This is a genomic window from Veillonellales bacterium, from assembly GCA_039680175.1.
In the GTDB taxonomy this organism is placed as follows: domain Bacteria; phylum Bacillota; class Negativicutes; order JAAYSF01; family JAAYSF01; genus JBDKTO01.
In genome coordinates, this window is sequence record JBDKTO010000074.1 from 115,343 (window position 1) to 306,621 (window position 191,279).

Consider the following 191,279-nt stretch of genomic DNA (forward strand, 5'->3'; position numbering starts at 1 on the left):
TGGGAATTTATGGAGTAAACACTACAAATTCAGATTATCCTTCGGCGAGTCCTTACGACAGCGTGTACCTTATGAATGCCAAGCAGGCCACGCCGGGGCAGACTGACACCGTTCATATCCAGCTGGGCTGGGTGCCGGGAATCGGCCAGAGCTTATACGGCGCGGTGGCTTTCGCCAGCCCTTATACCACAACGTATACCAATTCCGGGGTCTGGCAAATGACGAATCCGAAACTTCTGGGAATTTATCAAGGCAGTGGCAATTTCACTGTCGTGGCCGACACCTCTTATGCCGACGGCATCGACAATATTTATCAAATTACGCCGGATATCGGGAGAATCGATAATTATTTTGCGACAAAAGACAGTCAGCGCCTTTTTCTGCAGAATATCAATAACGCCTATATCGCCCAGCCGGATAAACAGATAGCCAAATATACGGTTGTTACCGCCATGCCGGACGGAACGCCGCTGCCTACCGATCAAGGCCAGCTGACGGAGGCGCAGAAACTGTACCTGATCAAATCAGGCGTCTTATACGGCGAGTGGCTGGGAAACACAGGATCGGTTTGGTATCTGAAAGGCTATACCTATGTCAATACAGGCGAGATCGGGGAATCGGGAAAAGAGGCGGTCGATCAGGCGACGGCGATGCAGAATCTTTGGCGGGAACAGTATACCAATATGTTCCGGCGCACAGAAGATCTTCACGCCCGGTACAGGCAGTCGGCAGACCGGACAACCCCGGCGCCGGCGGCGGAGATGGATGGCCGGGAAAATGTATGGGCTTCCGCCTGGCACGGGCGGTTTGAAAGTTCTTCGGATTACGGCCGATCGGTAAGCCAGAGCTATAATGGACTGCAGGTAGGATATGATAAGCTGCTGAACAAGGAAATGTATGGCGGTAAGGTTTATACAGGATTATACGTCGCCAAGCTGGATTCGTCCGCCAGCACCGAGCACGGCAAAGGAGACCCGGAAGGAACTGCATTGGGAATATACGGCTCATGGGTAGGCGACAGCGGACGCTATTTTGATATGGGAATCACCGCGGCCCGGCTTGAGGATAAATACCATTTCACAGGACCACTGCAGAGTGGAACACTCGGAACCGTTAGCGGCGACTATAGTACCTGGGCCTACGGACTGGGTATGAAGTACGGCAAAAGAAATGAGAAGGATGCGGCCTGGACGGATCCGCATGTGTCTATGTTTATCGGACATATGGACGACGCAGCTTACAAATTAGACAACGGACTTAAGATTGGCTCTCAAGGCTGGGATTCGGCTACAGGCAGCGCCGGTATCACGGTCGGGAAAAAACTGAATAGCAAAGGCCAGGTTTGGGCCGGCGCCGCCGTAAATCATGAATTTGCCGGCGGACAGAAAATACAGCAGAGCTTTGATAATACCGCAGGCTGGTCGAAAGATCTTCGCAATCCGGAGTACCGCTACACCGCTGAATGGTCTCAGCTGGCAGGCAGGACAGGAGGCGGCGACACCTGGTATGAACTTAGCGCGGGCGGCGATATACAACTGACGCATGACAGCCGCTTTCATGCTGAGTACGCCCGCGATATCGGGAAGCGCGAGGGCAATAGCTGGAATCTTTCCGGCCGCTTGGATGTTGCCTGGGCAGGGTTCGGCAGCGGCAACGATCAGAAAAAAGATCAGACCCGGAGCGTCATTGCACCGGCAAGATCAGAAAAAAATAAAACAACTTCTTTATCTGCGGTGAACAAGGCTAGCGCATCTGCGGCGGGAAAAAATACTGCGCCGATAAAAAATATTCAACTGCCCAGACTGGCGCCGGCGCCGCAAGAGCAAGCGGCACAACAGGCCGACACCGGTACTAGAGCGATAGGCAGTGACAGCGAAGCAGAACAGGCAGTAAGCGGCAATAAAAGTACGGCGATAACAGGGAGTCAAAGCGATTTACCGGCTTCGGCGGAAAGTGGACAGACGCAGCAAAGCGCACCGGCAGATGTATCCTCCTCTGAAAACGATGCTGTTTCTTTTTCGCTGCCCGAAACGATAGTGGAGGCCCGGCGACTGGGCTGGGAACAGACTCTTTCTCCCGGTCAGGTTTCCGTTATCTACCCGAAGCAGTTTGAAGGGGAGCAAAAAGAGCTGCCGGAATTGCTGGATCGGATTCCGGGACTTTTTATTGATCGGCAGAACGGCCAGGGCCATTATACTACGGCCCGGATCAGAGGGTCCCAGTCCACTCAGGTCGATGTTTACGTAGACGGCGTGAAGATGAACCTTAACGGGGACGCAGCGGTCAACCTCTCGGCCATTCCGGCGGATAACATTGAGCGGATTGAAGTGTACCGCGGCTATGTGCCGGCGCGGTTTGCGGGAGCGCCGATCGGCGGTGTCATCAACATTGTCACCAAGAAACCGAACAGCGGACATGGCAATGTATTGATCGGAACAAGGTCTTTCGGCGGCTGGAACAATCAATATGAATACAGCATGCCTCTGGGGAACGGAAGCCTGCTGGCGACATTTTCCCGGGAAGTTTGGGATGGAGATTATCCGGTGAAAGCCCCTGATCCGGAGACGTGGAAAATCCATAAACAGCCGGTTTCCTACGAGCGAACGAGCAATGATCTTAACAACAGCAACGGCATGATCAAATGGCAGGATGACCATTGGATGCTGAAAACGGCCTGGAAAAATCTTCATGAGGGGCTGGCCACAAGTTTATCCACCGGAATCAACAGCACCTATAATTGGGACGGGTTCAAGCTGGGCTTTACCGATGCCTATCAGAACCTGAACTATCATGAATTCTATGTCGGCCGGCATGACGATTTCAACAAATTGATGGTGGACTGGCATATTGCCTATATGGACAGCAATAAGCATTATCGCAATACCGGCGCAATGAAAATGATCAATTGGCCGGTGTGGCCGCCCAACGACTGGGGAAACTGGGGTCATTATCAACCGACGGAAGGAAGTTACATGCCCGGCCAGCTGTGGGGCGATTACCACTCGAAAAAGTGGAATGCCAATTTTACTTTTTCTTACAATTTGTGGGATACGCATTTGCTGGAGCTAAATACCGATATGAGTTGGGACGATATGAATGTCAATGCCAGCGGCCAGGACGCCTCCCAGGAAAGGCTGGATTACAACTCCAGTACCGGCGGAACGCCGTGGCGTCAGCTCCTGCGGAATTATCACAATCGGGATTATCATGTGATCCTTCAGGATACAATGAAGCTGGATAATGCCGGCAGTTTGAAACTGACATCGATCGGACGGGCCGATAAAGTGATCATGCAGGGGCTGGGTCCGGTCGGCGGTAACGATGACCGCTGGATGTATTCCAGCGGCACGGCGCTGCAGAAAAAGTTCAACGATAACTGGGATATAAAGACTTCCTGGGGAACATATCAGCGGCATCCGAATTTCTATGAACTGTTTGGCGACGGGGCGTCTATTTTCCAAAGCGGCTTTGTCGCCTATGAAGACGCCCAGGGATATAAGAACGGGACCTGGGAAACAGGAACGCAGTTTGATTTCGGCGTGGAACATTTAGGCAAGATGGGCAGCGCCGATACCCAGACGATTCTTACCTGGTTCCAGCGAAAAGCGAATAACCAGCTTGTTTTGTGGGGCTGCCGGAGACCGGATGCCAACTGGATGCTCTATATTCCCACCGGTCTGGTCGAGACCCACGGCATCGAACTGACCCATAACATGAAATGGAAGCGGGTAGGACTGTCGCTGGCCGGAACCTGGGAAACGGCACGCGGCGGCGGCGGAAAATTCGGCGACGGAAATAATTTCTATGTCAGTGCCGGTTCCAAGTCTTTTGTGCCGGAATGGGTCTGGAGCGCACGGCTTGATTATACTTTCCCGGGAGACCGCCTGAGCATTTTCAGCGAATATCACTACCGCGGTTCGGAAATTGTGGCCGGGGAAGGTTCGGCCGACATGAAGCAGAGTTATGCCATCGCCAAAGATTCTTACGCTACCGTGGATTTGGGAATGAAATACAGGTTTAAACCGGGAATCATGCTGACGGCGGGAGTTAACGACATTGCCAACAGGGGCTATAATGTGTGGGCCCACTATGTGAATTATTCGCAGACAGCTGCCTTGGATTATCCGCTGATGGGCCGCAATTATTATGTCACGATGCAATATAGCTTCTGATGGCCTCTCTGACATTTTTGACAGCAGAGCTATATCAATCGGTTATTAATATTATATCAAGCAATTATTTATATAATATTAAATCGATTTTTATATAAGGGAAATAATTGGGAATTTTTTTAATGGGGAGGAAGCAAAGTGAGTTACGAGAAAAGGTTTAAGAAGCGCTGGAGAAAAAAGCTGTCCGCCGCAATCGCGGTGAGCCTGCTGTGCGGAGGCTTGTCAGCGGCGCCTGCGCTGGCCGCCGATTATACTGCCACGCTTACGGGCGATGCAGGCAAGGACACCCAGTACACGCTTGTACGACAGGCGGACGGCAATTATACGTTTACCGATGACAGTACCATCTACGCCAATCAGGATACGGTAAGCAATCTGATTAATAACAGTCTCGGCACCGTCGGCGCGGGAATTTACGCCGGCAGCAGCTATAATGTCGACGCCGGCAGCCATGTGCTGAATATCACCGCTGATTTTGATAAGACTAAAACCACCGGTGTAAATAATATGCACTCCGATGCGATTTACATTGCGGATAATCAAAAGCTTACCCTGTCGGCGAAAGAAATCAATCTCCTTGCCAAAGTGACCAATAACGGCAGCATCCTGTGGAACGGCGACGAAGCCACGGGAATTCGGGCCGGGACAGGCAGTACGACGGTGATTAACGGGGATGTTTCCATCCAGACGGCATCCAATGCCGGCAACGGGGCCTTTGGCATTTACGCCAATAAAAACGCCTCCGTTACGGTGAACGGAAATTATACCGCCAAAGCCGCCGACGGGAGTGTCGGCATCGCTTCAGTGAAGAAAAAGGGATCGCCGATTTATGCCGCTGCCGGATCTTCCGTCACGATCAACGGCGGCGTGGATTTTGTTTCGGAACCTAAATACGGTTACAATTATATGTATGTTGATGCCGATGATGGCGGCAAGGTGACAATTGATCACGGTAAAATGGTGTATCAGGTGGATCCCGCTGTTTCCTACACGCCCAATGCGGTGTGTTTGGGAAACGGCGCCGTCTTTTCCCTGGGCATGGACAGCAGCCTGCAGAATGCCAACGGACGGGATGTGGTCCTCAACGGCGATATTGTAAGCTATAATTTCGGAACCGGGAAAAGCACCGTGAATCTGGGGCTGGGCAGCAGCAATTCCGTATTTACCGGGTTATTTCAGATGGCGTCTACCGATACGACCAATCTGTTCCTTTCCGATGGGGGAACCTGGATCAGAAAAGCCTTTGGCACCGAAAAATCCACGGGGACTCTGACCAGGCTGGCCGGCGGCAGCGACGCATCCCATGCCGGCATCGTCGATCAGAATAACGAAGATCTGACGATTAATCAATACAGCGGCGATACCGTTTTTGTCTATAACCATACCAAGGACGGGACCGGATCGGCCACCATCGACGGCGGCCGGGTGTTCATCGAATCGGCGGCGGCGGGCTCCCACGTGACCATGTACACCGACCGCACCGGTATCAATACCGATAGCTACGATGTCTATAAAAATGTGCTGGAAGGGCTGGCCAACAAGCTGTTTTACGACGGCTTCTGGCAGGGCGAAAACAATCTGAGCGGGACGGTAACCATTGCCGACGGATTGACGGCACCCAGTATTACCCGTACGGGAACTATCCACTTTGACCCCAATGACGGGCAGGGCAGTTTTCTGATTACCGATTTCGGGGCAAGCTCGCAGACGAAAAGCGCCTTTACCACGACCATGACCGGTTTAAAGAATCAGGACAGCGAATATGTGGACAGCGGCGTTAGGAAACGAAGCGAGTACCGGTTTACCGAAGACACTTCCATTACCGTGGACGACGGCGATGCGGCTGTTCTTTCCACAACGGTTAATCCGGAACTGAGCGGCAAGAGCGTGGTGGCGGGGATCCGCAATACGGCCACGGACGACGATCATCTGACAGTCACGCTGCCAAAAACAAAAAACCTGACGATTAACGCCACAGCCACCGGCACGGATGGAATTGCGATTGGCCTGTATAACGGGCCGCTGCAGACAACCACTATTACCGCCGGCAAAATTACTATTAACAGTACTGCTCAGAATGGAACCGCTTACGGACTCTATTATGATGATACAGTTTATAGAAATAATACGGCGATCAGTGCGGATATGGTGATCAATGTGCAGGGAGGCGGCAAAGATTCTGCCGGGATTAAAATGGTAGGGCAGCAGCTTACTATCAACGGAACGGTTGATATCAAAGTCAAAGACGCGGTAGCAATCCGGGCGGGTTCTCCCGATGGGGCAAGAAGTACGGTATCGTTGTCAGGCGGTAATATTATTGCGGAAAATTCCTCCGATGGGACCATGGGAGTTGCCGTTGATGTTGGTTCCAACAATGCCCAGGTAGTCATAGGAAATCGTGACACACCGCAAAAAGTCAATTTACAAGGAGCGGTCAGCGCAGCTCAAGGTCAAACTTTTTGTTTATGGCTGGGTACACAGGACTCCGTTTTTCATGGCAAGGTTTACGGAGATGGAAGTAAAAACATTACTCTTACGAACGGTGCCACCTGGATTAACGAGGCCTATGCGCCGACGCCGACAGGTTACACGGATACCGGCGTAACCAAGCTCAGCACGCTGTATGGTAGCTCGACTTCCGATACGCGCGGCTACCTGTATCAGAAGGACAGCGATCCCATTAATGTTACTGGCTGGTTTGGCAACGTTAAAGGGGATTTGTCAGATGGGTATCTGACCGTTATTTATGATCATGATAAAACCGATCCGACAAAAATCAGCGGCGGCGGCCTCTCCCTGGCGAAAGGGAGCCATAGAGGAAAAAGCATTTGGTGGAGTAGTGGAGAACTTACAATGCGCACGGACAGCGACGGCATTGATGTCACCAATAAGACCGTGACCGACGCGGTGATGGACGCTTTGGCGCAGAAGCTGACGTATTTGGATTATACTGATGGGTATAGGGAAGTAAAAGGCTACGCGGAAATCGGCGAAGGACTGACCACCGCCGCCGTCACCGGACGGATCAAATTCGACCCGACGACAGGGCAGGGTTATTATTATGCCCGGCCGGTAGCACCGTCCGATCAGCAGACGACTTTATTTGATACGACCATTTACGGCACCGATCAGATCGACACGCAATATGTCGAGGAAGGAGTGCTGAAGGCCTCGGGCCAGTATGTCTTTACCAAAGACAGCAGTTATATTACGGTAAAGGATGACGATGCCGTAGCCGGGGACGCCAGCAAGGTCGGCGGCAAGACGCCGGTAGCGGCCATTTTCGCCCACGATAATACCGTCGGGATCGATGCGACCTACCGGAACTTAGCCTTGAGTGCGACCAGCACCGGCACCGATAAGACTTCCGTCGGCGTCTATGCCGGCGGCAGTGCATCCGCTACCCAGTTTGCCACTGTTCAGGCCGATCGGCTTACGATTAATGCCGCAGCGGATGGGAGTGCCGCCGGGATTTACGCGGAAAACGGCGGGAATGTCGCCGTGACAGGCAATACCGATATTTTTGCGCAGTCGTCCGGCAATGATTACGGCATTTATGCGGGCGGCAATACCTCTACGGACAACAAAAACAGCAGCTCTGTCAGCATAACCGGCGATGTAACCATCCGTACAGGCGATAATTCCACAGGAACGCTGACCGGGATCTCGGCCCAGAGCGGCACGAAGGTCAGCCTGACCGGCAACACGACGGTTACCGTGAAAAACGGTACGGCGATGGAAAATAACGGTGGTACGGTTACGCTGACCGCCGGTACGCTGCAAGCCGTGAAAGCCGATAGCTCCTTCGGCACGGCTGTGTCCGCCAAAGCGGGAAATACGTATCTGGGCATGAACAGCACCAATAACGGCGCCGGTACCGGGAAACTCGCAATCAGCGGGATGATTGACGCCTCAGCCACCGGCAACGTCTATCTGGGGCTGGGGACGAGCGATTCCGTCTTTACGGGGATTGTCAACACGACCGCCAATTCCAGCCGGGTCAGGATGTATTTGAACGGTGGCACCTGGGATAACGAGGTTTCGTCCGGGACAACCATGCCGAGCGGATATGCGGGAGCAACCGTGTATCAGCTCTACGGAGGGGCGGATGCGGCCCATGCCGGGGTTATTATTCAGAAAGACACCAATCCTTTGACAATTCGGAATTATAAAGGCGGCTACACCACTGTTCTCTATGCCCATGAAGCAACGACACCGACCACGATTCTCGGCGGCGCGGTCAAAATCAACAATGCTCTTGACGGATCCTACATTACATTGCGTACCGATAATCAAGGCATTACTGCCGGGAATTCCGACACGATCAATGCGGTGCTGAACGCGCTGGCGGGCAAGCTCTACTGCAATACCAATTATGTCGGCAATCTCACCGGCACGGTGCAGATCGCCGAAGGTTTGACCGCAGCCAGCGCTTCCAAATATACGGGGAATATCTCCTTTGATAACAACGGCTGGGGCTATTACCAATATACATCCGGGGGCGGGACGACGACCCAGCAAAAAGATTATTTCACCGCCGCGATCACCGGTGATCCGGCAACAGATACCGCGTATACGGCCGACCATGTACTGAACAGCGGGACGTACGGCTTTACGTTGAATAGAACGAGCGTGGCTGTAACGGGCGGCGCGGCGGTCAATGCGGCGCAGCATGATGTTACGGTCGACGCGACCGGCAAGGCTCTGAGCCTGAAGGGCGATATGGGAGGAATATCGGCGGCAGCGGGCAAAACCGTCGCCGTGACGGCCGGAACTCTTGCTGTTGACGGCGGCACGGGAGCCGGCATCGCCGGCGCCGGGACAGTCACGCTCAGCAGCGATAATGACATCGCCGTCGCCGGCAGCACCGGTATCGATACCAGCGGCACGGTTACGATTAACGGCAGCGCCGCTGTCACCGGCAGCGCCGGAACCGGCATCAGCACCAGCGGCACGGGCAGCGTGACCGTGGGCGGCGGCACCGTTACCGGGAAAGTAGCGGCCAACGGCGGCAGTATCCGGATCGGCGACGCTGCCGGCAGCTATACGGCGGCGATTACCGGCGATATCAGCGCGGCGGACGGGGCGGCGGTGACCGCCTACCTCTGGGGCAGTGACTCCGGGGTGACGGGCAATGTAAGCGGCGCCGGGGCGGTGGATCTGGAACTGAAGAACGGCGCAGTCTGGACCGGTCAGAGCAGCAGCAGTAACCTGCAGCTGGGGTTGAGCAACAACGGCACCTGGAAGAATACGGGTGTTAGTACTGTGAAAACGCTGACAGGCGACAAAGGCATCATCGACATGACAGGTAAAGACGCCGGGAACGTAACGATTGGCAGCTACAGCGGCACGGAGACGGCGTGGTATAACCATGATCAGACAACGCCGACGACCATTCTCGGGGGCAATCTCACCATCGGCAGCGCGGCTGCTTCAGCGGCGATTACGCTAAGAACGGATGCTACGGGGCTCAATGTCAGTTCGACGGCTGTGGCGGATAAGAAGCTGGTGAACGATACCTTAAACGCCATGGCAGGCAAACTTTACTACACCGCATCTACAAGCGGCGAACAAAATCTTTCCGGCACGGTGGAAATTGCCGAAGCCTTGACATCACAGTCAGCCAGCAAGAGCGGCGCAATTGATTTCACGGCGAACGGACAGGGCGAATACACTCCGGGCGGCAAGGAAGAACAATCCCAGGACAGCTTTGCGACGGCGATTACCGGTGACGGAACAACCGATACGGAATATGTCAACGCCCATGTATGGAAAGAATTGTCCTATAAGTTCACGAAAAGCGCGACAACCGTTGCGGTAACCGGCAAGTCGGCGGTGAATGCGGCATCACAAGATGTATTGATCGACGCCGGCAGCAACGCGCTGAGCCTGAAGAGCGATACGGCCGGTATTTCGGCCGGGCAGGACAAGACGGTAACCGTAACGGCGGGTACTCTTGCCATTGATGCCGGCGGCGGCACCGGCATCGCCGCTTTGGGGAACGTCACGGTCAACGGTACCGCGAATATAACGGCGGGAACGAACGGGACGGCAATCCGGACAGTTGGTCTGGGCAGCGTGGCCCTGAGCGACGGGACGATCAGCGGGAAGCTGGACGCCGCCGGCGGCACGATCAGCCTCAATGCGGGCAACAGCAGCAAAGCAGTGGTGATGAACGGCGACGTGGGTACGACTGCCGGCGCCACGGTCACCGCAAACCTGAACGGGAGCAGTTCCGCTCTGACCGGCAGCGTGAGCGGCACCGGCAGCACGAACCTGAACCTGAGCAACGGCGCAGCCTGGACCGGCAATGCCAGCGGCACCGGCGCTGTGGACGCGGAATTGAGCAGCAACTCGGTCTGGAGCGGTCAGAGCACCGGAGGCAATCTGACATTAGGACTGAACGCCAGTACCTGGAACAATACGGGCGCCAGCAGCGTGAACAGCCTGAAAGGGACTGCGGCTGTCGTGGACATGACGAACAGCGCAGCCGGGGCAGTGAATATCGGCAGCTACAGCGGCGATACAACCTTCATCTATAAGCATGCCGCCGGAGCGAATTACCAGACGACGGTATCCGGCGGCGACGTGACCATCGGCAGTGCCGCGGCGGGCAGCAAGGTAACAATGCAGACTGACAGCGACGGCGTGCTGATGAATGACGAAGACAGCATCAATTCGGTACTGAACGCCCTTGCCGGCAAGCTGTATTACACAGCGTATACGACAGGTGAAAAGAATCTGTCGGGGTATGTAAAGATTGCCGAGGGACTGACGGCAAGCTCCGCTGTAAAACAGACCGGCAGCATCGCCTTCAGCGATACTACCGGCCAGGGAAGCCTGCAAAACGGGAGCGTGACCCCGGGACCGCAATATCCGGCAGGGCAGACCACGGATACCTTCACACAGGCCATGACCGGCGATGCCCATGCCGACAAAATCTATCTGCAGGCGGGAGTATTGAAAGACGGCACCTATACCCTGACGAAGAACCCGACAAGCATCACGGTCAGCGGCGCCAATGCGACGATTGACGGGCAGTCGGCTTCGGCGGCGATTGCCGCGGCAGCTAATGACGTAACAGTCAACGCGGCGGGAATGACACTGAATCTGGCGGGGACATCCGACGCGAGCACGGAAGGAGCCGGAATCTACGCGGCGAACGGTAAGACGGTGAGCGTGACGGCAGATACCGTGACACTGAATCCGGCCGGCACAGGCACGACGACGGGTATCGTGGCAGACGGCAATGTAACCATTGCCGGCAATGCGAATATAACGGCGGGAACCGGGATTGAAGCCGGACAGAACGGCAAGGTAACCATTAACGGCACTGCCAATATTACCGCGGCCGGGACAGCGGTATCCGCCGCCTCCGGGGCGACTGTGGCCCTGAGCGACGGTACCATTAAAGGGAATCTGGCAGCCGGCGGCGGCACGATTACCGTTAATGCGGCAAATACCAATAAAGCGGTCGCCATCACGGGCAATCTCGTGGCGAGCGGCGGCGGCAAGATCACCGTTACATTAAACGGCAATGGCTCTTCCCTGACGGGACAGGTAAAACACGACAGCGGCGATGTAACGCTGAATCTGTCGAACGGCGCGCTGTGGACAGTCCCCGGCGACAAGCTAATGCAGAGCAGACTGCTGGCCGCCGCCGCAACGGGGGGCACTTTAACCCTGAACGGCGGGACTAGCCAAGGCAGCGCCGGTTATGTGATGAATAATAGCAGTGCAGACCTGAAGATAGATAATTTCAGCGGACATATGGTTGTTATGTACGAACACAGCAATGACGGCAGCAGCGCTTCGGATTATACGGCAGGAAATACGGTGATTCAGCAGGCGGCTGCCGGATCAGGGATTACGCTTTCGACCGAGAGCGAAGGACTCGATATGTCCAGCAATGACACCATCTCCAAGACACTGGGTCTATTGACAAGCAAGCTGTATTACGCAAATGCAGCAAGCGACAAGAACCTGACCGGCAATGTACAGATTGCCGAGGGCTTGACAGTGTCCTCCGCAGCCAAACAAGTGGGTACCGTAAACTTTGAAAACACAACAGGACAGGGCAGTTACGCAAGCGGCAGCATAACCCCGGGAGTAGGTGCCGACATCGTCTATGGGCCGAAAGAAACGGCGATGATGCGAGGTGCCAAGAGTGCAATGACGACGTCGATGCTGACCTGGAGGGCAAACACATCAGATATGACGGAACGTCTTGGCGATCTGCGCTACGGTGCGGAAGAAGGTATTTGGGCACGTACTTTTGGCGGAAAAGTTAAGTACGATGCGAAGAATACCTACTTCAAAAATAGTTTCTGGGGAGTACAGATAGGTGCCGATCATAAGTTGAACTCCGGCTGGTATGTCGGCGGAGGAGTTGATTATATAGACGGCAACTCCAGCTATGAAATGGGCGGCAGCGGCGATCCTAAACTATATACAGCGAGTGTTTACGGAACGAAGCTAAATGCGGACGGACAGTATGTCGATATTGTTTTGAAAACGGGTCAGGTCAAGAATGATTATACGGTTTATAATGACATGGGCCATAAGCTGAAAGGAAATTATAACAGCTGGGGTACCGGATTGTCAGCTGAGTACGGAAAACGCTTTACCAAAGCCAACAGCTATATTGAACCGCAAATACAGATGACAGTCAGTCGTCTGAACGGAGCCGATTATAATGCCACCAGTGATTTCAGCGGCGGCAAGCAGATGCATGTATCCCAGGACGGCATGACAAGTTTGATCGGCCGACTTGGAATAACCGCCGGTAAGACTACGCAGCGGAGTAGTATGTATGCGAAATTAGGTTTGCTGCATGAATTTTCCGGTAATACCAAGAGTACCTTCAGCGCAGCAAACGAACCGACCAGTTCGATCGGCCAGAATTTTAAGGATACCTGGGCAGAACTGGCACTGGGAGGTACTTACCGTTTGAGCTCAGCCAGCATGATGTATGGAGATCTTGTGAAGAGCTTCGGCGGAGATTATAACTTGCAGTACAAGGTGAATGCCGGTATTCGCTTCACCTTCTGACAGTGATTGAAAATTAATATGGTTGCTGTGGATTTGCTGCATGTTTCATGCGGCAAATCCACAACATTAAATTTGAAATGGGGGTTAGCGTGGAAAACAATAAAACAGGTAGTAACAATAAAAATTGATCTGAAATTTATAGCAACAGCGGTAGCAACGAAGACAAAATGGAGGGTAAGAGATGAATATGAAAATAGGAAAAAGGATAAGAGTGCTGTTTCTCGCAGTCGCTGTTACGATGCTGGGAACAGTTAGTGAAGTCAGTGCTGCAGGTCAAGGGTATGTAAACATGAATGCGGTTATTACGGCTTCCCCTGATTTTCAGCAAGTAGGGAAAAGTATATTGGAGGAACAGGCACGGCTGCAGCAAGAGTTCAATGAAAAATCGAAAGAAATGACTGATCAGGAGAAAATGGAACTGAAAAAAACATTAAGTCAACAATTGGCCGAAACACAGCAGAAGCTGCTTCAGCCCGTTCAGGAAAAACTAAAACAAGCCATTAAAAACGCAGCAAAAGCAAAGGATATAGATTTTGTGGTGCCGTCGGAATCCGTATTGTATGGCGGAGTTGATTTGACAGCAGATGTACAGGCAAACATGAAAAAATAATGAAATCTTGCGTATGCGTGTCATTGCTATTTGTATGAAAAGAATATGACAGGGAAATATTTTTGAATTTTACAGGAGGATTTTTGCAATGAGTGAAAAAGAACAAGAAAATTCTGTGGCCGAAGAAAAAGTTCAGGCATTCCAAAAACATCTGACAGAAAATGAAATTAGTGGCTTTGATTTTAGGGATTTAGACAATGACATGCATGCCTATGTATTTCGCAGCAATCTTCCCATTCAGGGACAGAATCTTCCTTTTATGGTTCTTTTGGATGACAGCGTGTATACAATCATTCAGGTGCAGACAGCATCGAACATTGTGACAGCTGAGAAAAAACAGGAAATATGCTGTTATCTCAATGATTTGAATGAACGGTATCGTATGTTGAAATACCATGTGGATTCGACCGGCAGTCTTTTTCTTACCTGCTGCATTCCCGCCGGAACGCCTGACTTTGAACCAGCCTTAATCATTGCGATCTTAAATCAGATTCAAGGTCATTTGAATGATGTGTATCCGGAAATCATGGGGAAAATATGGAATAGAGGATAATTCTAAGCCCCCGGCTACGCAGCAGGAGACATACACCGGCGAGAGTTGCAGAAAAAATGGGTAAAGACGCAGGCTAAAGCAAGAATGTCGCCTGTGCGAGCCATAAAAACGGCTGATTGTTCTTATGCAATCAGCCGTTTTTATGGAATCGGGCTATAGCTTGTTTTAGCAGGCAGTTTAATTCCTTATATTGGGCGTTATGGTGAATAGAGAGTCTGCCCCAGGGCGGGATATGTTTGCCTGGAATAGAGGCGTTCTCATTGATACTCTGTGCAAATTTTTCAATCGATCAAGAAAAGCCGGTGCGAGATTGCTTCGTCGTACCTCCTCGCAACGACAAATCACCCGTTTTGTCATCGCGAGGAGCGACAGCGACGCGGCGATCTGTGGCTCCATATGGAGGTGCTATTGTTCAATTTGCGTCATAAAAATGCTGCAAATGGCAAGAAAGGAAATATTTCACAACATCCCTCATGTGAGGGATGTACAAAATAACTTTATTGGAATATTATTATAAGTAAAGCTATTTTTGTTAATTTTTCTACAAAAAGGTCGATAAAAAGTGAAAAATTTCATATAGTGATGCAGGTGCCCTTTGGGGCTTAATAGGGAAGCCGGTTGAAGACCGGCGCGGTCCCGCCACTGTAATGACGAGCGATCCTCAGAATGATGCCACTGGAACGAAAGTTTTGGGAAGGCCGGGGAAAGCGATGAATCAAAGCCAGGAGAACTGCCTGCAGGACAATCGCCGCTTGACCTACGAACGATGGGGAGGAGATTACGAAACTGCAAATAGGATTATTCCTTATAGGCAGATTGAGTATGCGCTCCCGGACCACCGGGAGCGTTTTGTCTTTCCCGGCGGGATTTCCCTATGACCCCATCGTGACAGACAGCCGGAGGAGTTGAAGCCTTTTTTCCCGGCAATATGCGGGTTTATACCGGCAGCTTAAAAAAATCTGCCAGAAGGCCGGTGAACAATTTTAGAAAACGGAGGAGCGGTCGGTAATGAGGCTAATGATAAATAAAAAAACAAAGCTTGGTTTCGTGGTTCTTGGCATGATTATTTGTTTAGCGGCTGCGGTTAGCGGCAGTCATTACAGCAGCCGGCCCGGCAAAGCGTTTACTTCCGAAAAAAGCGCTCTGATTTACCTGCAGTCTCAATGGGAAGCTTTAATCAAATCAACCGAGACAGCCTGGGATACGAGCTGGAATGCCTCTATCCGATCTAAGCCTTCCAATAAAGTAGTACGGCAGAAGCTGCAGCTGAGTTTGTCCGATTTGCGAAAAGCAGAAAAAGAATTGCGGCTCCTTTTTGAAAATCATTATTCCGAATTTTCTCCGGCTAAGCAAGCAGTATTAAAGCAGATTCTTGCCAATTCTTTAGCTGCCGTGCAGAAGAGAGAAGCGGCAATAGAAACAGTCCTAACGATTCAGGATGACAGCCGCTATCTTTTTGACATTATGAAGAATATGCCGGATATCAGTTTGCAAGCCGATAATTATCTTAAAGCTGCGTCAGAACAATGGGAGCTGCTGGAAAACTGAAGACAATGAGATGTGAAGCATGATTTGCGTCCCCTTGCTTTTAGAAGAAAATAGATAAAAGTGTCGAAAAAAGCAGAAGGAAAATGGTCGACATTATTAACCAATTATGCTAAAATTAACTAAACAAAGGAAATAAATGAAAAATAAATAGAATTTTGGTACAGGTGCCCGCAAGGGCCTAACAGAGAAGCCGGTGTAATTCCGGCACGGTCCCGCCACTGTAAGGGGGAGCAAAGCCATGATATGCCACTGGGAGCAAAGATTCCCGGGAAGGTTTGGCAAGAGCGATGATCCGGAGCCAGGAGAACTGCCTGTATGACAATCACCGTTGACCTGCGAGCGATAGGGAGGGGGATTTCGATGCAGTTATTGCATTTTATCCGGCGGATTTACCGGATTACAAGAAGCCTCTCTGGATTATCATCACAGGGAGGTTTCTTTTGTTTTATCCGCCAGGAAGCTGTCAGGCGGCCTAAGCCCGTGTAAGCTTGATGGCGGGCAGCTTCCTGATTGAAATAGCTGATTTTACAAAATTTCATACGAAATCAGGTATCCGGCATCAGGCCGGATTTAAAAGGGAAGTCCGGTGTGATTCCGGCGCTGTCTCGCAACTGTGAAGGAGAGCCATGTTTCTGCCAGCCTCTTACCAAGGAGAAATGCGGCGATGCTCCCAAGTCAGGGTACTGCCTGGTTTCCAGTGTTTCATCCGGCGATACGCCATATTTCCGCCGGATGAGACACTCACATCCGTACAGCCTGCGATGGACAGGTCTGGGACTAAGAACACTTGCAGGCAGAGGATAGCTTTGTGTTATAACATGGCTGCAGGTTTGTTAGGTGAAAAAATTCACCTAACAGCCAGAGTGGTTCTTGACCCGGCATTGGCAGCAGGCGGCTTTAGCAAAAAGGTAAAGCGTCGATTGTTCCGCCAGGACGGAATAGTCGGCGTTTTTTTTACTCGCGATTAACTGCATAGCGTTGGGATAGGTGCCCGAAAGGGCTTAATAGGGAAGCCGGTTGAAGGCCGGCGCGGTCCCGCCACTGTAACGGGGAGCGAATCCGCAAGGATGTGTCACTGAAGCGTACGCTTTGGGAAGGCGCGGGAGAGCGAAGAACCGGAGCCAGGAGAACTGCCTGTCTGACAATCACCGTTTGACCTGCGAGGTATGGGGAGGAGATTACGCGAAAATCAAGGACGGTTTCCGTCCGGACAGCGTAAGCACTCCCAACAAGGGAGCTTTTTTAATATATCAGAAAGTAATAAGGATCTTTTCACCAAGTGCTATGAGCCATGAGCCGAAAAGACCGTGCTAGCAGTTTTTCTTATTCACTCGTTTTATTCCCGGTTTAGCGGCGTACAAGCCGTACTTGTCCATAAGAACGCAAATCAATAACTATGCTGAGAAAGAGGAAATGGAATGAAAAAAATAACAGGAAGCTTTTCAGTACTGATCGCCGTATTTTTCCTATGGGGTATTCTGACCCCTGCGACGGCCCTGGCCGCCGCTGTCGGCTGTGTCGACCGGCAGCAGGTCTTCAGCAGCTACCCCGGCATCCAGGCTCTCATGCAGCAGATTCAGAGCCTGCGGGAAGCGGCGCAAAAGGACTACGACGACCGGGGCAAGGATCTGCCGGAGGCGGAGCGCAAAGCCCTGAACGACACCATCGCCCGGGAGGAAGCCCAGAAGGAAGACGAGCTGATGAACCCGGTGGGTGACAAAATCGAAGCGTCCATCAAGGCTGTGGCCGGGGAAAAGGGCTTGACCGTAATCATCGACGCAGGAATTGTGGTCTATGGCGGAGCCGGTATCACCGCCGATGTGATCGCTAAAGTAAAGCAATAAGCGGCGGCGACAGTATAACCTTAGCCTGTTCGTCCTGCCCGGACGCGGTAACGGCGCCCGGACAGGCTGCGATAGGAATTCTTCCAAGGAGGTGAGTTTTTTTCCCATGGACAGTAAGGAAGAGACCTCAGCAGCCGCCAGGCTGTTGATGGTCGCAAGGTAGGAAAAACAAAAATTAGGGAGAGGTGTTTAGAATGGCAAGCTCAACAGTAATCGCGACTTTTTACAATTTCGGAGAGACTTCTTTGGACAAAGGGCGGATACGCTTACTTACTTCTGATAGTACTAGCAGCCCGGCATATACTCCGGCACCTGGCAGCGGTACGAGTATTGACAATACGGATCTTATTGCTTTTTATTTCAACGGTGGAAATAACTCAGGCTTACGAGTTCTGGTAGTGGAAAGAGAGTATGACAGCAGTTATAATCAGTTGCCTTGCTACATTTCCGTATACAATCCAAGCTCTTGGACTGCTACAGTAGCAAGAGATAACAACTATACTTATAGTGGTACCAGCCAAAAAATACTGAATGTGTATGGTATCCTGTCGCCGAGTGGCGGTACTTTTTACGGCACAGACTATTCTACCGGCCGAGTTTTCAAGATGACGCACAGCATCAGCGGTTCTACCGAATCGTTGTCTCTTGCCAGCGATTACTATCCATTTGCGGCGACGGAAGCAGGCGCATCGGTTTATAGTGTAGCTCTCGCGCTGATTGACAGTTATCTTTATGCCATAGCCCAACAGTATACCAAGTCTGGCTCAGGGACTTCGCCGAGCGATTACACTTATTATGGCAGCATCATTGCCAAACTCAATCCAGCCAGCTTGGGTACGGCGGTTGCCACTACCGATGATGCGGCTCCGAACGCCTTTGATATTCAGGTATATGACGGCAATCTTTATGTAACGGCACTGGGCGGTCCGCAGTGGTATGGCGATCCCGATGATCCGTCAACAATCAAATGGAATTACGAATCGCGTATTCAAAAGGTCACGACAAGCCTTGTTGTTACCAATCTTGTCCGTCCGGCGGATGACACGGAAACCGGAAAAACCGATGATAAATTCGACATCCGCTCCCTGGCGATTCTTTCCGACGGAACGGCCTATATTTTGACCGGCTCCTATGACCAAAATTATTCGATGAACGGCCGTTTCTGGAAAACCACGATGGCAAAAATTAACGGGTTGAGCGATGGTTTGATAACAGATATTACAATTCCGGTTCCTAGACAAGTTGTACCGCCGATATCTTCGGCGTCTGGCTATTTGTGGGTAGCCTTGCCGGCGGATGATCTCAGCCGGGCTTGGGGGATGCTGGGTGATAATCTCGGGGTTTACGCAACGTCTCTTTCCGGCAGCACAATTGGTGCTGCTGCGGCCTCAGGTGGCGGATGGACCGCTGGTACTCCTTCCTTTAACGCTATTTCTCTGGCCGAGCCGGCTACAACATTTGCCAAAGAACTCACTGTGCGCACCTTGCGCGGCTACGTGCATCCGGTTATGGCCTCCGGCGAGGGTATTCCGACAGAAGAAAGAAAGAAATTTATTCAAGCTCATTTTGAAAAGAAATAATTGACAGAACTTAGAAGAAGGGGCGGTAACTTCGCCCCTTCTTCTAAAGTATGCATCTGGGAGGGTGCCTTTTTGCAAAGAAAAAAACAGCGTAAAAAACCTATAGCGTGGAGCCTTAGAGCCTGTTCACTGGCGCTTTTGCTTACTACTTCGTATACATTGCCGCTGTATGCGTCTCAAACAGTTAATAATGAAAATGTTGATAGGACCATGGTCGGGAAAGCGGGGGATACCCACACCATATCCGGTACTGTGACAACCTATGCCACAGACACTCAGGATGGTGATTTAGATGCTGTGAATATGTATGCGGGCGAATATCAATCTGCCATAACCTTGCTCACCGGCAGTGTCTGGCGTCCGCTTGACGCGGCAGATTCAGCGGTTGTGAATGTTTATTCCTCCTTTCGAATGGAGTCGGGTTCCATGGTTGATCTGGCCTATAAATACAGCGCGGACAATGGCTATGTCGACAATATAGCGGCAGGATATACAACATGGCCAGTAGGGAGTACTGTGGGATCTGAGAAGGCTCCTTACCGTCAAATGAATATCACAAACGGCAAGTTTGGCGATGATCTTACCTTCCGCATCAATCTGGGCACACACCTTTCCACGCTTAACCCAGCAGGGACAAAATATGTTTACCGGGGTGGCTGTAGCGATTCCGTTACCCTGAAGAATCCAAGCCATATTGACGGTGTAACAACTTCGAATATTAAACTGGAATATGTACTGAATAAAAATTTTGCGGCAGGCTACAATTCAAATTTCTCCTGGTCAACTGTCGCCGATACAACGCTTAAAGGCGAAGTTGCCAATGTTTTTGGTATTACGAATGCTACCAAGAATCAAAGCCTAATGGACTCATTCCAAGTTACCGGGGAGGCAACCAATCAAGTTGACGGCGCTCTCAATAAGTATGATATTTCTACGGAACTGGTACAAACAACCAGTACTGCTAAAAGTAAATATTACAGTGTTACTTGGACAGCGCAAAAATCAAACTCTCTTTCCCAGGGAGCTTACTCTACCGCCAATGCAGCCCTTGCGACCCGCAATTTATGGCGGATTGAGGACGGCCTGTTCTGGAAGCGCGGCGACGACCGGCGGTTTGCCAACCGCGGCATTGCCAAGGACGATTTCAGTGACCGGGAAGGCGTGTGGACCAATACCTGGCGGGGAAAATACACTTATGACGGCGTGCAGAACTCCAGCTTTGGCCAGATGTACAGCGGCATCCAGGTCGGCTATGACAAGCTGCGGGACCGGGAACTGCTGGGCGGCAAGGTCTATACCGGACTGTTTTTCAGCAAAATGACCGCCGATGCTGATTTCAACGCCCAGAATACCGGCGGCGCTGCCTACAACAGCGGCAAAGGCGATCTGGACAGCACCGGCCTCGGCGCTTATATGCTCTGGGAAGGCAAAAAAGGACACTATCTGGATGCCATGGTGCGCTGGAGCAAAATCGACAATGGCTATACGTATACCGATTCCTTCGGCGACAGCTACCGGAAGGATTTTGACGCCAAAACCTACGGCATCGGCGCCCGTTACGGTTTGCGCATTGATAAAGGCAACGGCTGGTTTATGGAACCGCAGGTCGGCCTTTCCTACGGCATAATGCGCTCCTTTAATTTCCGTATGGACAACAGTTTAAAGTATTCCCAGGACCAGATGGACATGCTGATCGGCCGCGCCGGACTGTCCGTCGGCAAGAGCTACGGGCAGGGCGATCACACTGGCGAAGCGTATCTCAAGCTGACCGCCAATCATGACTTCATGGACGGCGGCAACGCCATGATGTACGCCATGCAGAACAGTACAAATCCAAGCCTGAATGACGTCGTTCTGGCCTCGCAAAAGGTGGACACCCTGGCCGGCAAGGACACCTGGTATGACGTGACGCTGGGCAGCAATTTCAAGCTGGGCGACAGCCGGGACGGCTGGCTGGAAGCCAATAAATCTTTCAGCGGCAAGGTCAACACCGACTGGCAGATTAACGGCGGTGTCGCCTGGCATTGGGGCGGTCCATCCAAAGTCAAAAAGGCGGCAGCGGTGAATACGGCTGTGCAGAGTCCGCTTGCGGACACCGCGAAGGAAGGCGCTGCCGTTGACAAAGGTGCAACCCCCAATTTGCCTGAGGGCAATGGTTCAGCGCCGCAGACGAATGCAGCCAACGGTGATAATGGCAATATGAACATTGCCGGCGCGGCTGAACCCATATCGCCCGGCGGCACCAATGCCACCGGGACAGCCGGTACGCTGCCGCCGGGCAGTACGGGTGAGTTTACGTTCGCTCCGGTAGTGGTCGAAGCCGCCCGGCCGGACTGGGAGAAAAAACTCTCGCCGGGAACGGTCTCCGTCATTGAGGTGCCGAAATACGCCGGCGAGCATAAGACATTGGCCGATCTGCTGCAAACGGTGCCCGGCGTTTATATCGACCGGATCTCCGGCGGCGGCACCGGCCATTATTCGACGGTGCGGGTGCGCGGCTCCTCGGCCAGCGAGGTCAATATCTACATGGACGGCGTTTTAGTGAATACCGGCAGCGAGCAGGCGGTCAACCTGGAAAACCTCAATATCGACAATGTGGAGCGCATCGAAGTCTATCGCGGCTATATCCCGGCCCGGTTTGCCGGGGCGGCCATGGGCGGTGCGATCAACATCGTGACGAAAAAACCGGATAAAACCGGCGGCAAGGTCAGCTGCGGCCTGCGGTCCTTCGGCGGCCAGAAATACAATTTGGAGACGACCGCTCCGGCCGGCGACGGCAGCCTGCTGCTGGCGGTTAACCGTGACCAGGCCAAAGGAGATTTTAAATATAATAAAATTGTGGATACGTATGATGTCATAAAATGGGGAATTGTAAATGGAAAGCAAGTTCCAGTAGAAACCTATCCGCTGACACGCTGGCGCCAGAACAACGGCTATGAGGATAACAACATCCTGGCCAAATGGCAGGATAAAAACTGGTTTGTGAAGCTGAACTATATCAATAATAAGACCCATACGCCGGGCAGCGTGAACGGCTACCTGATCGATGTGCCGGACAGTATGCTGCCGCCAGAGATCACAACTGCTAGTAAAGCGTTGCGTGCCGGCACGATTGATACGGAGAAAACCGAGCTGTCCTTCGGCCGCCGCCAGCAAAGCGGCAATGTGGAATGGGGTTGGAAGCTGGATGCCATTCACCAGAATAAAGACGCGTTATATTTGCGGTACGATAACGGCAACAGGGACATTGCCTTTGGAACCAATACCTTCCGCAACAATACCTATAACGCATCCGTTGACGGCACCTGGAAGATGGGGGAAAGCCACCTGCTGGAATTCCTGGCCACCGCCAGCAAGGAAACCATGAAGGTGCGCTTTACCGCCGACGATGCCTGGAGCACGAACTGGGGCAAGAAATTTGAGCAGTATTTCCTGCCGAAATACAATATGAGCAATTACTACCTCCAGCTCCAGGATACGATGAAACTGGACGATGCCGGCAGTCTGACCTTTACGCCCCTGGTGCGGGCCCAAAAATCCGATATCGGCATTGACGTGAAAGAAGGCGAAGGCTGGCTGTACAGCTATAACCTGGGCCTGAAGAAAAAGTGGAATGATCAATGGACCACCTGGGCCACCTATGGTACTTATAACAAACTGCCGAGTTGGTATGAACTGTTTGGCGATGGTGTCAATCTTGTGTCAAAATGGCATGAATATAACAGCATCGCTGAATGGAGTCCGGAAACGTCTGCGGAGCATGGGAAAAATTGGGATGTATCCGTTAACCGGACCGGAAAGATGTTCGGATCGGACAGCGATACCACCCTGACGTATTTCCACCGCAACTCGGAAAATCTGATGACGACTATGTTTAACCCCCTATACGGGGCAACCTGGTATGCGAATTACGGTGCCGGAAAGATTCAGGGGGTCGAGCTTAGCAGCAAAATGCATTGGGAAAAATTTGACTTTACGCTAAGCACGACATGGCAGGATTCTCTTACTACGAAAGGATATACCGCTTATGCGAATATGAGCATGACCAGCTGGCAGGGGCAGCCCTTCCCCTGGACGCCGGAGTGGACGGTCAACGCTCGTCTGGATTACCGTTTCCCCGGCAATAAGTTCAGCGTCTTCGGTGAATACAACTGGACGGATGAGCTAAGCTGGTACAATGGTTCGGGTTCAAGGTACTACTATGAAGCCATGGGGCTCTTCAATATCGGTATGAAGTATTCATTCAATAAGCAGTATAAACTGATTGCCGGTGTGAATGACATCGCCAACAAGGGGCCGAAACAATGTGTTGTTTACAGTGACAGCAATAGAAAAAATGTTGCCTATCCGCAGCAGGGCCGTACCTATTATATGACGGTGGAATATACATTCTGATGATGGCGCCGGGCGGCTGTTGTGTATCCGCCGCCCGGCCCAGAATCACTAAGGAGCGACTAAGGATGGATGGGAAACGTAAGTTGTTGATTCTTAAACTGGACCTTATCGACAGTATGCGGGAAATCGATGCGATCCGGCAAGCAGTTGCGCAGAAAGCCGCTGGTTTGGTAGAAGTGCGTGCTGTCGGCTGCGAAAAACCCGAGGACATCATAACTGCCGTTGCCGATGACCAGCCGGACTGGGTCCATATCGTCGGCCGCAGCAATGACGAAGCACTGATTTTTTCCGGCGGCAAAAGCGGGGAAAGTCAGTTTGACCGCATTCGTTTGCTGAAACATTTGCGCCGGGCGGTGCCGGGTCTTGCCTTGCTTACGCTGAACAGCAAGCTGGACAACCGGGATTTGGGCAATATGGGGCAGCTCCGGACCGTGATCGGCATGCAAGACGGCTACAATCCTTTAGCTTCCCGCCAGTTCATGCCCCGCTTTTACGCCAATATCTGTCTGGGAATGCCGCTGGCACCGGCCGCAAAAACCGCTATTGAAGGGATGCAGCCGGAAGTGGTTCAGCATGGCGGCATGCCGTCCATGTGCTTCAGCCGCAGCATTGACCCGGAAACCTTTCTATTTTTGCCAAGAGAAACGGCAGTGAATTAGCAGCGGGCTTGCCGCCTGGCGGCAGGCCATGGGATGACAGGCCCGGCAACCACCGGGCCTGTCATATATTTCTGCCTGCCCGGCAGAGTGATTTACGGTCTAAGCAATATTTTTAACAGAAGAGGAGCAATGACCCGATGGAAAATGGCAATATAAAAGCAAACAAGTTTCAGGAATTTTTAACAGCCGGTCGGCTTACCTGCTTTGGCGTACAGGAAATGAACGACGCGGTGCATACCGTACTCTTTCGCACCAATCTGGAGGTCGGCGGCCAGCAGCTGCCGGTCTTGTTCGTTACCGACGACAGCCTGTATGCGACGATCCAGGTGCGGGTCGTGCCGGCGGCCGTCCGGGACGGGAACAGCCACAGCGTCCTCACCTTTGTCAATGAACGGAACCGGACCTATAAGAACTTCAAGTATTTTATCGGCGAGGATAATTCCCTGATTTTGGATGTCTGTCTGACGGCTGAGCCGGAACAATTCGAACCGCAGCTTGTCAGTCTGACGCTTGACATCATCCTGCGGCACCTGACGGACGAATACCCGGTGATCATGCGTACAATCTGGGCCGGGGAAATCCCGCAGAGCTGAAAAAATGGAGGTATTGCGATGAAGCAGCATGTCATTCTTTCCGACAACAGAAAGGTAGGGACCGGCTGGCGGCCGCCCCTGCCGGATTTGCGCGACTATAACGAGTGTCATCCCAAGCTGCAGGAAGCCATAAAGAAGCTGGGGATCGATCCGGATGCCCCTTTGCCGGCCAAGACCGACCTGCGCCAGTGGTGCTCCCCCGTTCAGGACTAGGGGCAGCTGGGCGCCTGTACCGCCCACGCGGCGGCGGGCATTGTCGAATATTTCGAGAATCGCTCCTTTTCCCGGACTGTGACCGCCTCGCGGCTGTTCATCTACAAGAATGCCCGCAGCCTGGAGGGCGCGGCCGGCGACAGCGGCACGTACATCCGGGATACCATGGGGGCGCTGGCCCTCTGCGGCGTGCCGCCGGAAAAATACTGGCCCTATACCGACAAAGACCCGGATTTTGATAAGGAACCGACCGCCTTCGTCTATGCCATCGCCGACAATTATGAGGCGCTGCAGTATTTCCGCCATGACGCCGCCAGCGTCAATCCAACGCCGGCCGATGTGCTGGCGAGCGTGAAAAAGTATCTGGCTGCCGGTGTGCCGTCCATGTTCGGCTTTTACGGCTTCAACTCCATGGACGCATCCGATGTTCCCGGCGGCATTCCCGCCCCCGGCCCGGACGAGCAAGCCAGCTGGGGCCACGCCGTGGCCGCTTTCGGCTATGACGACGCACTCAAGATCAAAAATACCCAGTATAACCGGGAAACCACCGGCGCCCTCCTTATCCGCAACTCCTGGGGCAGCGATTGGGGCGACCATGGGTACGGCTGGCTGCCCTATGAATACGTTCTGAACAAGCTGGCCACGGATTTCTGGTCGCTTTTAAACATGGACTGGGTCGCCGCCGACCAGTTCGGCGTGTAGAGAACCGAGGAGGGATAAGCATGAGTTTGATCGACTGGTTTACCAATTTGTTTGTGAAGGAATCGAAGCACTATGTCTTTGCGCCGGCTGCATCCGACGTGGAAAAGATTGAGTTTCAGGAAGGGCAGCACTACTTCCGCCTGCGGCTGGCGGAAATGTTCTTAAAAGACGATCGTAAATTATTCCGCAGCTATGTTCCCGTTGTTTCTTCGGTCGCAGCGCTGCAATTCGGCTCTAATGATGCCCAGCAATTGCCCGGCTTGGCCGGTCCGCTGGCGCTGAATTTGAATGAAAGCTCCCTGGGACATGGCGTGGAGCTGAATTACGCCCTGACCAATCTGGTGCCCTATCGCGGCGGCAATGTGTCCATCAGCGCCGCCTTACTGGCCTATGTCAATAAAGACTATTTGCAGTCATTCCTAAGTCTCGCCAGCAGCATTTCCAGCCTGCTGACCATCGGCCAGCTGTCAACCACCCTTAAGGTGGTTGACAGCACGGTAAACGGCATTCAGGACCTGCTGGACGGCGGGGACAAAGACATCCGCCTGGTGTTTCACAATGAATATTCCGGTACGGACAGCCTGGGCGGCGTGTCCCTCACAAGCGGCTATTTTGCCGTCGTTGGCGCTGATGCCGGCAAATTTCAGCCGGAAAAACTGTTCGTCAAAAACTCGCAGCTTTGTTTCGGCGACGAGCAGTCATCGGCCAAGCCGCTCACCGGCTACGACTATATGCTGTTCAGCGTGGAAGCGGCGCTGTACCGGGACGACTTCCGCTATTTCACCGAATACAACAGTTTGCTTTATACCGCCATTGAAAAGGGCATGACGAATAAAAGCGAAGGCGACGCCGTTATCCAGGCGGCTATGCTGGCCGTATTCAAATCGGCTGATCTGACCTATGTCGATAAAACCCGGGTAGCGGCCGCGCTGAAACAAGAGTATGAAGAACGGCTCGCCGTCCTGCAGGACAAGGGGATCAAAGCCGCGGCCGGCATGACAAGCGAGTGGCTGAACGACCGGGCGCTGGCGATTGATCCGGAAGGGGTATGGCGGCAGATTTCGCCGCTTTTGGCTGAAAACGAGCCGGATGACGCGGCCATCGCCGGCAGGATTCTCGGCATGATCGGGAATGGTGAAATAGTCTGATTCATGCACCGGCTATGCGACGGAGTCTGATGATGCTTCGCCAGAAGAGCAGTGAAAATGAAATGCGAAGCATTATTTGCGTCCCCTTGCTCCTGCGTCCCCTTGCTCCTACAAAATAGAAAACGACAGAGGGGTAGAGAAGTATCGCATAGGATGAGAAAGTGACGACAAATGCATAAAGAGGTACAAGGATTATATAAAAAATTATTAAAGGGGCTTAGGATGAATAAAAAACGGTATTTAGAGAAGAAAATAGCTATTGCGCTGCTTTTGGGGCTAACCTGCGTAGGCTCAAATGCCTATGCGGAAGAAGACGGCACTCAGAATACGGCTGAACCAAAATATACACTGGAAGCAATAACGGTCGAGGCGAAACGGCCGGACTGGGAGAGCAAGCTGTCGCCCGGTACGGTGACGATTATCAGGCCTGACGATTATCAAGGCGAACAGAAAACATTGCCGGAACTCCTAAAGCAGGTACCGGGCGTGCACGTGCGCGAGCTTAACGGCAAAGGCCAGTATACCACCGTCAGCGTGCGCGGTTCCACGGCAGCGCAGGTAGGCGTATTTGTAGACGGAGTGCTGTTCAACCTTGGCGGGGATGCTGCGGCGGATATTTCCACGATTCCGGTCCAGAATGTCGAGCGCATCGAAGTGTACCGCGGTTATATTCCGGCGCGGTTCGGCGGTACCTTCATGGGCGGCGTGATTAATATCGTGACGAAGAGGCCGACGAAAGAGAATGTGCAGGCCAGCATCGGCCAAAGTTCCTTCGGCGGTTATAAGGGAAGTCTGCAGGTGGATGCTCCCTTGGGAAAAGGCAGCCTGATGGTGGGCGTCAATCACGAACAAAGTGACGGAGATTTCAAATACAAGAACTTTTCATATGATATTGATAAAAACTATCAACAATACATGATGACAGCTGCAAGCTATCAACAAAACACGATAAGTGAATACAATTCCGCTATGAAAAAGCTGGGTATTTATGATGAAAATGGTAATGTGCAAAAGTTGAAGCCAATTATATCTTCAGGAACAACAGCGGCAGATTATAAAAAGAACTATGAAGACAATTTTACGCTCCTGAAGACGGCTTGGGATAAGTATGATTCAAAAATAGAAGCTATATTGGCAGACAATGATGCTTTATTGTTAAAAGGCATCCAAAATAATAAATATTTTACAAATTATGATAATATAAATGCTCTTTATGATACTTCAGCAGTGAATCAGGCAAAGATGTATCAAAGTCTTGTTTCAGGGAATAAATTTAGAGTTAGTCTGTATACACTTAATCAGGCTGGCTACACGGTAACCGATTATAGCAGCTACATCAATGCCTATAACAGCTACAAGCAGACCAATTTTACCAGTATACAGGATATACTTGGCAATGATTGGAAAGACGGTACGCATGGAGCTGCTTTTAAGGATTTTCTGGAACGCTGGAAAGGCGACTCAGGGTTACGGCAAATAGAACAGCTTAAGGAAACCTATGAATTTGCCAAAAAATATTACGGTATGGCCGGCGAGGCATCAACGTCTGAACGTTGGCGTAAAGCGAATGACTATAAGAATACGGATGCCATTATCAAATGGCAGGATGACCATTGGCTGGCCAAGGCTACCTGGAAACAAATAGAGAGGCATCTGCCATATCCTTACAACAACAATTATGGTGATTTGCCTAGTGTAGATACGAACGCTGAATTTAATGATATTTTAGATATTTATTATCACCGCAATCAAAAACTGACAGCCAAAGAAGCGTTGCTGGGAAGGCGCGATACGGCAGGCAACCTGGAATGGGGCTGGAGCGTAAACTATCTGGACCAGAATAAAGACTATTATGTAGACAACTGGCAGTGGATAGACCAGAATGCAGGTGCTGTTCTCAATACCTACGCAGCCAACAGTCTGTGGAGCAAATTCGACAGCCGCCGTTTAGGCGTCAAGTTCGACGGCAGCTATAAGGCCGGCGACAAACATTTAATAGAGTTCTTACTAGACGGGTCCAAAGAAAAAATGGATATCGACGGCTGGCGCATGTTTGACTATAAAAATTCCAGCCAAGATACCAGAAAAAGATGGCGCAACTACTATGAACAAAAAATTTTTAATGCCCAAGTGCAGGATACCATCACTCTGAATGAAAAGAAAGACTTTTGGCTGACGCCGAGCGTCCGCTACAACAGGTCAACTATCTTGGGGCGCAGCGACAGGTATGATGCGGCAAACGATCCCCAGAAGGTAAAATGGTTCCATAAAGAAGACGTGCAAACAAATGATAAAGCGACATGGCAAATGGCTTTGAAAAAGAAGGTGAGTGACAACCTGACTATCAGGGCAACGGGCGGCACCTATTACAGACTGCTGAACATGTACGAAATCGCCGGTGACGGCGCGGGCATCTGGCCGATGCCGAATGTTGGCGGTACGGACAGCGTATTTCCATTGCCGGAAGAAGGGAGCCAGTGGGATTTGAGCGCCATTTGGGATGGCAAGGCTTTGGGGGCTGACAGCGCAAAATTCCAGCTGACCTATTTCGGACGGGATTCCGACCATCTGCTGCAATTGATGAGCCGGCATTTCTTCTTCTTCTACACGAATGCGGCCAAGGCAAAAGTCAACGGCCTAGAAATGCAGGCGGATATGTCCTGGCAGAAATGGGACCTTAACCTGCAGGCAACCTATACGAAGCCCAGTCATGTAAGCTACGACATGACTTGTCTGCCAGGTTATGACAAAAATACGACTTCCGGTTATCTGACGTATATACCGGAGTGGGAAGGCACAGTGCGCGTAACTTACCGTCCGAATACAAGCTGGAGCCTATTTACGCAGCTGCGTTATGTAGCCGATATGTACACTGACCCGATACCGCTTACTACAGGAGCAACTGAAAACCAGTCTTCCTTAACGGTTTGGGATCTGGGGGTCAAACACAAAATAGATAAATCATTCCAATTGTCAATGGGCGTCAACGATATATTTAACAAAGCAATTGACATGTATAAGAAAACTTATGAAGGCGAAGCGGTCAATATCCAGTACCCGATCCAAGGCCGTACTTACTATGCTACTTTGCAGTATAAATTCTGATTTGAATGCGGTTTGATAAAAGCTATGGCGAGCTGAGTTTGAGAAGCTTATTGTTGCAGCTGCCAGAGAATCGTTTGTTAAGGAGCGGAAAATGAAAAAAATAATAATCGTATTCTTAATGCTGTTGTGCATAGTTCCATCTTTTTCGGTCCAAGCAGCCGAAAATGCGGGAGAGCCTGGAACTAAAATTTGGGAGATGGAAGTTTCCCGGGAGAAAAAACTGACTCCGGCGGAGGAGGAGAGGGCGCGCTGGGCAGCAGTGTTTGCTAATGACATTGGTATCTATATGTTTGATTGCAAATCCCTAGTAATGGTTGAAAATAAGGGAAATGCTGTCAATGTTCTTGCGAGAACAATATTTAACAATCCCGAGGTCGTAAGTCGGTTGAATGAACAGTACAAAGCAAAACTTAAGGCCGATGATAAGGTTGGTTTCAGTGACATGGAGATGACATTTAATGTTGACAAAAGGCAGTATGCTGTGACAGAAACTAAACTCTACAGTGCTCAAGGAGTTTTGCTGGAAGATATAAAGACAAAAAAAATAGTATTCAAAGAGGTACCGGTTAAGACTTTTGCTGACTCTTTGTACGAAGTGACGAAAAGTTTTGCACGCAATCAGTAATAAACGAGTTTTGTTTGTAGCGGCTGCCTGATTGATTAATAATACGAGAAATACTTTTGACATATCATTGCCTCCCCGCTTTGGCAATGATAAAATGAAATCAGGGGAAACAGGAGGTGCAGCATGAACAGCGAAGACTTCCAAAAGCTTGTGCTTGAACAGCTTACCGGCTTGACAAACGGCCAAACGCAATTAAAAGCAGAGGTTTCCGGCCTGAAGGAAGCAGTCACCGGTATTAAGGGAGAGGTTTCCAGCCTCAAAGAAGAGGTTGCCGGTATCAAAGGAGAGGTTTCCGGCCTCAAGGAAGAGGTCGCCGGTATCAAGGGAGAGGTTTCCGACCTCAAGGAAGAGGTCGCCGGTATCCGCAGTCGGCAGGATGAAAGCAGCGCTTTCATTAAAGCACTGCTGCATAATACAGAGGTGGCCAACGCGAAGATCGACCACCTTGCCGCCGATACATTGAGCAAGGATGCGGTTGCCAATTTAGCTGGCAAAGAGGATATTGCTCAGCTTGCCACTAAACAGGATATTGTCGAATTGAATGCCAAAATTGATCTTTTGAATAACCGCCTGTTAAATCAGGAAAAGGATATTTACCTGCTGAAGAAAGCGTAATCGCGATATATACGCCGTACTTCCTTATTGTCGATGGAGACGGAAAAATCCGCTTTTGCGGTGTAAGGGAGATGGTGTGATTTGTAACGCTTTATGCTATAATATGCATACAAAGCAGTATGGGAGTGATGACGATGCTGGCGGTGAAAAGAAAGCTCATAAACATTATCCGGTATATGCCTGAGGAAAAACTCAACCGGCTAGTAAAAATTGCCGACGAAATGGATGATGAACTGACACCGGAAGAAATCGCCGCGATCAAAGAAGGAGAAGCGCAAATCGCCCGCGGGGAGACTATTTCTTTGAGCGAACTGCGTAAACGATATGATGTATGATGTGGAGTTGTCGCGGAATGCAGAACATTGTATGGACCGCCTTGACCAGGTAACGCCCAAAAGAATGATTCTCGCCTTAGACCGGTTGGTTAAGGATCCGTTCATGGCCCCTAACGTAAAGCCCCTGAAAGGTCAGGCAGACCACTACCGGCTGCGGGTAGGTGATTGGCGCATCATCTACCGTATCCAGGAAGAGCGCCTGCTGATTTCTGTTATCTCGATTATTGGTTCCCGCGGGGACGTATATAAAAAATAGCCTGATGCCCGGCACCGGAGCCGTCAAGCCGGGGATTCCGGGTAAATATTTAATCCCCTTCTCAGCCATAATAAATAGCTGGGGAGGGGATCGCTTGTTTGACTGGATTATTGACTTTTTAAGCAGTCTGGGATTGCCGGGGGTGTTTGCCGGAGTTTTTTTAGAAGCAATAGGACTTCCTTTTCCCGGCAGTGTGCTGGTGGCTTTTGCCGGCTTTTTATCCAGGCAGGGGGAGTTTAGTATTATTGCCGCCTGGCTGGTTTCTCTGCTTGGCTATCTGCTGGGCTCCCTTTCTGCCTTTCTGCTGGGGCGCCGTATGGGAGAACCTTTTATAAAGCGATGGGGGAGATATATTAGATTAAACCCGGAACGCATCGGCAAGGCACAGAAACTTTTGCAGAAATCGGCGCCGCTGTATGTGATCGGCGGTCGCTTTCTGCCAACGATCGGCAATGTGACTCCCTATATAGCCGGCATCAGCGGTATTTCTATTGTCAATTTTCTTATCTACGACATGATACATGCAATTCTTTGGCTGACTGTATTTTTAAGTGCCGGAGCCGTGATGGGCAGCAACTGGCAAATAATCACAGCTAACCCATGGCTTAAGTGGGCTGCCCTCGGCGGCGGTTTATTGATATTGGTTTATGTGGTTAGGGATTTATTTTCTGCGGGCAGTAAAAATAAGGAATGAATTTGACAAAAATTAGTATAAAATTAGGTTTTTCTTGACAAAGAAGATTTTTTCTTTTAGGATTATATGTAAAAGTGAAAAATTTCATATATTGGTACAGGTGCCCAATAGGGCTTAATAGGGAAGTCCGGTGCGAAGCCGGCGCGGTCCCGCCACTGTAATGGAGAGCAATCCCCGGGATATACCACTGGAACGAAAGTTTTGGGAAGGTAGGGGAAAAGCGATGATCCGGAGCCAGGAGAACTGCCTGTATGTCGATCACCGTTATGACCTGCGATGGATGGGGAGGGGATTTGCACAGCAGTTTAGCCTTTTTTAGTTGTGCTCATTTCGTCCCGGCGTTTTTAACGCCGGGATTTTTACTAAAGTTTTGTTACAAAACCGTCCTTCGTTTGAATAGAAGGGAGGTTTATTTTTTTCGCTTTATTGAAATTTATTTCGTACAGGGAGGTACTCTATGATGCTTAAACAGAAAATGAAGTCAAAACCGCAAACACGGCTTGCGGCCCTGCTTATGGCCGCGCTTATGGTTTCCGGTACGGCTTATGCCGAAACAGCCAATACGAATGAATCCCGGGAGTTTTCATTCGATCAAATGGTTATTACCGCCCAGCGGTATGAAAAGCGGGATTTGGACACACCGGCCATGGTGAAGGTGTATACGGAGGAACAGCTGAAAAATACAGGCGCCAATACAGTGATTGAGGCCTTAAAATTCAGCGAGGGACTTATTTATAATTCCCAGGGACCCAATGGACAATCCATATCGACAATGACCAGCAAGGTCGTTATCCGGGGACAGGAAAAAGGAACATTGATTCTGATTGACGGTGTGCCGATGAATCTTAGAGGCTTATACAGTTTGGAAGATATGCCTGTTGACGATGTGGAAAAGATTGAGGTCATGAAAGGCGGCGGAGCTGTTCTTTATGGCAGCGATGCCACCGGCGGGGTCATCAATATTATTACCAAGAAGAAACGCACCGATTCTGTTAAGTTTTCCGGCGGCAGTGATGATAAGCAAAAACACAGTCTCAGTTTGCAGGCCGGTAAATTAGGCTTTGGCTATAACTATGACAAACTGGGGAAAGTGGATAGGTACGGCGAAGGCTTCGATAAAAAGACAGGTGCTCTTACTTCCTATTCCGACTTAAAAAAAAGTGAAAAAAATATGACCAGCTGGAACTACCAGTTTGATAAAAACTGGTCGGTTTCCCAGCTTTACAGTACGGACAGATATGGCTACCAGACGACCAGCTGTAAAACCGGAAAACTGACTACCGACAATGATTATGATACAACGCAGGACCGGCTGTTTTTGCGCTATGATTCTCCGGCTGTAAAAGGGACGATTTACAATAATTATCGTACGATCCGAAGCAGCAAGCTGGGGTCTGCCAGCTGGGCGCAAAGCGAGGATAAAACTCAGGGACTTGATTTGCAAAAAGAATTTTCTTTTGGCACCGACAAACTGATTTTTGGCGGCAGTGCCCAGAAAGAATTTTACAATAGCGGGACAGCCGGGACAAAAGAATATGACCGGATGGTCTATTCGGTATTTACCAACTGGAATCATCCTTTAAGTGATATGACCAATATTACCCTGTCGGCCAGAGAAACATGGACCGGCAGCGAGGAAAACGACCATAATTACAGTAAGTTTACGCCGCAGGTTCAGTTATTGCGTAAGCTTGACAAGGAAACAAGCGCCTATGCCAGTGTGGGACAATCTTTTATTATGCCGACATTTGCCCAATTGTACGGACAGACAACCCAAGTAAAAGGAGATCCCAATATTAAGCCGCAAACCGGAACGCATTATGAGATCGGCCTTAAAAAAATTAACGAAAGCCATGCCTGGCGGCTAGCTGCTTTTCATTATAAAATCGATGATTTTATCAGCACCAACACAAGCGATCCGAACCAGTGGTATACGGAAAATGAAAATCAAAAAGATACTGGCGTGGAATTGTCCTGCGACATCAACGGGACAAACGGCTGGAGCTTCAACTGGGGAGTTACCTGGCAGAACCTGCAGGTACAATCATCCAGTGTTAAGCAAAATACTCCCTGGGTCAATAAATACGGCAAATGGCTGGTGAACGGCGGTGTCAACTATAGCAAGGATAAATGGACGGCCAGCTTGATGGGCAATTATCTGGCGGACAGAACCCTGGAAAACAATTATAATCCGAAAGGCGTGAAGCCTATGTTTCTGACCTCTATGCGATTGGCCTATAAACCGGTAAAAGAGCAGGAAGTCTATCTGACTATCGATAATTTGCTGGACCGCAGGGATGTTACCACTCACTCTTCAGCCACTTCCGCCTATTACACGCCGGAACGCTCGTTTGAACTGGGGTATCGTTTCATTTTTTAATGAACCAGGCGCCGGAACCGTCAAGCTGCAGGTTCAGAGTATGAAAGGGCTGCAGCGTTTCCCTATGGCCTACACTGACGAGTGTTAATGCAGGCATAAATTTTTCTAGCAGCAGGTACTCAGTTTTTGCGGGGCGGTAAGACTGCCGGAAGTTATTCGTGAAACTGGAGGGGAGAATATGGCCCGTGTCGTTTTTTTGACCAATATGGAGCGTCAATTTACGATGATGGAGCAGGCACGGAAACAGTTGGAAGCAGAAAGAAAGCTGCAAACCGGCAGCCAGGTTGTTTTCTTGAATGGAAATAGTATCTGGGAACCGGAGCATGCGGCTGTCTTAGAAAATAGCGACATCGTTTTATTTTCATGGATGGGTGTCAGCTATGATATTCGGTTTTTAAAGCAGACAATGAAATTTTTGCGAAAAAAAGGAATTAGGCATGTTATGCTGGCTGCCGCTGCCAATCCGGAAGATTCGCTGCAGGGAGTTTCTTTGGAAGAACAGGTGATGATGCGCACTTATTTATTGTACAGCGGCAGGGAGAATTACCGGAATTTCTGGCTGTGGCTGGCGGCGGAATTTTGCGGCGAAGACTGTGAATATCAGCCGCCGCAGCAATTATTATGGAATGGCATTTTTCATCCCCGGGCCGGCGAACCGATTGTTAATATTGCACAATATCAGGAACAGTTTATCAAACCGGACCGTCCGACAATCGGTATTTTGTTTTCCCGGGACGAATGGGTCTGGGGCGATTTGGCATATCAGACAGCATTGGCGGAGGAAATCGAACGTCAGGGCATGAATGTGATCGCAGCGTTCAGCCATTGGGCGCGCAATGCCGAACAGAAAATTTCCGGTGTGGATGATACGGTGAAAGCGTATTTTTATCAGGATGGAATGCAGCTCATTGATGTGCTGATCAATACGTTTAAATTTTCCCTTACCGTCGGCAGGCCGGTGGATCAAAAATTTTTGCGTCAGCTGGACGTGCCGATTTTGCAGGCTTATGGCTTGCTGCGTCCTTGTGCGGAATGGGAAAACAGCAGCGAAGGCATGACGCCGACGGAAATTTCTCATACGATTTCCATGCCTGAATTTGACGGTGTTATTCATGCGGTACCGGTTGCCAGCAAAGAGAATTTCCCCGATGGGACGAAAAGATACATGCCTATTAGGGAGCGGCTGGGGCTGGTAGTACGTAAAGCCGGCAAGTGGGCCCGATTGCGCTGCAAAGCCAACAGCGAGAAAAAAATCGCCATTATTTTTCATAATTATCCGGCGACAAATTCCAATATCGGCAGTGCCCAGGGCATGGATTCACCGGCAAGCATTCGCCTGCTGCTGGAGCGTATGGCCGGGCGGGGATATAAAGTGGATCATATCCCGGCCGACAGCCAGGCTTTCATGAATGATTTGCTGGCGGCAGCCACGAACGACCGGCGTTATTTAACCGAACAGCAAATCGAACAGGCTGCCGGCAAAGTAAGCGATGCCCAATACCGTGAATGGGTTGACAACATTGCACCGGAAAACCGGGAGCAGTTGACCAGGGATTGGGGCGAGCCGCCCGGCGATGTGTTTCATTACGACGGGCAGCTATTAGTCCCCGGCAGGCTGAACGGCAATATTTTCATCACGGTGCAGCCGCCCCGGGGATTCGGCGAGGATCCCGGGAAAATACTGCATTCGCCGGATTGCGCTCCCACCCATCATTATCTGGCTTATTATCATTGGATCCGGGATGTCTGGCAGGCGGACGCCGTGGTTCATGTGGGAACCCACGGGTCATTGGAATGGCTTCCCGGCAAGGGAGCGGGTCTGTCCTGCCGCTGCTACCCTGATTTGTCCATTGGCGATCTTCCTAATGTGTATCCCTATCTGATTACGATTGTCGGCGAGGGACTGCAGGCCAAGCGGCGGGGAGCCGCCTGCCTTATTGGCCATTTGCCGCCGCCGATGAGTCACGCCGACACGTATGAAGAGATGGCGGAGCTGGAAAAGCTGCTGGACGAATATGTTCATTTTAAGGTGAATCAACCGGGTAATCTGGACGTGGTGATGGAGCAAATCCGCGGCAAGGCCGCGGCGCTGAATCTGACGGAGGATATTCCGGAACAGGCGGATCAGTCTTTTGACGACTATGTACAGCGATTGCATGTTTATATTACGGATATTAAAAATATGACAATCCGGGTTGGTCTGCATGTGCTGGGCTGTCCGCCGGAAGGAGAAGTGTTGGAAGAATATTTGCTGGCGCTTACCCGCATGGACAACGGGGATGTTCCCTCCATGCCGAAAGCACTTGCCGCCGCTTACGGCTGCGACTATTATCAACTGCTGGAGCAAAGCGGCACCCTGCTGCCGGACGGCAGCAAGACCGGCGGAGCATTGCTGGACGAAATCAGGGGGCAGTGCCGTGAAATTATCGGGCTGCTGGCTGAGAACAATTTTGCCGTGGAACAGGCGGGGCGTATTTTGGATTTGCCCTGGATAAAACAGTTTACGCCGCAGATTGCAGAGCAATTGCTGCAGACAGGACGTTATATTTGCCAGACGGTGGTGCCGAATCTGCAAAAGACCGAGCAGGAGATTACCAATCTGCTGGCAGCCCTGGGAAGCCGCTATGTTGAACCGAGCCCGGCTGGAGCGATTACCGGCGGGATGGCCGATATTCTGCCGACAGGCCGCAATTTTTACGGCATTGATCCCCGGACGCTGCCTTCGCCGTCGGCCTGGGAAATCGGCAAGACGCTGGGCGACAATGTGATTGGACGGTATATTGAAGAGGAAGGCGGTTATCCGGAAAACATCGGCATGGTAGTATGGTGCGGTGCCAATATGCGCAGTCACGGTCAATGCATTGCCGAATTTTTGTATTTGCTGGGGATCCGACCGGTATGGCAGCGAGGCAGTCTGCGGGTCGTGAATTTGGAGGTTATTCCCCTTGCCGAACTGAAACGGCCGCGAATTGATGTGACGGCCCGCATCAGCGGTCTGGTGAGGGACGCCCTGCCGACAGCCGTGGAGTGGATGGACAAAGCGGCTATCATGGCTGCGGAACTGGAGGAAAGCTCGGACAGCAACTATGTGCGCAAGCATGCGCTGGAAGACGCCGGCGAATTGGAAAAACAAGGGGCAGATAAATCTCAGGCATGGGAGCAGGCCTGCTACCGGGTGTTCGGCTGCCCGCCGGGAACCTACGGCGCCGGCGTGGGGCATATGCTGGAGGCCAAAAATTGGGAAACAGTGGATGATCTGGCCCAGGTTTATGTGCGCTGGGGGGCCCATGCCTATGGCAGCAAGGTCAGCGGGAGTTTTGTACCGGCCTTGTTTACCCGACGTTTGAGCAGCCTGGATGTTACGATTAAAAATGAGGATAACCGGGAAGTGCATATGCTGAATTCCGATGATTTTAACGCCTATCACGGCGGCATGATCGCCGCGGTGCGCAGTTTTAGAGGGAAGGCGCCCCGTTCTTATTGCGGCGACAGTTCCGATCGGCAGCATGTGGAGCTCAGAAGTCTGGAAGAAGAATTCAAGCGCATATTCCGCGGCGAGGTGATGAATCCGAAATACATCGAAGGCATGAAGCAGCACGGTTATAAAGGAGCGGCGGATTTGGCCGGTACGGTGGCCCATTGCTATGACTGGGACGCGACCAGCGAAGTGATGGAAAACTGGATGTATGACGGATTGGCAAAAAAATATGCTCTTGATGAAAAGATGCGGGAATGGCTGCAGGAAGTCAATCCCTGGGCACTGCAGCGAATTGTGGAAAAACTGCTGGAAGCCTCCCAGCGGAATATGTGGCAGGCTGACGAGCAGACACTGCAGGAACTGCAGCAGCTTTATCTTTCAATTGAAGGCGAGCTGGAGGAACGGGGCGACGGAAAATAAAACGATAAGGAAATAGTGCCTTGGAGTATGAATTGTCAGATTTTATTTGCTGCCTTGACAATAGTGACGGTATCAGGTACTATGATGCCATAAAGTGAAAAGTTTCATAAGTTGGTACAGGTGCCTAATAGGGCTTAATAGGGAAGTCCGGTAAGAGTCCGGTGCGGTCCCGCCACTGTAATGGAGAGCAATCCTGTAAAGTATGCCACTGAAACGGAAGTTTTGGGAAGGCTGAGGAAAGCGATGATCCAAAGCCAGGAGAACTGCCTGTACAGCAATCACCGTTATTACCTGCGAGGTATGGGGAGGGGATTTGCATAGCAATATATATTTTGCGATTGTGCTGATTTCGTCCCGGTGTATTTGTATACGCCGGGATTTTTAGCAGAGATGTTTATATGTTGCAGTGCTTATTTTTTCTCCTGCCGTACGGCAGGAGCTTATTTTTTGTCTGTATAAGAAGTATGGTTGAGAGGTAAAAAGGATAAGCGGTATTTTATGCCGGTTATCCGCAATATAAGGAGGAAAAATAGAAATGAACTATATTACAGACCCGGGAATGATTGAAACGAAAAGCATGAAGATTATTTCAACTTATTTGGAAGGGTTAAGTCTGCCGCCGGATAAAACAAAAGTTTTTTCCCGCATCATCCACGCCGCCGGTGATCCGGATTATGCCAATCATATCAGGATTCACCCCGATGCCATCCAGGATGGCTGTGCGGCTTTGGCGGGAGGCAGCGATATTTACTGTGACGTTGAAATGGTGCGAACCGGTATCAATAAGCGGGAATTGGGACGGTACGGCGGAAATATCCATTGCCTGATTGCCGATGATGCCATTGCCCGGATAGCAAAGGACGCGGGTATTACCCGATCCATGGCTGCGATGAGACAATTCGGCGATCACATGGATGGCGCGGTTGTTGCCATCGGCAATGCGCCTACGGCGCTATTTGAACTTTTGAAAATAATGGCGGAGACCAGTATCCGGCCGGCGCTGATTGTCGGCATTCCCGTAGGATTTGTCGGTGCCGCCGAATCGAAGTCCCTGTTGGAAACAACGTCAAAAGTTCCTTATATTACGGTACAGGGCAGCAAGGGCGGCAGCCCTATTGCGGCAGCCGTTATCAATGCGCTGCTGTATATGATGAGATAAAGGAAACGAAAGGATAAATTTATGGCAGTTAAGAGACATAATAGAGCAGTTTTTCTCCTACTGGGACTGCTGCTGCTGGCTGTGACTATTTTATCTTTGGCCTGCGGACAGGTGTATGTTCCGGCCCAGGCAATACTGGGTGTGCTGGGACAGCAGCTGCATATTTCTCCTGCGGCGGGAAGCGCTTTGACGCCGGAGCAGACGGCTGTTATCTGGCACATCCGGCTGCCCCGCACTCTGGTGGGATTGATGGTAGGCGCGGCTCTGGCCGTATCAGGGGCGGTTCTGCAGGGAGTATTCGGTAATCCCCTGGCGGATCCGGGGGTCATCGGCGTATCCAGCGGCGCGGCATTGGGAGCAGTGATTGCTATTGCCCTGGGATTTACGGCAAACGGTATTTTTTATATGCCCTTGTTTGCTTTTACCGGCGCGCTGCTGGCAGTGGCGATGACGGTTTTGCTGTCAATGAAAAACGGCAAGATACCGGTTATGGTATTGCTGCTGTCAGGTATTGCCGTCAGCATGCTGCTGAGTGCTTTGACTTCCGGTGTGCTGACATTTATGAATGAAAACCGGCTGCGGGAGTATTTGTTCTGGATGGTAGGCGGTCTGGATTACCGCCGCTGGGAACATGTCTATCTGGCGATTGGTCCGGTTGCTGCCGGGATATCGGTTTGCTGTCTGCTGGCCAGGCACCTGAATATTTTAGTGCTGGGGGATCAGGAAGCCCGGTCGGTGGGAATGCCGGTAGCCGCTTTGCGGCTGATCTTGCTGTTGGTTACGGCGGTGACTACGGCTACGGCTGTCTGCGTAAGCGGAACTATTGGGTTCGTTGGTTTGATTGTGCCGCATATTATGCGCCTTTTAATCGGTCCGGAGCACCGGACGTTAATACCGGCCTGCGCACTGGCAGGAGGGCTGTTTTTAGTCGGCTGCGATACGCTGGGGCGGCTTTTGATTCCCCCGGCGGAAGTCCGGGTCGGCATCATGACGGCACTGACCGGTGCGCCTTACTTTTTGTATTTGCTGCACCGGGTGCAGAAGAAGGGCGGTTTCTGATGAGCGGGATACAGCAGGAATCATTGGCGGTAGAACATGTGACGATCGCTATCGGAGAGAAAACAATCCTGGAAGATGTTTCTTTTTTTGCCGGAGCAGGAGAATTTATTGGCATTATCGGCCCTAACGGAGCGGGGAAAAGTACACTGCTGCGGGGATTGCGCGGCATGCAGCCTGTTACGGCCGGCGATATCAGAGTTTTTCAGCAGCCGGTCGGTGCTTTTGGGGATAAGCAAATGGCTCGTATGATTGCCTATATGCAGCAGGAAGTCAATGTGGGATTCGGCTTTACTGCTATGGAAGTGGTGCTGGCGGGACGCTATCCCTATTTAAAATGGTGGCAGAACGAAAGCAAGGAAGATTACCGGATTGCTCAGAGATATATGACCTTTACCGGTGTGGAAAAACTGGCGGATCAGCCGGTGCAGCAGGTTTCCGGCGGGGAGCGGCAGCGGATTCTGCTGGCTAAGGTGCTGGCCCAGGAAACGCCGCTGATCTTTCTGGATGAGCCAACCGCCAGCCTGGATTTGGTGTACCAGGAAGAAATATTCCGTTATTGTCAGACAATGTGTGAACAGGGGAAGACCATTCTGATTATTGCTCATGATCTTAAATTAGCGGCGAAATTCTGTTCTCGGCTGATTTTGCTGGCAAAAGGAACGGTGGTTGCCGACGGAGTGCCGCCGGAAGTGATTACGGTGGAAAATCTGGAACGGGCTTACGGTTTGCATGCGGCCGTATTTATGAATAAGATAACGGGTAACTTGGATATTCACACCTATGCGGCAGCTGGGGTGTCGACGCTGCAGAAAAAAGTACATATCATTGGCGGCGGCGGCGCTTCAGGCGATATTATCCGGGTGCTGCACGAGCGAGGATATCAGCTGAGCGGCGGGGTTTTTCAGCAGGGGGATACGGATGCCGATGTGGCGGACGCGTTTGAGCTGGATAGTCTGACGGGACCGCCATTCTGCGGAATTGATGCTGCTCTGGCCAAAGCGAACCGGGAGAAGATAATAGCCGCTGACTGGACGGTACTCGGCAGCCTTTGCTTTGGCGAGCAGAATCTGGATAACCTGGCGGCGGCTTTTTCCGCTGCCAAATTGATTGTGATTGAGGATTTACCGGTGGAAGAACGGGATTTTACCGGCGGCAAAGCAGCGCAATTGTATCGCGATCTGGTTTGTCAGCCGCAGGTAACGGTTATGACTACGGAAGAATTTCTGAACAAATTGGCCGACGGTTGATCAGAAAACCGGGAGGGGGAAAAGCTATGGGTCAGCTGGAGGCTGCGGTGGGCGGCTGCGCTAAAGGTTTAAAAATGCTGGTGCTCAGTCTGACGGGACAGTGCAATTTTGCCTGCCGGTATTGTTATGCCCATCGACATCCCCGGGAGGTTATGAGTCTGGATACGGCTGTCCGGGCAGTTGACCTTGCCGCTGCCGGAGGCTTGCCTTTTGTTTTGCAGTTCAGCGGCGGCGAGCCGATGCTGGCCTTTGAAGTGCTGCGGGGTACGGCCGAATATGTGCGGGAGCAGCGTATACCGGCCATCATGCAGGTGCAGACGAATGCTTCCCTGCTGAGCCCGGATAAGGCTGCTTATTTGCAGGAGGCCCGGGTGGGAATCGGCATTAGTCTGGACGGCAGACCTGATGTGAATGACGGACTGCGGCGTTTTCCCTCCGGGGAAGGAACCTGCCGCAGAATATTGCAGGGCGCTTCCCAGCTGGCGGCACAAGGTGTGGAGATCGGCATCACCTGCGTGGTGACGGATGATAATGCACAACAATTGGCCGGAGCCGTGGAAATGGCATATTATCTGGGGAATGTCCGCCGCCTTGGCTTTGATTTGCTGCGGGCTCAGGGCCGGGGCTGCGGCTTAAAAGCGCCCGGGAGGGAGCAGTTGGCGCAGGGACTGCTGGCTGCTCTCCGGACCGCCGAACGGCTGCAGCGATGTACGGGAAAAAAGTTGCTGTTTTCTCAGCTGGAACGGGTGGAAATATTGGACAAGGGCAAACTGGAAGGCTTTGGCCATTGTCATGCGATGAACGGGGAAGCGGCGTTTGTTGATGCCAGGGGAAACTTATACGCTTGCTCTTCCCTGGTGGGAGATGAGACGTTCCGGCTGGGGGACGTGAAGACCGGCATTGATCCGGGACGGCAGAAAGCAGTGATTGCTTTGATTCAGGGCAGTATGGATTTTTGCCGCCAATGCAGCTGCTTTTCTCTCTGCGGCGGGGGCTGCTTTTCCCGCTGGTACGGTTCCGGCTGCCAAGGAAAAGCTTATGACGTGGAATGCGCACTGAAGCAGGTGTTTATTCAGTGGTACCGGGAACATCAAAATATTAAATAAAGCAATTTGCCGATAAGAAATGGAGCGAAGAAAATGAAACGTACAGCTGTCTATCCTTTTACCGCCATCGTTGGTCAGGAAGATATGAAACTGGCGCTGATATTAAATGTAATCAACCCTTCTTTAGGCGGAGTCTTAATAAAGGGCGAAAAAGGAACGGCTAAATCCACGGCCGTCCGGGCTTTGGCCGATCTGCTGCCGGCTATGGAAGCAGTGAAAGACTGTCCCTTTCACTGCGATCCCCAGGATACCAACCGCATGTGTGAAAAATGCCTGTCGAAAGAATCCCAGTCTTTGGCGACTCAGTCGATTAAAATGCGGGTGGTTGAATTGCCGGTCAGCGCCACAGAGGATCGGGTGGTCGGCACTCTGGATATTGAACATGCCATTCAATATGGTGAGAAAAAGTTTGAACCGGGACTGCTAGCGGAAGCCAACCGTAATATTCTTTATGTGGACGAAATTAATCTGCTGGACGACCATGTGGTGGATGTTCTGCTGGATGCGGCCGCCATGGGAGTGAATACGGTGGAGCGGGAAGGCGTGTCCTATTCCCATCCGGCACGGTTTGTGCTGGTGGGAACAATGAATCCGGAAGAAGGGGATATCCGGCCCCAGTTGCTGGACCGTTTTGGCTTGTCCGTTACGGTGGCCGGCGAAAATGAGACGGAAAAACGGGTTGAGGTCGTAAAACGGCGGTTAGCCTATGAACAGGATGATGACAGCTTTTTGGCTCAATATCAAGCGGAACAGACAGAACTGGCCCAAAAAATTATGCAGGCCAGCCGGCTGGTGCCGCAAGTCACCATTGACGACGATTTGCTGGTGCGGGTGGCCCAGATGGCGATTGCCCTGGATGTGGACGGCCACCGGGCCGATATTACGGTAATCAAAACGGCGCTGACCCTGGCAGCCTTTGACGGACGGGATCAAGCCGGCCTGGAGGATGTAAAACAGGCGGCCTGGCTGGCGCTGCCGCACCGTATGCGGCGCCGTCCCTTTGAAGAGGGAGCCCTTGACCGGGCCAAAATAGAAGAACTGCTTAACGAAAAATAAATTGTTGGGGGAAAATAAAACATGGCACACCGGATGTTGTTTCCGTTTACGGCAATTGTCGGCCAGGAACAGGTGAAGCGGGCGTTATGTATTGCGCTGGTGAACCGGAAGGCGGGAGGCGTGCTGATTGCCGGGGAAAAAGGAACGGCCAAGTCGACTTTGGTACGGGGACTGGCCGAGTCCGTTCCGGATACGGATTTGGTGGAAGTGCCGCTGAATGCGACCGAGGATATGCTGTTTGGCAGTCTGGATCTGCAATATGCCGTTATGAATGGACAGCGGCGTTTTTCACCCGGGCTTTTAGCCAGGGCTGACGGCAATCTGCTATACATTGATGAAATTAATCTGCTGCGCCGGGATTTGCTTACAGCCATTCTGGATACGGCCGCATCAGGGGTAAATGTGGTAGAGCGGGAGGGAATTTCTTATCACCATGCCACCTGCTATACTGTGATTGGAACGATGAATCCGGAAGAAGGAATTTTGCCGCCGCAGATTCTGGATCGCTTTGGCTTGTATGCATCAGTCGGCAAAGAAAATAAAATCGCGGATAGGGTTGCCGTTATGCGGCACATCCTGGAATATGAGCGACAGCCGGATTTATTTTGCAATCAGTACCGGGAGGAAAGCAACAGCCTGTCCCGGCAAATTATGCAAGCCAGAACCCTTCTGGGAAAAGTCGAAGTATCGGATGCCATGATTCAGCTGGCGGCTTCCCTGTGTTCACAAGCCCATTGCGCCGGACACCGGGCGGAGCTGTTTATGCTGGAAGCGGCCAAGGCGATTGCCGCCTTGGCGGAGAGAGACTATTTGCTGCCGACGGACATTGAAGAGGCGGCTTTATATATCCTGCCTCACCGTATGCGTCAGGAACAGCAGACGCCGCCGCCGCCGCCGGAACCGCCGCAGGATGATCAACAAGAGTCGCCGCCGCCGGACGAGGATGATCAGGAAAATCCGGAACCGCCGCCGCCGGAACAGCAGGAGGGTGAAAGCCGGCAGGAGCCGCCTTCCCAGGAACAGCAGGAAGATCAGCAGCCGCCTGATCCCTCAAGCCGGCCGGACAGCCCGGCGGAGGAGAAAACCGCTGATATCGACAGAAATTTTCCGCTTATGCATATGCAGTTGTCTCTGCCTCAGGACCGGCAGGTGCGCCGCGGCAGCGGCAAGCGCAGTCTTACCCGCACCGATATCCGTCAGGGACGGTATGTGCGCGCCGGTTTTCCTCACGGCCCGGCGACGGATATTGCCTTTGACGCGACGCTCCGGGCCGCTGCTCCTTATCAACGGTCCAGAAAAGGGGGAAAGTGCCGGATTACGGTTTTACCGGAAGATTTTCGGCAGAAAGTCCGGGAAAAGCGCATCGGCAATACTTTTCTGTTTGTTGTGGATGCCAGCGGCTCCATGGGAGCGAGGGAGCGGATGCGGGCGGTAAAAGGCGCTGTTTTTTCCCTGCTGCAGGATGCTTATCAGAAAAGGGATCAGGTGGGCATGATCGCCTTCCGGCGCAGTACGGCGGAAGTGCTGCTGCCCATTACCCGCAGCGTGGATTTGGCGGAAAAATGTTTGCAGCAGCTGCCCACCGGCGGCAAAACACCGCTGGCGGAAGGATTGTCGACAGCCCTCGCCGTGCTGACGACGATGCGCCGCAAAGAAAAAGAGATGCAGCCGGTTTTGATTCTTGTGACCGACGGCCGGGCCAACAGCGGCAAAAATGGGGATGCTGTTGCCGATGCTTTGCAGGAGGCGGTCAAAATCCGTCGGACCGGGGTTCAAAGTGTTGTGATTGATACGGAAACGGATTTTATTAAATTGGGAGTGGCCAGATCCGTTGCCAGGGAAATGGCAGCCACTTACTTTTCGCTGCAGGAATTATCCGGTACACGGATTCTCAATATTGTTAAAAATAGTTTATAATATCATTATAGTGAATAAGGCTTGGGAGAAGATAGAGCAATGATTCATATCGACGGGTTGGTAAAAAAGTTTGACGCCCATGTGGCAGTAGATCATCTGACACTGGATATCAGGGAAGGCGAAATTTTCGGGTTGCTGGGACCGAACGGGGCGGGGAAAACAACGACGATCCGGATGCTGACCATGCTGACCCGGCCTACGGCGGGAACCCTGGTGCTCAACGGCTGGCAGCCGGCACAAGACGAACAGAAAATCAAGGGGATTTTGGGAATTGTACCCCAGCATTTTAATCTGGATATCGATCTGACTGTATGGGAAAATCTGGAGTTGCACGGCCGGCTGCGGCATATCCCGCTGGCGGAACGGCGCCGGCGGACTGACGAATTGCTGGAATATGTGGAGCTGGATGACCGGCGGGATGATAAGGTGCAGAATTTATCCGGGGGAATGAAGCGGCGGCTGATGATTGCCCGGGCACTGCTCCACCGGCCGAAGATTTTGTTTCTTGACGAACCGACGGTGGGACTGGATCCGCAGGTGCGGCGCCGGCTGTGGGATTTGATCCGCCGGATGCATACGGAAAATTATACGGTTCTGCTGACAACTCATTATATTGAAGAAGCCGAAAGTTTATGTAACCGGGTCGCCATTATGGATAAAGGGAAATTGATTGCCCTGGACAGCCCCGAGGCCCTTTGCCGCCGGGTCGGTGAGTATGTTGTGGAATGGACGGCTGATGCTGCCGGTGCTACCCGCTTTTTTCATAGCCGACAGGACGGGGCGAATTTTGCCGGAACATTACACACTACCGCCACGATTCGAAAATCAAACCTGGAAGACATTTTTGTTGAGCTGACAGGACGAAAAGTAAACGGGTAAGGGGCAGATTCAGGCATGTATGCGGCTGCTGCTGCCGGTAGTGGCTTATTATTTTGTAAAATAAGTAAGGGGTAGGGGATAAAAATGGATTTTATGATACAGTCTTTTCATGTTTTTCAAAAAGGCGGACCGGTAATGTACTTGCTGCTGCTCGGTTCGCTGTTTGTAGTAGCGATTGCGGTGGAGCGCTTCTTTTATTATAAAAAGGCCAATACCGACATGCAGCAGCTGTTGCCGGAATTAACGCCGCTATTAGAGCGGGGCAGCTGGGACAACGCCATGGAAGTATGCCGCCGGACAGGCGGCGTTGTATCCATGGTGGCAGGCAAGGGGATCCAATGTTATCAGCAGGGAAATGATGATTGTGTGGAAACCGTGCTGGAGGGAGAGGCTTCGCTGACGGCGTCCCGCCTGCGTGAGAATCTCAATTATTTGGATACCATTGTTACTATGGCGCCTCTGGTCGGTTTGTTGGGCACCGTCATCGGCATGATCAATTCTTTCAGTGTGATGAATGTAAAAAGCGGCCAGCCCATGGCGATTACCGGCGGCGTCGGAGAAGCCTTGGTAGCTACTGCATCCGGCCTTGTTGTGGCTATCCTGGCCATGGCGGCTTATAGTTATTTTACCCATCGGCTGGATCAGATCATTACCGACATTGAGCAGATTTGCACGATGCTGGTCGTACCGGTGAAACGGGGGAAGAAATATGAAACTGCGTAGTTTGCGCCTGGAACGTCAGCCAAAGCTGATGATTATTCCGATGATTGATATTATCTTTTTCTTGTTGGTTTTTTTTATGATGAGCACTCTCTATATGGTGGAGCAGAAAACCATTCCGGTGAATTTGCCTCAGGTTTCTTCCGCCCGCAATGATACGCCCCGCAGCGTTTCCGTTACCGTGACCCAGGACGGCCAGATTTTGTTCGAACAGGAAAAAGTTCCCATGGAACTGCTGCGCAAGCGGGTTCAGATTGAGATGGCGAAGCAAAGTGATTTGGTTTTTGTCCTGCGTTCCGACAAAGAGGCCGCCTATGGCAAGGTGGTGGCAGTTTTGGATGAACTGAAGCTGGCGGGCGTTCAGCATGTTTCAATTGCAACAGAAAGGAAGGCGCAGTAAGGACGATGACGTTTCCAAAGCGTTGGCGCAAGGCAATAACGATTTCTTTGCTGCTCCATGGCATCTTTTTAATCAGCCTTGGCTGGGTAGCGGCAAAAGTATTTCAGGAGAAAGAGCTGCCGGAGCAGTATATAGAACTGGATCTGGCAGATACGCCTGCACTCCCGGGAGATGCCGCGGGTACGCCGCCAGCCGGCAGTCCCGCACAGGCAGCCAGCATGACGGGAGCGAGTGCTCCGGCATCATCGGCGGCTGTTCAGCACCATGTTCCGGTTGTTACGGCTTCAGCCGCCAGTATGTCGGTGCTGGCAGTTGAACCCGGCAGCGGTTCCTCCTCCGGCGGCAGCGAAGCTTCTGCCGGAGGCAATGGCAATGGCAGTGCGGCTTCGACAGGCGGCAGTGGCGGCACCGCCGGCAGCGGCAACGGTGGCGGGGGAACCGGCGGAAGAAGCGGGGGAGGCGGCGTTATTGCTCCCGGCATTTTATCCAGGACGCAGCCGGCTTATCCGGAACGGGCCAGACAAGCCGGCTGGGAAGGAACGGTTGTTCTTAAAATTCAGATTCTGGAAAATGGCACTCCGGGATCTGTCAGTGTGTACCGCTCAAGCGGTTATGATGCCCTTGATGATGCGGCGGTGGCTGCGGTGCAGCATTGGCAATTTGTCCCGGCCCGGGAAAGAGATTCCGGTCAGGCTATTGTTTGTTATACGACAATGCCGGTACGTTTCCGGCTGGATTCCTGATTGTCTGCACGCAGACGATAGCAGGAACGAAGGGAAAGAAGAGGGATTCGGCAGATGCTTTACGATATTTGGACTGTATTCTGGCGGGACTGGATTGTACTAAGCCGCAGAATGAAAACTTTTATTTTTTCCCGGATGGTGGCGCCGGTGATGTATCTGGTTGCTTTTGGCTGGGGCGTGGGACGGAATATCCCGGTAAATCAGGGGAATTATCTGGATTTTATTGTTCCGGGGATCATTGCCCTTAATTCGATGACTATCAGTTTCAATGCCGTGGGAACTCCGCTGAATATGAGCCGGCTCTATCATAAAACGTTGGAAGAATATTTGGTGGCGCCGATTCGCTCCGTCTCCTTTGTCATCGGTAAAATTTTAGCCGGTGCCGTGAGAGGGTTGATTTCTTCAGCTGTTATTATCCTGCTGGCTTATTTGTTTGGTGCCAGTTTTCACATGAGCATGACCTTTTTACTGGTGATTACATTGAATTGCATTGTATTTGCCGCTTTGGGATTTGTAGCTGCCATGCTGGTGAATTCCCATGAGGAAATGGGAAATTTCAGTACCTATGTGCTGCTCCCCATGTCTTTTTTATGCGCGACCTTTTTTAGTACCGACAGACTGCCGGTGCTGGTCCGCTGGCTATTGGAACTGCTGCCGCTGACACATGCCAGCTATGCGCTGCGGGCTTTAGCTACCGGTCTGGAAGTGCCGGGAATCTCCTGGCTGGTTTTATTGGTTTATGCGGCTGTCTTATCGGCCGCCAGCGTCTGGACAATGGAAAAAGTGCGGGAATAACCATTGGAGAATGCAAGATAACAGAGATGAAGGAGAAGGATAATATGGCGGAAAGACAAGGATTGATTATTGTTCACACCGGCAGCGGGAAAGGCAAGACGACGGCGGCTCTGGGCATGGGACTGCGGGCCTGGGGGCAGGGGTTCAAAGTGCTGGTACTGCAATTTATTAAAGGCAACTGGAAATATGGTGAACTGATGGCAGCGGAAAAGCTGGGGCCGAATTTTGTAATCCGGCAAATGGGAGAAGGCTTTGTCAAGCACTCCCGAAATGATGCTGCCATGGACGATCATCAAAGCGCAGCCGGCGATGCCCTGCAGGCGGCGCGGCAGGAGATCCTGTCGGGAAAGTGGGACATGATTATCCTGGATGAAATCAATTATGCCGTTAAATTCGGCTTGGTTTCTTTGGAGAATGTGCTTGCATTACTGCAAGCCAAGCCACCTTTTTTGCATTTGGTACTCACCGGACGGGATGCCGCTCCGGCAATTATTGACCGGGCGGATTTGGTAACGGAAATGAAAGAGATCAAGCATCCGTATAAAAAAGGGATTAAGGCGCAGCAGGGTGTTGAATTTTAAAAAAAAACAAATAGTATCTGTTCATTAGCGAATTGTTTTGTTTCTTTTTCATTACAGGACGAATGATACGTGTTCAGTAGATAAATTCGAAGCTGTATTTGTGATTTAGCTGATAAGGGTTGACGGTTACATAAAAATTGTGGGATAATATCTTTATAATATATTGCAAGAATGCAATAGCTTCACAGATTTATCCCGATGATTTGTTGCAACTTTTAAAAATAGCATACCGTACAATAGAGCCATGAAGGTTTAGCTCACCTAGAAAGGTGGGTTATTTCTTTATGGCTTTTTTTAATAAAAGGCCTTATTGGCGATTGCCACCCTGAGCGGAGGAGGCGGAGCAGGTACTTCAGCCGATCTGCAGGGGATATTTACTAAGAATAACTGGTTACGGTTGAGAAAGTGAGCAGATATGAAAAAATTTAAATTTATTTTAAAACGATTATTACAAATAATCCCCATGCTGATCATAGTTACTATTTTAGCCTTTGCCTTAAGTAATATATCATCTGGTGATGTGGCGGAGATAACGCTACGCAGCCAAGGATTGGAAGTTACTGATAAAAGCATTGCAGCAGTACGGGAAGAGCTGGGGTTGAATGCGCCGCTTCCAGTTCAGTATGGTAACTGGCTGAAGAAAGCAGTTTCACTTGATTTTGGGATGTCTTTCCAAACTAAAAAGCCCGTTGCCGATGAAATACTCTCAAGATTCCCCGCGACTCTTAAGCTGGCGATAGCGGCAATGTCTATTTCCGTTCTGCTGGCTGTACCGATAGCGCTTATTTCAGCTCGCTACAAAGATTCGTTTCTTGACCACTTTTTCAGAATTGTGACTACTGCCGGCGTGACAATGCCGGATTTTTGGCTAGGTTTAATACTTCTATATATTTTTGCAGTTCAGTTGAAACTGGTTCCGGTTATTTCCGGCAGCAAACTTCAGAACATATTGCTGCCGGCATTTACACTTAGCGTTCAACACGCCGCCATATACATAAGAATTTTAAGAAATAATCTCATTGAAATTAGTCATTACGATTATGTGCTGGCGGCAAGAGCAAGAGGGCTTAGCAAAAATGCAGCATTGCTGAAACATGGATTGAAAAATGCGGTACTTCCCTGTATAACATTGATTGGAGTAGACTTTGGCAAATTATTAGCAGGACAGTTTGCCTGTGAAACCATTTTTTCCTGGAACGGGATAGGGAAATTTGCGGTTGACAGTATTAGACTTAAAGATTTACCGGTTATTCAAGGCTATATAGTGATTGTTGCGATAACTTATATTACCATCAATCTTTTGCTGGATATTCTATATCTTTATCTTGATCCTAAAATACAAATTGAATAATCGTTTTGTTTGAGAGGAAGGGTCATAGTTTGAGAGACAGCATATTTTCTAAATTAAAGAAACAAAAACTGGCGCTACTGGGCTTAAGCATCATAGGTGTTTTTATATTTGCGGGTATTTTTGCATCGACCGTGTCTCCTCACGATCCCTATGCGGTTGATCTCACCAAAAAATTACTTAACCCTTGTGCTGAATTCCCGCTGGGAACAGATCAACTTGGCCGCTGTATCTTGTCACGATTGATCTATGGAATCAGAACAAGTCTTTCCACCGCAATTTTTGCCACGGTCATGATGCTGGTAATCGGCGTGCCTCTCGGCATTATTGCGGGTTATGTGGGCGGATGGCTTGATAATGTCATCATGCGTTTGGCTGATATCGCGTCAACCTTTCCGTCAGGTCTATTGGCCTTAGCTATTGTGGGCGTGCTGGGACCCAGTATCGTTAATATTATGATTGTTTTCATTTTAATTTGGTGGGCCCCTTTTGCCCGAATCGTACGCAGCATGGTTATTAAACTTAAAGAAAAGGACTTTGTAATGGCAGCCATTGCTGCCGGCAGCAGTCATACATCCATTATTTTAAAGCATATTACCTTGAATGCGATTTCTCCGATCATAGTATTGTCCACTCTTAGAATTGCTGCCGTTATTATGCATGTTGCCGGCTTTTCGTTTATTGGGCTTGGTTCACAACCGCCCATTGCCGATTGGGGCGTTATGTTGAGCGACAGCAGGCAGTACTTGACCTCTCATCCACTAATGCTGCTTTGGCCTGGGATGACCATCATGTTGGTCGTGTTTGCCTTTAATGTGCTAGGGGAGGGATTGAACGATGCACTTATCCCGTCTTCGGCCAATATGGCGGCAGTAAAGGAGGGTGACGGCCAACATGGCTGAGCAGCCGATTCTATCCATAAAAAATCTAAAGACCTATTTTTATTTAGCAGAGCGAACGGTAAAAGCTGTAGACGGGGTTAACCTTGATGTATATAAAGGCAGAGTAACCGCAATCGTCGGCGGATCGGGCAGTGGAAAGTCGGTTATGTCTTTGTCGATCCTTAATCTGATCGATCCACCGGGAAAAATTGTTGACGGGGAAATATGGTTTAACGGGGTTAACCTTAGAATTTTACGGGAACAACAGCTTTTGACAATAAGAGGAAAAGAAATATCTATGATTTTTCAAGACCCGATCAGTGCGATGAACCCTGTTCTTAAGATAAAAAGCCATCTGTTCGAGGTGATCCACAGCCATAGTAGAGCGATAAGCAATAAAGAGGCTTTATGTATGTCTAGGGATGTGCTAGCCCGTGTCGGTTTAAAAAGTGTCGATAAAATTCTGGAAAGGTATCCTTTTGAATTAAGCGGTGGTATGTGCCAGCGGGTTATGGTAGCGATGGGGGTGCTTGCTCATTCCCAGGTTTTGATTGCCGACGAGCCGACTTCATCGCTGGATTTGACAACACAAGTTGCAATACTGGAGGAATTGCTGCGATTAAGGAATGAAGGCATGGCTGTTATTTTAATAACTCATGATTTAGGAGTGGTTGCTCAAATGGCAGATGACGTATATGTGTTAAAGGATGGAAAGATAGTAGACAGCGGCACCGTCTATGACGTGTTCGAATCGCCCAAGCATGAGTATACAAAATCGCTGCTTGCGTCAATTTTTTAACCGGGGAAATGGGTGAAAACGTGAATTTATTTGAAATAAAAGGCCTTTGTAAATGTTATAACAATAAAGCTACGCCGAAGGTATATGCCGTAAATAATATAAATTTAACCATCAAAAAGGGCGAAATTTTGGGACTTGTCGGCGAATCGGGTTGCGGTAAAAGCACTTTGGGAAAAATGTTGTTAAAGCTGGAGCAGCCGAGCAAGGGAAGAATCATTTTTAATCAGCAGGATATAACAGAGTATTCCTTTAATCAAATGCGAAAAATCAGAAACAAGATGCAGATGATCTTCCAAGGGAATGCCAATGCCTTTAATCCATATTTTACGGTAGAGCAAATTATTAGTGAACCCCTTAATAATTACAACTGGGAAACGAAAGCGAAAAAGCGGGAAAGAATCATTGCCATGCTGGAAAAAGTAGGGCTCAACCAAACCTATCTGACCCGATACTGTCATGAAATGTCCGGCGGACAAAGGCAAAGAGTAGGTATTGCCAGGGCTTTGATTCTGAATCCGGAATTTGTTGTATGCGACGAAGCCGTTTCCAGCATTGATTATGCCATGAAAAGTCAGATATTAACGCTGCTAACCGACTTAAAGCGACAGTTTGGTCTTACATATTTGTTTATTTCTCATGATATCGCTACCGTCAATAAGTTATGTGACAGGGTTGTTGTCATGTATCTTGGCAATATTGTGGAAATGATTCCCAGCGTCAATAACAAAGTACAGCACCCCTATACAAAAGCGCTGCTGGCTGCAACTCTTATTCCCAATCCGAGGCAAAGAGTGAAAAAGAGGGTGCTGTTTAAAGATACTGAAGAATTGAAAATACCGGAGAAAGGATGTGCTTTTCAAAATCGCTGCCTCTATGCCCAGGCAGTTTGCAAAGTTGAACAGCCGCTCTTAGTGCCGAAGAATAACGAGCATTATATTGCCTGCCATTTATGTCATAATAATTAAATATTTGCGAGGAGAGAAGAAAATGAAAAGAAACTTTATTACAACTACTATTGTATTGCTGCTTTGCACATGTTTATTTCTTACCGGCTGCAGTAAAAGTAATTCAACAGCAAGTAATTCGAATGAGCAAAAAGGTAAGGAAATTGTTGTGGCGATCTACCGCGATGGCGCTATTGATAAATTGGACGCCGCAAGTTATAATGGTCCGCATTTTTTATATAAGATGCTTTACGAAGGATTGGTGGAAGATGGCGGTGGCGGGAAGATACTGCCGCAGCTTGCCACCAGCTGGGATATTTCGTCGGATGGAAGAACCTATACTTTTAAGCTCCGCCAAGGAGTAAAATTTTCTGATGGTACCGATTTCAATGCGACAGCGGTTATTTTCAATTTAAAGAGATGGGTCAACAATGATAAAAATTCCATTTTGTCAGCGAATAACGTCGAGAGTATGGAAGCAGTCGATGACTATACCGTCAAAATTGTGTTTAAAGATGGTGCTTATCCCATTTTGTCGGAGCTGACATATCCGCGGCCTGTACGCTTTTTGAGTCCCGCTTCTATTGCCAAAACGGCAGAAAATGATAACAGCAAATTTACAAAACCCGTCGGCACAGGCCCGTGGATGGTGGCGTCCTATATAAAAGATCAGGAATTTACACTTGTACCCAATCCCTACTACTGGGGTGAAAAGCCTAAAGTGAGTAAAATCACCTTTAAGGTAATAACAGACGCTCAGGCAAGAGCTTTAGCCCTGGAAAGCGGCGAAGTTGATATTATCGGCGGGGATCTTATCGGCAAGATCCCGATGGAGAATCTGACAGAGCTGAAAGACGCGGGTAAATTCGGCATATATACCAAAGGAACAATGTGTTCTTACTTTATTGCTTTCAACCAGAATGTAGAAGCTTTTCAAGATAAAAACGTGCGTTTGGCCATGAACTATGCCATTAACAAACCAAGTATTGTCACAAACCTGTTTGATAATATCGGTTCTTGCGCGAACGGTTTGTATCAGCCAGGAGTTCCTTATACTAGCAATGAGAACAATTACGGTTTTTCTAATGATAAGGAAAAAGCAAAGCAATTATTGGATGCTGCCGGCTATACAGATACAGACGGTGACGGCATTCGCGAAAAGGACGGAAAGAAGCTGGAGTTTAACTTTTTATTAACAACAGGGGAATTCCCTGAATGGAAGCAGCTGGCAGAATTTATTCAGTCTGAGTTTGAAAGTATTGGCATAAAAGTAAATCTTAACATTCTGGATAAAAATGGCTACGAAGAGGCAACAATGAATACAAAGGCCTTCGATATAGCCTTGATGCGAACATCTTCCGATTCATGGGTGCCTCACGGCTCATTGCTTGAAATGTTTTCCATCCAATCTAACAGCAAAGCAAAGGTCTGGTATGATAAAAGGCTTTACAGCAACATTATAAAAACATTACATACTTTTGACGCAACAGAAAGGCAAATGAGTTACGATACGGTATTCGATTTTATTAGTGAAGAAGCGCTCACAATTCCTATTTACTATCCAATTACCGCTTTTGCCGTTAATACCGATAAAATAAAAGGATTTGAAATTGGTGTTAATAACTATGCACCCATTGAATGGCAAAAGCTTGATGTAAAATAACGGCTCAGTAACGCTGCCATTTGCGTGAAAATCAGCAGAATTGGGAAAGCAGAGGTGGATATAAATGAATTGCGAGCAACAACTTGTAACAAATTGGACGGACGGCTCCTGCAACTATAGCAATATAATCAAGAAAGAATTAAACAGCTTTAAAAAGCAGGCATGGACTGATATTATTCTTAAAAATGCTGGAAAAACCAAAAGAATGGATATTCTTGACGTGGGTACCGGACCGGGGTTTTTCGCAATACTCATGTCACAGGCGGGTCATAATGTGACGGCTATTGATTATACCGAGTCAATGATCAATGAAGCAAGAGCAAATGCAAAAAATGCAGGCATAATTGCCGATTTCAGAGTGGCTGATGGACAGAATCTGGAATTCGGCAACGACAGCTTTGATCTTATTATTAGCAGGAACGTTACCTGGACTCTACTTGATACCCGCAAAGCATATGATGAATGGAAAAGAGTGCTGCGACCTGACGGTAAAATTATCGTATTTGATTCTAATTGGAATATAAGGTTATTCAATGAAGAATACATGAAAAAATATCGGGAGGATGAACATGAGTACAAAGACTTATTTGGCGAAGAACCCCCTCAATATACTGAGAAAATGATAAGCTTTAGGAAAAATATGCCTATGTGCCAAAGGCTCAGACCGCAATGGGATTTAAGTACACTTATAGAACTTGGCTATAAAAAAATCTATTGTGAAATGGATATAGGAGATAGGGTCTACGACGAAAAAGAAAAGATCATAAATCGTTCTACGCCTATGTTTATGTTGGTTATCGAAAAGTAACTGTTGTGGATGAAATCAATAAAACCTTTTCATTGTATATCAGCTCAATCCGTCTGTTGTGATTTAGCTGATAAGGGTTGACGGTTACATAAAAATTGTGGGATAATATTTTTATAATTATTGCAAGAATGCAATAGCTTCGCAGATTTATCCCGATGTTTCGTTGCAACCTTTAAAAATAGCATACTGTACAAATAGAGCCATGAAGGTTTAGCTCACCTAGAAAGGTGGGTTATTTCTTTATGGCTTTTTTGATAAATGGTTTTATTGTGGTACCAAAGGAGATGTTTGCCGTCATAGATTTATTAAAGTTGAAGTTACTGAGAAGCAGCTTGGTGCTCCTTTTATTGGTGATTGCCACTTTAAGCGGAGGATGCGGAGCAGATGCATCAGCCGATATGCAGGGGATATTTACTAAGAATGGCATTATGCTCATGAATGCCGTCAAACCGGGTGACATTCCGCAAGAGATAGTTGTGCGGGTCAATGGCGAGAGTAAAGAAATTCAGTGGCAGATCATGGGTGGGAAAAATTTGATTCTGGCGGAATTTTGGGAGCCATGGCAAAATTATGAAATTGAGATAAATGGCCGGAAGTGGAACGGCACGGCTCCCCTTACTCCTACAGCGGCGGTACTGGCTACTGGAGAGCTGGGGAAATTGGACGAAACGCCTTCCTTAAAAGAGTGGTCGCCGGTGGTTTATGAAGATGTGGCGGTTTCTCCTGATGGCCGATTTATCGGGATCGCGTCCTTTGATCATAAGATATACCTATATGATAATACCGGGAAAAAATTGTGGGATTACGGGATACCGGATGGAGTAGGGGTAGCCATTGCTTTTGCCCGCGACGGGTTGTCACTGTTTGTGGGAGAATCCAGTCCGGAAGCCAATTGTTATGCCTTTGATACCTTATCTGGGGAAAAACTGTGGCAGTATAGTTTTTCCGGGGACATCGGCAGTGACAGTACGCCGAAATGGAACAACCGGCCTAAAATTACCAGTATCGCTGTTATGGGGAATCAGGTTGTTGCTAGTGCGGAATATACGCAGCGGGTGACAGAACGTTTAGCTGGAAAGGCAGTTGTAAAATATGTGACCAATTGTCTGATCCGGGCATTTGACAGCAGGACGGGAAGCAGTAATTGGCGTTATCCTCAGGCGGAAACGATGGATACAGGAGTATCCCGGCTGACTTTTTCCGCCGATGGCAGCAAGCTGGCGTTTGCCAATCACTCCTGGAGTAAAGGCCAGCGTTATTTGGATGGCAGTATCCGGATTTTGGACGGAGCTACTGGTGGTGTATTAGGTATTCACCAGTTAGAAGAACCAAAAGATGGTCAATGCAATTATATCGGCATCTTTGATGGGATTCATATCTCGCCTAATGGCCGTTACCTGGCCGTTGTGACTGCGGATAATCGGGGAATGCTGTTTGATATCAGTCATATTACCATTGAAAACTCCGAGCAAGGTGCCAGCACCGAATTTCCTTTGTTATGGCTTCGGCAGATTAGTAATGTCCAGCGCATCGGCGGTGTGCCTGTCTATGCTTACGGGAATACGGCTCACACGACAGATGACGGACAGGTTCTCTTTATGACCGGTGCTACTTTTTTGGCCGACAAAACGGCTACCTCCGGAGCACCGCCCTTTGTACATCCCGATTCAACGACTTTGTTTTTTTATCGCAGCAATGGTGAATTAATCTGGAAATGGCAGTCTGACGGGGGTATCGGCAAGCTGAGATTTTCCGGAGATGGCCGTTATTTGGTCTTACCGATTTACCATAACTATATTACCCGGAAAAAAGATAAAGCCGGTCTATATTGTTTCGATTTAACAGCGGCACAGGGGAAAAATCTGCTATGGTTTTATCCTTTGGAAGGGATAGCGGTAACAACGGGAATTGCCGAAAACGGAACAACGGTTGCCGGAGTGGAAGTGCCGGTCCGGCAGTCCGATGATACACTGCTGGGAACACACCGGCTTCATATTTTACAGTAAGGCTTGATTGGAGAAGCAGGGCATGAATAGATTCCGTTGGTGCCTACTGATACTGCTGGTGATTTTAGCGGTAAGTGGCTTTATTTATGAAAATAATCGACTGCGTGTAACGGGACATGTTGAATTCGGCAACCAGGGAATGGAAATTATACTGGACCGGAAACAAGAAGTCAAAACCGTCATAGTAAAAAATGAGCTTGACCAGCCGTTGACAATTGTCTCCCTGGGGGTGGGAAGCTGGAGCAAGCTACCGGTATTTATCTCGTGGGAGCCGGATAAAAGATACATAGTTGAATTGTTGCTGGCTGATGGCCGACGTGAAATGATTGCGGCTGACAGTCCGGAAGTTTCACCGGAAAAGGTGTTTTTTTCCCTGCAGGCACCCTATGGCTTGAACCAGGAAAATAGCAGCGGTATGGTACCGGCCGATACTGTATTCACCGCCAATCTTCTTTTAACCATGAATGATGATTTACCGGTCAACGCAGTGCTGGATGTGGTACTACCGACTGAATTGCAAATTACAGAAATACCGGATGGCATGAGATTGGAGCTGCAAAAAGGTGAACAGCACTTAGTCGGGCAGCGGCGACTGTCGGCGAAGCATGAGCACTGGAGCGTGCAACTGCAAGTAAGGAGCGGACAGCCGGGCGGCAGACCGGTAATTCAGGCTTTTGTTCACTTGGATAATGGCCGCGAGAAGTGGAATGTGGCCAAGCAAAGCACCTTGCAGGTTGCTTCCATAGAGGCTATCGGCAGTAAGATTAAAATTTTGTCGGTGAAACTGCCGGTCAATTCCAGCGGCGTTGTTGATCCCAAATATCGTACCGGCAATCTGGTCTATGTTCCGCCGGGGAAATTGGCTTTGCTTACCGGGCCGCAGTCCGGCGTTCGTCTTGATGATGATCCTTTCAGTTATACGAACATTCAGATCGGCAACGACGGGGACGAGCAGATATTGGTGATGGTTACGGGAAAAATGCTTGATGCGTCAACCGGCGCCTTGGCACCGACTTTTTTATCGCCGCCGCACAAAAATGCCGGTTTGGGATACAGCTATGGGCTTGCTGCGATTCCGCCCCATAGCAGCAGCAATATTGTTTTACCGCTTTATTTAAACGAAAATAACGTGCTGCCGGGGAACTATATTTTACAAACGGAGGCTTCCCTGTTTGGAATAGAACGGAACATCACGGCTGAAAGAACGACAGTCAATCTGATTACCCGCAATGATCGTCCGCTTCTGGTTACCTGTATCATGGCGCTGACGGCACTGACTGGCATCGGCTGGCTGCTGTGGCGCCGGGAAAAAGTTTTGGCCGCTTATTCCACCAAGGAACTGGTATTGATTTCATTATTTGGAACTGTCACCTTTGTTGTGGTCAATTTGCCGCAAACATTGCTGTGGGATATCGCTCATGTAGTCTTTGGACCGTTTAGTTTTTTATTTACCGGCTTTTTCAGCCAGACAGTTTTTTACGCGCTGGTAGTTGCTTTGGCAGTTGTGCTGCCCCGCACCGGTGTGGTCACCTTGATGCTGCTTGTTCGTTTCATTTTAAACGGATTCATTTTTGGACATTTTACCCCGGTGCTGCTTTTGTCTTACACAATGCTGGCAATTTGTCTTGAAGGAGCCTTATATGCTGCCGGAGTTACCCGCAAGGCTGTTGTTAACGGCAAGGGCCGGATAGCGCTGGTTGCCTGCGCCTGCGGCGGAGTGGATGTTGTTACTGCGTATATGAATTTCATGGCGTATCTGACACTGTATCGGCTGTATTATGCGGAATGGTATATTTACGCCGTTATGTTCGCCGGTTTTGTTTATACTGTCGCAGGTGCCTTTGCCGGGTGCCGGCTGGGCAATACATTAAAAAGCACGGCAATGGATTGAAGGAGTAAGTATGATTGCCTTTACTAACTTTAGTTTTTGGTATCCTGGCAGAGCGAATGCGACTTTGCGTCAAATTGATTTTGCAGTGGGGCCGGGTGAGTTTGTACTGTTGACCGGACCAACCGGCTGCGGGAAAAGTACACTGCTGAAATGCTTGAACGGTGTTATCCCCCATTTATCCGGCGGAAAATGTGAGGGCGAAATCTTCATCCATGGGCAGGACACACGGACGTTCACTATGGGCGAATTGTCGGCAGAGGTCGGCTTGGTGCAGCAAAGCCCCGATGATCAGATTTTTGCTACCTGCATACAGGATGAAGTTGCATTTGGTCCGGAAAACCTTTGTCTGGACCGGGATAAAATTGAGGAACAGGTAACGTGGGCCTTAAAGGCAGTGGAATTGGACGGCTACCGGCAAAGAAGCACGAATGCTCTATCCGGCGGACAAAAACAACGCTTGGCGCTTGCTGCTATGCTATCATTGAATCCCCGGATTCTTGCCTTGGATGAACCGGTCAGCCAGCTTGACCCGCAGGGCGCTGACGAAGTTATGGCAGTCATTCGCAATTTAAATAAAAAATACGGTGTCACGGTGGTAATGGTTGAACACCGGATTCATGAGGTAGCCCAATTTGTCGACCGAATGGTGGTCATGGAAAACGGACGAATTGCTTACGATGCTCCGGTACGGGAAGCCATGCTGCATGCCGATGAATTTGTTGCGATGGGACTGCGGCTGCCGGAGACAGTGGAAATCAGCCGGCGGTTTCATAAGCACTGCGCCGCTTTGACCGTGCAGGAGACGGTTGATTTGCTGAAATCGGGCTGCCCGAGACAGCGGGGCCTGCCGGCAGAGTGTTCCGAAGACGCAAAGGGGGAACCGGCTGTTGTTGCAATCGAAGATTTATTTTACCGTTACGGAAAACAGGACCAGCCGGCCTTATGCGGGGTCAACCTAAAGGTTCGGCAGGGAGAGAAAGTAGCTGTTATGGGCCGTAACGGTTCCGGCAAGTCGACCTTGCTGGCGCATATGGCCGGTATGATCGTACCGCAGCAGGGAGTGGTAACGATAGCCGGACAGCTGATTCGGCGCAGGCTTTCCTTACCGTTAGGTACGGTTGGCTTGGTGATGCAAAATCCGGATTTAATGCTGTTTCACCGGAGTGTCCGTCAGGAAGTAATTTTTGGTCTGGAAAATCTAAAACTGGAAGAAAAGATACGGACAGAGCGATACAGTAAAGCAATGGAAGGATTCGCCTTGACCGCGCTGCAAGCCGACCCCCCGCTGTCCCTTAGCCGGGGACAGCGTCTGCGGACGGCCACTGCGGCTGTTGCGGCGATGAACCCCAGCGTTATCTTTTTGGATGAACCGACCACCGGGCAGGATCAGGATCATATCGACAGTATGATGACGTCACTGCTGGAGCAGGCGGAAACTGTGGTGTTTTGTACCCATGATGTTGAGACTGTCATTCGCTATGCAAGCCGCGTCGTTGTAATGGAACAGGGACGGATCGTCGCCGATGAGATTCCGCGCAAGATTTTTGCCGATGAACCGTTTTTGCTCCGCTATGGTCTACGACCGACTCAGTCCTGGCTGGTAGGCAGAACTCTGGGGTTGGAAGATGTATTCACGCCGGGGGAACTGGAAAGAAGGTGGTCTTGCTGAAGTGGCAGGATGTTACTTATAGTGAAGCCGATCAAACAATTCTTCACCGGCTGGATCCCAGAGTAAAGATTATCGTATTATTGGCAACCGGCTTTTTTATTGTATTGCTGGACAATCCCAAGATATTGGGAAGCTTGTTGACTTTCGGCATAGCGGGAATGATTGTTTCCCGGTTGTCGCCGCTTAAATTGAAGATTGCCGTCGTTATGATTGCCTTAGGCCTTTGGGGCTCCGTGTTTAGTCAGGCTTTATTTTATGAGCAGGTACCGCGAACAGCCGTGCTGACAGTCATTTCACCCCAGATGCCGGTGTTAGGGCCATTGACGAAGGGGTTGTATATCTATCAGGAAGGGGTCATTCATGGACTGAAACAGGGACTCCGGCTGACAACCATGACAACGTTAGGCCTTTTGGTCTGCTGGACGACAGATACCAGGCTGCTGCTGCTGGGAATGGTAAAAATGCGGCTGCCTTATAGCTTGTCCTTCATGGCGGTTACGGCTGTAAAGTTTATCCCTGCGCTTCTGCAGGAATCCATGCAGGTGATGACTGCCTCTCGAATGCGCGGCGGCAAACGATTCGGCATTTCCTTGCTGATCCCCATTTTGGCCAATTGTATCCGGCGCTCGGGGACGCTGGCGGTGGCGGTGGAAAGCAGGGCGTTTCGCTGCTATAATCAGCGTACCTATTTAGAAGAGCTGAGTTTTTCCCGCGGGGAAAAATGGTTGCTTGTCGGCTATATGCTGCTGACAGTTCTTATTACTTTCAGTAAAGTAAGCTATTGGCTCTATCAATATGGAATTTATTATCACCCCGGGCTGCGAACAGTTTATGAATTTACCAGAGTTTGTCTGTAAATAAATTTCGCTGCTTTCAGTGAATTTATAGGAGGAAAAGGATGAAAATCGGTTCAATTATGTGGGCGAGTTATATGCCGACTCTAACCGAGGCCGTGGATGCTGTCGAAGAAATAGAACTTAACATGTGCAGCACCCATGATTTGGCGGACCCCGATTACCGGGAAAAATTCTTAGACTATTTAAGAAATCAAGCGGATGTGCTGCTGCTGTTTCCGACTGCCGGGAGTACCTGGGATTCTATAGCGGAGTCGGTTGCAGCGATAGCCGGGCAAAAACCTTCCATTGCTTTCGGGTTTGTGCCGGGATTGATTGCCTGCAATACGGTAAAAGCGGAGATCGCTTTAACGGTACAGCAATATTTGACGTTAGGCGGGAAAAGTAACGGTGAAAATGCTTTGTTATATATTTTGCGAGAACTGGCAGGCCGGGATGTGATGGTTCAGCCACCGGAAGAAGTAGCTTGGCAGGGCATCAGTTATCCGGGCGTTGAGCAATTATACAGCAGCGCAGCCGACTATAGGGAACATTGTCCGGCTTATCGGCCGGGTCGGCCGACGGTAGGCGTGCTGTATTATCGCAACTTGTGGCTGAATCATAATACGGAGGTCGTTGACGCGATTGTCAGCCGGTTCGAACAGGACGGATATAATGTGCTGCCCGCCTTCAGCACCGGCAGGAAGAATGTTGAAACCGGTGCGCAAGACAATGCTTATGCGGCAGAAAACTATTTTATGGTGGACGGTAAGCCGGTTATTGATGCCTTGATTTATCTGCAATCCTATTTTTTTGTGACGCAGGATGGAGGCGGGGATAAGACGGCCGCCGCCATCGGTGATACCCTTTTGCGGCAGTTGGATGTGCCGGTTCTGAAAGCCATGCTGACTTACAATAAGACGGAAGAGGAATGGCGTGCCGATCCTTATGGCATACCGGGGTCAACTATGGTTATGTCGGTGGGGATGCCGGAGTGCAGCGGTATAATTGAACCCATAGTGATCGGATCGGTCAATCGGGTGCAAAAGCAAGCGGACAGTGGAACTTTGGAGTATTATCGGCCGATTCCTCAGCGAATCCGTTATTTATGCCGTCGGACGGAAAAATGGATTGCTCTCAGACATAAAAAACCGGCAGAACGGAAGGTGGCATTCATTTTGCATAATAGCCCCTGCCATGGGGTGGAATTAGGGGTAGGCGGAGCGGCTAATTTGGACTCACTGGAAAGTGTATCTCGTATTCTGTCTGCTATGAAGCAGGCAGGATATTGTATTGATAATCTGCCGACTTCCGGCCAGGAACTGATTAATCGAATTATGGAAACCAAGGCTATTTCCGACTTTCGCTGGACGCCGGTGGAAGAAATCGCTGCCAAAGGCGGGGTTCTGAAATATTTAAGTACAGAGGATTACCGGCAGTGGTTTGATCAATTTCCGGCCAAGGTACAGACTGCCATGATTGAAACTTGGGGAAACCCGCCGGGGGAGGAAAAAGACGGCGTTCCCGCCGCAATGGTCTATAATGGCAAAATTTTAATTACCGGTGTGGAATATGGCAATGCGGTAGTTTGCTGTCAGCCGAAAAGAGGCTGTGCCGGGGCTCGGTGCGACGGGCAGGTCTGTAAAATTCTCCATGATCCGGAATGTCCGCCTACCCATCAATATGTAGCTACCTATCGTTATTTGGAAGACATCTGGGGAGCGGATATTCTGGTACACGTAGGAACTCACGGCAATTTAGAGTTTTTACCGGGAAAATCCGTAGGTTTGTCGGAGTCCTGCTACCCGGAACTGACCCTTGGTACAATTCCCCATCTTTATATCTACAACACGGATAATCCGCCGGAAGGAACGATTGCCAAACGACGAAGTTACGCTGCCCTTGTAGGACATATGCAGACGGTTATGGTGGAAGCGGAGACGTATGGACAACTGGCGGAAATCGAAAATATGCTGGCCGAATATGGTAAAACAAAGCAGACGGATCCGGCTCGCAGTCATGAATTGGAACACCTGCTGAGAGAAAAAGCCCAGGAAGCTAAACTGTTGGACGCTGGAGAAAAGTGTGAGACAGATGTATTCGTGGAGAAACTGCATGGTTTGATTACGCAAATCAAAAGCAGGATGCATCAGGATGGTATGCACATTTTTGATGATATTCCCCAAGGTGAGCGACGGGTGAATTTCATCCGGGCCGTACTGAAACATGACACCGGCGAGCAAGGAAATCTAAGCAGAGCGGTTGCTCGCCTAATGGGGCTGGATTACGATCAGATGCTGGATACGCCTCAGGTATGGAAGGTTGCGTATGGCAAAACGTACGGGGAACTGCTCAATACTGTGAGTCAATATGAGAAAGAGTTGATTCGGGAATTTATGACCATAAAAATAACAGGAAAATCGGCGGTAAACGATGGTTCGGACATTGACCTGCCGGCAGCAGTACGCAGGATTATGGGGGATCATTTTGTACAACCGGTGAATTCGGAGCAATTGCAATACTGGCTGGATAAAGTTAAAAAAATTGATGCCGGGTTTACGGCATCCAGGGAAATGGACAGTTTGCTGCAGGGCTTTGCCGGCAGCTATTTACCGGCCGGGCCTTCCGGCCTGATTACCAGAGGCCGGGCCGATATTCTGCCGACGGGCCGGAACTTTTACAGCGCCGACCCGGAAAAAATCCCGACGCAGGCAGCCTGGAAGATCGGTCAAAAGCTGGCAGACGGGCTTCTGGCCAAACATGAAGCCGATACCGGCCGGCTGCCGGAGAATTGCGGCATGGTGCTGTTTGCTACGGATTGCATGTGGACAGACGGCGAGCAGGTTGCGCAGATATTGGCATTGCTGGGAGTAGAGCCGCACTGGGCCGACGGGGGACGGGTCAAAGGATTCCGCATCCTATCCCTGCAAGAATTGGGACGACCGCGGGTTGATGTTACGCTGCGGATCGGGGGTGTGACCCGGGACTGCTTCCCGGGTATTGTAGATTATTTGGATGAAGCGATACAAGCGGTAGCGGCGCTGGATGAGCCGGTTGAGCAGAACTATGTTCGCAAGCATACGCTGGAGCACTTGGAAAATGACTCGAAGGAATCCTGGGAACAAGCGACGGCCCGCATTTTCGGCAGCCGTCCCAATACCTACGGCGCCGGTGTCAATTTAGCGGTACATGCTTCCGCCTGGAAGACGGAACAAGATCTGTCGGATATTTTTATTGCCTGGAGCGGTTATGCTTACGGCAAAAAAAGAGGGGGACAGGCGGCAGTCGGTCAGTTTAAGCACCAGCTTTCTACTGTTGACCTTACGTATAATAAAGCGGCGACCGATGAGTACGACATTTTTGGCTGCTGTTGTCAGTTTTCTTATTATGGCGGGTTTACGGCAGCAGCCCGCACGCTCAATAGCCATGAGGTGCAAACCTATTTCGGCGATACCCGTGATCCGGAACGGCCGGCGGTGACTACGCTGTCGGATGAAATCACAAATATTGTCAGAGTAAAAATTTTAAATCCGGCCTGGATGGAAAGCATGAAGCGCCATGGCTACAAAGGCGCGGGCGATATGGCAAAAAGGATCGCCCACATTTATGGCTGGGAAGCAACAACCGGTGCAGTGGATGATTGGATTTTTGACGATGTGGCCAAAACCTATGTGCTGGATGATGACATGCGGCAATGGTTTGGGGAGAATAACCCTTGGGCTATGGAGGAAATCAACCGGCGCCTGCTGGAAGCGGCGGAGCGCGGTTTATGGCAGGCCGATCCGGCAGTGCTGCAAGAATTGCAGGAAACCTATATGGAAGCAGAAGGCTGGCTGGAGGAGCGTATGGGGGAGGTGACAGGTGAATTCCAAGGAGGATCGGTGGATGTGATAACTGCCGATGATGTGCCTGCCTGGAAAGCCAAGCTGGGAAAATAACAGCAGGATAAATTGAGGAGGTTACAGCGATGAAAACCAAAAGAAAACGAAAAAATCTGCAAGCAGCAATTATTTTATCTTTGATCTTAAGTTCAAGTACAGTTTTTACAGTGGCATATGCCGAAGAAGCACCTGCTTATGATTTGGATACGGTAGTAGTCACCGCTACAAAAATTGCTCAACCGGTCAAAGATGTACCGGCCAGTGTGACGGTAATTACGGCGGAAGAACTTAAAAAGATGAATGTAACTACGGTGGATCAGGCTTTAGTCCGGGCGGCGGGAGTATATGATTACCGGCCGAAAGGACTGTCATCCGGGGTAACGTCCAATAATATTTCTCTGCGTGGATTTAATGGAGCTGGTTCCACTTTGGTATTATTGGATGGACAACCGTTGAATCAGGCATATAATGGACTGGTAAGCTGGTCGGCTATTCCGGTTGAAAGTGTTGAACGCATCGAAGTGGTGAAAGGTTCGGCCTCGGCTTTATATGGCAGCAATGCTATGGGCGGCGTTATCAATATCATTACTAAGAGTCCGCAAAAGAGCCAGGCTCAGGTATCGGCCCGGTATGAGTCCGATAATACCTGGGTTCGGCGTGTGGGTGTCAGTGATAAATTAAGTGAAAAGTGGAGTTACCGCTTTGACTATGAAAAAAAGACAACCGACGGATATCCTACTTCTTTAATAACAAATACGGCTCCGCCCGGTACGCCTTCAACGGATAAGAATGGTAAAAAAGTTTACATTATTGGCGATACGGGCGACAATAATTGGACTCAGGACAACTGGAACGGTAAGCTGGCCTATGATATTTCCGATAAACGCAAGCTGATATTTGATGTGATGCATAACAAATATGATTATGGATATGAGGCGTATCACTATTATTTGTCAGGAAAAGCAACTAACAAAAGCCTGCTGGGTTTACCGGGCGGTGAAGAAAGCAATGTATATGCTTTAGGCTACAGGGATCAAGGTTCGGGATTGACGATGAATATCGGAGTGAATGATGTATTGCATGAATGGTATATCGGCTCGGCTCAATCGATAAACGGTGGAACCGGCCATATTTCCGATGCTCCCAGCCGCCGCTGGAATGTGGATGTGCAGCAGGAATTGCAGCCTACAGCAAAAGACAGGAGCGTTATCGGCATCAATTACCGGAATGACTGGATTCACAACCAGGAAAGCTATCTTAGCAATTTGTTTAATCATAGCAGCATAACCGGCACTTATCCTTATTCCCAGGCAGAGGGTCGTTCCCGGACGCTCGGAATTTTTGGACAGAATGAGCATAAAATGAATGACAAGCTAAGCTTAACCCTGGGGGCCCGGTATGATTCCTGGAAAAGTTATGACGGTATGAATCAGGACAACCGCAACGGCGTGAAATCTCCTACATATTATTCCGATCGCAGTGATTCGGCATTCAGTCCGAAAATTGCTTTGCAGTACACAATGGCGGACAAGTCTAATCTGCACTTATCATGGGGGAAATCCTTCCAGGCACCCGATCTTTACACCATGTACCGGTCATATGATTCGATTTCCGGCGGGGTGACTACACATTATGAGGGTAATCCGGATTTAAAACCACAGAAGGTTACCAGCATTGAACTGGGCTGGAATAAAAAAATCAATGAAAAAACAAATATCAGTGCGGCCTATTTCCATAATGATATTACCAACATTATCTATCAGCAGACATTAAGTCCTACTCTAAAGAAACAACAAAATGCCGGTGAAGGTTCTACCAACGGAGTAGAGTTGGAAATCAGCCGTCAGTTTACTGCCAATTGGTCCGGCTTCTTCAATTATACATACCAACGGGCTACGATCAGCAGCAATCCGGCTGTTCCGGCATCGGAAGGCAAACTGGTACAGAACGCACCGGAACAGATGCTGAATTTTGGCGTTGATTATCAGAAAAATAAATGGCGGGCCAATCTGTCAGGCAGCTATGTCAGCAAGCGTTATACAACGGATGGAAATACCGATATAGTGAACAATGTATATGGCTCCCGCGATCCCTATTTTATTGCCAATACCAGCGTGGCATATCAGTGGGACAGCAGGAACACAGTTACTTTTGGTGTGAATAACCTGTTTAATCGTCAATATTATAATACCTATGTGGCGCCGGATCGTTCTTACAGCTTGCAGCTTACCCACAAATTCTAAATAGCGGAATGCAGGCCGGTATGGCGGAGACGGTTTGCCGGAATTGAGGCGATATCTTGAACCCAATAAATAAACAGCAGCGAATGATATATCCTTTTTCCGCCTTAATCGGCCAGGAAACCTTGCAGCTGGGGTTGCTGCTTCATGCAGTGAATCCCCGGCTGGGCGGTCTATTGATACGCGGTGAAAAGGGAACGGCAAAATCAACGGCAGTTCGTGCTTTGGTTCAGCTTTTGCCGGATATAACGGTTGTCAGTGATTGCCCCTACCACTGTGATCCGTTGAATTTCGATAAAGCCTGCAAGCAGTGCCGGAGCCGGAAACAGCAGCTATCTATTGCAACGATGCCTGTTCCGCTTGTTGACCTTCCGGTATCGGCTACGGAAGACCGGGTGGTAGGCAGCATCGATTTTGAGCAGGCCATCAAGGGGGGGCATATGGCCTTTTCTCCCGGACTGTTAGGGGAAGCGAACCGGGGAATTATCTATATCGATGAAGTCAATCTTTTGGATGATCATATTGTAGATGTTCTATTGTCAACGGCAGGCTGCGGAATCAATGCGGTCGAGCGGGAAGGAATCAGTTTTTCCCACCCCGCCGAATTTATTTTGGTGGGAACAATGAATCCGGAAGAAGGCGATCTGCGGCCACAATTACTGGATCGGTTTGCTTTGTGTGTGGATGTGCAGGGAATTGTCGACAGACAGGCCCGGGTTGCGATTATGAAGCGACGGGAAGAATTCGAATTAGATCCTGCGGGCTTTTGCGCCCGATTCGCTGTCGAACAGAAATTACTAAGGGCGCGTATAAAACAAGCGCAGCAAATATTGCCCCAAGTCCATCTTCCTCAGGCTTTATACCGGTATATTGGTCAGCTTTGTTCTGAGGCCTTTGCGGCAGGACTGCGTGGCGATATTGTGCTGTCGAAGGCCGCAAAAACTCTCGCGGCCTGGCGGGACCACCTTGAGGTTACCCGGAAGGATATCGACGATATGGCGCCCTTGGTATTGGCCCATCGTCTTCGGCAGCCGCCGGAAGAAAATCAAACTCCTCAGACTGAGCAGCAGCCGGAAAAACAGCAAGAGCAAGGCGAGCCGGAAAAACAAAACCGGAAACCGCCCAGTGATCCGCAGGAAAACAGCAAATCTTCCGACCAGCGGGAAACCAGCCGCCAGGAAGGAGAAAACTCCGGCAGCGGTGCAAAGCCTTCGACCGAAGTTGTATTTGCCGTAGGAAAACCTTTTGCGGTAACAAGGATTACTTACAAACAGGATCGCAAGGCGCGGCGGGGATCAGGCCGCCGGTCCCGCACCCAGACTGATTCCAGTATGGGCCGCTATGTAAAAAGCACCGGCCGCAGGGAGCGAAATGATTTTGCGATTGACGCGACCATCCGGGCAGCGGCGCCGTTTCAAATCAGCCGTTCCTCTCCTGGTGTGGCGATTGCGATAGAAACTGCCGATATCCGTGAAAAAATCCGGGAAAAGCGAATCGGCAACTTTATCTTATTTGTTGTTGATGCCAGCGGCTCCATGGGAGCCAGGCAGCGGATGATTGAAACAAAAGGAGCGATTCTGTCCCTGCTGCTTGATGCCTATCAAAAGCGGGACAGGGTAGGGATGATTGCCTTTAAGGAAGACCATGCGGAAGTGATATTACCGCCGACCAATAGTGTTGAACTAGCACAGAAGCGGTTGGCTGAATTGCCGATAGGTGGAAAAACTCCTTTGACTGCAGGAATTGGTAAAGCTTATGAAGTAGTCATGCAGCACCAAAAGCGAAGTCCCCATATGCGGCCGATTGTTGTACTTTTATCCGACGGTAGGGCGAATGTGGCCTTGAACGGCGGGAAACCGCTGGCCGAAGCGTATCAAACGGCAGAAATGCTGCGGGATGAACTGGAAGCAAAGTGTCTGGTGGTTGATACGGAAAAAAAAGGACTGCTTTCTTTTGGATTGGCCCAGGAACTTGCCCGTCATCTGGGAGGAGAATGTTATACCATCGATCAGTTAAGAGCGGACAATCTGGCAGGTTTAGTAAGAGGAGCTTTATTAAGTTAAGAGATTTATGGTGGAGGAAAATAGTATGCATAATCATAAACCGGCAGTATATCCCTTTGCTGCCATTGTTGGTCAGGAACAAATGAAACAGGGATTGCTATTGAATGTAATTAATCCGCGTCTTTCCGGTATTTTGATTCGAGGCGAAAAAGGAACGGCCAAATCAACGGCAGTACGTGCCTTGGCAGAATTGCTGCCGGAAATCGAGGTGGTCGCTGATTGTCCTTTTAGTTGTAATCCCGATCAGCCCCAGATGCTTTGTCCGCAATGCCACCAACGCTATGAAGCAGGGAAAACGCTGCCAAGAGCGAAACGGCCAATGCGGGTAGTCAATTTGCCGGTCTCGGCAACGGAAGATCGGGTGGTAGGTACTCTGGATATTGAATATGCCATTAAACACGGTGAGAAAAAATTTGAGCCGGGTGTGCTGGCGGAAGCGAACCGGGGAATTCTTTATGTCGATGAAGTAAATTTACTGGATGACCATATTGTCGACGTATTGCTTGACGCCGCGGCAATGGGGGTAAATACGGTAGAACGGGAAGGCGTATCTTTTTCCCATCCGGCTCAGTTTATTCTTGTCGGCACGATGAATCCGGAAGAAGGAGAATTACGGCCTCAGCTTTTGGATCGATTTGGACTGTGTGTTACGATCGGCGGTATTGGCGACATCGACCAGCGGGTAGAGGTTGTCAAGCGCCGGACCGCCTTTGAGGAAGATGCGAAAATTTTTGCCCAATTATGGGATAAGGAGCAAAATGATCTGAGAGCGAACATACTGGCCGCTCAGCAATTATTGCCCCATGTGGAAGTGACTGACGATATTTTATACCATATTGCCGACATTGCCATTCATATGGAAGTTGACGGCCACCGGGCCGATTTAGTCATGCTTAAGGCTGCCAAGGCTTTAGCCGCATTAAACGGGTGCCGGCAGGTAGAGCCGAGTCATGTGGAAGAGATTGTCGGACTGGCTCTGATGCATCGTATGCGCCGCAAGCCGTTTCAGGAAGTCGGCGCGGACGAGCAAAAGCTGAATCATTTGATGCAAGGTGGGCAGGCGTCAGAGCATCAGCGTCATACCCATAGTCATTTGCGATAATTTTTCGAGAATAATAAAGAGCATCCCCATGTTTTAATTTGGGATGCTCTTTACTAATAGCGTATTGGAATATTTATAAGTGAAGGGGGATTTTATTAAACCGAAGTATATAATATTCTTGATTATTTTCGATAAAGCTTGCCTGTAATCCGGCTGATTCCCCCAAACGGCGCATCTCGTTGTCAGCGGGGAGATGGTCTTTTGCCACAAAACTTTTTAAACTATGATGAAAATGATTGATATGTTCCCGGCCTTCGCTATGGGCGATAAAAATTGCTCCATCATTTTTCAATACTCGGGCCATTTCCTTTAGCGCTATTATTTTTTCAGGAAAGTGGGGAAAGGCGGAGTAGCAGACAATTTTATCAAAAGTTTTACTTTGAAACGGCAGTGCAGTGACATCGGCTATTTGAAACTGTGCCAGCTTGGGGAACTTCTTACTGGCCTTGGCTATCATTTTTTCCGCGATGTCGACGGCAATTAAAGTTCCGGCCGAACCGATTTTTCCCCGTAAAAAAGGCAGCATGATGCCTGTGCCGGTACCAATATCAAGCACGGTTTGTCCGGGGTGAATTTGCAGCTGTGAAACAATATGCGTCAGTTTTTCTTGATCCGGCTGAGGCATATGATCCCAATTATCCGCCAGATTATTGAAGAAAGTTTTATGATCCATAATTTACACCTTTCTGTTTGTATTTTTCCCAGGCTTTCACCAGAATGGGAATAAGGAATAATTGGATAACTATTCCCGGAATCCCTTGCAGGATTCCGCCGGAAAGGTAAGCCCATACCGGCACATGAAACCCGAGAAACAAAGTGGCCAGATAGACGGCTGCCCCGGCAGCGGTTCTGCCGGCCAGCATTGCGCCAATGAGGGCGATATACATATTCCGTCCATTGTGGTACAGGATACCAGCAGTAAAGCCATAACAGGCCAGTTCGGGAAGCATGACCGGCAAAACAGGCGGTGACAGGGGCGGCATGCCGGTAAGCAGGTGACTCAGCAGCGGGGTCAGTACGCCTACCAGCATTCCGTAGCGGCAGCCTAAGATAAATCCGGCCAGCAATACAGGAAGATGCATGGGCAGGAAGATGGAGCCGCCTAACTGTAACACATGAAAGCCGATGGGAAGTACAACGCCCAAGGCAATAAAAAAGCCGCCGTAAACGATTTTTACAATTGACATGGAATCCTCCTGTAAAAACAAGAAGTCATTAAATCTTTTGCTTAAAGCTGACATAGTAAGAACGGCCAGGCATGGGGTAGCCGATTTCTTCCACGTATTGCCGGTCGAAGATATTATCCACATAAAAACTGACTGAGCGCTGTTCGTCCAGCTGACGCGTCAGGGAGAAGTTGTGAATGGTATAGCCGCCTAAATTCTTGACCGTGCCGGAAGTGCTGTCGCTCTGCTTGCCGGCAAAACTAACCGTATATTCGGCCTGCCAGGGCTTGGCGTCATACAGGTATGATAAATTGGCTTTATGATGAGGACGGTAATCTAGATCTTTATCATTTTGGGTGGCATGCTCGTTGGTGTAGTTCAGGATCAGACTATTATGGGCATCCAGTTTGATGTCATTTTCCCATTCTGCCCCCCAGATTTTAGCCTGATCAATGTTGTAGCAATAGTAAGGGTAATTGTGGGCAAAGTTGATATAGTCATTGATGTCCTGATAGTAAAAGGTCAGCTTGCTGGTGTAGTTGCCGCTAAAGCGGTGCTGACTGCCGATTTCATAGCTGTAGCCGGATTCCGGTTTTAATCCATGATGATAGCCGGGATTAGGACCGGCCCAACTGGCTGCTGTATTGTAATTTTGCGCCCACCAGTAAAACTCAGCCATGGAAGGAGATCGCCACAGGCGGTTGACAGACAGAAATGTGGTAGTATCTTTATTATTACGGAAAGAAAAGTTGAATTTAGGCGATAAACTGTTGTACTTTTGGTCGGTTACAAAATTATCCGCATGCTGGGTGTCATCTTTGCTGCCGTCAAATTGGTCATAGCGAAGACCAACATAACCGGTCCAGCGTTTATCAAGCTGCCAGGTGTCATCTATATAGGCACCAAATAAATTGATTTTTTGCGACGGATAAATATCCGACCCATTAACCGGACGTGTATCATACCAGCCATAGCCGTAACGCAGTTGTTTGTATTCCAGGCCATAGCCATATTTGGAACCGTTGACTGTTTTATCGCCGCTGAATTTAAAGCTATCCGATTTATCACTGATAATGGTTCGGTCTAATGTAACGGCACCGGCTTGATTTTTAATGATTTCATGGCGCCGTTCGTCATTGCGCCAATAGGCCAGAGCCCATTGGCCGTCTGTTGTCTGGTGATGATAGGTAAAGTCGTAGTAATTGTTCGTTTTGTCCCAATAAGAGCCGGGATACAAATTGATTCCTTGTATTCCCGGAGAGATCCCGTCACCAGAACTGACCGGATAGGAAGGATCATAATTGGCAGAACCGGGAGTATTGGCAATAATATAACCCCGGCGGCTTTTCGTATGGTTTACGCCGAATTCCAGATTGTCTTTTGCGGTTACATCGTAGTTCAGCCGCAGGCCGTACTGATCGGCGTCGTAGTCGTTATTCCGCAGATAAGCATCGGCGCCGGTTTTATCCGTGGTGATTTGATAATGCAGCTTGTCGACATTGCCGTTGTACTGGAACATATAGTCATAGCGGCCGTTGCTGCCGCCGAGAATATTGATTTCTCCTCCGTCGGCACCTTTGCTTTTGGTGATAATATTAATGGTGCCGCCCAGAGTATTGCCATCGCTGGCTAATTTGCCGCCTTTTACAATCTGAATCTTTTCCACCGTATTCAGGGGAATGGTGGTCCAGTCAATATACTGGCCGCCCATGACGCCGGCGGTATTAATTGGACGACCGTTCAGCATGACCGTAAAGCGGCGGGCGTCATAGCCCCGCAATTTTACGGTGCCGTCCTGGTTGTCGCCGGCAATGGAGCGCTCCTGAATATCGATTCCGGCGGAAAATCGCAATATTTCGGGAATCGTGGATGCTTTCCCCGGACTGACAACTTTTACATTTACTGTGCTGCTATCCACCGGTGTCTGATAAGAATCGGCCTGAATGACAATTTCTTCAAAATTAAAACTGGGAGTTTCTTCGGCGAAAGCTGTCGGGGAACTTACCAGCAACCCGGCAAGTATGGCAGCCCGCAATAAGTGTTTGCGCATAGACAAAATTCTCCTTATACTGTATTTTTACAAAACAAAAAAAGCTATGCAAACGAGAGCCCGTTTAATAGCTTTACACTTCATGTGCATGATTCGCAATCTTCATGATTGCATTATTTTATATAATAATTCAAGCAGCTAAGGGAAAATCCTTTTTACAGCTACAAAATTGAAAAGACAACAGGATTTTTCATTTTTATGTAAAATATTATAAAAGGACAGAAGAGAGAGGGAAAATTTACTTAAGCGAAACTTAATTGGATATATTATTTTAGGGAGGATACTATGGATATTGACCACGTAACAAAAATATTAGAAGATTACCGTTCCGGTAGTCTGGCTTTAGATGCAGCAGTCGACAAGCTAAAATTATTACCGTATGAGGATTTACAGTTTGCCAAAATTGATCATCATCGCATGATTCGCCAAGGTTTTCCGGAAGTAGTCTTTTGTCAGGGGAAAACCATTGATCAAGTAGCTCAGATTATGAACCATCTGGCTACACAAAATAAAAATTGTTTGGCCACTCGGGCGACTCATGAAATGTATGAAGCAGTGCTAAAAACGATTCCTGATGCCCAATATTATGAACTCGCTCGTTTAATTCTCGTACAGCGGGAAAAACTGAACATGAATGAGGAACGGGTTATTCTTGTTATGACCGCCGGTACCAGTGACATTCCGGTAGCGGAAGAGGCGGCTATTACTGCTGAAATAATGGGAAATAAAGTAAAACGGGTTTATGACGTAGGAGTGGCGGGAATTCATCGCTTATTGGCACAGCAGGAAATTATGCAGCAAGCCAATGTGCTGATTGTTGTAGCCGGCATGGAAGGTGCTCTGGCAAGCGTTGTCGGCGGCATGGTGGCAAAACCGGTGATTGCCGTTCCCACCAGTGTTGGTTACGGAGCAAATTTCGGCGGATTATCAGCACTGCTAAGCATGTTAAACAGCTGCGCCGCCGGCATTGCCGTTGTTAATATTGACAATGGCTTTGGCGCCGGGCGTCTGGCCAGCATAATAAATGGAATGAGGTAATAAATTAATGCGTGCACTCTATTTGGACTGTTTTGCCGGGATTAGCGGTAATATGCTGCTGGGATCTTTACTTGACGTTGGTGTGCCGGAAAATTATTTACGCAGCGAATTGGCAAAACTTCAGTTAACAGGGTATGATTTAGTGATTCAACGAGTGGAAAAATCGGGTATCAGTGCAAATTATGTTGATGTTCAATTAGCTCATCATCACCATTATCACCGTCATCTGCCAGACATTATCGACATTATTGACAATTCTTCCCTGGAACTAACGATCAAAGAAAATAGCAAAAAAATCTTTCTGCGATTGGCAGAAGCAGAAGCAAAAGTTCATGGTACCGGCATTGATCACATCCACTTTCATGAAGTGGGAGCGGTTGACGCCATTATCGATATCGTAGGAACGATGATAGGGTTTCATTATTTGGGCATTGAAAAAATTTATGTCTCAAAACTCCAGGTTGGCAGCGGGTTTATTCAGTGCAGCCATGGCATGATGCCTGTTCCGGCACCCGCTACAGCAGAACTTCTAAAAAAGGTTCCTTATTATGCCGGCAAGATTGAAAAAGAACTGGTAACCCCTACCGGCGCAGCGATTATTACTGCTCTAGATTCCGAATTTGGTCTTATGCCTGAACAATTTTCTACCGATGCCATTGGCTACGGCGCCGGTACCTGGGAGTTGGACATTCCCAATGTGCTGCGAATGCACTACGGGACGATGCAGCAGCAAGCAAGTAATGAAGTAATGATTGTCGAAGCGAATATTGATGATTTAAATCCGCAAATTTATGGTTTTGTAATGGATAAGCTATTTGCGGCCGGTGCTCTGGATGTATGGATGACCCCGGTCATTATGAAAAAAAGCCGTCCGGCAGTCTTGTTTTCCGTTATGATACAGAGTCATCAATTACCTGCAGTTACCGAATTATTATTTCGTGAAACGTCTACCATTGGGATTCGTTATTCCCAGGTGGCGCGAACTACGGCATTCCGTGAAGTGGTGAGTGTTGAATCTCCCTGGGGTTTGGTACGGGCAAAAGTAAGTCGCTATCAAGGACGTATTTGTAATATTACACCGGAATATGAAGATTGTAAAAAGGTTGCGGAAACTCATCAGATCGCTTTAAAAAAAGTTCAACAAATCATTTTAGAAAGAGCGCATGCTGAATACGCTCAATAACTTCACCGTACTATTGGTCATAGCATACTTGGGGAAGCAAGCAGAACAATCGTCTGTCATTGATTTAGGGAAAGCGTTTGCTGGGGAAAGAGAGGATTGTTATGTCCAATTATAAAAGTATACGTGTCCCAATTAACCATGTAATTCCTGGGATGGAACTCGCCAAGCCGGTTCTTACCGACGAGGGAAAGATTGCTCTAAGTGAGGGAACTTACCTGAATGCCGGATTAATCATCCGGCTTAAGCATTGGGGAATTATGAGTTTGGATATTCGCGAACTGGCTCCGGACGATGCTGAAGAGCGGAACAAGCCTTCACATTCTCAACAAAAGTTTTATTCGGATTACGATAAAACGGTGGATACGGTCAAAAAAAGTTTTCAACTTATTCGTGATTCCAACACGGTTCCATTTGAAGAATGCCAGAAATTAGTTGATAAAGACATGGAACTGATTCTCGAATCGCCAGGTGTTATCAATCATTTACATATGGTCAACAGGCAGGGGGACGAGTATACTTTTCACCATTCTGTAAATGTCGCGGTTGTTGCCGGTGTATTAGGCAAGTGGCTTGAATATGACCAGAATGAAATCAATAATTTAATGCTTGCCGGTCTTCTGCATGATATAGGAAAAGTCAAAGTCCCTTTAAAAATTGTGAATAAGCCGGCCAAGCTGTCCGTAGCGGAAATGGAAATCATGAAACAGCATACCATATACGGTTACCGGTTAATCAGAGATATTCCCAATATTTCACAGAAATTGCTGCTTGCTGTTTTACAGCATCATGAGCGTATGGACGGCTGTGGCTATCCCTTCCAAATAAAAGGTGACCGCATTCATCCTTATGCAAGAATTATTGCCATTGCCGATATGTATGATGCAATGACCTCCGATCGGGTTTATCAGCCTAAAACCACGCCATTTACCGTGGTTGAAATGATTGTCAAGGAAATGTTTAATAAACTTGATCCGGCGATCTGTACAATTTTTTTAAATAATGTCCGTGACTATTTTATCGGCAATGTGGTTCAATTAAGCGATGGCCGTGAGGCGGAAGTAGTATACGTGGGACAATTCGTCGCTTCAAGACCTGTTGTGCGAACCCAGGCAGGGGAATTTATTGATTTAGAGAAGCGTAAAGAGCTTTCAGTGGTAAAGCTGATAGAAGCGTAAGCCTGCCGGCAGCATAAAGCCAATTTCATGCATACTTGGGGTGACAAAGGTGAAAGATGTCCAAAATCGATGGGATGAACGGGGTATAGCCATTCAAAAGGTAGGGGTCAGTGATGTACATCTGCCTTTTTTCATAAAAACAAAAGATGGATCTTTTCAGTCTGTATTGGCAAAAATAATCCTTACTGTAGAATTGCCGCAACAGTATAAAGGAACTCATATGAGTCGTTTTATTGAAATATTAAGTGAATGGAGTCAAAAACCGGTTTCCGGCCACGAAATGGGATGCATTCTGGCAGATACGATCAGCCGGCTGAATGCCAAACGGGCTCATTTGGATATCGGTTTTAAATACTTTATCGAAAAAGCGGCACCGGTCAGCGGCCTGACAAGCATGTTGGATTTTGACTGCCTGTTTTCTGCCAGTTTGGCAAAAGACGAGCCGCTGGACTTTGTCCTGGGTGTGGCCGCTCCGTTTACCTCTTTATGCCCGTGCAGCAAGGAAATATCCAAATACGGGGCTCATAATCAGCGCGGCCTGATGAAGGTAAAACTGAAGCAGCGTCATGGCCACTTTATTTGGATAGAGGATTTAGCGGCGCTGATGGAAACCCAGGGAAGTTGTCCCGTCTATTCGCTATTGAAACGGGAGGACGAAAAATACGTAACAGAGCGGGCCTATGAGAATCCAAAGTTTGTTGAAGATATCCTGCGTGATTTAGTATTGGCTTTACGGCAAATACAAGGTATTCAATGGTTCGAAGTGGAATGCGAAAATTACGAATCCATTCACAATCATAGTGCATATGCGCAGCATGAAGAATTTGTCGGACGTTAAAGCGAGGAATTACGCTTAAATGAACTGGAAAAAATTTACGGATGAATGCCGTACCGTTGGTAAGTGGCTTGATGAAAATTACGGTCATACTCAGAAGCAGATAGTAATGCTGATGAAGATTTTAGCTGCCATTTTGCTGGAGGAAAAACAACCTGAAAAACTTGTCGGCTGGGCTGTATCCTCTCAGCCGCTGCGTAAAATTACTCAGCTGAGCAGCGGCCAAATCCATTCTATTGCGCCGCTGCCGGATACTATTTCTGAACTCATTTCACGCTGGGTCTGCCTTTTACCACGGGATTCCGGCATACTGGGCACTGTCTACGAAGAACTTGCCTCCGGCTGCCGTTTTCGTGGTTTATATTATACGCCTGCCGCTGCCGTTGCTTTTATTCTCAAACATACTTTGGAGCAAGAGGATATCGTTGCCCGGCCCAGGATACGGATTTTAGACCCGGCATGTGGCTGCGGCAGCTTTTTGCTGCAAGCGTATGGGATTTTATTTACTAAATTTAAATGCTCTCGTCAAATGCTGCAAGAGAAATATCCGGAGGAAGATTGGTCCGATAGTGGGATTCACCGTCATATTTTGCAATATAATTTGTGGGGAGCCGATATTGATGAGGTGGCGGCTGATATAACTGCCGCAGGTCTTGCCTTACAGTGTCCGGATAGCAATGCGGCCGCAATGCCGCCCCATATTATTGCCTATGACAGTTTAAAACGCCCGGCAAAAGCAGATACTCCGGAATTCTTGCGTAAATTTTGGTTTTCCAGTTATGATTATGTAATTGGCAATCCTCCTTATTTATCCTTTGGGCTGCGTGGCGCTCGACGCCTGGACAGTCAATATGGAGATTATCTTCGGCAGGCGTATCCCGAATCGGCCCAATATAAGTTAAGTTATTATGTTCTTTTTTTACAACGCGGTATTGAGATGCTGGCAGAGAAGGGAAAATTGGGATTTATTATACCTGACAGTTTTCTTTTAGGCCGCTATTATTCTAAAATCAGGCATTATATATTGGAACATACAACCATTGATTTAATTGCGCATATTTCTTCCGCTGTATTTAAACGTGCGGCCGTCGGGTATTTAGCCATTTGTGTTTTTACCAAGTGCTCTGAAGCAAGGGAACTTTCAAAACAAAACCAGCTGGCGATCTATCAAATCAATCGGCAGTCAGGGTTTGAAAAAGTAAAACCGGTGTGCCAATATCATCAAAGCTATTTCTCCCAGCTTCCTTATGACCGGTTTCGTATTTTTTTTAATTTGAAAACAAAACAGTTAATTGATCGTTTCGATAAACTGGGTCTGCCGCTAAAAAATTTTGCTGACGGGCATACGGGAATTCGTTCCTTGTCTCAGCAAAAAGAAATTATTGCAACGGCACCGCAGGAAGACGCATCCTGGCAGCGTGGATTGGTTTCCGGCAGGGAGGTTAACCGTTTTAGTGTGGATTATCAGCATCACTGGCTTCATATCGCCCCGGAACTGCTATACAAGGGCGGCTGGAAAAAGGAAATCATCCAGCAAAGGAAAATACTAATACGTCAAACCGGCTACATGCTGATTGCCGGTATTGATAATAAGGGCCTTTATCACTTGAACAATATTCATAGTTTTGTTTTAAACCAGCAAACGGTTACATTGGATTATTTGCTGCTGCTGCTAAATTCTAAGCTGCTGTCCTTTTATTATCATGCGGTTACAATGGAATATGGCCGGGCGATGGCACAAACAGACATTGAAGCCTTGGAACTGCTGCCGGTAATCGTTAACCGGGATATTAACCGGCAAGCACCGGAATTGGTGCAAATCATGGAAAATTTGACGATAAAAAGCCGTTCAAAGGATAGTTCATCACAACAGAAAGCCGCTGCCTTTGACGATTATCTCAATCAAATCGTTTACCGCATTTACGGCTTAACCGATCAGGATATTGAATATGTGGAAGAATGCGAAGGAAACTAACGGAATTATTTTTAGCAAAGTGTTGCTTTTAGGGAATATTTGCCATAATTCATTCTCAACGCTATTATATATATTTAAGCTTGGCAGGGTAAGAAGGAGTTAAAATGAAACAATTGATTATCAATGCTGATGATTTTGGACTGCATGAAGCGGTAAATAGAGGGATCATTGCAGGCTATACCCAAGGATGTATTACCAGTACTTCACTTATACCGGGAGGGCAAGCGTTTGAGCAGGCAGTATCCTTAGCCAAGCAAAATCCCGGCCTGGGAGTTGGCGTACATTTAACGCTGGTAGCCGACAGGCCGGTAACAGATCCGGGACAAATTCCTTCTTTAGTGGATAGTGAGGGCAGATTTATTGAAAAATACCCGCAATTTATTTTATGCTACTTATTGGGTAAGATTTGTGATGCGGAAATTCGGCTGGAACTTTTCGCTCAGGTGCGGAAAGCTGCTGCAGCGGGAATACCGATCACCCATCTGGACAGTCATCAGCATCTCCATGTTCTTCCCGGAATACTCCGAATTGTTATCGATCTTGCCAAGGAGTTTAATATCCGGGCCATACGCATTCCTGATGAGTCCTATTTTTTTCTTGGCGGATATCCATTTACAGCTTTTCGTCTTATTGGCCGCAGCGGACTGACTTTTTTAGCCCGGATGGCCAGAAAAAATATTATTCGCCAGGGGATTGCCGCACCGGATCATTTTTATGGCATGCTCGCCGGCGGCAATATGCGGGAAGAATATTTGCAGAACATTATAGCCCAGTTGCCTAATGAAACTTCCGAAATCATGATGCATCCCGGGTATGATAATAATATCTTGGGGCAGGCCTATTCTTGGAATTATCACTGGCAGGAGGAATTAGCAGCTGTGAAGAGTCTTCAGACAAAGCAGCGTCTGGAAGAAAAAAGGGTGAATTTGATTTCTTTTAAGGAGTTAGCACATGGCTAAATTTTATAAACGACTTATCTTACTGATTTTACTGGTAGGATGCATATCGGGTGCAGTTATCTATTTTACAGTTGATATCCATACACTGCGCCACCTTAATGCTTTTCAGCCTTGGTCTCTGGGGCTTGCGCTGCTGCTGCTTGCTGTTGGGCTTTTTTTTGACGGCACGCGTTTGATGCATTTAGTTCGTATTTCCGGTGAACACATTCGTTTGGTTGAAGCCGTGCAGGTTGTCTTTGGCAACTATTTTCTCGCGCTCCTGACTCCCGGAGCGGCAGGCGGAGCGGTAGCACAAGTTATGTTCTTGCGCCGGGCCGGGGTTCCAACCGGAAAAGCCACTGTTTTGGTAGTTGTGCGGACAATTTTGTCGATTGTTTTTTTATTGGTTTGTTTACCGCTGGTGTTTTATCATGATCCCGGCCTTATGCCCTGGCTTTCGCAGCGAGTATTAGCCGTAGCTTCTATTGGCTGCGTTATTAGTGTATTTGGCGTTATATGGATGCTGCGGACCAGTCTGCCCAATTACCTTTTGGTTGTTTTAACAAAAAAAATAAGTCATACAAGACGCCGCCGGATATTTTCAGCGTATCGCGATGTGCGCGGCGCAGTGTTTATGCTTTCTTCCGCGCCTCGCAGCATGCTGCGAGTTTTGGCTGAATCCGCTGTCAGTTTGTTAGCCATCTATAGTGTCGTTCCCATTCTTTTTATGGGAATGGGAATAAGCTTTGATTGGAAGTATATTATGGGTAGAATGATTTTTCTCAACATATTGTTGTATTTTGCCCCGACACCGGGCGGATCGGGAATTGCCGAAGGGGGATTTGTCCTGTTGTTCAGTGACTTTCTGCCTTCCGGTACAGTAGGGATTGCGGCGGTAGCCTGGCGTATGCTGGCCGAATATGTTCCTTTTACCATTGGTTTATATTTTACAATCAAAGTTTTTGGCCGTGATTTTTTGAGCAACCAGATTAAATAGGAATTAAGGAGGAAACATTCATGAAAGCACTAGTTACAGGCGGCGCCGGTTTTATCGGATCCCATATCGTCGATAAACTGGTACAGGAAAACTGCCGGGTGGTAGTAGTCGATAATTTGAGTACCGGACTGCGGAATAATCTGAACGCAAAGGCTAAGTTTGTCGAAATGGATATTCGCAGCCATGAATTAATTGATTTGTTTCAAACCGAGCAGTTTGATTATGTAATTCATCAGGCGGCTCAAACGATGGTTCCCAGTTCGATTGAAAATCCGGATTATGATTGTCAGGTCAATATTTTAGGAACAGTGAATGTATTGGAATGCTGTCGTAAAACCGGGGTAAAGCGGCTGGTATTTGCTTCGTCGGCGGCAGTGTACGGGAATGTGGAAACCATACCTGTTACCGAAACGGCTGAAACTTGTCCCACCTCATTTTACGGCCTGAGCAAGTTAACAGTGGAAAAGTATCTTTATTTATATCATGAGATTTATGGCTTCGATTATGTCGTTTTGCGCTATGCCAATGTATATGGAGAACGTCAGGGGGACGCCGGTGAAGGCGGGGTAGTCAGTATTTTTACCCGTAAAATTCATCAGGGCCAGCCGCTGACTATCTTTGGCGATGGCGGCCAAACCCGGGATTTTATTTATGTTGGCGATGTAGCCAATGCTAATTATCAGGCTATGGTGACGCCGAATGGAAATGCTGTGTATAATATTAGCACTCAAACCGAAACAAGTGTTAACACTTTAATCGAATTGTTAGGCAAAGCCTCCGGCCAAGCTGCAAGTAAAGAATACAGGGATCCCCGCGACGGCGATATTTACCGTTCTTTTTTAGCCAATGCTGCCGCGCGGCAAAATTTAGCCTGGACTCCGTCGATTCCCTTAGTTGAAGGGCTTTATCGGACATATCAATTTTCAAAGTAAAGGGTAGAGCAATAAACAGGAGGTTGAAATTTTGAGACGTTGGATGCCCGGCCTTTGGCTAGTTATAGGTGTTACTGGTTTAGTTATGTTTTTAAATTTAGGCGGAATACCTTTGCTAGATCCGGACGAACCGGTTTATGCGGAGACAGCGAAAGAAATGATTGCCTATAATGATTTTATTTCGCCGCGAATTTATGGTGAATATTGGTATGACAAACCGCCGATGTATTATTGGCTGGTAGCTGCAGCGTATAAAATTGGCGGCATCAGCGAATTTACATCCCGGTTTCCCTCGGCCTTATTAGCGGTATTTTGTACGGCTGCGGTATATTTATCGGCGGCGCGGCTGTTTAATCAACGGACTGCGGTTGCCAGCGGGCTGATTCTTGCTACCAGTATTGAATTTTTTTATCTTGGCAAAGCGGCAGTCACCGATATCACTTTAACTTTTTTTCTTACGGCAGCCTTATTGGCGTTTATTGAAAAGCGTTACTACTGGTTTTATATTTTTGCCGGGTTGGCGACTGTTACCAAAGGACCGGTTGGTTTATTGTTTCCCGGAGGAATTGTATTTTTTTATCTATTGGCAACGGGTAAATGGTTTTTATTGAAAAATATGAAAATACCAATCGGTATTTTGCTGGCTGCTCTCGTTGGCCTTCCCTGGTATTATGCAATGTACCGGCTTCACGGCGGGGTATTTATTGATACCTTTTTGGGTTTTCATAATATAACCCGGTTTACTTCGCCGGAGCATCCGGAACTTGTTCTTTGGTATTTCTATATTCCGGTTCTGTTGCTGGGATTTTTCCCCTGGACAGCCGTTATGGCTCAAGCGGTGTGGACTTCCCTGATAAAAAGCAGTAAACGGGATTTTCAGATTTTATGTTTTTTGAATACCTGGCTGATATTTATCTTCCTGTTTTTTACCATTTCTCAGACGAAGCTGGTATCCTATATCCTGCCAATGTATCCTCCCTTAGCCATTGTTACGGGCTGGTATGTAGATCAAGTCTGGAATCGGCTAAGCCGGTATCAGTCGGTTTTGTGGTCAGCTTTATTGGCGCTTTTTTCCCTGGTAATCGTTGCTAGTTTGTTATTAGGACTTAAACCGATGCCGCTTTTGCAAAACAGCGGGATAGTATTGGCGGCTGTGCTCCTGCTAAGTGCTTGTTTCACTATCTTTTTTCTTTGGCGGCAGCGGGTCAGCCGTGCTTTTGGCGCGCAAATCATTGGGATCATTGTGTCTTCGATGGTATTGTTTTCCCTAATTTTTCCTGTGGCTGCGCCCAAGTTTGCGGCAAATGATATTGGCAAAGCATTTAACGACAATTATGACGGAATTACTTCTGTCTATATAATTAAATTTTTACATCCCGGCTTCACCTTTTATACGGATGTATATGGCATTGAATTGGCAGAAATTGATGATTTGCCCACAGCGCTGCAAGCGAGTCAGAGAGCTTATTTTGTGATTCGCCAATTGGATTATGATCAGTTGGCACCGGAAATTCGCCGGCAGTTATCTGTGGTAAGCACTTCGGCCGATAAATTTTTATTGTTAAAACAATAGCGGGGGGATAATATGCAAATCCGTACACGGACTTTTCTTGTTTTTTTGCTGGCGTTAGTTTTTTATCTGCCGCTGAATTCTTATCTGCCGATAACCGATCCGGTAGAGGCTAATTATGCTTTGACGGCAAAAGAGATGCTGCTGAGCGGAGATTGGCTTTCGCCCCGGATTTATGGTCAGTTTTGGTTTGATAAACCGGTCATGATCTACTGGCTGATTGCCATTAGTTATAAAATTTTTGGTATTACCGAATTTGCCGCCCGGTTTCCGGCCGGGGTGTTCAGCGCCGGCAGCGTTGCTTTCGCTTATTGGTTTGCCAATCGGCTCTTTTATAGCAGAAGGACCGGAATTTTGAGTGCCATTGTTCTGGCGACGTCACTGGAATTTTCGCTGTTAGCGAAAATGATTATTACCGATGCCGTTTTATTTTTTTTCTCCAGCGTTTCTTTGGCGGTTTTTTATCTCGGATTACGGGAAGAGAAAAAATTTTGGTATGTGATTGCCTATGTGACTGCCGGGCTGGCGGTATTGACGAAAGGACCCATCGGTTTGCTGCTGCCGGGGTTAATTGTATTTTCGTATATTATAGTTACCCGGCAATGGGTGCTTTTTACAAAACTTTTTTTAATACCGGGACTGGTTTGCTTTTCCCTGGTCGCAGTTCCCTGGTACTGGTTGATGTATGCAGTTCACGGCAATGATTTTATCGATACCTTCCTGGGTTTGCATAATTATCTGCGGGCTACTGTAGCGGAGCATCCCCGGGATAATGTCTTTTATTATTATTTTGTTTTGTTTCCGCTGAGCATTATGCCGTGGACGGGAGTGGCGATAAAGTCGGTACTATCTCTCCCTTTGCGTAAAGCTACAGATCATTTTGCTTTTTTGACGATATGGCCGACTGTAATCATCCTTTTTTATACGCTGATGGCCACAAAATATCCTACTTACGTTTTTCCCGCTATCTTTCCGGTTGCCTTGTTGTCCGGAGCGTATATGAACGGTTTACTGAAAACCAATCAGCGCCAACCCTGGTTATGGCTTACCGGTCCGGCAGTTCTGTTCATTGGGATACTGGCAGTTGGCAGCAAATTTTTTCTGCCCGTTGTTAACGCGGCAATGTTGTATGGTATCGCATTACTTTCTGCAGCGGTTTTACTGTGGGTTCAATTCAAAGGGAAACATACCCGGCTGCCGGTTGCAGCCGGGCTGCTCGTGGCAATTTTCAGTATGACAATGTTCTATTGCGGGTTGATTCCCCTTGCCGGGGCTCGCTCCGCCAAGTCTATCGTTCAAAATGTACCCAAGCAAGATGCAGTTCTGGCATCCTATGGGGATTATTCTACTTCCGCAGTATTTTATAGCGGATATATTATGCCTCGGTTAATTGAGAAATCGGAAGTCGACAAAGTGAAAAGTGTGTGGTCCGGCAAATATACGATGCCGACAATGACGCTCGAGTCTTTTGAAGCGATGACAAAAAATAATTCCCGCTCCTTTATTATCGTGAAGGAAAATAATCAGCTTGCATGGCAAAATACCTCACTGGCAGAGCATTTTTATCCAGTTGCCCGGCAAGACGGGAAATTTTTATATCGTCGCAGGATTGCAATTCCGTAAATGAAATATTTTTGAATATTCTTTGGCAGGAATTTTATAAAATAACCGGAATAGGTTACTATATGTTGCATAGTATAGGATGTCGCCTGTAATGATTGATAGTAAAATTCAATAATACATAGCAACTGGGAATAGGTGCTTACGCTTAAAATGGGAAGTCCGGTGTAATCCCGGCACGGTCCCGCCACTGTAATGGAGAGTTCATTTATAATAAACCACTGGAGTTTCCGGGAAGGTATAAATGAACGATGAATCAAAGTCAGGAGACCTGCCTGTTCTGACACACGCCGTTATGACCTACGAAAGATAGGCAGGTGGGTAAAATAATCATGTTGTTTATTTATGCCTCCTGCCAGGGGGGTTTTTATTTTGTTAAAAACATTGCGGACAGGAATTACCACGGGAACGTGTGCAGCCGCGGCTGCCAAGGCCGCTATATTAGCCTGGCTTGACCAGCCGCAGGAAGCAGTCGAGGTTACTTCTCCCCAGGGCCGTAAGATTGAAGTAAAGATAAATTCAAGCTGGTCATTGTCTCAGGGCGGACAAGCTTCAGTAATTAAGGATGCCGGCGACGACCCGGATATTACCAATGGGATCGCAATCTTTACAGAAGTTGAAATTACAAAACAGGCAGACATTATCCTAAAAGCCGGCAGCGGAGTAGGTGTGGTAACGAAACCGGGCTTATCGGTACCAGTGGGGGAACCGGCCATCAATCCGGGCCCGCGGCAAATGATTACCCAGGCCATCCGTGATGTATTGCCCCCCGGGCATGGGGCGGTTGCTACTGTTTTTATACCGGCAGGAGAGAAGCTGGCCCGGCGGACGCTAAATCCCACACTGGGTATTGTGGGCGGGTTATCAATTATTGGTACAACCGGTATCGTGAATCCGATGTCGGAAGAAGCTTTCAAGAATTCACTGACTCCCCAAATCAGTGTGGTAAAAGCACTTGGCGGGGAGGATATTGTATTTGTACCGGGGAAAATGGGTCAGGATATTGCCATTCACCGCTATGGACTGCCGGCTGAGCGGGTAGTTCAGTGCAGCAATTTTATCGGGCATATGCTGGAGGGAGCTGTCCACTACGGCATGAAGCGGGTTTTGCTGTTTGGGCACTTAGGTAAACTCGTAAAAGTAGCTGCCGGGATTTTTCATACTCACAACCGAATGGCTGATGCCCGCATGGAAACTCTGGCCGCCTATTTGGCGGCCAAGGGCGCATCAACACAAGTGGTGCAGGAAGTGCTTGCTTGTATGACCACCGAGGCGGCCATTCCTATTATTGAAAAGTGCCAGTTGACGTCAGTGTACGATCTGCTTGCCGAGCGGGCCAGTATCCGGTCCATGCGGTTTGTATTTGGCGACTTGCAGGTAGGTACAGCGATCGTTACTTTACGGGGTAATATTCTCGGTTTGGACGAAAATGCCCGGGAAATTGGAGGCAGTTTAGGATGGAACATAAAATAACGGTTGTCGGCATTGGTCCCGGTTCGCCGGAATATTTGCCGCCAATTGCCCAAAAAGCTATCGATTCGGCTGCCATTCTGGTTGGCAGTCAACGGGCTCTGGATACGTTTGCCACAGAAAAATCCCGCAATAAAGTCATTGATAAAGATATCGCCGGTGTTTTGGCCTTTATTCGTGCATGTTTGCAAGAGGAAGATGTGGTGGTCATGGTATCCGGTGATCCTGGCTTTTACAGTTTGCTGACGGCACTGCGGGGCGAATTTTCTGCCGACCGGTTATCGGTAATTCCGGGAATCAGTTCCGTTCAGCTGGCATTTGCCCGGCTGGCGGATACCTGGCAGGATGCTGTTCTAGTCAGCATGCACGGCCGTAGTCCGGATACGGCGATGCTTCAGTATGCCAAAAATAAAAAATTAGCAATTTTAACGGACCGCCGTCACTCGCCGCAGTATATTGCTCGCGAGCTATTGCGTTGTGGCTGGCCAATTGACGCAGCGGTTTGTTTATGCGCCGGCCTTTCTTATGCTGATGAGCATATTTTAACAACAACTTTGGCGGCAACTGCCGAACTGGCAGGCTTTGACCATTGTGTAATGGTGGTGACAGAATGACTCATTTTTTCGGTATTCCCGATGAACAATTCATCCGCGGCAATATTCCCATGACCAAACAGGAAATACGAACGATGGTCCTGGCAAAAGCTCGTATTTGTCCGCATGATATTGTTGTTGACGTTGGCGCCGGCACTGGTTCTCTTTCCATTGAAGCCGCACTCCAGGCTGAGGCAGGGAAGGTGTATGCAATTGAGCGGGAACAGGAAGGCATTGAATTAATCCGCGCCAATGCCGTCAAATTCGGCCTTTCCAATCTTGTTGCCATTTCCGGTACTGCACCGGCGGCAATGAAAGCTGTTCCTGCTAAAGCGGATGTTTTGCTGATCGGCGGCAGCGGCGGGCATTTGCCAGAAATTTTAGCTGAAGGAAGTGCTTTTTTAAAGCAGAATGGACGCATGGTCATTACCGCTGTCACCATAGAAACATTGCAGCAATCTTTGCACTTTATGCGGCAGGCCGCTGATTTTTCCTGCGAGGCCTTTGGCCTGCAGGTAACCCGGATCCGTCAGGTCGGTGCAGGCAATATGCTCCAGGCGCTGAATCCGATTTATATTATCGCTTGCACTAAAGTTTAGTACGGAAACGTGATTATTTATTAGTTAAAGGAGGCTTTTGCGATGCAGGTAGTGTTTGTAGGAGCAGGCCCGGGCGACCCGGAATTAATAACGGTAAAGGGCCAGCGTCTGCTGCAGGCTGCGGATGTTATTATTTATGCCGGGTCCTTAGTCAATCCGGCGTTACTGTCCCTGGCAAAGCCGGGTACGAAAATTTATAATAGTGCTTCCATGACGCTGGAACAGGTAATTGAAGTAATAGAAACAGCAGTCACTGCCGGTAAAAAAGTAGTCCGTCTCCATACCGGCGATCCCAGCATTTACGGTGCGATTCAGGAACAAATGGACGCTTTGGACCAAAAACAGATCGCTTATGAAGTTATACCCGGAGTCAGTTCTTTTTTAGCAACGGCAGCGGCCTTAAAACGGGAGTATACCCTGCCCGATGTTTCACAAACGGTAATTATTACCCGTTTGGAAGGCCGGACGCCTGTACCGGAAAAAGAAAAATTAGCTAGTCTGGCAAGTCATAACGCAACTATGTGTATTTTTTTAAGTGTGCATATGCTGGATAATGTTGTGGCGGAATTAATCAAAGGCGGCTATACTGAAGCTACGCCGGTGGCGATTGTCCAAAAAGCATCCTGGCCTGATCAGCAAATTTTGCGGGGGACGTTGTCCACTATTGCCGGAATTGTGAAAAATGCCGGGGTTAACCGGACGGCAATGATTGTCGTCGGGCAATGTCTGGAAGGCAATTATTCATTATCCCGCCTTTATGCGCCTGAATTTGGTCATATGTTCCGGGAGGCAAAATGAAGCTTGCCATCATTGCGGTTACTAATCACGGAGCTTTGTTAGCTTCCCGGCTGGCACAAGCTTTAACTGACGATGGGGCGGACGTATATGTGAAATCGGAACGTAATACAATTGGAGCAAAACACACATTTAATTCACTGAGTCAGCTTATCAGCGATATCTTTCAGCAATATAACGGCCTGATTTTTATTATGGCCGCCGGCATCGCTGTTCGGGTGATTGCGCCTTTCATTCAAAGCAAAAGAACCGACCCGGCGGTAGTTGTGCTGGATGACCGGGGATATTATGCCATCAGCCTTTTATCCGGGCATCTTGGCGGTGCCAATGAATTGACCCGGCGTGTTGGCCTGGCTATTGGTGCCAGCCCGGTGATTACCACGGCAACCGATGTTTCCGGTCTGCCGGCCGCAGATGTCCTGGCTGTTAAGCTGAGGGCAAAACCGGATCCTTTTTCTCAATTAAAGGCAGTCAATGCAGCTATCGCCAATAATGAAAATGTGCAGTTTTTTTTAGACTGTTCATTACCGCGGCGGCAGCAGTATCGTGATGCTGCCGCCGTAATGAAGGTGCAGTTTCACGACTTATCGGAACTGACCGGCGCGGCTTTTGCGGCGGCAGTCGTTGTCACCGATAAAGTATTGCCGGTTGATAGACCCCATATATTTTTGCGTCCCCCTACTTTGGCAATTGGTGTCGGCTGCCGGCGTAATACGGAAAGTGAAAAGATAGCAGCAGCGATTATTGACGCCTGCAGTCAAATTGGCCGCAGTCCGGACAGCATTGCCGTTATTGCCAGCAGTATCGTAAAGCAAGATGAAGCCGGCTTATTGGCAGTCATTAAACAAATGTCTGTTCCGGCACAATTTTATGATAATCATGTATTAAAACGTTGTATTGAACAACAGCAGCTTGTGGTGTCATCTTTTGTAACAGAACAGATAGGAGTGGGAAATGTATGCGAAGCAGCGGCACTGACAGCGGGGAAAACGAGTCTTCTTCTGTTGCCGAAAACAAAATATCCTCAAATCACCATTGCCATTGCCCAGGTCAATTAGCTGTCGTGGGAATCGGACCCGGCAGTCTGCTGGATATGAGTCCAAGAGCGAGGGAATGTATTCTGGCGGCTGATATTATTGTAGGCTATAATACTTATATTACCCTGATTTCTGAACTGCTGGAGGGGAAAAAAATTGTTGGCAACGGCATGATGCAGGAGATTGATCGCTGCCAAAAGGCAGTCGATCTGGCAGCCGCCGGAGAAAATGTGGCAGTTGTCTCCAGCGGCGATCCGGGAATTTACGGAATGGCCGGCTTGGTGCTGGGGCTGGCGCTGAAATGTCCGGCAGACAGCCGTCCGGAAGTAACGATTATTTCCGGCATCAGCGCCGTAGGAGCTGCTGCCGCCATTCTTGGCGCACCGCTGATGCATGATTTTGCCGTAATCAGCTTAAGCGATTTATTGACGCCTTGGGACGTCATAACAAAGCGGGTGGAAATGGCGGCTGCCGCTGATTTTGTTATTGCGCTGTATAATCCGAAAAGTAAACGGCGGGTAAGTCAAATTGAAGCAGTACGGAACATTCTGCTGAAATATCGTTTACCGGAAACTCCGGTGGGAATTGTCCAGCAGGCTACCCGTCCGGGGGAAACAAAAGTGATTTCAAATTTAACTCAATTTACACACGAGTATATTGATATGTTTTCTTTGGTCATCATCGGCAACAGCCAAACTTATATTCAGGCCGGCCGGATGATAACACCGCGAGGTTATAAACTATGATCTTGGTATTGGCTGGAACTCTCGACGGACGGGACCTTGCCGCCTTATTGGCCCGGCAGGGCTATCAGGTACTTGTCTCGGTTGTCAGCGAATATGGAAAAGACTTGGCGTTACAAGAAAATTTGCCGGTACATAGTTGTCCCCTTGATCGGGCCGGTTTAATTGATTTCATGCAAGCCAATCCGATTAAGCTGGTTGTGGATGCGACCCATCCTTATGCCGTAAATATATCCCGCAATGCCATATTCGCCTGTGATCTGCTTGCCGTTCCTTATTTACGTTATGAACGTTCTCCGCTGCCGCTGCCTTGCTATGACCGCCTGTTTGTTGTGCCGGACTATGCCCGGGCGGCTCAGACGGCTGCCGACAAGGGAAATGTTGTTTTTTTGACTACCGGCAGCCGAATGCTGGCAACATTTATCTCTGAGCCGAAATTAGCGCAGCATCGCATTGTTGCCAGGGTATTGCCGGATCCGGAGGTTATCCGCCATTGTCTGGAACTGGGACTGAAACCGAAGGATATTATTGCGATGCAGGGACCATTTTCCCAACAGCTTAACTGTGCTTTATTTACCGCCTATCAGGCGGAAGTAGTCGTTACGAAAGAGAGCGGGGCAATCGGCGGCAGTGACACAAAATTAGCTGCCGCCATATCGCTAAACTTGCCGGTCGTCCTTATTTCCCGCCCTGCTATTGATTATGGCCGGGTGGTAACATCTTTTCAAGCTGCGCTACGTTATATCGAAGCGGTATTACAATGAATTTTAATGCTCTGGTGTATATGCTGGGAAAAGAAAAAAGCTAAAACCCCCTATACTGCAAAAAACCGGCGCCTAGTGCGGCACGAAGCTGGTAAAAGGATGGGAAAAAGATGAACCAGATCAGCATACCGCGGCTTGTAATTGCCGGTACCCATAGCGGTGTTGGAAAAACAACGATCGTAACCGGGTTATTGGCAGCATTAAGGCAGCGAAATTTACAAATACAATCGTATAAAATAGGACCGGACTATATTGATCCCGGATATCATCGTCTGGCCAGCGGCAAACCGGCACATAATCTGGATACATGGCTGGTCCCGGAAGAAAAAATTGTTCCGCTCTTCACTAAAACTGCCCGAGGAAACGATATTGCCCTGATTGAGGGAGTTATGGGGTTATATGACGGGGGTCGTTCCGGCGTAAGCAGTACGGCTGCCATTGCCAAACTGCTGCAGGCGCCCGTTGTACTGGTAGTGGATGCAAAATCCATGGGAGAAAGTGTGGCAGCGACCGTTTTAGGGTATAAGTTATATGATCCGGGAATTCAGTTTGCCGGGGTTATTGTCAATCGTCTTGGCTCTGATACCCACCGGGAAATTGTCTGTGACGCGCTGCAGCGGCAGGGTATCAGAGTTTTGGGCTGCTTATTCCGCAACGATGCTCTTATGATGCCGGAGCGGCATCTTGGCTTAACGCCGGTTACAGAACATGCGGCTGATGAAACAATTGCTGCGATGGGAAGGCAAATATCCCAGCAAGTCGATATGAAGCAGCTGATTGACATTGCCCGGCAGGCCGTCTGGCTACCTGAGCCGGTTCCGTCACGCCATAATCAATTGACGCCAAAAGTCCGAATCGGCGTTGCCCAGGATGATGTTTTTTCCTTTTATTATCCGGAAAGTCTGGAAGTACTGGCTGCGCTGGGAGCGGAGCTGGTTCCTTTCAGTCCTTTATCCGGCAGGCTGATTCCGCCGGATGTTGACGGACTTATCCTGGGCGGTGGATTTCCGGAAATGTTTGTACAGCAGCTGTCACAAAATCAATCCATGAAGGAATCCATATTGCAGGCGTACGGCAATAACATGCCCATATTGGCGGAATGCGGCGGTTTAATGTATTTGGCCCGACAGATTATTGATTTTAACGGTCAGGCTTTCGACATGGTGGGAGCCATTCCGGCGGTTTGCAAAATGGAAAAAAAGCTGCAAACCGTAGGTTATGTGGAGGCAACGGCCTTGAGTGACAATTTATTATGTCCCGGTGGTGATATACTGCGAGGGCACGAATTCCATTTTTCCCGGATGATTGCTGAACAGGCCCATGATTCCTGGGCATTTCAAATCAAAAAGATGCGGACGGGCATTGCATATCCGGCAGGTTTTGTCAAGAAGAACCTATTAGCGTCTTATTTGCATTTGCATTTTGCCGGCAATGAAAAGGCCGCCAAACGGTTGGTAGAAAAATGTGCGCACTACCGGTCTGTACGGCTGCAGCAATAATTTCTCGGTTTAAAAATAAGGAGAGGGGGAGTTTGTTATATGTCGGGGAGAATTGTATTGATTACCGGCGGCGCCCGGAGCGGTAAAAGCACATTTGCCGAACGGTATGCCGCCAGCCAGGGAAAAGCTATTTCCTATATTGCCACCGCACAAGTTTTGGATGATGAAATGCGCAACCGGGTCGCTCTGCACCGGCAGCGCCGTCCGGCTGCCTGGCAGACATATGAGGCTCCTTTTGCGGCGGACGAAGCGATGCTGCAGGCCGGAAAACATGCCGATGTGATTTTGTTTGACTGTCTGACGCTCTACATCAGCAATTTACTGTTGGCCGCGGAAGGTTTACCAACTGCCGCGGCAAGGTGTGAGCAAGTATTGTCCCAAATTGATCAATTGTCCGACAGTGCCTCTTCCTGCGGTGCTATGGTAATCATCGTAACGAATGAGGTTGGTATGGGAATCGTCCCGGATAATGCTTTAGCCCGGGAATATCGGGATATAGCGGGATGGGCTAATCAAAAAATTGCCTCCCGGGCTGATGAAGTATATTTAGTCATTAGCGGCCTGGCCGTTGAAATAAAGCAGCTGTCGACTAATGTTTCCAAGGAGGTTTAGTATGGCAAAGGCAATTATGCTGCAGGGTACCAGCTCTCATGTGGGGAAAAGTATTTTAACGACAGCCTTATGCCGGATCCTGTTTCAGGACGGCTATAAAGTGGTGCCCTTTAAGGCACAGAATATGGCCCTGAATTCTTATGTTACGAAAACGGGGGATGAAATGGGACGGGCACAGGTAGCTCAGGCGGAAGCGGCCGGGTTGGATCCTGTGGTGGAAATGAATCCGGTACTGCTAAAGCCGACAGGAAATTCTTGTTCCCAAGTTGTTCTGATGGGAAAGCCGATTGGCAATATGTCCGCTAAAGAATATCACAATGGGTATAGTTTAAAAGCATTGCATACCGTGGAGCAATGCATACAAAAATTAGCGGCAGAATATGACGTCCTTGTCATCGAAGGTGCCGGCAGCCCGGCGGAAGTCAATTTAAAAGCAAATGATATTGTGAACATGCGGGTAGCAAAAATGACGCCAGCGCCCGTATTGTTAGTAGCCGATATTGACCGGGGCGGAGCCCTGGCCGCGATAGTGGGAACATTAGAGCTTCTGGATCCAGATGAACGTGAATTCGTGAAAGGCATTGTGATTAATAAATTTCGCGGCGATATTAACTTGCTGACTCCGGCTCTCCAATTTCTGGAGAAGAAAACCGGCAAACCAATTGTCGGTGTTGTACCCTATTTAGAAGATCTGGGAATTGATGATGAAGATTCCGTATCCTTGGATGATAAACAAACCATTGAAAAAAAGGACATTGAAGTCGTTGTCCTGCGGACGCCTAAAATTGCTAATTTTACTGATTTTGACGCCCTAGCCAATGAGCCGGATGTAACGGTTCGCTACATTCGCTCGGGAGAGCCGCTGGGACGACCGGATTTAATCCTTTTGCCCGGCAGTAAAAATACGACGGAAGACTTGCTGTATTTACGCCAGCATGGGTACGAGCAGGCGATTCTAAGCGCTGTGGCAGCCGGAATACCGCTTATCGGTATTTGCGGCGGCTATCAAATGCTAGGCAGAGAAATTCGCGATCCCCAGCATACGGAATCCAGTTTTGACCAAGTTGCGGGATTCGGACTCCTGGATATAATTACGACTTTTGTTGCCAAAAAGCTGACTCACCAGGTGAGGGTTGACTGTCAGAATCACGCTTTTTTAGGCATGCAGTTCTCCGCTGCGGATATGCAGGGTTATGAGATCCATATGGGACGGACGGATTTTATTCATCCGGTTCAGGCTGCTTTTCAAATTACCTGCCGTTCAGGCAGCCCGGTTAACTCCTTGGATGGAGTGATTCGTCCTGACGGATTAGTCATGGGAACCTATATTCATGGGATATTTGATAATGACCGCTATCGCCGCACCCTCATTGATGCTTTACGCAGCCGGAAAGGGTTGAAGCCGCTTGCGACGATAAACAATACACAAGCCCGTAAGCAAAACAGCTATAACCGTTTAGCGGAAACGGTGCGCCGGAGTTTGGATATGAAGCTGCTGTATCAGATTATAGGTATAGAATAATGGAACATTTTATGCCGGCCGCCGCTGTAATTTTAGATGGGATCATCGGTGATCCCCGTTCTAAATTTCATCCGGTCGTATTGATTGGAAAACTCATTGCTTTTCTTGAAAATATGCTTCTCCATGCCAATGATAGCCGTCACCAAAAGATTGCCGGCGGCGCTCTTTTGGTATTTTTGGTCTTAGCGGCAAGTTACAGTATTTCCTGGCTGTTTATAAAGCTGCTGTCTGCTTTGCAGCCGTCTGCCGCATTTTTCGGCGGCGCATTGCTGCTGAGTTTTACCATCAGCCCCCGTAGTCTGGCTGCGGCAGGCCGGGAAATTAAAAATTATCTGCTAAGCGGCAATTTAGCGCAGGCCCGCTGCAAAGTAGGCTGGATCGTCGGCCGGGACACAAAAGCGTTAAGTATCGGTGAAGTTACCCGGGCTACAGTTGAAACGATTGCCGAAAATATAGTGGATGGTGTTGTTTCGCCTTTATTCTATTTTATCATCGGCGGAGTGCCATTGGCTTTTTTATACCGAGCAGTCAATACGCTTGATTCTATGGTGGGCTACAGAAATGATAAATACCGGGATTTTGGCATGATAGCGGCAAGGGTTGACGACATCTTCAATTTCATTCCCGCAAGGCTGACGGCCATTCTCCTTGTTGCCGCTGCCTTTTTACTTCGTTACGATGCAAAAAGTGCTTTGCGTTCTATTGTCAGAGATGCGGGGAAACATCCCAGTCCCAACAGCGGGATGGCGGAAGCCGCTGTAGCCGGTGCCCTGGGGATTCAATTGGGAGGACTCAATTTTTATGGCGGTGTTCCTTCTCTGCGGGCGCATATGGGACAGCCCCGTAAAGAACTGGCACCTATACATATTAAACAGACGACTTATTTAATGTATGCGGCGACAGCACTGTTTTTAGCAGGGGCAATATGGATTTAAGTAGGGAGAAATGACAATGAAAGCTTTCATTACCGGCTTACAGTTTTTAACCCGGATTCGAATTGCCAATCAAACAGATTGGGCACCAGAGGAGTTTGGCCGCAGTGTGAAGTATTTTCCTCTTGTAGGCGGCGTCATCGGTTTGATTTTAGTGGCGGTTAATTATCTGCTGGATGTCTATTTACCCTTGCTGGGAGTCGCCATTCCGCCGCATGTATTCGCAACTATATTGGCGGCTATGCCAATTCTTCTTACCGGCGGCTTGCATTGCGACGGTTTTATGGATACAATGGATGGCATATTATCCGGTCGGCCTTCTGAGCGCATGCTGGAAATAATGAAAGACAGCCGGGTAGGTGCCAGCGGTGTTACCGCTTTTTTCCTTTTGTTTTTTTTCAAATGGTCTATTCTGATGGATATATCACCGTCGCTGCTGCCGCTAGCCCTTTTCACCATGCCGGTTTTAGCCCGGCTCGCCATGGTAATCGGAATCACTTGTTTCCCCTATGCCAGGCCGGAGGGAATGGGCAAAGCTTTCGCAAACTTTGCAAACCGGAAAACACTTTACTGGGCAATTTGTTTCACTGCAGTTCTCATTGTTCCTATAGGGATTCGAGCCATTATCAGTGCTGTTCCTGTGCTTTTATTGGCCTTGCTTTTTGCCCGTTATAGCAGCCGCTTGCTGGGAGGCTTAACCGGTGACGTTTACGGTGCAATTTCCGAGCTGGCTGAGGTATTGGTGCTGCTGACATTTTCATTCTAATTATATAATCCTAGATGGGCGCCCTTTTATAGTAAAACAGTAAACTGATACTGGAGAATTTTTGATGATGGTAAAAGTAAAAGCGCCGGGTTCCTGCGGTGAACTGGTTCAGGGAACGATAAAAGGCAATAATTTTTTAATTACTTGTCCAATTGATCTTTATTCCGAGGTTACAGTTTTAACTGACTTGCGGCAATTCGGTATTATCGGCAGCAAGCTGCGGCTGGCTATTGATAAAACCCTTCATTATTTACAGATTACTGACAACCAGTTGTCGATTGCGGTGAAATCAGACTTACCGTCAGGGAAAGGAATGGCTTCCAGCAGCGCCGATATTAGTGCCGCTTGTCAAGCCATTGCTCTGGGTGCAGGAAAATCGCTCACGCCGGATGAAATTGCCGATATTGCCTTATCAATTGAACCAACGGACGGCATCTTTTATCCGGGAATTATGCTGTTTGATCATATTCACGGGCAGCTTCGCCGCAGTCTGGGAAAACCGCCGGAAATTATGATTGCGGTTTTTGATGTGGGCGGTGAAGTGGATACTTTGTATTTCAACCGCCGTAATGATTTAATTCGGCTGAACCGGGAAAAAGAAGCGCAAGTGGAGCGCGCTTTGGAAATGGTAATTACCGGGCTGCGACAGAGAAATTCCGTACTGATCGGCCGGGGAGCCACTTTAAGTGCCATGGCAAATCAAAAAATATTATATAAGCCTTATTTGGAAAAGATGATTAAAATTAGTCAGCGCTTTGGCGCTCTTGGTGTGAATGCCGCCCATAGCGGAACTGTTCTCGGGATAATGTTTGATTCCCAGTCGCTGGCTGATCATTCAGAATGTATTGCAGCCGTGCAGGATGCTTGCCCTGATACTCGCTATATACGCACTGTAAAATTAATAGCGGGAGGTTTGGAAAAACAGGAAGGTGAATCGGATGAATGGAAAGCCTGCTTTTGAACATGGCGGGAATTTACATAAAGCTGTACGATTGAATTGTCTGGCATTTGATGAAGTGCTGGATTTCAGTGCCAATATTAATCCGTTAGGGTTACCGGCCAGCATAAAAAAAACATTGCAAGCCGAAGTTGATCATGTGATTCATTATCCGGATGCCGAGGCAAAAGCCTTAAAGGAAACGATTAGTCATTATTACGGTGTTAAAGAAGAATATATTACTGTCGGCAATGGCGCCGTGGAGATTTTATATGTTTTGTGCCATATGGTTAAACCGAAGCATGTTTTGATTCCGGTACCTGCCTTTAGCGAATATGAGCGTTCTGCCAGGTCGGCCGGAGCCGTTGTTCATTATTTTTATATGAAGGCGCAAAATGATTTTGTCCTTCCGGTGGATCAATTACTGCCGCAAATTGCCGCTGCGGATATTCTATTTTTAGGCAATCCGAATAATCCTACCGGAACTTTGCTGCTCAGGGAGGATATTGAATATCTTTTAAAAGCAGCGGCCGCCGATAATACGATGGTCGTAATTGATGAATCCTTTCTCGATTTCTTACCGGATGATCGCCCGTTTACCTGCCGCCAGCTTGTCAGCCGCTATGCCAATTTAATTGTGCTTCATTCTTTAACCAAATTTTACGCCATTCCCGGCCTGCGCCTGGGATTTTCACTGGCGCAGGCGAATCTTACACAGCTTTTTCATAGCGGCAAAGATCCCTGGAATGTCAATTTACTGGCCCAAGCCGCCGGTGTAACGGCATTACATGACAAAGAATATCAAACAGCCAGCAAAAGCTATATGTCAGAGGCTAAAACCGCTTTTTTCTCTCAGTTGCAGTCAATTCCTAATGTCCGGCCTTATCAGCCGGCGGTTAATTTTATTTTGGCAGATATTCGGAAAACCGGCATGACGGCAAAACAATTTTGTACACGGTTGACAAAATATCAGATTTTAATTCGCGACTGCAGCAACTACCCCGGTTTGTCTTCGGGGTATATCCGTTTCGCAGTAAAACAATCTGCCCAAAACGCCATATTATTACAGGCGCTAAGGGAAATTATAGAAGGTGGTAAACATGACTAGAGTTATCTTGGTACGTCATGGGCAAACTGTCTGGAACCTGGAAATGAAATATCAGGGACATGCCGATATCGCTCTAAGCGAAAAAGGGCTGCAGCAGGCAGAACTGGTGGCAAAGCGACTGGCAAATGAAAAAATTTCAGCGATTTATGCCAGCGATTTGAATCGCGCCTATAAAACAGCGGAGATTATCGCTGCGAAACATCAATTATCCGTTACTGCTATTCCCGAACTGCGGGAGATTAGTTTCGGCGAATGGGAAGGCTTGAATTATACGGGAATAACCAACGGCTGGCCTAAAATCATGGATGATTTATTTACTCATGCCGAGACTGTACGTATTCCTGGCGGCGAAACTTTTCCTGAAGTGAAAGAACGGGCTACGAAAGCCCTGCAAAAATTAGTAGGGCAGCATCCTGACGAAACGATTGCTGTAGTTTCTCACGGTGGCACCATTCGCACTATTCTCTGCGCTGCTTTAAATATTCCCTTGAATTATGTATGGAACATTAAGCAGGATAATACGGCTGTGAATATCGTTCAATACTATGACAAGAGAAGTATTGTTGAACTTGTTAATGACAGCCATCATCTTAATCTAACCGGCTCTGCCCAAAATAAATAATAGACGGTATTATTCAGTGTCATTTTTTATCTTTGTATGCATATACTGTAGGGTATTGCAAAAACAAAGCAAAGAAGGGAATGATATTTTGACGATAATCGAAATTTTGCTGTCCTTCGCAATCGTTGTATTGGCAGCACAACTTTTTATTTTACAGCGTCATTATGGCGAAAAATTGTCTGCGCAATCCGTAGTACTCAACTATCTAATTGATGTAGTCGCCGCTAAAAAAGTGGACCCAAAATCACTGCGGAAAATTAAACAGCAAGTTTTCGACAGCTCACAATAAACGTGGGCTTTTTTGTTATAGTTCAGCACACAGGCAGGATAAACTAGATTTATGTGTAATGCACCTAATAATAACATAACTATAGGAGTGAATGGATTGACCTGGCGACTAAAGGAAAAATTGCAAACAACATTAGCCGGTGAACAGGGAGCAAAAGTATATGCTCCAGGTTCGCGAGATGGGTTTGCATTGGTGTATCCTAATACATATCATGTAGGCATGTCGAATCTGGGGATGCACATTATTTATCAACAAATTAACGGCCGGGGAGATACTGCCTGCGAGCGGTTGTTTATGCCGGACAAAAAAACCGAACTGGAATATCGCCGGACGAATACGCCGCTAATGACAATTGAAACACAACGATCCCTCTACGAGTTTCCGCTGATCGGTTTTGCCGTGTCGTTTGAAATGGACTATTTCAACATTTTAAGTATCCTGTCTTTAGGCAAAGTTCCATTATTTGCTTCAGAGCGAACGGAGCAGGAGCCGCTTCTTATTGCCGGCGGTCCCTGCGCCACATTTAATCCCGAACCGTTAGCCGATTTTTTTGATATATTTATCCTCGGTGAAGGAGAAGAGGTCATTCATGAAATATTAGACAGCTACTACCGGTCACGGGCCAGGAACGCTTCACGGGAGCAAATTTTGCAAGACATGGCGGCCATTGAAGGCGTCTATGTTCCCCGCTTTTACCAACCGGTATACAGCCCTGAGGGAATTCTGACAGAAATACTGCAGCGGGGAGAAAAAGCCGGTAAATTAAATCGCCGCTGGATTAAAAACCTGGATCAGTACCCGGGTGAAACCGTTGTTTTAACCCATAAAACTGAATTCAAAGATATGTATCTGGTAGAGGTAGCCCGCGGCTGCGGCCGCCATTGCCGGTTTTGTATGGCGGGTTATTGCTTTCGGCGGCCCCGGATCCGCTCATTGGCGCTGATCAAAGAGGCTATTGGCCGGGCTAAGCAGTATCAAAAAAAAGTAGGTCTTATGGGCGCGGCCATTTCTGATTATCCTGATATCGATGAGCTTTGCCGCTTTATAGATCTCCAGGATATCGGACTGTCGGTTGCATCGTTGCGGGCTGATTCTTTGACGAAAGCCCTGGTCGCTGCTTTGGCAAACAGCGGACAGCGAACCATTACTTTAGCACCGGAAGCCGGCAGCGAAAAGCTGCGAAAAATAATTAATAAAGGAATTACCGAAGAACATTTATCTTCTTCAGTCAACCAGGCGATTGCCGCCGGGATTCCCCATATCCGGTTATATTTTATGATCGGACTTCCGTTTGAAACCGATGATGATATCAAAGCCATTATTGATTTGGCCGTTACTACGAAAAAGCAAATGGAACGGCTGGGAAGTAAAGGAAAACTTACCTTGAGCATCAATCCTTTTATTCCTAAACCCTTTACGCCGTTTCAGTGGCTGCCGATGTGCCGCAGCGATGTTGTGGAAGCCAGACTTCATTTGATTCAAACTACTTTAAAACCGCTGAAAAACGTCGAAGTTATAGCCGAATCGCTTAAAGAAGCGTATATTCAAGGCGTATTGGCCAGGGGGGATCGCCGCCTGGGCCGCGTTTTATTTTCTGCCCAGCAGCAGGGTGGCAGCAAGGCGTTTCACAAAGCAATGAAGAAATACCAGCTTTCGGAAAATGATTATCTCTATCGATGGGATGGCAGTACAGAGACAGTGTTGCCCTGGCAGCATTTATCCATGGGGTTTGATATGGATTATTTACGCCAAGAATTAATCAAGGCAAAAAATCAAAAATTTACTGCCCCTTGTGTATCAGGTTGTACACGCTGTGGCATTTGCAAAGTGGAGTGATTTCATGAAGCCTTTTTTATTACAGCATAGTGATAACGGCGTGTGGTACGGATTTTTTCCCCGTATAGCCGCGCTCAATATTAAACATGGCCTGTCCAGCCGCCTGGGAGGGCTCAGCGTATCACCTTATCATACGTTAAATTTGGGACTGCATACGGGCGATCAAGCGGAACAGGTAGTAGCTAATCGCCGCCTTTTTTGTCAGGCGCTAAACGTCGATCCTTTGAAAATCGTAACAGCCGAACAGGTACACGGTGAACATATTCATCGTGTCACTTTGCAGGACGCCGGACGGGGGGCCGAAGTTTATGAACAGGCGATTCCGGCAACCGATGCTTTAATAACCAATATACCCGGTCTGCCGTTACTGTTGTTTTTCGCTGACTGTGTGCCGGTGTTAATCGCTGATCCTGTACACCGCGCAGTTGCCATCAGCCATGCCGGCTGGAAAGGCACGGTAGCTAAAATTGCTCAGAAAACAATTATAGCCATGCAAACCCAATTTAATACTCAGCCGGCAGACTGTGTAATTGGCATTGCCCCTTCCATTGGCCCCTGCTGTTATCAAGTAGGCGAAAATGTAGTCAGCCAAGTTAAGCGGCAATTCCCCCAATGGACACAATTGCTCACTCAGTCCGAAGAAAATTATTATTTGAATTTATGGGAGGCCAATCGGGTTCAGTTGATGGAAATCGGTGTTCCTGCCGATAATATTGTTGTTAGTGATATTTGTACAGCCTGCAATTCTGAATTGTTTTATTCGTACCGGGCCGATCATGGCCGTACAGGCCGGATTGGAGCGATTATTACATTATAATTCCGGCAGTTTTATTTTTTAGCTGCCCAGTAATATATTTTTTCAGTAAAGTAAACAGGGCAAGAGGAAAATTATGTTTATCCGCGAATAGAAATAAAATGGGGGTGTTGCTATGTCTATCGCACACAATTATCAAGCAGTTTTACATAATGTTAGTGTCGCGCAAGCAAAACGAACCTGCGCACCCATTAATAATGCTGAGAATGTTAAAGTAGTGGCAGTGACAAAAAATCATGATGTACAAGCAATGCTTCAAGCCATTGATGCCGGGGTTATCGCTGTCGGCGAAAATCGAATCCAGGAGGCGCAGCAAAAGTTTCAGGCTATTTCTCCCGGCCGAGTTGAGCGGCATCTTATTGGGCATTTGCAGACCAATAAAGTACGTCAGGCTGTTTCCTTGTTTGATCTCATTCATTCGGTGGACAGTGAACGATTAGCCGTTGCGATGAACCGTATCGCTGAGAAACTTAGCAAGCGGCAGGATATTTTGCTTCAGGTCAATGTAGCGCAAGAGGATACGAAATTTGGCATTGCTGTTCATGAAGTGGCGGATCTCGCCGCATTTGTTACTAGCAGCCTGCCGTATCTGCGGTTATGCGGCTTGATGATTATTGCACCTTTTTTCCCCGATAAGGAATTGACTCGTCCAATTTTTCGCAAAGGCTATCAATTATTTCAAGAGTTATTAAGCCGTAATCTTCCTAGCAGTAAATTACAGTGGCTGTCTATGGGAATGAGCAATGATTATGAAATTGCGATTGAAGAAGGGGCGAATCTGATTCGGGTAGGAACCGGAATTTTTGGTGCGCGTCAATATTAAAAAGGGAGGACACATCATATGAAATTTATGGAAAAGGTCTGGGGGAGCCTGGGTTTGTTCGAACCAATCGAAGCAGATGAAGAACAAAAATCAAAGTTTGAAGAAATCGAAGCAAAGAGTAAAAAAAATACAACCAGCAATGTTGTAAATTTGCCGACTTCACAAAAGCAAATAAAAGTAATGGTAGTGGAACCATTTTCTTTTGATGATGCCCAGAATATTGCTGATTATTTAAAAAACCGTAAACCGGTTGTGGTGAATTTTGAAAATACGGAAAAAGATGTTGCGAAACGGATGATTGATTTTATTAGTGGAACCACCTATGCTTTAGGCGGGACCATCCAAAAAGTAGGCAATAATATTTTTTTATGCGCTCCCAATAATGTAGATGTTGCCTATAGTCCCCACGAAGAAGAAGTGGATAAAACTGTGCTGCCTTGGAATAATTAATGACGGAATTATAGGAGGAACTATGCTGCAAAATAAGAAAATTGGATTTATCGGCGGCGGAGCCATGGCGGAAGCTCTCCTTCGCGGAATATTGAAAGCAAAATTAGCGGCGCCGCAACAAATTATCCTTAGCGACATTATTGACAGCCGGCTAAAATATTTAACCGATACCTATTCGGTATCAACCACGACCAATAGCCGGGCAGTAGCGAAACAGGCCGATCTTTTATTCTTTACCGTAAAGCCCCAGGTCTTGGCTGACGTATTGGACACTGTAGCATCGGCAGTTTCTAAAGCCACCTTGGTGGTATCAATTGTTGCCGGCGCTACTTTGGCTACTTTGCAAGAGCAATTAGCGGAAGTGCCGATTATCCGTGTGATGCCCAATACTCCCGTTGCGGTTGGTGAGGGCATGGCGGCTTTGGCTTTAGGACAGTATGCCGATTCAGGTCAAGGGCAAATGGTTTCGGAAATTTTTGCTTCATCCGGCAAAGCCGTACTTGTAAATGAAAGCCTGATGGACGCCGTTACAGGTCTTTCCGGCAGTGGGCCGGGCTATGCTTTCGTCATGATAGACGCCCTTGCCGATGCCGGAGTTCAGGTTGGGCTGCCAAGGCAGACGGCCTTGACTTTAGCGGCACAAACTATGCTGGGTGCCGCTAAAATGGTGCTTGAAACCGGCGAGCACCCGGCAAAGCTTCGGGACATGGTAACTTCGCCCGGCGGGACGACCATTGCCGGTATTCATGTTCTTGAACAACGGGGAATTCGTGCTGCTTTGATTGATGCGGTGATTGCCGCTACCAATCGTTCCCTGGAGATGGGCCGGAAAAAATGAGTGAACGGGAAAAGATTCTGCGCTACTATCGGGCAAGCGGTGATGAGGCTAGTGCAGCCAAACTGCTTGACCTCGGCGAAAGTGCAATTCGTTATCGAAGATATAAGGTAAGTGATTTTCTTGATCCTTATCTGTATAGTATCGCGGAGACAATTACCGCCCATTATGATCAATTACAGCTATTGGCCGAGGGAGGCTATCATGGTGCCGAGCGGGTGAAAGCGGCTTTTATTGATCTGAATTTTCCCGGGAAAGTCGATTTTGCGATAGCTGCATTACGGATTGATTGGGATTCCCGTTATTACCAATTATCCCATCGGGATGTGCTGGGGGCTCTATTAGGCTTAGGACTGAAACGTGAAATCATCGGCGACTTGATCATGAATCAATCAGGCTGCCAAGTTATTTTGGATACAACAATGGCGGCCTTTGTTGTACAAAACCTGAGTACAGTCGGTTCAGCCCCGGTTTCAGTTACAACAATTGCCCTGGAAGAAATCGCAGCCCGGGAAGAGAAAATAAAGGAAATTAAAACAACGGTTGCTTCCCTGCGTCTGGATGTTGTTGCCGCTGCCGGGTTTGGTACCTCTCGCACGAAAATGGCGGATGAAATCATGGCTGACAAGGTTAAAGTCAACTGGCAAAGTATAAAAAACAGTTCGCAGCTGTTGAAGATCGGTGATGTAATCTCCATGCACGGGCGCGGCAGAGTAGAGGTCTGTGATGTATTGGGGCAGACAAAAAAAGGACGGACAAGCGTTTGTTTGAAACGCTTTATTTAAAATATCAGGATACGGAGGTAGAAAATAATGCTTACTCCGCTGGATATACACAATAAAGAATTTAAGAGAAGCTTTCGCGGTTATAGTGAGGAAGAAGTGGATGATTTTCTTGATCAGGTCATCAAAGATTATGAACAGCTGTATCGGGAAAATATTGAATTAAAGGAAAATATGGAGCGCCTGGACAGCAAGCTGGAGCATTTTCAGCACATGGAAAATACCCTTAATAGTACTTTGGTTATTGCCCAGGAAACAGCTGAGGAAGTAAAGCTGAATGCCAAAAAAGAAACGGATCTGATGCTAAAGGAGGCGGAAATCCGTTCCCAGAAATTGATTGACGATGCAATGACTAAGGTTCGCCGTATGAATGGTGAATATGAGGAGTTGAAAAAGCAGTCGCAGATTTATCGTACCCGTATGTGTACTTTGGTTCAGGCTCAGCTGGATATGCTGAAAGCGGATGCGGAAGACGATCAATAATTTGCAGCCAATTTTTATGCCCAGAATAATTTGACTAATATCAATCTGTTTTGTATAATTAATTATTATATGACTTTACAAATCAACGGTAATGAAGGAGATACAATCAGGCAGGAATTTTTCAGCGAGCCGGGGGAGGTGTGAGCCGGGCGGGATTCACCTGATGAGACTGATCACTCCTGAACTGCGAACCGAATTAGTAGTAGGCTTCGCCGTATGACGAGCGTTAATTCGTTACTAAGTGACTGAATTGTCATTAGGGTGGTACCACGGGAAACTAACCTCTCGTCCCTTTGGGATGCGGAGGTTTTAATTTTTTTGGAGGTGTAATCTTTGGACTATAGTAAAACGCTTAATTTACCGGAAACAGATTTTCCCATGCGCGGCAATTTACCGGTTCGCGAACCCCAGATGCTTGAATACTGGCAAAAAAATCAGACATATGAAAAGAGAACTGCCCGGGCCAAGGGCAAACCGAAGTTTATTTTACATGATGGACCACCTTATGCAAATGGCAATATTCATATTGGCACAGCTCTGAATAAGATATTAAAAGATATCATCATCAAATATAAATCGCTGCGGGGGTTTGATACACCGTATATTCCCGGTTGGGATACCCATGGTCTGCCAATTGAACATGCTGCTATTAAAATTTTAGGCTTGAACCGTCATGAGTTAGATCCCCTTGCTTTACGGCGGGAATGCAAACAGTATGCATTTAAGTGCCTGGATATGCAGCGGGAAGACTTTAAACGGCTCGGCGTCAGTGGGGACTGGGACAATCCTTATATTACGCTGAAACCGGAATACGAAGCGAAACAAATTGAAGTGTTCGGCGAAATGGCGAAAAAAGGCTATATTTTTAAAGGTTTAAAAACAGTTTATTGGTGTACTTCCTGCGAAACAGCCTTAGCCGAAGCGGAAATTGAGTACGCAGAAAAAAAATCATATGCTATTTACGTTAAATTTCCCTTAATTGATGCTAAGGGAAACTTGCCGGCGGGCGTTGATCCGAAGAATGTCTATGCCGTAATCTGGACGACAACTCCCTGGACGATGCCGGCTAACGTGGCTATTGCCATTCATCCCACTCTGGAGTATGCTTGGGTGCAATGCAACGAAGAGATTTATCTTCTGGCTGTGGATTTGATTCCATCGGTTGCCAAAGACAATCATTTGGAAAATTATACAATTTTATCGACTATGCAAGGTTCGGCAATTGAAGGAATGATTTTTGCCCATCCCTTCGTGGAGCGCCAGTCGCCGGTTGTGCTGGCGGACTATGTTACCTTAGAACAAGGCACCGGCTGTGTTCACACCGCTCCCGGGCATGGGCAGGAAGACTTTGAGACGGGAATGAAATACGGGCTGCCGATTATTAGTCCGGTAGATCCTACCGGTCATTTTACGGCGGAGGGTGGTATTTTTGCCGGAATGTCGGTACAAGACGCCAATGTTCCGGTGATTAAAACATTAGCCGAACATGGCATGCTGCTTGGCAAAAGCACGGTAAAGCATCAGTATGCGCATTGCTGGCGCTGCAAGAATCCGATTATTTACCGGGCAACGGAACAGTGGTTTGCATCTGTAGACGGCTTTCGCGAGGAAGCGCTGCAGGCAATTAAAGCTGTGCAATGGATTCCTGCCTGGGGTGAAGACCGTATCCACAACATGGTTGCCGATCGGCATGACTGGTGCATTTCCCGGCAACGGGTCTGGGGCGTGCCAATTCCAATCTTCTACTGCACTAAATGCAATGAACATATTATTGATGATACGACCATTAACGCAGTGAAAGAACTGTTCCGTAAGGAAGGATCCGATGCCTGGTGGGCAAAAACCGCGAAAGAAATTCTGCCTGAAGGGTACAGCTGTCCCCACTGCGGCCATAGGGAGTTTCGTAAAGAAAGCGATATTATGGATGTTTGGTTTGACAGCGGTTCCAGTCATGCCGCCGTTTTAAAGCAGCATCCGGCGCTCCATTGGCCTGCCGACCTATATCTGGAAGGAAGTGATCAGCATCGCGGCTGGTTTCAATCCTCCCTGCTGACATCAGTGGCAACTCGCGGCACCGCACCATATAAGGCCGTCCTCACTCATGGCTTTGTTGTCGACGGCGAAGGCCGTAAAATGTCTAAGTCCGTTGGTAATGTGATTTATCCCCAGGAAGTAATTAAAAAATATGGCGCCGATATTTTACGCTTGTGGGTTGCATCCGCTGATTATCAAGCCGATATTCGAATTTCCAACGATATTTTAAAACAGCTGTCGGAAGTGTATCGTAAAATTCGTAATACCTTCCGCTATATTCTCGGCAATTTAAAAGACTTTGATCCTGAAGCCGATCAGGTTTCCTATCAGCAATTAACCGAAATTGATCGCTGGGCCTTGCTGAGATTGGAACAAGTCCGTGAACGGGTTACCCAAGCGTACGAAACTTATGAATTCCATTCTCTGTATCATACTGTTCATAATTTTTGTGCTGTTGATTTAAGTTCCATCTATTTGGATATTTTAAAAGACAGGGTTTATACGGCAGTCCCTGATTCTGTGGAACGGCGGTCAGCCCAAACAGTCATGTATCAGATTCTAACTACTTTAGTTCCGATGATTGCTCCGGTTCTGACCTTTACCGCCGAGGAAGCTTGGCAATACATGCCAAAAATCGAAACGATGCCGGAAAGTGTCCAGCTGGCTGAATGGCCGGCTGCTCACAGCGAATATCTGGACAGCGGGTTGGAAGCAAAATGGAACCGCATTCTCGCTATGCGCAGTGAAATTACCAAAGCGTTGGAAGCGGCCCGCCGGGCTAAAGTGATTGGTCATTCCCTGGATGCAGCGGTTGTTATTTATGCCGATGGCCAGGATTATGAGCAGCTTGCAGCAATCAGCCAGGATTTAGCCAGCATACTGATTGTTTCCACGGCCAGTATTGTGAACAATGTGGAAAGTGCTCCTGCCGATGCTTATCGTGCCCAGGAGATAAATCTGGCGGTCGTTGTTTCGCCGGCACAGGGAGAGAAATGTGAACGCTGCTGGATTTACAGTGATACTGTTGGACAGGATGAAAAGCAGCCGACACTCTGTCGCCGCTGTGCCAACGTAATGAGAAAACTGAAATAAGATTTTTTAGTGATTTAAAACCGGGATTAACTTCCGGTTTTTTTTCTTATTTTCGGCAATACTATTTTGGGAGGAATGGTCATGGAAAAAGAGGCAAAAACCGACATTATCAATTCACAGCTTGAACGGCTGCTTCAGCATCTCGAATCACTGCGCATTGCCCAGTACATCGAATTATTGGAACGCCCGCTCCGCTTGATCATGGTTAATTTTGTCGCTGGCTTAGCCCGTGGTTTGGGAATAGCAATTGGCGCAACGTTAATTTTTGCCGTTATGATTGAATTTCTCCGAAGATTGGTCTTGCTGCATATTCCCGGGATTGGCAACTTTATCGCCGAAATCATTCACATCGTAGAAATACGCAACGGACAATTTTAGCAAATCGCTTATTCAAAAAAGATTAAAGAGGTGTGTAGTATGACAAAAGATGTATTTGATTGTATGCGTGAAAGCCAGAGTACCCGCATGTTTCAACAGGAATCCATTCCAGACCCAACATTGACTCGTATCCTAGAGGCAGGTTGCTGGGCGCCAAGTGCAGGTAATCTTCAGCCTTGGTATTTTTATGTCATTAAAAATCAAGATGTTAAAGAAAAAGTAGCAAACGCGTGCTATGATCAGCATCAGGTTGAAGAAGCCCCTATAAGTATCGTCATCCTAGCGGACCCGGCACGTTCTAACGAGCAATACGGAGAACGGGGCGCACAACTGTATTGCTTACAGGATACAGCTGCGGCTGCAGAAAATATGATATTAGCAGCTGAAGGTTTAGGAATAGCTACCTGTTGGGTTGGCGCTTTTGATGAACGTGAGGTACAAGAGGCCGTAGAAGCGCCGCCTCGGTTACGCGCCGTTGCGATTATTTGTCTTGGATACAGTAATGAGGGAAATAACCAGCCAAAGGCAAGACTGCGGGTAGCCGATGTCACTAAATTTATTAATTAGGGGGGGCTATATTGGACCCTTCAATTTTGGCAAAGACAAAAAAACGGTTGGAATTCGAAAAAAAATTGATATTGGATCAAATTTCCCGCTTGGAAGAAACAGGTATTGATCAGACAATGTCCGACTCTCTCAGCGAGTTATCGGTTTATGATAATCACCCGGCTGACATCGGCGACGAACTGTTTGAACGCAGTAAAGACACTGCATTAATTGATAATGCCCAGGGAATTTTAGAAAAAATTGAAGCAGCCTTGGAGAAACTGGATAATGGATCCTATGGTTACTGCGACAAATGCGGCAAGCCAATTCCCCTGGAAAGACTGGATGCAATACCGTGGGTAGCGCAATGCGTTACCTGTCAAAATAATAGCGAAACCATTGATGCAACCCCGCGGCCGCTTGAAGAAGAAAGCTGGGAGCCACCGTTTCACCGCCATTAACGATATATAACAGAGTAAAAAGAAGCGTAATATGGATTACGCTTCTTTACGTTTGACTCTTTTTTAGGTATCATGTAAGTATTCGCCAATGTGTTTTCATACTAGATGTTAGAATAGGAGAGAGACCCCATGATTATATTTTTAACAGCGGCAATGATCATTGCCGCCGATCAGATATCAAAATATTACATCCAATCCCATATGCTCCCCGGAACATCAGCTCCGATAATACAGGACTTTTTCCATATCACCTACGTGTTAAATCCTGGCGCGGCCTTTGGAATGTTAGAAAATAAAACACTTTTTTTTATTTTTGTTGCTATTGTCCTGGTGCTTGCCGTTCTGTATTTTTATCCTAAAATACCGCATAAATGCAGTCTTTTACGCTTTGGCATCGGCCTGTTAACCGGCGGGGCAATTGGCAATGTAATTGATCGGATCCATTCCGGTTATGTCATTGACTTTTTTGATTTTCGCATATGGCCGGTGTTTAATATTGCAGATATCGCCATTGTTTGCGGCGTTGGCATTATTATTTATACTGTGGTTTGTTTATCACCGAAAGAGGCTGAAGCTAATGATTGCTAACAATAGAACCTATACGATAACGGAAGCTCAGGTTAATAAGCGTTTAGATGTATTTTTAAGCCAAATGCTAACGGAATTTTCCCGCTCCCATGTCCAAAAATTAATTATAGACCACCAAGTTACCGTAAATGGCCATCCGACAAAAGCCAATTATAAGCTGCGGTTAGAGGAACGTGTTGCAGTAGTGATTTCGGAAGGAAAGCCAATGGCAGTAGAACCGGAAAAGATACCGCTGGACATTCTATATGAGGATATCCAGGTTATTGTCGTTAACAAGCCCCGGGGCATGGTCGTTCACCCGGCAACCGGTAATTACAGCGGTACTTTGGTGAATGCACTGCTGGAGCACTGCAATGATTTATCAGGTATTAATGGGACGATTCGGCCAGGTATTGTACATCGGCTTGATAAAGATACTTCCGGCGTTATGGTAGCGGCAAAAACAGACCGTGCGCATATTAGTTTAGCCAAACAAATAAAGGAACGGACCGCTAGCCGACGCTATCTGGCCATCGTTCAGGGAAATATTAAGGAAGAGCAGGGCCTTATCAATGCACCAATCGGCCGCGATCCCAATGATCGTAAAAAGATGGCAGTTACCTTTACCAACAGCAAAACAGCTATTACAAATTTTCGAGTAATTAAACGTTTTGGTAAATATACTTTGGTTGAATGTAAACTGTTAACCGGAAGAACCCATCAAATCCGGGTACATATGACCTATATCGGCCACCCGGTAGTAGGAGATCCTAAATATGGCCCGGGGAAATCCCCCTTTTCCATACAGGGACAGGCACTCCATTCCACAGAGCTAACCTTTGAACACCCGACGACCGGTCAAAAATTGATTTTCTCAGCGCCCATGCCTGCCGATATGCAGGATATATTAAATTCACTTACCAAAAAAAAATAGCTTCAAGAGAGGGATTGTCATGAAAAAATTAGTAGAAAAAACGGTAATTATGGATACTCAGGCAATTAAACGAGCACTTACCCGCGTGGCCCATGAAATTATTGAAAAAAACAAAGGCGTTGCCAATTTAGTTTTAATTGGTATACGGACCCGGGGAGTTCCGATTGCCGAACGCATAGCTAACGAAATAGAAAAGATCGAAGGCGTGCGAGTGCCCGTGGGAATTTTGGACATAACTCTTTATCGCGACGACTTATCGACGCTAAGTTATCAGCCAATTGTTCACGCCACACAAATTCCCGTAAATATTAATGGGAAAAGATTAGTTCTTATTGATGATGTTCTCTATACCGGACGAACTGTCCGGGCTGCACTCGATGCGATTATTGATATCGGCCGTCCCGAAGTAATAGAACTAGCGGTATTGGTTGATCGTGGTCATCGTGAGTTGCCGATTCGCGCCGATTTTGTGGGGAAAAATGTTCCTACTTCCCGCAAGGAGGTTGTAAGCGTTCAACTGGAAGTCATTGATAAATCTGAACAAGTCATGATCGAAGAAATTGTTGAATAATTATAATGGGCTGCATCCTTAGGATGCAGTCCATTTCAGAATGTAGACAAAAGCACAATCACTCCTGGGAATATGGTAAAATAGAACCATAGCTGGGAGTGATTTTATTGTAGGGGTCGCCAGCAAAACGCAGATTTCGTACGCTAAGGGAATTTTTACAACATTTGTATTGTCGGTTGCTTATGTATGAAGCCTGGCAAATAAAAAGTTACGCCCTGCTGTCCGATATGAATAGCAAGAGCGCTTTGCTGTTCACTTCCATTATTTTTTATTGTTATCCCCAACAACATGTTCGAAACCAAAGCGTCTGTAATTATCCCAAAAAAGGCTACGATCTTCAGGAAATTGCGATGGTTCACTCAGGCGCTTTTGTTCATAAAGCGATTCTTCCTTCGGACGTTCTTCCACCAGCAGATCTTGGCATTGCTTGAGAAGCTCCGCTCCTTTGGAAGAGTTAGCCAAGATAAGCGATACTCCCAAAGGGTCAAACCATTCAGGGCAATATTTCTCAATTCCCCAATAATCCGCAATAGTCAAATCAGAAACGCGATGGACATCAGTAAACCGGCACTGCGAACAGGAAGGACGTGTGATAGCCCCAACTTTAAAGAATAACTGGTAAAAACGGTCATCCTCTTTTATTTCCGGGCTTTTTTCTGTAGTAAAGAGGAGCCCTTTGTTGCTATTTGCACGACTCCACCCGGCTTTCTTCGAACGAAATTGTACACTGGCCAGCTTCCCACCATTTTCTTTTTCCAATAACCATTTATATTCCTCCCAGATTAGCGGGCTTGGAATACTGTGACAAATCAAATCGCAAATATACAGCTTTTTCGTAAGCGGTGAATTACCCATAACTGCGCGCAACCCGGCTGCTTGGCAAGGGGTGCCGGTGAACAAAACGTTATAACCCTCTTGCAAATCAGCCTTAATCTCAGCGAAGGTATTACCCATATCGCTCTGCACATATTTAGAAATCCGCATCCGATCACGCTGCTCAGACGTTTCCGCCCGCCGATGAAGAATACGGAAGCCCTCATCATAATCTACTCCATAAACAACGCCATTCTGCCCGAGAATAACATCAGAAATAGCAGTAAATGCGCCGCCAGATGTGGATTGCCGCAAAACCTCCTTTGATTTATGACGCGCCACGTAAAAGCAGGGGATACCACTTTCTTTGTAATTGCCTTCACGTGTCACCGGACAGATTTCGATACATCTGCCACAATCAACGCAAAGAAATTGATTGATATTAGGATATAGAAAACCTTCCTCATCCGGACTCATCGCAATAGCATTTTGGGGACAGATTTGCTCACAGGCACCGCATCCGCAGCAGTCTTCTCTTTTAGAAAACACCGAAATCATCGATATACCTCCCTAAGAATTTTGATGGTATCAATCTTTTTATCTCGAATGGGTTGTACAAATTCCAATTCTAACACCTCATAAATATCATACACAACAACATAATATATCGAGTTAAGTATGATGTAAAGAATGGTAGCTAGTTCTTTATCAATCCCAGCAACGTCAAAGACTTGTTGTATAAGGATTTGACGTTATAATGGTTTACCTGGCATGGGCAGTAACTTGGCGGTGAATGTTCGCTATGGACTTGATCGAGTTTGCCATACTTTACTTGCCTTTCTCATTCAAAAATGTCACTTTACGCTTTTGCGTAAAGTGACATTTTTGTCTACGGTTTGAAATGGGCTGCACCATCAGGATGCAGCCCATTTCTTATCGATTTAATAACTTAGCAACGTAATCTGCTTTAGGCGTAACATAGATAGTATTCTGGCGCTCATAAATAACGAATCCGGGCTTAGCTCCCGACGGTTTTTTTACATGTTTTCGCCGGGTGTAATCAACCGGTACATTGGCCGATTCACGGGCTTTACTAAAGTATGCCGCAAGCTGAGACGCTGCTTTCATCCCGCTTTCCGTTGGCGCTGCCGAATCGCAGCGCAGAATAACATGAGAGCCGGGAATATCTTTAGTATGAAACCAGAGATCGTTGGGCCGGGCAAGTTTAAAAGTTACAAAATCATTTTGACGGTTGTTTTTGCCAATGATAATAATAGAACCGTCCTGAGCAATTGCCTCGGTCGGCGAAACCGGAACCGGGGAAGCTCGCCGCTTTTTTCCTGCGAGCTTGATATATCCGGCAGCGCTTAATTCTTCTCTAATATCGGAAAGCTCGGCAGAAGCTAAAGTGGTAGTAAGAGCAACCTCAATCGTTTCTAAATAGTCAAATTCCTGCTGACAATGGCTCAACTGAACAGCGAGGGATTCTTTCGCTCTTTTGAGCTTATTATATTTTGTATAATAAGTCCGGGCATTTTCCAATGGTGTCAACCTTGATTCAACAGGAATAGTAATCAACTGTTCATCCGGTTTGTCGCTGAACAGATTCGCAACAATAACCTGTTCTTTCCCGTGGGGAATATTATACAAATTCGCCATTAAAAGATCACCGTATTGACGAAAGGAATCAGCATCCTCTGCTTCGGCGAGCTCCTGATGCAAAATGGTCCGCTTACGTTCCAACCGGTTTAATTCAGTGGAAATAATTCTTACGAGTAACACTTGCTCAGGTGAAATATGATTGCCTGATAAGCCGGCTGCAAATTCAGCCGCATTACTCATTGAGGAATAGGAAGTAAAGCCGGAAGCATATTCTGCCTGCAAGTGACCGGGCTGAAACGCTGTTATAGCAATACACCGGTTGTTATAATCGGCAACGACCGTCGGCGAAGTTTCATTATTCTGCAACGGTTGAATTAAACTTTGTATCGCATCTGCCAGGGAGTCGTAATCGGCCTGATCCAGGGATTTAACATCAATGTCACAAGGCAGTCCGGCCCGCCAGATTATTTCTCGCGCGGTAACCGGACCAATGCCGATGCCGGCGGCAACAATTGACTTTGACAGTTTTCCTGTTATTTGAGTCACGGAGTGTAGAAATTCTGCAATAGGTTCTGTAAGAATATTACACTGTGATTGGCCGGGGGGAAATATGTATTCTTTTCCCGGCAGGACTTGCCGATAACGGCTCATATTTACACTAACCCGTTTAATCGCGTCGATGACAACATGATTGTGGGTAAAAATAATATTACTGTGCTTCCCCATTAATTCAGCAATCAGATAGCTAGTCGTAATCATCCCGTGTTCATCCCGTACGTCCACCGCCAGCGAGACGACTCTGTCTAAATTGTGCTGGGAAATACCGGCAATCCGTCCATCGGCCAAATGCTTCCGCAACAGCATACAAAAAGCCGGAGGTGTTGCGGGATTTTCCGGTACCGAAGTTGCGATATGAATACGGGGGCGTTCCGGATTTGCCGAAATAACCAGGCGGATATCTTCCCCTGATTGTCTGACCCAAATAATTAAGGTGTGCTTATCAAGTTGAAATATCTTACTGATTCGCCCGCCGGCAAGCCGATCATTTAACTCAAAGACAAGTGGTGAAAGAGAAAAGCCATCAAGATTCATTTTAACCTCCCAAGCCTAAGCAACTCACATATGCCGCAAGACGATATTGCGTCCGGCAGAATATGTCTTACCGATTATAAATTCTCATTAGTATACCATTATTTCCAACAACCGGTCAAACCAGGTCTAATTATATTTCTTTAGGAATAACATGGATAAAGAAAAACACTGATTAGCGAGGTGCTGGGATTGAACGGGAAAAACTGGTACGCACGTACAGCTCAGGAAGTACTTGCGTTTTGGAAAAGCAACGGGGAAAATGGCTTGTCGACTTCTGAAATAAAAGCCAGATTGCATGAATTTGGTTATAATGAAATGGAAGAAAGGAAAACTACAGTTTGGTGGGAGCGCTTTTTAGCACAATTTCAGGATTTTATGGTATTAGTGTTGATGGCTGCAACACTAATTTCTGCATTTTTAGGGGAATATGCGGACGCCATAACCATTTTAGCCATTGTAATTATTAATGCCATTTTAGGCTTTATGCAGGAATATCGGGCCGAACAATCAATGCAGGCTTTAAAAAAAATTGCTGCGCCCACAGCCCGGGTAATGCGGAATGGTACACTGCAGCAAATACCTGCCCGGGAAGTGGTGCCTGGGGATCTGCTGATGTTAGAAGCAGGCGATAAATTAGCTGCCGACGGCAGACTTTTTCTGTCGCAAAACCTGGAAGTAGAAGAAGCAGCCTTAACCGGGGAGTCTCTGCCCGTACGTAAATTTGCCGATAAACTGTACAGCGAAGATAGTTCCCTCGGCGATCGCAAAAATATGGTTTATGCCGGTACCAGTGTGTCCCGGGGGCGGGGCAGAGCAGTCGTCTGCTCCACGGGAATGGCAACCGAAGTAGGGCATATCGCCGGTATGATTCAAGCAGCAGAACACGAATCTACTCCTCTGGAAAAGCGCCTGGAATATTTAGGACGATGGCTGGTCTGGGGATGCTTAGGTATTTGCCTGGTAATGGTTATTACCGGAGTTGCTAAAGGAGAATCTCTCTTCTTAATGTGCATGTCGGGTATAAGTCTGGCCGTAGCGGCCATTCCGGAAGGATTGCCGGCTATCGTTACGGTGGCGCTGGCACTAGGCGTACAGCGGATGATCAAGCGGAATGCCATCGTCCGCAAACTTCCCGCCGTCGAAACTCTCGGCTGCACAACAGTAATTTGTTCCGATAAAACAGGAACTCTTACGCAGAATGCCATGACGGTAAAAAAAATATTTGCCAATGATACTTTATTTGACGTTACCGGGACAGGATATGATATAAAAGGAGGGTTCCTGGTTCATCAGCAAGAATTAAATGCCAAAGAAAACAAGGTCTTGCAACAGTGCCTGACAATTGGCGCTTTATGCAATAACAGTATGTTAAAACGAAATAATGCGGGCATAACCGGTTTATGGCGCCGCAGACATGACAGCGCCTGGTCCATTGAAGGCGATCCAACGGAAGGGGCATTATTGGTAGCTGCCGCTAAAGCAGGCATCTGGCAGTCCGAATTGGAAAAAACACAGCAGCGCATCAGCGAATTTCCCTTTGAATCGGAACGCCGCCGCATGTCGGTGATTTATGAAAATAAGGGTTCTTATCAATTGTATGTGAAGGGAGCGCCTGATACAATTCTGGGAATGTGCTGTGCTTACAGTAAAGAGGGCAGAGAGGTGCCTCTGTCAGCCCAAATTATCGCTGCCATTTCCGCCGCACATAATCAAATGACACAGCAGGCGCTCCGCGTTTTAGCCGTTGCTTATCGCCTAATCAGTAAAACCGATGCGGCGATACCGGATGAGTCGGTTGAAACGAAGCTGGTGTTTGCCGGCTTGATTGGCATGATTGATCCGCCCCGGGAAGAGGCAAGACAGGCAATTGCTCTTTGTCGTCAAGCCGGCATTAAAACAATTATGATCACCGGCGATCATCGCAATACAGCCGTTGCCGTTGCCCAGGAGCTGACCATGTATAGTGAAGGGGTTCATTTGGCTCTGACAGGTAAAGAGCTTGATTGTTTAAGCAATGATGAATTGGGGAAAATAGTAAATCAGGTAACCGTATACGCCCGGGTATCACCATCGCATAAATTGCGAATTGTCCGGGCCTTGAAAAACCAGGGCCATATTGTCGCAATGACAGGTGATGGAGTGAACGATGCTCCGGCAATTAAAGAAGCGGATATTGGAATCGCCATGGGGCGGACCGGCACGGATGTAACCAAAGAAGCATCGGCGATGATTCTGGCTGATGACAATTTTGCTACAATTGTTGCCGCCATAGAAGAAGGCCGTGGTATTTATGACAATATCCGAAAGTTTATCCGCTATTTATTATCCTGCAATATGGGAGAAGTTCTCACCATGTTTATTGCTTCCGTGGCCGGATTGCCAATGCCGTTGCTGCCGGTGCAGATTCTCTGGGTAAATTTAGTAACCGATGGGCTGCCGGCTATGGCGCTGGGAGTCGATCATAATGATCATGACATTATGAACCGTCCACCGCGAAATCCGGCAGAAAGCCTGTTTTCCCGCGGACTAAGCCGTAAAATAATTACTCGCGGGTTTCAAATCGGCTGTTCTTCTGTGTTCGTATTTGCCGCCGCTTATTTTTTAAAAAATGATTTAGCCCTGGCGCAGACGATGGCCCTTACAACTTTAGTTTTTTCCCAGATGTTTCACGTTTTTGATTGCCGCTCGGAAATATTTACGATATTCGAAGTTGGGTTTTTACGCAATAAATATCTTATTGCGGCAGCAGGTTCTTCGCTTATTATGCAGCTGCTCGTGATTTATACTCCTTTTCTACAAGCAATATTTGGCACGGTGCCTATGGGCGTATATGATTGGACGCTTGTATTAACAGTATCCGGCTGGACATTTTTGCTTAATTTGTTAAAACATCTTTTTTTCCGTCGTTATGTTGCACGTTCCGTACTGAACAAGATACAATAATACAGAGAATGGTTCACTTTGGAGGGTATTGATATGAAATTCAAATTCAGCAAATGGCAGGGCGCAGGTAATGATTTTGTAATTGTAAACGGATTTGAAGAAAAAATCGAAGATTATAAGCAAACCGCCAGAGAAATATGTGACCGTCACTTTGGCGTAGGCGCTGATGGATTGGTACTGATTTTACCATCGGATACAGCTGATTTTCAGATGCGGATTTTTAATTCAGACGGCAGTGAAGCCGAAATGTGCGGCAATGTAACTCGCTGTGTGGCCCGTTACGTTTATGAAACAGGTTTAACCGCGAGTAAAAAAATCACTTTGGAAACCAAGGCGGGTCTGATTAAACCGGAATTGATCTTAGCAGAAGACGGCATGATTCGTACTGTTCGTGTAGACATGGGAGAACCCCGCTTAAGCCGCGGCCAAATTCCCATGACCGGTAATCCGGCGAAACAGCCGATAAACATTCCGTTGCAGATCGCTGATACTGCTTATTCTATTACCTGCGTTTCCATGGGAAATCCCCATTGTGTTATTTTTGTCAACGATGCAGCAGCAATTGATTTAATGGCAACCGGTTCCATGATTGAAACGAATCCGCTCTTTCCGAAAAAAACGAATGTCGAGTTTGTCCAAGTTCTGGCAGAAGACAAAATACGCATGCGAGTCTGGGAACGGGGTGCCGGCATTACTATGGCTTGCGGTACCGGTGCCTGTGCCGCTGCCGTTGCCGCGATATTAAATAACAAAATTAACCGGACGACAGTTGTTGAGCTTGATGGCGGACAACTGGTCATTGAGTGGGCTGGGGATAATCACGTGTATATGTCGGGGCCGGCAGTAGAAGTCTTTCGTGGAGTTTATCTAAACAGATAAATATAATACTATTTTTCATACTTCAGGGCTTAACCGCCCTGTTTTTGTGCCGGTGAAAAAAGGAATTAAACGAAGAGAGTAGAAGTATTTTTAAATAAATAGGACTAATTATAAAATATACCGTCAATAATAACATACGCAAAGGAAGGTGCGACTTATAGTGTTAAAAAGCATGACCGGCTTTGGCCATGGTGAATACATGGACGAAAGCTATCGCTTTACAGCGGAAATTAAAGCAGTCAATCACCGTTATAATGAGATTGCCATTCGAATGCCAAAAAATTTAGGCGCATTAGAAGATAAAATCCGCCGAACCGTTGCAAGTTCCTTACGTCGCGGTCGTATTGATGTATTCATTACTGCGGATGAATATGGACAAAAGAAACGCCGCATAAGGGTTGACAAAGAATTAGCGATCGCTTACCATAATGCAATGAAGGATTTGGCAGAATTGCTGAATGCTTCGGCGGGTGATGATATCTATCAGATTGCCCAATATCCTGAGGTGCTTAAAGTTGAGGAAGCTGCAGAAGATATTGAAGCTTTATGGTCAAAGCTGGCTCCGGCGATTGACACGGCGGTAGCCAATCTCATGTCCATGCGGCTGGCCGAAGGAGCCAATATTCAAAAAGATTTATTGGCACGTATTGAAAAACTGGAGAAACACATTTTGCTAGTAGAAGAGAATGCCCCGCGAATCGTAATGGATTATCGTGAGAAGCTGCTAGGCCGGATGCGGGAAGTTTTAGCGACAGTCGGAGCAGAACCTGATGACACTCGTTTACTGCAGGAAGCCGCATTATTTGCGGACCGCACTAATTTTACCGAAGAATTAGTACGGCTCCACAGTCACTTAGCCCAGTTTAAGACGACCTTGCTGGCCGACGAGGCTGTTGGTCGCAAACTGGATTTTATCGTACAGGAAATTAATCGTGAAACCAATACGATTGCGTCCAAAGCAAATGACTTTACAATCGCTAAAGTAGTGGTAGAAATTAAAAGTGAAATTGAGAAGGTCAGAGAGCAGATTCAGAACATAGAGTAATAATATAACACTCAGAGAAAATGGATTCTAATAGAAAATAGGGGGATTTTATTCATGGAAATTAAACTTATTAACATTGGCTTTGGCAATATTGTTTCCGCTAACCGTATTGTCTCCATTGTCAGTCCCGAATCTGCTCCGATTAAGCGCATCATCCAGGAAGCTCGCGATCGCGGTATGCTGATTGATGCTACGTATGGCCGGCGTACCCGTGCCGTTATTATCGCTGACAGTGATCACGTAATTTTATCGGCGGTACAGCCTGAAACTGTCGCGCATCGCTTAGTAAGCAAAGATACCAGCGATGACACTGCCGAGTAACACAGTGAGGAAGGAGAAATTTATGGCGCAGCAAGGAGTTTTGCTTATTCTTTCCGGTCCGTCAGGTGCAGGGAAGGGAACGGTGTGCCGGGAACTGCTGCGTAGCTGCTCTAAATTGAACTATTCTATTTCAGCAACTACCCGCCAGCCGCGAACCGGAGAAGTAAATGGAGTGAATTATTGGTTTCGATCGCCTGAGCAATTTAAGAATATGATTAAAGCCGATGAACTGTTAGAATGGGCTGAAGTTTATGGAAATTTCTATGGAACACCTCGCCGTCATGTATCGGAGTTGTTAGTCCATGGTGAGGATGTTGTACTGGAAATTGATATACAGGGAGCTATGCAAGTAAAAGAAAAATTTGCTCAGGGAGTTCTTGTTTATATTATTCCTCCTTCACTTGATGAGTTGGCTAACCGTATCTATAAACGTGGTACTGATAGCTTAGAGTCAATAAAAAAGCGCTTGAATTGTGTTAATGATGAACTATCTTATGTGAATAACTATGATTATGTGGTAGTGAATGATGAAGTCAGCCAAGCTGTTGAAAAAGTTCAAACCATTCTAAGCGCTGAGAAGTGCCGGGTATCGCGGAATCAGGATTTGATTCGCTGTATTCATAAATCCAATAACACATAGCAGGGGGAATTCGATGATTTATCCATCGGTAGACACATTAGTCGATAAAGTCGACAGCAAATATACATTAGTGGTACTGGCAGCGAAGCGGGCGCGTGAACTTATGGATGGGGCTGCGCCTTTGGTGGAAAGTAAATCCCATAAGCAGGTAACGGTTGCTTTGCAGGAAATATCACAGGAAAAAATCTCTTATGAACGCACCAAAACAGGAATTAAATAGGAGGCCGCCATGTTAACAAACCTGAAAATTGTTTTGGGCGTAACAGGCGGGATTGCTTCTTATAAAGCGGTTGAACTGGTTAGCCGTTTAAAAAAAGCCGGTGCTTCCGTCCATGTTATTATGACTGAGGCAGCGACTAAATTTGTTACGCCTTTAACCTTTCGTGAAATCAGCGGCAATCCGGTTGTTACCAGTATGTGGACAGAATCGCCTGCCTGGAATGTTGAACATATAGCTTTAGCAAATTTGGCTGATTTATTTGCTGTAGTTCCGGCTACCGCCAATATCATCGGCAAAATTGCCAATGGAATTGCCGATGATATGTTGTCCACAACTATTATGGCTACCCAAGCTCCGGTTTTATTGGCGCCGGCAATGAATAGCAATATGTATTTAAATGCCATTGTGCAACAAAATTTGGCCCGCTTAAAACAATCCGGCTATCATATTATTGAGCCGGACTGGGGGAAATTGGCCTGCGGCACGGAAGGACCGGGACGGTTGCCGGAACCTTCCGTCATTTTTGAAAAGATAACGAGTTTATACCGAGCTGCTCATACCTTTGCCGGGAAAAAAATTTTGGTTACCGCAGGCGGTACCCGTGAACCCATTGATCCGGTGCGCTATATAGGCAACAGATCCAGCGGTAAAATGGGCTACGCACTGGCCACTGCGGCTGCAGCCCGCGGCGCGGAGGTTATCCTGATTTCAGGACCCACAAGTCTGCCTGATCCTGCCGGCGTATTTGTCAAACATATTGAAACGGCGCAGGAAATGCGTCAGGCAGTCCTAGCGGAATACGACAGAATGGATATCATCATCAAGGCTGCTGCGGTAGCGGATTACCGGCCGATGTCTCCAAGCGTTCATAAAATAAAAAAGGCCGATGAAACTTTGACTTTGACTCTGGAAAAGAATCCGGATATTTTGCTGGAATTAGGGCAAAAAAAACAGCATCAAATATTAATTGGCTTTGCCGCAGAAACCCAGGAATTAATTGGCAATGCTTCGCTGAAACTGGCAAAGAAAAATTTGGATATGGTTATCGCCAATGATGTTACTTTGCCGGGAGCCGGCTTTAATTCCGATACAAATATTGTTAAAATATTATATCGCGACGGTCGTATTGAGGAGCTTCCCCAGCTGCCCAAGCAAGAAATTGCTGAACGTATACTTGAAAAAGTATTTGAGTTTTTGTAGAAAAAGGTTGATTTTTTTACCGGTTTAATTTAAAATCATATATATTGAAAAATACATACAATATGCTCATCAAGAGTTGGCGGAGGGACTGGCCCGATGAAACCGCGGCAACCATTTGGCTGTGCCAAAACGGTGCCAATTCCTGCAGATTTTCTGCAAGATGGGAGAGTGACTATCGCCCCTCCTGCCAATGCAATGGGAGCTTTTTTTTTAAGATTTTCTCCTGCTAAAGTTTTGGATTGCCTTTTTAAAACAGGCGTTTGACCTTTTAACAGGATATTATGAAAGGAAGGTGCAGTATGGAAAACAAGCGTGTACTATTTACATCCGAATCGGTAACCGAAGGCCATCCGGATAAAATTGCCGATCAGATTTCCGACAGCGTGCTGGATGCAATTATTGCCCAGGATCCAATGGGCCGTGTTGCTTGCGAAACACTTATCACAACTGGTATCGTGCATGTTGTGGGTGAAATTACAACCAATTGTTATGTCGATATTCCCAAAATTGTTCGGGATACAATCAGAGATATCGGTTATACGCGGGCAAAATTTGGCTTTGACTGTGATACTTGCGGCGTCATGGTTTCCATTGACGAACAATCGCCGGATATTGCTTTAGGCGTCGACAAAGCTTTGGAAGCAAAAAAAGGGCAAATGGATGCGATTGAAGCAATTGGTGCCGGTGATCAAGGCATGATGTTTGGTTATGCCACCAATGAAACACCGGAATATATGCCTTTAACCATCGCTCTGGCCCACAAATTGGCCCGCCGTTTAGCAGAAGTACGGAAAAATAATGAACTCGACTATTTGCGGCCTGACGGAAAAACTCAGGTAACGGTTGAATATGTGGATGGTAAGCCGGTAAGAATTGATACAATCGTAATTTCAACTCAGCATAGTCAGGATGTTGAGTTAGCGACGATTGAGAAAGATCTGATTGAAAAAGTCATTTTGCCGATTGTTCCGGCTGAATTGCTGGATAGCAAGACAAAATATTACATCAATCCTACCGGCCGTTTTGTCGTAGGCGGTCCGCAAGGCGACTCCGGTTTAACCGGCAGAAAAATTATCGTTGATACTTACGGCGGTATGGCGCGCCATGGAGGCGGTGCATTTTCCGGCAAGGATCCAACAAAAGTGGATCGTTCCGCCGCTTATGCCGCTCGCTATGTAGCAAAAAATGTAGTCGCTGCCGGTTTAGCGGATAAATGTGAAATACAGTTGGCCTATGCAATTGGCATTGCCCGTCCTGTTTCGATTATGGTTGAAACCTTTGGCACGGCGAAAGTGGCTGAGCAGTTAATCAAAACACTGATTGAAAAACATTTCGATTTACGTCCTGCAGGTATCATTAAGACATTAGATCTGCGGCGTCCCATCTATCGTCAAACCGCAGCCTATGGGCATTTTGGCCGCACGGATATTGATTTGCCCTGGGAGAGAACCGACAAAGCAGAGCTATTACGCCGCGAGGCACATCGGTAAAATGAATATTCTTCGGCAGGTATTTTATATTGTCTGACGAATGATAGAATTATAGAGTTGAAATGCAAAAAGGGGACTTTAAGTAGTTCCCCTTTTCTGTTTATTAATAAAGGATGATTGATAAAAGTATGGGGCGTATCGCGGAAGTATTAATAAATATAGCGGCGAAAGGTATTAATAAGCCGTTTTCCTATCTCCTGCCCGATGAATTTGGCTTTTTATCTGTCGGCTGGAGAGTGCTGGTTCCATTTGGGCCACGCCAATTGGAAGGGTTTGTAATGAATGTAACGGCTGGGGATACTAGCGGGTTAAAACCGATTTTTGACGTGTTAGACAGTTCCGTATGGTTTAATGACAACATGCTGAAAACCGCCGAATGGATTTCAGACTATTATCTATGTACCTTAGCGGAAGCCATGCGCCTTTTCATCCCGGGAAAGTCGGGAATTAAAGCTCAAACACACTATCGTATTCACGAAGCAGTAGATGCGCCGCAGGTGATTGCACATTTGTCTGCCAAAGCGGATTTTCAGCGTCAGCTATTCGAATACCTGAAAGGCAACGGACCAACTAATATCACTGTATTAAAAAAAAAATTCGGTCCTCATAGCTTACCGGCATTGCAGCAGCTTTTACGTAAAAAACTAATCGTCGCGGACTATACGGCAACGGCCAGACTTCGTGCTAAATATAAGTCTGTTGTCGAACTGGCAATCAGCCCTGATGCTGCCGCTATAGCCGCGGCCAGACTTTCCGGCAAACCGGCTCAGCTTCGGCTTTTCTTCGCATTATTGGCAAAAGGTTCATTGGAACATTCCGATTTAGCGCAAATAAAGGCAAGCCGCGCTACGGTTAAAGCGCTGGTGCAGGCAGGAATTGCTGTGATCCGCCAGGTTCAAGTCATACGAAATACCTATAATGAAAAGCAGTCTGTCCCTGCCAATATTACCTTAACCGCTGAACAGCAGCAGGCAGTAGCAAAAATAAGTTCTGCGATAAAGTCTCAACGGTTTCATTCGTTCCTGCTGCATGGAATTACCGGCAGCGGTAAAACCCAGGTTTATATCGAAGCAGTTGCGCTGGTAAGACAAAATAATCGGCAAGCAATCGTTCTGGTTCCGGAGATTGCTTTAACCAGTCAAATTGTGTTTCGTTTTCGCAGCCGTTTCGGCGACGATGTGGTCGTGATTCACAGCAAGTTGTCTGCCGGTGAACGGGCTGATGCCTGGCAACGGCTGCATTATCAGCAAGCAGGTATTGTTATCGGCGCCCGTTCCGCTATTTTCGCACCTCTTTTCGACATTGGCATTATCATTATCGATGAAGAACATGAATTTACGTATAAGCAGGAAGAGACTCCCCGCTATCACACTCTTGCGGTTGCCATGACCCGTGCCAGAATGGCGGATGCAATTGTGGTTATGGGAAGCGCCACTCCTTCGGTGGAAACTTATTATAACGCATTGCAGCACAAACACACACTGCTGCCTATGATCAATCGTATCAATCACTCTGCACTGCCTCAGGTACAAGTAGTTGATATGAGGGAGGAGCTGCGTGCAGGACGGCGCAGTGTACTTTCCGCACCGTTGAAGGAACTGCTGAATGAAACATTCAGCCGGCAGGAGCAGGCTATTATTCTATTAAATCGCCGCGGCTATTCTACTTTTGTATTGTGCCGGGAATGCGGTCATGTTATGCGCTGTCCCCATTGTTCCACATCCTTGGTCTACCATGCAGCCGGCAACTATCTTCGCTGCCATTATTGCCAGTGGACCGAACAAGTTCCTGATGTTTGCCCGGCTTGCCGCAGCCGGTATATCCGCTATTTTGGCACAGGTACGCAAAAGCTCGAAGAAGAATTCCGCCAGCAGTGGCCCTATATCCGGATGATTCGTATGGATCAGGATACAACCGGTAAAAAAATGTCCCATCATAAAATATTAGCTGCTTTTGCCAAAGGCAGCTATGATGTTTTGCTTGGCACTCAGATGGTCGCCAAAGGACACGATATAGACAATGTCACAGCAGTCGGCATTATTTCCGCCGACACGGCGCTTAATTTACCTGACTTTCGGGCGGCCGAACAAACCTTCGATTTATTAACCCAAGCAGCCGGTCGAGCGGGAAGGGGGATAAAGCCGGGAAGAGTTGTGGTACAAACCTATAATCCGGATCATTACGCAGTACAAACAGGAGCGATGCAGGATTATCTTTCTTTTTATAAAACAGAAATCAGCTATCGTCATGATCTGGGTTATCCTCCCTTTGGGCAGTTGATCAAGTTTACGATAGTATCCAGCGACGAAAATATTTCCTGCCGTCAGGCAGCATTGACAGCGGAAGAGTTAAGATCCGGCTTAGATGATTTACCCAATATTGAAATCATCGGTCCGTTTAAAGCCCCAATAGCAAAAATTAACGACATGTATCGTATGCAGCTCCTTATCAAATCTCCGGGAATGGATATCGTCAAAACTCGTTTAAATCATATGGATATTGTTTCTCGGTCCAATATTATCATTGATGTCGATCCAGTAAACGTAATGTAATCATTCAAACAAGTACGGATGTATTTTATAAGATTAGGGGATTTTATAAGTAGGACAAGCTCCTACCCATAGATTTTTTTATCTTTCTATGATAAAATTTCCCCAGGGTCAATTATTTTAACATTTACCCGCATTTTGTGTTGCCTGAATGGCAATCAACAATAAGGAGGACCAATATGGCAGTCCTAGAAATAAAACAAGCCGGCGATAAAATTTTAAAAGAGCACTGTGCTCCTGTAGCAAAAGTCGACAGAAGAATAAGGCAGATGCTGGATGATATGGCGCAGACCATGTACGCCGCCGATGGGGTCGGACTCGCCGCACCTCAGGTCGGTTTAGCGCTGCGAGTTGTTGTGGTTGATGCCGGTGATGGCCTAATTGAGCTAATTAATCCGGTAATAGTCAATTCAGAAGGGTCTGAACAAGGGACGGAAGGCTGTTTAAGCATCCCGGGAGTCTATGGAGAAGTGGAACGCTGTAGTAAAGTTACGGTGGAAGGGCTGAATCGATTTGGGAAAAAGGTCCAAGTTGAGGGAACCGGCCTCCAGGCTCGTGCTTTGCAGCATGAAATTGACCATCTGGAAGGCATATTGTTTATTGAACTCGCAAAAACGATTTGCCGGGAGAACAGCTAAATGTCAAGTTGCCGTATCGTATTTATGGGAACGCCGGACTTTGCCGTTCCCTGCCTGGACATGCTGGTAAGGGAACAGTATGATGTGATTGCCGTAGTCACTCAGCCTGACCGTCCGCAAGGCCGTGGTCAAAAATTAACGGCTTCACCAGTTAAGCAAGCCGCTCTGCACTATAATCTGCCTGTTCTGCAGCCGGAGAAAATTAAATCCCCGGACTTTGAAGCTAGACTGGCTCTGTTGCAACCTGATGTGATCGTTGTTGTTGCCTTTGGTCAGTTTTTGTCTCAAACTATCTTAAACCTTCCCCCCTGGGGCTGTATAAATGTCCATGCATCGCTGCTCCCTCAATATCGCGGGGCTGCTCCGATTCATTGGGCGGTCATTCAGGGTGAAAAGTATACAGGTGTAACGACTATGTACATGGATAGTGGGATGGATACCGGTGATATGATTTTAAAAGCGGAAGTTCCCATTGAGCCGGAAAATACCACAGGCGATATTCATGATAAATTAAAAGAGGTGGGAGCCGCTGTTCTCAAAAAGACACTTACACTGATCAAAAATCGCCAGGGGCCCCGCACTCCCCAGAATTCAAAGTTTGCCAGTTATGCTCCCCTGTTAACCCGCGAGCTCGAACGTATTCATTGGAGCCAGTCGGCTGTTTCCATTCACAATCTTGTACGCGGCCTTAATCCATGGCCGGGATCCTTTTGTTTGTTCCAGGGGAAATCACTAAAAATTCGGCAAACTCGTTTGGCGGAACCGGGAAGTTCTGCTGCTAATCACCCCGGCCGGATATCCCGTCTAACCAACGCTGGCTTCGTTGTGGAAACAGGACAAGGATTTATCGAAATTCTTGTCGTTCAGCCGGAAAGCAAACGTAGCATGAATGCCAATGACTATGCCAACGGATATAATATCACCGTCGGAGACGTATTGGAATAGAAGGTGAGTAGTATGATTGAAGTGATGGTTCGTCCTAAAAAACGATTGTTCATCGCCCTTATTTTAGTCAGCCTATCTTTGGCAGCATTATCAACCTATGGATTATGGATGGTAAGCTTCCCGGGTTTAGCAAATATCAGTGCCTATTTGCCCTTTATCTTAGGCGGCTTATTAGCTGCCGTAATTTTAGTGATTGCTTTTGGCGTCATTGGCATTATCTTTGCTATTTTAGGGTTTCCTACACTCGGCGTTTTTCAGGGACCTGCCTGGTCGGCAGTCAATCTTCTATTTCCCATGGCCATTTGCCTGGGGAAATTATTTGATGTAGATAAGGAGAGAGTGGAACGCTCCTTTATCGAGGTCAGCAATCATCTTATACGTCAAAAAAACATAAAAGTGTCTCCGGACAAGCTTTTGGTATTAACACCCCACTGTATTCAGCAAGAATCCTGCCCGTATAAAATAACCCGCGATGTGGCTAATTGTCATAAATGCGGCAACTGTCAGGTCGGTGAACTGATTACAATCACAAATACTTATGGAGTTAAACTTGCGATTGTAACCGGCGGAACATTGGCCCGTAAAGTTATAAAAACGTATCGGCCCCAGGCCGTTCTGGCAATTGCCTGTGAGCGGGATTTAACCAGCGGCATTCAGGATGTTTTCCCTCTCCCGGTCATTGGAGTACTGAACGACCGGCCTTATGGACCTTGCTGTAATACTAGGGTGGACATGCAATGCGTAGAAAAAGCCATCCGTGATTTTATTAAAGCATAAAAAGCAATCCTGTATGAATTGTTTTAAGCATTTCGAAGAGGTGATCGATACGGAAGCCAGAGAAGCAGCCTTAAAAATAATTAATGATGTCCATACAAATGGAGCCTATGCAAATATCACCCTGGCGAAAACGCTTACCAAGCATGAATTTTCCGAACAGGATCGGCGCTTTATCACTGAATTAGTCTATGGAACTATCAAAACCGGAGAAACACTGGACTGGATTATCGGTCATTTTAGCCAGCGTTCTCTAACAAAAATACCGCCAATTATTTTAGATATTTTACGTATGGGCATTTACCAGATGTTTTTTCTGACAAAAGTACCGGATTCCGCGGCTTGTAATCAAGCCGTGCAATTGACTAAAAAGTACGGACACGCCGGGACCGTCAAATTCGTCAATGCAGTTCTCCGTAATGCAGGACGAACCCGGGGAAAAATTGTTTATCCCGAAAGAGATAAAGATGCGGCAGCTTTTCTGGCGTTAAAATATTTTCATCCCAAATGGCTCATTGCCCGCTGGCTTAAAAGATTCGGTTTTGATGCCACGGAAGCTCTTTGTCAGGCAAACAATACAACTCCGCCTCTTTCCCTGCGTACCAATACGCTGAAAATACAGCGGAGCGAATTGCTGGAAGTGCTTGGACAGGAAAAAGTGATTTGTCAGCCTTCCGTCTGGACGCCGGAAGGCATTATTTGCCGTGAATATCCTTCGCTTACTACGCTGAAATCTTTGCAGGCGGGGCTCTTTCAGGTTCAGGATGAAAGTTCTATGCTGGTTGCCCATGTGTTAGATCCGCAGCCGGGAGATTTTATTATTGACGCTTGCAGTGCACCAGGCGGGAAAAGTACGCATATGGCCGCTCTTATGAACAATACCGGGCGAATCCTTTCGCTCGATATTCATGAACATAAATTGCTTCTGATTCAGGAAAATGCGAAACGACTTGGTATAAACATAATAGAAACATTCGCCGCTGATTCAAGCTTGCTTGCTAAAAACTATGCATTTCAAGCCGATCGTGTTCTGGTGGATGCGCCGTGTTCCGGCTTGGGAGTAATTCGCCGGAAACCCGACTCCCGCTGGCGAAAAACTGAATCAATGTTAACAGAGCTGCCTAAACTGCAAACGGCTATTCTAGCAAGCGCCGCCGAGTGTGTAAAACCAGGCGGTGTTTTAGTATACAGCACCTGTACGATTGAACCGGAAGAGAATGATCAGGTGATACAGGCCTTTTTACATAACCAAAAAAATTTTCAACTGGATTCTGTGGGAAGTTATCTTCCCGTTCCAGCGGAGGTTGACACTCTGCAATTGCTGCCGCATATTCACCAAATCGATGGGTTTTATATTGCACGAATGATCAGAATAAAGTAGGTGTTAATGATTGAAAACTAACATCTTTGGCATGTTTGCCGAAGAAATCGCTCAAGCCGTTGAACCTTATGGTCTGCAAAAGTATCGGGGAGAACAAATCGCCAGATGGATTTATCAGCACAATATTACTGATTTTGCGCAAATGACAAATCTGTCGGTTGAACAGCGGAAATTTCTTGCGGAAAATTTTGCAATTCTAACGGCAGTGGAAAAGGCTCGCCAGGCTGCTGCTGACCGGCAAACCAGTAAATATTTGCTGCTTTTTTCTGATGGTGCGGCAGTAGAAACCGTATTAATGTGCCACCCCTACGGCAACAGTGTTTGTGTGTCAACTCAGGTAGGCTGTGCCATGGGCTGTTTATTTTGTGCCTCCACCTTACATGGTATTATTAGAAATTTGACCGGAGGGGAAATTTTAGCTCAGCTATTATATATCGATCGCCTTTTAGCCGCAGAAAGCACCCGTGTGAATACAATCGTCATTATGGGTTCGGGGGAACCGCTGGCTAATTATGATCATCTATTACGGTTCATTCATTTGTGCCACCAAGAATATTGTCTGAATCTCAGCTATCGAAATATTACCGTATCCACTTGCGGCATAGTGCCGGAGATTAACAAGCTTGCCGCCGAAGGAATACCTGTCAATCTGTCTATATCTTTACATGCCCCTACGAATGAGATACGTTCAAAACTAATGCCGATTAACCAAAGGTTTCCATTGGAGACTGTTCTGGTTGCTGCTGATCGCTATGCGGAAAAAACCGGCAGACGAATCACCTATGAATATATTTTAATTGATGGGATAAACGACAAACCGGAGCATGCTGCCGCATTGGCCGCTATCCTGAAAGGACGCTTAGCGAATGTAAATCTTATTCCGGTAAATCCAGTACCTGAAAGAGGTTTGTTACGCCCCAGCGATGCTCATATCAAACGATTTTTCGCCGGGCTGCAGTCGCGTCATATTAATGTAACAATACGGCATGAAATGGGCGCCGACATTCAGGCAGCCTGTGGCCAGCTTCGCAATAGAATGACTTAATCCTTAAATAAACGTATACTAGTGTTTGTTTTGACTGCTTGAGGAATTTATCATATAATAAGTCATATACTATAGACTTGGAGTGCATGCAGGTGAAAATTGTCCGTAATCTGGAAGATTTTTTTGAAAAATATATAGAGGGATTTTTTAATAATAAGTTTTCCAGCGGCTTACAACCGGTTGAAATTGCCAAACAGCTGGCCAAAGAAATGGAAAATAATTGTTCCATTGGTGTTTCGCATGTTTATGTTCCCAATTCTTACCAAGTGTATATTAATTCCGCTGACTTTGAGCTTTTATCTACTTATAGCCAGACGGTATGTGAAGAATTATCATCCTATCTCGTCGAAGAAGCAGCACGAAACGATTATACTATTATTGGCGGCAAACCATCCATCAGTCTTCAGCTTGATGAAATCTCCGGGCAGGAAAAATTCCGTGTTGCTAGTTCTTTTACTAAACCATTGCCGTCAGAAACGAAAAGTAATGCAGGAGATCCTGCTGCCTGTTTTTCGGATACCCGTGTTTTTGATAAGGTGAAACCTCTTAGTAATTGTCCTGCCGTTTTGGACGCATTATTGACAATTATAGACGGTTTAGATGCCGGCAAGAAAATTGATGTCGCTACCAGCAGGATCAACATTGGCAGACGGGAAGGAAATGAGCTGTCTTTGGCCGATATGAATACCTCCCGTTTGCATGCCTATATCGTGTACGACGATGGCGTTCATGTATTGCATGACGCTAAAAGTCTAAATGGTACCTACGTTGACGGACATCGAATTACGCGTAAAGAGCTGCAGCATGGTGATCGGATTAAAATAGGAAACACCATCATTTTATATGAGGTGAAGTAGTTTTGCCGAATAAAACCGCGATTTTAAATTTCATCAGCATTGTTTTTCAATATGGTCTGATTATGCTGATTTATTTATTTTTATTCCGGGTACTAAAGTTAATTTACCAGGACTTGAAGGTAGCAAAAAATGCTCCCTTCAAATTTTCTGAACCGGGTGAGACTGCAGCAGCAAATCCAGCACGATTGTTAATTATAGACAAAGGCTCCCTTTCCTTTAACCAAACAGATTTTTTACTTGATGAGACGATTTCAATTGGGCGTGGCCAGGAAAATGATGTTGTAATCAACGATACCTTTGTCTCCCATGAGCATGCCTGCATTACCAAATATAAAGCTGAATATTGGCTAAGTGATTTAGGCAGCACAAACTTTACTTATTTGAATGAAGAGCGTGTAGTGGGTCAAGTGCTGCTAAAACCGGGAGATCTTATTAAAATCGGAGCAGTTACTTTTAAATTTGCGAGGTGACAGGTGTTGCTGGCATATGTGAAGTCAGACATCGGGTTAGTCAGAGAAACCAACGAGGATAGTTATGTATTTGTTCCGCCTCATCTATTTTTAGTTGCAGACGGCATGGGAGGACATGTAGCCGGAGAAGTTGCGAGTAGTGTGGCGGCAAATGCGGTAAAAAATTTTGTACAACAGAATATTGCAACTACCGCACCCGGGCTTGTTCTCGAACAAGCGATTATGCATGCCAATGCCCTAATCTTTCAGATGGCGCTGGAAAAAAATGAATATTCCGGCATGGGAACAACAATGACTGCCGTTTATATAATGGAGGACACTATTTATTGGGCCCACGTCGGCGACAGTCGTTTTTATTTGTTAAAAAATGATCCAAAAACAATTTATCAAATCACAAATGATCATTCTTTAGTATGGGAACTGATGCAAAACGGAAATATTACGGCAGAAGAAGCGAAAATTCATCCTCAGCGTAATATGTTAACCCGTGCAGTAGGCACAAGTTTTGATATTAAAGTAGATACAGGAATTACAACTTGGGAAAGTGGCGATATCATACTGTTATGTACGGATGGCCTGACGAATATGGTAAGCGAACAAACATTTTGTCAACTTTTTCTTACTGGAACTGCTATTAACCAGCAGGCATTGGACATACTGATTGCAGAAGCCAAGCAGGCCGGTGGAACTGATAATATTACTGCTGTCATAACACAGCATGGGACTGTATAAAATGATGGATGATTCCCTACAGCTTCAGGAACGAGGCTTGCTGCTTATAGCCAGTTTGATTGTCATTACCGGAGTCCTTGCTGTCAGCTTGGCAACTAATTCGTTGGATAGTAAAATTCTTGCTTTGCTGGGATGCTTGATTGCCTGTTGGCTGAGTATCCATCTCATCCTGCGTCATTCCAGTCATCGTAATGGCGATCCGTTTTTTTTACCCCTGGCAGTCATGTTAATTGGAATTGGATTAACAATGGTACTGCGGCTCAAACCGGCTTTGTTTTTGTATCAATCTATCTGGGTTATTGCTGGCTTATTCTGTTTTTTGTTTTCTGTCTTTTTCTTCCGGCATTTGGAGCAGCTTTCTCAATACAAGTATCTTTGTGGTATGATTGGTATTGTTTTATTACTCATTGCAATAATTTTCGGTGTGGATATTGGCGGGCATAGAAGCTGGGTTATTTTAGGACCGGTTAGATTTCAACCGTCGGAATTTGCTAAGATTTTTATCATCTTGTTTTTGGCCGCATATTTAACTGAGCGCCATGAATTACTCACATCGGCCACAAAGCATTACGGCCCGCTGGTTTTGCCTCATCCGCGCTTTATCGCACCGCTGCTGGCTATTTGGGGTCTTGCCATGGTTATGTTTGTAGTGCAGCGGGACTTAGGCTCTGCGTTGTTGTATTTTGGCATTACCATTATTATGGTTTACATAGCCAGCGGCCGTCTTACCTACGTTCTACTGGGTATCATTTTATTCTTTATCGGTTCGTTCGCTTGTTATAAACTCTACGCCCATGTTCAGGTACGGGTTGATATCTGGCTTAACCCTTGGGCTGATCCCAATGGGAAAGCATACCAAATCGTTCAATCTTTATTTGCTCTTGGTTCAGGCGGCATACTTGGCAGCGGTCTCACCTATGGTTTTCCGCAGATGATTCCGGAAGTTCACACTGACTTTATTTTTGCCGCAATTGGTGAAGAACTTGGCTTTGCTGGATCATCCGCCGTATTAATAAGCTACATTTTAATCATTTATCGTGCTTTTAAAGCTGCCTTGGAAACGATCAATCCGTTTAGTATTCTGGTCGCGGCAGGATTAGCCGTTTCTTTTGCATTGCAGATTTTTCTAATCATCGGCGGTGTTACTAAATTTTTCCCGCTTACAGGAATTACATTGCCTTTCGTCAGCTATGGCGGAAGTTCTATGGTAGCAAACTTTATTTTGTTGGGCATGTTATTTGCCATATCGGAAGAGAGGCCCAAACATGCACCTTAACATAACCGACAAATTTTACAAAAATATCCGTGGGGTTGCATTTTCTCTCATCGGCCTGTTAGTAATTTTATTTTTCTATCTTGCTTATGTGCAAATTATCCAGGAAGATTTTCTGGCGAATCATCCCCTTAATCACCGTGCCTTGGAATTGGCTGCCAAAACCCAGCATGGAACCATTGTTGATCTTCATGGCGAGAAACTGGCTGTCAGTATTCCGGATGGTTCCGGCGGGTTTAAAAGAAAGTATCCCTATGGACCCATTACAGGCCACGTTGTTGGTTATGATAGTGCCAAATATGGGAAAACAGGTATTGAAAGCACTTATTCCGGCGACCTGACGGGCCTTAACAATCCATTGCGTCATCTTGGCCCGATTACAAGTATTTGGAAAAATCAACCCGGCAATAATGTTGGTCTAACAATTGATGCCCGGCTGCAGGAAACAGCGTATAAGGCCTTAGGCACTAAACGAGGTGCAATCGTGGCGATTTCACCCCGCACCGGAGCTATACTAGCAATGGTAAGCAAACCGAGTTTTGATCCGAATTCGATTGATCAGTCCTGGGATACTGTTTCTCAGGCAGCGGACAGTCCGTTGCTGAACCGTTCGGTTCAAGGTCTTTACCCACCGGGCTCAACTTTGAAAGTCATGATTGCTGAAGCAGTACTGGCTGAAAAAATTGCTGACCGGAATCGGATTTTTAATTGTAACGGCGCATTAAAAATTGGTCCGGATTATATTTTAACCGAAAGTAATCATCAAGCCCACGGGAAAATTAATTTAGAAGAGGCATTGGCGGTTTCCTGTAATATTACTTTCGGTACATTATCTCTGGAATTAGGACGCAATCGAATGGAAAAAACTTTTGAGCGGTACGGTTTCAATCGCCCGCTTGGTAATGATTTACAAGAACTTTCCAGTCGACTGCCTGATTTTTCCCGACTCAGTGACGGCGAGCTAGCGCAAACCGGTATTGGCCAGGGAAGTTTATTGGTTACGCCAATTCGAATGGCGATGCTGGCAAGTAGTTTTGCGAATCAGGGAATTATGATGCAGCCTTATCTGGTTAATCAGGTTACCGCTCCGGATGGGACCGTAGTGAAGCGCTTTACCCCTAAAAAATGGCTGCAGCCTTCCAGTCCTCAACTGGCTGATATTATTAAACAAATGATGATTACTGTTGTCAATGCGGGTACAGGGAGTGGGACACGTTTATCAGGAATTTCAGTTGCGGGGAAAACAGGTACTGCAGAAAACCCCCATGGTGCTTCTCATGCGTGGTTTATCGGCTTTGCTCCAGCGGATGATCCTCAAATAGCCATTGCCGTTATTGTCGAAAATGGCGGCTCAGGCGGAGAAACAGCTGCACCAATAGCACGTCAAATATTCGCTCAGGCATTACGTTAAGGAGGTGATGGTTAATGATTAACAGAACACTGGGCCAGCGTTATACAGTTCTGGAACATGTCGGCGGCGGCGGTATGGCCGATGTTTATCGCGCACACGATAAATTGCTCGATCGTTCTGTGGCAGTAAAAATTCTTCGGCCCCAATTTACCAATGACGAAGAATTTGTAACGCGCTTTCGCCGTGAGGCGCAGGCTGCGGCTCGCTTGTCTCATCCTAATATCGTTAACATCTATGATGTCGGTCGTGATGAAGATATTGACTATATTGTTATGGAGTATATCTCAGGAGAAACCCTAAAAGAAAGAATCACACGTGAAACAGTATTGCCGGTAGAAACAGCGGTTCGCATTGCGCTGGAAATTGCCGAAGCATTGGAACATGCTCATCAAAACAATTTAGTTCACTGTGATATTAAACCACATAATATTCTCTTAACCCGCAACGGTAGAATCAAAGTCACTGATTTTGGCATTGCCCGGGCAGTAACATCGGCGACAATGACACAAACCGGAGCCGTATTGGGTTCCGTACATTATTTTTCTCCGGAACAGGCAAAAGGCGGGGCCATAGGAGCAAAATCCGATATTTATTCCCTGGGGGTTGTACTTTATGAAATGCTGACAGGGGAACTGCCTTTTACGGGAGAAACTCCCATTAGCATCGCCTTGAAACATCTTCAGGAGGAACCAAAGCCATTACGGGAAATTAACCCGGCTATTCCTCCCTTGGTGGAAGCTATCGTATTGAAAGCGATGGCTAAAGATCCCGCGGCACGTTTTGCCAATATTGATGAAATGATTGTAGACTTAAAGCTGGCGCAAAATTACTTGCGGGATGATCAAACCAGGAGAATGTCCACCGAAGATTTCCCTACACAGGTACTCCCCCGTGTATTGCCATCGGCTGTGGATAGTACCGACATAACAAACCAGGAAAATTTATCCAGCCGCTTGCATACGGAAAGAAATAAAACGTCTAAGCGGTGGGTATGGGGCATACTTGTCTTGTTAGCCGTTGGCTTTTTAATTGGTGCCTTTTTAGCCTTTGGCAAGTTTTGGAGCTCCAGTGAAGTTGTGGTAGCCGATGTTGTCGGTAAACAAGTCGACGCCGCTCGCAATGTGCTGATTGCCCAAAAATTACGTGTTTCTGTTTCCGAAGTATTTAATGATAAAGTCCCTCCCGGAACTGTTATATCCCAATATCCTGAAGCCGGAACGACAGTAAAGGAACAGCGTATGGTCACTCTGGTGGTAAGTAAAGGCGGTGAAATCACCGTAGTACCGGATGTAAGGGGGCTCAGCCGCCGAGATGCGGAACTGCAGCTGAAAAATGCCGGCTTGGTCTTAGGGCGTGTTGACGAACAGTTTAGTTCCAGTGCCCCGCCTGATACTGTAATTAGTCAAAATCCCCGTCCGCCTGCCCAAGTAAGCCGGAATACTCCTATTGATATTGTTATTAGTAAGGGCGCCGAACCTAAGAAAATTTCGCTGCCTGATTTTCGTGGTACACCTTTAAGCACTATCAGTGCACAACTTGACAGTTTAAAGCTTAAACTTGGCAAGGTGACAGAAGAAGTAAGCGACAAATATCCTGCCGGTACGGTCAGCGGACAAAATCCCCCGGCCAATACCGCAGTGACAGAAGGAACAACCGTCGATCTGACAGTCGCAAAAGGAGCATCCGGTGCTGCAAAACGCGCAGTAGTTCAAATTACCGTTCCGGATGGTCCGTCACGTCAGGCAATTCAAATTGTAGTTACTGATACAAACGGGCGCCGGGTTGTCTATGAGAATGTTCATAAACCGGGTGACAAAGTTGAGAAAACCGTTGAGGGAGTAGGTCAGGCTCGCGTACAGGTCTATATTAACGGAGTGTTGTTGCAAGAACAATCACTTTAGCAGGGGGTAGCGGCATTGTTGCATGGTGTAGTAATCAAAACATACAATAGCTACTATTATGTACAAACCGCCGATAAAATTGCAATGTGTACATTGCGCGGCCGCTTTAAAAAAGAACGTTTTTCACTCTTGGTCGGCGATGAAGTGCAGTATGACATGCTGGGAAATGATAAAGGCGTAATTGAGCAAATACTGCCGAGGCGCAGTATGCTCAAACGTCCTATGGTGGCAAATGTCGATCAGGTGATTCTTACCTTTGCCGCGGTTCAGCCGAAAATCAACCCCGCGCTGATGGATCGCTTTCTCATCTTAGCCGATCTTTCTGCTTTGGTTACGATTCTCTGTATCAATAAAATGGATTTGGCGGATAGTGCTGAGCTAAGCCCCATAATTGAATTATATCGTTCCATCGGCTATAAGGTGATCACATTATCGGCTAAATATGGCAGTGGGATTCTTGACTTACGAAAATTATTGTGTGATCGGATCACCGCCTTTGCCGGACCGTCGGGAGTTGGTAAATCCACCATTTTGAATACGATTGAACCCGGCCTCCAATTGGTTACCGGAGCAGTTAGTGATAAAATCGGCCGGGGCAGACATACTACCCGTTTTGCCGAATTATTACCGCTTACCGGCGGCGGTTTTGTCGTAGACACACCCGGATTTAGTTTAACTGAATGTAACGATATCCCCGAATCTCAGTTGATGTACTGTTTTCATGAAATTGCGGCATTTGCACCGAAATGCAGGTTCAAATCCTGTCTGCATTTTAAAGAGCCCCAATGTGCAGTGAAACAAGCCGTCGCAGATGGAAAAATCAGCAAGCAGCGTTATCAATCTTATCTGGAAGCGCTAACTGAAATTAGAGAAAATAAAAAGGGGTTTTAAATTTATGGTGAACATTGCACCCTCAATTCTTGCCGCTGACTTTGCCAACCTGACAAAAGCAATCCAGCAAGTCGAAACTGCCGGAGCAGATATGCTGCATATTGACATTATGGATGGACATTTTGTCCCTAACTTAACGTTTGGACCGCCTGTGGTTGCTGCTATACGCCAAGTTAGCCGAATGATTTTTGATGTACATCTTATGATTGATAATCCGGAAGATTTTATTGAACCATTTGTCAAGTCCGGTGCGGATATTCTTACTATCCATGTAGAAACAGCACCGCACTTACATCGATTAATTCAAGCTGTAAAGTCTTATGGTATTAAAGCCGGTGTTGCTTTGAACCCTGCCACTCCATTGTCCGCAATTGAGGAAGTACTTGCTGAAATTGATATGGTACTGCTGATGAGTGTAAATCCAGGCTTCGGCGGACAAAAATTTATTCCGGGCACAATCAATAAAATAAAAAGACTGCGTCGCAGTATAGTGCAGAATGAAATGGATGTGGCTATTGAAGTTGATGGGGGAATCAATGAATGTAATGCGGCCGAAATTATTGCCGCCGGCGCAACAATTTTAGTTGCCGGTTCCGCTGTTTATGGCTCGCCTGATGCTAAAAAAGCGATTGGTGCTTTACGGGGGACTTGATTATTTTCAGCAAAGATGCTAACATAAGTGTATACAAATGAATAAGTGAGCCTTTGGGGCAAGGTGAAAAAGAGCAATCTTTTAATTCCTGACCGGCGGTAATTAGCCCGCGAGCCATTTGGCAGATCCGGTGAAATCCCGGAGCCGACAGTAGAGTCTGGATGAAAAAAGGCAAAGTAATAGAAATTATATATTTCTATTACTCTATTTTTCTGACTTCACAAGGCTGTTTAAAAGTGTAAACTTTTAAAACAGCTTTATTTTTTAGGCCCCTTGAGAGGAGAAAATTTGGTTATGGATGAATTTTACATGCGACAGGCATTACATATTGCCCAAAATGCACTTGGCCGTACCAGTCCCAATCCTATGGTGGGAGCAGTAGTTGTCAAAAACGGCGAAATAGTTGGCTATGGCTGGCACAAACGTGCCGGTACTCCCCACGCGGAAATACATGCTTTAAAACAGGCAGGCGAGCTGGCGGCAGGGGCAACACTGTATGTGACACTGGAGCCATGCTGCCACCACGGCAGAACCGGGCCTTGTACAGAGGCCGTCATTCATGCCGGTATTAAAAAGGTCGTTATCGCAATGACCGATCCGAACCCGCTTGTAGCCGGCTGCGGCTTAGCGAAATTACGGGAAGCGGGGATTGAAGTCATAGAAGGTGTTCTGGCGAATGAAGCAGCACAAATGAATGAAGTGTTTATTAAATGGATAGCCACGAAAATGCCTTTTGGTGTCCTAAAAACCGCTATGACCCTTGATGGCAAAATTGCAACTTCAACCGGAGATTCCCAGTGGATTACCGGACCGGCAGCCCGGCAGCGCGGGCATCAGTTCCGCAGCCAATATGACGGAATAGTAGTAGGAATCGGTACCGTGTTAGCCGATAATCCCTCATTAACTGCCCGCATACCTAATGGCAGAAATCCAATTCGGATTATTGTCGATACAATGGCGCGAACGCCGCTTACGGCGAAAGTGGTCGCTGATCAACTGGCGCCGACAATTATTGCTGTTTCTCCTTTGGCTCCGGCGGAGAGGGTCAGTGCCTTAAAAAATAAAGGCATAGAGATTCTCACCATTCCGCCAGATAATTCCGGCCTTGACTTACAGAGCTTATTTTTAGAATTAGGTGAAAAAGAAATTACCAGTATTTTAATTGAAGGCGGAGCACGAATCAATGCGTCGGCCCTGGAGGCAAATATTGTAGATAAAATTCATTGCTTTATTGCTCCCAAAATTATTGGCGGCAAGACCGCTCCCGGCCCGGTTGGCGGACAGGGCATTGCAAATTTATCGGCTGCTGTCTTGCTGGAAAATAGCACGATGGAATATGTAGGGGAAGATATACTAATAAGCGCTTATTTGCGCCGACGGGAGGGACGCGATGTTTACCGGACTTGTGGAAGAATTGGGTAAAGTAAAAGCTCTGGTCAGAGGCGCCAAATCGGTTCGCCTAACCGTTGCCGCACAAAAAATACTTTCTGATGTAAAAATAGGCGACAGCATAGCTGTGAATGGAACTTGTCTGACCGTAGTCGCTTGCGGCGATACATGGTTTACTGTCGATGTCATGCCCGAGACCGTTGAACGGACGGCTTTGGTCGCTTTAAAGCCTGGTGATGCTGTAAATTTGGAGCGGACGCTGCGGTTAGGTGATCGTTTTGGCGGTCATATCGTCAGCGGGCATATTGACGGTACAGGCAGCATCTTAGCTATGAAGCGGGATGATAATGCGGTAGTCGTGCGAATTGAGGCTAAGCCGGAAATCATGAAATATATTATAAAAAAAGGTTCTATCGCAATTGACGGTATTAGCTTAACTGTAGTCGATTATGGTGCAAATTGGTTTACCGTATCACTCATTCCTCACACTGCCGCGATGACTACCCTGGGGATCAAAACAACAGGCGATTCTGTAAACCTGGAGAATGATATGATCGGAAAATATGTGGAGAAATTGTTAGGACTTAAAGATCCGCCCAATAACAAACCGGCAGCTTTTACCCAGGCTTTTTTACAGGAAAATGGGTTTACGCTATGAAATAAAGGCAGATAACTTGCTTGCAAAACTATTATATGAGGGGGATTTATCATGAAATTCAGTGCTATTCAAGACGCAATTACTGATATAAAAAATGGCAGGATGGTAGTGGTTATTGATGATGAGGATCGGGAAAACGAAGGCGATCTATTGATGGCAGCAGAAAAAGTTACACCGGAAGCAGTTAACTTCATGGTTACTTATGGGCGCGGACTCGTCTGCATGCCTATCAGTGGCGCGCGTTTGGATGAATTGGGAATTGGTGCCATGGTGAATGAGAATACGGATAATCATTGTACTGCCTTTACTGTTTCGATTGATGCGGACACGACAACTACCGGGATTTCCGCTCACGAACGGGCAGCAACCATTAAAGCAGTTCTCGATCCGAGGACCCAACCAGAAAATCTTCGCCGTCCCGGCCATGTATTTCCGCTTCGCTATGTGGAAGGTGGGGTGCTGCGCCGGGCCGGACATACGGAAGCTGCCGTTGATCTCACTATGCTGGCAGGCTTATATCCTGCCGGAGTGATCTGCGAAGTTATGAATGAAGACGGAACAATGGCCAGAACGCCTGAATTACTGGATTTTGTCGCCAAACATAATCTTAAAATTATTACGATTGCCGATTTAATTAAATATCGCAAAATGAATGAAAAATTTATCGTCCGTGCGGCTGAAACCACTCTGCCGACGAAATATGGTACATTCCGGCTGATTGCCTACGAAAGTGAGCTTGATCGGCAATGCCACGTTGCCTTAATAAAAGGCGATGTAGCCGGTAAAAAAAATGTTCTTGTCCGCGTTCACTCGGAATGTTTAACCGGCGATGTATTAGGCTCGCTGCGCTGCGACTGCGGTGAACAACTAGCAAGCGCTTTGCGTCGGATTGAAGCGGAAGGCACCGGCGTACTTCTTTATATGCGCCAGGAAGGACGGGGTATTGGTTTGGCAAATAAGATTCGTGCCTATGCCCTGCAAGATAAAGGCAAAGATACCGTAGAAGCCAATGAAATACTTGGCTTCGCCCCTGATTTGCGGGATTACGGCATCGGTGCTCAAATCCTGGCAGACATTGGGCTAACCAGTATCCGTTTATTGACGAATAATCCGAAAAAGCGGGCCGGGCTGGAGGGCTATGGTTTAAAAATTTCCGAAAGGGTACCGCTGGAAATGAAGGCTAACCGGTTCAATCAACGCTATCTATCCACTAAAAAAACAAAGCTGGGACATATCTTGAAACAGTATGAGGAGGCAAAATAGAAATGGTAAACACTTTTGCAGGAAAATTAGTTGCTGATGGTTTGAAATTCGGTATTGTGGTAGCAAGATTTAATGAATTTATCACCAGCAAGCTTCTCGCCGGTGCTCTGGACGCATTGCAGCGTCACGGTGCTAAAGATGATGATATCAATGTTGCCTGGGTTCCCGGTGCTTTTGAAATCCCATTAATCGCGGCAAAAATGGCAGCTAGTAAAAAGTATGACGCTGTGATTTGCCTGGGGACTGTCATCCGCGGCAATACATCCCACTATGACTATGTATGTGCGGAAGTATCCAAAGGCGTTGCTCAGGTGGGGCTTTCTACCGGTGTGCCGACAATCTTCGGCGTTTTAACAACGGAGACCATTGAACAAGCCGTTGAGAGGGCAGGCACCAAAGCCGGCAATAAAGGCTTTGATGCTGCGGCAGCGGCAATTGAAATGGCGAACCTAATTCACAATATGTAATATATTTCCAGGAAATAATCGGAGGATGGATGATGAAAATTGGAATCATCAGTGATACTCACGGCTGCTCCCTTACTTGGAAAAAGATTTTTGACCGGTATTTGGCAGATGCCGATTTGATTATTCATGCCGGCGATGTACTCTATCACGGACCTCGCAACGCCATTCCGGCTGAATACGATCCGAAAGGGCTGGCCGAAAGCTTAAACGCTTGTCCGGTTCCCATTATCATAGCGGCGGGAAATTGTGATGCCGAAGTCGACAGCATGGTTCTCCATATACCGATACAATCGCCTTACGCCTATGTGTTTGCCGATGGACTGCGAATTTTAGTGAATCATGGGCATAAGTTGAATGACCAGGAAAAGCTAGATAGCGCCACGGGCTATAAAGTCAATTTATTTATTTCCGGGCATACTCATATTGCAGCCCTGAATACACAAAATGATATTACTTTGCTGAATCCGGGCTCACCCTGTATGTCCAAAAGCAAAGACGGCCATGGTACAATTGCTGTACTAGCTGATTTGCAGCTTACCATATTTGATATTGAAACAGGAGAATCCCTTGTATCCCAAAAGTTAAAGACCAATGTATAATTGAGTACAAAAATGCGCTGCCCGGTTTTATGCGGGGCAGCGCATTTTTGGGAATGGACGACAAAAATCATAATAAAGCAGCCGGTATTTAAGTTTAACTTAAATACCGGCTGGGATAAAAAAATTATATTGCACGCTGAATCTTACCAGAACGCAGGCAGCGGGTACATACATTTATTCTTTTTACTTCACCGTTTACAACTGCCTTAACCCGTTGGATATTAGGTTTCCAAGTGCGTTTGGTTTTTAAGTGGGAGTGGCTGACATTAAAGCCGCTGGTTTCACCTTTAGAACAAATTTCACAAACATTTGCCATCTATTCCACCTCCTTTAATGAAGGACAAGATATCCTTAAATCAATAACAATAGTATTTTAGCATAATATAGGTAGTATATGCAAGCTCTGCAAATGATAACGCTGAGAAACAATAGCCGCGAGGCGTCCCCTGGATTGAAAAAGCTGCGATGAGCGATAAAGGCAGGAGTTTTTGCATATATAGGGAATATAAAAATAAAAACAAATAAGAGGATAAGGAGGCCAATATTATGATTAATAGAAATACCTCGATAATGGAAGCTCTCCGTTCTCATCCGGGAGCACGGGAAGTGTTTGTCAAACATGGTATGGGGTGTATTGGCTGTATGGGGTCATCCAGCGAAACAATAGAAAATGGTGCTAAAATGCATGACATTGACCTTGAGGCATTACTTAAGGAGCTAAACGAATTGCAGAAAAATTAAAGGCGAAAGGTTTATTTGCCTTTAATTGTGAGGTGAGGCTTTTGCCGAACAGCAGCAACAATCTTAATATCAAATATATAAAAGGGGTTGGCCCCGCCAGAGCCGAAATCTTAGCTGAGTTAGGAATTTATACTGTCAGCGATCTTCTTACCCACTACCCAAGACGATATGAGGATCGCAGCCGCTTGAAAGAAATTTGCGCTTTGACTGATAATACGGTAGAAACCTTTCGGGCAACCGTAACGGGCGCAAACGAAATAAAACCGCGGCGTGGTTTAACCCTTACTAAAATCACGGTAAAAGATTCGTCAGGCTTCGCTTACTTAGTTTGGTTTAATCAATCCTATAAAAAAAATGTATTTAAACCGGGAATGAATCTTGTGGTTTCGGGGAAAATTCAACGTCGGTTACATCAAATTGAAGTGGTTCATCCGGAAGTGGAAATCATCGGCGACGAATCAGATATGTTGAATGCTGGCCGTATCGTACCCATTTATCCGGCAAATGAAAAAATAACGCAGCGAACGCTGCGAACTTTACTAAATAATGTTTTTACTATGCTGGATTCAGCGGAATCTATTTTAGAAACTTTACCGGCGAAGGTGCTTCACGATTTTCATCTTCTGGATCGGTCAACCGCTCTGCACCAGATACACTTTCCCACCAATAAAGTATCCTTAAATGCAGCAAGACGGCGTCTGGCGTTTGAAGAACTTTATTTAATGCAGTGCGGCTTGGCATACTTACGCAAAAAAAACCGTCAAAATAGAAACGGTATCAAACATAGCCCGAATGGTTCACTGGTGCAAGCTTTTAAAAAATCACTTCCCTTTGTGCTTACCGCTGATCAACAGCAAGTCATCCGGGAAATCGAAGCCGATATGGAAGATGTCCTGCCAATGCAGCGTCTGGTGCAGGGAGATGTAGGATCAGGGAAAACTGTTATTGCTGCGATTGCCTTAGCCAAAACGGTGGAAAACGGATATCAGGGAGCGTTTATGGTTCCGACTGAGATTCTCGCCGAGCAGCATTATCATTCTCTTGGAGGACTATTTGCCCCTCTTGGTATCCGCCTTGCTGTTTTAACCGGCAGACTTTCTCGCCGTGTTCGCGCAGAAACTTTATTGCAAATTAAAAATGGCTTGGCCGATATCATACTGGGGACCCATGCTCTGATTCAAGAAGACGTAGAATTTCAAAAGCTTGGTCTTATTGTAACCGATGAGCAGCATCGGTTTGGCGTACAACAACGAGCAAAACTGCAGGATAAAGGTGATATGCCGGATGTGATTGTCATGACCGCAACACCCATACCACGTACTATGGCTCTTACGGTATATGGCGATTTAGATGTTTCGGTAATCCGGCAATTGCCTCCCGGAAGAAAACCGATTCGAACCTTTGTCCGCAACAGCGATCGTCGGGGAAAGATTTATCAGTTCTTGGTCAATGAAATTAAAAAGGGCAGACAAGCCTATATTGTCTGCCCTTTAGTTGAAGAATCTTCCAGAATTGAAGCACAGTCTGCCGTAGAGTTATATGAACAACTTACGAAGACATATCTAAAGGATATTGATTGCGGCTTAGTTCATGGCAAAATGAAGCCAAATGAAAAAGATGCTGTGATGGATGGGTTTTACCGGGGAGCAATTAAAGTTTTGGTGGCCACAACAGTGATTGAAGTTGGCGTCAATGTTCCTAATGCTACTGTAATGGTGGTGGAAGGAGCCGAAAGGTTCGGCCTTGCCCAATTGCACCAGCTTCGCGGCAGAATTGGGCGCGGCAACTATCAATCCTATTGCATCTTACTTTCTGACAGCAAGAGTAAAGAAACGCAGGAACGACTGGCGATCATGACGCAAACAGCCGACGGCTTCCGCTTAGCCGAAGAAGATCTTCGTATACGGGGACCCGGTCAATTTTTTGGTACTCGTCAGCACGGTCTCCCCGATTTGAAAATTGCCGACATTACCCGGGATATAGCCATACTGTTAGAAGCAAGGACTGCTGCCCAGCAAACGATTCATGTCCCGGAAGAATTAAACAGTGTACGTCCTGCTTTGGAAAAGTGGTTTGGTGATCAATCCTATGAAATGATATTCTGCAATTAGAAAAAAAAGGCGGCAAATAGCCGCCAATTATGGGAGAGGAGAAAATTTACGTTATTAATGTGCACCAATGTAAATATAAATATACATCTTATGAAAAAGTTTTTTTAATTATTTTACTATCATTGGGTACACACTAGCAGTAGTAGAAAGTGTGGGGGTGATTTTAAAAAATGAGTCCTGCTATCTATAGTGAAGACCAGCTTCGTCGTATTGCAATAGAATGCCATGAGTTTGAACATATTATTACTGCGATGGGTTATGGCTTTTCATTATTGAATGTTTCCCCGGACAACTTTATACGCCGCTGCAGCGACTGCGTACATTGGTTCGATAGCTCATGTAATATATTTCAGCATGAAATAAATCGATGGAATTCGTAAAAAGGGGCTGAGCTGAAATTTGAATTTCAGCTCAGCCCCTTTCTCTGTCTATTTATTCTACCTAATTTTGTAATATTATCAGCGGCATGTCATATATTTATAATGGTTAATCACATGCCGTCTAACTGGCCGTTTAGCAAATACTAATTCCTTCTCGTCCGGTTATCACTTTTGCTTAAGGGAGGGATGAATGCGGGGTTTAGTGGGCTATGCTCACATGAGTAGATAATGTTAGTTATGGGGAGGGACATGATTGGATGGAAAAATTTGACCTATTTCGCGATATTGCCGAACGTACTGGCGGTGATATTTATATAGGGGTAGTAGGGCCAGTACGTACAGGAAAATCAACATTTATTAAAAGATTTATGGAAACGATGGTCTTACCAAATATCACAGATCCTTACGATAAAGAAAGAGCGAAAGATGAATTGCCGCAAAGTGCTGCCGGTAAAACTATTATGACCACTGAACCCAAATTCATTCCCAATGAGGCCGTAGAAATTAATATTAAAGATAATGTGAATGTAAGAGTCCGGGTGGTCGATTGTGTTGGTTACACGGTTGACGGAGCTTTGGGCTATGAAGAAGAAGATGGCCCGCGAATGGTACTGACTCCCTGGTATGATCATGAAATTCCTTTTCAGGAAGCGGCGGAAGTAGGAACCAGAAAAGTGATTGCCGAGCATTCGACTATTGGTATCGTGATTACGACAGATGGCACTGTTACGGATTTGTCACGAGAAAAATATCTGGCTGCCGAAGAACGGGTTGTCAAAGAATTGAAAGAATTGGAAAAACCATTTCTGCTCATCTTGAATACAAACCAGCCTACCAACAAAGAAACCCGTGAGTTAGTGGCAAAACTGGAAACCGCTTATGATGTGCCGGTAATTCCCGTAGACTGCGCCCAATTGAATCATGACGATATTTATGCGATTTTACAGGAAGTACTGTATGAATTTCCGGTTAAAGAAGTTAATATTTCCTTGCCGAAATGGGTGGAAGAACTGGATACTGAACATTGGCTGCGACAAAAATTCGATGGTTCCGTCCATGAGGTACTGCAGTATGTACGACGCCTGCGGGATATTGACCGGGCCATTGATGATTTATCCGGGTATGATTTTGTAGCCGATGTTATCCTGCATGACATGGATCTTGGCAGTGGGTTAGCCGTGATCGAAATAACTGCCCGTAATGATTTATTCTATCAGGTGCTGGAAGAACTTACCGGATTCACCATTACCGGCGAACATCATCTGCTGAGGCTTATGAAAGATTTAGCGGTAGCCAAACGGGAATATGACAAATTAGCCGGTGCTCTGGAACAAGTGCAGCAAACCGGCTATGGAATTGTACAGCCTCAGCTTGACGAGATGATCTTGGAAGAACCGGAAATTATTCGCACAGGGAATCGTTTTGGCGTAAGACTCCGGGCTATGGCGCCATCACTTCATATTATCAAAACCGACGTTCAAGCAGAAATTTCACCTATTATTGGAACGGAAAAACAAAGCGAAGAATTAGTCCAATACCTGATGCGTGAGTTTGAAGGAGAGCCGGAAAAAATCTGGCGCACCAACTTATTTGGTAAATCCCTGAATGCCTTAGTGAGGGAGGGTATCCAAAACAAACTGTCCAGTATGCCGGAAAATGCACAAACGAAATTAAAGGATACTCTGCAGAAAATTGTTAATGATGGCAGCGGTGGTTTAATATGCATTATCTTTTAATGAAAAAGCAGCCGGTCTGTAAGACTGGCTGCTTTTTCATTACCATGGCGGCGGCGTTTGAGCATTAATCACACGGAATGTAAAACCATGCTCTTTAAAAAATTTAATAATTTCGGGAAGTGCCTTGACTGTTTCGCCATGGCCGCTTCCGTCATGCATCAGCACAATTGCATGGCTCCACAAAAACTTATTATCCATTTGGTACACGATATTGCCAACCAGCTGTTCGGCTTTGGCACTCGAAGCATCACCGGAACTAACGTTCCAGCCTTCTTCAAGATAGCCTTCTTGTTTCAAAAGTTCCCAATACGCCTTGGTAAAGCTGCCGACTGATCCCCCGGGAGCGCGAGAAATATGGGGACGAACGCCAATGACGTTTTTAATAATTTCATCCGTCCGATGAAGCTGCCCGGTATAAGAAGCCGGAGATTGATAAAGCTGGCGGTAAATGTGGTTATAGGAATGATTTCCAATGGCATGCCCGTCTTGATAAACCATTTGTAATACATCAGGAAACTTTTCTACTTGCGTGCCGACTACAAAAAAAGTAGCCTTAATCCCGTTATCTTTCAGAATTTGTAATACTTCCGGCGTGTTTTGCGGATCAGGACCGTCATCAAAGGTTAAATAAACCACTTTTTCACCATAGTAAGGCGGAAGCACCGGCAACTGAGTCGGCAGATTTCCTGCCTGCCGCTCGGCGACTGTCAGCGTATCGTAAAAGGGCTGATCACCCGGCGGTAATTCCATATTATTTTCAGCAAGATAATAAGCATCCGGATGATCCGGCGCCGGTGCCGAATCAAGGCCGTCGCTGCTCGCAGAATCTATCGCAGGAGAAAAAGCAGCGGAATCCAAGTAAAAAGCTAAGGTAATAAGAGGAGAAGAAATCAATAATGTAAGGAAAAAAGTTAAACCAACACAAAGAGTTCGAAAGGTACTGGAATTTCTTATCATACTCTAGCCCCGCATAGAAGTAAATTTCGTATAATCTTGTATTCGCCACAGCGGCATGATTTCCTGCGTGTAAATTGTATTCGGTCTTGGAATACTACTGTTTAGGGGGAGTGCAATGATGTGGCGGAATATTACGATCATCTTACTAATATGTATGTGCAGCAATATTTGTTATGCCTTTTTTGATTTGCCCCGTACCGACAATTTAGAGAACCTGCATATGATAGCGGCCACACAAGTGTTTGATATAGAGGGGAAGCCTGTAGCAAGATTATTTGAAGAAAATCGTATTGTTGTAACGATTACTAACATCTCTCCTTATGTACAGGAAGCAATCGTGGCAAATGAGGACAGCCGTTTTTATAATCATATAGGCATTGATCCCATCGGAATTATTCGAGCATTATGGGTGGATATTCGAACCGGCAGCTTCGAGGAAGGCGGCAGTACCATCACGCAGCAGTTGGCAAAAAATATGTTTTTAACACAAGAACGAACCTTGACGCGAAAACTCAAAGAAGCTGTTTTAGCTTTGCTTATTGAGCGAAAATTTTCCAAGCAGGAAATACTGGAAGCTTACTTAAACCAAGTTTATTTCGGCGAAGGTACCTACGGAATTGAAGCAGCCAGTCAGATATATTTAGGTAAACATGCCAGTGAACTAACGTTAGCGGAAAGTGCCATGCTGGCAGGGCTGCCGCGTGGTCCAAACGTATATTCTCCTTATATTGATCCGCAAGCAGCGGTTAACCGTCGCGCTACGGTGCTTGCAGGCATGGTAAAAGAAGGATATATTTCACAGGCTGAGGCGGATCGTGCACAAACAGAGTCGATAGTATTGGCCGGGAAGAAAAAACGGGACGTACAAGCCTCCTACTTTTTGGATTATGTCGCCAATGAGCTTAGCGGGCGTTATGGTGCAAATCGTGTTTATAAAGGCGGACTTAAGATTTACACGACATTGGACAGTAAAATACAATTAGCGGCAGAAAACGTATTAAAACAATACCAGGGTGGCGTATTGGCCTTGGATCCTAAAACCGGTTATATCAAAGCGATGGTTGGCGGACGAAATTATGCAGAAAGCCAGCTGAACAGAGTCATTGTCGAAGTACGTCAACCAGGCTCAGCATTCAAACCCTTTGTTTATGCGACAGCACTGAATCAGGGGCTTGCTGCTAATTCGTTGATTATTGATGAACCAATAAACATCTCAGGTTATACGCCGCAAAATTATGACAAAAAATTCCGGGGAGCAATTACATTGAAAAAAGCGCTCCGGCTGTCCGTCAACATAGCTGCAGTAAAATTAGGCCAGCAGGTAGGAATGGATCAGGTCTGCAGGTTAGCACAAAATATGGGAATTACTACCTTAGTTCAGCAAGATAATAACTTAGCAACGGCTTTGGGAGGACTAACGAATGGTGTTAATCTGATGGAGCTTTCTACGGCCTATACTGCCTTTGCCAATGGCGGAGTGTTGTCCCGTCCTATTAGTATTCTGAAAGTACTTGACGAAAATAATCAAGTGTTAGAAGAAAGCCGGTTAACTCAACAATCCGTTTTAAGCCCCGATGTCGCTTACATTTTAACGGACATGCTGAAAGGTGTTATTGAGAAAGGAACCGGAACAGCAGCAAATATTGGCCGACCAGAGGCGGGGAAAACGGGTACCACCGATAATTATGAGACTGCCTGGTTTATCGGCTATACGCCGGATTTACTGGTTGGAATTTATGTGGGAAACGATGATCGCAAGCCGGTTGGAATTTCCGGAAGCGAAGTTGCCGGATTATGGGGTATTATGATGAATCAAGTATTACAAGGGACAAAACCGCTTGATTTTACTATACCACCTAATGTGATAGCCGGTGTGGCAATATGTGCCGACTCAGGAAGATTAGCCGGTATCGGCTGCTCCGATATCGAATACAGTTCTTTTATTCGAGGAACAGAACCTAAGGTAGTGGATTCACGCCTTCGGCCGGATTTAAAAACAGACGCTAACCAGCAAACACCGCCGGATGGTCGGACTAATCAGCTCAAATGGAAGCTGCCTTTCCCATGGTTGCCCATTTTTTAATCTTATGATAAAATATACCAAAATAGGTGCTTTACTTGTGGCACGGGTCTTCAGTAACCTGTATGAACGGGCTGCAAAGTATTTTCCCCGACAGGATAAGGAGATAGCAAGAATTGAAAAATAGAATAGCGGTTTTAAATACCCAGATCAATGCGGTTACGATGGAAGAAGCAGTTAGTCTCATTGAGAAATTTATACAGGAGCGAGTACCTCACTTAGTTGCTACCGCTAACGCTGAGATGGTTATGCTAGCAGAAAAAGATAAGGAACTGGCTGAAATTCTTAAGAATGCCGATTTGATTGTGCCGGATGGAGCGGGCGTTGTCTGGGCCGCACGGCATCAAGGCTATATTGTTCCCGAACGAGTGGCAGGTTATGACCTAGTTCAGTATTTACTTAAAAGATCTGCAGCTAAAGGTTATCGTGTATTCCTGTTTGGCGGTTCTCCCGGTATTGCGGACCGTGCCCGGATAGTTGCCGAACAATATTATAAAGGGGTTAAGATTTTGGGAACATGCAACGGCTTTTTCGATGCGAAACGAGAGCAAGAAATCATTCAAATGATTCAATCTGTTCAGCCGGATATTCTGCTTGTCGCCCTGGGAGTACCGAAACAAGAAAAATGGCTGGCGCGTCATATGAGTCAGCTGAATGTACCTGTATCTATCGGCGTGGGGGGGACTTTTGATGTTATGTCCGGAGTAATGAAACGAGCACCCCTATGGATGCAGCGGGCAAATATAGAATGGCTATTCCGTCTCATCTCACAGCCGAAACGCGCCATGAGAATGCTGGCATTACCCCACTTCGTATTCAAGGTACTTAGTATTAAAAAACATGGACAAAAGTAAACTAGATATATTATAATAAATAAGAATGAGAGGGCACGTTTTGAGACAGCCCTTTTGTTTTGGCCGATTGAGGGTAAGCTTAATAGGAGGAGGATAAATGGTTAGAACGCCTATTGTGAAGGAAGGCTTCAGATATATATTTATTCTTGCATTTATTACTGTTGTAGTCGCTTTGACCGTTCATCCTTATTGGAGCATTATTCCGGGCGTATTGTTGGCTTTTATCACCTTTTTTTTTCGCAACCCGAACCGAAAAGTGCCGGACGACAATGTTTTAGTGCTTTCGCCGGCTGATGGGAAAGTCATGAGTGTCTGTGAGTTTTATGATGATGAGTTTTTGAACGAAATCGGAACCAAAGTAACTATTTTTTTATCCGTATTGGATGTACATGTAAACCGCAGTCCTATTGCCGGTGAAATAAAATATCAACAATATACTTGCGGACGCTTTCGTCCTGCCTATAAAGAATCCGCAGGCTGCGAAAATGAACGCCATTCCATTGGGCTGGAAAATGAAATTTTGCGTGTTTTGGTCATTCAAATTGCAGGTATTTTAGCTCGCCGGATTGTTTCATGGGTAACATTGGGCAGTGTATTACAGCAGGGACAACGATATGGTATGATTAAGTTTGGCTCCTGTACAGAAGTTATCATGCCTAAAGCCGTAGAAATATTAGTAAAAAAAGGCGATAAGGTCAAAGGCGGCGAGACAGTTATAGGGAGGTTGCCTTAATGAGAAATGTTATTCCCAATGCGCTGACATCGTTAAACCTTATTTTAGGCGTATTTGCTATTATATTTACGTATAATGGAGATTTTTATCTGGCGGCTGTTTTTATCCTGGCAGCTATGGTTGCTGACGGGATGGATGGACGAGTTGCCCGTTATTTCAAAGTCAGCAGCGAATTTGGTAAGGAACTTGACTCGCTATGTGATCTGGTTTCCTTTGGAGTCGCTCCGGCAATTCTGTCATATGCCTTTTTATTGAAAGATTTTGGCGTTCGCGGCATGTTAGTCGCAGCATTTTTTGCCACCTGCGGTGCTTTGCGCCTTGCCCGGTTTAATGTAAATACAGGGATAGTCAAAGGATACTTTATGGGCCTTCCCATTCCGGCGGCAGGCTGTGTGGTGGCTAGTTTTGTTATGCTTAACATAAAACCATCGGGCTGGCTTTTTCCGATTATGGTATGCATATTTGCTTATTTGATGGTCAGTTCGATAAAATATCCTGACTTTAAAGGCAAAGGTGAAAAAATTAGAATGGTTCCTGCCATCCTAACGTTTTTAATTGCCGGTTATATTTTATTTGTTCAGCATAATGCCATAGTGTTCGTTATCTTTTTTGCGTATGCCTTATTCGGGATACTAAATACTATCATGGGTTTATTTTCTCATAGCTCTCCTTGTTAATTTGCCCATTGCTTCTTAAAAAAAATTGTTGTTATCTCATTCTAGCTAAAAAGACTAGGTCATATCATAGCTAGGGAGAAGCAATGTACAGATTCGCTTTTTTCCAGCTTGACAGGTATAGCACTTAAACTTAAAATGGTATTTGTGGTTGAACTAATATATTCTTTTTTCTTCGTTTAAAATATCCTCTAGGTTACTTTAGATGATGAATGCGGAATATTAAAGGAGCAAGATCCATGAACTATGTGTTTGATTACATAATGATTCCCATGCAACTTATTATTGTTTTCTTTACGCTGTATTATTTTATTATTGCATTTTTTGGCATGTGGCGGCCCAAAGAAACGAAAATAGTGACACCTAAAAAGAATTTTGCCGTCATTGTTGCTGCTCACAATGAAGAACAGGTGATAGCTCAGTTATTGGAAAATCTTCATGTACTGAAATACCCACAGGAATTATATGATATTTTTGTCATTGCTGATAACTGTAAAGATCGTACTGCTCAATTGGCGCGTTCTGCCGGTGCTATTGTCTATGAAAGATTTAATCTCGAACAGCGCGGCAAGGGTTTTGCCCTTGAGTGGATGTTTAATAAGCTATTTAAACTAAAACATAAATATGATGCTGTTGTTGTTTTTGACGCGGACAATCTTGTACATCCTAATTTTTTGCTGGAAATGAATAATCGTTTATGTAAAGGTGAAAAGGTTATTCAAGGTTATTTAGACGCTAAAAATCCAAATGATACCTGGATTTCCGGTACTTTTGCCATTTCTTTCTGGGTTGTCAATCATATTTGGCATTTAGCCAAATATAATCTGGGACTATCAAGTGTTTTAGGCGGTACCGGTATGTGTATCGCAACCGATGTTTTACAAAGATTTGGCTGGGGAGCAACTTGCCTGACAGAGGATATGGAATTTACGATGAAAGTTCTGTTAGAAGGCATTCCCACCACTTGGGCTCATGATGCGATTGTTTACGATGAAAAGCCCCTTACTTTTATGCAATCATGGCATCAGCGCAGACGGTGGGCGCAAGGGCATTTTGATCTTGCGGGAAGGTATATTCCCCTTATGCTGGCGGAAGGGTTTAAAAAGCATGACATTCGCATATTAGATGGCGTTTTGCATTTATTGCAACCTCATTTTCTTCTATTATCGACAGCTTTTGTATTGTTAAGCTATGTATATTACATTTCTCCGTTTTATACTAATATTTTATATATGGTTTTACCCGTTGAGGTATGGACAATTATTGGAATCGGACAATATCTCTTTCCCATGATTGTCTTGGCAAAAATTCGTGCTCCCTGGAAATCCTGGCTTTATTTGATTTTATATCCGCTGTTTGTCTATAGCTGGGTGCCAATTACTTTTCTTGGCTTTCTGCACCGCAATGAGCGGGAGTGGAGTCATACCCAGCATACCCGCAGTCTCAGTTATCGTGATGTATTAATAACTCAGTCTGGTTCGAATGAATTTTCTAAAGATAATTTATTAAGTAAACAAGCTGTCAAATAATTTTGTAAATTGGCGGTAACGTATGGCATAAAAAAAGATGAGTGTACACTCATCTTTTTTTACCTTCAGGCTTATTTCCCTTTTAGAAAAATTACCGGCAGACTGCTGTTTTATGGAAGGAAGAATTATTTTGCGTATTCTATTAACAAATGATGATGGTATAGAAGCTCAGGGCATACGGGTTTTATGGAAAGAGCTGGCTTCGGTTACGGATGTGACTGTCAGCGTTGTAGCCCCGGATGCGGAACAAAGTGCTACGAGTCAGGCTATTACTGTACGTCAGCCAATCAGAGTTGATCCATATTCTATAGAGCAATTCCCGCGCTTTTCTGCCTGGCGTGTGAACGGTACACCTACCGACTGCGTTAAAGTTGCCTTAGAAGCCTTGCTGGAGGAAAAGCCGGATATAGTCGTTTCGGGCATCAATCATGGACCGAATCTGGGGACGGATGTATTATATTCCGGAACAGTAAGTGCAGCCATTGAAGGTGCGCTTCATGGAATACCTTCCGTCGCTGTATCGCTGAATTGTTTCAAAGATTTTAATTTTTCTCCGGCAGCTCAGTTCATGCGAACTTTAATTTTTATGATCATGAAGCAGGGATTGCCGCCTAATACTTTGCTGAACGTAAATGTTCCAGCATTTGCGGGAAAGGAAATAGCCGGAGTTGCTATTACTAAATTAGGTGTACGACAATATAAAAATACTTTTGAGCGCCGCGAAGATCCACACGGTCGCATCTATTATTGGATGGGGGGAAAGCTGGCCGACAGCAAGAATGATGATGACAGCGATGTAGCGGCTGTTGGCAATAACTTGATTTCCGTAACGCCGGTGCATTTTGATTTAACGAATTATAACATAATGCATCTGCTACAATCATGGAATTTATCGACGGGAAATTAACGCCGTAAAGTTTTTAACTGCTTTTTCGATTTTGGGGTATATTTAGTTTTTTATTGCATAAATTTACAGTAAAACTCCGGAAGAACTCCAGGGAGGGAAGGCTGTGGCTAAATATACCGGACGCACGCGCGGCAATACAAAACTACAAAAACCGTCTGGTGCGGTTGTGCTTATTTTCCTGGGAGCCATTGTCAGTCTGGCAGTATCTTTAGTATGTACCCTGTTCTTATCGTTGGTAAGCTTGTTATCGGAAGGCTTTTTTATTGAGCGCTATATGGAATATATTATGGTCGCAGTAACAATGGTCAGCATTTTTATTGGCAGTGTTTTTGCCGCCCAGAAGGCGGAATCGAAAGGGCTTCTTATCGGAATTGCTGTTGGTTTTATTTATGTAATTGTTTCCGTTGCTGTTGGTATGAAAATCAGTCAGGAAACCATTACCCTTTTAGTATTCGCAAATAAGTTTGTAGCAGGAATTGCAGCCGGCGCATTGGGGGGGCTGATTGGTATCAATTTATAGCCTGCTGCTTTCTTTGAGGCCATTGGCCTCTTTTTTGCGTAGTGCAGAAACATATTGTCTTACTATTGGTGCCATTTTCTCTGATAAGTCGACCAGTATGGCCAGTAAAAATCCGGCTACTTGATAAACAATTTAGGTAAAATATTGAATAGAGACTGGTAAGAGAGAAGGGATTAGCAGAACACATTACGAATAGTAAAATAGCATTGAATTTTAATAGCTGTAATCTTATTATGAATGGCAGGGTGAAAAATGATTAAAATCGCGATAATCGGTGGAACAGGAGTATATGACCCTAGTATTCTAAATAATATTCAGGCTCATGAAGTTTCAACTCCCTATGGAACAGTCACTTTTAAGGTCGGTGAATTTAATGGTAAAGAAATTGCATTCATTCCAAGACACGGAAGCACTCATGCAATTCCGCCCCATCTTATAAACTACCGGGCCAATATTTGGAGTATGAAAAAGATCGGCGTTGAAAATATTATTGCCACAACGGCTGTCGGTTCTCTCAATCCGGCAATGAAACCTGGTGATTTTGTTTTGGTGGATCAATTTTTGGATTTTACAAAGAACCGGGTAAGCACCTTCTATGAAGGCGGAGAACGCGGTGTGGTGCATGTCGATGTTACCAGCCCTTACTGCTCCAGATTGAGGCATATCCTTGTTGCTGCCGCGCAGAAACATAAGCTCAGTATTCATCAGCTCGGTACATATGTTTGCACGGAAGGGCCGCGGTTTGAAACCGCGGCGGAAATTGCTATGTTCGCAAAACTTGGCGGCGATTTAGTCGGTATGACAAATGTGCCGGAGGCTGTGTTAGCGCATGAAGCGGAGATGTGTTATTCTACGGTGTCGATGGTTACGAATTATGCTGCCGGCATTTCGCAAACAGCTTTGACTCACAGTGAAGTCGTTGCGACGATGAAGCACAATGCTGAAGGCATTAAGCAGCTTATTATGACTGCTATTGACGATATGAACCTGGATGAAGATTGCAACTGCCGGCATACGTTAGCCGAATACGGCGGATTTAAATTATAAAGGCGGTGCAAGTCTTGCGTTCAATGGAATGGGATAATTCTTGTTTAAAACTATTAAATCAAACTTTACTGCCTGGTAAAGTCGAATATAGGGAATGCCGGGATTATCGGGCAGTGGCGGAAGCAATCCGCCGTTTGGAAGTTCGCGGTGCTCCCGCGATTGGCGCGGCAGCGGCTTTTGCCTTCGTATTAGGAGCCAGGGAGATTGTGACCGAGAATGATTTTTTTGCGAAACTGGCGGGAATTGCTGCGGAACTTAAACAAACCAGACCAACGGCAATCAATCTTTCTTGGGCTATTGAAAAGATGAGGGCAGTAGTGAATGCGTATCCGGGCAGCAAGGAAGATAAGACCGAATTGCTAACAGCGTTAGAAACAGAAGCGATCAATATCTATCAGCAGGACGAGAACGTGAATCACCGCATCTCTCAATATGGAGCAAGTTTATTTGACAAACCGACAGCCGTATTAACTCATTGTAATGCCGGTGCTTTGGCAACTGTAGCCTGGGGAACCGCATTAGGGGTTATTCGCGCTGCCTGGTCACAAGGAAAAATAGACCGGGTATATGCCGATGAAACCCGTCCCTTGTTGCAGGGAGCAAGACTGACAGCCTGGGAATTACAACAGGATAATATTCCGGTTACTTTAATTACCGACAATATGGCTGGCTGGATCATGAAAAAAAAGCTGGTACAATCAGTCATCGTCGGCGCCGACAGAATAACGGCCAACGGTGATGTAGCAAATAAAATCGGCACTTATAGCGTAGCTGTACTGGCCAAACAGCATAATATTCCTTTTTATGTAGCTGCACCGGTTTCAACTTTTGACTTTGCTATGTACAGTGGGGAGGATATCCCAATTGAAGAGCGTCAAGCCGAAGAAGTAACCGTATTTGCCGGCCACCGGATCGCACCGGAAAGCATCGACGTATTTAATCCGGCTTTTGATGTTACGCCAAGTTCCTTCGTTACGGCAATTATTACCGAGTTCGGCCTTCTGCGGTCTCCTTATTCCAGCGCGATCAGCAAATTAAAAATCATGAAGGATGGGATGCACAATGGAATCAATGATTAAAAATATCAGTCTTGCCCCTCAGGGACATGATAAAATTAACTGGGTGAGGCAGTTTATGCCGGTTCTCAATATTTTAAATGATAAATTATCCCACGACAGGCCATTAAAGGGGAAAAATATGGTTTTAACAATGCATTTAGAAGCTAAAACAGCCTATTTGGCACTGGTGCTAAAAAATGCCGGCGCAAATGTAGCCGTTACCGGCAGCAATCCGTTATCGACCCAGGACGACGTAGCGGCAGCCTTAGCGGAGCAGGGAGTGACCGTGCTTGCCTGGTACAACACTTCAGCCGAAGAATATAAACAGTTGCTGCATAGAGCATTAGATACTAAACCGAACATTATTGTCGACGATGGCGGCGATTTGGTATCTTTACTGCATACAGAACGCCGGGAACTGCTTGACAATATCTGGGGTGGATCGGAAGAAACGACTACAGGCGTAATTCGTCTAAAAGCCTTAGCCGCAGAGGGGCGACTGAAATTTCCGATGATAGCGGTAAATGACGCCTACTGCAAGTATCTGTTTGATAACCGGTATGGTACGGGGCAGTCTACTTGGGATGGAATTATGCGGACAACCAATCTTACTGTAACCGGTAAAACAGTTGTCATTGCCGGATATGGCTGGTGCGGCAAAGGAGCTTCCATGCGGGCGAAGGGGCTGGGGGCTAATGTGATCATAACCGAAGTAAACCCGATTAAAGCCATAGAAGCCGTTTTTGATGGCTTTCGGGTTATGCCGATGCAGGAAGCCGCGAAACTGGGCGATATCTTTGTCACGCTAACCGGATGCAAAGATGTGATCCGTCAGGAACATTTTGCCGTGATGAAATCCGGAGCGATTTTGGCTAACGCCGGCCACTTTGATGTGGAAATCAATAAAACGGATTTGTCGCAAGCGGCAGTATCCCGCCGGGATGTTCGTAAAAATATCGAAGAGTTCGCCATGGCTGACGGACGTAAAATTTATCTGCTGGCCGAAGGGCGGTTAGTAAATCTTGCCGCCGGCGACGGACATCCTACAGAAATCATGGATTTGTCTTTTGCTATGCAAGCTTTGGCCGTACTGCATATTGCCGAACATCATGGTGAAATGGAAAATAAAGTATATACTATAGAGGATGCAATGAACAACCGTGTAGCCTCGCTTAAATTGGGAGCAATGGGGCTGGCAATTGATCATTTATCCGCGGAACAGCAGCAATATCTCAAGCAGGCATGATACAGTAAGGGTATTGGAGCGAATATAAAATGAACGGATATTCTGAAATTAAGCTGGAAATTTTAACGGCTGGGATTGCTCTTTTTAAAAAAAATCTGGTAACCGGGACCTGGGGAAATCTTAGTTCGCGAGTGCCCGGAACTGATTTATTGGCTATCACCCCTTCCGGACGGGATTATCGAAAATTGCAAAATGATGATATCGTCATTGTTGGCAGAAATGGTCTTACGGTACAGGGGCATTTAATACCATCATCTGAATTGCCGCTGCATTTGGCCATTTATAAGGCACGGCAGGATGTACAAGCAATTGTGCATACCCATAGTGTTTTTGCCAGCGCTTGTGCAGTTGCCCGCAGGGCGATTCCGCCTATTATTGAGGATTTGGTTCAAGTAACAGGCGGTAGTGTTGAGGTAGCCGAATATGCACTACCGGGAACGGCGGAACTGGCACGAAACGTGGTAACAGCATTGGGAAACCGCAGCGCAGCCCTACTCGCCAATCATGGCGTTGTTTGCTGTGCCCGAAGCGTAACAGAAGCGATGACAGCTTGCGAACTGGTGGAAAAAGCAGCCGAAATTTATCTGTACGCCCAACAGCTTGGCGGTGCCGTTACTCTTAATCAACAGGATGTTGCGACGATGCATGAATTTTACGTAAAGCATTATCGAAAACTTCAAGGAGACGATGAATAAGTGGCAAAAATTTTGTTAAAAAGCGCCGAAGCATTGACGCCGGATGGTGCGATAAAGCAGCATGATATTGCAATTGAGGGTTGTCTCATTTCCTATGTCGACACAATTCCTGCCGGCTGGCAGGCCGACCGTATTATTGACTGCAGCGGCAAACTTGCGATACCCGGTATGATAAATACCCATACCCATGCGGCCATGACACTGTTTCGCAGTTATGCCGACGATATGCTCCTAATGGATTGGCTGCAAAATAAAATCTGGCCGGCAGAAGCCAATTTAACCGAGAAAGACGTATATTGGGGAACGCTGCTGTCTATTGCCGAAATGCTGAAATCAGGAACAACTACTTTTGCCGACATGTATTTTTTTATGCCGCAAGTAGCCCGAGCAGTTGCTGAGAGCGGTATCCGCGCGGTTTTGTCCCGCGGTATGACCGGCGTTGCTCCCAATGCTGAACAGGCGTTGATTGAGAGTGAAGACTTCTTTAAACAGTTTCATCAGGCCGCTAATGGGCGCATAACCGTCATGCTTGGACCCCACGCCCCCTATACCTGTCCACCGGAGTATCTGAGAAAAGTGGTAGCATTAGCGGAACGATTACAAGCGGAAATTCACATTCACTTAGCGGAAACAAAGGATGAAGTGGAAAATTGCCTGAAACAATACGGCAAATCACCGATTGCTTTGATGGATGAAATCGGCGTACTGGATTGCGGCGTATTAGCCGCTCATTGCGTTCATGTGTCACAGGAAGATATAGCGATTATGCAGAAGAAGAAAGTTCGTGTTGCACATAATCCGGGAAGCAACATGAAACTGGCCAGCGGGATTGCGCCGGTACCGGAAATGTTAAGTGCCGGATTATGTGTGGGATTGGGTACCGATGGCGCTGCCAGCAACAACAATCTGGATATGATCAGGGAAATGCGTTTAGCAGCCACGCTCCACAAAGTACATACGCTGGATCCTTTGGCTATACCGTCCAAAACGGCAGTGGATATGGCTACAGTCAACGGGGCAAAAGCACTGGGGCTGGACCATATAACCGGTTCTATTGCCGTTGGTTATAAAGCAGATATCGCTTTATTGGATATTCATGCTCCCCATTGGTATCCGACACATGATAAACTATCGCTTCTGGCTTATTCAGCCGCCGCCAGCGATGTGCATACCGTGCTGGTAGACGGACAAATTTTACTGGAGAACAGGCAATTAACAACTATTGATGAAGAACAATTGCTTTATGAGGTGCAAAAACGGGGAGTGCGTCTTGTAGAAAAACTATAATGGCAATTGCGATTCATAGAAGAATGTTATAAAATAGTAACAAGTAATGGAGAGGGGTAGTATAATGCGTGCCTTAAATTTTTATTCCTCAAATTATCACAATCAATTGGTTTGCCGACGTAAAACCTGCACGATTCGCCGTGGCGATAAAACAGATAAGTATTCGGAAGGTGATATTGTCTGGGTAACAGTAGGGAAACGCTTCTCCCAAAGAAAGAAAATTTATACTGCCGTTATTGACCGAGTTCTTGTTAAGCCAATCTCTCAGCTTACAAAAGAAGATTTGCAAGGCGAAAATCCAGATATTACTAGCGTCGATGATTTAATGGACTTTTTGCAGTCTGTTTATGATAAGACGTTGACCCTCAGTGACACTGTCACTGTGGTTTATTTCTCTGAAATCATCGAATAGCAGGTATATATAATTTAAATGGCAGAAGGAGTGTAAGTAATAATGTCTGACAAAAAAATTCCAGTGGGTATTTCCGCACGGCACGTACATGTTTCCCGGGAAGATCTTGATATTCTTTTTGGCTCAGGCTATGAGCTTACTGTTAAGAAGGCTTTGTCTCAGCCGGGACAATTTGCCAGTAATGAAACAGTAGATTTGGTAACAGAGAAAAACACTTTTAAAAAGGTACGAATTTTAGGACCAATACGTAACGCAACTCAAGTGGAACTTGCTTTGACGGATGGAATGAAACTTGGCTTAAAGCTGCCAGTCAAGGATTCCGGGAATCATGCGGGAACACCCGGTATTACGATTGTAGGACCTAAAGGGTCGGTAGATATTAAACAGGGAGTCATCGCTGCCTGCCGTCATATTCACATGACTCCGGCCGATGCCGCGCAGCATAATGTGAAAGATAAAGAAATTGTGCAAGTAAAATTTGAAGGTGACCGTGCATTGATATTTGATAAAGTCTTGATTCGAGTCAGCGATACTTGTAAATTAGATATGCATATTGATACTGATGAGGCAAATGCTTGTATGTGTAAAAATGGGGATACGGTTGAAATTATAAAGTAGATTTATTTGATAAAAAAACTCCAGCAATGCTGGAGTTTTTTTATTATATCTCTGCGACGACAAAAAAAGAGCCCAACATATTTTCATATTGGGTTCGTGGTATAACAAATACTTAAAACCAGTTATTTACCTGCGACTGTTTTATTTAAATCAGCAATAAGCGCCTCAATATCAATACCATGAGCAGAAGCTCCCTGTTCGATATTTTCAAAACGAGCAGCGGCACAACCTAAGCAACCCATGCCATGATTGCGAAATATCTCGACCGTTTGCGGATGCTTTTGGACAACTTCAGTAATACTCATTTCTTTCGTAATTGGCATAATATGCCCTCCCTTAGTTAAAATAGGTTACAAACAATATCATTATACCATATTCAGTATAAGGACGTAAGGACTAGGCATAGGACTTTGGAATTATTTATAAAATTTTTTCTGCCATTTTGAAGGATTTTATTTTTTTCTCCAGAAAATACATAATAAAGTGGTTTGTTGTGGTGGGATGTGGTGAATATATTCGCCAAGGGGGTGATGAGCCGTGCTGATGGGAGAGTATTTACACACGATAGATACGAAGGGCCGGCTCATTTTACCTGTAAAATTTCGCGAAGAATTAGGCGACACTTTTGTCATTACCAAGGGACTGGATGGTTGTTTGTTCGTATACGCTATGGAAGAATGGGCTACGCTAGAAGAAAAATTAAAACGCTTGCCATTAGCAAAACCGGAAGCTAGGGCTTTTGTTCGTTTCTTTTTTGCTGGAGCGGCAGAAGGTGTATGCGATAAACAGGGTCGTGTTCTTCTTCCCAATAACCTGAGAGAATATGCCCATTTAGAAAAAGATGTTGTAGTGATTGGCGTGTCCAACCGGGTTGAAATTTGGGCTCAAAACACCTGGGATTCTTATAGTGAACAAATCGGGCCAACGGTAGCCCAAATCTCCGAGAGCTTGGCGGATTTAGGTATTTGATGAGGTGAGTATCAGTGGAATTTCACCATATAAGTGTTTTGCTGGAAGAAAGTGTGTCGGCTCTAGTGACGGATCCTGCCGGAATTTATGTTGATTGTACGTTAGGCGGCAGCGGACATGCGGCACAAATAGTCAGCCGCTTGCAGCCAGCGGGTCGGTTTGTGGGTATAGACCAGGATCCGGCAGCAATTCATACCGGCCAAATCCGTTTGGCGAAAGTTGCTTGCAAGGTGGACATTGTTCAAGGGAATTTCCAGCAGATGGGGAATATTTTGCAGGAATTGCACATCGACGCAGTTGACGGTATTTTTTTTGATTTAGGCGTATCATCCTATCAACTGGATGTGGCTGAACGGGGATTTTCTTATATGCAGGATGCCCCCCTTGATATGCGGATGAACCCGACAGCTGACTTATCGGCTTACCATGTAATCAACACCTATTCGGTGGAACGGCTGGCCCAAATCATTGCCGACTATGGTGAGGAGCGCTGGGCGAAACGAATTGCAAAGTTTATTGCGGAAGCTCGCCTTTCTGCACCGGTGGAGACTACCGGACAATTGGTTGACATTATAAAAAGGGCGATTCCCGCAGCTGCCAGAAGAGACGGGCCCCATCCGGCAAAACGTACTTTTCAGGCAATACGGATTGAGGTGAACAATGAACTGGGGATTTTACCCGCAACATTTATTACGGCGGTTGATAAGTTAAAGCCGGGCGGACGGTTAGGTATCATTACATTTCATTCTCTGGAAGATCGAATTGCCAAAAAGACGCTGCAGAGTATGGCGAAAGGCTGTATTTGTCCCCCTAAGCTGCCGGTGTGCGTCTGCGGCCACAAGCCGCAAATCAAGCTTCTGGGCAAACCGATTGTGCCGTCAGAGGCTGAAATTAATGCGAACCCCCGAGCCCGAAGTGCAAAACTGCGTCTGGCGGAAAAAGTAGGAATTTAGCAGGCCTTTTATGGATGAAGCGTATTTTGTTCTAATTTTTAAGGAGGGTAAATAATATGTTAGCAAGTAAAAAAAAGCAATGGGTTGTCATCGAAGAAGAACAGACTGCCCCTACCTCCGATAAAGGCTTGCCGAAAGTAAATGGTGCATTGCGGGCAAAATGTTTTATTATGGTTATATTTGCCGTTACCATTGCTTTTTTTGGTACCATTCGCAGCGAGACGATTGTTCGGGACGGATACGAATTGGTCCAGATGAAGGCTCAAGTTGTAAAGCTGGAAAAAGAGAATGAATTACTGCGATTGGATATTGCTAAAATGAAAGCACCCCAGCGGATACAGCATATCGCTGCCACTCAATTAGGAATGGTATTGCCGCAAACGGTTTATTGCGCTACTACGGCAGCTGATGCGCCGACCGGCGATTCGCCAATGAATGGATACGAAGAAAAGAATTTGGTCAACCGGGTGCTGAATGCTGTTCAGTCTGCTAAGGCGGAGGCGAGTCAGGGGCGTTAATTTGAATTGGGGGAGAGGCCATTGGCGTCAGCTGCACATGGTACCATCAGAAAAAGGGTAGCGTGTCTGTTCCTATTTGTGGCGGTTATTATGGCAGGACTTAGTTGTCGTCTCATGTATATCCAATTCTATCGCAGTAATTGGTTAATGGAAAATGCCATCGATCAGAGGATGCGTGATATTCCGGTCGAAGCAAAACGGGGAATTATTTTTGATCGAAATGGCAGGGAACTGGCAATTAGTGTAAGTACTGAATCTGTTTACGCCATACCTGCAGAAATACGTGATGTCGATGAAACAGCAGCCAAATTGGCTGCTATTTTGGCGTTGGATGAGGATAAGTTGTCGGTAAAACTAAAAAAGCGTCAGGCTTTTACCTGGGTAAAGCGAAAGATTGACGCTGAGCCGGCCAAAGCAGTAAAAATGCTGGATTTGCCGGGTATAGGATTGACTCAGGAGAGCCGGCGGGTTTATCCTCACGATAATTTGGCAGCTCATGTCCTGGGATTTACCGGGATTGACAGTCAGGGATTAGATGGGGTAGAAATCACCTTTGACAGTTATTTAAAAGGACGTTCCGGCAGTATAGTGATTGAATACGATGCCCGCGGCCATGAAATACCGTATGTCACTCATCGGTTTGTTCCGCCGGTGGAAGGCCAAGATGTTTATCTTACGATTGATATGGTTATCCAGCAAATTGTTGAACGGGAAATCGAGCGGGTTATGAAGGAGACTCAGGCAAAATCGGTAACGATTCTTGCTATGCAGCCGCGTACGGGCGAAATATTGGCTTTGGCCAACCGACCGGATTATAATCCCAACCAATTCGCTGATTATTCACCAAAAACCTGGCGCAATATTGCTGTATCCAACGCTTACGAACCTGGTTCAACGTTTAAGATTATTACTACAACGGCCGCTTTGGGAGAAAAAGTGGTTACTTTGGAAGATCGCTTTTTTGATCCTGGAGTGATCGAAGTACAAGGAAGAAAAATTCATTGCTGGAAACATGGCGGGCATGGCAGTGAAACTTTCCGGGAAGTAGTAGAGAATTCCTGTAATGTGGGTTTTGTTACCGTGGGGCTTCGCTTAGGCCGCGATCCTTTTTATCAGTATCTGGACTCTTTCGGTTTGGGTCAGACGACTCAGATTGACTTGCCGGGGGAAGCCAAGGGAATTTTGATTGACCGGCTGCAGGCAAAGCCAATTAATTTAGCTACTATGGCAATGGGGCAAAGCATTGCGGTAACGCCGATTCAATTATTGACGGCCGTAGCGGCAGTTGCCAATGATGGTGTTAGAACCAGGCCCCAAATTGTTCGCGAAGTCAGGGATAAAAGCGGAAAGAAAATTCGCGGCTTTGAACCGGATGTCGTGAATCAGATTGTGGATAAGGCAACAGCCAAACAGGTTCAGGAAGTCCTGGAAAGTGTAGTGGCTAACGGAACCGGTAAGAATGCATATATTGAAGGATTCAGGATTGCCGGTAAAACAGGAACAGCACAAAAAGTAGGCGCCGGTGGCTATGAGCCGGGGAAATATGTGGCCTCGTTTGTCGGATTTGCACCTGCCGATAATCCCCAGATCGTCATGCTGGTAATGATTGATGAACCGGTAGGCCTTTATTATGGCGGACAAATTGCGGCACCGGTTTTTGGGGCTATCATGAAAGATGTGCTACAATATTTAAAAGTGGCGCCGCGGCTTTTGTCAGCCGGGGGGAATGAGGACAAGAAAAGTCATGTTTTAGTACCCAGTGTTATTAACTTATCAGTACCGGAGGCGGTAAATATTTTACAGAAGGCAGGACTAAACGCCCGGATCGAAGAAGAGGGGGAGCGGGTTGCGGATCAGATTCCGAAACCGGGCAGCCGTGTCCCCCAGGGCGCTACTACGCTCCTATATACCTTAACGTCCCGTTACAATGAAGGGGAAGTTACTGTTCCCGACTGTCATGGCCTTTCTTTACGGCAAGCGGCTGAACTTCTTGCCCAAATAGGATTAAGTATTCAGCCGGTTGGTTCAGGTGACAAAGTAAGCAGGCAGAATCCCTTACCGGGGAATAAAGTGGTCTCAGGTGCTAGTATTACGTTATTTTTTGAATAGCAGGGCGGCACACGGATAGACTTTTTCGCCGGATTCAGATAAAATTGATAATATTGGTAATAATAGTGATGAATAGATGGGAGGATTCCAGCATGAAGACATTACAGGAACTCGCCGCTTTGCTGTCCAATGCAGCGATAACAGGAGATATAAAACAACCGGTTCAGGCTTTAACCCATGATTCAAGACAGGTAAGGCCCGGCACTTTATTCGTCTGTCTGACCGGCACTAAAGTTGATGGTCATGACTATATTGAGCAGGCTCGTCAAAAGGGAGCCATAGCGGTATTGGTTGAAAAAGCTGTGGCAATTGCCGGGATAACGGTGATTAAGGTACCGGATACCCGTTTGGCCATGCAGCAAATTGCGCCTTATTTTTATGACTATCCAGCCGAAAAGTTGAGAATCATTGGAATCACCGGCACAAATGGCAAGACTACAACGACCTATCTGATTCGCAGCATTTTACAGCAGGCGGGTTTCCGGGTAGGCGTAATCGGAACAATACAAATTATGATCGACGATCAGGTTTTGCCAATTCATAATACTACTCCGGATGTGATTGAACTTCAGTCCGTATTAGCCAAAATGGTCGTTGCCAAAATGGATTATGTGGTGATGGAAGTGTCTTCCCATGCTTTAGCGTTGAACAGGATTGCCGGTTGTGAGTTTGATGTAGCGGTGTTTACCAACATGACCCGGGACCATCTTGATTTTCACGGGACATTTGAAAACTACCTTGCAGCAAAATCTCGTTTATTCCAATTGGTGAGTGAGCCCAGTAATCGTAAGGCGGGCAAGGCGGCAGTGGTTAATATTGATGATCCTGCAGCCAGTACGATTCTTCGAAGTTCACACTGCCGGACTATATCCTACAGCGTGAATCAGTCGGCGGATTTACAGGCGAAAGATATTGATATCCAGGCCAGGGGAGCGAGTTTCGTAATAGTGTCGGAACAGGGAGATATTCCAATCAAGCTTAAAATTACCGGCGTTTTTAATGTGTACAATGTCTTGGCGGCTGCCGGGACAGCTTTGGCGGAAGCTATTGACGGTAAACTGATAAAACAGGCGCTTGAAAATTTTGTCAGTGTGCCGGGGCGGTTTGAACTGGTGGCTGCCGGACAGCCGTTTAGCGTGATTGTTGATTTCGCTCATACTCCGGATGGATTGGAAAATATTTTAAAGACGGTACAACAGTTTGCTAAAGGGAAAATCATTACCGTATTTGGCTGCGGCGGTGATCGCGACCGGACCAAACGGCCGATTATGGGGCATATTGCAGCTGAATTATCCGATGTGGTCATTGCGACTTCCGATAACCCCCGGACGGAAGAGCCGGAAGCAATTTTGAGTGAAATTGAGGCTGGCATTTTGAAAAATCTGACTGCCGGTAAAACCTATGAAAAGATTATTGACAGACGTCAGGCAATCCAGCGGGCGCTGGAATTAGCAAAAGATGAGGATACGGTTATTATTGCCGGAAAAGGGCATGAACCTTATCAGATTTTAAAAGAGAGAACCATTGCTTTTGACGATCGGGAGATAGTCCGAGAGCTTGTCAGGGGGATGAAATAGCGATGGCGGTTTTTACAATAGCTGAGGTCGTTTCAGCAACCGGCGGAAAGCTGAGGGGTGCAGCCCAGGAGAGGTTTACGGGGGTTGCTACTGATACCCGCAAGATTCAACCGGGAAATCTGTTTGTTGCTCTGCAAGGCGAACGCTTTGACGGTCATGATTTTATTAGTCAGGCGGTGGAGCGGGGAGCCGGCGGCGTTTTGGCTTCACGAACCGATATGAAGATGCCGGAGGGAGTTCCTGTGATTTATGTTGAAGACACGTTGCAGGGATTGCAGCAATTGGCCCGGTTTCATCGCCTGAGATTTTCTATTCCGCTGATTGCAGTTACGGGATCAAATGGTAAAACCACGACAAAAGATATGATTGCTGCCGTTTTGTCAAGCCGTTTTCATGTTTTAAAGACCGAGGCTAATTTTAACAATGAAATTGGCTTATCACTCACGTTGTTGAATCTTGATTCCAACCACGACGCTGCTGTTGTGGAGATTGGCATGCGGGGGCAGGGGCAGCTGCGTGAACTGGCAAAAATAGCTTTACCGACGATGGCAGTGATTACAAATGTCAGTGAAACCCATATTGAATTGTTAGGATCTATTGAAAATATCGCTGCTGCTAAAGCTGAACTGGTAGAGGCGATTCCTGAGACCGGAGTTGTATTTTTAAATGGGGATGATTCCTATGTTAAGGCTATGAGTCTAAGCAGCAAAGCTCGGGTAGTGGAGTATGGAATTCTGGGGAAGCGGGATGTCTGGGCTGATGCGATCCGCAATGACGGGCAGGGAATGACATTTCATTGTCACGGGCAGGTCACGTTTACGGCAACGGTTTCCGCTGCGGGCAGGCATAATGTATACAACGCTTTAGCGGCAATTGCAGTAGGAGTGGAAATGAAGTTAACCGTGGAGGAAATCAAACGGGGACTGCAAGCTTTTTCCGCTGGCGCTATGCGCTTGTCTATAGAAAAGCTGGGGGAGTATGTTATTATTAACGATGCCTATAATGCCAGTCCGCTATCTATGTCGGCGGCTATTGACACGTTAGCGGAGGTGGCTAAGGGCCGATCTATTGCTGTGCTGGGCGATATGCTGGAATTAGGCCACATCGCTATCGAAGCCCATCGGCGAATTGGCCGCAAACTGGCGGAACAGGGCGTCAAAATTGTGATTACGGTTGGCGAATTGGCTCGTAATATTGCGGAATCAGCCCATGAATATGGAATTGTCAATGCGGTAGCGTGTCAGACTCATAGTGAAGCCATAAAAGTTTTACAGCAATATATTAAGCCGGGCGATACATTGCTAATTAAAGGCTCACGGGGCATGAAAATGGAACAGATTCTGAAAATGTTTGGGGAATAGTTGGGGAGGCTTACTATGCAGGAGTTGTTGTTTGCCGCCGGGGTGGCATTTTTTATAGCATTGCTGATTGGTCCATTGATTATTCCGGTTTTGCGGCGATTAAAGTTCGGTCAGAGCATTCGCCGGGAAGGGCCGAAAAGGCATTATGCAAAAGCGGGAACACCCACTATGGGCGGCATTATTATTTTAATTGCTTTGTTACTTTCTTCGTTGTTGTATGCGGGAAAAAGCCCCGAAGTCTGGCTGGCGTTATTTGTTACTTTAGGCCACGGAGTACTCGGCTTTTTGGATGATTTTATTAAAGTGGCGCTGAAACGGTCCCTTGGTCTTAAAGCCCGCCAGAAACTTTTCGGGCAGATTATTTTGGCCGTGGCCTTGGCCTATATTGCCACTACTTATATGGGGCGGGGCACTGACTTATGGATACCCGTGCTGGGGATGAATCTGGATCTTGGCCCATTCTATTATGTACTGATTTTTTTCGTTCTGGTTGGAACCACCAATGCGGTAAACCTTACCGACGGACTGGATGGCCTTGCGGCTGGGACGACAATAGTTGCCGCCGTTGCCTATGCTGTCATTGCTCTTGCTTTTGCCAAACCGGAGCTGGCTGCTTTTTGCGTTGCATTGGCGGGAGCAACGTTAGGCTTTTTGCGTTTTAATGCCTATCCGGCTAAAGTTTTTATGGGGGATACCGGTTCCTTAGCTCTCGGCGGCGCCTTAGCCTCTGTAGCGGTCATGACGAAAACAGAATTACTGTTGATCCTCGTGGGCGGTGTTTTTGTCATTGAAGCTTTATCGGTTATCATCCAGGTTGTCTCTTTTAAAACTACAGGGAAAAGAGTATTTTTAATGAGTCCCATTCATCATCATTTTGAATTGTCCGGCTGGCCGGAGGTTAAAGTGGTGACGGTATTTTGGCTGGCAGGCGTTGCCTTTAGTGTGTTGGCACTGGCTATTTTATCTGTCAGCCGCGGAGGAGGAATATAAGTAAATGAATTTTCGCGGTCAAAATATTTTAGTTTTGGGGGCCGGCATCAGCGGTATCGCCGTGGCTGCCATATTACATAAGTTAGGTGCCAAGGTTACTTTAAACGATGATAAGGCACCTGACAAAATCAAAGGGGATGTTACGCCGCTCCGCGAGCTGGGTGTGGCGTTGATTTTTGGACGCCAGGATGTGAATTTACTGGATGGTATTGATTTTATCGTGGTTTCGCCGGGAGTTCCTATTGATATTCCGTTAATTTTGGCGGCAAAAAATAAAGGAATCACAGTAATGAGTGAAATTGAGGTTGCCTATCATTTATGTCCGGCTCCGATTATCGCTATTACCGGGACCAATGGCAAGACGACAACGACGACTCTGCTTGGTGAAATGCTCAGGACAACAGGCAGGGATGTGGTAGTGGGAGGAAATATCGGAGCCGCTCTATCTCAGGAAGTGGCTTCTGTAGATAAAAACGGAATCGTTGTTGCTGAAATTTCCAGTTTTCAGTTAGAAGGTGTCATTGATTTTCATCCCCATATTTCGGCCATTTTAAATGTGACGCCGGATCATTTGGATCGGCACTATTCTATGGCAGCTTATATTCAGATGAAGGAGCGGATTTTTGCCAAACAAACAGCCGCTGATTATTTAATATTGAATTATGATGATGGGATTCTTCGCGATATGTCCCAGCGAACGGCTGCCCAAGTTTTTTTCTTCAGCCGTAAGAGTGAAGTCGAAAATGGAGCTTTTGTAAAAGATGGTGTGATTACGATTACCTGGCAGGGTAAGACACTGCCGGTTTGTGCCGTAGAAAAGATGCAAATCAAGGGATCCCACAATATTGAAAATGCCATGGCTGCTTGTGGCGCGGCATTCCTTTCAGGTATACCTTTACCGGAGATTGCCGCCGTTTTGCAGACATTCGCCGGAGTCGAGCATCGCATTGAACCGGTTAGGACTGTTAACGGAGTCGAGTATTACAATGACTCCAAGGCGACCAATCCGGAGTCGGCGATGAAAGCGTTGGAATCTTTTCCCGGCCATATTATTCTGATTGCGGGAGGAACGGATAAACATACCGATTTAACTGCATTCATGGGATTGGTAAAAGAGAAAACCGACCATCTGATACTCCTGGGCGAAGCGGGGGAAAGATTTTGTGCGGCTGCGAAGAGAGCAGGCGTACAAAGCATCCATCAGGTTGCCACCTTTACCGCTGCGGTGGATTTGGCCTTTCAGCTGGCTAAACCTCCCCAGGTAGTCGTCTTGTCACCGGCCTGCTCCAGTTACGATATGTTTGCCAATTATGAAGAGCGGGGGCGGGCGTTTAAAAAAATGGTTCGAGAATTAGGCTAAAGGAGGAGTTGCCTTGACGGGAAGGCCTAAATCACCGGATTTTATTATTTTTTTTACGGTTGCCATTCTGCTGGGATTGGGAGTGGTAATGGTATATAGTTCGAGCGCGGTTTCAGCCTACGTCAACTTTCATGACAGCTATTACTTTTTGAAGCGCCAGCTGATATGGGTTTCTTTAGGACTATTGACAATGCTGCTGACAATGAATATTGATTATCATGTTTGGCGCAAGCTGACTAAGCCAATTATGTTGGTTACGCTGTGTCTGCTGGTGCTGGTTTTGATCCCCGGCCTAGGGAAGGTTGTCAATGGCGCCCGGCGCTGGCTGGGATTTGGTTCGCTGTATCTGCAGCCTTCGGAAGTGGCAAAATTGAGCATGGTTTTATTTTGTTCAACCACCCTGGCTCGTCGTCAGGATAAGATGACCAGCTTTTTTAAAGGAGTGGTTCCCCAGCTACTGATGTTGATAGTTGTATTTGGCCTTATTCTCAAGGAACCTGATTTAGGAACTGCTTTAGCCATCGGGGGAACGGTATTTGTTTTGCTGTTTACTGCCGGAGCAAAGATTTCTCACTTGGTTTCTCTTGGGATAGCCGGTGTGGGGGGAATTATCGCCGCCATCCTTGTTGAGCCTTACCGATTAAAGCGGCTGCTGGCATTTAGCGATCCCTGGTCAGATCCCCTTGATACAGGCTATCATATTATTCAATCCCTGTATGCCATTGGTTCCGGCGGCTTATTCGGCGTAGGTCTGGGCCGCAGCCGGGAAAAGTTTCTTTATCTGCCGGAGCCGCATACGGATTTTATCTTTGCTATTTTAGGGGAAGAACTAGGTTTTATCGGCACAACAGCCGTAATTTTATTATTCTTTTTATTTGCTTGGCGCGGCTTTAAGGTTGCGATTTCTGCTCCTGATATATATGGCAGCTTGCTGGCGGCAGGGATGACGACCATGATTATTATACAAGCACTAATGAATATTGCCGTAGTCACTGCTTCGATGCCTGTAACCGGTATTCCACTGCCTTTTATTAGTTTCGGCGGTTCTGCACTTATTTTTACTATGGCCGGTGTAGGAATTCTGCTCAATATATCACGCTATGTCAATCTAAAATAAGGGGGCTTGGCAGACGTATGCGTATCATCATGTCCGGCGGAGGAACAGGCGGGCACATCTATCCTGCTATTACTATCATCAGAGCCATTAAAACAGTAGTACAGCCTTGTGAAGTATTATTTGTCGGCACAAAATACGGGCTGGAAGCAGATATTGTTCCTAAAGAGGGATTGGATTTTGCGACGATTGACATTCGCGGCTTCGAGCGGCATCTGTCATGGCAGAATGTCGCAACTGTTTTTAAAGCTGTCGGCAGTTTGTGGGAATCACAAAAAATTTTGCGTAGATTTAAGCCGGATATTGTCATTGGCACAGGCGGCTATGTGTGCGGCCCGATTTTGCTCACTGCCAGTCTGCTTGGTATCCCGACGATGATTCAGGAGCAGAATGTTGTGCCTGGTATTACGAATAAAATTCTTTCTCATTTTGTGGATAAAATCGCTGTGGGCTATGGGGAGGCAGGCCGGCATTTTAACAGGCCCGATAAAGTAGTGTTTACTGGAAACCCGATTCGCAGCGAAGTGATGACAGCAGCCCGGGAAGAAGGAATTGCAGCGCTTAGCCTTGACCCGCAATGTCGTACCATCCTGATTTCGGGAGGAAGCCGGGGGGCGCGCAGTATCAATAACGCTATGCTGGAAGTGCATAAGTATTTTTTTAGGCAGCCAGACATTCAGCTCTTGCATATTACCGGTAAGAACGAGTATAATGACATCGTTGGAAATTTAATGAAATCTGGTATAGATGTTACCAAGCCAGGCAATATTATCATAAAACCATATTTATACAATATGCCTGACGCCCTGGCAGCTGCGGATCTGGCGATATTCAGAGCCGGGGCGGTCGGATTGGCAGAACTGACGGCAAGAGGGATTCCATCTATTCTGATTCCTTATCCTTACGCTGCAGAGAATCATCAGGAATTTAATGCGAGAGTTATGGAAAATCAGGGAGCGGCTGTTGTTATCCGTGACAGGGAGTTGAATGGGACAAGACTTAGGGAGACAATGGAGGAACTGTTGCAGGATACTCGTAAACTTCAGCAGATGGCAGCGGCCAGTAAAAAAATTGGTCGGCCTCTAGCGGCGGAGAATATAGCGAATTTGGCTGTTAAACTGACAGAGAGATAGATAATTTATTCATAGTGCTTTAAGGTATTGTAACAAACAGATTATCATAGGCATACAATAAGATACGCCGAAAAGTGGGGATCTTAAGGTACGCAAGAAAGGGGAGAAGTTTTTTTGCTGCAGGATATAAAAAAAATTCATTTTGTTGGTATTGGCGGCGCCGGTATGAGTGCAGTTGCCAGGGTACTTATAGAAAAAGGATTTGTCGTTTCAGGATCAGATCTTCAGAAATCCCCGACGGCATGCCAGTTGGAAAAAATGGGTGCAGCGATATTTGTCGGGCATCATCAGGACCATATAGCAGGCGTAGACGCTGTGGTGGTATCTACGGCAATTCCAGCCGATAACCAAGAAGTTGTGGCAGCCAGGAAAGCAGGGATCCGGGTTTTTCACCGAGCCGATATTGTTGCTGCCTTAATGCTGGAAAGCCAGGGAATTGCAGTGGCAGGCGCCCACGGAAAAACAACAACGACATCAATGATTGCTGTTATGCTGGAACAGGCAAAACTGGATCCCACCGTTATTATTGGTGGTGAAGTCGAATACTTGAGGGGGAACGCAAAGTCAGGTGCCGGAAAATATCTTGTTGCGGAAGCAGACGAGAGTGACGGCTCTTTTCTTAAGTTTTCTCCCCAAATTGCTGTAGTTACAAATATCGAGAATGATCACATGGATTTTTATAAAACCATGGACAATATTTTACATACCTTTAAAGAGTTTCTGCATAAATTACCACAAGCAACCGGACTTGGAATCCTGTGTTTTGATAATGACCATGTGCGTGAAATAGCCAAAAGCTTGGAGAGAAAATATATTTCTTACGCCATTGATCATGCTGCCGACTATGTGGCACGGAATATCCGGACTCAGGGGGCACTCACCGGTTATGATGTTTATCGGGGAGATCAACTCTTAGGCACAATTCGCTTGAATGTTCCTGGTAGGCATAATGTTGCCAATTCATTAGCTGCTGTTGTGGTTGGGCTAAGTATTGGCTTGTCGTTTCAGCAGATTGCCAGTGGTTTGGCGTTATTCCAAGGGGCGAAGCGCCGTTTTCAAACAAAAGCCCATTTAAATGGGGTTTGGATTGTCGATGATTATGCACATCATCCCACCGAAATTATCGCTACATTACAAGCAGCACGGCAAACGGAGCCGAAGCGACTCATCTGCGTTTTTCAGCCACACCGCTATTCGCGTACCAAGCTGTTACGGCAAGAATTCGGGAAAGCATTTTCTCCGGCAGATCTTCTAATTTTGACGGATGTGTATTCGGCTGGCGAAGCACCGATTCCCGGCGTTAGCGGCGAGACTATTAAAGAGGAGGTTGAGAATCAGACGAATAAAAAAGTGATTTATATTTCAGATAAAGAAAAAATCGCCAGATACTTAAGTGAGATTGTGGAACCAGGAGATTTGGTTATGACTATGGGTGCCGGGAATATCTATCAGACGGGCGAGAAACTCGTAGAGATATTGGTGCAGCAACAGTAGCATTTTTACGTCTTTTCTCAGGGAGAGACATTGATTTGATGGCAGGGTGATTGTACTTTTCTAGGGGGGAAGACGATGGAGAAATTTATCGTCAACGGAGAAGTACAACTTTTCGGCAGTATCCGGGTTAGCGGAGCGAAGAACGCCACATTGCCAATTATGGCGGCAACTTTACTTTGCTCCGGTGTAAGTGTTATTCATGACGTTCCCTTTTTACGGGATATTCAAGTCATGCAGGATATTTTGACATTGCTGGGAGCTAAAATTACCAGAGAAAATAGAACAATGGTAATTGATACTTCGCAAGTGAGCAAAATAGAAATTCCAGAACATTTAATGCGGGAAATGAGAGCTTCTGTTTTCTTTATGGGGCCTTTGTTAGGGAGATTTAGAAAGGTTCGATTGTCTTATCCTGGGGGCTGTGCTATTGGACCAAGACCGATTGATTTACATATTAAAGCTTTAGAAAAAATCGGCGCCCGGATTCAGGAAAGCTTTGGTTTCATCGATGCGGAAGCAGTCCAACTGACCGGAGGAGAAATATACCTTGATTTTCCCAGTGTTGGGGCTACTGAAAATGCAATGATGGCGGCTGCTTTAGCTAATGGACTCACGGTAATTCGAAATGCGGCGAGAGAACCGGAAATTTTTGATTTGCAGTCTTTTCTCAACAAGATGGGCGCCCGGATAACTGGTGCTGGTACAGATACAATCCAGATTGCAGGCGTGAAAAAGCTTACCCCGGCTGAGCACTGTATTATGCCCGACCGGATTCAGGCCGGTACATTTCTTATCGCCGGTGCAATGACCGGAGGTGATGTGACCATTGAGAACATACGGCCCGAATATCTTTTTTCAGTAACCGATAAATTAGAAGAGATAGGCGCTCAGGTGACGACTGGGCCCGAGTTTATCCGTGTTCGGGCCGGGGAAATGCGGGGCGTTGATATTAAAACATTACCTCATCCAGGATTTCCCACCGACTTGCAGGCACCCATTCTATCTTTATTGACAGTAGCCAAGGGAACAAGTATTATAACAGAAACTATATTTGAAAATCGTTTTAAACATGTGGATGAACTTACCCGCATGGGTGCTAAAATTAAAGTCGAAGGTCGGACTGCGATTATTCGCGGTGTGCCAAAATTGACAGGAGCGATCGTGGCCGCCCCTGATCTTAGAGCCGGTGGAGCTCTTGTGTTAGCTGCGCTTGCCGCCGAAGGCGCTTCTGAAATCGAATATGTGTATCATATTGACCGAGGGTATGAAAGGCTGGAAGAGCGATTACAAAGTTTAGGGGCGGATATTGTCCGAAAAAACGATGAATAGGATGGTTAAGATGAAAAATAAGAAAATTGCAGTGGTGATGGGCGGACCGTCAGATGAACGGGAAGTTTCCCTGAATACCGGCAGGGCAATTTTTGCTGCTTTGCAAGAAAAAGGATATCAGGTAGTAGCGATAGACATAGAACCGGAACGGTTTGTTGATCAAATTAAACAATCCGGCGCCGAAGTTGTTTTTAATGCAATTCATGGTAAATACGGTGAAGACGGCATCATGCAAGGTGCTTTGGAGCTTTTGGGTATTCCTTACACCGGATCAGGCGTATTAGCCAGTGCTGCTTCAATGGATAAGGGCATTTCCAAACGATTATTTTTAGCGGAAGGGGTTCCTACGCCCCGCTCGGTATTGTATAGCAAAGCAGATCGAGAACGGGATTTGCCGGCAGAAATTGTCAAGAAATTTTCCCTCCCGCTCGTTGTTAAATCGGCGGCTCAGGGATCCAGCATTGGAGTCACCATTGTTGAAACTGCCGCAGCTTTGCCCGAAGCAATTCAACAGGCATTTCAGCATAGCGAGAATATTTTAGTTGAAGAATTTATCAGCGGGAAAGAGGTTACGGTTGCAGTTTGGGGGAATGAGCAACCGGAGGCACTGCCGATTATTGAAATTGCACCTCATTCGGGCCGGTATGATTATCACTCCAAATATACGAAGGGCGCGACGGACTATATTGTTCCGGCAAGAGTTGATGAAACGACGGCAGCGGAAATCCGCAAAGCCGCAATTGGCGCTTATTCTGTTTTCGGCTGCCGGGGAATCGCCAGAGCCGATATCATGCTGGATCAAGCAGGCCATCCCTACGTGTTGGAGGTCAATACCATTCCTGGAATGACGGCTACCAGTTTAGTGCCAAAATCTGCGGCGGCAGCAGGCATCTCCTTTGCTGATTTATGTGAACGTTTGCTGCTGATGGCGGGGAAATAGATTATTGTAAGCAGGGGTATACCATATATGTTTAGAGGATAATTCCGAATTTTTTAAAATCAGGCAGCATCCCAAGAATGCTCCTGATTTTTTAGTTATCTTGTCTCTCAATTTGTTGTATAATTGTTTTTGTAGATAAGCTAAGGGCTCTTAGGAGTGATTGCATGCAGTCATTGGAAGACAGTACCAGGGAACCGGAAGGGCCAAAGCCCAGATCGGCCAATACACTTTTTATTTTGCTGGCAGTGCTAATTTTATTGATTGTTGGGTTTTTGTTTGTTAATTCTAACTTTTTTACGATTGGATCGGTCGTGATAGAGGGTAATAAATATGTAACAACAGAAGATATATACAGTATAGCCGGCATTTCCGCTCCGATCAATATTTTTCGGTTAAATACAACCAATATTAAAGAACGGCTTATGCATGATCTGCGAGTAGCCGAAGTCAATGTAAAGCGAAATTTTCCCAGTACGATTGTGATTGAAATAAAGGAACGACAGCCTCTGGCCTATATCGCCAGTGGCTATGGTTTTGTGGAAGTGGACAAGCAGGGTATTATTTTAGCCGCCTTTAAAAATCTCAAACAGGTGAACGTGCCGATGATTACAGGGGTACGGCTGGAAAATCAATATGTTGGTGATTCTGTTGAGAATGGAACTATACAGGCGGTCTTGAATTATTTAGCACGGCTGGATGAACGTTCATTGAATCAGATTTCCGAAGTTAATATTTACGCTCCTGATCAAATTGTTGCTTATACGACTCATTCGGCGCAAATTCGGCTGGGAAATAGTCAGCATGTAGACCAAAAAGCCAAATTAACCAATGAGATTTTGCAAGAGATGGTTGTCAAAAAGATGCAGGTTGAATATATTGATTTAAATTATGCTTCGCCGATTATTAAATTTAAACAATAGGTTAAATATTACGATAAGAATAGAGTCAGCTTTAGTTCATTGAAAGGAGGTGAAAGCAATTGCTGCCGATAAAACAGGGGCAAGTTGCTATTGGGTTGGTATGTGTGGTATTAGGTATTATGCTGGCAGTGCAGTTTCGTACGACCCAGGATGTTCGTTCGACAATTCCTTTTCAGCGCATTGAAGATTTATCCCAGCGCTTGCAGCAGACGGAAAAGGAACGAGACGCTTTGCTTAAGCAGGTTCGTGAGCTCCGTAAAACTTCAGGTGCCGAGACTGCCACGCAAGAAATTGAAAATATTAAAATGGGATCCGGAGTCGTAGCATTTCAGGGATCCGGAGTTTCAGTTGTTATTGATGATAGTAAGCGGCCTTCCAAGCCCGGTGAAAATCCGAACTTATATTTAATTCACGATGATGATATTCTGAAGGTAATCAATGAGCTTTGGGCGGCAGGGGCGGAAGCAATATCAATTAACGAACAGAGGTTAATTGCCAGCTCTGAAATCCGCTGTGCGGGGCCGACGCTTTCCGTTAATAACACAAGGTATTCACCGCCTTACGAGATTCGGGCAATCGGTGAACCGCAAACTTTGGAAAATGCGCTGAAGATGCGTGGCGGTGTAGTTGAAACCCTTCAATTTTGGGGCATCCAAGTCGCTATTAAAAAGCAGGAAAATATTAATGTTCCGGCCTATAAGGGTACTTTTCGTTTTGAGTATGCTAAGCCGGTGAAGGATGGTGTTCAATAGTGGCATTGCCGGTTGCTGGACTTATTATCGGACTTATTATTGGGGTTATGTTTCCAATCAGTATACCGGTTGAATACGCCCAATTTATGTCCGTGGCGCTGCTAGCCTCGTTAGATTCTGTATTCGGCGGGCTTAGGGCCGGTGCGGAAGAAAAATTCGATAATACTATCTTTATATCCGGATTTTTTATGAATGCCCTGATGGCAGCCAGCCTGGTCTATGTTGGTGAACGACTGGGAATTGATTTGTACTATGTTGCGTTACTTGCTTTTGGACTCCGTATTTTTCAAAACCTGGCGATTCTTCGCCGCTACCTTTTAAAGAAATAGTTTTATCAGTAAAAAGCCGTCTGGGGAGGACGGCTTAAAAAAAATAGGACTATAGTTACAAATTTTTATCTGCCATCATTTTCTTCGCGGACAAAAAAGGGAAAATGGTACTTCTGTTGAAACATATGGAATGTAACATAATATTCTTGTGTGAGGGAAAGACATGGAAACAGTGGATATCCTGGCAATTGACATAGGAACAGATACCATTAAAGTATTTTTCGGCAGACAAGAAAATGGCAATCTTCTGGTACACGCTGTCGGCACAGTGCCGACAGCTGGTTTTGACAAGGGTGTAGTTACAGACGTAAAGGCATTGGCTAAATCAATCAAGCAGGCAGTAGATTGTGTTTTTAGCGCCACAACCTTTTCCCAGGGACACGTTTTTCTTGGTATCGGCGGTATGGGAATTCGTTCCGTCCACTGTCTTGGCAGTGTGGCTGCTGCTTCTGCCGCAGCAATTATACAGAAAGATATTGATCGGGTATATCGGGCTGCTGTTTTAGCCGGTGTTCCGGATGAATATCAAGTGCTGCATGTTTTGCCGAGACGGTTTTGGGTAGACAAGCGGGAACAATCAGAGAAACCGCTGGGGCAAAGAGGCAGCCAGCTTGAAGCGGAAGCACAGGTTATCGTGATTCCCCGGCAAACTGTTGATTCCATTCTCAGTGCGCTTCAAGCTGTAGGAATTACGATTGAGGGAGTCGTTGCCAACGGTATTGTCAGTGCACAAAATATGCTGCCGGAGATAAATTTATCCCGCTATTTGTTTATTGATTTAGGAGCAGGAACGACAGACATCGTATTATATTCAGACGGAAAGATTTATGATTCTGCCTCATTATCGCTGGGAGGCGGCTATATTACCAGGGATATTATGCAGGGACTGGATATTAGTCAGGAACATGCGGAAGAAATTAAGCGTTATTATGCTAAACTGACACCTAATTTACTTGGACAGGATCTTATTTTAGACTGCAATGATTATGGAACTACCGACAAACAAATTGCTTATGATTTTTTGTATAATATTATTGAAAGCCGGGTAGATGAAATTGTCCATTTAGTATATGATTATTGTAAGGCGTCTTTAGCCGGTTGTGATTTTGAAGAAATTTTATTAACCGGCGGATGTGCTGTTATGCCCAGTATTAAGGAGAGTATAGAAAAAGTGTTTGGCGTAAAGGTATGTATCATTAAACCGGAGCAGGTGTTATTAGAATATTCATATCCTTATAACACAGCTTGCTGTGGAATCATTCGCCATGGAATGAAGAATGTTACACTTATGCAGCCGCAAAACAATACTTCCTGGCGTTCGCTGATACGTAGAATTAAAAAAATCTTCTGAATAAGGTGAGAAATAAGGAGGACGGGTATTCATGTTGGAATTTGATATGGATTTGGAACAATTTGCTTCAATCAAAGTTATCGGCGTAGGCGGTGGTGGAAACAATGCGGTAAATCGTATGATTGCTGCCGGATTGCAGGGGGTAGAGTTTGTTTCGGTTAATACGGATGCACAGGCGCTGGTGCATGCACAGGCTCCAGTTCGTATACAGATAGGAGAAAAACTGACCAAAGGGCTTGGCGCAGGTGCCAATCCGGAGGTAGGAGAAAAAGCTGCGCAGGAAAGCCGTGAAGAAATTACCAAAGCATTGCGTGGTGCAGATATGGTTTTTATTACGGCCGGAATGGGTGGCGGCACGGGGACTGGTGCAGCCCCGGTTGTGGCAGAATGCGCGAAAGAAAACGGGGCACTGACAGTTGGCGTTGTTACGAAACCTTTTTCCTTTGAAGGCCGCCGCCGCCAGCTTCAGGCTGAGCGGGGAATCGCACAATTGAAGGAAAAAGTGGATACTCTGATTACGATTCCCAATGACCGGTTGATGCAGGTTGTCGACAAACGAACGCCGATTATGGAAGCGTTTCGTATAGCCGATGATGTGTTGCGGCAAGGGGTACAAGGTATTTCCGATTTGATTGCGGTACCGGGTTTAATCAATCTTGACTTTGCCGATGTAAAAACGATTATGCTGGAAACGGGATCAGCCCTGATGGGTATTGGTATTGGATCAGGCGATAACCGTGCTGTGGCTGCTGCCGAGGCGGCAATCAAGAGCCCTCTTCTGGAGACATCCATTGAAGGTGCTAAAGGAGTGCTGCTTAATATTACCGGGGGGACAAGTTTAGGACTCTTTGAAGTCAATGAAGCAGCTGAGATTATTGCTCAGGCTGCTGATCCGGAGGCGAATATTATTTTTGGATCGGTTATTGACGAATCTTTTGAAGACGAGGTTCGCGTTACTGTGATTGCAACCGGGTTTGACTCCAAACCTGGGAAAATAGGTTCTCCCACGGGAGAAACTGCCAAAATTGAACCTTTTAAACGGCCTGATTTGGATATACCTACTTGGATGCGCCGCTAAGATGTAAGATAAAAGCATCTATGCCAGCCTAAAAGGCTGGTTTTTTTATTTTAATAAATACCATAAAATTACAAAATTTTAAAATAATGTTTGCTATACTATAAATAACGTATAATCTCATTCGTAGCTATGGAGTGCTGTTTATGTATGTCTATGCCGACGTGGTTTTTTTCATTAATCTTGCGATGAATATGGCTATATTATTGCTGACAGCCTGGATAGCTGGTATTCGTTATACGTGGTTTCGTCTGATAGGTGCGGCGTCGTTAGGCGGAATTTTTGTTTTAGGGTGTTTAATGCCGCAATTTTATCTTCTAAATTACGGGATTGCAAAATTTTTCTTATCAATGCTGCTGATTGTTACTGCTTTCGGTCGTCGAAAAATACGAACTTTTTTATTGCTTGTGGGGACTTTTTATATTGTATCCTTTGTTTTAGGTGGCGCTGTGCTGGGGTGGTTTTTTTTCTGGCAGAATGGCGGGGCGGCGTATGCAGAGCAATGTCAGCATATCTTTGCTGAATTGAATTGGTTAAACCTGGCAGGCGGTACTTCTCTTGGCCTGCTATTGGGCGGTGGATTGCTGCGCTATTTGTTTCCTCAATTACTGCGGCGCTGTTCGCTGTATAAGGTAAGAATAAAATATTCCGACCGCTTTACTGAATTTACGGCAATGTTAGACACCGGGAACAATTTATATACGGTGATTGGCCGAAAACCGGTCGTTTTAGTAAATCAATCGGTTTTGAAAGGAATTTTAGGAGAAGAAACAGTTTGCTTTATATGTGAATACCAATCAGATTCATGGTTGAAGCAATTTGAGCAGTATCGTGATCAGCCATGGATTTCCCGGGTGCAGATGATTCCTTATCAAGCAGTAGGAAGCAGCAGTGTATTATTGGGATTTCGTCCGGATTGTTTGACAGTCTATACGAAGAGCGGAGAGATTACAACAAGCGAGGTTGTATTAGGAATTTATAGCGGAATGCTGTCAACCGACAGCAGGTATGAAGGTCTGCTTCATCCGGCTATTATCCAGGTTTGAATCGAAAAATGGGGGCGAGTATATGCGCATTACCTGGCCGATTGCCAAACTAAAGATTAAACTAAAAGTGATTCATTTATTGCAGCTTGTAGGACTCTTAGAATCGGATGAGGTTTTTTATGTCGGCAGTACGGAAATATTGCCTCCGCCATTAAGTAATGATGAAGAAATGTTTTTGCTCGCCAGACTGCAAAAAGGTGATAATGCGGTAAAAAGTATCTTTATCGAAAGAAATTTACGGTTGGTTGTCTATATTGCCCGCAAATTTGAAAATACAGGTGTGGGAATTGAGGATTTAGTCAGTATTGGAACCATCGGCTTGATTAAGGCAGTTAACACTTTTGATCCGGTGAAACGGATCAAATTGGCGACATACGCTTCCCGCTGTATAGAAAATGAGATACTCATGTATTTACGGCGGAATAGTAAAACAAGAAGTGAGGTATCCTTTGACGAACCATTAAACATCGATTGGGATGGCAACGAATTGCTGCTGTCGGATGTTTTGGGAACGGAGAATGACATTATATACAAATCCGTGGAGGAAGAAGTAGATAAAACGTTATTGTATACTGCCATGAACAAGCTTTCCGGCCGGGAAAGACGGATTATGGAACTTCGTTTTGGTTTAAATGAGGATGGAGCTGAAAGAACCCAAAAGGAAGTTGCGGATCTTTTAGGCATCTCCCAGTCTTATATTTCCCGGTTGGAAAAAAGAATCATCAAACGCCTTCGCAAAGAAATAAGCCGCATGGAATAGGAGAAGATCCATATTTTTTTCTATTGTAAAATGAAAATGCAGGACTGCAGCAGGAGCATCGTATTGTAACGGCAAATTAAATAGGATAGTGCATCGATTTTATTATTGATTCTCTATACAGAATGAATTTTTTGCACAGGCCGAGAAAGTATTTTGAATGGTCTTAAATTGCATGTTGAGGTGAATGTGAGTGAGTTTTTTACAAGAAATACACGATACAGTGCAAAAAACGGCGGAAGCGATTGCTGCTGTCTTAAAAATTGAAGTGGAAATTGCCGACAGCAATCTTGTTAGAATCGCCGGCACGGGTCAATATAAAGAGCAGTGCGGATGCGTTATGCCGGATGGATTTGTTTACCGGCATGTATTGGATACAGGGAATACCGTGGTGATTGAAAATCCCGGATATCATGAATTTTGCCAGCCGTGCCCCCGACGGGGAAAGTGCTTTGAAAGCGGCGAGATAGCCGCTCCCATTTTATTGCAGAATAAACCGGTTGGTGTGATCGGCTTAATTAGCTTTGATCCGGGACAAGCCAAGCGATTGCTTGATAACAAGGCATGGATGCTGCAATTTGTTGTTAAAATGGCGGAATTGATTGCCGGAAATTTGTCCGAGACGATTGCTAGCGACGATCATTGTATTCCGCCGCTCAACCTGGAGAACTTGGAAAAAGAGGCCATTATCAAAGCATTAGGAGAGGCTTCCGGTAATGCCGGCAGTAAAGAAAGGGCCGCAAAATTATTGGGGATTAGCCGGGCGACGTTATATCGCAAAATTAGAGAATATGAAATTATTTAAAATAAAATTTGTAAAAATGGGTAGACAATTGTCTCAAAATGAGATACTCTTATTATAAGAGATTAAAACAAATACCATATTGGGTAGAATATGAGCAGTGACGCTCTGGGAAAAGAAAGTTCTTTTCCCGGAGCGTTTTTATTTTTTCGACAAATCTTATATAGGGAGATAGAGGCAATGAAACAAATCGTTTGGACTAAAAACAAAATGAAAAAATCGGCTGGCGTATCGCCTGAATTTCTTAGAGCGGATGAAATTAAGAAGTCGAAGGCTTTTCATGCAAGTTTTCCCGAATATATGGAGACACCTTTACGGCGGCTTGATAGTCTGGCTAAGTTGTTCAAGGTTGGCGGCATTTATGTTAAAGACGAGTCTTATCGTTTTGGACTGAATGCTTTCAAAGTATTGGGAGCTTCATTTGCAATGGCGAAGCATCTGGCTAAATGTCTGCAGGCTGATATAGGAGAGTTGGACTATTCCATTTTGTGTTCTCCTGAAATACATAAAAAGCTAGGTGAGATGACTTTTGTGACTGCCACCGATGGAAATCACGGTCGTGGTGTAGCCTGGGCGGCTCACCGATTGAACCAAAAATCCGTGGTTTATATGCCGAAAGGCTCTTCGCCGACTCGCCTTGCTAATATTCGTGCTGAAGGTGCGATTGCGTCCATTACAGATTTAAATTATGATGAAGCGGTTCGGTTTGCTGCGGATCAGGCCAGAAAATTCGGCTGGATTGCCGTGCAGGATACGGCTTGGGAAGGATATGAAGAAATTCCGGCCTGGATTATGCAAGGGTATGGGACAATTGCGGCTGAAGCGTTAAAACAATTCAGTCAGCACGGTATTGAAAAACCGACTCATATTTTTTTACAGGCTGGGGTTGGTTCATTTGCGGCTGCTATCGAGGGATACTTTTCGGCACAGTTTGGTAAAGACAAGCCTAAAACGGCTATTGTGGAACCGGTTTTGGCGGACTGCTTCTATCAATCCGCCATCGCGAACGATGAACAGCCGAGGATTGTCAGCGGAGATATGGCTACTATTATGGCAGGACTGGCTTGCGGTAAGCCCAATCCGATAGGCTGGGAGATCTTGCGGGATCATAGTGAAATGTTTTTTTCCTGTTCGGATGAGGTTACAGCCAAAGGAATGCGGCTGCTGGGCAATCCTCTTGGCAGCGACAGCCGCGTGATATCGGGGGAATCGGGAGCAGTAACGGCAGGACTGCTGGCGTTTCTACTCGAGGCGGGAGGATTGAGGGAGGCAAAAGACAGCCTGGAGATTGATGAAGACTCGCAGATTCTTTTAATCAGTACAGAAGGAGATACGGATCCTGCTAAATATCGCAGTATCGTCTGGGACGGGGTGTATCCAACGTAGCATCATAGTGTGTATCAGAGGACAAGCAATCTGGTAATATGTCAAGCCCGAAAAAATAAAGAATTGTAAACGAATTCTGAAAAGAGCGTACACTTAATAAGCCTTTTCCATAGCCGAAAAGAAAAGGTAATATATGGGAATGTTAAGCTT

General features: G+C 46.8%; 162 protein-coding genes and 9 riboswitches (1 of these 171 cut by a window edge). Of the genes, 154 read left to right on the plus strand and 8 right to left on the minus strand.

Going from position 1 to position 191,279, the window contains the following annotated elements:
• From ABFC84_12525 to ABFC84_12760, 48 genes are all read left to right on the plus strand, one after another.
• On the plus strand, window positions 1-4,172 hold the 3' portion of the coding sequence (locus tag ABFC84_12525) for a TonB-dependent receptor (protein ID MEN6413560.1). The gene continues 1,297 nt to the left of window position 1, outside the view; only the last 4,172 of its 5,469 coding nucleotides appear in the window; its start codon lies beyond the left edge, outside the window; its stop codon occupies window positions 4,170-4,172.
• A 138-nt stretch (window positions 4,173-4,310) separates the two neighbouring features.
• Complete coding sequence (locus ABFC84_12530) at window positions 4,311-13,223, plus strand: hypothetical protein (GenBank protein ID MEN6413561.1); 8,913 nt, start codon at window positions 4,311-4,313, stop codon at window positions 13,221-13,223.
• Between the two features lie 181 nt (window positions 13,224-13,404).
• The gene (locus tag ABFC84_12535) at window positions 13,405-13,833 is read left to right on the plus strand and encodes an OmpH family outer membrane protein (protein MEN6413562.1); all 429 of its coding nucleotides are present in this window, start codon (window positions 13,405-13,407) and stop codon (window positions 13,831-13,833) included.
• Between the two features lie 88 nt (window positions 13,834-13,921).
• On the plus strand, window positions 13,922-14,386 hold the full coding sequence (locus ABFC84_12540) for a YbjN domain-containing protein (GenBank protein MEN6413563.1): 465 nt from the start codon (window positions 13,922-13,924) through the stop codon (window positions 14,384-14,386).
• 569 nt (window positions 14,387-14,955) lie between these two features.
• Window positions 14,956-15,139: riboswitch (cobalamin riboswitch) on the plus strand.
• 255 nt (window positions 15,140-15,394) lie between these two features.
• The gene (locus ABFC84_12545; GenBank protein MEN6413564.1) at window positions 15,395-15,934 is read left to right on the plus strand and encodes a hypothetical protein; all 540 of its coding nucleotides are present in this window, start codon (window positions 15,395-15,397) and stop codon (window positions 15,932-15,934) included.
• Window positions 15,935-16,079: 145 nt separating this feature from the next.
• A riboswitch (cobalamin riboswitch) is annotated at window positions 16,080-16,264 on the plus strand.
• A 200-nt stretch (window positions 16,265-16,464) separates the two neighbouring features.
• Window positions 16,465-16,640: riboswitch (cobalamin riboswitch) on the plus strand.
• A gap of 112 nt (window positions 16,641-16,752) precedes the next feature.
• Window positions 16,753-16,902 (plus strand): hypothetical protein, encoded by a 150-nt coding sequence (locus tag ABFC84_12550; GenBank protein MEN6413565.1) that lies wholly within the window; start codon window positions 16,753-16,755, stop codon window positions 16,900-16,902.
• Window positions 16,903-17,087: riboswitch (cobalamin riboswitch) on the plus strand.
• A gap of 265 nt (window positions 17,088-17,352) precedes the next feature.
• Entirely contained in the window at window positions 17,353-17,778 is a 426-nt protein-coding gene (locus ABFC84_12555) for an OmpH family outer membrane protein (GenBank protein ID MEN6413566.1), read from the plus strand.
• 194 nt (window positions 17,779-17,972) lie between these two features.
• Complete coding sequence (locus tag ABFC84_12560) at window positions 17,973-19,358, plus strand: hypothetical protein (GenBank protein MEN6413567.1); 1,386 nt, start codon at window positions 17,973-17,975, stop codon at window positions 19,356-19,358.
• 72 nt (window positions 19,359-19,430) lie between these two features.
• Window positions 19,431-23,753 carry a TonB-dependent receptor gene (locus ABFC84_12565; GenBank protein ID MEN6413568.1) on the plus strand — a complete coding sequence of 1,441 codons (4,323 nt, stop codon included), beginning with the start codon at window positions 19,431-19,433 and terminating at the stop codon, window positions 23,751-23,753.
• Between the two features lie 65 nt (window positions 23,754-23,818).
• Window positions 23,819-24,412, plus strand: a complete 594-nt coding sequence (locus tag ABFC84_12570) for a hypothetical protein (GenBank protein ID MEN6413569.1) — start codon at window positions 23,819-23,821, stop codon at window positions 24,410-24,412.
• Between the two features lie 137 nt (window positions 24,413-24,549).
• Window positions 24,550-25,005: a histidine kinase gene (locus tag ABFC84_12575; GenBank protein ID MEN6413570.1), complete on the plus strand. Its 456-nt coding sequence runs from the start codon at window positions 24,550-24,552 to the stop codon at window positions 25,003-25,005.
• A gap of 18 nt (window positions 25,006-25,023) precedes the next feature.
• Window positions 25,024-25,218, plus strand: coding sequence for a hypothetical protein (locus ABFC84_12580; GenBank protein MEN6413571.1), 195 nt, complete (start codon window positions 25,024-25,026; stop codon window positions 25,216-25,218).
• Window positions 25,219-25,224: 6 nt separating this feature from the next.
• A complete protein-coding gene (locus ABFC84_12585) occupies window positions 25,225-25,920 on the plus strand; it encodes a C1 family peptidase (protein MEN6413572.1) in 696 nt (231 codons plus the stop codon).
• Between the two features lie 20 nt (window positions 25,921-25,940).
• Complete coding sequence (locus tag ABFC84_12590) at window positions 25,941-27,068, plus strand: hypothetical protein (GenBank protein ID MEN6413573.1); 1,128 nt, start codon at window positions 25,941-25,943, stop codon at window positions 27,066-27,068.
• Window positions 27,069-27,290: 222 nt separating this feature from the next.
• Window positions 27,291-30,173, plus strand: a complete 2,883-nt coding sequence (locus ABFC84_12595) for a TonB-dependent receptor (protein ID MEN6413574.1) — start codon at window positions 27,291-27,293, stop codon at window positions 30,171-30,173.
• Window positions 30,174-30,264: 91 nt separating this feature from the next.
• Complete coding sequence (locus ABFC84_12600; protein MEN6413575.1) at window positions 30,265-30,798, plus strand: hypothetical protein; 534 nt, start codon at window positions 30,265-30,267, stop codon at window positions 30,796-30,798.
• 123 nt (window positions 30,799-30,921) lie between these two features.
• Entirely contained in the window at window positions 30,922-31,413 is a 492-nt protein-coding gene (locus tag ABFC84_12605; GenBank protein ID MEN6413576.1) for a hypothetical protein, read from the plus strand.
• A 134-nt stretch (window positions 31,414-31,547) separates the two neighbouring features.
• The gene (locus ABFC84_12610) at window positions 31,548-31,748 is read left to right on the plus strand and encodes a hypothetical protein (protein MEN6413577.1); all 201 of its coding nucleotides are present in this window, start codon (window positions 31,548-31,550) and stop codon (window positions 31,746-31,748) included.
• Window positions 31,738-32,004, plus strand: coding sequence for a type II toxin-antitoxin system RelE/ParE family toxin (locus tag ABFC84_12615; GenBank protein MEN6413578.1), 267 nt, complete (start codon window positions 31,738-31,740; stop codon window positions 32,002-32,004). Before ABFC84_12610 ends, ABFC84_12615 begins: the two co-directional genes overlap by 11 nt.
• A gap of 94 nt (window positions 32,005-32,098) precedes the next feature.
• Window positions 32,099-32,698, plus strand: coding sequence for a DedA family protein (locus tag ABFC84_12620; GenBank protein ID MEN6413579.1), 600 nt, complete (start codon window positions 32,099-32,101; stop codon window positions 32,696-32,698).
• 81 nt (window positions 32,699-32,779) lie between these two features.
• Window positions 32,780-32,964, plus strand: a riboswitch (cobalamin riboswitch).
• Between the two features lie 191 nt (window positions 32,965-33,155).
• On the plus strand, window positions 33,156-35,078 hold the full coding sequence (locus tag ABFC84_12625; protein ID MEN6413580.1) for a TonB-dependent receptor: 1,923 nt from the start codon (window positions 33,156-33,158) through the stop codon (window positions 35,076-35,078).
• 178 nt (window positions 35,079-35,256) lie between these two features.
• Window positions 35,257-38,976 (plus strand): cobaltochelatase subunit CobN, encoded by a 3,720-nt coding sequence (gene cobN, locus ABFC84_12630; protein MEN6413581.1) that lies wholly within the window; start codon window positions 35,257-35,259, stop codon window positions 38,974-38,976.
• Between the two features lie 101 nt (window positions 38,977-39,077).
• Window positions 39,078-39,262, plus strand: a riboswitch (cobalamin riboswitch).
• A 249-nt stretch (window positions 39,263-39,511) separates the two neighbouring features.
• On the plus strand, window positions 39,512-40,135 hold the full coding sequence (locus tag ABFC84_12635) for a precorrin-8X methylmutase (protein ID MEN6413582.1): 624 nt from the start codon (window positions 39,512-39,514) through the stop codon (window positions 40,133-40,135).
• Between the two features lie 21 nt (window positions 40,136-40,156).
• Window positions 40,157-41,194 carry an iron ABC transporter permease gene (locus ABFC84_12640; protein MEN6413583.1) on the plus strand — a complete coding sequence of 346 codons (1,038 nt, stop codon included), beginning with the start codon at window positions 40,157-40,159 and terminating at the stop codon, window positions 41,192-41,194.
• The gene (locus ABFC84_12645) at window positions 41,194-42,441 is read left to right on the plus strand and encodes an ABC transporter ATP-binding protein (GenBank protein MEN6413584.1); all 1,248 of its coding nucleotides are present in this window, start codon (window positions 41,194-41,196) and stop codon (window positions 42,439-42,441) included. The genes ABFC84_12640 and ABFC84_12645 overlap by 1 nt, the downstream gene beginning before the upstream one ends.
• 26 nt (window positions 42,442-42,467) lie before the next feature.
• Window positions 42,468-43,547 carry a radical SAM protein gene (locus ABFC84_12650; GenBank protein MEN6413585.1) on the plus strand — a complete coding sequence of 360 codons (1,080 nt, stop codon included), beginning with the start codon at window positions 42,468-42,470 and terminating at the stop codon, window positions 43,545-43,547.
• 33 nt (window positions 43,548-43,580) lie between these two features.
• Window positions 43,581-44,603 carry an ATP-binding protein gene (locus ABFC84_12655; protein MEN6413586.1) on the plus strand — a complete coding sequence of 341 codons (1,023 nt, stop codon included), beginning with the start codon at window positions 43,581-43,583 and terminating at the stop codon, window positions 44,601-44,603.
• A 21-nt stretch (window positions 44,604-44,624) separates the two neighbouring features.
• A complete protein-coding gene (locus ABFC84_12660) occupies window positions 44,625-46,520 on the plus strand; it encodes a VWA domain-containing protein (protein ID MEN6413587.1) in 1,896 nt (631 codons plus the stop codon).
• Between the two features lie 39 nt (window positions 46,521-46,559).
• Window positions 46,560-47,399: an ABC transporter ATP-binding protein gene (locus ABFC84_12665; GenBank protein ID MEN6413588.1), complete on the plus strand. Its 840-nt coding sequence runs from the start codon at window positions 46,560-46,562 to the stop codon at window positions 47,397-47,399.
• Window positions 47,400-47,483: 84 nt separating this feature from the next.
• A complete protein-coding gene (locus tag ABFC84_12670) occupies window positions 47,484-48,122 on the plus strand; it encodes a MotA/TolQ/ExbB proton channel family protein (GenBank protein MEN6413589.1) in 639 nt (212 codons plus the stop codon).
• Window positions 48,109-48,519 (plus strand): biopolymer transporter ExbD, encoded by a 411-nt coding sequence (locus ABFC84_12675; GenBank protein MEN6413590.1) that lies wholly within the window; start codon window positions 48,109-48,111, stop codon window positions 48,517-48,519. The genes ABFC84_12670 and ABFC84_12675 overlap by 14 nt, the downstream gene beginning before the upstream one ends.
• Window positions 48,520-48,524: 5 nt before the next feature.
• A complete protein-coding gene (locus ABFC84_12680; GenBank protein ID MEN6413591.1) occupies window positions 48,525-49,262 on the plus strand; it encodes an energy transducer TonB in 738 nt (245 codons plus the stop codon).
• 54 nt (window positions 49,263-49,316) lie between these two features.
• Complete coding sequence (locus tag ABFC84_12685) at window positions 49,317-50,057, plus strand: ABC transporter permease (GenBank protein MEN6413592.1); 741 nt, start codon at window positions 49,317-49,319, stop codon at window positions 50,055-50,057.
• Between the two features lie 26 nt (window positions 50,058-50,083).
• Window positions 50,084-50,638 (plus strand): cob(I)yrinic acid a,c-diamide adenosyltransferase, encoded by a 555-nt coding sequence (gene cobO, locus ABFC84_12690; protein MEN6413593.1) that lies wholly within the window; start codon window positions 50,084-50,086, stop codon window positions 50,636-50,638.
• A 415-nt stretch (window positions 50,639-51,053) separates the two neighbouring features.
• Window positions 51,054-51,989: a nickel ABC transporter permease gene (nikB, locus tag ABFC84_12695; GenBank protein ID MEN6413594.1), complete on the plus strand. Its 936-nt coding sequence runs from the start codon at window positions 51,054-51,056 to the stop codon at window positions 51,987-51,989.
• A 29-nt stretch (window positions 51,990-52,018) separates the two neighbouring features.
• Window positions 52,019-52,888: an ABC transporter permease subunit gene (locus ABFC84_12700; GenBank protein MEN6413595.1), complete on the plus strand. Its 870-nt coding sequence runs from the start codon at window positions 52,019-52,021 to the stop codon at window positions 52,886-52,888.
• Window positions 52,881-53,666, plus strand: coding sequence for an ABC transporter ATP-binding protein (locus ABFC84_12705; GenBank protein ID MEN6413596.1), 786 nt, complete (start codon window positions 52,881-52,883; stop codon window positions 53,664-53,666). Before ABFC84_12700 ends, ABFC84_12705 begins: the two co-directional genes overlap by 8 nt.
• 20 nt (window positions 53,667-53,686) lie before the next feature.
• Window positions 53,687-54,631, plus strand: coding sequence for an ABC transporter ATP-binding protein (locus ABFC84_12710; protein ID MEN6413597.1), 945 nt, complete (start codon window positions 53,687-53,689; stop codon window positions 54,629-54,631).
• A 22-nt stretch (window positions 54,632-54,653) separates the two neighbouring features.
• Window positions 54,654-56,273, plus strand: a complete 1,620-nt coding sequence (locus ABFC84_12715; GenBank protein MEN6413598.1) for an ABC transporter substrate-binding protein — start codon at window positions 54,654-54,656, stop codon at window positions 56,271-56,273.
• 64 nt (window positions 56,274-56,337) lie between these two features.
• Window positions 56,338-57,081: a class I SAM-dependent methyltransferase gene (locus tag ABFC84_12720; protein MEN6413599.1), complete on the plus strand. Its 744-nt coding sequence runs from the start codon at window positions 56,338-56,340 to the stop codon at window positions 57,079-57,081.
• A 242-nt stretch (window positions 57,082-57,323) separates the two neighbouring features.
• Window positions 57,324-59,087 (plus strand): PQQ-binding-like beta-propeller repeat protein, encoded by a 1,764-nt coding sequence (locus ABFC84_12725; GenBank protein MEN6413600.1) that lies wholly within the window; start codon window positions 57,324-57,326, stop codon window positions 59,085-59,087.
• A 22-nt stretch (window positions 59,088-59,109) separates the two neighbouring features.
• The gene (locus ABFC84_12730; GenBank protein ID MEN6413601.1) at window positions 59,110-60,978 is read left to right on the plus strand and encodes a hypothetical protein; all 1,869 of its coding nucleotides are present in this window, start codon (window positions 59,110-59,112) and stop codon (window positions 60,976-60,978) included.
• A 10-nt stretch (window positions 60,979-60,988) separates the two neighbouring features.
• Window positions 60,989-62,647, plus strand: a complete 1,659-nt coding sequence (locus tag ABFC84_12735) for an ABC transporter ATP-binding protein (protein MEN6413602.1) — start codon at window positions 60,989-60,991, stop codon at window positions 62,645-62,647.
• The gene (locus ABFC84_12740; GenBank protein MEN6413603.1) at window positions 62,641-63,504 is read left to right on the plus strand and encodes an energy-coupling factor transporter transmembrane component T; all 864 of its coding nucleotides are present in this window, start codon (window positions 62,641-62,643) and stop codon (window positions 63,502-63,504) included. The genes ABFC84_12735 and ABFC84_12740 overlap by 7 nt, the downstream gene beginning before the upstream one ends.
• Before the next feature lie 41 nt (window positions 63,505-63,545).
• Window positions 63,546-67,418 carry a cobaltochelatase subunit CobN gene (gene cobN, locus ABFC84_12745; protein ID MEN6413604.1) on the plus strand — a complete coding sequence of 1,291 codons (3,873 nt, stop codon included), beginning with the start codon at window positions 63,546-63,548 and terminating at the stop codon, window positions 67,416-67,418.
• Window positions 67,419-67,447: 29 nt separating this feature from the next.
• Window positions 67,448-69,604: a TonB-dependent receptor gene (locus ABFC84_12750; GenBank protein MEN6413605.1), complete on the plus strand. Its 2,157-nt coding sequence runs from the start codon at window positions 67,448-67,450 to the stop codon at window positions 69,602-69,604.
• 56 nt (window positions 69,605-69,660) lie between these two features.
• Window positions 69,661-71,664, plus strand: a complete 2,004-nt coding sequence (locus ABFC84_12755; GenBank protein ID MEN6413606.1) for a putative cobaltochelatase — start codon at window positions 69,661-69,663, stop codon at window positions 71,662-71,664.
• A 25-nt stretch (window positions 71,665-71,689) separates the two neighbouring features.
• The gene (locus ABFC84_12760) at window positions 71,690-72,766 is read left to right on the plus strand and encodes an ATP-binding protein (protein ID MEN6413607.1); all 1,077 of its coding nucleotides are present in this window, start codon (window positions 71,690-71,692) and stop codon (window positions 72,764-72,766) included.
• A gap of 73 nt (window positions 72,767-72,839) precedes the next feature.
• On the opposite strand, the gene ABFC84_12765 is transcribed toward ABFC84_12760, so the two are convergent.
• From ABFC84_12765 to ABFC84_12775, 3 genes are read right to left on the minus strand one after another with little or no spacing between them, the layout of a single operon-like run.
• Window positions 72,840-73,439 carry a class I SAM-dependent methyltransferase gene (locus tag ABFC84_12765; protein ID MEN6413608.1) on the minus strand — a complete coding sequence of 200 codons (600 nt, stop codon included), beginning with the start codon at window positions 73,437-73,439 and terminating at the stop codon, window positions 72,840-72,842.
• Window positions 73,429-73,953 carry an ECF transporter S component gene (locus tag ABFC84_12770; GenBank protein MEN6413609.1) on the minus strand — a complete coding sequence of 175 codons (525 nt, stop codon included), beginning with the start codon at window positions 73,951-73,953 and terminating at the stop codon, window positions 73,429-73,431. Before ABFC84_12770 ends, ABFC84_12765 begins: the two co-directional genes overlap by 11 nt.
• Window positions 73,954-73,981: 28 nt before the next feature.
• On the minus strand, window positions 73,982-75,982 hold the full coding sequence (locus ABFC84_12775) for a TonB-dependent receptor (GenBank protein ID MEN6413610.1): 2,001 nt from the start codon (window positions 75,980-75,982) through the stop codon (window positions 73,982-73,984).
• A 285-nt stretch (window positions 75,983-76,267) separates the two neighbouring features.
• Here ABFC84_12775 and larB point away from each other — a divergent pair, with 285 nt between their 5' ends.
• The 40 genes from larB (at window position 76,268) to pyrR (ending at window position 115,139) form a co-directional block, all read left to right on the plus strand.
• Entirely contained in the window at window positions 76,268-77,020 is a 753-nt protein-coding gene (larB, locus tag ABFC84_12780; GenBank protein ID MEN6413611.1) for a nickel pincer cofactor biosynthesis protein LarB, read from the plus strand.
• A gap of 7 nt (window positions 77,021-77,027) precedes the next feature.
• Complete coding sequence (larC, locus tag ABFC84_12785; protein MEN6413612.1) at window positions 77,028-78,203, plus strand: nickel pincer cofactor biosynthesis protein LarC; 1,176 nt, start codon at window positions 77,028-77,030, stop codon at window positions 78,201-78,203.
• A gap of 101 nt (window positions 78,204-78,304) precedes the next feature.
• Window positions 78,305-79,378, plus strand: coding sequence for an HD-GYP domain-containing protein (locus ABFC84_12790; protein ID MEN6413613.1), 1,074 nt, complete (start codon window positions 78,305-78,307; stop codon window positions 79,376-79,378).
• Between the two features lie 40 nt (window positions 79,379-79,418).
• Window positions 79,419-80,216 (plus strand): GTP cyclohydrolase FolE2, encoded by a 798-nt coding sequence (folE2, locus tag ABFC84_12795; protein MEN6413614.1) that lies wholly within the window; start codon window positions 79,419-79,421, stop codon window positions 80,214-80,216.
• Window positions 80,217-80,235: 19 nt separating this feature from the next.
• Window positions 80,236-82,188 carry a TaqI-like C-terminal specificity domain-containing protein gene (locus tag ABFC84_12800; protein ID MEN6413615.1) on the plus strand — a complete coding sequence of 651 codons (1,953 nt, stop codon included), beginning with the start codon at window positions 80,236-80,238 and terminating at the stop codon, window positions 82,186-82,188.
• A gap of 104 nt (window positions 82,189-82,292) precedes the next feature.
• Window positions 82,293-83,147, plus strand: a complete 855-nt coding sequence (locus ABFC84_12805; GenBank protein MEN6413616.1) for a ChbG/HpnK family deacetylase — start codon at window positions 82,293-82,295, stop codon at window positions 83,145-83,147.
• A complete protein-coding gene (locus ABFC84_12810) occupies window positions 83,140-84,123 on the plus strand; it encodes a lysylphosphatidylglycerol synthase transmembrane domain-containing protein (GenBank protein ID MEN6413617.1) in 984 nt (327 codons plus the stop codon). Before ABFC84_12805 ends, ABFC84_12810 begins: the two co-directional genes overlap by 8 nt.
• A 20-nt stretch (window positions 84,124-84,143) precedes the next feature.
• On the plus strand, window positions 84,144-85,055 hold the full coding sequence (locus tag ABFC84_12815) for an NAD-dependent epimerase/dehydratase family protein (GenBank protein ID MEN6413618.1): 912 nt from the start codon (window positions 84,144-84,146) through the stop codon (window positions 85,053-85,055).
• 31 nt (window positions 85,056-85,086) lie between these two features.
• Window positions 85,087-86,628, plus strand: a complete 1,542-nt coding sequence (locus ABFC84_12820) for a glycosyltransferase family 39 protein (protein ID MEN6413619.1) — start codon at window positions 85,087-85,089, stop codon at window positions 86,626-86,628.
• 12 nt (window positions 86,629-86,640) lie between these two features.
• Window positions 86,641-88,248, plus strand: a complete 1,608-nt coding sequence (locus ABFC84_12825; protein ID MEN6413620.1) for a glycosyltransferase family 39 protein — start codon at window positions 86,641-86,643, stop codon at window positions 88,246-88,248.
• 116 nt (window positions 88,249-88,364) lie between these two features.
• Window positions 88,365-88,539: riboswitch (cobalamin riboswitch) on the plus strand.
• A gap of 78 nt (window positions 88,540-88,617) precedes the next feature.
• Entirely contained in the window at window positions 88,618-89,718 is a 1,101-nt protein-coding gene (gene cbiD / locus ABFC84_12830) for a cobalt-precorrin-5B (C(1))-methyltransferase CbiD (protein ID MEN6413621.1), read from the plus strand.
• Window positions 89,703-90,329: a precorrin-6y C5,15-methyltransferase (decarboxylating) subunit CbiE gene (gene cbiE, locus ABFC84_12835; GenBank protein ID MEN6413622.1), complete on the plus strand. Its 627-nt coding sequence runs from the start codon at window positions 89,703-89,705 to the stop codon at window positions 90,327-90,329. The genes cbiD and cbiE overlap by 16 nt, the downstream gene beginning before the upstream one ends.
• Window positions 90,326-90,907, plus strand: coding sequence for a precorrin-6Y C5,15-methyltransferase (decarboxylating) subunit CbiT (gene cbiT / locus ABFC84_12840; protein ID MEN6413623.1), 582 nt, complete (start codon window positions 90,326-90,328; stop codon window positions 90,905-90,907). The genes cbiE and cbiT overlap by 4 nt, the downstream gene beginning before the upstream one ends.
• 42 nt (window positions 90,908-90,949) lie before the next feature.
• A complete protein-coding gene (gene cobM, locus ABFC84_12845; GenBank protein MEN6413624.1) occupies window positions 90,950-91,705 on the plus strand; it encodes a precorrin-4 C(11)-methyltransferase in 756 nt (251 codons plus the stop codon).
• On the plus strand, window positions 91,702-92,760 hold the full coding sequence (locus ABFC84_12850) for a cobalt-precorrin 5A hydrolase (protein MEN6413625.1): 1,059 nt from the start codon (window positions 91,702-91,704) through the stop codon (window positions 92,758-92,760). Before cobM ends, ABFC84_12850 begins: the two co-directional genes overlap by 4 nt.
• Window positions 92,761-92,795: 35 nt before the next feature.
• Entirely contained in the window at window positions 92,796-93,485 is a 690-nt protein-coding gene (gene cobJ / locus ABFC84_12855; GenBank protein MEN6413626.1) for a precorrin-3B C(17)-methyltransferase, read from the plus strand.
• Window positions 93,482-94,246, plus strand: coding sequence for a precorrin-6A reductase (cobK, locus tag ABFC84_12860; GenBank protein MEN6413627.1), 765 nt, complete (start codon window positions 93,482-93,484; stop codon window positions 94,244-94,246). The genes cobJ and cobK overlap by 4 nt, the downstream gene beginning before the upstream one ends.
• A 110-nt stretch (window positions 94,247-94,356) precedes the next feature.
• Window positions 94,357-95,745 (plus strand): cobyrinate a,c-diamide synthase, encoded by a 1,389-nt coding sequence (locus ABFC84_12865; GenBank protein MEN6413628.1) that lies wholly within the window; start codon window positions 94,357-94,359, stop codon window positions 95,743-95,745.
• A 39-nt stretch (window positions 95,746-95,784) separates the two neighbouring features.
• A complete protein-coding gene (cobU, locus tag ABFC84_12870; GenBank protein ID MEN6413629.1) occupies window positions 95,785-96,357 on the plus strand; it encodes a bifunctional adenosylcobinamide kinase/adenosylcobinamide-phosphate guanylyltransferase in 573 nt (190 codons plus the stop codon).
• Between the two features lies 1 nt (window position 96,358).
• The gene (locus ABFC84_12875; protein MEN6413630.1) at window positions 96,359-97,879 is read left to right on the plus strand and encodes a cobyric acid synthase; all 1,521 of its coding nucleotides are present in this window, start codon (window positions 96,359-96,361) and stop codon (window positions 97,877-97,879) included.
• A complete protein-coding gene (gene cbiB, locus ABFC84_12880) occupies window positions 97,879-98,814 on the plus strand; it encodes an adenosylcobinamide-phosphate synthase CbiB (protein MEN6413631.1) in 936 nt (311 codons plus the stop codon). Before ABFC84_12875 ends, cbiB begins: the two co-directional genes overlap by 1 nt.
• A gap of 16 nt (window positions 98,815-98,830) precedes the next feature.
• Complete coding sequence (cobS, locus tag ABFC84_12885) at window positions 98,831-99,577, plus strand: adenosylcobinamide-GDP ribazoletransferase (protein ID MEN6413632.1); 747 nt, start codon at window positions 98,831-98,833, stop codon at window positions 99,575-99,577.
• A 64-nt stretch (window positions 99,578-99,641) separates the two neighbouring features.
• Complete coding sequence (locus tag ABFC84_12890; GenBank protein ID MEN6413633.1) at window positions 99,642-100,538, plus strand: GHMP kinase; 897 nt, start codon at window positions 99,642-99,644, stop codon at window positions 100,536-100,538.
• Window positions 100,516-101,622, plus strand: a complete 1,107-nt coding sequence (cobD, locus tag ABFC84_12895) for a threonine-phosphate decarboxylase CobD (GenBank protein MEN6413634.1) — start codon at window positions 100,516-100,518, stop codon at window positions 101,620-101,622. Before ABFC84_12890 ends, cobD begins: the two co-directional genes overlap by 23 nt.
• The gene (cobC, locus tag ABFC84_12900) at window positions 101,615-102,244 is read left to right on the plus strand and encodes an alpha-ribazole phosphatase (GenBank protein ID MEN6413635.1); all 630 of its coding nucleotides are present in this window, start codon (window positions 101,615-101,617) and stop codon (window positions 102,242-102,244) included. Before cobD ends, cobC begins: the two co-directional genes overlap by 8 nt.
• Before the next feature lie 88 nt (window positions 102,245-102,332).
• Window positions 102,333-102,533, plus strand: coding sequence for a hypothetical protein (locus ABFC84_12905; protein MEN6413636.1), 201 nt, complete (start codon window positions 102,333-102,335; stop codon window positions 102,531-102,533).
• A gap of 96 nt (window positions 102,534-102,629) precedes the next feature.
• Window positions 102,630-104,369 (plus strand): TIGR03960 family B12-binding radical SAM protein, encoded by a 1,740-nt coding sequence (locus ABFC84_12910; GenBank protein ID MEN6413637.1) that lies wholly within the window; start codon window positions 102,630-102,632, stop codon window positions 104,367-104,369.
• A 4-nt stretch (window positions 104,370-104,373) separates the two neighbouring features.
• The gene (gene pgeF, locus ABFC84_12915) at window positions 104,374-105,186 is read left to right on the plus strand and encodes a peptidoglycan editing factor PgeF (GenBank protein MEN6413638.1); all 813 of its coding nucleotides are present in this window, start codon (window positions 104,374-104,376) and stop codon (window positions 105,184-105,186) included.
• A 112-nt stretch (window positions 105,187-105,298) separates the two neighbouring features.
• Window positions 105,299-106,006 (plus strand): YggS family pyridoxal phosphate-dependent enzyme, encoded by a 708-nt coding sequence (locus ABFC84_12920; protein ID MEN6413639.1) that lies wholly within the window; start codon window positions 105,299-105,301, stop codon window positions 106,004-106,006.
• Window positions 106,007-106,024: 18 nt separating this feature from the next.
• Window positions 106,025-106,456: a cell division protein SepF gene (locus tag ABFC84_12925; protein ID MEN6413640.1), complete on the plus strand. Its 432-nt coding sequence runs from the start codon at window positions 106,025-106,027 to the stop codon at window positions 106,454-106,456.
• 22 nt (window positions 106,457-106,478) lie between these two features.
• Window positions 106,479-107,294 carry a pyrroline-5-carboxylate reductase gene (gene proC, locus ABFC84_12930; GenBank protein MEN6413641.1) on the plus strand — a complete coding sequence of 272 codons (816 nt, stop codon included), beginning with the start codon at window positions 106,479-106,481 and terminating at the stop codon, window positions 107,292-107,294.
• Window positions 107,291-108,076 carry a YlmH/Sll1252 family protein gene (locus ABFC84_12935; GenBank protein ID MEN6413642.1) on the plus strand — a complete coding sequence of 262 codons (786 nt, stop codon included), beginning with the start codon at window positions 107,291-107,293 and terminating at the stop codon, window positions 108,074-108,076. Before proC ends, ABFC84_12935 begins: the two co-directional genes overlap by 4 nt.
• 27 nt (window positions 108,077-108,103) lie before the next feature.
• Window positions 108,104-108,556, plus strand: coding sequence for a DivIVA domain-containing protein (locus ABFC84_12940; protein MEN6413643.1), 453 nt, complete (start codon window positions 108,104-108,106; stop codon window positions 108,554-108,556).
• A 333-nt stretch (window positions 108,557-108,889) separates the two neighbouring features.
• A complete protein-coding gene (gene ileS / locus ABFC84_12945) occupies window positions 108,890-111,682 on the plus strand; it encodes an isoleucine--tRNA ligase (GenBank protein MEN6413644.1) in 2,793 nt (930 codons plus the stop codon).
• Window positions 111,683-111,763: 81 nt separating this feature from the next.
• A complete protein-coding gene (locus tag ABFC84_12950; protein MEN6413645.1) occupies window positions 111,764-112,060 on the plus strand; it encodes a DUF5665 domain-containing protein in 297 nt (98 codons plus the stop codon).
• Between the two features lie 39 nt (window positions 112,061-112,099).
• Window positions 112,100-112,627, plus strand: coding sequence for a nitroreductase family protein (locus tag ABFC84_12955; protein MEN6413646.1), 528 nt, complete (start codon window positions 112,100-112,102; stop codon window positions 112,625-112,627).
• Window positions 112,628-112,638: 11 nt separating this feature from the next.
• Window positions 112,639-113,067: a TraR/DksA C4-type zinc finger protein gene (locus ABFC84_12960; GenBank protein MEN6413647.1), complete on the plus strand. Its 429-nt coding sequence runs from the start codon at window positions 112,639-112,641 to the stop codon at window positions 113,065-113,067.
• Window positions 113,068-113,196: 129 nt separating this feature from the next.
• Window positions 113,197-113,655, plus strand: a complete 459-nt coding sequence (lspA, locus tag ABFC84_12965) for a signal peptidase II (protein MEN6413648.1) — start codon at window positions 113,197-113,199, stop codon at window positions 113,653-113,655.
• On the plus strand, window positions 113,645-114,568 hold the full coding sequence (locus ABFC84_12970) for an RluA family pseudouridine synthase (protein ID MEN6413649.1): 924 nt from the start codon (window positions 113,645-113,647) through the stop codon (window positions 114,566-114,568). Before lspA ends, ABFC84_12970 begins: the two co-directional genes overlap by 11 nt.
• Before the next feature lie 19 nt (window positions 114,569-114,587).
• Window positions 114,588-115,139, plus strand: a complete 552-nt coding sequence (gene pyrR / locus ABFC84_12975) for a bifunctional pyr operon transcriptional regulator/uracil phosphoribosyltransferase PyrR (GenBank protein ID MEN6413650.1) — start codon at window positions 114,588-114,590, stop codon at window positions 115,137-115,139.
• 261 nt (window positions 115,140-115,400) lie between these two features.
• Here pyrR and ABFC84_12980 read toward each other — a convergent pair whose 3' ends face one another.
• Window positions 115,401-116,510, minus strand: a complete 1,110-nt coding sequence (locus tag ABFC84_12980; protein MEN6413651.1) for a Coenzyme F420 hydrogenase/dehydrogenase, beta subunit C-terminal domain — start codon at window positions 116,508-116,510, stop codon at window positions 115,401-115,403.
• Window positions 116,511-116,885: 375 nt separating this feature from the next.
• Window positions 116,886-118,646 carry an NFACT family protein gene (locus tag ABFC84_12985; protein ID MEN6413652.1) on the minus strand — a complete coding sequence of 587 codons (1,761 nt, stop codon included), beginning with the start codon at window positions 118,644-118,646 and terminating at the stop codon, window positions 116,886-116,888.
• A gap of 189 nt (window positions 118,647-118,835) precedes the next feature.
• Between ABFC84_12985 and ABFC84_12990 the strand changes: the two genes are divergently transcribed.
• From ABFC84_12990 to yfcE, 27 genes are all read left to right on the plus strand, one after another.
• Window positions 118,836-121,589: a calcium-transporting P-type ATPase, PMR1-type gene (locus ABFC84_12990; protein ID MEN6413653.1), complete on the plus strand. Its 2,754-nt coding sequence runs from the start codon at window positions 118,836-118,838 to the stop codon at window positions 121,587-121,589.
• Between the two features lie 33 nt (window positions 121,590-121,622).
• The gene (gene dapF / locus ABFC84_12995) at window positions 121,623-122,468 is read left to right on the plus strand and encodes a diaminopimelate epimerase (protein MEN6413654.1); all 846 of its coding nucleotides are present in this window, start codon (window positions 121,623-121,625) and stop codon (window positions 122,466-122,468) included.
• A 160-nt stretch (window positions 122,469-122,628) separates the two neighbouring features.
• Complete coding sequence (locus tag ABFC84_13000; GenBank protein ID MEN6413655.1) at window positions 122,629-123,513, plus strand: YicC/YloC family endoribonuclease; 885 nt, start codon at window positions 122,629-122,631, stop codon at window positions 123,511-123,513.
• 54 nt (window positions 123,514-123,567) lie between these two features.
• On the plus strand, window positions 123,568-123,834 hold the full coding sequence (locus ABFC84_13005) for a DUF370 domain-containing protein (protein ID MEN6413656.1): 267 nt from the start codon (window positions 123,568-123,570) through the stop codon (window positions 123,832-123,834).
• Between the two features lie 22 nt (window positions 123,835-123,856).
• Entirely contained in the window at window positions 123,857-124,474 is a 618-nt protein-coding gene (gene gmk / locus ABFC84_13010; protein MEN6413657.1) for a guanylate kinase, read from the plus strand.
• A 13-nt stretch (window positions 124,475-124,487) separates the two neighbouring features.
• Entirely contained in the window at window positions 124,488-124,694 is a 207-nt protein-coding gene (rpoZ, locus tag ABFC84_13015) for a DNA-directed RNA polymerase subunit omega (protein ID MEN6413658.1), read from the plus strand.
• A 9-nt stretch (window positions 124,695-124,703) separates the two neighbouring features.
• Window positions 124,704-125,894, plus strand: coding sequence for a bifunctional phosphopantothenoylcysteine decarboxylase/phosphopantothenate--cysteine ligase CoaBC (gene coaBC, locus ABFC84_13020; protein MEN6413659.1), 1,191 nt, complete (start codon window positions 124,704-124,706; stop codon window positions 125,892-125,894).
• Window positions 125,895-125,957: 63 nt separating this feature from the next.
• A riboswitch (SAM riboswitch) is annotated at window positions 125,958-126,061 on the plus strand.
• Between the two features lie 132 nt (window positions 126,062-126,193).
• Window positions 126,194-127,384, plus strand: coding sequence for a methionine adenosyltransferase (gene metK, locus ABFC84_13025; protein MEN6413660.1), 1,191 nt, complete (start codon window positions 126,194-126,196; stop codon window positions 127,382-127,384).
• 128 nt (window positions 127,385-127,512) lie between these two features.
• Window positions 127,513-129,936 (plus strand): primosomal protein N', encoded by a 2,424-nt coding sequence (priA, locus tag ABFC84_13030; GenBank protein MEN6413661.1) that lies wholly within the window; start codon window positions 127,513-127,515, stop codon window positions 129,934-129,936.
• A 176-nt stretch (window positions 129,937-130,112) separates the two neighbouring features.
• Window positions 130,113-130,571: a peptide deformylase gene (gene def / locus ABFC84_13035; GenBank protein MEN6413662.1), complete on the plus strand. Its 459-nt coding sequence runs from the start codon at window positions 130,113-130,115 to the stop codon at window positions 130,569-130,571.
• Window positions 130,572-131,516, plus strand: a complete 945-nt coding sequence (gene fmt, locus ABFC84_13040; protein ID MEN6413663.1) for a methionyl-tRNA formyltransferase — start codon at window positions 130,572-130,574, stop codon at window positions 131,514-131,516.
• Between the two features lie 12 nt (window positions 131,517-131,528).
• On the plus strand, window positions 131,529-132,293 hold the full coding sequence (locus ABFC84_13045; protein MEN6413664.1) for a DUF116 domain-containing protein: 765 nt from the start codon (window positions 131,529-131,531) through the stop codon (window positions 132,291-132,293).
• Window positions 132,294-132,306: 13 nt separating this feature from the next.
• Window positions 132,307-133,671 (plus strand): 16S rRNA (cytosine(967)-C(5))-methyltransferase RsmB, encoded by a 1,365-nt coding sequence (gene rsmB / locus ABFC84_13050; GenBank protein ID MEN6413665.1) that lies wholly within the window; start codon window positions 132,307-132,309, stop codon window positions 133,669-133,671.
• A gap of 10 nt (window positions 133,672-133,681) precedes the next feature.
• The gene (rlmN, locus tag ABFC84_13055) at window positions 133,682-134,716 is read left to right on the plus strand and encodes a 23S rRNA (adenine(2503)-C(2))-methyltransferase RlmN (protein ID MEN6413666.1); all 1,035 of its coding nucleotides are present in this window, start codon (window positions 133,682-133,684) and stop codon (window positions 134,714-134,716) included.
• 92 nt (window positions 134,717-134,808) lie between these two features.
• Window positions 134,809-135,573: a DUF3662 and FHA domain-containing protein gene (locus tag ABFC84_13060; protein ID MEN6413667.1), complete on the plus strand. Its 765-nt coding sequence runs from the start codon at window positions 134,809-134,811 to the stop codon at window positions 135,571-135,573.
• Between the two features lie 2 nt (window positions 135,574-135,575).
• On the plus strand, window positions 135,576-136,043 hold the full coding sequence (locus tag ABFC84_13065) for an FHA domain-containing protein (protein MEN6413668.1): 468 nt from the start codon (window positions 135,576-135,578) through the stop codon (window positions 136,041-136,043).
• A 3-nt stretch (window positions 136,044-136,046) separates the two neighbouring features.
• Window positions 136,047-136,775, plus strand: coding sequence for a Stp1/IreP family PP2C-type Ser/Thr phosphatase (locus ABFC84_13070; protein ID MEN6413669.1), 729 nt, complete (start codon window positions 136,047-136,049; stop codon window positions 136,773-136,775).
• Entirely contained in the window at window positions 136,762-138,051 is a 1,290-nt protein-coding gene (locus ABFC84_13075) for an FtsW/RodA/SpoVE family cell cycle protein (GenBank protein MEN6413670.1), read from the plus strand. Before ABFC84_13070 ends, ABFC84_13075 begins: the two co-directional genes overlap by 14 nt.
• Window positions 138,041-139,459: a penicillin-binding transpeptidase domain-containing protein gene (locus ABFC84_13080; protein MEN6413671.1), complete on the plus strand. Its 1,419-nt coding sequence runs from the start codon at window positions 138,041-138,043 to the stop codon at window positions 139,457-139,459. Before ABFC84_13075 ends, ABFC84_13080 begins: the two co-directional genes overlap by 11 nt.
• 14 nt (window positions 139,460-139,473) lie before the next feature.
• Window positions 139,474-141,360, plus strand: a complete 1,887-nt coding sequence (gene pknB, locus ABFC84_13085) for a Stk1 family PASTA domain-containing Ser/Thr kinase (protein ID MEN6413672.1) — start codon at window positions 139,474-139,476, stop codon at window positions 141,358-141,360.
• Window positions 141,361-141,375: 15 nt separating this feature from the next.
• Complete coding sequence (rsgA, locus tag ABFC84_13090; GenBank protein ID MEN6413673.1) at window positions 141,376-142,251, plus strand: ribosome small subunit-dependent GTPase A; 876 nt, start codon at window positions 141,376-141,378, stop codon at window positions 142,249-142,251.
• A 4-nt stretch (window positions 142,252-142,255) separates the two neighbouring features.
• Window positions 142,256-142,903, plus strand: a complete 648-nt coding sequence (gene rpe / locus ABFC84_13095; GenBank protein ID MEN6413674.1) for a ribulose-phosphate 3-epimerase — start codon at window positions 142,256-142,258, stop codon at window positions 142,901-142,903.
• Window positions 142,904-142,948: 45 nt separating this feature from the next.
• Window positions 142,949-143,080, plus strand: a riboswitch (FMN riboswitch).
• Window positions 143,081-143,197: 117 nt separating this feature from the next.
• Window positions 143,198-144,325, plus strand: a complete 1,128-nt coding sequence (ribD, locus tag ABFC84_13100) for a bifunctional diaminohydroxyphosphoribosylaminopyrimidine deaminase/5-amino-6-(5-phosphoribosylamino)uracil reductase RibD (GenBank protein ID MEN6413675.1) — start codon at window positions 143,198-143,200, stop codon at window positions 144,323-144,325.
• Window positions 144,294-144,950, plus strand: coding sequence for a riboflavin synthase (locus ABFC84_13105; GenBank protein ID MEN6413676.1), 657 nt, complete (start codon window positions 144,294-144,296; stop codon window positions 144,948-144,950). The genes ribD and ABFC84_13105 overlap by 32 nt, the downstream gene beginning before the upstream one ends.
• A 51-nt stretch (window positions 144,951-145,001) precedes the next feature.
• Entirely contained in the window at window positions 145,002-146,213 is a 1,212-nt protein-coding gene (locus ABFC84_13110; protein MEN6413677.1) for a bifunctional 3,4-dihydroxy-2-butanone-4-phosphate synthase/GTP cyclohydrolase II, read from the plus strand.
• Between the two features lie 2 nt (window positions 146,214-146,215).
• Entirely contained in the window at window positions 146,216-146,680 is a 465-nt protein-coding gene (gene ribE / locus ABFC84_13115) for a 6,7-dimethyl-8-ribityllumazine synthase (GenBank protein MEN6413678.1), read from the plus strand.
• A 32-nt stretch (window positions 146,681-146,712) separates the two neighbouring features.
• A complete protein-coding gene (gene yfcE / locus ABFC84_13120) occupies window positions 146,713-147,279 on the plus strand; it encodes a phosphodiesterase (protein ID MEN6413679.1) in 567 nt (188 codons plus the stop codon).
• A 124-nt stretch (window positions 147,280-147,403) separates the two neighbouring features.
• Here yfcE and rpmB read toward each other — a convergent pair whose 3' ends face one another.
• Window positions 147,404-147,595 (minus strand): 50S ribosomal protein L28, encoded by a 192-nt coding sequence (gene rpmB, locus ABFC84_13125; GenBank protein ID MEN6413680.1) that lies wholly within the window; start codon window positions 147,593-147,595, stop codon window positions 147,404-147,406.
• A gap of 230 nt (window positions 147,596-147,825) precedes the next feature.
• On the opposite strand from rpmB, the gene ABFC84_13130 reads away from it, so the two are divergent.
• The 3 genes from ABFC84_13130 to spoIVA all read left to right on the plus strand — a co-directional run bounded on the left by ABFC84_13130 (window position 147,826) and on the right by spoIVA (window position 152,247).
• Complete coding sequence (locus ABFC84_13130; protein MEN6413681.1) at window positions 147,826-148,020, plus strand: DUF1858 domain-containing protein; 195 nt, start codon at window positions 147,826-147,828, stop codon at window positions 148,018-148,020.
• Between the two features lie 32 nt (window positions 148,021-148,052).
• Window positions 148,053-150,131: an ATP-dependent DNA helicase RecG gene (gene recG / locus ABFC84_13135; protein ID MEN6413682.1), complete on the plus strand. Its 2,079-nt coding sequence runs from the start codon at window positions 148,053-148,055 to the stop codon at window positions 150,129-150,131.
• A gap of 637 nt (window positions 150,132-150,768) precedes the next feature.
• Entirely contained in the window at window positions 150,769-152,247 is a 1,479-nt protein-coding gene (spoIVA, locus tag ABFC84_13140) for a stage IV sporulation protein A (GenBank protein MEN6413683.1), read from the plus strand.
• A gap of 39 nt (window positions 152,248-152,286) precedes the next feature.
• On the opposite strand, the gene ABFC84_13145 is transcribed toward spoIVA, so the two are convergent.
• Window positions 152,287-153,204, minus strand: coding sequence for a polysaccharide deacetylase family protein (locus ABFC84_13145; protein MEN6413684.1), 918 nt, complete (start codon window positions 153,202-153,204; stop codon window positions 152,287-152,289).
• 115 nt (window positions 153,205-153,319) lie between these two features.
• On the opposite strand from ABFC84_13145, the gene ABFC84_13150 reads away from it, so the two are divergent.
• The 14 genes from ABFC84_13150 to ABFC84_13215 all read left to right on the plus strand — a co-directional run bounded on the left by ABFC84_13150 (window position 153,320) and on the right by ABFC84_13215 (window position 166,864).
• A complete protein-coding gene (locus ABFC84_13150) occupies window positions 153,320-155,287 on the plus strand; it encodes a PBP1A family penicillin-binding protein (GenBank protein MEN6413685.1) in 1,968 nt (655 codons plus the stop codon).
• A gap of 113 nt (window positions 155,288-155,400) precedes the next feature.
• Complete coding sequence (locus ABFC84_13155; protein MEN6413686.1) at window positions 155,401-156,138, plus strand: WecB/TagA/CpsF family glycosyltransferase; 738 nt, start codon at window positions 155,401-155,403, stop codon at window positions 156,136-156,138.
• Window positions 156,139-156,235: 97 nt separating this feature from the next.
• Entirely contained in the window at window positions 156,236-156,871 is a 636-nt protein-coding gene (locus ABFC84_13160; GenBank protein MEN6413687.1) for a phosphatidylserine decarboxylase family protein, read from the plus strand.
• The gene (pssA, locus tag ABFC84_13165; GenBank protein ID MEN6413688.1) at window positions 156,871-157,548 is read left to right on the plus strand and encodes a CDP-diacylglycerol--serine O-phosphatidyltransferase; all 678 of its coding nucleotides are present in this window, start codon (window positions 156,871-156,873) and stop codon (window positions 157,546-157,548) included. Before ABFC84_13160 ends, pssA begins: the two co-directional genes overlap by 1 nt.
• A gap of 236 nt (window positions 157,549-157,784) precedes the next feature.
• Complete coding sequence (locus ABFC84_13170) at window positions 157,785-159,074, plus strand: glycosyltransferase family 2 protein (protein MEN6413689.1); 1,290 nt, start codon at window positions 157,785-157,787, stop codon at window positions 159,072-159,074.
• Between the two features lie 130 nt (window positions 159,075-159,204).
• Entirely contained in the window at window positions 159,205-159,981 is a 777-nt protein-coding gene (gene surE / locus ABFC84_13175) for a 5'/3'-nucleotidase SurE (GenBank protein ID MEN6413690.1), read from the plus strand.
• Window positions 159,982-160,084: 103 nt separating this feature from the next.
• On the plus strand, window positions 160,085-160,501 hold the full coding sequence (locus ABFC84_13180) for a TIGR04086 family membrane protein (protein MEN6413691.1): 417 nt from the start codon (window positions 160,085-160,087) through the stop codon (window positions 160,499-160,501).
• 252 nt (window positions 160,502-160,753) lie between these two features.
• Window positions 160,754-161,548: an S-methyl-5'-thioadenosine phosphorylase gene (gene mtnP, locus ABFC84_13185; protein MEN6413692.1), complete on the plus strand. Its 795-nt coding sequence runs from the start codon at window positions 160,754-160,756 to the stop codon at window positions 161,546-161,548.
• 14 nt (window positions 161,549-161,562) lie between these two features.
• Window positions 161,563-162,627 (plus strand): S-methyl-5-thioribose-1-phosphate isomerase, encoded by a 1,065-nt coding sequence (gene mtnA, locus ABFC84_13190; protein MEN6413693.1) that lies wholly within the window; start codon window positions 161,563-161,565, stop codon window positions 162,625-162,627.
• Window positions 162,611-163,852, plus strand: coding sequence for an adenosylhomocysteinase (locus ABFC84_13195; GenBank protein MEN6413694.1), 1,242 nt, complete (start codon window positions 162,611-162,613; stop codon window positions 163,850-163,852). Before mtnA ends, ABFC84_13195 begins: the two co-directional genes overlap by 17 nt.
• 29 nt (window positions 163,853-163,881) lie before the next feature.
• Window positions 163,882-164,547, plus strand: a complete 666-nt coding sequence (locus ABFC84_13200; GenBank protein MEN6413695.1) for a class II aldolase/adducin family protein — start codon at window positions 163,882-163,884, stop codon at window positions 164,545-164,547.
• Window positions 164,548-165,834 (plus strand): amidohydrolase, encoded by a 1,287-nt coding sequence (locus tag ABFC84_13205; GenBank protein MEN6413696.1) that lies wholly within the window; start codon window positions 164,548-164,550, stop codon window positions 165,832-165,834. It abuts the gene before it with no gap.
• Between the two features lie 64 nt (window positions 165,835-165,898).
• Window positions 165,899-166,246, plus strand: a complete 348-nt coding sequence (locus ABFC84_13210) for an ASCH domain-containing protein (GenBank protein MEN6413697.1) — start codon at window positions 165,899-165,901, stop codon at window positions 166,244-166,246.
• A 42-nt stretch (window positions 166,247-166,288) separates the two neighbouring features.
• On the plus strand, window positions 166,289-166,864 hold the full coding sequence (locus tag ABFC84_13215; GenBank protein ID MEN6413698.1) for a phosphate propanoyltransferase: 576 nt from the start codon (window positions 166,289-166,291) through the stop codon (window positions 166,862-166,864).
• 122 nt (window positions 166,865-166,986) lie between these two features.
• On the opposite strand, the gene ABFC84_13220 is transcribed toward ABFC84_13215, so the two are convergent.
• Window positions 166,987-167,187, minus strand: coding sequence for a DUF1858 domain-containing protein (locus ABFC84_13220; protein MEN6413699.1), 201 nt, complete (start codon window positions 167,185-167,187; stop codon window positions 166,987-166,989).
• 214 nt (window positions 167,188-167,401) lie between these two features.
• On the opposite strand from ABFC84_13220, the gene mraZ reads away from it, so the two are divergent.
• The 22 genes from mraZ (at window position 167,402) to dpaL (ending at window position 191,129) form a co-directional block, all read left to right on the plus strand.
• Window positions 167,402-167,833, plus strand: a complete 432-nt coding sequence (mraZ, locus tag ABFC84_13225) for a division/cell wall cluster transcriptional repressor MraZ (GenBank protein ID MEN6413700.1) — start codon at window positions 167,402-167,404, stop codon at window positions 167,831-167,833.
• Between the two features lie 14 nt (window positions 167,834-167,847).
• The gene (gene rsmH, locus ABFC84_13230; GenBank protein MEN6413701.1) at window positions 167,848-168,786 is read left to right on the plus strand and encodes a 16S rRNA (cytosine(1402)-N(4))-methyltransferase RsmH; all 939 of its coding nucleotides are present in this window, start codon (window positions 167,848-167,850) and stop codon (window positions 168,784-168,786) included.
• A gap of 56 nt (window positions 168,787-168,842) precedes the next feature.
• Window positions 168,843-169,304, plus strand: coding sequence for a hypothetical protein (locus tag ABFC84_13235; GenBank protein MEN6413702.1), 462 nt, complete (start codon window positions 168,843-168,845; stop codon window positions 169,302-169,304).
• A 21-nt stretch (window positions 169,305-169,325) separates the two neighbouring features.
• Entirely contained in the window at window positions 169,326-171,413 is a 2,088-nt protein-coding gene (locus tag ABFC84_13240; protein ID MEN6413703.1) for a stage V sporulation protein D, read from the plus strand.
• A 92-nt stretch (window positions 171,414-171,505) separates the two neighbouring features.
• Entirely contained in the window at window positions 171,506-172,990 is a 1,485-nt protein-coding gene (locus tag ABFC84_13245; GenBank protein ID MEN6413704.1) for a UDP-N-acetylmuramoyl-L-alanyl-D-glutamate--2,6-diaminopimelate ligase, read from the plus strand.
• A 2-nt stretch (window positions 172,991-172,992) separates the two neighbouring features.
• Window positions 172,993-174,351, plus strand: a complete 1,359-nt coding sequence (murF, locus tag ABFC84_13250) for a UDP-N-acetylmuramoyl-tripeptide--D-alanyl-D-alanine ligase (protein ID MEN6413705.1) — start codon at window positions 172,993-172,995, stop codon at window positions 174,349-174,351.
• 15 nt (window positions 174,352-174,366) lie between these two features.
• Window positions 174,367-175,341, plus strand: a complete 975-nt coding sequence (gene mraY / locus ABFC84_13255) for a phospho-N-acetylmuramoyl-pentapeptide-transferase (GenBank protein ID MEN6413706.1) — start codon at window positions 174,367-174,369, stop codon at window positions 175,339-175,341.
• Between the two features lie 4 nt (window positions 175,342-175,345).
• Complete coding sequence (gene murD, locus ABFC84_13260; GenBank protein MEN6413707.1) at window positions 175,346-176,701, plus strand: UDP-N-acetylmuramoyl-L-alanine--D-glutamate ligase; 1,356 nt, start codon at window positions 175,346-175,348, stop codon at window positions 176,699-176,701.
• 13 nt (window positions 176,702-176,714) lie between these two features.
• Window positions 176,715-177,818, plus strand: a complete 1,104-nt coding sequence (gene spoVE, locus ABFC84_13265) for a stage V sporulation protein E (GenBank protein ID MEN6413708.1) — start codon at window positions 176,715-176,717, stop codon at window positions 177,816-177,818.
• Between the two features lie 17 nt (window positions 177,819-177,835).
• Window positions 177,836-178,948, plus strand: coding sequence for an undecaprenyldiphospho-muramoylpentapeptide beta-N-acetylglucosaminyltransferase (murG, locus tag ABFC84_13270; GenBank protein ID MEN6413709.1), 1,113 nt, complete (start codon window positions 177,836-177,838; stop codon window positions 178,946-178,948).
• Window positions 178,949-179,062: 114 nt separating this feature from the next.
• A complete protein-coding gene (gene murC, locus ABFC84_13275) occupies window positions 179,063-180,442 on the plus strand; it encodes a UDP-N-acetylmuramate--L-alanine ligase (GenBank protein ID MEN6413710.1) in 1,380 nt (459 codons plus the stop codon).
• 75 nt (window positions 180,443-180,517) lie between these two features.
• Window positions 180,518-181,771, plus strand: coding sequence for a UDP-N-acetylglucosamine 1-carboxyvinyltransferase (murA, locus tag ABFC84_13280; GenBank protein ID MEN6413711.1), 1,254 nt, complete (start codon window positions 180,518-180,520; stop codon window positions 181,769-181,771).
• Between the two features lie 10 nt (window positions 181,772-181,781).
• Complete coding sequence (locus ABFC84_13285; protein MEN6413712.1) at window positions 181,782-182,711, plus strand: D-alanine--D-alanine ligase; 930 nt, start codon at window positions 181,782-181,784, stop codon at window positions 182,709-182,711.
• Between the two features lie 164 nt (window positions 182,712-182,875).
• On the plus strand, window positions 182,876-183,631 hold the full coding sequence (locus ABFC84_13290; GenBank protein ID MEN6413713.1) for an FtsQ-type POTRA domain-containing protein: 756 nt from the start codon (window positions 182,876-182,878) through the stop codon (window positions 183,629-183,631).
• Between the two features lie 59 nt (window positions 183,632-183,690).
• The gene (locus tag ABFC84_13295; protein MEN6413714.1) at window positions 183,691-184,383 is read left to right on the plus strand and encodes a DUF881 domain-containing protein; all 693 of its coding nucleotides are present in this window, start codon (window positions 183,691-183,693) and stop codon (window positions 184,381-184,383) included.
• Window positions 184,383-184,712, plus strand: coding sequence for a small basic family protein (locus ABFC84_13300; GenBank protein ID MEN6413715.1), 330 nt, complete (start codon window positions 184,383-184,385; stop codon window positions 184,710-184,712). The genes ABFC84_13295 and ABFC84_13300 overlap by 1 nt, the downstream gene beginning before the upstream one ends.
• Window positions 184,713-184,875: 163 nt before the next feature.
• On the plus strand, window positions 184,876-186,063 hold the full coding sequence (gene ftsA, locus ABFC84_13305; GenBank protein MEN6413716.1) for a cell division protein FtsA: 1,188 nt from the start codon (window positions 184,876-184,878) through the stop codon (window positions 186,061-186,063).
• A 52-nt stretch (window positions 186,064-186,115) separates the two neighbouring features.
• The gene (gene ftsZ, locus ABFC84_13310; GenBank protein MEN6413717.1) at window positions 186,116-187,141 is read left to right on the plus strand and encodes a cell division protein FtsZ; all 1,026 of its coding nucleotides are present in this window, start codon (window positions 186,116-186,118) and stop codon (window positions 187,139-187,141) included.
• A gap of 143 nt (window positions 187,142-187,284) precedes the next feature.
• Window positions 187,285-188,184, plus strand: a complete 900-nt coding sequence (locus tag ABFC84_13315) for a sigma-E processing peptidase SpoIIGA (GenBank protein ID MEN6413718.1) — start codon at window positions 187,285-187,287, stop codon at window positions 188,182-188,184.
• 22 nt (window positions 188,185-188,206) lie between these two features.
• The gene (sigE, locus tag ABFC84_13320) at window positions 188,207-188,944 is read left to right on the plus strand and encodes an RNA polymerase sporulation sigma factor SigE (GenBank protein ID MEN6413719.1); all 738 of its coding nucleotides are present in this window, start codon (window positions 188,207-188,209) and stop codon (window positions 188,942-188,944) included.
• Window positions 188,945-189,134: 190 nt separating this feature from the next.
• On the plus strand, window positions 189,135-189,746 hold the full coding sequence (locus tag ABFC84_13325; GenBank protein ID MEN6413720.1) for a helix-turn-helix domain-containing protein: 612 nt from the start codon (window positions 189,135-189,137) through the stop codon (window positions 189,744-189,746).
• Between the two features lie 177 nt (window positions 189,747-189,923).
• The gene (dpaL, locus tag ABFC84_13330; protein MEN6413721.1) at window positions 189,924-191,129 is read left to right on the plus strand and encodes a diaminopropionate ammonia-lyase; all 1,206 of its coding nucleotides are present in this window, start codon (window positions 189,924-189,926) and stop codon (window positions 191,127-191,129) included.
• The last annotated feature ends 150 nt before the right edge of the window (window positions 191,130-191,279 follow it).

Bases quoted from the DNA above. Each gene is read 5' to 3' on its own strand.
- ABFC84_13045 (MEN6413664.1), top strand. From the start codon at position 131,529: ATGATTGAAGTGATGGTTCGTCCTAAAAAACGATTGTTCATCGCCCTT.
- murF (MEN6413705.1), top strand. From the start codon at position 172,993: ATGGCGGTTTTTACAATAGCTGAGGTCGTTTCAGCAACCGGCGGAAAG.
- cobU (MEN6413629.1), top strand. From the start codon at position 95,785: ATGTCGGGGAGAATTGTATTGATTACCGGCGGCGCCCGGAGCGGTAAA.
- ABFC84_12570 (MEN6413569.1), top strand. From the start codon at position 23,819: ATGGATGGGAAACGTAAGTTGTTGATTCTTAAACTGGACCTTATCGAC.
- ABFC84_13290 (MEN6413713.1), top strand. From the start codon at position 182,876: ATGCAGTCATTGGAAGACAGTACCAGGGAACCGGAAGGGCCAAAGCCC.
- ABFC84_13110 (MEN6413677.1), top strand. From the start codon at position 145,002: ATGAAATTCAGTGCTATTCAAGACGCAATTACTGATATAAAAAATGGC.
- pgeF (MEN6413638.1), top strand. From the start codon at position 104,374: ATGAAGCCTTTTTTATTACAGCATAGTGATAACGGCGTGTGGTACGGA.
- cobD (MEN6413634.1), top strand. From the start codon at position 100,516: ATGAATGGAAAGCCTGCTTTTGAACATGGCGGGAATTTACATAAAGCT.
- proC (MEN6413641.1), top strand. From the start codon at position 106,479: ATGCTGCAAAATAAGAAAATTGGATTTATCGGCGGCGGAGCCATGGCG.
- ABFC84_12675 (MEN6413590.1), top strand. From the start codon at position 48,109: ATGAAACTGCGTAGTTTGCGCCTGGAACGTCAGCCAAAGCTGATGATT.
- ABFC84_12775 (MEN6413610.1), bottom strand. From the start codon at position 75,982: ATGCGCAAACACTTATTGCGGGCTGCCATACTTGCCGGGTTGCTGGTA.
- ABFC84_12925 (MEN6413640.1), top strand. From the start codon at position 106,025: ATGAAATTTATGGAAAAGGTCTGGGGGAGCCTGGGTTTGTTCGAACCA.
- ABFC84_12580 (MEN6413571.1), top strand. From the start codon at position 25,024: ATGAAGCAGCATGTCATTCTTTCCGACAACAGAAAGGTAGGGACCGGC.
- dpaL (MEN6413721.1), top strand. From the start codon at position 189,924: ATGAAACAAATCGTTTGGACTAAAAACAAAATGAAAAAATCGGCTGGC.
- ABFC84_12935 (MEN6413642.1), top strand. From the start codon at position 107,291: ATGAGTGAACGGGAAAAGATTCTGCGCTACTATCGGGCAAGCGGTGAT.
- ABFC84_12535 (MEN6413562.1), top strand. From the start codon at position 13,405: ATGAATATGAAAATAGGAAAAAGGATAAGAGTGCTGTTTCTCGCAGTC.
- ABFC84_12600 (MEN6413575.1), top strand. From the start codon at position 30,265: ATGAAAAAAATAATAATCGTATTCTTAATGCTGTTGTGCATAGTTCCA.
- ABFC84_12560 (MEN6413567.1), top strand. From the start codon at position 17,973: ATGGCAAGCTCAACAGTAATCGCGACTTTTTACAATTTCGGAGAGACT.
- ABFC84_12875 (MEN6413630.1), top strand. From the start codon at position 96,359: ATGGCAAAGGCAATTATGCTGCAGGGTACCAGCTCTCATGTGGGGAAA.
- ribD (MEN6413675.1), top strand. From the start codon at position 143,198: ATGGATGAATTTTACATGCGACAGGCATTACATATTGCCCAAAATGCA.
- ABFC84_12920 (MEN6413639.1), top strand. From the start codon at position 105,299: ATGTCTATCGCACACAATTATCAAGCAGTTTTACATAATGTTAGTGTC.
- ABFC84_12790 (MEN6413613.1), top strand. From the start codon at position 78,305: ATGTCCAATTATAAAAGTATACGTGTCCCAATTAACCATGTAATTCCT.
- coaBC (MEN6413659.1), top strand. From the start codon at position 124,704: ATGTTAACAAACCTGAAAATTGTTTTGGGCGTAACAGGCGGGATTGCT.
- nikB (MEN6413594.1), top strand. From the start codon at position 51,054: ATGAAAAAATTTAAATTTATTTTAAAACGATTATTACAAATAATCCCC.
- ABFC84_12770 (MEN6413609.1), bottom strand. From the start codon at position 73,953: ATGTCAATTGTAAAAATCGTTTACGGCGGCTTTTTTATTGCCTTGGGC.
- ABFC84_13075 (MEN6413670.1), top strand. From the start codon at position 136,762: ATGGGACTGTATAAAATGATGGATGATTCCCTACAGCTTCAGGAACGA.
- ABFC84_12950 (MEN6413645.1), top strand. From the start codon at position 111,764: ATGGAAAAAGAGGCAAAAACCGACATTATCAATTCACAGCTTGAACGG.
- ABFC84_13105 (MEN6413676.1), top strand. From the start codon at position 144,294: ATGTTTACCGGACTTGTGGAAGAATTGGGTAAAGTAAAAGCTCTGGTC.
- gmk (MEN6413657.1), top strand. From the start codon at position 123,857: ATGGCGCAGCAAGGAGTTTTGCTTATTCTTTCCGGTCCGTCAGGTGCA.
- ABFC84_13080 (MEN6413671.1), top strand. From the start codon at position 138,041: ATGCACCTTAACATAACCGACAAATTTTACAAAAATATCCGTGGGGTT.
- cobS (MEN6413632.1), top strand. From the start codon at position 98,831: ATGAAAGCTTTCATTACCGGCTTACAGTTTTTAACCCGGATTCGAATT.
- ABFC84_13215 (MEN6413698.1), top strand. From the start codon at position 166,289: ATGTCTGACAAAAAAATTCCAGTGGGTATTTCCGCACGGCACGTACAT.
- ABFC84_12970 (MEN6413649.1), top strand. From the start codon at position 113,645: ATGATTGCTAACAATAGAACCTATACGATAACGGAAGCTCAGGTTAAT.
- ABFC84_13315 (MEN6413718.1), top strand. From the start codon at position 187,285: ATGTATGTCTATGCCGACGTGGTTTTTTTCATTAATCTTGCGATGAAT.
- priA (MEN6413661.1), top strand. From the start codon at position 127,513: ATGGGGCGTATCGCGGAAGTATTAATAAATATAGCGGCGAAAGGTATT.
- murG (MEN6413709.1), top strand. From the start codon at position 177,836: ATGCGTATCATCATGTCCGGCGGAGGAACAGGCGGGCACATCTATCCT.
- ABFC84_12980 (MEN6413651.1), bottom strand. From the start codon at position 116,510: ATGATTTCGGTGTTTTCTAAAAGAGAAGACTGCTGCGGATGCGGTGCC.
- ABFC84_12660 (MEN6413587.1), top strand. From the start codon at position 44,625: ATGGCACACCGGATGTTGTTTCCGTTTACGGCAATTGTCGGCCAGGAA.
- cbiB (MEN6413631.1), top strand. From the start codon at position 97,879: ATGGAACATTTTATGCCGGCCGCCGCTGTAATTTTAGATGGGATCATC.
- cobO (MEN6413593.1), top strand. From the start codon at position 50,084: ATGAAGGAGAAGGATAATATGGCGGAAAGACAAGGATTGATTATTGTT.
- ABFC84_12955 (MEN6413646.1), top strand. From the start codon at position 112,100: ATGACAAAAGATGTATTTGATTGTATGCGTGAAAGCCAGAGTACCCGC.
- ABFC84_12650 (MEN6413585.1), top strand. From the start codon at position 42,468: ATGGGTCAGCTGGAGGCTGCGGTGGGCGGCTGCGCTAAAGGTTTAAAA.
- ABFC84_13210 (MEN6413697.1), top strand. From the start codon at position 165,899: ATGCGTGCCTTAAATTTTTATTCCTCAAATTATCACAATCAATTGGTT.
- ABFC84_12605 (MEN6413576.1), top strand. From the start codon at position 30,922: ATGAACAGCGAAGACTTCCAAAAGCTTGTGCTTGAACAGCTTACCGGC.
- ABFC84_12735 (MEN6413602.1), top strand. From the start codon at position 60,989: ATGATTGCCTTTACTAACTTTAGTTTTTGGTATCCTGGCAGAGCGAAT.
- ABFC84_13130 (MEN6413681.1), top strand. From the start codon at position 147,826: ATGATTAATAGAAATACCTCGATAATGGAAGCTCTCCGTTCTCATCCG.
- yfcE (MEN6413679.1), top strand. From the start codon at position 146,713: ATGAAAATTGGAATCATCAGTGATACTCACGGCTGCTCCCTTACTTGG.
- metK (MEN6413660.1), top strand. From the start codon at position 126,194: ATGGAAAACAAGCGTGTACTATTTACATCCGAATCGGTAACCGAAGGC.
- ABFC84_12670 (MEN6413589.1), top strand. From the start codon at position 47,484: ATGGATTTTATGATACAGTCTTTTCATGTTTTTCAAAAAGGCGGACCG.
- cobM (MEN6413624.1), top strand. From the start codon at position 90,950: ATGCAGGTAGTGTTTGTAGGAGCAGGCCCGGGCGACCCGGAATTAATA.
- ABFC84_12635 (MEN6413582.1), top strand. From the start codon at position 39,512: ATGAACTATATTACAGACCCGGGAATGATTGAAACGAAAAGCATGAAG.
- ABFC84_12640 (MEN6413583.1), top strand. From the start codon at position 40,157: ATGGCAGTTAAGAGACATAATAGAGCAGTTTTTCTCCTACTGGGACTG.
- ABFC84_13145 (MEN6413684.1), bottom strand. From the start codon at position 153,204: ATGATAAGAAATTCCAGTACCTTTCGAACTCTTTGTGTTGGTTTAACT.
- larC (MEN6413612.1), top strand. From the start codon at position 77,028: ATGCGTGCACTCTATTTGGACTGTTTTGCCGGGATTAGCGGTAATATG.
- rpmB (MEN6413680.1), bottom strand. From the start codon at position 147,595: ATGGCAAATGTTTGTGAAATTTGTTCTAAAGGTGAAACCAGCGGCTTT.
- rpe (MEN6413674.1), top strand. From the start codon at position 142,256: ATGGTGAACATTGCACCCTCAATTCTTGCCGCTGACTTTGCCAACCTG.
- ABFC84_13200 (MEN6413695.1), top strand. From the start codon at position 163,882: ATGAACGGATATTCTGAAATTAAGCTGGAAATTTTAACGGCTGGGATT.
- ABFC84_12645 (MEN6413584.1), top strand. From the start codon at position 41,194: ATGAGCGGGATACAGCAGGAATCATTGGCGGTAGAACATGTGACGATC.
- cbiE (MEN6413622.1), top strand. From the start codon at position 89,703: ATGGAACATAAAATAACGGTTGTCGGCATTGGTCCCGGTTCGCCGGAA.
- ABFC84_12800 (MEN6413615.1), top strand. From the start codon at position 80,236: ATGAACTGGAAAAAATTTACGGATGAATGCCGTACCGTTGGTAAGTGG.
- ABFC84_13150 (MEN6413685.1), top strand. From the start codon at position 153,320: ATGATGTGGCGGAATATTACGATCATCTTACTAATATGTATGTGCAGC.
- ABFC84_12890 (MEN6413633.1), top strand. From the start codon at position 99,642: ATGATGGTAAAAGTAAAAGCGCCGGGTTCCTGCGGTGAACTGGTTCAG.
- ABFC84_12715 (MEN6413598.1), top strand. From the start codon at position 54,654: ATGAAAAGAAACTTTATTACAACTACTATTGTATTGCTGCTTTGCACA.
- ABFC84_12850 (MEN6413625.1), top strand. From the start codon at position 91,702: ATGAAGCTTGCCATCATTGCGGTTACTAATCACGGAGCTTTGTTAGCT.
- ABFC84_13285 (MEN6413712.1), top strand. From the start codon at position 181,782: ATGAAAAATAAGAAAATTGCAGTGGTGATGGGCGGACCGTCAGATGAA.
- cbiT (MEN6413623.1), top strand. From the start codon at position 90,326: ATGACTCATTTTTTCGGTATTCCCGATGAACAATTCATCCGCGGCAAT.
- mtnP (MEN6413692.1), top strand. From the start codon at position 160,754: ATGATTAAAATCGCGATAATCGGTGGAACAGGAGTATATGACCCTAGT.
- def (MEN6413662.1), top strand. From the start codon at position 130,113: ATGGCAGTCCTAGAAATAAAACAAGCCGGCGATAAAATTTTAAAAGAG.
- ABFC84_12665 (MEN6413588.1), top strand. From the start codon at position 46,560: ATGATTCATATCGACGGGTTGGTAAAAAAGTTTGACGCCCATGTGGCA.
- spoIVA (MEN6413683.1), top strand. From the start codon at position 150,769: ATGGAAAAATTTGACCTATTTCGCGATATTGCCGAACGTACTGGCGGT.
- ABFC84_13245 (MEN6413704.1), top strand. From the start codon at position 171,506: ATGAAGACATTACAGGAACTCGCCGCTTTGCTGTCCAATGCAGCGATA.
- ABFC84_13235 (MEN6413702.1), top strand. From the start codon at position 168,843: ATGTTAGCAAGTAAAAAAAAGCAATGGGTTGTCATCGAAGAAGAACAG.
- sigE (MEN6413719.1), top strand. From the start codon at position 188,207: ATGCGCATTACCTGGCCGATTGCCAAACTAAAGATTAAACTAAAAGTG.
- ABFC84_12750 (MEN6413605.1), top strand. From the start codon at position 67,448: ATGAAAACCAAAAGAAAACGAAAAAATCTGCAAGCAGCAATTATTTTA.
- pyrR (MEN6413650.1), top strand. From the start codon at position 114,588: ATGAAAAAATTAGTAGAAAAAACGGTAATTATGGATACTCAGGCAATT.
- ABFC84_12865 (MEN6413628.1), top strand. From the start codon at position 94,357: ATGAACCAGATCAGCATACCGCGGCTTGTAATTGCCGGTACCCATAGC.
- ABFC84_12595 (MEN6413574.1), top strand. From the start codon at position 27,291: ATGAATAAAAAACGGTATTTAGAGAAGAAAATAGCTATTGCGCTGCTT.
- pssA (MEN6413688.1), top strand. From the start codon at position 156,871: ATGAGAAATGTTATTCCCAATGCGCTGACATCGTTAAACCTTATTTTA.
- ABFC84_12760 (MEN6413607.1), top strand. From the start codon at position 71,690: ATGCATAATCATAAACCGGCAGTATATCCCTTTGCTGCCATTGTTGGT.
- ftsA (MEN6413716.1), top strand. From the start codon at position 184,876: ATGGAAACAGTGGATATCCTGGCAATTGACATAGGAACAGATACCATT.
- ABFC84_12625 (MEN6413580.1), top strand. From the start codon at position 33,156: ATGATGCTTAAACAGAAAATGAAGTCAAAACCGCAAACACGGCTTGCG.
- ribE (MEN6413678.1), top strand. From the start codon at position 146,216: ATGGTAAACACTTTTGCAGGAAAATTAGTTGCTGATGGTTTGAAATTC.
- cobN (MEN6413604.1), top strand. From the start codon at position 63,546: ATGAAAATCGGTTCAATTATGTGGGCGAGTTATATGCCGACTCTAACC.
- ABFC84_12610 (MEN6413577.1), top strand. From the start codon at position 31,548: ATGCTGGCGGTGAAAAGAAAGCTCATAAACATTATCCGGTATATGCCT.
- mraY (MEN6413706.1), top strand. From the start codon at position 174,367: ATGCAGGAGTTGTTGTTTGCCGCCGGGGTGGCATTTTTTATAGCATTG.
- lspA (MEN6413648.1), top strand. From the start codon at position 113,197: ATGATTATATTTTTAACAGCGGCAATGATCATTGCCGCCGATCAGATA.
- ABFC84_12730 (MEN6413601.1), top strand. From the start codon at position 59,110: ATGAATAGATTCCGTTGGTGCCTACTGATACTGCTGGTGATTTTAGCG.
- ABFC84_13220 (MEN6413699.1), bottom strand. From the start codon at position 167,187: ATGCCAATTACGAAAGAAATGAGTATTACTGAAGTTGTCCAAAAGCAT.
- ABFC84_12825 (MEN6413620.1), top strand. From the start codon at position 86,641: ATGCAAATCCGTACACGGACTTTTCTTGTTTTTTTGCTGGCGTTAGTT.
- ABFC84_12985 (MEN6413652.1), bottom strand. From the start codon at position 118,646: ATGAATCTTGATGGCTTTTCTCTTTCACCACTTGTCTTTGAGTTAAAT.
- ABFC84_12550 (MEN6413565.1), top strand. From the start codon at position 16,753: ATGGCTGCAGGTTTGTTAGGTGAAAAAATTCACCTAACAGCCAGAGTG.
- ABFC84_12685 (MEN6413592.1), top strand. From the start codon at position 49,317: ATGCTTTACGATATTTGGACTGTATTCTGGCGGGACTGGATTGTACTA.
- ABFC84_12575 (MEN6413570.1), top strand. From the start codon at position 24,550: ATGGAAAATGGCAATATAAAAGCAAACAAGTTTCAGGAATTTTTAACA.
- ABFC84_12680 (MEN6413591.1), top strand. From the start codon at position 48,525: ATGACGTTTCCAAAGCGTTGGCGCAAGGCAATAACGATTTCTTTGCTG.
- ABFC84_12940 (MEN6413643.1), top strand. From the start codon at position 108,104: ATGCTTACTCCGCTGGATATACACAATAAAGAATTTAAGAGAAGCTTT.
- ABFC84_12815 (MEN6413618.1), top strand. From the start codon at position 84,144: ATGAAAGCACTAGTTACAGGCGGCGCCGGTTTTATCGGATCCCATATC.
- ABFC84_12720 (MEN6413599.1), top strand. From the start codon at position 56,338: ATGAATTGCGAGCAACAACTTGTAACAAATTGGACGGACGGCTCCTGC.
- ABFC84_12590 (MEN6413573.1), top strand. From the start codon at position 25,941: ATGAGTTTGATCGACTGGTTTACCAATTTGTTTGTGAAGGAATCGAAG.
- murA (MEN6413711.1), top strand. From the start codon at position 180,518: ATGGAGAAATTTATCGTCAACGGAGAAGTACAACTTTTCGGCAGTATC.
- fmt (MEN6413663.1), top strand. From the start codon at position 130,572: ATGTCAAGTTGCCGTATCGTATTTATGGGAACGCCGGACTTTGCCGTT.
- larB (MEN6413611.1), top strand. From the start codon at position 76,268: ATGGATATTGACCACGTAACAAAAATATTAGAAGATTACCGTTCCGGT.
- pknB (MEN6413672.1), top strand. From the start codon at position 139,474: ATGATTAACAGAACACTGGGCCAGCGTTATACAGTTCTGGAACATGTC.
- rsmB (MEN6413665.1), top strand. From the start codon at position 132,307: ATGAATTGTTTTAAGCATTTCGAAGAGGTGATCGATACGGAAGCCAGA.
- ABFC84_13195 (MEN6413694.1), top strand. From the start codon at position 162,611: ATGGAATCAATGATTAAAAATATCAGTCTTGCCCCTCAGGGACATGAT.
- ABFC84_12555 (MEN6413566.1), top strand. From the start codon at position 17,353: ATGAAAAAAATAACAGGAAGCTTTTCAGTACTGATCGCCGTATTTTTC.
- cobN (MEN6413581.1), top strand. From the start codon at position 35,257: ATGGCCCGTGTCGTTTTTTTGACCAATATGGAGCGTCAATTTACGATG.
- ABFC84_13170 (MEN6413689.1), top strand. From the start codon at position 157,785: ATGAACTATGTGTTTGATTACATAATGATTCCCATGCAACTTATTATT.
- murD (MEN6413707.1), top strand. From the start codon at position 175,346: ATGAATTTTCGCGGTCAAAATATTTTAGTTTTGGGGGCCGGCATCAGC.
- ABFC84_12805 (MEN6413616.1), top strand. From the start codon at position 82,293: ATGAAACAATTGATTATCAATGCTGATGATTTTGGACTGCATGAAGCG.
- ABFC84_12655 (MEN6413586.1), top strand. From the start codon at position 43,581: ATGAAACGTACAGCTGTCTATCCTTTTACCGCCATCGTTGGTCAGGAA.
- ABFC84_12540 (MEN6413563.1), top strand. From the start codon at position 13,922: ATGAGTGAAAAAGAACAAGAAAATTCTGTGGCCGAAGAAAAAGTTCAG.
- ABFC84_12615 (MEN6413578.1), top strand. From the start codon at position 31,738: ATGATGTATGATGTGGAGTTGTCGCGGAATGCAGAACATTGTATGGAC.
- dapF (MEN6413654.1), top strand. From the start codon at position 121,623: ATGAAATTCAAATTCAGCAAATGGCAGGGCGCAGGTAATGATTTTGTA.
- ABFC84_12725 (MEN6413600.1), top strand. From the start codon at position 57,324: ATGGCTTTTTTGATAAATGGTTTTATTGTGGTACCAAAGGAGATGTTT.
- cobK (MEN6413627.1), top strand. From the start codon at position 93,482: ATGATCTTGGTATTGGCTGGAACTCTCGACGGACGGGACCTTGCCGCC.
- ABFC84_12545 (MEN6413564.1), top strand. From the start codon at position 15,395: ATGAGGCTAATGATAAATAAAAAAACAAAGCTTGGTTTCGTGGTTCTT.
- ABFC84_13160 (MEN6413687.1), top strand. From the start codon at position 156,236: ATGGTTAGAACGCCTATTGTGAAGGAAGGCTTCAGATATATATTTATT.
- ABFC84_13005 (MEN6413656.1), top strand. From the start codon at position 123,568: ATGGAAATTAAACTTATTAACATTGGCTTTGGCAATATTGTTTCCGCT.
- cobJ (MEN6413626.1), top strand. From the start codon at position 92,796: ATGAGTCCAAGAGCGAGGGAATGTATTCTGGCGGCTGATATTATTGTA.
- ABFC84_12810 (MEN6413617.1), top strand. From the start codon at position 83,140: ATGGCTAAATTTTATAAACGACTTATCTTACTGATTTTACTGGTAGGA.
- rpoZ (MEN6413658.1), top strand. From the start codon at position 124,488: ATGATTTATCCATCGGTAGACACATTAGTCGATAAAGTCGACAGCAAA.
- ABFC84_12765 (MEN6413608.1), bottom strand. From the start codon at position 73,439: ATGGATCATAAAACTTTCTTCAATAATCTGGCGGATAATTGGGATCAT.
- cobC (MEN6413635.1), top strand. From the start codon at position 101,615: ATGACTAGAGTTATCTTGGTACGTCATGGGCAAACTGTCTGGAACCTG.
- ABFC84_12705 (MEN6413596.1), top strand. From the start codon at position 52,881: ATGGCTGAGCAGCCGATTCTATCCATAAAAAATCTAAAGACCTATTTT.